The organism is Streptomyces sp. NPDC087428 (assembly GCF_044744085.1).
Taxonomy (GTDB): Bacteria; Actinomycetota; Actinomycetes; order Streptomycetales; family Streptomycetaceae; genus Streptomyces.
This window is the reverse complement of record NZ_JBIUXR010000003.1, coordinates 1-230686: the sequence shown is the minus strand read 5'-3', so window position 1 is coordinate 230686 and position 230686 is coordinate 1. Positions and strand designations below refer to the sequence as shown.

Below are 230686 nucleotides of genomic sequence, written 5' to 3'. Positions count from 1 at the left end.
GAGGATCCAGATCCCGCCGAGCAGCTGGAAGTTGATCGCGACCGTCTTGTCCATGGTGAGGACGAAGGCGAGCGCGCCGACCTTCACCAGCAGCGACACCAGCTTGGAGACCTTGGTTTCCTGGGCGGGTGTCGCGTCGGGCTTCAGGAAGTCCTTGTAGATGTTCCGGGTGAACAGGTTCGCCGCCGCGATCGACATGATCGCCGCGGGGACCAGCGCGCCGATGCCGATGGCCGCGAACGCCACGCCCGCGAACCAGTCGGGGAACATGTTCTCGAAGAGCTGCGGGATCGCCAGCTGGCCGTTGTCCACCTTGACCCCGGCGGCGATGGCCATGAAGCCGAGGAGTGCGAGCAGGCCCAGCATCAGCGAGTACAGCGGCAGGATCGTGGTGTTGCGGCGGATCACGTTGCGGCTGCGGCTGGAGAGCGTCGCCGTGATCGAGTGCGGGTACATGAAGAGCGCCAGCGCCGAGCCCAGCGCCAGCGTGGCGTAGCCCCACTGGCCGTTCACGCCGGGCGCGAGCGCGCCGGTCGGCTTGCCCCCCGGCGGACCCGCGAACTTCTCCTGCGCGGAGGCGAAGATGTCGTGGAAGCCGCCGAGCTTGATCGGGATGTAGATGATCGCCACGAGGATGACCAGGTAGATCAGCCCGTCCTTGACGAAGGCGATCAGCGCGGGCGCGCGCAGGCCCGAGGAGTACGTGTAGGCGGCGAGCACCGCGAACGCGATCAGCAGCGGCAGGTCCTTGATGAACCAGTGCGTGTTCTCGCCGCCGCCGACGCCCATCACGTCGAGCACCGCCTGGATGCCGACGAGCTGGAGCGCGATGTACGGCATGGTGGCGAGGATGCCGGTGACCGCGACGGCGAGGGAGAGCCCCTTGGAGCCGAAGCGGCCGCGGACGAAGTCCGAGGTGGTGACGTAGCCGTGCTTGTGCGAGACCGACCACAGCCGCGGCAGGAAGGTGAAGATCAGCGGGTACACCAGGATGGTGTAGGGCACCGCGAAGAAGCCGGCCGCGCCCGCCGCGTAGATCGCCGCGGGTACGGCGACGAAGGTGTACGCGGTGTAGAGGTCGCCACCGAGCAGGAACCAGGTGACCCAGGTGCCGAACGACCGTCCGCCCAGGCCCCATTCGTCGAGACTGGCCTCGTTCTCCGCCTTGCGCCAGCGGGCCGCCATGAAGCCGACGACCGTCACGGCCAGGAAGAAGAAGATGAAGACGCCGAGCGCGACGCCGTTCACGCCGTCCTTCATGCCGACGCACCCCCCTTGCGGGCGCGCTGGTCACGCTGCCACAGCTTGTACGCGATCATCGTGAGCGCGGTCGAGATCAGCACCCAGAGCATCTGGTACCAGTAGAAGAACGGGATACCGATGAAGGTCGGGTCGATCTTGGCGTACGAACTCACCCAGAGCATCGCCACGAACGGCGCGATGAGGCAGAGGGCGATGACCACCCGCACGGGTGTGACCGTGGGTGGCCTTCCTCCTGGGTCCGCTGGCTTTCCTTCTGGGTCTGCTGGCATGGCGGCGACTCCGTCCCCTCGCTGATCACCTGTTGTAACGCGCAGGGAAATCTAAGTGAGCGCCCGTGCCAGCGTCACCCCCTGTCCGCATTGCGGTCCGGCAACGGTCTTCCGTCCGGGAGGGGTTCGCCCAAATGGCTCTGGGTGCGCGAGAGTTGGTTCAGACCAATGGCGGTACTGAGGGGTCGGCCGGAGAGCGGAAAGCCCCCGTGGAAGCGCGTCCACGGGGGCTTTCCGGATGCTGTGCCGGGGTGGTGCCCGTTCAGTCCAGCGGACGCTTCAGGCGGGCCACGAACTTGTAGCGGTCGCCGCGGTAGACCGAGCGGACCCACTCGACCGGCTCGCCCTGTTCGTCCAGCGAGTGCCGGGACAGCATCAGCATCGGCAGACCCACGTCCGTACCGAGCAGCCCGGCCTCGCTCGGGGTGGCGAGTGAGGTCTCGATGGTCTCCTCGGCCTCGGCCAGCCGCACGTCGTACACCTCGGCCAGGGCCGTGTAGAGAGAGGTGTACTTCACCAGCGAGCGTCGCAGCGCGGGGAAGCGTTTGGCCGAAAGGTGCGTGGTCTCGATCGCCATCGGCTCACCGCTCGCCAGCCGCAGCCGCTCGATGCGCAGTACGCGTCCGCCGGTCGTGATGTCGAGGAGCCCGGCGAGCGTGTCGTCCGCCGTGACATAGCCGATGTCCAGTAGCTGGGACGTCGGTTCCAGCCCCTGGGCGCGCATGTCCTCGGTGTACGAGGTGAGTTGCAGGGCCTGTGAGACCTTCGGCTTGGCGACGAAGGTGCCCTTGCCCTGGATGCGCTCCAGCCGGCCCTCGACGACCAGTTCCTGGAGCGCCTGGCGCACGGTGGTGCGCGAGGTGTCGAACTCTGCGGCCAGGGTCCGCTCCGGGGGCACGGGGGTGCCCGGCGGCATCGTGTCCGTCATGTCGAGGAGATGTCGCTTCAGCCGGTAGTACTTCGGGACGCGCGCGGTGCGCGTACCCGCGCTCGCGCCCGTCTCGTTCTCCGTACTGCCCCCGTCGGCACCCATGGCCCGCCTTCCCGACTGCTGCGTTGCTGCCGTCACCGGCTCCTCCGTCTGTCGCGGCTCACATGGTGGCACGGTCCCGTCACGGCTCGTCGCCCTCCCTCAGATGTCGGTCCTATAACGGACGCGAGTGCACTTCTTATACACCCTTGACACCCCTAAAGGTCTAGGCCAAGCTCCCGGTACTGGTCTAAACCATTAAAGACCAGGTTCCAGCCCCAGCAGTACTCGTCGACGTGTTTTGCGCGGTGGGCAGGGGTTGCAGCATCCCTGAGGAGGGTGGCGTGAAGCGCAAGCTCATCGCGGCGATCGGCGTCGCGGGCATGTTGGTTTCGATCGCAGCGTGTGGTTCGGACGACGACAAGGCATCGTCGAAGGACCCGAAGGACCGCAACGAATCGCTCACCGTCTGGCTGATGTCGGACGCGCAGAGCACGTGGCCTGAACTGGTGAAGGATGTCAATACCCAGTTCAAGACGAAGTACCCCAACGTCAAGGTCAACGTTCAGTACCAGACCTGGGCCGACAAGGCCAAGAAGCTCGACGCCGCCCTGGCCGGCGACAAGTTCCCCGACGTCGTGGAGCTCGGCAACACCGAGACCATGACGTACATCCTCAACGGGGCACTCGGCGAGATCGACCCGAAGAAGTACGAGAACTCGGACACCTGGATCAAGGGTCTGAAGGACACGTGCGCCTTCGAGGGCAAGCAGTACTGCGTTCCTTACTACGCCGGCGCCCGCGTGGCGATCTACAACAAGGACATGTTCAAGGCCGGCACCGGCAAGGACACCCTCCCCGACACCCAGGACGACCTGACCGCCGCGCTGGACAAGATCGGCAAGAAGTACGGCAAGGACAAGGCGTTCTCGCCGCTGTACCTGCCGGGCCGCTACTGGTACGCCGCGATGTCCTACGTCGCTGCCGAGGGCGGCCAGATCGCCAAGTACGACGAGGGCAAGAAGGAGTGGAAGTCCACTCTGTCGACCCCGGAGTCCCAGAAGGGCATCACGGACTTCGTCGACCTGGTCAAGAAGTACAACCACGGTGACAAGACGAAGGACGAGGCGGACCACGCCAACGTCATGGCCAACGAGAAGACCGCTCTTCTCTACGGCAACGGCTGGGAGGCCGGCAGCGTCGTCGACTCCAAGGCGAACGGCAACCCGAAGCTGACCGACAAGATCGGCACCGCGGGCATGCCCGGCCCGAACGGCAAGGCGCTCCCCTCCTTCATCGGCGGCTCCGACCTCGCCACCATCTCCAAGTCGAAGATCCAGGACCTCGGCGAGGAGTGGATCTCGATGTTCACCTCCGAGAAGTCGGAGGAGGTCCTCGCCTCGAAGAACATCCTTCCGAACAACACCAAGCAGCTTGAGCCCCTGAAGGCCAAGCCGGAGACCGCGGCCATCGCCAACGCCGTGCCGGACGCCTGGTTCACTCCGATCGCCCCGGGCTGGACGGCGATCGAGAAGAAGGAAACCCTCGAGATCATGCTGCTCGACATCATCAAGGGCAAGTCGGTCGAGGAGGCCACCAAGGCGGCCGACGCGGAGATCGACTCGATGATCAACAAGGAGTCCTGAGCTCTCAGGCCTCGAACCGGTGACCGCACGAGTCACCGGTTCACCTGATCGTCTGCGGGGGTGACGGGCCCGAAAGGGACTGTCACCCCCGCCCTCCGGTACCCGGTCCGAAACGGAAGGCAAGCACAATGAGTGCCGCCGACATGAAAGCAGCCGACCCGCCGGTGTCCGTCCCGCGGGCCCCTGAGGGTGCGGATCCTCAGCTCGCGAAGAACGTGAACCGTAAACCGCGGAAGGCCGGCGCTCTGCTGCCGTACCTCCTCATAGCACCGGCGTTCATCGCCATCGCCGCAGTCTTCGTCTGGCCCTTCATCAAGACGGTCATCATGTCCTTCCAGGACGTGGGCCGCCGCGAGCTGTGGTCCGGTTCCGCGGCCCCCTGGGTGGGCTTCGACCAGTTCACCAACATCCTCGGGGACAGCGAGTTCTGGGACGTCGTCTGGCGGACCATCATCTTCATGGTGGTCTGCGTCCTCGTCACCATGGTCGCGGGCCTCGGCCTCGCCATGCTCATGCAGCGGATGTCCACCTGGGTCCGGCTGCTGCTGACCGCCGCGCTGGTCGCCGCCTGGTCGATGCCGCTGCTGGTCGCCACCTCGATCTTCCGCTGGTTCGCCGACTCCGACTACGGCGTCATCAACATGGTGCTGACCAAATACCTGGGGATCGACGCACAGGGCCACAACTGGTTCCTCGACCCCAAGCAGGGCTTCGTCATCATCGGCGCGGTCGTCGTCTGGGGCGCCATCCCCTTCGTCTCCGTCACCCTGTACGCCGCACTGACCCAGGTTCCCAAGGAACTCGAAGAGGCTGCCTCGCTCGACGGCGCCGGCACGACAGGCGTCTTCCGCTACGTGACCTGGCCGGTCATCAAGCCCGTCTTCCAGATGGTCGCCACGCTCTCCGTGCTCTGGGACTTCAACGTCTTCGGCCAGATCTTCCTGATGCGCGGCAACAAGCCGGAACCGGAGTACTCGGTTCTCGGTATCTATTCGTTCGAGAAGGCATTCGAGTCCAACTCGTTCAGCCAGGGCGCCGCCATCTCGCTCATCACGGTCCTGCTGCTGTCCGGAGTCGCCGTGTACTACCTGCGCCAGCTGCTCAAGATCGGAGAGGTCGAGTGAGCGCCTCCACCCCCCAGGTCCTTCGCCAGGACCGCAAGAAGCACCGCATCGGCTACAACATCGCGGGCCTCGTCGCCTTCGTGCTGATGGCCTTCCCGGTCTACTGGCTGGTCATCAGCTCCCTGCGGCCGAACGCCGAGATCCGCAGCTACGACCAGACGCTCTGGCCCACGTCGATCACCTTCGACAACTTCTCCCGCGCCATCAAGCAGCCGAACTTCGGTACGGCCATCGAGTCCAGCCTGATCGTCTGCGGCGTCGCCGTGCTCGGCGGCATGCTGCTCGCCACGATCGCCGCGTTCGCGATCGGCCGCTTCCGGTTCCGCGGCCGCAAGTTCTTCATGATCGTGCTGCTCGTCGTCCAGCTGCTGCCCCCGACGGCGATGCTCATCCCCATCTACATCCAGCTCAACGACCTCGGCGGGCTGAACGAGTACTGGGGCGTCATCGTCATCTACCTCGTCTCCACGCTGCCGTTCGCGACGTGGATGATCCGCGGCTTCGTGATCAACATCCCGCCGGAGCTGGAGGAGTCGGCCATGGTCGACGGCTGCAGCCGGATGGGCGCCTTCTGGCGGATCACCTTCCCGCTGCTGGCCCCGGGCCTCGCCGCCGCGTCGATCTTCTCGCTGATCACCGCCTGGAACGAGTACCTCCTCGCCTACGTTGTCCTCCAGGACAACGACAAGTACACCCTCAACGTGTGGCTGATGAACTTCACGACCTCGCGAGGCATCGACTACGGCGCGCTGATGGCCGCCTCGACCCTGATCGCGATCCCGGTCGTGGCCTTCTTCCTGCTGGTGCAGAAGTACATGGCGACCGGCCTCACTTCCGGTGCCGTGAAGGGATAACGCCACCCATGACCACCCTCGTCTCCACCACGGACACCGTCACCCGCGACGCCCTCGCCGTTCTGCAGCCGGGCTTCACGGGCACCACCGCCCCGGACTGGCTGCTGCGCCGGGTCGGCGAAGGCCTCTCCTCCGTCGGCCTGTTCGGCCGCAACATCGAGACGCCCGAGCAGCTTTCCGCGCTCACCGCCCAACTCCGCGCCGAACGCGACGACGTGCTCGTCGCGATCGACGAGGAGGGCGGCGACGTCACCCGGCTCGAGGTGCGGCACGGCTCCTCCTTCCCCGGCAACCTGGCGCTCGGCTCCGTCGACGACGTGGCACTGACCCGCGCCGTCGCCCGGGAGCTGGGCCGCCGGCTCGCCGACTGCGGTGTCAACCTCAACTGGGCGCCGTCCGCGGACGTCAACTCCAATCCCGGCAACCCGGTCATCGGCGTGCGGTCCTTCGGCGCCGAACCCCAGCTGGTCGCCCGGCACACCGCCGCGTACGTCGAGGGCCTCCAGGCCGCCGGCGTCGCCGCCTGCACCAAGCACTTCCCCGGGCACGGCGACACCGCGGTCGACTCGCACCACGCGCTGCCGCGCATCGATGTGGACCTGGAAACCCTGCACGCCCGTGAACTGGTGCCTTTCCGGGCGGCGATCGCGGCGGGTTCCAAGTCGGTGATGAGCGCGCACATCCTGCTTCCCGCGCTCGACCCGCACCGCCCGGCGACACTGAGCCCGCAGATCCTCACCGGTCTGCTGCGCGAGGAGCTGGGTTACGACGGCCTGATCGTCACCGACGCCGTGGAGATGCAGGCCATCGCCTCGACGTACGGGATCGAGCGCGGCTCGGTCCTCGCGATCGCGGCGGGCGCCGACGCGCTCTGTGTCGGCGGCGGCCTCGACGACGACAGCACGGTGATCCGGCTGCGCGACGCGCTCGTCGCGGCGGTCCGGGCCGGTGAACTGCCCGAGGAGCGGCTGGCCGACGCGGCCGCACGGGTACGGGCCCTCGCGTCCTGGACGCGGCGGGCCAGGGGGGCTGTCCCGGAGCCGGGTGCGGCAGCGCAGGAGGGGACCGCGCCCGGCACCGGGGGCAGCACGGGCATCGGCTCCGACATCGGCCTGGTCGCGGCCCGCCGCGCGGTCGTGGTGACCGGCACGGCCGAACCGCTCACCGGACCGGCGTACGTCGCCGCGCTCACCCCGGTCGCGAACATCGCGGTCGGCGACGAGACGCCCTGGGGTGTCGCCGCCGAACTGGCCCGGCTGGCACCGGGCACCGGGACGGACACGTACGACGGCGAGCACGAGGCCCTCGCGGCCGATGTGCTGCGGGCCGCGGGGGAGCGGCGCATCGTCGCGGTCGTCCGTGACGCGCACCGCCACCCGTGGATGACCGAGGCCCTGGACGCGCTGCTGACGGCCCGTCCGGACACGATCGTGGTCGAGATGGGCGTCCCCCAGGCCGAACCCAGGGGAGCCTTCCACATTGCCACCCACGGCGCGGCCAGGGTCTGCGGCCTGGCAGCGGCAGAGGTCATCACCGCCGTCTGAACCTCTCTCCCCCAATCGCCGGGCGGCCGAATCAAGCCCGTCCGGCGATTGAGGACAGGCGTCCACCACGACGCACCCGCACAGACGTGAGAGGGGCCGGACACCACGCGGGTGTCCGGCCCCTCTCACGTACCGCAGAGGACTAAATACCCTGCCACAGCGGCTTCGCCGCGTACGTGGCGCGGAAGTAGTCCGCCAGCTTCAGCTTCGACGCCGCCGCCTCGTCGACCACGATCGTCGCGTGCGGATGCATCTGCAGCGCCGACGCGGGCACGACCGAGGCGACCGGCCCCTCGACCGTCTGCGCCACGGCCTCGGCCTTGCCCTCGCCCGTCGCGAGCAGGATCGGGTGGCGGGACTCCAGGATCGTGCCGATGCCCTGGGTGATCACGTGGTGCGGCACCTGCGTGATGTCGTTGTCGAAGAAGCGCGCGTTGTCGACCCGGGTCTGCTCGGTGAGCGTCTTGATCCGGGTACGGGAGGCGAGCGAGGAGCACGGCTCGTTGAAGCCGATGTGGCCGTCGGTACCGATGCCCAGCAGCTGGAGGTCCACCCCGCCGGCCGCGGCGAGGGCCTTGTCGTAGGCCTCGCAGGCGGCCTGGACGTCCTCGGCGGAGCCGTCGGGGCCCATGAACGAGGCCTCGGAGAGACCGAGCGGCTCGACGACCTCGCGCAGCACCACGGAGCGGTACGACTCCGGGTGGCCGGCCGGCAGCCCGACGTACTCGTCGAGCTGGCAGATGCGGGCGCGCGAGGCGTCCACGGCACCGGAGCGGACCCGGGCCGCCAGCGCCTGGTAGATGGGCAGCGGGGTCGAGCCGGTGGCAACGCCGAGAAGGGCGTCGGGCTTGCGGCTCAGCAGGGCGCCGATGGCCCCCGCGATCAGTTCGCCGCCTGCCTTGGCGTCCGGGACGATGACAACTTCCACGCGGGGCCTGCCGATCTGGAGTGACTGCATGTGGTATAGACCAATCAAACTCCTAATCTAGCAGACCGCGGGCACGGGGACACAGCCCCCGGGTACCCGTCCGGCGAACTGTGGGCGACGCGTGCCGCAATCCCGCCGGGCGCCGTCCGCTGGCGGGTGCGCGGGGCCCCGTGTTCGACTTGGCCGACGCATCGGCACATCCCCGGGAGGCACCAGACATGTCCGCCACGTACCCGGCAGGCGCGGGCGAGCTGCCCGGCCGGATCATGTCCGGCGAGATGGCCGAGCAGCCCGCGATGCTCCGGCGCATCCTCGACGAGGGGGCCCCGGCCATCCGGGCGGTGGCGGCCGAGATCGCGGCACGGAAGCCGCGCTTCGTCCTGCTCACCGCCCGCGGCACCTCGGACAACGCCGCGCTCTACGCGAAGTACCTGATCGAGATCAGGCTCGGACTGCCCTGCGGCCTGGCCTCGATGTCCACCACCACCGCGTACGGCGCGAAGCCGGACCTCAAGGACGTCCTGGTCGTCACCGTCAGCCAGTCCGGCGGCTCGCCCGACCTGGTGGCGTCCACCAGGGCCGCGCGCGAGGCCGGTGCGGTGACGCTGGCCGTGACCAACAGCCCGGACTCGCCGCTCGCGGCGGTCTCCGAGTACCACATCGACATCCTGGCGGGCCCGGAGAAGGCCCTGCCGGCCACCAAGACGTACACCGCCTCGCTGCTGTCCCTGTACCTGTTCGTGGAGGGGCTGCGCGGCGGCGACGGTGCGGCGGCCGCGATCCTGCCGGAGCTCGCCGAGGCGATCCTGGGCCGCAGGGACGAGGTCAGGGCCCTGGCGTCGCGCTACCGCTTTGCCGAGCGCATGGTGATCACCTCGCGCGGCTACGGCTATCCCACGGCCAAGGAGGCCGCCCTGAAGCTGATGGAGACGAGCTACATCCCCGCCCTCTCCTACTCCGGCGCCGACCTGCTGCACGGCCCGCTCGCCATGGTCGACAACATCTCCCCGGTCATCGCCGTGGTCACCGACGGCCGGGGCGGCGAGGCCCTCCAGCCGGTCCTCGACCGGTTGCGCGGGCGGGGCGCCGACCTCTTCGTGGTCGGCCCGAAGGCCCAGGTGGAAACGGCGTCAGCGGGCTTCGTGCTGCCGACGGCAGGGGTCGCGGAGGAGGTCCAGCCGATCCTGGAGATCCTGCCGCTGCAGATGCTGGCGTACGAGGTGACGATCGCCCGCGGCCAGGACCCGGACGCGCCGCGCGCGCTCGCGAAGGTCACGGAGACGCACTGACCGGGGCCGGACGGCCCGGAAGACACCCGCGGGCCGCGGCGCCGGGCCGGGACCCTCAGCCCGACCAGCACCGCAGCCCGGAGTAAGACCGCCCGCGGGCGGTCCGCCCGGCCGGCGGTGTGCGGTGCCCCCGGCCTGGGAGAGGTACCGGCGCAGTCAGGGCAGAGAGCGCGGGTACCTCGATCCGCTCTCCTGTGCGGGGAGAGCGGAGGCTCTGTCTTCTGCATTGTGGACTAGACCATTCGCCCCTGTCCATCCGTGGGGCACGGCAATTTCTGGCCCTTCTTCCCGCACGTGCGGCGGGGCCGTCCGGTTCGGTACCTGTGCGCATCCACAGGTACGCTCGCTCGCGTGCCCTCCATGAACGACCTCGTCCGCCAGCACACAGCCCTGAGTGACACCGACCTCGAGTGGCTCCATCTGCTGGTCTCGGAGTGGCAACTGCTCTCCGACCTCTCCTTCGCCGACCTGGTCCTCTGGGTCCCCACCCGCGACGGCACCCGCTATGTGTCGGTCGCCCAGATGCGGCCCAACACCGGCCCCACCTCCTACCAGGACGACATGGTCGGCCATCTGGTGCCGCGCGGCCGCCGTCCGCTGCTGGACGCGGCGCTGGACGAGGGCCGGATCGTGCGCGAGGGCGACCCGGAGTGGCGCGAGGAGGTCCCCGTACGGGTCGAGTCGATCCCCGTGCGCCGGGAGGGCCGCGTACTGGGCGTCATCGCCCGCAACACCAACCTGCTCACCGTCCGCACCCCGTCCCGGCTCGAACTCACCTACCTCCAGTCCGCCTCCGACCTGGCCCAGATGATCGCCGCCGGATCGTTTCCCTTCCCCGGCCAGCAGGTCGACATGGACGCGTCGCCGCGGGTCGGCGACGGGCTGGTCCGGCTCGACGCCGACGGGGTCGTCCAGTACGCCAGCCCCAACGGCCTCTCCGCGTACCACCGTCTCGGCCTCGCCTCCGACCTGGTCGGACAGCACCTCGGCGGGATCACCGCCGAACTCGCGCCGTCGCGGGGGCCGGTGGACGAGGCGCTGGTCAAACTCGCCAGCGGTTACGCGCCCCGTGAGTTCGAGGTCGAGTGCGCGGGCGGGGTGATCCAGCTCCGCGCCATCCCGCTCAAGCCCAAGGGGGTCCGGATCGGCTCCCTGGTCCTGCTCCGCGACGTCACAGAACTGCGCCGCCGCGAGCGTGAGTTGATCACCAAGGACGCCACCATCCGGGAGATCCACCACCGGGTGAAGAACAACCTCCAGACGGTGGCCGCCCTGTTGCGGCTCCAGGCCCGCCGGATGGACTCCGAGCAGGGCCGCGAGGCGCTCAACGAGGCGGTGCGGCGCGTCGGTTCGATCGCCATCGTCCATGAGACGCTGTCCCAGAATCTGGACGAGCGGGTGGAGTTCGACGAGATCGCCGACCGGGTCATCGCGATGGTCGCCGAGATCTCGCCGGGCAAGGTGACCTGCCGCCGTACGGGACGCTTCGGCATTCTCGACGCCGAAGTGGCCACCCCGCTCGCGATGGTCCTCACCGAAGTGCTGCAGAACGCGCTGGAGCACGCGTTCGGAGTCGCCGAGTCCGGCACCGTCGAGGTCTCGGCGGTGCGGGGCGGTTCGCCCACGGAGGGCCGGCTGCTGATCACCGTTCAGGACGACGGGTGCGGTCTGCCCGAGGGGTTCGACCCGCAGCGCACCGGCAATCTGGGGCTCCAGATCGTGCGGACGCTGGTGGAGGGCGAGCTGAGCGGGACGTTCGGCATGGTGCCGGCACCCGAGCGCGGCACCCAGGTCATCCTCGACATCCCGGTCCGCACCGACAAGTAGTACCGCGCGTTCACACCGAGCGGTGTGAACGTGACCGGTCCGGACATCCGCACAGCAGGAAGCCCGGACCGTTGGTCACGGTCCGGGCTTCCTGGTCAGACATGCGCTTCGGGGGTACTGCGCGCTGCGACTCGGGGGGCGGGGTGGTGCGTACACTCCGTACGCGCCGCCTGGCTGAGGTTCGTAGCGGTGGCGTCGGTCAGGCGCTGGCGTTGCGCGCCCGGTTGCGAGCGGCGCGGCGCTTCATTGCGCGGCGCTCGTCCTCGCTGAGGCCACCCCAGACGCCGGAGTCCTGGCCGGACTCGAGCGCCCACTGCAGGCACTGCTCCATGACGGGGCAGCGACGGCAGACGGCCTTGGCTTCCTCGATCTGCAGCAGCGCAGGACCGGTGTTGCCGATGGGGAAGAACAGCTCCGGGTCTTCCTCACGACAAACGGCGTTGTGACGCCAGTCCATGGCTGCTACCTCTCCTTGGTATTACGTACTGTGGCTTGTGAATGTGAACGCTTTCACGAATCCCCCCGCAGGTGTAGGGCCGACGTCCAGATGAACTGGATGTGGTCCTGTGCAGTGAGGAGGGGTTCTGGCTCTCAGTGGAGGCCGTTGTTGCGGGCCGTCCCGATCGCCATGTAGAGATTCGCAAACCTCGGCGGCGGATACAACCCCTTCTGGAAAGTTTTTTTTGATTCCTCGGTGTCGGCTAGGTCACAGCCGTACTTCTAGAGGGTGGAAGCCAGTCCAAACGTTCGAGTTAAAGGACTTTGGTCCCTTCCACTCACACAATCACACGCAGTGCACGGCGTACGCCTGTGAACGTCACACTTGTACGCACCCCCAGGTGGTCACCGTCCATCTGGAAGGGCAGTGGAGCCTTTGAATGCAAGGTGAAGTCCGTGAGGTCATGCAGTGAAACCGCGTGCTTACCGTGCGGCCCCTTCTCGGGGCTCGAAGTGAGCAGCTGGGTGGCGTACCGGGTGACCGCCGCCGTCGACAGCCGCTGCAGGCCGAGGACGTCCAGGGCGGTGTCGAACGAGGCCTTCGGGGAGGCGTACATCGGGCGGTTCCCCAGGTAGGTCCAGGGGGCCGTATTGCAGATTATGGAGAGCGCGAGATCGGTGACCGGTTTCTGTCCGGGCACTTCGAGCGTGATCATTCCCTGCCGGCGGTGCGGTTCCTCCAGGAATTGGCGGAGCACCTGGCGGACGTACAGCGCATGGGTCGACCGCTTTCCCTGTTCGCGCCGCTGTTCGACCCGGCCGATGACACCGGCGTCGAATCCGAGGCCCGCGCAGAACGTGAACCAGCGCTCCGGGACCGATTCGTCCTCCGTGCCGGGGGTGCCGGCCGCCAGGCCGAGGCCGACGGTGCGCTCCGTGCGGTTGGCCAGCGCGTCCAGAATCGCGCCGGTCGCCTCCACGGCGTCGTTGGGCAGACCGAGTGCCCGTGCGAAGACATTGGTGGAGCCACCGGGAACCACGGCGAGCTTCGGAAGGTTGTCTATGTCGGGGCCGTTGTGCAGCAGCCCGTTCACGACCTCGTTGACCGTGCCGTCGCCGCCGAGCGCCACCACGAGATCGATGTCGTCGCTGTCGGCTGCCTGGCGCCCCAGGTCGCGGGCGTGCCCGCGGTACTCGGTGGTCACGGCCTCCAGCTTCATCTCGCTGGCCAGCGCGTGAATGAGCACGTCACGGGTCCGCGCACTGGTGGTGGTGGCAGCTGGGTTGACCACAAGGAGTGCGCGCATGACTGTCAGACTACCTACCGCGAGGTATGGGTCTGAAGTCCTGCCCGGCGGCCCTCACGCACGGTGACGGTCCGGGCGCGGTGGGGCGACCGGGAGCGCCCCGTTCCGGTGGTGTTCCGACCCCGGCTTCACTTTCGCGGGTCCGGGGTGCCAACCTGCATGGGTGAGTACTCAGGAGAACGCGCCCTCGCCGATGCCTCTGGCCGAGCCGCCGAAGCCGGCCAGGATCACGGTCGTGGCCGGACTCAACGCCCTTGAGGGCGCGGCCCTCGTCATCGGCGGGATCTACATGCTGGTCATGGGGCTGCTCGGCCGCCCCGACAGCCCGCAGCAGGCCGAAATGGGCGGTCTGACGCTGATCGCGCTCGGGGTGATCCCGCTCGCCGCCGCCCGCGGACTGCTGCTGCGGCGCAGCTGGAGCCGCGGCCCCGCCCTCATCACCCAGATCATCGCGCTGCCGGTGGCGTGGACGCTGCTGCGGTCCCACGGTGTGCTGATCCCGGCCGGGATCGTCCTCGCGGCGGTGTCGCTGACCGCGCTGTTCCAGCTGGCCAGGCCGGCGACGATCGAGGCCCTGGGCATCCGCAGGCCCGGCACGGAGCCCGGCACGGACACCGACGCCTGACGCGGGCGCGCGGAACGCGGGCAGGCGCCGCGCGGCCGCCGGTCTCCCGGGGCCGCGCACCGACCGGCTACTCCTCGACGAGCAGCCGCTCGCGCAGCTGGGCCAGAGTCCGGGCCAGCAGCCGCGAGACATGCATCTGCGAGATGCCGACCTCCTGCGCGATCTGCGACTGGGTCATGTTGCCGAAGAACCGGAGCAGCAGAATCCGCTTCTCCCTCGGCGGCAGGTCCTCCAGCAGCGGCTTGAGCGACTCCCGGTACTCGACCCCCTCCAGCGCCTCGTCCTCGGAGCCGAGCGTGTCCGCGACCGCGGGGGACTCGTCGTCCGTGTCCGGCACGTCCAGCGAGAGCGTGCTGTAGGCATTGGCCGATTCCAGGCCCTCCAGGACCTCTTCCTCGGAGATGCCGAGCCGCTCCGCCAGCTCGTGCACCGTGGGGGAGCGGCCGTGCTGCTGGGAGAGCTCCGCGGTCGCCGTGGTCAGCGAGAGCCGCAGTTCCTGGAGGCGGCGCGGCACCCGCACCGCCCAGCCCTTGTCACGGAAATGACGCTTGATCTCGCCGACGACCGTGGGCGTGGCGTACGTCGAGAACTCGACGCCCCGCTCCGGGTCGAACCGGTCCACCGACTTGATCAGGCCGATCGTGGCGACCTGGGTCAGATCGTCCAGCGGTTCGCCCCGGTTGCGGAAACGCCGGGCCAGGTGCTCCACGAGCGGCAGATGCATCCGCACCAGCCGATTGCGCAGTTCGGCCTTCTCGGGCGAGCCCTCGGGGAGCTTGCCCAGCTCGATGAAGAGCGCCCGCGCCCCGCTGCGGTCGTGTGGATCGTGGTGCCCGTGCTCGCTCATCTGGCCTGCCCGCTCCGCCTGCGACTGCTCCACCGCGACCGTACGGCCAGCGGGCCCGTCCGCCCCGTCCACCGCACGGGGCAGGTCCGCCTCGTCCACCGGATGAGTCAGGGCCTGCTGCTCCGGGATGCCTGCTGCGTGCACCACCCCTGGTCGGATCGTCTCGTCCCGCACAGGACCGTCCCCGTTCCCGTTGCTCACGCCGGCCCGGGTCCCGCGCCGCGCTGTTTGTACAGGCTGATGCTGACCGTCCGGTCATCGGCGACCGTGGAGTCGACCTTCCCCGCCAGTGCGGAGAGCACCGTCCAGGCGAAGGTGTCGCGCTCCGGGGCCCGTCCGTCCGTCGTGGGTGCCGAAACCGTCACCTCGAGAGAGTCGTCGATGAGACGGAACACGCAGCTGAGGACGGAGCCGGGCACGGCCTGCTGAAGCAGGATCGCGCAGGCCTCGTCGACCGCGATGCGAAGATCCTCGATCTCGTCGAGAGTGAAGTCCAAGCGCGCTGCGAGGCCGGCCGTGGCCGTACGCAACACCGACAGGTAGGCACCCGCAGCGGGCAGTCGGACCTCTACGAAGTCCTGATTCCCGGGCTCGCCTGCGATCTGGGACACCCTCACCTCCAAGGTGGCACAAACTCATTCGAGGATCCGGGAAGAGTGCCCCGGAGCCATGCGGTACGTCTTCGGTTCTTGGTCCGGCGACGCTATCGCGATCCATGATGCCGTGTCGCCAGGACCCCGTCCCATGGTTGTCACTCATGGTAAGCCCATGGGTACGCACGGTGGCTAGGGGTCTGTGGCGGTCAATTACGAACAACAGGCGCCGGTTTGACGTACCCAGACGTCAGACGATCGAACCGTCCTCGAAGCACCAGCGCCAGCTTTCGCCGGGTTCGAAGCTCCGCATCACCGGATGACCGGTCTCCTTGAAGTGCGTCGTGGCGTGCTGAAGGGGTGACGAATCGCAGCAGCCGACATGGCCGCAGGTCAGGCAGAGCCGCAGCTGCACGGGATGGGTGCCGGCTGCCCGGCATTCGAGACAGGCGTCACTGAGGGGTGCGGGCTCGGGGCGCGGCAGATCTGATACGTGCGGGCACTCACTCATGATTGCCAGGTTACGACGGATGCGAGGACCGTGAGATGGACGCATTGCCACTGGTGGCACTGGTCGCGGCCAGTGCGGCGACGGCGGGGCTGGCCCGCCGCACACCCGTGCCCGCCCCGCTGCTGCTGGTGGCCATGGGGCTGATCGCCTCGTACGTGCCGGGGGTGCCGACGTACACCCTGAACGCGCACATCGTGCTGCCGCTCCTGCTGCCACCGCTGCTCTACACGGCCGCCGTCGACAGTTCGTACCTCGACCTGCGGGCCAATCTCCGCCCCGTCGCGCTGCTCTCCGTCGGCTACGTGCTGTTCGCGACCGTCGCGGTCGGCTGGCTGGCGTACCGGCTGGTGCCCGATCTGCCGCTCACCGCCGCGCTGGTGCTGGGCGCCGTGATCGCCCCGCCGGACGCGGTCACGGCCGCGGCCATCGCCCGCCGGGTCGGACTGCCCGCCCGGGTCACGACGATCCTCCAGGGCGAGTCCCTGGTGAACGACGCCACCGCCATCACCGCGTACAAGGTGGCGCTCGCCGCGGCCGTGGGCGAGGGGATGAGCTGGGGCGCCGGGATCGGCGAGTTCTTTCTCGCGTCGGTCGGCGGTGTCGCGGTCGGCCTGGTGCTCATGGTGCCGCTGCACTGGCTCCGTACACACCTGAAGGAGGCGCTGCTCCAGAACACCCTGTCGCTCCTGATCCCCTTCGTGGCGTACGCGGCGGCCGAACGGGTGCACGCGTCCGGAGTGCTCGCGGTGGTCGTCGTCGCGCTCTACCTGGGCCACCGGTCCTGGCAGGTCGACTTCGCGACCAGGCTCCAGGAGGCGGCCGTCTGGAAGATGGTCGCCTTCGTCCTGGAGTCCGCGGTCTTCGCGCTGATCGGCCTCCAGCTGCCCTTCGTACTGAAGGGACTCGGTACGTACGCCGTCGCGGACGCCCTCTGGTACGCGGTGGCGGTGTTCCTGGCGGTCGTCGTGGTCCGGTTCGTCTGGGTCTATCCGGCGACCTATCTGCCCCGCTGGCTGTCGAAACGCATCAGGGACCGGGAACCCGAGACCGACTGGACCGCCCCGCTGATCGTCGGCTGGGCCGGGATGCGCGGTGTCGTCTCGCTCGCCATCGCGTTCTCCATCCCGATGGTCACGGCCGGCGGCGCGGACTTCCCGGCCCGCAACCTGGTGCTCTTCCTGACGTTCACCACGGTCATCGGCACCCTGGTCATCCAGGGGCTCACCCTGCCGCTCCTGGTGCGCGTCCTGAGGCTTCCGGGGCGCGACCGGCAGGCCGAGACCCTCGCGGAGGCGCAGGCGCAGAGCGAGGCCTCCACGGCCGCGGAGGCGCGGCTGGAGGAGCTGCTCACCGATGAGCGCAACCGGCTGCCCCAGCCGCTCACCGAGCGGCTGCGGACCGTCCTGGAGCGGCGCCGCAACGCCGTGTGGGAACGCCTCGGGGCGTCGAATCCGGTGACGGGGGAGTCGGCGGACGACACCTACCGGCGGCTGGCCGGCGAGATGATCGAGGCCGAGCGCGAGGTCTTCGTGCGGCTGCGGGACGAGCGGGGCATCGACGACGAGATGATGCGGACCCTGCTCAGGCGCCTCGACCTGGAGGAGGCGGCGGCCTACCGGGAGGAGTCGGACTGAGGGGCGCCGGGCGGCTCTGCGGGGTCCGGGCGTCCCGTGACCACGGCGGCGACCGCGGTGCCGGCGGGGAACGCGCCCTCCTCGGCCAGCGCTGTGAGCGCGTACAGGAGTTTGGCCACATAGAGCCGCTCGACGGGCAGCCCGTGCCGGTCCTCGAAGTCGTCGGCGAAGGCGTGCAGGGCGTCAGTGGTGCGGGCGTAGCCGCCGAAGTGGAAGCGTTCGTCCAGGGACCAGGAGCCGGCCGGTCCGCCGAACGCCTCCCGCTGGAGGTCACGTACCGCGTCCGTCAGGAAGCCGCCGCGCAGGACCGGGACGCCGAGCGCGCGCTGCTCCGGTGCGAGGCCGGCGGCGAGGCCCGCGAGGGTGCCGCCGGTGCCGCAGGCCACCGCGGCCACGTCGGCCAGGCCGCGCAGCTCCTGCCCGAGCTCTGAGCAGCCCTGTGCGGCCAGGGCGTTGCTGCCGCCCTCCGGGATGACCTCGCACTCCCCGTGGGCGCTCAGCAGCCCGGCCAGGACCTGTGGATCGGCCTTGGCGCGGTAGGTCCGGCGGTCCACGAAGTGCAGCCGCATCCCGTCGGCGGCGCACTGCGCCAGGGAGGGGTTGAGCGGGCGGTGGGCCAGCTCGTCGCCGCGGACGACGCCGACGGTACGGAAGCCCAGCAGCCGGCCCGCGGCGGCCGTGGCCCGCAGGTGGTTGGAGTACGCCCCGCCGAACGTCAGCACGGGACGTCCGGCGGCGGCCCGCAGGTTGGGGGCGAGCTTGCGCCACTTGTTGCCCGGCAGATCCGGGTGGATCAGGTCGTCGCGCTTGAGCAGCAGCCGTACGCCGTGCCGGCCGAAGCGGTCGTCCTCGGCCGGCTGCAGGGGTGACGGGAGCACCGGCCGCAGCCGGGGGAGGCCGGGCGGACCGGACGGTGTGGCAGGCATGCCCCCATTGTGGACGTGCCCGGGTCCGGCAGTGAGGACGTGCCCCGGGCGGGCCGCCGGGCGGCTACTTCAGGCGGTCCTGGATCCGGTCCCGCATGGAGGCCATCGTGAAGCCGCGCGGGTCCACCTTGCCCGGTTGCCACTCCAGGTGTCCGATCACCGACTTGGCGCTCCAGCCGTGGTGGCGGCAGACCGCGGCCGCGGCCTTCTCGATGGCTTCGAGCTGTTCGTCGGGCCACGGGTCCTTGCCGTCGCCGAGGTTCTCGCACTCGAAGCCGTAGAAGTGCCGGTTCCCGTCGGTGTTGGCCTCGTTGACCGCCGGCAGGCCCTTCTCCGCGATGACGGCGCGCAGGACGTCGTCGTCGCCGAGACCGGCGTGGTTGGCCCGGCCGTAGCCGACCAGGTGGACGCGGCCGTCCTTGGCGATGACGCCGTGGCACAGCGGCCCCGGCAGATCGCTGTGGCCGTCGCGGCAGAGCTGGACGGTGGCGTCGGTGCCCTCGGTGACGGTGTGGTGGATCACCACGCCGTTGACCGGGCCCCAGGAACCCTTGTCATTGCGGTTGTGGGTACGCCAGTCGCCCACCTGGACGACGGTGAGCCCCTCGTTCTTCAGGGCGGCGAGGAAGGTGCTCGCGGACATGGGTGAGGACATGGCCGGCTCCTTTTGCGCGTGGGGAGTATGTCCGTACAGCGCTTGTACCCGGCAAAAGGGCCGCGAGCCGGGCATGGGCCGTTCGCGGGGCCCTGTTCGGGCGGTGTGCGAGCCGATCAGGCCAACTCCGCGAGCACCGGTTCCGGTTCAGCCCTTGGCGAGCCACAGGTCGGGGCCGAACACCTCGTAGTGGATGTCGGCCGCGGGGACGCCCCTGGCGAGCAGCTGGGTGCGTACGGACCGCATGAAGGGCAGCGGGCCGCAGAGGTAGGCGTGGGTGCCGGACGCGATGGCCAGACCCGTCAGATCGACCAGCCCCGTGCGGTTCGCGGGGTGGCCGGGCCCGGGGATCTCGTACCAGAAGTGCGCCGAGGCGTCGGGGAGTTTGCCGGTGAGGAGCGCGTGGTCGGTGCGCATGGCGTGGTCGTCGGGGGAGCGGTCGCCGTGCACGACGGTGACCGGGGCGCGGTGGTCGTCGCTCGCGAGGTGTTCGAGCATCGAGAGCATCGGCGTGCATCCGATGCCCGCGGAGGCGAGCAGGAGCGGGGCGTCGTCGGACTTCAGTACGAGGTCGCCGTACGGGAGCGACACCCGGAGCCGGTCGCCCGCGCGGACCCGGTCGTGGAGGTGCCGTGAGACCTCGCCGTCGGGGGCGCCGCCGCCGTGCACCCGCTTGACGGTGATCGAGCGGAGCGGCGAGCCGGGGGCGCAGGAGAGGCTGTACTGGCGTATCTGGCGTGCGCCGTCCGGCAGTTCGCACCGCACCGAGACGTACTGGCCGGGGTGGAAGCCGGGGGTGGGCGAACCGTCGGCGGGGCGGAGCCGGAAGGTGGCGACGTCCTCGGTCTCCTCGGTGCGGGACACCACCTCCCAGTCGCGCCAGACGTCACCGGCGAGCACACCCTGCTGCGCGTACAGCCGCTCCTCCATGGCTATGAGGGCGTTGGCCATCAGCCAGTAGACCTCGTCCCAGGCGGCGGCGACCTCGGGGGTCACGGCGTCGCCGAGCACCTCGGCGATGGCGGCGAACAGGTGGGTGTGCACGATGTCGTACTGGGCGGCGGTGATGCCGAGCGAGGCGTGCTTGTGCGCGATGCGGCCGAGCATGGCGTCGGGGCGGGTGTCCGGGTGCTCGACGAGCTGGGTCGCGAACGCGGCTATGGAGCCGGCGAGCGCCTGACGCTGGGTGCCGGACGCCTGGTTGCCGCGGTTGAAGAGGTCGCGCAACAGCTCGGGGTGGGCGTCGAACAGCTTGCGGTAGAAGAGGTCCGCGATGTCCCCGATGGCCGCGCCGACGGCGGGGAGGGTGGCGCGGACAGTGGCGGTCGACGGCTCGGAGAGCATCGTGACTCCTCGGGTGTGAAGTGAATTGGTATCTGAGATGCATATTTTTGACCGGCCTGGGCGACCGGTGCGGAGACGGGGGCGGACCCCGTTGGCGCGGGTGCGGTTCAGCCGCCGGGCGGCCGTCCGCTGCTGATGCCGATCAGGAGCGGTCCGGTCGGGGAGGTGACGAGTTCGGTGACGGTGAGCGGGTCGAGCGTGGCGTAGAAGGCCTCTGCCGCCTCGCGCAGGGCGCCGCGCAGCCGGCACGCCGACCGCAGCGGGCACGGGGTGGCGCCCTCGCACTCGACGACGTCGCCGGGTCCCTCCAGCTCGCGGACGAGTCCGCCGATGGAGGCGGACCGGGCGCCCGCGGCGAGGGCGAGCCCGCCGCCGCGGCCCCGCCGCGCCTCGACCAGGCCGAGGTGCTGGAGCCGGGCGACGACCTTGGCGGCGTGGGAGTAGGGCACTTCCATGGCCGCCGCCACCTCGCGCGTGGTCGGCGGATCCGCGTTCTCCGTGACGGCGAGGCGCATCAGTACGCGCAGCGCCACGTCGGTGAATCTCGTCAGCCGCATGACCGTCACCGTAGATAATTGGCATCCGAGATGCAAATTAACTGGTCCGCAAACATCGCGCAGCGTTGTGCCCAACCCAAAGCCCTATTAGTCACACTCTTTTGTGTAATGGCGCGCCGGGTCACGTGCTGAAAGGCTTCTTCAGCAGTTCCGCCGATGATCGAGAGGACGTCAGATGTCCGTTGGTGAAGAGGTTCAGAACGCGCAGGTGCCGCCGCAGCAGAGTCTTGGCACGGCAGCCGCGCGGAACCTCGCGACGACCACCAAGTCCGCCCCGCAGATGCAGGAGATCACCTCACGGTGGCTGCTGAAGATGCTCCCGTGGGTCCAGGTGCAGGGCGGCACATACCGGGTGAACCGCAGGCTGAGCTACGCGGTCGGCGACGGCCGGGTGACCTTCGTGCAGACCGGGGACCGGGTGGCGGTCATCCCCGCCGAGCTCGGCGAACTCCCGGCACTGAGGGACTTCGGGGACGAGGAGGCGCTCGCCGAGCTGGCCCGCAGGTGCGAGCAGCGTGACGTCCCCGCCGGACAGCTCCTGGCCACGGCCGGTGACGCGGCGGACCGGGTCTTCCTGCTGGCGCACGGAAGGGTCGAGAAGATCGGCACCGGCCCCTACGGGGACGAGACGGTGCTCGGAGTGCACGCCGACGGCGCCTACTTCGGCGACCACTCCCTCATCGAGGGCGACGCCCTCTGGGAGTACACGGCCCGCGCCGTCACCGACTGCACCGTCCTCACGCTGCAACGGGCCGATGTGCTCAACCTCGCCGAGCGGTCCGACTCGCTGCGCGAGCACCTCGCCCGGCAGCTGGCCGTCCCGCGGCAGCGCACCAACAAGTACGGCGAGGCGGAGATCGACCTGTCCGCGGGACATGTCGGCGAGGCCGTCGTCCCGCACACGTACGTCGACTACGAGTCCGCGCCGCGCGAGTACGAACTGAGCGTCGCGCAGACCGTGCTGAAGGTCCACAGCCGTGTCGCCGACCTCTACAACCAGCCGATGAACCAGACCGAGCAGCAGTTGCGGCTGACGGTCGAGGCGCTGCGCGAGCGCCAGGAGCACGAGCTGATCAACAACCGCGAGTTCGGCCTGCTCAACAACTGCGACTACGGCCAGCGGATCCAGCCCCACGACGGGGTGCCCGGCCCCGACGACATGGACGAACTGCTCTCGCGCCGCCGCGGATCGAAGCTCTTCCTGGCCCACCCGCGGGCCATCGCCGCCTTCGGCCGGGAGTGCAGCAGGCGCGGCCTGGTCCCGGAGAGCGTGGATGTCGGCGGACACCGTATGGCGTCCTGGCGCGGGGTCCCGATCTTCCCGTCCAACAAGATCCCGGTCACCGACGCCCGCACCTCGTCGATCATCTGCATGAGGACCGGTGAGGCCGAACAGGGCGTCGTCGGACTCCACCAGACGGGCATTCCCGACGAGATCGAGCCCAGCCTCTCGGTCCGCTTCATGGGGATCGACGAGCAGGCGATCATCTCCTACCTCGTGACGGCCTACTACTCGGCGGCCGTGCTGGTACCGGACGCCCTCGGTGTCCTGGAGAACGTCGAGGTCAGCCGCTGGCGTTAGGGCCTGTCCGGGCGAGAACACGTCCCGGGCCCGTGGGCCCGGACCGCAGGGGCCCGTCCCCGGGTCCGGGCCCAGCCGCGGTCCGCAGTACCCACAGCAACCACCCACGTCCCCGGCCCGGGGCGACAGCGACCGGGCCGGGGACGGCAACGACCGGGGTGCCGATTGACCATGACCCATGCAGCTGCCGAGACCGAGGGCAACGAGGCCGCAGCTCTTCTGGAGTACACCCGATCCCTCGTCGACCCCCACCTGAGGGCGGCGGTCGCCTCGCTGCCCGGATCGATCCGGCGCGTCGCCATGTACCACTTCGGCTGGCAGCACGCCGACGGGAGCCCGGCCGCGAGCGGTGCGGGCAAGGCGATCAGACCCGCGCTCGTGCTGGCCGCCACCAGGGCGCTCGGAGGTGATCCCCGGGACGCCGTGCGGGCGGCCGTCGCCGTCGAGCTGGCGCACAACTTCACCCTGCTGCACGACGACGTCATCGATGAGGACCGCACCCGTCGCCACCGCGCCACGGCCTGGACGGTCTTCGGGATCCCGGACGCCGTCATCGCGGGCGACGCCATGCTGGCCCTCGCCCAGCGGCTGCTCGCCGAGGACGCCCGAGCGGTGTCGTCGAGGGCCTCGGCCCGGCTCTCGACCTGCGTCATCGAGCTGTGCGCGGGCCAGCAGGCCGACTGCGCGTTCGAGGAACGCGGCCCGGACGAGGTCTCGTTGGACGAGTGCCTCACCATGGCCACGGCCAAGACGGGCGCACTGCTCGGCTGCGCCTGCGCGCTGGGCGCGCTCTACGCGGGCGCGGACGAGCGCGGCGTCGGGGCGATGGACGGTTTCGGCCGGGAGGCGGGGCTCGCCTTCCAGCTCATCGACGACCTCATCGGCATCTGGGGTGACACGTCCCAGACCGGGAAGCCGGTCGGGGCCGATCTCGCCGCCCACAAGAAGTCGCTGCCCGTGGTCGCCGCGCTCACCTCCGGCACCCCGGCGGCCGCGGAGCTCGCCGCGCTCTACCGCGGCCCCATGAACACGGCCGGCGAGGTGAGCCGTGCGGCCGACGCCGTCGACCGGGCCGGCGGCCGCGACTGGGCGCAGATCTGCGCCGCGGACCGGATGGCCCGCGCCGTGCACCACCTGTCCCGCGCCGTGCCCGATCTGTCCGCGGCGGGCGATCTCCTGGCCCTGGCGGAGTTCGTCACCCGCCGGACGCACTGAACGAAGGAGCAACGCAGAAGCGACGAAGAAGCACGTCGGAGGGGGTTGGCGGGGAGGGACCCGGGGCGAGGCGGGGAGAGGGCGGAGCGAAGAGACGCGGAACGGAAGGGCGGGGAACGAAAGGACGCGAGGCGATGTCGTGAGCCGGGCGGCCGGGTGAGCGGGTCCGGCGGGGCGGGCCGATGATCGGCCGAGGTCACAGGGCCCGCGCGGGGAAGTGGAGGGCGGCAGGGGGAGTGTCGGAGGCACGGGCTACAGTCCCTGCCCATGACAGATGAGTCGTGGGCAGGGTGGTACCGGGACCGGCAGGGATCCGATGCCGTCATCCTCACCACCGACGGACAGCAACTCCGCCTCCGTATCCGGGGAGTCGACTTCGAGGGCGACAGCTTCGACGGTCTGCGCCCCGTGGCGGGCACGCCGGACCAGGGTGAGACGTTCACCCTGGCGGACGGCGTGCTCAACGACTGCGTCCTGGAATGGGACCTGCCGTTCCCGGTCGTCGCGGACGGGGTGGCCCAACAGGCCAGGCTGAGCTGCCTGCTGTCCCTGCGCAGGCCGGACCCGTACCTCTACCTGGAGCTCCAGTTCGGCGGAGCGGGCTTCCGGTCCCATCGGGCCGAGAGCGACTTCGGGTCCGCGCTCGCCACCATCCAGCGGGTCCTCCCGCCCGGGGTCCGGCTCCAGACCTGTATCGCCTGCGCCTTCTCGGACTACTTCCCGGCGCCCGGCCGCGGTCTCTCCGGCGGTCTCGCCTGTTTCCGGGGCGCCAAGGAGGCCTACCGCGGCGCGGACGGCCAGGGCGATGTCCTCGACCTCTGGGACCGGCGCAGCGGCTTCGTCCAGGAGACCTGGAGCTGCCCGGAGTTCGAGCCCAGGCCGGCGGAGGGCGCGGGCACCGGCCACCGCGGCGCGTTCCCGCTCGAACTGGCCTGACCGCCGCACCACTCATACCGCCGCGCCACTCGTACGCCCCACCACTCATACCGCCGCACCACTCATACGCCCCATCGTTCATACCGGCCCGTCCCTCGCAGCGGCGCCGCACCTATCAGCCCGTCACCGAGCCCGCCTGACAGCGCGTCACCGTCAGGCGGGCTCCGCATTGCCTCACCTCCATTGTTCTACTAACATGCAAACAATGGAGGTTTCGATGAACCCTAGGAATGCCGGTCGTGTGGCCCTCGCCGCGCTGCCGTTCGTGCTCGCCACCGCCGCCGACCTCATCCTTTTCGCCACCCGCCGCGACCGGCTGCCCGCGCAGCTGGCCAGCCACTTCGTCGGTAACGGCCGGGCGGACGACCATGCGAGCCAGGGCTCGTACATCGCGCTCGTCGCCATCCTGTTCATCGGGATCGGCGCCCTGTGGACGCTGATGGCGGTCGCGGGGAAGTTCACCGGCCGCGGGTACCAGAGGCTCGTCGCCAGTGGCTATGCCCTCGCCGGAGCCCTCGGCTACCTGATGGCGGTCGTCATGCTCATCAACGTCGATGTCGCGGCGGACGCGCAGGGCCGCGCGCAAGGTGTCTCGTTCCCGATGTGGCACATGGCCGTGGCCCTGGGAGTCGCCGCGCTCGCCTTCGGGCTCGGTCTGCTGCTCGCCGCCCTCCTCCCGGTGGCGGAGGCACCCGCCGGCAGCGGGCCGTCGCGTGGCGGCGAGCGGATCGCGCTGGCGCACGGGGAGGTCGCGGGGTGGGCGCGCAACGCCGGTACCTGGTGGCTGCCCCCGGTCGCGCTCGTCGTGCTCGGAGGCGGGGTCGTCCTGCTGTTCGTCTCGGGCTGGGGCGCGGCGGTTCCGGCCCTCCTCGTGGGTGTGGTGCTGGTGTGCTTCGCCCGTCCGTACGTCACAGTGGACCGGCGCGGCATCACGGTCTCCGGGCTGCTGCCGTGGCCGCGCATACGGGTCCCGCTCGACAGGATCGAGGAGGCGAGCAGCCGTGACATCAAGGCCCTGGCCGAGTACGGGGGCTGGGGCTTCCGGCTGACCCCCGGTCGTACCGGGGTCATGATCCGTTCCGGTGAGGCAATCGTGGCACGGCTCTCCGGCGGACGGGACTTCGCGGTGACCGTCGACGACTCGGCGACCGCCGCCGCTCTCCTCAACACACTGATCGATCAGCGCCGAACGGAAAAATGACCATGCTCTTCCGGGTCGACCCCACTTCCACCGTGCCGCTCGGCGACCAGATCGCGGCCTGCGTGCGCCGTGCCGTCGCGGACGGATCGGTCGAGCCGGGCGAGCGGCTGCCCGCCGCCCGGGTCCTCGCCGAATCGCTGGGCGTCAACGTCCACACGGCGCTGCGCGGTTACCAGCGGCTGCGCGAGGAAGGGGTGATCGAGCTGCGCCGGGGGCGCGGTGCGATGGTCGCGGCGGGCGCCTCCCCGCACCGCGCCAGGCTGCTGGAGCGGGTACGCGAGATGGTCGGCGACGCCCGTGAGCTCGGGATGACGGAGGACGAGCTGCTGGCCCTCGTCCGTACCGAACTGAACAGCTGACAAGGACCGGCCGACGAGACCGGGGCGGACCGAACGCGCCAAGCGCCGGCCGAACGAGCCAAGCGCCGGCCGAACACGCGAAGGGCTGCGAATACGCCAAGCGCCGGCCGGACGCGCGAGGGGCCACCTCGTCCTGCGAGGTGGCCCCGGTCGGCGGCGTCAGGAACCGCTGCGGGCGAGCGCGGCCGCGAAGCCGTTCTGCCAGAGGGAGTTCACCCGGCTGCGCTCATTGGTGTCCGGGTACGGGTTGGTGCAGGACGGGCCGGGGCCGCCGCCCGACATCAGCTCGCTGCACGGTCCCGAGTAGTGGTCCGGCAGGCCGAGCACGTGCCCGGTCTCGTGGGTCGTGACACGGGTCGAGTCGTACTGCTGGTTCTGCGCGTAGTCGAGGAAGATGTAGCCGTTGCCGTGTCCGTCGGTGCTGGCGTACGAGCCGCTCGGGTCGTTGCCCTCGTAGTAGGTGAAGTCGGCGTTGGACCCCTCCTGCAAATGGACGTTGGAGACCGAGCTGTTCCAGATCTGCGCGCTGTTGGATATCTGCGTGCGGAAGCTGGGGGCGTTGGCGGTGCTGTAGACGATGGTGACCGACTGGACGCCCGGGTGGGCGGCCCGCTTCTCGGCCACCGACTTCGCGACCGCCTCGAAGAACGCCTTGTTGGCGGCGGCGCTCTCGTGCGATCCGGAGTGGGCGGTGTAAGCGACGTGGGGGGCCGGGGCGGAAGAGGCAGGTGCCGGGGCGGCAGTGGTGAGCGCGGGGGCGGTTCCCAGCGCGGCGGCGAGGCCGAAGCCGAGGCCGACGACGGCCGACATGACGGTCCTGGGGTGTCTCATGGGGGGTCTCCTACCAGTTACCTGTCCGAGGAACCCGTCCGATGATCGGACTCGGACGGGGGCGGTACGGAGAGAGTGTCGGTGAAGCGGAGCCCCGGCGGATGATGCCAACCGGCGATAGCACCGCCCTATCGCCCCGTTGTCGCCCATGCCCGGGGGCGGGACGGCGCGCAAGGGCACAAGCGGTGGCCGGCATTCCAACGAGCCCTGAATTGAAGGAGTTTGATGGGGTTGGGGCGTCTGGTGCGGCACGGTCCGCCGCCCTAGTCTCAGCGGTATGGAGCTTGAGGTGAGGCACCTCAGGGCGCTGTGCGCCATCGCCGACACCGGCAGCCTGCACCGGGCGGCCCGCAGGCTGGGAGTGAGCCAGCCCTCGCTCACCACGCAGCTGCGCCGGATCGAGAACTCCCTGGGCGCCGAGCTGTTCAGCCGCGGACGCACCGGCTGTCGTCCCACCCTCCTCGGCCACGCCGTCCTGAGCCGGGCCCGTCCGCTCGTGGACGGCATGCGGGCCCTGGTCACCGACGCGAAGGCGGAGGCGGACGCGGCCCGTGCCGGCGGCCCCCGGCTGCGGATCGGCTGCACCGCCAGCCGGGTCATCGGCGGCTGGCTGCGCAGGCTGCGCATCAGGCTGCCCGGCACCGACATCTCGCTACGGGTCGACGTGTCGGCCCACGCGCTGCTGCGCGCGGTCGAGGCGGGCCGGCTCGACGTCGCCTTCGTGCACGAGGTCGAGGGCTGTCCGCTGTACGTACCGGACGGCCTGGTGCAGCGGGTGCTCGTGGACCGTGAACCGCAGTTCGTCTCGATGGCCCGCGACCACCCGGCCGCCGCCCTGCCCGTCGTCGACCTGAGCGACCTGGCCGCCGACCGGTGGATGGTCGACCCCACGGTGGACGGCGAGTGGGACGGTCTGCGCCGGGTGTTCGGTGCGGCCGGTGTCGAGCCGACCGTGCTGCACGGCGACTACCTCACCGCCGCCTCCCTCGTCGTCCTGGGCGAGGCGGTCGCCCCCTGCCAGCCGACCTCTGGCCCGCGCGACGACATGGCGATCCGCCCGCTGCGCGACGACCCGCTCGCCGTACGTCTGCTGCTGGTCTCCCGTCCGGGCGCCGACATGGCGGCGGTGTACGGGGAGTTGGAGGACGCGTACCGGGAGGCGGCCCGGCAGGCCGACGGCTACCACCAGTGGCTGCTGCGCAACCGTAGTCCGCTCGCCCGTTCCTCCTGAGCGCGGACCGGGCCGGACCCGACGCGGCCCGGAGCGGGGCAGGGGCAGGGGCGGCCCGGTACGCGGCCGGTTCAGCTCAGAGCGAGGCCGGTTCCGGTCCCGGGGCGCGGGCAGGCAGAGTCGGCGTCATGAGGCTTCTGATGCTGGGTGGTACCGAATTCGTCGGCCGGGCCGTCACCGAGGACGCCCTGGCGCGCGGCTGGGAGGTCACGGTGTTCCACCGCGGCCACCACGGGCCGCCGCCCGGCGTGGCCGAACTGCTGGGCGACCGCACCGCCGGGGGCGGTCTGGCCGCCCTCGAAGCCGCAGGGGGGCCGGGGGACGGCACGTACGCCTGGGATCTGGTCGTCGACACCTGGAGCGGCGCCCCCTCGGCGGTACGGGACGCGGCGCGGCTGCTGTCGGGCCGCGCCCGGCGGTACGCGTACGTCTCCAGCCGCTCCGTCTACGCGTACCCGGCCCCGGCCGGTCTGGCCGAGGACGGACCGCTGGTGGACGGGGCCTCACCGGACGCCGGTGGCGACGTCTCGTACGCCCTGGCCAAACGCGGGGGCGAACTGGCCGCGCTGGAGGCTTTCGGTGACCGGGCGCTGCTCGTCCGCGCGGGACTGATCATCGGCCCCTGGGAGAACATCGGCCGGCTGCCCTGGTGGCTCACGCGGATCGCCCGCGGCGGACCCGTACTGGCCCCCGGGACACCCGGCCTGCCCCTTCAGTACATCGATGCCCGCGACCTCGCCGGATGGCTGCTCGACGCCGCCGGGAGCGGTCTGCACGGACCGTACAACCTGGTCAGCCGGCCGGGGCACGCCACGATGGGGGAGCTGCTCGACGCCTGTGTGCGCGCCACCGGCTCCGATGCCGAGCTGCGCTGGACGGACGCCGGGGCGATTCTCGCGGCGGGTGTGGAGCCCTGGACCGATCTGCCGGTCTGGCTGCCACCGGGGGAGCTGTACGACAGCCTGCACCAGGGCGATGTGAGCCGGGCGTACGCCACGGGGCTGCGCTGCCGGCCGGTCCGGGAGACGGTCGCCGACACCTGGACGTGGCTGTGCGCACAGGGCGGCAGCGCACCGCAGCGGCCCGACCGGCCCCCGGTCGGCCTCGATCCGCGGACCGAGGCGAAGCTGCTGACGGGCTGACGCGGGCCACGGCGGAAGCCCCCCGGCCCGCTGTCCCGCACCCGCGGTCCGGGACCCGGCCAGGCCGACCGGTCGGCGGAAGCGGGCCGTTCGCCCGGCGTGGCAAAGCTGATGAGTACTCAATAAACCTGCATATTACGCTGCATGGGAACAAAAGCGCGCAGAAGCGGTAAAAATCACCGCGTGGCGGTGACGGTGGCGGCAGCGGCAGCCATGGTGGGGGCCATCGCGCCCACCGCGGCCGCCGACCCGCTGCCCGGCGGTCTCGGACCGTGCCTCGGGGACGGCTGTCCTTCGGACTGGCAGGACCCGAACAACATGCCCGTCACCCATCACGACAGCAACATCAACATCTATGTCGGTGGCGACTACCTGGTCAGGGAGGCCGCCGCGGAGGCGGAGGGGAAGATCGTCACCCTCGGCCGGTTCGACATGAGCAAACGGGCGGGCGCCTCGCAGATCTACAACGTCGGCGTCGCCGGAGTGGGGTCACGGGTACCGCCGCCGGACGGCTCCGACTACCTGACGGTGGGCGGCGACCTGAGCATCGCCACCGGGGAGCGGCTGCTCGCCGAGGAAGGGCTCAACCACGGTGTGGTGCGCTACGCGGGGAACCTCACCGGGACGGTGATCCCGGCCGCGGTCCACGAGGCCGGCGCGACCGCCCCGTACACCGCCCTGCGCGACCAGCTGACGGCGGCCAGCCACTGCTACGCGTACGACGACAACGAGGACCACCGCCGCCCGGCGACGGGCACGGTGCGCAACGACGGATCCGAGACCGTCTTCACCGGCGACGGCGCATCCGCCCTCCAGGTCTTCGCGCTGGACGCCGATCTGACCACCGGCTCGGGCGGGCAGGAGGGCATCGTCTTCCACGGCGTCCCGGACGGCGCCACCGTGCTGGTCAACGTCTACGGAAGCACCCGCGACATCAGTACGTACATGGGCTCGCTGCCCCAGTCGGAGCTCCGCGAGCGGCTGATGTGGAACTTCCCGGACGCCACCACGATCGGACTGAAGGGCACCGGCCAGTTCCAGGGCAGCGTGCTCATCGGGCAGCGTTCCAGCGTGGCGAACCTGACGATGAGCGGTACCAACGGCCGTTTCTACAGCGCCGGTTCGCTGACCCACTCGTCGGAGGGCGAGTCGGGGGGCCACGAGTTGCACGCCTACCCGTTCGACGGCGATCTGCCGGGCTGCGGCGAGGAGCCGTCCCCGACACCGACGCCCACGGACACTCCCACCCCGACCCCCACTCCCACCCCGACGGACACACCCACCCCCACCCCGACACCGTCGGACACGCCGGGACCGTCGCCGTCGGAGACGCCCCCCGGTCCCGAGCCGACCCCCACCCACTCCTGGCCGCACCGGCCCCACCCGGGAGGCGAACTCCCGAACACGGGTTCGCGCGGCGGTGAATGGGTGATCGGCGGGATCGCGGCCGCGCTGCTGGTCGCGGGATCGGCGGCCACGCTGATGGCCCGGAGGACGCGTCGGCGCGGCTAGTTTTGGCTCATGGCCGAACTGCTGCACCTCACCGAAGGCCCGCTGTGGGAGGCGGCCCGCGGGATCGGGACGTACGAGATGTCCACCCGCGGCCGCACCCTGCACGAAGAGGGCTTCATCCACTGCTCACTGCCCCACCAGCTCCCCGGTGTGGCCGAGATGCTGTACGGCGCGGGGAGCCGCGCCGGAACCGGTGACGAGGACCTGGTGGTGCTCGTCATCGACACCGAACGGCTCCCCGCGCCCGTGCGGTACGAGTCGGTCACACCCGGCGGCGAGGAATTCCCGCACATCTACGGACCGGTTCCGGTCGACGCGGTCGTGGAGGTGCGCCCCTGGCAGCACAAGGAAGGCGGCCCCGCATGACCCCCTCGGACGACACGCACGGTCCCGACGACACGAGCGGTCCCCTGACCGCGGTCACCGGCGCGAGCGGCGCGCTCGGCGGGCGGGTCGCGAAGCGGCTGACCCGGGCCGGAGTTCCTGTCCGGCTCCTGGGCCGCGACCCGTCCCGGCTGCCCGAACTGCCCGGCGCCGACACCGCACCGGCCGCGCCCTACGGCGACGGGGAGGCGATGCGCCGCGCCCTGGCCGGGGCGCACACCCTGTTCCTCGTTTCCGCGCACGAGAGCCCGGACCGGGTGCGTGAGCACATGACCGCCGTGGACGCGGCGACGGCGGCGGGCGTCGAACGGATCGTGTACGTCTCCTTCCTCGGCGCGGCGCCCGACGCGACGTTCACCTTCGCCAGGGACCACTGGGAGACCGAGGCGCACATCCGCGTCTCCGGCGTCCGCCACACCTTCCTGCGCGACAGCTGGTACCTCGCCGGCATCCCGGCGATGACCGGCACGGACGGCGTGCTGCGCGGCCCGGCCGGGGACGGCCGGGTGGCCGCGGTGGCCCACGAGGACATCGCCGACGCCGCGACCGCGGTCCTGCTGCCCGCCGGCGGCCCCGAGGGCGACGCCGCGCACGACGGGCAGACGTACGACCTGACCGGCCCCGAGGCGTTCACCCTCGCCGAAGCGGCCGAGGAACTGAGCCGGGCCACCGGACGGACCGTCACCTACGTGCCGGAGACCCGCGAGGAGGCCTATGCCTCACGGTCCCGGTACGGCGCGCAGGACTGGGAGGTGGCCGGCTGGGTGACGTCGTACGAAGCCATCGCGGCGGGGGAGATGGCAGCCGTCTCCGACGCCGTACCGCGGCTCACCGGCCGGCCGGCCAAGGATCTGGCGACTTACCTCATGGAGCACCCGGACAGCTACCGGCACCTCCTCGGACGCTGATGCGCACGGAAACGCCCTGGGGCCCCTGGGACCCGCTGTCACTCGCCGAGACCGTCCGCCTGCTCGCCCCGCTGCGCGACCCGTGGTGGATCGCGGGCGGGTACGCGGTCGAACTGGCCGTCGGCCGCGCCTACCGCGAGCACGGCGACATCGATGTGCTCCTGCTGCGCCGCGACCAGCTCGCCGTCCAGCGGGTGCTGTCGGGCTGGGAGTGGTGGTCCGCCGACCCGCCCGGCACGCTGCGGCCCTGGAACCCCGGCGAGATCCTGCCGGCGCACGTCCACGACATCTGGTGCCGGCCGGGCCCGGACGAGCCGTGGCGCGTCCAGTTCATGCTCGACGACGTGGCGGGCGACGACTGGGTGTTCCGGCGCGACCCCAGGATCAGGCTGCCGCTGGACCGGCTGGGCGCGCTCTCCGCGGACGGCGTCCCCCATCTCGTGCCGCAGGTACAGCTGCTGTACAAGTCCGGGTCCCGGCGCCCCAAGGACGAGCAGGACTTCGAGGCCGCGCTGCCGGTCCTCGGGGACGACCAGCGCGCCTGGCTGACCGAGACGATCACCCTGGCCGAGGGCGCGGACCACCCCTGGGCGGCCCGGCTGCGGGCGGGCTGAGCTCAGCTCACGTACGCACCCGCCCGCGCGGCCGCGGCGGCGGCGTCGGCCGCGCGGTCGGCGGCCGCCGCGTCGAGCGGGTCGCCACTGGCCAGCAGGCGGTAGTAGAGCGGCGCAGAGACGGCACGGATCACCTCGTCCGGATCCGTGCCCGCGGGGAGCTCCCCGCGCTCGACGGCCTCGGTGACGCAGCCGGACCACTCCTTGATCCGGATCGCGTAGAAGCGGTGAAGAGCCCGAGCGGTGCGCGCGTCGCAGGCCGCCGCCGCGATCACGGAACGGAACAGGGCACCCTGGCGCGGGTCGGTGAGGGTCCTGAGCACGAGCCGGGCGTTGGCCCTGAGGTCCTCGGCCAGTGAGCCGGTCGCCGTGCGCGGGGACGACTGCTCGGCCATGTCGTCGAGCAGGTCCGCGATCAGCCCGGTGGGGCCGGACCAGCGCCGGTAGACGGTCGTCTTGCCGACCTCCGCGCGGCGCGCGACATCGGCGAGATCGAGGCGGTCGAAGCCGTGCTCGGCCAGCGCGTCACCCGCCGCGCGCAGGACGGCCTCCCGGACCCGGGCGGTGCGGCCGCCGGGCCGGACCGTACCGGGTTCCACACCCTCAGACGTCATAACGGGACTCCAGTTCCATTACTGCGCTCTCCTCTGCTACGGTCGCTCCATCTTAACGGAACCACGGAACCGTTAAAGCCTCCGTCCGAGGAAGGGCGACCATGTCCGCACCCAGCCAGACCCCGTCACGCGCCACCGTCAGCACCCCGGCCACCGCGGGTCCACCGTCGCACGCACCCCGTATGACCGGCCGGCAGAAGCTCGTCCTCACCCTCCTCCTCGGCGCCCAGTTCATGATCGCCGTGGACTTCTCGATCCTGAACGTCGCCCTGCCGGTCGTCGGTGAGGGGCTCGGCTTCGCCCTCCCGGACCTCCAGTGGATCGCCACCGCGTTCGCCCTGGCGGCCGCCGGGTTCACCCTGCTGTTCGGCCGCGTCGCGGACCTCGTCGGGCGCAAGCGCGTCTTCGTGGGCGGCATGGTCGTCCTCGGGCTCTCCTCGGCGCTGGGCGGACTGGCCACCTCCCCCGAGGTGCTGCTCACCGCCCGTGTCCTCCAGGGCCTCGCCACCGCGGCCGTCACCCCGGCCGGACTCGCCCTGCTGACCACGGCGTTCAAGGAGGGCCCGCTGCGCGAACGCGCCCTGGGCCTCAACGGGGCCCTGATGTCAGCCGGGTTCACGGCGGGCGCGATCCTCGGCGGACTGCTCACCGATCTGCTCTCCTGGCGCTGGGCCTTCTTCGTCAACGTGCCCGTCGCCGCCCTCGTCGTGGCCCTGGCCCCGTCCGTCATCACCGACTCGCGCCCCGCCGTACGGCCCCGGCTCGACGTACCCGGAGCCGCGACCGTCACCGGCGGACTGCTGCTCCTGGTCTACGGACTCACGCAGGCCGGCGCGACCGGCTGGACCACACCCGCCACCCTGGCCGCACTGCTCGCCGGTGCCGCGCTGCTCACCGGCTTCTGGTTCGTCGAGAAGCGGAGCGCCGCGCCGCTCGTCCCCGTACGCATCCTCAAGCGCCGCAGCGTCATCTGGGGCAACACCACCGGCCTGATCGCCTTCGTCACCGAGACCTCGCTGGTCTTCCTGCTGACGCTCTACCTCCAGGAGGTGCTCGGCTACTCGCCCCTCGCCACCGGCCTCGCGTTCGGTGTCCTCGGCATCGGCACGGTCATCGGCGGCACGCTCGGAGGCCGTGCCGTCGGCCGCTTCGGCAACCGGACGGCCATCGTCACCGGTGGCATCGTCCAGGCCACCGCCACCCTCTCCCTGGTCGCGCTCGGCACCTCGGGGGCGTGGATCTGGCTGCTGCTGGCGGCCACGTTCATCGGCGGCGTCGGCAACATGCTGATGATCGTCGGCTTCATGGTCACCGCGACCTCCGGACTCCCCGACGAGGAACAGGGCCTGGCCACCGGCCTCGCCACCATGACCCAGCAGGTCGGCATCACGCTCGGCATCCCGGTGATGAGTGCCGTCGTCACCGCCCGGATGTCCGGCGTCGGCGACAACGGCCCGCAGGCCGTCCTGTCGGGTGTCTCGCTCGCGATCCTGGTCAACTCCGCGCTGGTGCTGGCCGGGGCCCTGCTGGCAGGCGCCTTCCTGGGGCCCCGGCGCAAGAGAAGCGGCGCGTGAGGCGAGTGGTGCGGAGGCCGGGGGACCGGCCCCGCCCCGCGCACGCCGGAGGACCGCTCAGGCGTGCGCGTCGCTCGGGTACGTCACTTCGTACGCCGCCCGGAAGAGGGCGGTGACGTCCTGGCCACTGAGACCTTCGGCCTGGGCCTGGCGCATCCACTCCGACAGCGCGTTGCGCAAGGGGGACTCGGGGCCTGCCAGCGGCTGAGCGAGAGAGCGGGTGATGAACGTGCCGGCTCCCTGGCGGACCTCGGCGAGGCCCGCGCGCTCCAGCTCGCGGTAGGCCTTGAGCGTCGTGTTCGGGTTGACCTTGGTCGTCGCTGCGACCTGCGCGGCCGTGGGCAGCCGGTCACCCTCCTCCAGCGCGCCCATCCGCAGCGCCTGTTCGACCTGGTGGACGATCTGCAGATACGTCGCGACTCCGCTGCGCCGGTCGATGCGGAAAACGACCACGGATTTCATCCCTTCCGCTCGATGCCGACACTTTACGTAGGACGGGGCCCCGGTTCTTACAGGGGGCGCCGGGAGACCCGCCACAGGGTGAACGCCGTCAGCAGGGCCGTACCGGCGAGCAGGATGCCCGCGCCGGTCCACTGCATGGCCGCCATCTGGTCGTAGCCGAGGTACTCCATCACGTTGTTGACGATCCCCTTCTCCTTGAGGCACGCGTCCATGGCCTTCTCGGTGGCCTCGGCGCAGGAACCCCAGCCGTAGAGGTGTCCGTCGGCGCTGCCGATCCAGCGGTCCAGCTCGTGTGCCTCGGAGAGCCGGCCCGGGACGTCCTGGTCGAGGGGGTAGGAGACCATGCGGGACGCGGCCAGGTGCTCACGGAGTATGCCCCAGGCGACCTGTGCGACGACGGAGAAGACGAAGGTCACGACCATGGACGCCAGCAGACGGCGCACCAGCACACCGATGGTGATGCCCGCCGCGGTGAGGAACACGCAGAGCGCCGGCAGCATGGGGCCGGTGTTGTCGAAGATGCTCCCTTCCAGCCAGGTGGCCTGGAACACCGAGCGATAGGGCTTCCACCACAGGGTGAAGCACAGCGAGAGCACCGCCCCGGCCAGCAGGGCGACCGAGAGGCTCCAGGCGCACTTCGCGGCGAGCCAGCGACCGCGCGTCACGGACTGGGTGGTGGCCAGCTGGGCGGTGCCGTTCTCCTGGTCGGCCGCGATCAGCGGGGCGCCGAGGAAGACGGCGAGAACGACCGGGATCGCGTTCAGCAGGGTGGAGAGATAGTTGTACTGCCGTCCCAGGAGCTGTTGGGGGGCCTCCTTCTCGGGCCAGCCCACCTTGTCGAGCGTCTGGGTCATGTCGGCGTGCTGGTACAGGATCCAGGCGCCGGCGACCACCACCAGGGCGAGGACGCCGAGCAGTGTGGCGCGGTGCTGGCGCACGAAGAGCCAGTTCAGCCCGCGCAGCATCCGGGGCCTGGCTGATCGTTCGGTGCGGGGTTCGGACAGGGTGGTGCTCATGCGGCCCTGGTCCCTTCGTCCTCGATACGGGCGCCGGGTGTGTACAGCGCGGGTGCGTCCGGCGAGCGGAGATGGGCGAGCAGCACTTCCTCCAGGCTGGGTTCGGTGATCTGCCAGTCACCGCGCAGCGGGCCGTTCGGCCGCACCATCGCCTGGAACTGGCGGCCCTGGATCCGGCTCTCGATCAGCGTGTGCGGGCCGAGCGCCGCGGGCAGCGTCCCCTCCTCGGTCACCCCCGTGACCAGCGCGTGGGCCGGGACGAGCGCGTCGGCGTCACCGGCCATCCTGATCCGCCCTCCGGCGATGACCAGCAGGTAGTCGCACATGTCCTCCAGCTCGGTCAGCATGTGGGAGGACATCACCACGGTGGTGCCGCGCTCGACGGCCTCCGCCATCAGCAGCGTGCTCATCTCGTGGCGGGCCAGCGGGTCGAGATCCGACATCGGCTCGTCGAGCAGCAGCAGATCGGGCCGCTTGCCGAAGGCCAACGCGAAGGCCACACGGGTGCGCTGACCGCCGGAGAGCGTGCCGACCCGGGCGTGCACGGGTACGTCACCCGCGCGGACGATCCGCTCCGCGGCCGCCATGTCCCAGCCGGGGTTCAGCTCACTGCCCATCCGCAGCGTCTCCGCCACGGTGAACCGCTTGAACAGGGGCTTGTCCTGCCCCAGGAAGGCGAACCGGGGCATCACCGCGGCGTCGTTCGCCGGTATGCCGAAGACGTGGAGTTCACCCTCGGTCGGTTCCACCTGCCGGGTGGCCATGCCGAGCAGGGTGCTCTTGCCCGCGCCGTTGGGTCCGACGAGACCGCAGATCCTTCCGGCCGGCAGCCGGAAGGAGCAGTCCCGCAGGGCCCATCCGCGCCGGTATCGCTTGCTCAGGCCACGGGCTTCCAATGCCCACGCGCCCGAGGTCCTGTGGGGGGTGCTCGTGTGAGCCACGCGCCTCGCCTCAATTCCATTAGTCAGCTAATGGAATCATGGTGTCCCGGTCGAGCGAGTGTCAAGCGGAGCAGCCTGAACGATCTGCGAACGACAGAGAGGCCCGACCGCTCGAAGCGGTCGGGCCTCTCTGTCGTTCCTGCTCTGGCCTGCTGTCCAGCCAGGGGCTGAAGGGCGGGGCGATCAGGCCTTCTTGGTCTCCTGGTGATGGGGTGGGGCGGTGACCTGCGGTGAGGGGCGCCGTGGGTCGCCGGCCTGGTCTTTTGCGGTTGGAGTGGCTGCTGCCGGATTCGGTGAGCATTTCAAGTACCGCGAGCGCTTTTTCTGTCGGGTTTGAACTCAGTAGTTGTACTCGAACCAGGTCAGAATTGTCTTGACGCGGCGGTTGTCTTCGTTCGGGGGCATTCCGAGTTTCACGAACACATTGGCCACGTGCTTACTCACGGACGCTCCGGAGAGAAACAGCGCTGATGCGATTTCCGCATTGGAGCGCCCTTCCGCCATGAGGGTGAGCACCTCGCGTTCGCGGTCGGTGAGCCGGGCGAGCGGGCCCTGGGGCGCGTCCGCGTGTGTGACGTAGCGGACGACTTCCGGGTCGATCACGACGCCACCACCGGAAACCGTATCGAGTACGCGCAGGAAGTCGGTGACTCTGCCGACCTTTTCCTTGAGCAGGTACCCGACCGCCCCGTCCGCGCCCGGACCGTTCAACAGCTCTTGGACGTATGGTCCGGTGACGTAGGCGGAAAGGACGAGGACCGGCAGATCCCGATGACGTGATCGCAGGTCGATGGCGGCGCGGAGTCCGTCGTCGGTGTTTCCGGGGGGCATGCGGACATCGGTGATCACCAGGTCCGGTGCGGTCCCGGAACTCGCAAAATCGTCGACGGCGGCAACCAGTTCGGTAGCGTCCTCACATTCACGGATCACCTCGTGAGAGTGGGAGGTCAGGATTTCCCGGATTCCGGCACGAATCAGCATGCTGTCATCTGCCAGGACAATTCTCATGGCCTCTGCCTCACTTGTTCGCCTTCAGTAACTTCATTTCCATGTGGGCTGGCCGGGAGCGGATGCTACGACTTCGGTTCCGCCACCATCCGCAGGGCTTCGGATCTCGAGCTCCCCACCGATGCTTCGCATCCGCTCGCGCAGTCCCGCAAGGCCTGACCCCGCGTCGATTTCCGCGCCGCCCGCACCGTCGTCGCGCACGCAGACGCGGACGCCACCTGAATTGCACTCCAGGTCGATCCGGGCGCTGCCCACGCCCGCATGCTTCGTAATATTCGTGAGCGCCTCGGAGACCGTGAAATAGGCCGCTGTCGCAGTCGGCGACGACAAGTGGGTATCATCTCCGGTGCTGTTCAGCTCGACCCGCAGCGGTGATCGCGCGGCGAGCTCGCGGACGGCGGCGACGAGGCCGAGGTCGCTCAATTCGCGAGGGTGGATCTCGCGCACTGTTTCCCGGAGCCGCTCCAGTGCGTGCTCGGCCTGGTCCTGTGCCTGACGTGCCAGTTCCACGATGCGTTCCTCGCCGCTTGCCGAGGCTGCGGCCTCCAGCATCCCGAGGCGCATCACGACGGCGACCAGCTCCTGTTGAGCGCCGTCGTGCAGATCACGTTCGATGCGCCGGCGCTCGAATTCGAAGGCCGTCGTCAACGAGGCCCGGCTGGTGCGGAGTTCCTCCAGCTTCGCGAGCAGATCCGGGTTCCGGCTTATCGAGAAAGTGCGCAGGACGAGGTCCCGGAGAAGGGAGATTCCGGTCAGGAGACCTGTGGTGACCGCACCCAGAAGTACCCCTGCGGGCATCGCCAGAAAGGATTCCGTAAGTGATGCCGGAGTGAAAGGGCCGACCTGTGCGGCGATACCGAACGACCAGAAAACGGGAGAGAAAACCAGCGCGGCGGCACCGATGAACCCGAAGAATGCCACCACCAGTGACAGCGCGGAAAGGAGCGTGGCGGCGACGAGGACCGGGAGGTCGGTACGCCACATCGACCGCGATCGCAGCTGGCGTGCCACCCACTGCGCCCAGCTCTGGTCCGCGGGCCGCAGCGGCATCGTGCCGACGCCGCACCACCGCGCTCTCGAGCGGTCCAACTCCGTCAGCACGGCCGCCGAGGCCGGTGCAACAAGAAGGGAGAGCAGCAGAATCGGGAAGGCCATTGCTGCGATGATTTCCGTCAGCACCCTTCGGGCGGCACGAATCTGCGACATGGCCAGAATTATGGCATACGGCGGATCTCGAGAAGGTAGACCTAGGTCTACCTCGAAGTAGTGCTGACACCCGTGCGGAGCGTGTTCAGCGCTGCCTAATATTGTCATATGCCTATCGCAGCCCCCATTTCCGCACCGTGTATCCGTATGCGCGGCCTCCGTGTGGACTTTCCCATTCCCGGCCGTAAAAGGGAAACGACACGTGTGCTGCACGATATCGATCTGGACATTCCTGAGGGCCGGCTGACCGCGATCGTCGGACCCTCCGGATCGGGAAAGTCGACGCTCCTGCTCTGCATGGCCGGCCTGGAGCGAGTGACCGCAGGTTCCATCGAGATTCTCGGAACGGATGTCCTGTCGCTCGGCCCACGCAAGCAGGCCGCGTTCCGCAGCGAGAACATCGGTTTCGTCTTCCAGGAGTACAACCTCGTCAGCTCGCTCACGGTCGAGGACAACATCTGTCTGCCGTCGAGACTGGCGGGCCACCGGTTGCCCAAGTCGCGTGTCCGCGAGGCCATGTCGCGGCTCGGCATCGCCCAGCACGCCAGGCGGCGCCCCGACCGGCTCTCCGGAGGCGAACGCCAGCGCGTGGCCGTGGCCAGGGTCCTCGCGAATCAGCCACGGATCGTCTTCGCCGACGAGCCGACCGGCGCGCTCGATCTCAAGTCCGGTCACGTCGTGCTCGATTGGCTGCAGGCACTGCCCGCACAAGGATCGACGGTGGTCATGGTCACGCATGACCCGCATGCGGCCGCGCGTGCCGACCAGGTCGTGGTGATGGGGTCCGGGCGGGTGCACGCCGTCATCTCCGGCGGCGACCCGCACACGGTGAGCGATGCCGTCCTCGCGGCGCAGTCGAAGGACGACGCGAACGAGGCGGCGGCGTGAGCGGCGGGAGCGGTACGAGCCGCGTCAGCGGTACGAGCGGCATGTTGCGGCTCGTCCTGTCGGACGTTCGCGTGCAGGCGTCGATGTGGGTGTGGACGCTCGCGTGTGCGGTGGTCGGCGCGGCCTGCTCGGCGGGCTCGGTCATCGCCATGTTCACCGCCGTCTCGGCGGCGCGGACGGCGGGCGACGCACGGATGGTCTCCGCGTCGATCGCGCTCGGCGGCAACATCGTCTTCTTCACCGTGCTGGCCGCCGTGGGTGTCGTCGCCTCGACCGTCGGTCTGACCTTGACGACCCAGCGACGCGAACAAGCCCTGTGGGTCATCCTCGGGATCCCGCGCCACCGTGTCAGATCCGTTCTCCGCGCCGAGCTGGTGGTCCTCGGCACGGTGGCCGGCGCGCTGGCCGTACCGTTGGCCCCCTTCGTTGCGAACATCGCCCTCTCGCAGTGGACGGCGACGGGACTCGACCTGCACGGAGCCACCGCCGGACTCCAGCTCTGGCACCTCGGCGCGAGCCTGCTGGCAGGAGTGGTCCCGTGCCTGCTCGGCGGCTGGGGCGTCACACGCCGAGCCGCCAGGACGCCGGAGATGCGCGCCTTCAGGGACCACTCCGATCCGCCGCCGCGGCCCGGTGTCGCGCGGAGCATTCTCGCCCTCTGCCTTCTCGCCGGTGTGCTCGGGATGTGGATTCCCGGACTCGGCCTCGAACTTGAAGGGGGCATCGAGCAGCGGACCGCCTTCGCCTTCGCCGGAAACCTTTTCCTCATCTGCCTGTTGCTGCTGATGGGGCCGTGGGTGCTCACACCTCTGATGAGATTTTGGACCGCCCTCGTCCCGTCGCGTGGCGTCGCCTGGCACCTCGCCGTGCAGTCGTGCCGAACGCGCGCGACCCGAAGCGTCACCACGGTGCTGCCCTTCGCGCTCTCCCTGTCGTTCATCGTGCTGTTCATGACGATGGGCAACGTCATGCCCGGAAGTACCGCGGGGCTGGGCGATGTCATGACTGTTCTGGGCTGGGTCTTCGTCGTGTCCTGGTCCGGTGGCCTGGCGGTGATTGCCCTGGTCGGGCGGGAGCGCACACGCGATTCCGCGGTCGTTGCCGTCGCCGGCGCGCGGCCGGGCGTCACCACGCGGTCCACGGTCTACGAGGGCGTGATCTACGCAGGCACGGCGATCGTCTTCAGCGCGGTCTTTCTCGCGGTGGCGAGTACCACCATCGCCGTGGGAGCCGAGGTCGGCGTGGGCCAGGTGCTCGACGGCCTCCCGTGGGCGACGCTCGGCGCACTTGCTGCCGTGACGCTCGTGACGACCTGCCTCGCACTGGCACTCCAGGCAGCCCGCGTCTCCCGCACCGTCCCGGCCCGGGCTCTGCGCTCCTGAACTGAACCGGGACGACGACCGAACACGCAGCTGAATCACCAGGGAACGGAAACAATGAACGACAGCCGGACACGCATGATCCTTGCCCTCGGCGCAGCCGCCTTCCTCGTGCTCGCAGCAACCGGCTGCGACCCGGATGTCGACCAGGCGAACGCCACTCCTGAATCGAAGTCCTTCGACTTCAGCGGCGACAGCCTGACCGTGAAGTCGAACTCCGCCGACCTCCACCTCATCGCCTCCGACGTCGACGACGTCGAAGTGGAACGCCGGGTCAGCGGCACGAAGATCGGCGGTGAGATAGATGCCGGGTGGCAGTTCGAGGGCGGGATTCTCACACTCTCGGTGGACTGTGATGGTGTTTCCGTCAACTGCCATGCGAAGTACACCGTGAAGGTGCCGCGCAATGTCGCGGTCACGGCCGAGTACGGCAACAGCGACGTGCAGGTGTCGAACCTCGGCGGCGCCGCCCTCCACCTGGAAGGACGCGACGGAACCGTACAGGGCGACGGGATCTCCGCGACGTCTGTGAGCGTCGTCTCGCGAAACGGCGACACCGACCTCGACCTCACCTCCGTACCCGATCGTGTCGATGTGCAGAGCCAGGACGGCAACGTGCAACTCAGCCTGCCTGCATCGGCATACGCGGTCCGTACGGCGGCGAAGAAGGGGGATGTCACCGTGAATGTCGCGGACGACAGCACGAGCAGCCACAGCGTGAACGTGCAGACGCGGAATGGCGACATCGATATCAGCGAGGGGGAGAGGCCCTAAGGGCTGTCGAACACCGGTGCTGGGCCGACGACTTCGCCGACCTGTGGACCGCCGGCGGACAGCGCGTGCTCACCTGACCGACGAGCCGTTCCACCCGCCCACGACCAGGAAAGACCTCGGAGAACCCGCCCCGGACGGCCACCCGACGATCACGGCTTTCCGCACCACGGCGAATCCCCCCGGGCTCGCCCGGAACCGAAGATCAGAAATCACGCGGTGGATCGAGGTTGAACCGGGGGCGGCGGGCTCACTCCTGCCGGTGCGTGAGAGCGGTGTCCAGGTCGCCGTCGTAGACCACGGCATCTCACCATCGGACGGTTGTTCGAAGCGGGCGAAGAAGTCGTCCAGTCTTCTGGGGTCACGGTGAGGGCGTCGGCGTCTTCGCGGCGATTGCGTTTGTCGAGGCGGGTCAGGAGTTCGTCCCGGTCGGTTGGCAGGTCCAGCTCGTCCCCCGCCACCCGTCCGCCGTCATCACCCGGCGGATCTGCGCACACCTGTGGCCGGGAAAAGAAGACCGCACCCGGTCCGTGAGGGACGCCGTTCTCGGCGGCCTGCGGACCGGGTGCGGACCGGTAGGCAGTATGACCAGTGAAACCGCAGGTCAGACGGCCTAACCAGAGATCAGGCCTTCTTGGTCTCCCAGAAGATCTTGTCGATCTCGGCGATCAGGTCGAGCGCCTTCTGGCCCGTCGCCGGGTCCGTGGAGCCCTTCGCGGCCGACAGCGCCTTGAGGGCGTCGTTGACCAGCTGGTGCAGCTCCGGGTACTTCTCGAAGTGCGGGGGCTTGAAGTAGTCGCTCCACAGCACCGAGACGTGGTGCTTGGCGAGCTCGGCGCGCTGCTCCTTGATGACCACAGCGCGGGCCCGGAAGTGCGGGTCCTCGTTGGCCTGGTACTTCTCCTGGACGGCCTTGACGGACTCCGCCTCGATGCGGGCCTGGGCCGGGTCGTATACGCCGCAGGGGAGGTCGCAGTGGGCGCTGACCTTCACCTTGGGGGCAAACAGGCGGGAAAGCATGGGGCTGTCCTTCCTCGTGATCGTCTTCTCAGGTGGGACATTACTCCGTGAGAGGCGCGAAATAGTGGGTGCCCCCATGGGCTTAGGCCAAAAGTCCAGGGTGAGGATGGGACCAGTGGCCGAATGTACGGAACGCTGTTGTGGACGGTGTACTGGACGGACGGGGAGGTGCCGGAGAGATGCGGGAGGTGCCGGAGGTGCCGGAGCTGACCGATGAACAGCCCGGACGCGGGCTGGCGGCGCGGGTGCCGTTCCAGGTGGTGGAGGTGACGGGGCCCTCGATGGTGCCCACGCTCCACCACGGGGACTGGCTGCTCGTGCAGTACGGGGTGCCGGTGCGCCCCGGTGACGTGGTGATCCTGAGACATCCGTTCCAGCAGGACCTGCTGGTGGTCAAGCGGGCCGTGGAGCGGCGGACCGGCGGCTGGTGGGTGCGCGGTGACAACCGGTTCGCGGGCGGCGACAGCACGGACTACGGGACCGTGCCCGAGGAACTCGTGCTGGCCAGGGTCCGGGCGCGCTACCGGCCGCTGACGAAGGATCAGCGGTCGCTGCGCGGCGTCGCGGGCTGGGCGGTCTCCGCGCTGCGGCCGGTCTCGGCGGCGCGCTCCGTCTCCAGGCGCTTGCGGGCCCGGTAGGCGGCGACGTTGGCGCGGGTCGCGCAACGGTCCGAGCAGTAGCGGCGGGAACGGTTGGTCGAGGTGTCGAGGTAGGCGTTGCGGCACGGCGCCGCCTCGCACAGGCCGAGCCGGTCCACGCCGTACGAGGTGAGGTGGAAGGCGAGGCCCATCGCCGCGGTCGCGGCGTAGCCCGCCGTGGCGTTGGACGGGTGGTCGGCCAGGTGCATGTGCCAGTCCGGCTTTCCGTCCGCGTCCCGGATGTCGTGGCCGGAGATCTGCGGGCTGACCGGGAACTCCAGCAGCAGTGAGTTGAGCAGGTCCACGGCCAGCGTCTCGTCCCCGCCGTCGGCCGCCTCGAAGACCGAGCGCAGACGGGCCCGGACGGACCGGAAGCGGGTCACATCGGCGTCGGTCGCCCGGCGGGCGGCCTGCCCGTTGACGCCGAAGAGCTCGCGCACCGCGTCGACCGAGGTGAGGGCGTCCTTGTTGCGGGCCGGCTCCTCGGTGTTGACCAGGCGCACGGCGTAGTCCGAGTAATAGGCCAGTTCCACTTGTAGTCCTTACGGCGTCGGTCTAAAGTCGGTGCGACGGTAATGTAATGGTCTTCCCTGGGTCCAGGGTATTACATAGGAGGCTTTCTGGTGACGGAGACAGCACGGGGCACCGACTGGCAGGCCTGGCAGGAGAGCTGGGACCGGCAGCAGGAGTGGTACATGCCCGACCGCGAGGAACGCTTCCGCGTCATGCTCGACATGGTCGAGGCCCTGGTGGGCCCCGAACCGCGGGTGCTCGACCTCGCGTGCGGTACGGGAAGTATTACGGACCGGCTGCTCCGGCGGTTCCCGAAGGCCACCAGCACCGGGGTCGACCTCGACCCCGCGCTGCTCGCCATCGCCCGCGGCTCCTTCGCGGACGACGCGCGGGTCACCTTCGTGACCGCCGACCTCAAGGACCCGGGGTGGGCCGCGCGGCTGCCCCACGACTCGTACGACGCGGTCCTCACCGCCACGGCCCTGCACTGGCTGCACAGCGAGCCGCTCGCCGTTCTCTACGGGCAGCTCGGCGGCCTCGTCCGGGACGGCGGGGTCTTCATGAACGCCGACCACATGACCGATACGGACACCCCCCGGATCAACGCCGCCGAACGCGCCCGTCGGCACGCCGTCATGGACGGGGCCAGGGCCGGCGGCGCCCTGGACTGGGCGGACTGGTGGGCGCTGGCCGCGAAGGACCCGGTGCTCGCCGGGCCGACCGCCGAGCGGTTCCGGATCTACGGCGAGCACGCCGACGGCGACACGCCGTCCGTCCGGTGGCACGCGGACACCCTGCGCGCGGCCGGATTCGGCGAGGCGCGGGCCGTCTGGTCCTCGCCCTCGGACAGCCTGGTGCTCGCGGTGAAGTAGCGGCGGGGCGGACACGGCGGACGCGACGGGAGGGCGGTACCGGCTCGGTGAGCCGGTACCGCCCTCCCGTACCCGTTCGGTCGCGGCGCCTACAGGACCTTGGAGAGGAACGACTTCGTCCGGTCGTGCTGCGGGTCGGTCAGCACGTCGCGCGGGTGGCCCGACTCGACCACCACGCCGTCGTCCATGAAGACCAGCGCGTCCCCGACCTCACGGGCGAAGCCCATCTCGTGGGTCACGACGATCATCGTCATGCCGTCCTCGGCGAGACCGCGCATGACGTCCAGGACATCGCCCACCAGCTCCGGGTCGAGCGCGGAGGTGGGCTCGTCGAAGAGCATCAGCTTCGGCTCCATGGCCAGTGCGCGGGCGATGGCCACCCGCTGCTGCTGTCCGCCGGAGAGCTGCGAGGGGTAGTTGTTCGCCTTGTCGGACAGGCCGACCCGGTCCAGCAACTGGGTCGCCCGTGCGCGGGCGACGGCCTTGGACTCGCGCTTGACCTGGACCGGAGCCTCCATGACGTTCTCGATCGCCGTCATGTGGGGGAACAGGTTGAAGCGCTGGAAGACCATGCCGATGTCCCGGCGCTTCAGGGCGACTTCGTTGTCCTTGAGCTCGTAGAGCTTGTCGCCCTTCTGGCGGTAGCCCACCAGTTCGCCGTCGACGGACAGCCGGCCGGCGCTGATCTGCTCCAGGTGGTTGATGCACCGCAGGAAGGTCGACTTGCCGGAACCGGACGGGCCGATCAGACAGAAGACCTCGCGCGGGGCGACCTCCAGGTCGATGCCCTTGAGGATGTGTGCGGCGCCGAAGGACTTGTGGACGCCCTCGGCCTTCACCATGGCGGTCATGCCATGCCTCCGTTCGGGCGGCCGAGTGACAGCAGGTTGGTCCGGATCTTCTGCAACGGGGTGGGCGGCAGGCTGCGGCTGGAACCGCGGGCGTAATACCGCTCCAGGTAGTACTGCCCGACGCTCAGCACCGAGGTCATGATCAGGTACCAGGCCGCGGCGAGGAAGTACATCTCCACCGGGGCCCCGGAGGCCTGCCCGATGTCCTGGGCGTACTTGAAGAGTTCGTAGAACTGCACGGCGGCCACCAGTGAGGTGGTCTTGAGCATGTTGATGACCTCGTTGCCCGTCGGCGGCACGATCACCCGCATGGCCTGCGGGATCACGACGCGTCGCAGGGTCTTGCCGTGGCTCATGCCCAGGGCGTGGGACGCCTCCGTCTGGCCCTCGTCGACCGAGAGCAGACCGGCCCGGCAGATCTCCGCCATGTACGCGGCCTCGTTGAGGCCGAGGCCGAGCAGCGCCGTCAGCAGCGGCGTCATGAAGCTCGACCAGTAGTCCTTGTAGATCGGCCCCAGGTTGATGTACTGGAAGACCAGACCCAGGTTGAACCAGACGAACAGCTGGACCAGGACCGGCGTACCGCGGAAGAACCAGATGTAGGACCACGCGATCGACGAGGTCACCGGGTTCTTCGACAGGCGCATGACGGCCAGCAGGATGCCGCCGACCACGCCGATCACCATCGACAGGGAGGTCAGCAGCAGGGTCTGGCCGACCCCCTTGACGATGCGGTCGTCGAAGAAGTAGTCCGGGACCGCACCCCAGTTGATCCGGCCCTGGCTGAACGCGTAGATGATCGCGACGAGTGCGGCGATGGCGACGACCGCGGAGACGTACCGGCCGTAGTGCCGGACCGGGATGGCCTTGATCGCCTCGGGTCCGGCCGCCGGGACGGGCGGTGCGGGTGGCTGGTCGGCCGGGCCCGGCTTGTCGGTGTCAATCACGGCTGATGCCTCTCAGTGCCGGGGTCCGGTCACGATCCGCCGTTCAGCTTGGCCTCGGTGACCGCTCCGGCCTCCACGCCCCACTTGGCGATGATCTTCTCGTACTCGCCGCTCTTGATGATCGCGTCCATGGCCGCCTGGACGGCCTTGGTGAGCTGGTCGTTGCCCTTGGCGACGGCGATGCCGTACGGGGCCGCCTCGACCTGGTCGCCGACGATCTGGAAGTCCTTGCCGCCGCCCGAGGTCTTCACCGCGTACGCGGCCACCGGGAAGTCGGAGGAGCCGGCGTCGGCCCCGCCGGAGCGCAGCCGGGTCTGGGCCTCCAGGTCGTTGTCGTACGGCTCGATGGCGATCTTCTTGCCACCGGTGCACTTCTTGGACTCGGTCTTGGCCAGGTCGTGCGAGACGGTGTTGCGCTGGACGGCGATCTTCTTGCCGCAGAGGTCGGACCAGGTCTTGATCCCCTGGTCGTCCCCCTTCTTGGTGTAGATCGAGACACCGGCGGTGAAGTAGTCGATGAAGTCGACCCCCTCGCCGACCTTCTTCTTGGTCTCGGGGTCGATGCCCTCCTGGCGGTCCTTCGTGTCGGTCATCGCCGACATGGCCAGGTCGTAGCGCTTGGAGCGCAGCCCCGTGACCAGCGTGTCGAACGTGCCGTTCTCGAACTGGAACTCCACGCCCAGCACCTTGCCCAGCGCGGTGGCGAGGTCCGGGTCGATGCCGACCGTCTTGCCGGACTTGTCCTTGAACTCGACCGGCGGGTACGCGATGTCCGAGCCGACCTTGATGACGCCCTTGGACTTGATCTCCGCGGGGAGGAGATCGGCGGGGGAGTTGCCGGCCGTGGTCTTCGTCGTGGCGGAGTCGCTCTTGGTCTGGTCGCCACAGGCGGTCAGCAGCATGGTGCCGGCGACCGCGATGGCGCCGACCGCTGCAATCCGGGACTTCGCGGCCGTACGACGGTTCGTGCGTGCGGTCATGTTCGGGTTCCTCCGGCAGATGAGGGTGGTGTTGCCAGGCGGTTTGGCACACGACGTCGGGTGTCGCCGCCGTGTGCGATTACGGCATCTTGCCATTCGGACCAGCGCATTCAGGGGGCCGGTCATGTCAAAATCGGGTAACGGGCGATCCCCGATCCTTGTATGGCCGGTACACCAGGGCCGGACCATCTATGGGGTTTCTTTCCCACGGCCGCAGAATCTGCGGCGCGTCTCGACCGGTGGACACCCATTCTCCGCGTGGCTGACTTGTCCAGATATTCGGCTATGAGTCACGTCACCGACTGGGTATGGACTCGTCCATGACCCGGTCCGTCCGGTATGAAAGACGTTTACACCCCTCATCCGGGGCTCAGGGCGCGTGTGCGGCGCGCCCGCGCGTACGTACCTCCCCCCTGCCGCGGCGGGCCAACCGCCCAGTGCAGGGGACGTACGCGGTGCCCGCCCACCCCTCCTCAACCAGGAGTGGCCACCCTCAAACGATGAAGACTTAAGGGGTCAACACCATGGCAGCGGAGATCGTGAATCCTCGCAGCGACAGCAGCACAGACAGCACGGGCAGCACGACCGACGAGCCGTTCGATCCGGCCTTCGCGCTCCACCGCGGCGGGAAGATGGCCGTGCAGGCCACCGTCCCGATCCGGGACAAGGACGACCTGTCCCTCGCGTACACGCCCGGTGTGGCGAAGGTGTGCAGCGCGATCGCCGAGAATCCGGAACTCGTCCACGACTACACCTGGAAGTCGCAGGTCGTCGCCGTCGTGACGGACGGCACCGCGGTGCTGGGGCTCGGCGACATCGGGCCCGAGGCCTCCCTCCCCGTGATGGAGGGCAAGGCGATCCTGTTCAAGCAGTTCGGCGGCGTCGACGCGGTGCCGATCGCGCTCGCGACCACCGACGCGGACGAGATCGTCGAGACCGTCGTCAGGCTCGCACCGTCCTTCGGCGGCGTGAACCTGGAGGACATCTCGGCCCCGCGCTGCTTCGAGATCGAGCGCAAGCTCCAGGAGCGGCTCGACATCCCGGTCTTCCACGACGACCAGCACGGCACCGCCGTGGTCACGCTCGCCGCCCTGCGCAACGCCGCGAAGCTGTCCGGGCGCGGCCTCGGCGAGCTGCGCGCCGTCATCTCGGGCGCGGGCGCGGCCGGGGTGGCCATCGCCAAGTTCCTGCTGGCGGCGGGGCTGGGCGATGTCGCGGTCGCCGACCGCAAGGGCATCGTCAGCCGGGACCGCGAGGACCTGACGGACGTCAAGCGGGAGCTGGCCGAGCTCACGAACAAGGCGGGCATCTCCGGGCCGCTGGACACGGCACTGGCCGGCGCGGACGTCTTCATCGGCGTCTCCGGCGGTACGGTCCCGGAGCCGGCCGTCGCCTCGATGGCACCCGGCGCGTTCGTCTTCGCCATGGCGAACCCGAACCCCGAGGTGCACCCCGACGTCGCGCACAAGTACGCGGCCGTCGTGGCGACCGGGCGGTCGGACTACCCGAACCAGATCAACAACGTGCTGGCGTTCCCCGGGATCTTCGCGGGCGCGCTCCAGGTGCGGGCGTCCCGGATCACCGAGGGCATGAAGATCGCCGCGGCGAACGCGCTGGCCGACGTGGTGGGCGACGAGCTGGCCGCGGACTACGTGATCCCGTCGCCGTTCGACGAGCGGGTCGCCCCGGCGGTCACCGCCGCCGTCGCGGCGGCGGCGCGGGCGGAGGGCGTGGCCCGGCGCTGAGTGCGGTGAGGCGGGGGTTCGGGGGCGCGTCCTTGCGGGGGTGCTGTCCCCGGGCCCCCGCTCCCCGACGGGGGGTGTTGTCCCCGGGCCCTCGCTCCCCGACCGGGAGTGCTGTCCCCGGGCCCTCGCCCCCCGCCCGGGAGTGCTGTCCCCGGGCCCTCGCTCCCCGACGGGGGGTGCTGTCCCCGGGCCCTCGCCCCCCGCCCGGGAGTGCTGTCCCCGGGCCCTCGCCCCCCGCCCGGGAGTGCTGTCCCCGGGCCCTCGCCCCCCGGCCGCCGGAGGGGCTCATGTCCGGACGGCCCGTCACGCGCGGTGCGTGTCACACCCGCAGCCGGTTACGCGGGACCGCCGCCCGGCCTATCGTCGGCCCCATGTTCGCCGCCTACGCATCCCGCCTCGACCGCGACCACCCACTCAACGGCCTTGAGCTGGGCGAACGCCCGGCTCCCGGCGCACGTTCCGGATGGACCACCGTCAACGTCCGGGCCGCCTCCCTCAACCACCACGACCTCTGGTCGCTCCGCGGCGTCGGCCTCGCCGAGGACAAGCTGCCGATGATCCTCGGCTGCGACGCCGCCGGGACCGACCAGGACGGCAACGAGGTCGTCCTGCACTCCGTCATCGGCCAGACCGGACACGGGGTCGGCCCGGACGAGCCCCGCTCCATCCTCACCGAGCGCCATCAGGGCACCTTCGCCGAACAGGTCACCGTTCCCAGCTGGAACGTGCTGCCCAAACCGGAGGAACTCACCTTCGAGCAGGCGGCCTGCCTGCCCACCGCCTGGCTGACCGCCTACCGCATGCTCTTCACCAACGCCGGGGTGCGGCCCGGCGACTCCGTGCTCGTCCAGGGCGCCGGCGGCGGGGTCGCCACCGCCGCGATCGTCCTCGGCCGGGCCGCCGGGCTGCGGGTCTACGCCACCAGCCGCGACGAGGCCAGGCGCAAACGGGCCGTCGAACTCGGTGCCGTCGAGGCGTACGAGCCCGGCGCACGGCTGCCCCACCGGGTCGACGCCGTCATCGAGACGGTCGGCGCCGCCACCTGGTCGCACTCCGTCAAGTCCCTGCGCCCCGGCGGCACGCTGGTCATCTCGGGCGCCACGAGCGGCGACCGCCCCTCGCACGCCGAGCTGACCCGGATCTTCTTCCTGGAGCTGAGGATCGTCGGCTCCACCATGGGGTCCAAGGACGAGCTGGAGGATCTGCTGGCGTTCTGCGCGGCCACCGGGGTGCGCCCCGTCATCGACGAGGTGCTGCCGCTGGACCGGGCCCGCGAGGGCTTCGAACGGCTGGCTTCCGGCGACCAGTTCGGGAAGATCGTGCTCACTGTCAACTAGGGTTGACGTTCGCATGGTGTCAATGTAAGTTGACATCATGACCGAAGCAACGGATCTCGCCGCTCGCGCCGGCGACCGCGACCCCCGGGTGGGGCTGCGGTCGGTCGCCGCGCTGCGCAAGCTGCTGGAGCAACTCGAAGCCGTACAGGTCAGGAGCGCCCGGGTGCAGGGCTGGTCGTGGCAGGAGATCGCGGCCGAACTGGGTGTCAGCCGGCAGGCCGTGCACAAGAAGTACGGGAGGCATTGATGTTCGAGCGATTCACCAAGGGCGCCCGCGCCACCGTGACCGGAGCGGCGGACCACGCCGAACGGGCCGGCGCCGGTGCGGTCAGTGAGGAGCACCTGCTGTTCGCACTGCTGGACCAGGAGGACAGCCGGGCGTCGTTCGCCACCGCGGCGCTCGGTCTCACGGACCGCAGGGCGTCGCTCGCGGCCGCGCTGGCCGACGCCCGCAGGCGCGGCGGCATGACCAGGGCCGACGCCGAAGCGCTCGCCGGCATCGGCATCGACCTCACCGCGATCGTCGACCGCGTCGAGGAGACGCACGGCCGGGGTGCGCTGGACGGCGGGCGCCGGGCCCGGCGCCGGTGGTCGGGCCACCGCGTGTTCACTCGGGAGGCCAAGGCGGTCCTGGAGAAATCCCTGCGGATCGCGCTCGGCCGGCGCGACCGGTTCATCGGCGAGGAGCACCTCCTGCTGGCTCTCACCGCCGGCCCCGGCGTCGTCGCCGACGTCCTGGCCGAGCACGGCGCCACGTACGAGACGGTCAGCCGCGCGCTGTACGGGGACGGCGGCGCGCAGCAGGACCGGAAGGCGGGCTGAACGCCGGGCGGCCCGGGGGATCCCCGGGCCGCCCGGCGTCACGTCCGGAAAGCTCGCTACGTCGCGCTGCCGCCGGTGTTCCCGCGCAGCAGCGCCCCGATGCCGGCCGCCGCGGCCGACAGGTGGCGGCGGGCCTCCGACAGCTGGTCCTCCGTGACGCCCCGGTCCCGGGCCGCGTCGCGGATGTCGTCGCGGAAGCGGTCCAGCAGGCGGTCCAGATCGCGGGCCGGGTCACCCGTACCGCCCACGTCCTTGCCCCAGTCGGGGTCGGCGTCGGCGGGTTCCGGCTTGACGTACGGGGGCCGGCCGCCGGTACGGGCGAAGCCGCCCAGCTGTCCGGTGATCTCCGCCAGCCCTTCCCGTACGCCCGCCGGCCAGTCGCCGCGGGCGAAGTGCTCCTGGACCTGGCGGGCGGCGTTCTGCATCTGCTCGCGCGCCCGGTCCTGGGCCTCCTTGGCCTGGCGGCGGGCCTGCTGGGCGTCCTCGCGGGCGCGCCGGGACTCGTCCTTCGCTCGGCGGGCCTGCTCCTTCCACTCCTGCTTGGCCTTGCGCAGCTCCTCCTTCGCGTTGCGCCATGTCTCCTTGTCGCCGAAGTCACCGAGGTCCCCGAAGTCACCGAAGCCGCCGAAGGGCGACTCCTTGCCTCCCTCGGCGCCTTCCCTGGCGCCGGAGCGGGCGGTGCCGTGGCGGGACTCGTCCGCCGCGGCGCGCATCTCGCTGCGCAGTTTGCCCGCGGCCCCGCGGACGTCGTCGCGGATCTCGGCGGCCAGTTCGGAGACCGAGTCCCGGATCTCCAGCTCCAGATCGGCCAGCTCGCCGGTGCGGCCCGCGAGTTCGGCGCGGCCGGCGTCGGTGATGGAGTAGACCTTGCGGCCGCCCTCGGTGGCGTGCGTGACCAGGCCCTCGGCCTCCAGCTTGGCCAGCCGCGGATAGACCGTGCCGGCCGAGGGTGCGTACAGCCCCTGGAATCGCTCCTCCAGCAGCCGGATCACCTCGTAGCCGTGGCGGGGCGCCTCGTCGAGCAGCTTCAGCAGGTAGAGGCGCAGGCGGCCATGGGCGAATACGGGGGGCATGTCAGAGCACCTTTCCGGTCGGCTCGGCGTCGTGGGCGTCGTCCTCGGCCGGTGGGCGGCGGAGCAGGGCGATCGACCCCGAGACCGTGGTCGCCTTCAGTGTCCCGGCCCCGGAGCCGAGCGTGCCGGTGATCCGCTTCGCGCCCCACTGGCCGTTGACCCGCAGGTCCTCGAACCCGTTGGAGACGGAGCCGCTCGCGGTGTTCGCCTCCACCCGCGCGTCCGCCGGGTGCGGCAGCCGGATGGCGACCTCGCCGGAGACGGTGGTGAGCCGGATGTCGGTGGGCTTCCCGGTCGGGTCCAGGTCGAGCACCATGTTGCCGCTGACGGATTCGGCCTTCACGGAGACGCCGGCGCCCTCGATGACCGTCAGATCGCCCGAGACCGAGTGGAAGCGCAGGTCGCCGGTGACGGCCTGGGCCTCCAGGTTGCCGGACACCGTCTCCGCGCCGACCGGCCCGGCGAGTCCGACGAGGGTGGTGTCGCCGGTGACGCCACGTACGTCCGTACGACCACGGATTCCGGAGACGAAGGCCCCGGCGCCGACCACACCGACCTCCACGGACGATCCGGCCGGGACCGCCAGGGAGACGGCCGCGTGCCGGTGCCAGCCCTTGCGGTCGAACCACTTGAGGATGCCCTGCCAGGCCAGGTCCTCGTAGGTGACGGTGAGGACGCCGTCCTGCTGGGTCACGATCAGCGGCGGTCCCTCGATGCCGGTGACCTCCAGCCTGGCGGTCGGTTCGTCGGTGCCGACGACATTGACCGTGCCGTTGACGATGCGCACGCTGAGCGCGGTCACGGGTTCGTCGAAGGCGAGCTTCTGAGGCTCGGCGATGGCCCACGTCGACACAGGCATGGATCTGACCTCCTGGGGAGCGCGGATGACGCAACATATCGTGTCTCTTGTAGAACACGATATATCGCGGATGGGGGAAGTCAAGGCGGGTCGCGACGGAGGGTGGGGGTGAGATTGACAGGTCAAATCGCCATAAACGGCGATGAATAGTGCGAAATTGTCTTACGGTGTGGGGCATGGACGCGACATCACCCGTGGGCGCACTGCTGCTGTGCCGGGCCGAACCCGAGAGCGTGCGGCCGGTCGCCCACCTGCTGCGCGAACGGATGCTGCTCGCACCCGCCGGAGAGGGATGGAGCGTTCTCGTACCCGAGGGAACGCCCTGGCGGGGCGGACGGCCGCAGGGCCTGCGGGCACCGGAGGCGGGGGAGGCGGCCGAGCCCGTCGACCGGGTGCTGGGCGGCTGGGCCACCGCACTCGCGGTCGGCTCGGCCTGGCCGGTCCTCGCGCTCTGGTGGGACGGCGACCGGGCCGGGTACACCCTGGCCGCGGGCTTCCGCCGGCCGGTCGGCTACGTCTGGCTCGCCGACGGGACCCCGGCGGGGGAGGACGAGGCGATGCGTACGTTCGCCGAGCGGCTCGGCCTCGATCCCGTACTGGACGTCCAGGCGCTCGAAGCCCTCACCCGCACCGATCCGGAGGCGGACGCCCGCGCCCGGCTGCGCGGACTGCTCGCCGTCCTCACCCGTATCGGGCTGACACTCCCGGCCGGCCTGGCCCCCGGCGCGTCCTCCGCCTCGCTGACCGCCGGAGCCGGTGCGGGCCCCGCGGCCGAACGGATCGCGTGGACCGGCTGGCGCGACGCGGTCAGGGTGGAACTCGAAGCGGTCGAGAACAGCCGCGTCGGTCCCTGGATGCGCGGTCCCAGGGCCCGCGCCCTGGCAGGCGCCCAACTGGCCGCGGGACTCCCGCTCGCCCTCTGGGGAGCCGGCCGGCGCAGCGGCGGCTGGGTCTTCGCCGGGGCGCTGCTCATGGTGCACGGCGCGCTCGGTCTCGCGTACGACCGGATCCGGGACGACGGCCCGGACTGAGCGGGCGGCGGGCCCGCCTGAGAGTCCGGCGACGGGCGGGCGGTGAGCGACGGGCGGGCGGTGACTACTCGTCCTCGTCCTCGTCGTCGTCCAGCCGGGCCAGCCAGGTGGCGAGGCGCTCGACCGGCACCTCGAAGTCGGGATTCAGATCGACGAACGTACGCAGCTGCTCGGCGAGCCACTCGAAGGTGACCTCCTCCTCGCCTCGCCGCTTCTCCAGCTCCTCGATACCGCGGTCGGTGAAGTACATGCCGGCAAGTTTAATGCCTGGTGACAGCCCGCAGAGGCCGCGGGACCCGGCCCGTGGAGGCCGCGGGATCCGGCCCGCACCGGCCGTGCGCAGGGCCCGCGAACCGATCCGCCACGCCCCCGCGTCCTGGTTCATGTACCTCGCATCGGCCGGCTACGGCCGTTAACCTGCGGGTAGTTGGGGAACGGGGGGCGTCATGGGCGACAGTGCGGCCCGTATCACGCGCATCGAGATGCCGGACGGCACGCCGGTCTGGGCCCGGATCTCGGGAGCCGAGGAGCTGGACCGTCCGGCGCCCGGTGCCGGTCCGACGTACACGGACACCGGGTTCGGCGACATCGCCGACCAGGTGCAGGCCAGGGTCGAGAGCCTGCAGGGCGTGGTGACCAGTGTCGCGCGCTCGCTCGCCGTGCCGCTGCGCGCCGTGCGGCCGGACGAGGTCAGTGTCGAGTTCGGGATCGAGCTCACCGCCAAGTCGGGCAGGATCGTCGGGCTCCTCGCGGACGGTGAGGCCAAGGGGGCCATCAAGGTCACGCTCACCTGGAACGGCGGCGGACCACCCGTCGACCCGCCCCCGCCGGCCCCCGCACCCGTGCCCGCGCAGGCCCCGGCGCCGCCCGCGTTCGTGCCACCGGTCCCGTTCGCGCCCCCCGGAGCCCCGCCCGTCGCACCGGCGCCCGCGCCCCCGGGCCCGCCCGCCGGTGCGTCCCCCGGCGCCCCGGCGCACCCTGACGGGGCGGACGACACCGACGGCGGCGGGGCATGAGCCCGGAGGGCGACGGGGCGCAGAGGGGGGCCCGGGACAGCCGGAGGCTGCCCTCATGGGCCTCGTCCACGACGCCACCGTGCGCATCCATCGTCCGGGGTCCGGGTATGCCCAAGGCGGACCCGGCGGGGACTTCCTGGGGAGCGGCTTCTTCATCGCCCCGAGCTGGATCCTCACGTGTGCGCACGTGGCGATGCGGGGGGAGGGGGGCGTGGTGAACGTGTGGTTCAAGGAGGACCGCTACAGCACCGAGCTGACCGAGGTGCCCGGCAAGGTCGTCGCCGCGATGCCCGGCGCCCGCCCGCAGGGCGCCGCCGGCTGGCCGGCCCCCGACCTCGCGCTCATCAAGCTCCAGCGGCCCGTCGAGCACACCTGTGTGTACGTCACCGAGCGCTCGGAGGCCATGCTCCGCAGCCGGGAGATCCACTGCGTGGGCTGGGCGCCCTCGCAGGGCGGAGGACTGCTGAAGCGCAGCGGCGTCTGTGTGGTGAAGGGGGCCTACGGTGCGTCGGACGACGCCGAGCAGGTCGTCCGGCTCGACGGGGACTGGCTGGAGCCCGGTATGTCCGGCGGCCCCGTGGTGGATCTCGCCCGCGGGGAGGTGGTCGGGGTGATCAAGTCGCGGCTCGACAACCACCAGGGCGGAACGGCCGTGGGGATCGAGCGGCTGCGCACCCTGAAGGTGCCGTCCGCGCCCGTCGAGACCGAGGGCGACGACACCTACCAGTCCGTCTTCCACGCCCATGACCGGTACCACGCGGACCGGCACAACAGCCCGGCCAGCACCGAGCGGACCTGGGCCGACGCGCAGAGCGAGCTGTCGGCCCCGCCCGGCGGCGTCCTCGGCCCCAAGCGGCGGGCGGACCTGCTGGGGCGGCTCGCCGAGTTCCCGCCCCCGGTCAGCACCCGCGGCCTGCTCCTCCTCCTGGACGCCCTGCCCGGCGTCCACTCCCGTGACCACCGCCCGGCCCCGCGTGGCTGGCGGGACGGCCTGGGGGCGCTGTACGACACCCGCGCCCGCGACCACGACGCTCCGCTCGAACTGGTCCTGCGGTACTGCATGGGCGTGCTCGCCGCCGACCGGCCCTTCGACGTGCCGTCCACCGGGACCGCGGCCAAGTCGCTGTGGGAGTGGGTGAAACGGATCGCGGAGGAGGAGCTGTCCCGCGACTTCCGCCGGCAGCTCGCCATGGAGTGGGCGGCCGTCCGGCTGCGCCTGGACGAGGACCGCCGCCGGGCCGTGGCGGCGCCGAGCCAACCCGTCCGCCACGGCGAACGCGCCTGCGTCCTGCTGGAACTCGAACCCCAGGGCTGGGCCCGGGACCGCTACGACTGGCGGATCGCGGTCGCCCGCCCCACCGGCGAGATGCTGCCCGTCGCCGAGGACAGCCAGGGCACCGCGCTCGACACCCTGCCCGACCGGCTCGCCGCCGCACTGACCGAGGCGTTCCGGCAGTGCGACGAGCCGGGCAGCCCCGCCCTGCTCCAGGTCTCCGTCACCCCCGCGCTGTTCGGCCTCGAAGTCGACCGCTGGGAGCTCCCCTCGGACGGGCAGCCGCTCGGCGTCGTACGCCCGGTGGTCCTGCGCAGCTCCTACCGCGGGCCCGACGACGAGCGCCTGGCACGCTGGAACGCCACGCAGGGCGCGATGCGGGCCGAAGTCGTCGACTGCGAGAACGAATTGCGGGTACGGGTACCCGAGGTCGCGCACCTGCGCACCCTGCCCCACGAGAGCGTGCCGGTGCTCTGCCGTTACGGCAACCCGGACCCCGGGATCGCGGCCGGGGCGGTGCGGGTGCTCGACACCGGCTTCGGAGTGGCCCTGCTGCAACGGCGGCCGACGGAGACCGACACGGTCTGCCGGGAGTTCCACCGGCGGGTGGCCGAGGCCGTCTCCGACGCCCGCACCCGCGACGGACTTCCGCTGAAGCTGCACGAGCTGAGAAGAGGAGTGAGCGCGGAACGCACGGAGACGTACTGGTCCGACGGGGTCGCCCTGTTCTACGACGATCCGCACCACCCGCTGCCCGGCTCGGGCGAGTTCCTGGAGGCGCCGTGACGAGAAGCGCCGGCCATCATCCGAAGGACCGTGCCGGCCCGCCCCTTACGGGGGGTACGCCGGATCGCTACGGTAAGGCACGTTCGACAGCTGCTGTCCCTGGCGGACGAGTGACAACGAGGACCACGCTATGAGTGAACCCAGCGAGTGGCTCATCTACCGCGGCATCGGTGAACCGCACGACGGCGTACCGCAGTTGCCGCCCCCGCCGCCCTGGCGCGACTTCTCGGGCGGTCGCGGCACCCCGGCGGACGGGGACGACTCCGCCGACCGCAGGCTCGGCATCCCCGGGCGCATCGCGGAGGAACACCGGCCGGGCGCGGAGGAACTCGAAATGATCAACGCCGCGCTGTATCTGCGGCGTCCACTGCTGGTCACCGGCGACCCGGGGGCCGGAAAAAGCACCCTGGCCCACTCCGTCGCCCGTGAACTCGAGTTCGGCAAGGTGCTGCGCTGGCCCATCGTCAGCCGCTCCTCGCTGCTGGACGGCCTCTACCACTACGACGCGATCGCCCGGCTTCAGGACGTCCAGATCGCCTCGCACGCCTCCGCGGACGGCGGGGACGGCGTCGACCCGTCCCAGAACGTGGGGAGTTACATCAGGCTGGGCCCCCTGGGCACCGCGCTGCTGCCCTCCGACCGGCCTCGGGTGCTGCTCATCGACGAGCTCGACAAGAGCGACATCGACCTGCCAAACGATCTGCTCAACGTGCTGGAGGAGGGCGAGTTCGCCATTCCCGAGCTGGAACGGATCGTGGACCGGCTGCCCGACGGCGAGGCGGACGTGCTGGACCACGACGGCAACAAGGTGCGGATCAAGGGCGGCCGGGTGCAGTGCCGGGCGTTCCCGTTCGTCGTCCTCACCAGTAACGGCGAGCGGGACTTCCCGGCCCCCCTGATGCGCCGCTGCATCCACCTGGAACTCGACCGCCCCGACCACAAGCGGCTGGCCGCCTTCGTCAAGGCGCACCTGGGTGAGGAGGCGGCCCGCTCCAGCGAGGACCTCATCACCCGGTTCCTGGAGCGCTCACGCAGCGAACTGCTGGCCACGGACCAGCTGTTGAACGCCATCTACCTCACCCACGCCGCTGCGCCGGCCGGCCGCGACCGGCTGGCCGAACTGCTCATCCAGCGGCTCGACCGGCCGAGGTGAGGTACTGATGTCCGGGGCGGACGACGCCTCTGTGCCGCCCGGTGGGCCCGATGCCCCGGAACCGTACGGCGGAGAGCCGTTGCAGACGCTCGTTGCACGGCTGCGCGGAGCCGGGCTCGACCCCGACGTCGAGCAGCTCTGCGACGCCCTCTGGCTGGCCAGGTGGACCGGCGTGCCCGGCGACCCCGAGGACGACGGGGCCGGGGCGACGGCTCCGGATGCCCGCCGGCCCGCGGAGCAGGCGGGTCAGGGACCCGTGGACCGGGTGGGCGCGGACAGCGGCCGTGCCACGGACACCGGCCGGCCCGGTGCGGACCGTGAGCCGGGCGACGGGTCGATCGGCGACGGGCTCATCGCCCTGCACCCCGTCCCGAGCCCCGTACGGGCCGGCGGCGAGCGGGACGGGGAAGCCCCCGGGGCCCGCCGGGGATCCGGTACGGGGCCCCGCACCACCGAACTCGCGCTCGGGGTGCCGGCCGCCCCCGTCCTGCCCGCACCCCTCGAACTCACCCGCGCGCTGCGCCCGTTGCAGCGGTACCGCCCGGTCTCCGCTCCGCTGCGCCGCGTCCTGGACGAGACGGCGACCGCGGACCTCAGCGCCCGCGCGGGAGGCATGATCATGCCGGTGTTCCGTGGGGTCGGCCGGGGCGACGCGATCCTCCAGTGCGTCATGGACGCCTCGTCCTCAATGCTGGTGTGGGACCGGATGTTCGGGGAACTCCAGCAGATCTTCGGCCAGCTGGGCGCCTTCCGGGACGTCCAGGTGCGCTATCTGCACCAGGGCCCGGACGGCGGCTGCGCGGTCAGCCGCAGCTCCGACCCCGCCGCCGCCCCGCTCCACTCGGCGGACCGGCTCAGCGATCCGACCGGGCGCCGGGTCACCGTGGTGATCAGTGACTGCGCCGGGCCGCTCTGGCGCAGCGGGCGCGCCCACCGGCTGCTGCACCAGCTCGCCCGGCAGGCCCCGGTCGCGGTGTTGCAGCCGCTGCCGCAGCGCATGTGGAGCCGCACCCGGCTGCCGGTCACCTTCGGTTCGCTGGCACGGGGCGACGGCCTCGCCGGCGCCACCCTGCTGAAGGTCACCGAGGACGCCGGAGCCGGCCCCGCGGTGCACCCCGGCGCCCTGGCGGTCCCGGTCCTACCGCCGGTGCCGGACGCGCTGGCGGCCTGGGCCAGGCTGCTCTCCGGTACCGGTGCGGCACGGATCTCCGGAGCGGTCGGCTGGGTACGGGCCGACCAGCCCCCGGCGGCCGCCCAGCGCTCCGGCGCCGCCCTGTCCTCGCTCCAGCTGGTCAGCCGCTTCCGTTCGGCCGGCTCACCGGCCGCCGGACAGCTGGCCGTCTATCTCGCGGCCGCGCCCCTCTACCTGCCGGTGATGCAGCTGGTCCAGCGCACCATGCTGCCCCAGTCGGGCCCCTCCGAACTCGCCGAGGTGCTGCTGAGCGGCCTGCTCTCGCGGGCGGACGGCGCGGGCGGCGGCCGCGGACAGTGGTACCGCTTCGAGCCCGGCGTCCAGGAGGCGCTGCTCGGTCCGCTGGGCCGGGACGAGGCCCTGCTCGTGCTCAAGCACTGCTCGCAGTACATCGAGACGCGGTTCGGCAAGGGCGGGCCCAACTTCCCCGCGCTGGCCTTCGCCCAGCTCGGCGACGCGGGGGCGGCCGATTCCCCGTACGCCACCGGGCACGCCACCACGGGCGCCGGGCACGAGGAGCCGGAGGAGGGCGAGGACGGCGAGGAGAACGACGACGGCGAGGAGAACGAGAGGCGCGGCGGCGCCCGTGTACCCCATGCCTTCGCCGAGGTCGCCGCCCGCGTACTGGAGCGGTTCATGCCCGTACCCCCGAGATTCGTGATCCCCCCGAAGGCGCCCGCCCCCGGGCCGTCGGCCCCCGGCGCCACCTCCGCCGTGGAACGCGCCCGCGAGCTGGTGCGGCAGTTCGAGGCGGACAAGATGGTGCAGCGCCTCATCGACGCCGTCCAACTGCTGCGGGGAGCCGCGGAGAACGGCCCCCGGCAGGCCGTGGACGCCGGGCTCTGGGCGGAGTACGCGCGCTGCGTCCTGCGGCTCTGGGAGGTGCAGGGCGGCGCCGAGCTGCTCCGCGAGGCCGAGAGCGCCGCCGAGCGGGCGGCCGCGGTCCCCGGTGCGGTACGTGAACGGGCCGTGCTGGCCAAGGTGCTGCACGCGGCGGCCGACGACCGGCGCCGGCGCGGCGACCGGCGCGGCGCCCTGGAGCTGCTGCGGCGCGCCGACCGCGAGTACACCGCCGCCTGCGCGGCCCCCGGCCTCCCGCCGGCGGAGGCGCTGCGGCTCACCCTGGAGCGGGTGCGGGCCCTGGAGGCGCAGTGGCGGCTCGACGGTGACAGCGCCCTGCTGCAGAGCGCCTGCGGGATGCTGGAGGCGTTCGCCGACTCCTGGCCCGACCAGGAGAACCGGCCGGCGGCCCTCCCGCTCCAGCACGGCCGGACCCTGCTGAAGCTGTCCGGCGCCACCGAGGACACCGAACGGTCCAGGGAGTTCGCCCGGCAGGCGGCCCGCTCGCTGCGCACGGCGTTCGCCCAGGGCGGCCGGCACACCGTGGGCACCGAGGCCCGCATCGTGCTGGACCTGGTGGACGCGCTGCTGGCCTCCGGCGAGGAACCGGACGAGGCCGCGGTCCTGACCGCCCAGGCGCTGGAGACCGTACGGGAGCAGCGCCGGCGCGCCCAGCTGCAGACCAGGGCCGGACGGGTCAGGGTCGCCCGCTACGAGCACACCGGGGATCCGGACGAACTCGTCGCGGCCGCCGACTGGTTCGCCCGAGCGGCCCGCGGAATCCCCCGCGACTCCCGGGCCCACACCGATCTGCTCGCCGAATGGGGCGCCACGCTGCTGCGCCGCGCCGGCCTGCCGGACGGCGGAGCGTACATCGGCGCGGCGGTGCGCGTGCTGCGCGACTGCCGGACCGAGACGCCGTCCGGCGGGTCGCAGCAGTCCGAGCGGCTGCTCATGCTCGGCCGGGCCCTGATGCTGCGGCACCGGGCGGCCGCGGACCGGGTCGACCTCCGGGAGGCCGAGCACCTCTTCGGGCTGGCGGCGCAGGAGGCCGCGGCCCCGCTGACCGCGGCGCGCTGCTGGCTGGAGCTGGGCAGGGCCCGGCTGGAGGCCGCCGACGCACTGGTCCGCCCGGCCCGGCGCGACGAGGCGGCGGAGGCCTTCCGCTCGGCGGCGGCCGCCGCCGCGACGGCCCAAGCGGAGCTGGAGAGTCCGCAACAGCTCCAGGAGGCGGCCGAGTTGGGTGCTACAGCCAACCACTGGCGGGGTATGACCTATGAGAGAGCGGGGCGCCCCCGGGCCGCGCGAGAGGCGTACCGGGCGGCCCGCCTGGAGTGGCGCAAGCTGCCGGACAGCGGCGGAGCGGCGGGCGAGTGGACCGCCGAACGGCTGGCCGGGCTGGAGCGCTGAGTGCTCGACGACGAGCACCCGGAGCGGCGGCGCGTCCGGACCGGGTGAGGGCACGACCGGCGCACGACCGGCGCCGGCCGACGGCGCGGGCAGCAGGACGAAGCGAGTCAGGGACGCGGGACCGGCGGTGTGCGCTCAACGGCGAGCGCGGCGCGGCGGGGCCCGGTACTGAGTACGGGGAGGCGTGATGAACGAGTCGACACGTAACGACGGGGCGGGTGTGCCCGGTGGTACGGGCGGTGGCACGTCCGGAGCCGCGGGCGCGCCGCCCGGCCTGCCGGATCTGCTGGGTCTCGACCTGGAGACCCTGCGGACCCTGCACCACCCGGTGCTGGCGGAGGTGGTCGCGGATCTGCGGGGCCGGGCCGAACAGCCGCGCGAGATGCTCTGGGGTTTCAACAACGCCTTCTGAACCGGGCGGTCCCGCGGCACCGCGCCCGCACGGTTTCGGCCCGGGGCGCGGTCGATCAGGACATCATCGTCCGGGACGGGCCGGTTCGTGCCGCGCGCCGGGGATACTCACCCCGGGCCGGTACCGGTGACCGTCCCGGCAGACGTACAGCACGGGGGTGCCGGAGTGGTCCGACGGGCGACACCGCGGGGGGAGCGGCCCGCAGAGCGGTACACGCGACGGGCGCGGAACGGGCGCGGCGGGCCGCCGCGCCCCGACACGTCCACGGACCGGGCCGGCGCGGGCCCGCCCGCACCCGTGCCGTTCGGGCAGTTCATCGTGAAGGTGCACGGCCGCTGCAACCTGGCCTGCCGGTACTGCTACCTGTACGAGGGCCCCGACCGCACCTGGCGGGACCGGCCCGCCGCCGCCGCGCCCGCCGTCCTGGACCGCACCGCGGACCGGATCGCCGAACACGCGGCCGCCCACCGGCTCCGGCACGTCGCCCTGGTGCTGCACGGCGGCGAACCCCTGCTCGCGGGCCCTGACCGGCTCGCCGCCCTCGCCGACCGGGTGCGGGAGCGGGTGCCCGGCGGCTGCACCGTCCACGCGACCGTGCAGACCAACGCCACCCTGCTCACCGACGCGGGCGTCACCACGCTCGCCCGGCACGGCATCAGCGTCGGCATCAGCCTGGACGGCGGACTGGCCGCGCACAACAGCCTGCGCACCGACCACGCGGGCCGCCCCTCCTGGCCCGCCGCCTCGCGCGGCGCCCGGCTCCTCGCCGACCACCACCCCGACGCGTACGCGGGCATCCTCACCGTCGTGGACCCGCGCACCGACCCCGTGGAGCTGTACGAGTCGCTGCTCGCCCTGCGCCCGCCCGCCCTGGACCTGCTCCTGCCGCACGGCAACTGGACCAGCCCGCCGCCCGGTCTGCCGGACCTCACGGACAGCCCGGCGGGTCCGGGGTCGGGCCGCGCCACCCCGTACGGCGACTGGCTGTGCGCCGTCTTCGACCGCTGGTGGCCGGCGGCCCGGCGGGAGACCCGGATCCGGCTCTTCGAGGAGTGCGTCGCCCTGCTCCTCGGCCTGCCCGCCGCCACCGAATCCCTCGGCCTCGACCCCGTCAACGCGGTCGTCGTCGAGACCGACGGATCGATCGAACAGGTCGACTCCCTCAAGTCCGCGTACGACACGGCCGCCGCCACCGGACTCGACGTCTTCCGGCACACCTTCGACGACGCCCTGCGCCACCCCGGCGTCGCCGCCCGCCAGGCGGGAGCCGGCGCGCTTGCCGCCGCCTGCCGCGCCTGCCCGCTGCTGACCGTCTGCGGCGGCGGCCACTACGCCCACCGCTACCGCGCAGAGAACGGCTTCATCAACCCCTCCGTCTACTGCGCAGACCTCGAACGGCTGGTCCGCCACGTGGCGGACCGGCTCGCCGACGCAACCGCAGGAGACCCCCCATGAGCCCCGCCATCCCCGATCGCGTCCTGCGCGAACTCGGCCGCACCGAGGGCGACACCGACTCCCTCGGCCTGCTCGTACGCGATCAGGACACCCGCCGCCTCGTCCTCCTCAGGGCCCTGCTCGACGCGGCGGCCGCCGCCCCCACGACCGTGTGCCCGCCCCGGCTGCTCGACCGGCTGCGCGAGGACTGGGCGCTGCTCGAAGCGGCCGAACGCGCCGACCGGGCCGCGGTGCGCACCGTGCTGTTCCACCCCATGGCCGGCCCCTGGGCACAACGGCTCCTGGGCGGCCTCGCGGGCACCACCGCCCCGGGCCCCGAACTCCGCACCGACCTCGCCCACCTGAGCGCCCTCGCGACGGCGGCCGCGATCCGGGCCGCGCTGCCCTGCACCGCCCGGCTCACCTCCCGCGAAGCCTTGCTCTCGCTGCCCACCCTGGGAGCGGTACGGGCGGAACCCGGCCCGCTCGTACTCACCCACGCGGGCGGTGAGACGACGATCCGCCCGTCCGGCGCGCCGCCGCTGTCCGTACGGTCCCTGCCGGACGGCACCATGACGTCGGCCGACCCCCGCTGGCTGCCGGTGCTCACCCTGCCCGCAGTCCTGCCGGGCACCGGCCCCGTACCCCTGGACGACCTCGACCCGTACCGCACCCGCGGCACCGGGCTCGAACGCCACGGGCTGAGCGCCGCCACCCACATCGACGACAGCGAACGCAAGGCCTGGACCGAGTCCTGGTCCGGCGTCGAACCGCTGCTGCGCGTGGGCGGCGAGCACCGGCTCACCGAAGCGGCCGTCCTGCTGCGCTGCCTCGTCCCGCTCGGGCCGCCGCCCGGCGCCGGGCCGTCCGGCCAGGGCGCGGCCCACTGCAGCGGCACCCGGCGCGAGGCGTTCGGCGCGGTCCTCAGCAGCAAGCCCGCGACCCCCGCCTACTTCGCCTCGACCCTCGTGCACGAACTCCAGCACACCAAGCTCGCCGCCCTCGGCGCACTCGTCCGGCTGCACCACGAGGACGCCACCCCGCGCCACTTCGCCCCGTGGCGCTCCGACCCCAGGCCCTTCGACGGGCTGCTCCAGGGCGCCTACTCGCACCTGGCGCTCGCCGACTACTGGCAGCGGTTCGCGCTCGGCGCGCGGCGGGTCACCCACCGCGATCTGGCCTGGGCGGAACACGCGCGCTGCCGCCAACAGGTGGGTGCCGTACTGCCCGTACTGGCCGGCTCCGCCGCACTGACCCCAGAGGGGCGGGTCCTCGTCAACGAGATGATCGCGGTGTACCACCGTCTGGAGGATTCGCCGCCACCCACGGGGCACCTGGCTCGCGCGGAGGCGTACGTCAGCACCGCCAAGGTGATATGGCAGCAGAGGAACGGTTCGTCCAGGAGCTGAGCAGCCAGCTTTCCGGTGGGGGCGCACAGCCTCCGGTGTATCTTGAAAGAGCTCGCAACGAGGTCAGGGAGACGGTTGAATGCCCGGTACGCGTAAGCAAGTTGGAGCAACCGGGGCGCAGACCGTCACCCTCAGTTTCGCCGGTTTCAACCGGGCCTGGGCGGCGTGGATCGCGGACCGGCTGGAGCGGCGCGGGGTGACGGTCGTCCAGCAGCGCTGGGACCCTCCGGTCGAGGTCCCGCTGGAGGACGCCCTGCGGGACCTGATGCTCTCCCGGGGCCGGATCCTGGTCCTGCTCAGCGACTGGTACTTCCAGGTCGGCCCCCGCGGTCACGGGGAGTGGAACCGCGCCCTGCGCGAGGTCGTCGCCCCCGACCCGGACCGCTTCGCCGCCGTGTCCGTCACCACCTCGGCCCTTCCCGGTGCCACCTCGGTCTTCGGCGCCGCGGACCTGACGAACGTCGGTGCGGACGAGGCCGAGCGCCGGCTGCTCGTGCGCCTGGGACTGCCCACCGATCCGTTGTCCGAGTCCGCCGCGGCGCGGCCGGGCCCGCGGTATCCGGCCGACACCCCTGAGGTGTGGGGCGGGGTGCCGCGCCGCAATACCCGCTTCACCGGCCGTGAGGAACTGCTCAGCAAGGCCTACACGGCCCTTCAGGACGCGGGGGCGGGTGCGGGTGTCGTCACGCTGCACGGCATGTCGGGCGTGGGCAAGACACAGCTGGCCGCCGAGTACGTGTACCGGTTCGGCTCCGAGTACGACGTGGTGTGGTGGGTGCCCGCCGACCGGCGTGCCCTCTACCGGCAGAAGCTCGCCGAACTCGCCCCGGAACTGGGCCTTTCCACCGGCGCCGAGTACGGCGAACGGCTGCGCGCGGTACGTGACTCGCTGCGCCGCGGCGACCCGCACTCCCACTGGCTGCTGGTCCTGGACGGCGCGGACGAGCCGGAACAGATCTGGGACCTCGTGCCGACCGGCCCCGGCCACGTCCTGATCACGTCCCGCAACCCGAAGTGGGGCGAGCACAACAGCAACCTGGTCGAGGTACCGGTCTACGACCGTGACGAATCGATCGCCTTCATCCTCCGCCGCGCCCCCCGCCTCACCCGCACCGAGGCCGACCGGCTCGCCGAGGCACTGGAGGACCTCCCGCTGCTGCTCGACCAGACCGCGGGCTGGCTCAACGACTCCGACATGTCGGTCGAGGAGTACATCGAGCTCCTCGCCGGCGGCATCGACCAGGACGTCGTCAAGGTCTCCGCCGACTTCCCACTCGCCTTCCAGACCGCCTGGTCGATACTGCTGAACAAGCTCAGGGACACCGTCCCCGAGTCCGTCGACCTGCTCCGCCTGTGCAGCTTCTTCGCACCAGGCTCCATCCCCGTACGGCTGCTGAAGGAGATGCCACCGGGCGAGCTGCCCGAGCAGCTCTCCGGCCTCATGAACGACCCGCTGCTGTGGAACAGGGCGATCAGTCAGCTGCGCCAGTACTCCGTGGTCCGCCTGGAGTCCCACGAGTCCGTCATCGACGAGACGTCCTCCGGCGAGTCGATCTACCTGCACCGCATGGTCCACCAGATCGTCCGCAAGGACATGCCGGAGCGCGACCGCGAGGAATTCACCGACGTGGTCCGCCGGGCACTCGCCTCCGCGGACCCGGGCCGCCCCACCGACACCCGGCTGTGGCCCGGATACGCCGAGATCACCCCGCACCTCAAGTGGGCCGACGTGCTGCGCAGCACCGACCCCGCGGTGCACTCCCTGGTGCTCAACTGCCTGCGCTACATGTACCTCTCCGGGGAGTACCGGGCCGGCATCAAGCTGGGCTCCCGCGCCATGAGGGCCTGGGGCGAGCTGCTGGGCGAGAACCACCCCCGGGTCTGGGACCTCAGCTACAACTACGCCAACCTGCTGCGCGCGGTCGGCGACTACGCCGGGACCGAGGCGATCGAGCGGGCCGCCGTCGACCACCTGCGCGCCGAACGGGGCGCCCAGGACCTGGAGCACCTGCGTGCCGCCAGTGGCCTCGCGGCCGACCTGCGCGGCCTCGGGCGGTACGACGAGGCGCACGAGATGTCCGGCTGGATCCTTGCCTCGTACCGCGAACTGCTGGGGGAGCAGGACTCGCGCACGCTCAGCGCGCAGAACAACCTGGGTGCGTCCCTGCGCCTGCTCGGGCGGTACGAGGAGGCACTGGAGCTCAACCGGCGCACCCTGGAGGCGCGTCGGCAGCTGCTCCGCGCACGCCACAGCTGGACCCTTTACTCCGAGATCAACTACGCCACCGACCTGCGCCTCCTCGGCCGGTACACCGAGGCGGAATCGCTCCAGGGCCAGAGCATCCGCGTGCACCGGCTCGTCATGGGCCAGGACAACCCGCAGACTCTGACCGCCGAGCACAACCTCGCGCTCTGCTACTACCGTTCGGGTGAGCGGAGGCAGGCGGCGGCGCTGTTCAGCCGGGTGCTGGAGCGGGGCGAGCGGGTACTCGGCGAGGACGACCCGCTCACCATGATGTTCGCGGCCAGCCAGAGCTTCTTCGCCCGGGAGCACGCCGACATCGACCAGGCCCGCGCCATAAGCGAGAAGGTCGTGCAGGGGTACGTGGACATGCTGGGCGACCAGCACCCCTATGTGGCGGGCACCCGTGGCAACCACGCGCTGATCCTGCGGAGCGTCGGGGAGCGGGACCAGGCGTACCACCTCCTGGAGGAGGTGCTCGTGGACATGGGCCGGGCAGTGGGCGAGAACCACCCCTGGACGCTCGGCTGTGCGGTCAACGCCGCGGCGCTGCGCAATCTCGTGGGCGACACCGAGTCCGCCGCCGCGCTGACGGACTCGGTCGTCACCCGGGCCACCGAGACCCTCGGCAGGACCCACCCGCTGACCCTGACCGCCCGCATCGCGCACGCGGCCGATCTGCGCGGACTCCGCGACCGGCAGCGGGCGGACAAGGTCGAGACGGAGGCGCTCGACGATCTGGCGGCCACCCTGGGCGCCCAGCACGTCCACACCGTCTCCGCAAGGTCCCGCAACCGGCCGTTCTGGGACTTCGAGCCGCAGATGATCTGAGCACCTGCCCCGAACCCATGCGAGACATGAGTGTCCGTCAGTAACCTTGTGACACAAGCAGGTTGGTCATTCAGGGGGGCGCGCATGGCGGTCGTGGTGGGTGCAGTGGCACCAGGGGAGGACGGTCCGATCCCGGTCGTGGTGGACGCCGAGGCGTACACCCGGGCCGGGTCGCCCGCCACCGATGTGGACTCGCTGTACGACAGAGAGGAGACCCGGGACGCCGCCCGACGCGCCCTGGGCGCGGCGGGCGATCTGTACGGGGACGGCCTCGACCTCGCACGCCGGTGCGCCTCCCAGGCCATGCGCAGGCTCGGCGACCTGGGGCAGGGGCTGCGGCCGGACGAGATCGAGCTCCAGGTCGGCATCACCTTCGAGGCCGGGATGGCGGCCGTCGTGAAGGCCGGCGCGGAGGCGCAGATCCAGGTCACCTTCCGCTGGCAGCCGGGACGCGAGGAGCGGGCCACCACCACGGTGACGCCCTCATGAGCGAGCCGGGGCCGAAGGTCCCGATCCTCCCGTACAGCCGCGTCGTCGGACAGGAGGAGCTGAAGCTCGCCCTGGAGCTGAACTTCATCGCCCCGCGCATCGGCGGCGTACTGATCGCGGGACAGCGCGGCACGGCCAAGTCCACCGTCGTCCGCGCCTTCGCGCTGATGACCGGCGGCAGGCTGCCCGTCACCCTGCCGATCAACGCGACCGACGACCGGGTGCTCGGCGGCTGGGAGCTGGACGGGCTGATGCGCGGCGAGGCCAGGCGGCAGGCCGGGCTGCTCGAAGAGGCCCATGCCAAGGGGATGCTGTACGTCGACGAGGTCAACCTCCTCGACGACCACATCGTCAACATCATCCTGGACGTGGTCTCCACCGGGGTGCTGTCCGTGCAGCGCGAGGGCATCGACACCGAGACCCATGTCTCCTTCGGGCTCGTCGGCACGATGAATCCGGAGGAGGGCAGTCTGCGCGCCCAACTGCTCGACCGCTTCGGGCTCATGGTCACGGCGGCCGAGCTGGACATCGAGGAGCGCCACCTGATGATCACCACGGTGCTCACCTTCGAGGAGGAGCTCCAAGTCGCGGACTCCGCCTGGCTGCGGGCCGCCCATGAGGAGAACGGGCGGCTGCGCGAGGGGCTGCTGGCCGCCCGCGAGCGGCTGGCGGAGCTCGTGCTGGAGGAGGACGTCAGCAGGCTCTGCGCCGAGGCGGCCGACCTGTCCGGCGCCGTCGGGCAACGCGGCGACCTCCTGGTGGCCAAGGCCGCCCTCGCGCTGGCCGCCAGGGAGTCGGCGCGGCGGGTGGAGCCCCGGCACGTGCACCGGGTGCTGCCGCTCGCACTGCGGCACCGCAGGCCCGAATCCGCCCACGGCGCGGAGTTCGCCTGGGGGCCGGAGGAGTACGCCGTCCTCGCCGGCCTGTTCGGCTGAGCGCGTGTCCGCCCGGCCGATGCGGACCCAGGACCCGGGGGAGCGGGACGACGTCTCCCACCGGCTGCTGACCGCGCTCGTCTGCTCCGCGCTGGAACCGGCACTCACCGGTGTCCTGCTCTTCGACCTGCCCCCGGAGCATGTCCCCGCCGTGGCCGGGGCGTTCGCCGAGGTGCTCGGCCTGGCCGGTGGCCTGCCGCCGGGAACCGGGGTGCCCCGCACCACGCTCGACTCGGCGACCGCCGACGAAACCCTGTGGCTGCGGCCCCTGGTGCGGCGGGGCGCGGGCGGCATCGAGTTCACCCTCGGGCCCGGACCGCTGGCCGAGACGGCGGCCTGCCCGCCGCTCGTCGTCGTGCCCGACCTGGCCCGGCTGAGCCTTCCGGGGATGCGGGCCGCCGTCCAGCTCCTCGGCGCTGACACCGCCACCCTCGAACACTCCGGCATCCGCCGCAGCTGGACGCCCCGCGCCCGGTGGCTGGCGTTCTGCCGGGCAGAGGACGCCGCGCACCTCTCCCCGCACCTCCTGGACCGCTTCCCCGTCCGGCTCGGCGTTCCCGGTCTGCGGCCCCGGACGGATGCCGACCCCCTCGGCCCGCTCCCCGCCGCCTGGGCGACCGCGCTGAGCCCGCGCACCCCGCGCCCGCCCCGCTCACCGACGGGTTCGCCGCGTCGGTGCTGGAGCACCTGGACGACCAGGAGGGGCCCGGACACCGCAGAGCCCTCGCGCTCGGCCGCATCGCCCGCGCCCTGGCCCGGCTGGACGGCGCCGAGCAGGCACACCCCGGCCCCGGTACCGCCGACGGGGCCCCGCTCCACGTCACCGCCGGGAACACCGCCGCCGCCCATGTCACCGCCGCCCACGTCGGCCGGGCCGCCCGGCTGATCCACCTCCGCACGGTCCACCGCCCGCCGGCGCCGCCAGAGACCGCCCCGGACCACGAGCCCCCGCGGCCTCCCGGACCCGGCTCGGACCGTCCGCCTCCGGACGCCCGCCCCACCTCCGAACGGCCCTCCGGGGCGGGCTCGTTCGTCCAGGAGCCGGAGACCGCCGTCTCCCTCGGCCCGGCCGCGGTCCGGGGCGACCGCCCGGGACCCTTCTCCCCGTACCCGGAGGACACCGCGGGTCCGGGGCCCGGCGGGGCCACGCTGCGGATACCCGCCCGCCGGACCGGGGGCGCCCGCGCCTCCCGGGGCGCCGTCGTCGGGGTACGGCGGGCCCGCGACCTGTGGGACCTCGCCCCGGTCCGCACCGCGATGGAGGCCGCGAAGTACCGGGCGATACGCGGTGGCCGGGGCCGGCTCGTGATCGTCCCGCAGGACCTGCGCGGCTACGTCCGGGCACCCGAGCCCGTCCGGACGCTCACCCTCGTGCTCGACCACACCTGCCGCGGGGACTGGGACTGGCAGCCGGCGCTCGAACCGTTCCTGCGGTGGGCCTATGTCACCCGGGCCTCCGTCCACGTCGTCGAGGTGGGCGCCCGGGGAGCGGCGAACGAGCTGCGGGCCGGTTCGTTCTCCGCCCGGTCCACCAGGGACCCGAGGATCGCCGCCGCACTCACCAGGCCGGCCGGCCGCGCCACCCCGCTCGCCCACGGCCTCGACCAGGCCGGCAGCGCCCTGCGCCGGGCCTTCCGGCACCACCGCGCCGGACTCGTCGAGGCCCTGCTCGTCGTCGTGACCGACGGGCGGGGCAATGTGCCGCTGGCCGCGGGCCGCACCGGACGCCTGGGCCCCGGTCCGGCGGGACGGACCGGCACGGCGGACGCGGTGCGGGCCGCGGAACGGATCGGTGCCCTGAGCCCTGCCCGGCTGCACAGCGTGGTGATCGACCCGGGGAGGCGGCCGTACACCGCGCTGCCCGCCGAACTCGCGGACGCCCTCGGCGGCAGCGTGATCACGGCGGAGGCCGACGACGAGGGGGCGAGCCGTGCGCGATGACGCCCTCGACGTGATCCGGCGCCTCGGGCGACGGGCCGGACAGGTGCTGCCCGCCCCACGGACCGCCGTGCCGGCCGGCACGAGCACCGGCACTCCGCTGGGACTCGGCGCGGTCGCCGTCGACGCCAGACAGGCGCCCGGCACGACGTACGCCCGCATCAGGGTGCGTCGGCGGCGCCCCTCACCGGGCCTGCCGGAGGCCTTCGGCTTCGAGGCCTGGTGCCGCGGCGTCCCGCCGCTCCCGTACACCTCGGGCGGCGGCCAGCGGCGCCCGGCGGCGATCAGCCTCGGCAACGCCCGGCCGGGCGGCGAGCCGCCGTCGGAACTGCTCCGCTCCATCCGCCGCTGGTCCCTGAACCAGGGCCCGCTGACCGGCTGGATCAACCGGTGCCGGCAGGTCCACGGCGACGCCCTTCAGCTGGTGATACTCGACCAGACCGGCTTCGACCTGCCCTGGGAGGCGCTCACCCTGCCACCGGTGCCGGAGGCAGGACTTCCCGGCGGGATGCTCGGGATGCTCGTCGACCTGGCGCGCTGGTTCGACGCGGTCCGCGGCGGCGACGACTTCCCGACCGACGTCGCGGCCCCGGCCGGTGCGGTGCTCGGCTACTTCCACCCGGACATGGGCTCCGACCGGGACGTCTTCCGCCGCTACCGGCACCGGCCGCACTCCGGCATCGTGTCCTTCCTGAGAAGCCTCGACGAAACCGCCGCCGACCCGACCGGCCTGGTCTACATGGGCTGCCACGGAACCTTCGACCAGGAGCTCAGCAACCTCACCCTGGCCGACGTGACCTGGGCGGAGTACCACGACCACGACATGCGCCTGCTCGGCCGGGACGGCTCGCTGGTCTGCCTCAACGCCTGCCACTCCGGCCGCTTCCTCGACGACGACGGGGACGGCCGGCAGTATCTGCGGGGCTTCACGGAGGTCTTCCTCGGCAACGGGGCGGGCGGCTGCATCGTCACCGCGGGGAAGGTCGGCGACGCCGAGGCCCGCGAGCTGATCCGCCGGCTCGTCGAGACGGTGACCGCCGACCCGGACCGGCCGGTGGCCCGCGCACTGCGGGCCTTCCGGGCAGTGGCCCACGAGACCTTTCTCGCCGAGGGCGGGATTCCGCTGATGGTCCTGGAAGACGGCTCGTTCGACGAGCGGGGGCAGCGCAACGCCCTGCGGCTGCTCTACAGCCTGATGTTCCAGTACTACGGGCACCCGCTCAGCACGCTTCACCTCACCGGCCGGTACGCGGACGGCCCGCGCGCACGGGAGGAGGCCGAGCATGAGCGGTGACGAGTGGCCCCTGCTGATCGAACCCGTCGTGGGCTGGCTGCGCGAGGTCGGCCCCGGGGCCGTCCAGTGCGTCGGCGTCGACCTGCGCGGCCCGCTGAACGCCCGTAACGAGGAGGACAGCGAGGCCTGGCCGTACGACGAGGAGGAGCTCGCCTTCAGCGTCTCCCTGGACGGCGCCCCGCACTTCGTCTGCGAGGTGCTCGACGACCCGGGACTCGTACTGCACCGCTTCGGCGGTACGTACGGCCCGGCGAGGTTCCTCGTCACCGCGGGCACCGCGACCGGGCCCGCCGTGCTGCGGCTGACCATCTCCAACCAGTGGGGCGCACCGGTCCGCAGGGACGAACTGCACTGCCGCATCGAGGAGTCCGCGGGCCCGGACGGCAGCCCGGTCCGCCCGCCCGGCCGGTGGCTGCCGGGGCCCGGCGCGGACCCCGGCGGGTCCGGTAACACCGCGCCGCCGGCCGGGACCGACACCGCGGTCACCCTCAGCTTCGCCGACACCGACCGGTCCTGGGCGGCGTGGACCGCGGACCGGCTGGAGCGGCGCGGGGTGACGGTCCGCCCAGAGCGCTGGGACCTCCCGGCGGGCGTCTCGCCGACGGACGGGCTGCGCGAGCTGGCACGCTCCCGCGGCCGGATCCTGCTGCTGCTCAGCCGCCGCTACGTCCAGCTCGGCGGCCACGGCCCCGACGCGTGGGACCGGGCCCAGCACGAGGTCGTCGGCCCCGACCGGGACCGGTTCGCGGCGATCTGGTTCACGCACTCCGCCTCGCTGGACGGCGCGTTCTCCCTGCTGGACCCGCTGGAGCTGCACGGCGTCGGTGCGGACGAGGCCGAGCGCCGGCTGCTCGTGCGCCTGGGGCTGCCCACCGATCCGCTGTCCGAGTCCGCCGCGGCGCGGCCGGGCCCGCGGTATCCGGCCGACACTCCTGAGGTGTGGGGTGGGGTGCCGCGCCGCAACACCCGCTTCACCGGCCGTGAGGAACTGCTCAGCGAGGCCTACACGGCTCTTCAGGACGCGGGGGCGGGTGCGGGTGTCGTCACGCTGCACGGCATGTCGGGCGTGGGCAAGACACAGCTGGCCGCCGAGTACGTCCACCGATACGGCTTCGAGTACGACGTGGTGTGGTGGGTGCCCGCCGACCGGCGTGCCCTCTACCGGCAGAAGCTCGCCGAACTGGCCCCGGAACTGGGCCTTTCCACCGGCGCCGAGTACGGCGAACGGCTGCGCGCGGTAGGCGATTCGCTGCGCCGCGGCGAGCCGTACGCCCGCTGGCTGCTGGTCCTGGACGGCGCGGACGAGCCGGAGCAGATCTGGGACCTGGTGCCGACGGGCCCCGGTCATGTTCTGATCACGTCCCGCAACCCCGAGTGGGGCGAGCACAACAGCGACCTGGTCGAGGTGCCGGTCTACGGCCGTGACGAATCGGTCGCCTTCATCCTCCGCCGGGCCGCCCGCCTCACCCGCACCGAGGCCGGCCGGCTGGCCGAGGCGCTGGAGGACCTGCCGCTGCTGCTCGACCAGACCGCGGGCTGGCTGAACGACTCCGACATGTCGGTCGAGGAGTACATCGAGCTCCTCGGCGGCGGCATCGACCAGGACGTCGTCAAGGTCTCCGCCGACTTCCCGCTCACCTTCCGGACCGCCTGGTCGATACTGCTGAACAAGCTCAGGGACACGGTTCCCGAGTCCGTCGACCTGCTGCGCCTGTGCGGCTTCTTCGCACCAGGCTCCATCCCCGTACGGCTGCTGAAGGACATGCCACGGGGCGGGCTGCCCGAGCGGCTCTCCGGCCTCATGAACGACCCGCTGCTGTGGAACAGGGCGATCAGGCAGCTGCGCCAGTACTCGGTGGTGTGGCTGGAGTTCCAGGCCTCCGACGGCGGCCTGTCCGTGGGGTCGATCCACCTGCACCGCATGGTCCACCAGATCGTCCGCAAGGACATGCCGGACCGCGACCGCCGTGCCTACGCCGACGTCGCCCGCCGCGCCCTCGCCGCCGTGGACCCGGGCGACCCCGCGGACCCGGGCCGCTGGCCGGAGTACGCGGCGCTCACCCCCCACCTCAAATGGGCCGAGGTCCTGGACAGCGAGGACCCGGACGTACAGCAGCTCGTCCTCAACTGCCTCCGCCACATGTACCTTTCGGGCGAGTACGGCAGCGGTGTCCGGTTCGCCGCCCCCGCGATGGAATCCTGGCAGACGCTGCTCGGCGCGGCCCATCCCCGGATCTGGGACCTGCGCCATCACTACGCCAACCTGCTGCGCGCCCTCGGCGACTACCGCGCCAGCGAGGCCGTCGAGCGCACCACCGCCGAGTTCCTGGCGGCCGAGCGCGGCGAACTGGACCCGGACCACCTGCGGGCCGCCGGCGGGCTCGCGGCGGATCTGCGGGGCCTGGGCCGCTACCAGGAGGCCTTGGAACTCTCCGTCTCGATCCGGGACCGCGACCGCCGGCTGCTGGGGCGGGACGACCCCCGGACCCTCAACGCGGAGAACAACCTCGCCGTCTCGCTGCGCCTGCTCGGCCGGTACCGGCAGGCGCTGGAGCAGGACGAACTCACCCTGGAACGGCGGCGGTCCGTCCTGCCGCCGCAGGCACCCGCCACGCTGTACTCGGAGATCAACCTCGCCATGGACCTGCGGCTGCTCGGCCGGCACCGGGAGGCGGAGGTCGCCCTGCGGGAGACGGCCGGACGCCATCTGCGCCGGATGGGCGGCAACAACCCGCAGACGCTGCGCGCCCAGTACCACCTGACGCTCTGCCAGTACGCCCTGGAGGGCGCCGCTTCCGCCCTTCCGGCGCTCACCGCGACGAGGGAAGGCTCGCTGCGGCTCCTGGGCGAGCACGATCCGCTGACCCTGCTGATCACCGCGGCCGCGGCCGGCGCGGAACGGGAGGCGGGCGACCCCCGGCAGGCGCTGCGGCTGCACGAGCAGGTGGTGGACGGCTACCGGCGGATGCTGGGCGACCGGCACCCGTACACGATCGGCGCCGAGGGCAACCTCGCGCTGATGCGCTGGACCCTGGGCGACCCGGAGGCCGCGGGCTACGAGACCGAACGGGCCCGCGTCCTGATGGCCGAGGCCGTCGGCACCGGGCACCCCTGGGCGATCGGGTGCGCGCTGAACGCGACGATCCTCCGGATGAGGAACGGGCGGACCGAGGAGGCCCACGCGCTGGGCGGGGCGAACGGCCCACGGGCCACCGGGGCGCTGGGCCCAGACCACCCGCTCAGCATCGCCTGCCGGGAGGCGGACGATCCGGTGCGGGCCGGGTCCCTGGCCTTCTGGCCGTTCGAGCCGCTCATCATCTGAGGACCCGGGGCAACGCCGGGGGCCCGGCACCGCGCATGTCTCGCGGTGCCGGGCCCCCGGTTCGTGATGTGCCGGTCAGGCCTCGAAGACCTCTTCGAGCAGCTGTGCCTGCTCGGCCTGGTGGCGCTTGGCCGAGCCGACCGCGGGGGACGAGCCGCGCGGCCGCGAGATGCGGCGCAGACGCTCACCGTGCGGGACGTCGGCGCCGACGGCCAGGTCCAGGTGGTCGATGAGGTTCAGGGCGATGAACGGCCAGGCACCCTGGTTGGCCGGCTCCTCCTGGGCCCACAGGTACTTCTCGGCGTTCGGGTACTTGGCGATCTCCGCCTGGAGCTCGGCACCCGGCAGCGGGTACAGGCGCTCGAGGCGGATGATCGCGGTGTCCGTGACGCCGCGCTTCTCCCGCTCGGCCTCCAGGTCGTAGTAGACCTTGCCGGTGCAGAAGACGACCTTGCGGACCGCGTTCGGGTCGACCGACTCGTCGCCGATCACCGGACGGAAGCCACCGGTGGTGAACTCCTCCACCGTCGACGCGGCCGCCTTCAGCCGGAGCATCGACTTCGGGGTGAAGACGATCAGCGGCTTGTGGTGCGGGTTGTGCACCTGCCACCGCAGGAGGTGGAAGTAGTTCGACGGCAGCGTCGGCATGGCGACCGTCATGTTGTCCTGCGCGCACATCTGGAGGAAGCGCTCCGGGCGGGCGGACGAGTGGTCCGGCCCCTGGCCCTCGTAGCCGTGCGGCAGCAGCAGCGTGACGCCGGAGGTCTGGCCCCACTTCTGCTCGGCCGAGGAGATGAACTCGTCGACGACGGTCTGCGCGCCGTTGACGAAGTCACCGAACTGGGCCTCCCAGATGACCAGCGACTCCGGGCGGGCCAGCGAGTAGCCGTACTCGAAGCCCATCGCCGCGTACTCGCTGAGCAGCGAGTCGTAGACGTTGTAGCGGGCCTGCTCCTCGGAGAGGTAGAGCAGCGGGGTGTAGTCCTCGCCGGTCTTCTGGTCGACGAGGACCGCGTGGCGCTGGCCGAACGTGCCGCGGCGGGTGTCCTGGCCGGCGAGCCGGACCGGGGTGCCCTCCATCAGCAGCGATCCGATGGCCAGCGTCTCGCCCATGCCCCAGTCGATGGTGCCGTTGTCCACCGAGGCGGCACGGCGCTGCATCTGCGGCATCAGACGCGGGTGGACGGTGATCCCGTCGGGGATGTTCACCTGCGACTCGGCGATCAGCTTCACGACCTCCGAGGACACCGCGGTGGTCACGGCCACCGGGAACTCGGCCTGGACGTCCGGGACATGCGGCTGGGACGGTGCGGAGGTGGCCTCGCGGACCTCCGCGAACACCTTCTCCAGCTGGCCCTGGAAGTCCTGGAGCGCCTGCTCGGCCTCCTCCAGCGTGATGTCGCCGCGACCGATGAGGGACTCGGTGTACAGCTTGCGCACCGAGCGCTTCTTGTCGATCAGCGTGTACATCTGCGGGTTGGTGAACTCCGGGTTGTCGCCCTCGTTGTGACCGCGGCGGCGGTAGCAGATGAGGTCGATGACGACGTCCTTGTTGAACGTCTGCCGGTACTCGAAGGCGAGCCGCGCGACGCGGACCACGGCCTCCGGGTCGTCACCGTTGACGTGGATGATCGGCGCCTCGATCATGCGCGCGACGTCCGTCGCGTACATCGAGGAGCGCGAGGCCTCCGGGGCGGCGGTGAAGCCGACCTGGTTGTTGATCACCACGTGCACGGTGCCGCCGGTGCGGTAGCCGCGCAGCTGCGACATGTTGAGCGTCTCGGCGACGACGCCCTGGCCCGCGAAGGCCGCGTCGCCGTGGAGTGCGACCGGCAGGACCGTGAAGTCCGTGCCCGCCTTGTTGATGATGTCCTGCTTGGCGCGGGCGATGCCCTCCAGGACCGGGTCGACCGCCTCCAGGTGCGAGGGGTTGGCGGCCAGCGAGACCTTGATCTGCTCGCCGTCCAGACCGGTGAAGGTGCCCTCGGCGCCCAGGTGGTACTTGACGTCGCCGGAGCCGTGCATCGAACGGGGGTCGAGGTTTCCCTCGAACTCCCGGAAGATCTGCGCGTACGACTTGCCGACGATGTTCGCCAGCACGTTCAGCCGGCCGCGGTGGGCCATGCCGATGACGACCTCGTCGAGGCGCGCCTCGGCCGCGGAGTCGATGACCGCGTCGAGCAGCGGGATGACGGACTCGCCGCCCTCCAGCGAGAACCGCTTCTGGCCGACGTACTTGGTCTGCAGGAACGTCTCGAACGCCTCGGCGGCGTTGAGCCGGCGCAGGATCCGCAGCTGCTCCTCGCGCTCCGGCGCGGGGCGCGGACGCTCCACCCGGTCCTGGAGCCACTTGCGCTCCTTCGGGTCCTGGATGTGCATGAACTCGATGCCCGTGGTGCGGCAGTACGACTCACGCAGCACACCGAGGATGTCGCGGAGCTTCATCAGGGTCTGCCCGGCGAAGCCGCCGACGGCGAAGTCCCGCTCCAGGTCCCACAGGGTGAGGCCGTGCTCGGTGATGTCCAGGTCGGGGTGCTTGCGCTGGCGGTACTCCAGCGGGTCGGTGTCGGCCATGACGTGGCCGCGGACCCGGTAGGAGTGGATCAGCTCGAAGACCCGTGCGGCCTTGGTGACGTCGTCGTCGTGCGAGGCGTCGATGTCCTTGAGCCAGCGGACCGGCTCGTAGGGGATGCGCAGCGCCTTGAAGATCTCGTCGTAGAAGTCGTTCTCGCCGAGCAGCAGCTGACTGAGGATCCGCAGGAACTCGCCGGAGGCCGCGCCCTGGATGACCCGGTGGTCGTACGTCGAGGTCAGGGTCATGACCTTCGAGATACCGAGCTTGTTCAGGGTGTCCTGCGACGTGCCCTGGAACTCCGCCGGGTAGTCCATCGCGCCGACGCCCATGATGAGGCCCTGTCCGGGCATCAGGCGGGGCACCGAGTGAACGGTGCCGATGCCGCCGGGGTTGGTCAGCGAGGCGGTGACGCCGGTGAAGTCGTCCATGCCGAGCTTGCCGTTGCGGGCCCGGCGGACGATGTCCTCGTAGGCCTGCCAGAACTCGAAGAAGTTGAGCGTCTCGGCCTTCTTGATGGCCGCGACGACCAGCTGGCGGTCACCGTTCGGCTTCACCAGGTCGATGGCCAGGCCGAGGTTGACGTGCTCCGGCTTGACCAGGGTCGGCTTGCCGTCCTTGACCGCGAAGGAGTAGTTCATCGCCGGCATGGCCTTGAGGGCCTGCACCATCGCGTACCCGATGAGGTGCGTGAAGGAGATCTTCCCGCCCCGGGCCCGCTTGAGGTGGTTGTTGATGACGATGCGGTTGTCGAAGAGCAGCTTCACCGGGACGGCGCGGACGGACGTGGCCGTCGGCAGCTCCAGCGAGGCGTTCATGTTCTTCGCGACCGCGGCCGAGGGGCCGCGCAGCGTCACGTACTCGGGCCCGGCCGGGGCCTCGGTGGCCGGAGCGGCGGCGGCCTTCGCGGCCGGAGCCGGGGCGGCCTTCGCCGGAGCCGCCGGAGCCGCCGGAGCGGCGGGTGCCGGAGCGGCGGGAGCGGGCGCCGGTGCGGCGGGCGCGGCCGGGGCCTGGGCCACGGGCTGCGCCGGCGCGGCCGGAGCGGTGTGGTCGGTGGCGGTCGGTGCGGTCACGGCCGGAGCCGCTGGCACCGCAGCCCCCGCGGCTGCGGCGCCGGGAACGGGCTTGTCCGCCGTGCCGGACGTACCCGGCTTGTAGTCGGCGAAGAAGTCCCACCAGGCGCGATCGACCGTGTTGGGATCCTGGAGGTACTGCTGGTAGATCTCGTCGACGAGCCACTCATTGGGGCCGAAAGCAGCAGCCGGGTTCGAACCCGGGCTGGCTTGGTCGGTCGAGATGCTCGAGTTACTGGGGGACTGAGACGACACGGCGGCAACCGCCCTCTTCCGCTTCACAAGGTGGTGGACAGCGGAAATCAAGGCTACGCCTCCCGGACCGTTCCATGCGGACCGGGCCGGTCTTCGTCGTGCAAGTCACATCGAAAGTCGGGTTTCGGCGCAGGAAATGGCGGGAAACAAGCCTGGTTCCGCATTGCTCCGGGTACGCGAGACCGCTGTTACGGCCCCTTGGACCGTACCCCTTGAACAGAACACGCAGAACGTGTCCTTCCGGTTCGAACCCTATGTCAACCTCGCGGTTGATGGATCCCCGGAAGAGTGACGCGGATGCGGCATCCGCGAGCTGATTCGGCCACACCGATCCGTCCGCCGTGCAGATCCACCGCCCAGCGGGCGATCGCCAGGCCGAGACCCGTACCGCCGTCGCTGCCCGGACCGTGCGGGGACGTCACCTCGCCCCGGTTGAAACGCTCGAAGACCCGGTGCCGCTCGGACTCCGGAATGCCGGGGCCCTCGTCCAGGACCTCCAGGTCCAGTGACTCCGGCAGCGCCCCGCGCCGTGCGAGCACCGTGACCCGGCCGTGCGGAGGGCTGTGCTTCACCGCGTTGTCGATCAGGTTCGCCACCACCTGGTGCAGCCGCTCCGCGTCCGCGTGCGCGGTCAGCTCCGGCGGGGACACGTCCAGATGCAGGTGGACGTCCTTGCGGGTGGAGTTGCCGGAGCCGGAGGACAGCCGGCGGTGGCCGGTGGCGAGGTTCGCCTCCTTCAGCACCCCCGACAGGTACGGCCACACCTCGAAACGGCCGGCCCGCAGCGTCACCACGCCGTTGTCCAGCCGGGACAGGTCCAACAGCGTCTCCACCAGCCTGCCGAGCCGCTCGGTCTGCTTGAGGGCCGTGCGCATCGTCTCGGGGTCGGCGGAGGACACCCCGTCCACGACGTTCTCCAGTACGGCTCTCAGCGCCGCGATGGGGGTGCGCAGCTCGTGTGAGACATTGGCCACCAGCTCCTTGCGGTGCCGGTCCACGGCCTCCAGGTCGTCGGCCATCAGGTTGATCGTCTGCGCCAGGTCGCCCAGCTCGTCACGCCGGTCGGCGCCGCTCACCCGTCTGGTGTAGTCGCCGTGCGAGATCGACCGGGCCACGGCCCGCATCTCGTCCAGCGGCGCGGTCAGGCCGTGCGCCACGAACTGGGTGATCAGCAGGGTCGCTATGACCGAGAACACCGTGATGAACCGGAGCTCGGTACGGGTGCGCAGGGCCACCATCAGCAGTCCGGTCGTGATGAACACCGAGACCACGACGAGCGTGCCCAGCTTGGCCTTGATCGAGAACGGCCGCAGCCCCGGTCCGGGCGCGGTCATGGCGCCGGGGTCTCCAGGGCGTAACCGACGCCGTGCACGGTACGGATCCGTTCCGCGCCGATCTTCCGGCGCAGCGCCTTGATGTGGCTGTCGACGGTCCGGGTGCCGGAGGCGTCCGCCCAGTCCCAGACCTCGGCCAGCAGCTGTTCCCGGGAGAGCACCGCGCGCGGCGTGTTGGCCAGGCAGACCAGCAGGTCGAACTCGGTCGGCGTCAGGTGGACGTCGTCCGCCCGCACCCGCACCCGGCGCTGCGCGTGGTCGATCTCCAGCTCACCGAGGCGCAGTATGCCGCTGCGCGGGGTCACGGCGGCCAGCGCGGCCCGCTCGACCCGGCGCAGCAGGACGTGCACCCGGGCCGCCAGCTCACGCATGGAGAACGGCTTGGTCATGTAGTCGTCGGCGCCGACCCCGAGGCCGACGAGCATGTCGGTCTCGTCGTCCCTGGCGGTCAGCATCAGCACCGGCACCGGGCGCTGGGCCTGCACCCGGCGGCAGACCTCCAGCCCGTCGAAACCGGGCAGCATGATGTCGAGCACCATCAGATCCGGCTGCCAGGCCTCGGCCGCGTCCACGGCCGCGGGGCCGTCGAGCGCGGTCTGCACCAGGAAGCCCTCGGCCCGCAGACGGGCGGAAATGGCATCGACGATTGTCGCGTCGTCCTCGACCACCAGCACCCGGCGCTGCGCGCCCGGGGTGGCCGCGACACCGTTGTGGGTGGTGTGTGTCTGTTCCATCGCCCCGCCCCTGCCCGCTCTCACGGAGGCCATTCCCCCGGACGCACGGTTATCGCTTGTGAATTTCGTGGGAGATCCCGCTATCGGTCAGCAGCGTAAAGGCAGCGGGCGGCTCCCGGCTACGCAGGGTGCAAGGGCGTGGGAGCGCGTCGGCCGCGCGGAGGAGGCGGAGTGTCGCGCTTGTGGCGCTTGGCCCCCGGGCGTCCCGGGGGCCCGCATACCCGGCGGGGGGATCTCAGGCGGCACGAATTGCGAGATGGACCACGTCGGGTACACCTCGGGCAACGCCTACTTCTTCGGTTCGAACACCACGGAATCCGGCATTGCGCAAGGCTTGTTCGAACTTCTCGGACGGCTGTGCGGACCACACGGCGAGCACTCCGCCGGGTGTGAGCCGCTGGTGGCAGTCGGCGAGACCGGCGGGGGAGTAGAGGGTTCCGTTGTCCTCCGTGACCGTCCAGTCGGGCCCGTTGTCGATGTCCAGGCACAGGGCGTCGTAACGTTCCGTAGCCGTACGGAGGTGGGCGACGAGATCCGCCGTCAGGACCGCGGTCCGCGGGTCGGCGAGCGCCGCCCGCGAGATCCCGGCCAGCGGCCCGCCCAGGTGCCAGTCCACGATGGCCCGCTCCCGCTCCACCACCGTGATCCGCCCCCAGCGCGGCTCCGCGGCGGCCCGCGCGAGCGAGAACCCGACCCCGAGCCCGCCGATCAGCACCGCCGGGGCCGGCCGGCCGGCGGGCAGCGCGGCGAGCGCGGCGTCGATCAGCAGCCGCTCGGAGCGCCCGTCCGAGGTGTCCATCAGGAAGCACCCGTTGGCGATGATCTCGAAGTCGTCGCCCCGCCGGCGCAGGACGACCTCTCCGTACGGTCCCTCCCGGCGTTCGAGGGTGACGGGGGCGAGTGCGTCGGGGCCGTGGGCGTGGTGCATGGCGCGGGTCTCCGGTGGTTGGTCGACGGCCGGGTCACCGCCGCTCTGTGTCCCGGCCATCCTGGCCCGCCCGGCCGCGTCCGGGCCAGCGGATTGCCCGATCGGGCACCGGCCGGCCCCGTTCGGGGACGGGCCGGGCGCTTCTCCGCCCCGGCGCGCCGGTGGCCTCAGCGCGCCCGTGGCGGCGCGGCGAACGTCACGTCCGCGGCCGGCCGGGTGACCTCGGCGTCGCCGCTGATCGCCCACGCCGCGACCCGGGACACCACGGCGGCCGGAACGGCGGCGTCGATGCCCGGGGCGGCCGGGATGTCCTGCGTCGCGTGGGCGTCGTACGGGAGGACGACCCGGTGGCCCAGGGCCAGGGCGGTACGGGCCGTGGCCTGGACGCACATCTCCGACATCACCCCGCACACGGCGAGGGACTCGACCCCGGCCCCGGTCAGCAGGTCGCCCAGGGAGGTGCCGGCGAAGCCGTCGTCCCTGGTCTTGCGGACGACCTCCGCGGGACCCGCCTCGACGGGAAGGTGCAGTGCCCAGCCCGGGGTGTGCGGCTCGTCGCCCGAGCCGGGTGCGCCGTCGTTCTGGAGGTGGACGACCAGTGCGCCGCCGCTGCGGGCCCGTGCGAGCAGGTCCGCCGTGCGCTCCAGGAGCCCGGCCGCGCCGGGCACCGCCCGGTCACCGCTCACCCCCGCCCGCTGGACGTCCACGACGATCAGGGCCTGTGCGGGGGGCGCGGCAGGGTTCATGGCGTCATCCTGTCCGGCGCCCCCGCGGCCTTCCACCGGATTTCGCCCGGAGCGCACGGCGGAGGGACTACCCGAACCCCGTACGGCGTTGGACACAGGGCACGCGGAGGCAGGCGCAGCGGCGGCCGCCCACGTGATCGCTCACAGCGAACACACCCCGGGGAACATTGAGCGGCTCAGAAGCATTGAGTCTTCATAGCTCAACTTGACTGCCGAAGGGGAGATCATGGCTACTGAGTCCAATGCGGTCACACCGCTCACCCTGCCTGTGCTGCCGCTCGACGACGAGGTCGTGCTGCCCGGGATGGTGGTACCTCTGGACCTGTCCGACAACGACGTACGCGCCGCGGTGGAGTCCGCCCAGGCCGCGGCCCGCGAGGGCGGCGGCAAGCCCGAGGTGCTGCTCGTTCCGCGCATCGACGGCACCTACACCGGGATCGGTGTCATCGGCACCGTCGAACAGGTCGGACGGCTCTCCGACGGAGACCCCGGCGCGCTCATCCGCGGCCGTGGCCGGGTGCGGATCGGTGCCGGGACCAGTGGGCCCGGCACGGCGCTCTGGGTGGAGGGGACCCGGGTCGACTCCACCGTCCCCGATCCCCTTCCCGGCGCCGCCGCCGAGCTGGCCAAGGAGTACAAGGCGCTCGCCACCAGCTGGCTGAAGCAGCGCGGCGCCTGGCAGGTCGTGGACCGGGTCCAGCAGATCGAGGACCTCTCCACGCTCGCCGACAACTCCGGATACTCGCCCTTCCTCACCGTCGCCCAGAAGGTGCGGCTGCTGGAGACCACCGACGCGGTCGCCAGGCTGAAGCTCGCCATCCAGTGGCTCGGCGAACACCTCGCCGAACAGGACGTCGCCGAGTCCATCGCCAAGGACGTCCAGGAGGGCGTCGACAAGCAGCAGCGCGAGTTCCTGCTGCGGCGCCAGCTCGACGCCGTACGCAAGGAGCTCTCCGAACTCAACGGTGACTCCGGCTCCGGCGACGAGTCCGACGACTACCGGGCCCGCGTCGAGGCCGCCGATCTCCCCGGGAACGTGCGCGAGGCCGCGCTCAAGGAGGTCGACAAGCTGGAGCGCTCCTCCGACCAGAGCCCCGAGGGCTCCTGGATCAGGACCTGGCTCGACACCGTCCTCGAACTGCCGTGGACCGAGCGGACCGAGGACGCCTACGACATCCGCGGCGCCCAGGCGATCCTGGACGCCGAGCACGCGGGCCTCCAGGACGTGAAGGAGCGCATCACCGAGTACCTGGCGGTGCGCAAGCGGCGCGCGGACCGCGGTCTGGGCGTCGTCGGCGGCCGGCGCGGCGGCGCCGTGCTGGCCCTGGTCGGTCCGCCCGGTGTGGGCAAGACCTCGCTCGGGGAGTCCGTCGCGCACGCCATGGGCCGCAAGTTCGTCCGCGTCGCCCTCGGCGGTGTCCGGGACGAGGCCGAGATCCGCGGCCACCGGCGCACCTACGTCGGCGCGCTTCCCGGGCGCATCGTCCGCGCGATCAAGGAGGCCGGTTCGATGAACCCGGTCGTCCTGCTCGACGAGATCGACAAGGTCGGCTCCGACTTCCGGGGCGACCCGGCCGCCGCGCTCCTCGAAGTGCTCGACCCGGCCCAGAACCACACCTTCCGCGACCACTACCTGGAGGTCGAACTCGACCTCAGCGACGTCGTCTTCCTGGCCACCGCCAACGTCCTGGAAGCGATCCCGGAGGCCCTCCTCGACCGGATGGAGCTGGTCAGGCTCGACGGCTACACCGAGGACGAGAAGGTCGTCATCGCCCGCGACCACCTGCTCCCGCGCCAGCTGGAGCGGGCCGGCCTGGAGAAGGACGAGGTCACCCTCGACGAGTCCGCGCTGCGGAAGCTGGCCGGCGAGTACACCCGTGAGGCCGGCGTGCGGAACCTGGAGCGGGCCGTGGCCCGGCTGCTGCGCAAGGTCGCGGCCCAGCACGAACTGGGTGACCGGGAGCTGCCGTTCACGGTGACCGACGAGGACCTGCGCGCACTCATCGGGCGGCCGCACCACGTGCCCGAGGCCGCCCAGGACCCGGCGGAGCGCCGCACCGCGGTGCCGGGAGTGGCCACCGGTCTCGCGGTGACCGGAGCCGGCGGAGACGTGCTCTTCGTGGAGGCGTCGCTCGCCGACCCGGAGACCGGGGCGTCCGGACTGACCCTCACCGGCCAGCTCGGCGACGTCATGAAGGAGTCCGCGCAGATCGCGCTGAGCTTCCTGCGGTCGCACGGCGCGGAGCTGGAACTGCCGGTCGCGGACCTCAAGGACCGGGGCGTGCACATCCACTTCCCGGCGGGCGCGGTCCCCAAGGACGGCCCGAGCGCGGGCATCACCCTGACGACCGCGCTGGCCTCGCTGCTCTCCGGACGGCAGGTCCGTACGGATGTGGCGATGACCGGTGAGGTGTCACTGACCGGGCGGGTGCTGCCGATCGGCGGCCTGAAGCAGAAGCTGCTGGCCGCCCACCGCGCGGGCATCACCACCGTGGTGATCCCCCAGCGCAACGAGGCCGACCTGGACGACGTCCCGGCCGAGGTGCTGGAGAAGCTGGACGTCCACCCGGTCACCGACGTCCGCCAGGTACTGGACATCGCCCTCGCCCCGGCCCTGGCCAGGGCGGAGCGGAGGATCCCGGCCGCCGCGTAGGTCTCACGCAGTGACGGGCGTGGCACCACGGGCACGGCCGGTACGGACGGTCCGCCTCCCCGGCGACGGGGGAGCGGGCCGTTTCGCGTACCCGGACGTGCGGCGGCTCGGGGCGGGGATTCCCCGGGGACCCGCTCAGGGGCGGTAGATCGTGCCCGGGACCGGCTCGGCGGGGGCCATCAGCTGGGGCACCGTCACGAAGGTGTAGCCGCGCTTCTTCAGCTCGTCGATGATGCCGGGCACCGCGGGCACCGAGCCCTTGTAGATGTCGTGCAGCAGGATGATGCCGTCCTTGCTCGCCTGATCGAGTATCCGCTTCTTGATCAGCGCGGAGTCCGTCGTCGAGTAGTCCTTGGCGGTGGCGCTCCAGAGGATCTGGGAGAGTCCCAGATCCTTGCTTATCCCGGAGACGGTGTCGTCGGTGCGGCCCTGCGGCGGGCGCATCAGCCGCGGCTTCTTGCCGGTGATCGCCGCTATCGCGTTCTGCGTCTTCTCCAGCTCGGCGCGTATCTGCGCGGGCTTCTTGTCCGTCAGGATCTCGTGCGACCAGGTGTGGTTGGCCACCTCGTGTCCCTCGGCCTCGATCCGGCGGACGGTGTCGGGGTGCTTCTTCACATGGTTCTTGCCCAGCAGGAAGAAGGTCGCGTGGACCTTCTCCTTCTTGAGGATGTCCAGCAGGTGCGGCGTGGCCTCGGCGGGCCCCGCGTCGAAGGTGAGGGCTATGCACTTGGCCTTGCGGCAGTCCACCGGGCCGAACGACCCCTTGGAGTCCGAGCCGGCGTCGGCTCGGGCGGAGCCGGGGGCGGTGGTCTCCATCGAGCAGCCGCTGAGCGTCAGGGTGAGGGCTGTCACAAGGGCGACGGCCAACCCCGTACCGACGGACTTCGTCCTACTGGGCAAAACAGGTCACTCCCTCGTGGCTGAACGGCGCACACGCCGTGCGCCCGTGAGGACTATACACATGGCGTATACATGTGGTGCATAGAGGGGTGTCTGTCTCTCCTGAACGCCTCATGCCTGGTCAGGGGCGTAAAACGGGAGAACCCGGCGACAGGGTGCGTCACCGGGATCTCCTGCGGGAACGGCGTGCCGGGCGGTCGCCGGCGCGGTGGCTCAGCCGTTGGCCAGCGCCTGTACGCGGTCGAGGGCGCCGTTGAAGTGGCTGTGGTCGCCGACCGTGGGGCCGGTCGAGGTGTACTGCCACATCGTGTAGAAGCCCCAGCCGGCCGGGAGCGCGCCGACCGTGCTGTCGTAGCGGGCCACCCAGAGCGGGTTGGTGGTGCCGAAGCCCGCATTGTTGCCCGTGCAGGTCTGCCACCAGCTCGTCGCGGTGTAGATGACCGCGTCGCGTCCGGTGCGCGCCTTGTAGGTGTTCACGAAGTCGCGGATCCAGGAGACCATCGCGGCCGGGGTCTTGCCGAAGCACTGGTCGCCGTACGGATTCCACTCGATGTCGAGTGCGCCCGGCAGTGTCTTGCCGTCCCTGGACCAGCCGCCGCCGTGGTCGACGAAGTAGTTGGCCTGGACGGCGCCGCTCGTCGTGTCCGGGGTGGCGAAGTGGTACGAGCCGCGGATCATCCCGACGTTGTACGAACCGTTGTACTGCTGGGCGAAGTCCTCGTTGGTGTAGTACGTGCCCTCCGTCGCCTTGACGTAGGCCCACTTGACGCCGCTGCTCCACAGGGCCGCCCAGTTCACGGCGTTCTGATGACCGCTGACGTCCACGCCCTCGGTCTGGACGGCGCGGGTGCCGACCGGCAGTCCGCCCCGGCCGTCGTGGGCGGCGACACCCATGCCCATGGTGGCGGAACCACGGGCGGGCTTGGTGGGATCCCCGGTGGCCGGGTTGCCCGTGGCGCCGGCGGCGCCGGGCAGGGCTATGAGGAGGGAGAGTGCCGCGAGCAGGGTTCCCGCGGCTGCGAGGCGCGAGCGGCGGACTGTCTTGGAGCCGGATCTGTGCACGGGCATTGCGTGCCTCCGAGGCTTCAGTGGGGGGAGCTGCTGATTCAGGGACCGGTGAATCCACCCCTGGGGGACGGCATGGTGTGAACATGCCATGCAGCACGCTACGCACGTAGACCCGCACTGCGGAAGGGGGCCTGGGCGGTGCCGTTGGTCTACTCCTGCGAAATACTGGCGGAGCTGCGGCGATGACCAGCGGTGAAAGAAACTTTCAGCGGCAGGAAAGCTCATGAGGGGTGTTGACGTGCACGGGAGCGAAAGAGGGAGTGAACCCGGCGCAGCCGGGGGAAGTGGTGTGGACCACGAATTCCTGGCCCTTGAGCTGGAGTTGGCGGTCTTCCTGCGCCGTGCTCGGGCGAATTCCGGCGAAATGGCGCGCGAGGTGCACCCGGAGCTGGAGGCGGCCGCCTACGGGCTCTTCGTGCGCCTGGAGTCGGCGGGCCGGCAGCGGGCCACGGACCTCGCGTCGTACTTCGGGGTTGGAAAAGCCACCATGAGCCGTCAACTCCGCGCCCTGGAGGGCCTCGGACTGGTGGCACGCGAGCCCGATCCGGCCGATGGGCGGGCCTTCCTCGTCCAGCTCACCGACGAGGGCCTCGACCGCTTCCGGCACGTCCGCGACGCGCGCAGGGACCGGTACGTGCGCAAGCTCGCGGACTGGGACCGGGCCGAGGTGGCGGAACTGGCCCGGCTGCTGCACCACTTGAACGCCCGCGCGGAGGACTGACGGCGGCCCGCCCCCGGGCGGGCCTCACAGCTCCGCGTAGACCGCCGTCGCGTCGTCGTGCGTCTTGCTCCGCCGCAGCCGCGCACGGTCCGTGTCCGCGTCCTCCAGGGCCCGGACCCGCTCGATCAGCCCCTGCGGGCCCTCCTTGCGCAGGACTCCGAGACAGGCCGTCCAGTCGCCCTCGCCGAACATCTCCGTCCAGCGGCTCGCGCCGTCCGTCATCGCGGCCAGGGCCCGCACCTCGGCGAGGGGCGTGCGCCCGGTCACCGCCCGGTGCGCCACGGCCGGATCGGCGGCGGCGGTGAAGAAGCCGCCCTCCTTGTTCCGGAACCGCCCGTCGGCGATCGCCTCCGAGGCGAGCGAGCCCGGCGGCAGCCGGTCGAGCCGGTCGTCCAGCAGGGCGCGTACGGTCCCGTCGGGCGATTCCAGGAGCAGGACGGAATCGGACAGGACCAGGTGTTCGATCTCGGTCCCGTCCCAACGCACCAGGACGACGGTTGCCTGCGGTGTGCGCACGTGAGAAAGGTCACACAGGGAACGGTGCGTGTCGGCGGTGCGCCGAATGGACTCGGCCAGGATCTCCCGCAGGGTCAGATCCCGTCGCGAACCCGACAGTTCGACCAGGGCGCCGCCCAGCCGTGCGGTGAACCACGGGACGGAGTGCACACAACCGTCGTCCCCTTGTGGCGGAGTGACCCCGTCCAGCAGCACCAGCCCCCCACCCTGGCCGGAAGCGGGCAGGACGGTGGCGGTCCAGTCCTCGTTCGGGCGCCCGGGGATACCGGCGGCGGTGGCGAGCTCCATACGCATGCGGCCAGTCTGCACGACGCCTTCACGAGGCCTGCACGGGGCTGGGGACACCCCGTAGCAGCAGGTCAGGAGGGCGGCTGGAGCGGAAGTAAGTACCCCGTCAGGGGTGCGGGCGGGCATCCTGCCAAAGCCTGCCCGGAAGTTCCAGCCAGGCGTCCAGGTGTGCCGTCGGGGCCCCGCGGGGAGACTTGTTCGCCAACTCAGGAGTGTTGTTCACTCGTTCGAGTGGCGGAGCGGTTGATGTGCGCCCCCCTCTCAAAAGCACTGGAATGGTCAGAAGCCGTACCAGGGGTCGGGGCGCTCCTTCAAGTGGCCGTGCGTCACCTCTGCTTCAAGGCGGACGAGTCAAGATTGTGAGCACCGGTGCAGAAGAAGCGGCCTCGGAGCAAGGGCGGCAAGAACAGCGGTTCCGAGGTGGCGCCTTCGGCGCCGGCTGAAGGCGGGCGCCGCGTGCGCGTCCGCAGTCGGCTGGTCGCGGGAGTCGCGGTCGTCGGGATCACCGTCATAGCCGCGGGGGCCCCGGCAGCCCTCAGCGCCTCCTCCGATCTGACCGACTCGCAGCGGCTGGTCACCCTCGCGGAGCTGAACCAGCAGGCCATCGCGCTGGCGCACTCCCTCGCGGACGAGCGCGACGAGGTCACCGCGTACATCGCGGCCGGCCGGCAGGGGAAGCCCGGCGGGACCGGCGCCACCGGGAGCCGGAGCGCCCGCGTCGACCAGCAGGTGGACGAGATCGAGGACGCGGCCCCGGCCGTCCTGCGCCGCGACCTCTCCACCATCCCCTCGCTGCGCCGCGACGCGGTCAGCGGCAAGGGATCCGCGCTGGAGGCCCATCAGTCGTACTCCGAGGTCATCGCCAAGCTCCACGGCCTCGCCGACGAACTCGCGGAGAAGACCCCGCCGCGCGCCGCCGGCTCCGGCCGCGCCCCGCTCGCGCTCGGGCAGGCCACCGAGCACGCCTCGGCCACCCGGGGGCTGCTGCTCGCCGCGCTCGCCGTGCCCCGCAAGGAGCCGGTGACACAGACCGACCCGTTCACCGGGCTGCCCGTCCAGACCCAGGACGAGGGCGACACCAAGGACGACCGCACCCGCGACGAGCTGAGCGCCGCCGCCCAGCAGGCCAGGGTCGGCGAGCTCTCCTCGCTCGCCGACTTCGACCAGGCGGCCGGGGCCACCGCCCGCGACAAGCTCGCCTCCACCGTCACCGGCCCCGAGGTCAACAGCGCGGAGAAGTACCTCGCCGAGCTCACCGACCGCCCCGAGCTCTCGGACTCCGACCAGAAGGTCGACAGCAAGAAGACCGGATCGGCGCTCTCCGCCAGGATCGACAGGATGCGAAGCGTCGAGTCCGCGCTCGGCACCGCCCAGGTCCACCGGCTGGAGCAACTGCGCGACGACGACGTCACCGCGCTCGAACTGCGGATCGCGCTGCTCGGCGGCTGTCTGCTGATCGCCGTCGGCGTCTCCACCGCCGTGGCCCGCACCCTCACCCAGCCGCTCGCCGTGCTGCGGATCGGCGCCGCCCGGCTCGCCACGGAACCCGACAACGCGGAACCGGTCCGCTACACCGGCCGCAACGACGAGTTCGCCCAGGTCGTACGGTCCATCAACACCCTGCACGGCCGGCTGCACGGACTGCTCCACGAGCTCAACGGACGGTTCGACAGCCTGGAGAGCGAGCGCGCCGAGCTGATCGCCGGCCGCGAGGCACTCACCATCCAGCGCGCCGAACTCCAGGTCCACACGGCCGATCTGACGGCCCAGCTGGAGAAGCTGAAGAACACCGTCCACCACACCTTCGTCAACCTCTCGCTGCGCAACCTCGGCCTCGTCGAGCGCCAGCTCGGCGTCATCGAGTCGCTGGAGGAGCGCGAGCAGGACCCGGACCGGCTCGCCACCCTCTTCAAGCTCGACCACATGGCCACGGTCATGCGCCGCCACAGCGAGAACATGCTCGTCCTCGCGGGCGCCGAGCACGGACACGGACACCCGGGACCGATTCCGCTGGTCGACGTCCTGCGCGCGGCGGTCAGCGAGATCGAGCGGTACGAGCGGGTCACCATCCAGTCCCTGCCGCCGCACGCCCAGATCGCCGGATTCGCCGCCGACGACCTCAGCCACCTCGTCGCCGAACTCCTGGAGAACGCCACCTCCTTCTCGCCGCCCGACTCCCATGTCCAGCTCTCCGGCTGGCTGCTGGAGACCGGCGAGGTGATGCTCTCCGTGCAGGACGAGGGCATCGGCATGTCGTCCGTGCGGATGGGCGAGCTCAACACCCGGCTGGGCGACCCGTCGCTCTTCGAGGCGGGCGAGCAGAACGCGGACGGCGCCGGTCTCGGCCTCCAGGTGACGTCGCTGCTGGCCGCGCGCCACGCCGTACGGGTCCAGCTGCGCGAGCAGAAGGGCAGCGGGGTGACCGTCGTCGTCGTACTGCCCAAGGCCCTGCTGCCGACGGCGCCGCCGGCCGCCACCCCGCCGCCGGTCACCGCACCCGGTGACGCGCCCACCCTGAACCTGCCGGGATCGATCGCCGAGGCCAACTCCAACGCACTGCCGAGCCGCACCCCGGCACTGCCCGTCGACCCGCTGATCGCGGCGGCCGAGCAGACGATCGCCGAGTCCGAGTCCGGGGCCGCCGACGCGCCCTCCGCCGAGAGCTCTCCCCAGGCCGTCCCCGACCACGCGCCCCCCGCCGAGCCCGAGCCGGAGGCGGCGTCCGAGCTGACCCCGCAGGCCGCGAACCCGACGCACTCCGAGCAGCCCCCGGAGTCCGAGGCCGAGATCACGATGCAGGTCAGGCTGCCCCGGGTGCCCGAGTCCGACGACGCACCCGAGGCCGTCCACGCCCCCGCCTCCCAGGACGGCCCCGAGTCCACGCTCGCGTCCGGCCCGTACGCCATCGGCCCCGACCGCCACGAACGCACCGCCGACGGGGGCCCGCAGCCGGGGGACACCCCGGTGCACACCCCGCCCCCCGCACCCGGCACCGCCTCCGTGGCCGACGTGCTGCCCGGCCCGCGCCGCCCGGAGCCCGGGAGGATCACCGACAAGGGGCTGCCCAAGCGCACCCCCAAGGTCGTCGCGCCCACCGCGGCCCCCGCGGCCGACCGCAAGGGCGGTGTGGACAAGGACGCTCTGCGCCGCCGCCTGGGCGGCTTCCACCAGGGCGCGAAGGACGGCCGCAGGGATGTCGAGGCGGAGATCGCCGAATCGTCCGCCACGCCGGAGTCCGCCGTTCCGGCCGACCGCACCGCGCGTACAGGCCACACTGAGGCGGCCGACCGTACCGACGGTCGAACCGATGAGACGGGGGACACAGTCGAGGAGGCACGCAGTTGACTGCGCCCAGCACATTCGGGCTGAGCACCGAGGCCCGGAACCTTCAGTGGTTGCTCGGCAATCTGGTGGAGGAGGTGCCAGGGGTTCACTCGGTCACCGTCGTCTCGTCCGACGGCCTGATGCTGCTCTCCTCCGACCCCGGCCACCAGTCCGCCCCGACGGAGGCCCGGAAGGACGGCCCCCGGGGTTCCAGCGCCGACCTCGCGACCATCGTCTCCGGTATCGGCAGCCTCACCATCGGCGCCGCGAAGCTGATGGAGGGCGGCGGCGTCAAGCAGACCATGGTCGCCATGGAGGAGGGCAGCGTCTTCGTCATGTCGATCAGTGACGGCTCACTCCTCGGTGTGCACGCCACCCCGGACTGCGACATGAGCGTCATCGCCTACCACATGGCGCTCTTCGTCGGCCGTGCCGGCCACGTACTCACCCCCGAACTCCGCAGTGAGCTGCGCAAATCGATGGAGAGCGCCCAGTGACCCCCGCCGCCGAACCGGCCCGCAGGCTCCCCGTCCGGGGGGCGGAGAAACGGCCCGCACGGGTCCGCCCGTACTCGCTCACCGGTGGCCGTACCCGGTTCGGCCACGTCCTGCTCGTCGAGACGTTCGTGGCCGCGATCGAAGCACCCGACGAGCGCCGCGAACTGACCAACGGGAACCTGGCCTCGCGCGTCATGCCGGAGCTCCAGGCCATCGTCGAGATCTGCCGCCGGATGCGTACCGTCGCGGAGATCTCCGCACTGCTGAAGATGCCGCTCGGCGTGGTCCGGGTGCTGCTCAGCGACTTGGCCGACCAGGGAAAGATCCGCGTGTACGGGACCGGGCACGGCACCGGCCAGCCCGACCGCGCACTGCTCGAAAGGGTGCTCAATGGACTCCGCCGTCTCTGAGTCGCCGCTCTTCGCCCCGCGTCAGCCGGGACCCGGGGACCAGGCCGACGAAGCGTTGCAGGCCTGGCAGCTGGACCGCACCAGGGCCCCGATCGCCACGAAGATAGTGGTCGCGGGCGGCTTCGGTGTGGGCAAGACGACCTTCGTGTCCTCGGTCTCCGAGATCACCCCGCTGAAGACCGAAGCGATGATGACCCAGGCCAGCGAGGAGACCGACGACCTCAGCGCGACGCCCGACAAGGTCACCACGACCGTCGCCATGGACTTCGGCCGGCTCACGCTCGCCGACGACCTCGTGCTGTACGTCTTCGGCACACCGGGTCAGGAGCGCTTCTGGTTCATGTGGGACGACCTGGTGCGCGGCGCGATCGGCGCGGTCGTGATGGCCGACACCCGCCGGCTCGCCGACTGCTTCCCGGCCCTCGACTACTTCGAGAGCAGCGGACTGCCGTACATCGTGGCCGTCAACCACTTCGAGGGAACACCGGGGTTCGAGGCCGAGGACGTCAGGGAGGCCCTGACCGTACCTCCGCACGTACCTGTTGTGATCATGGACGCGCGTCACAGGATCACCGTCGTCGAGGCGCTGCTGTCCCTGGTGGGCCACGCCCTCGACGCAACCCCGGCATAGCCCGTACGTCACACACAACGGAGAACCGCGATGCGGAAGATACTCATAGTCGGAGCCGGTCAGTCCGGGCTCCAGCTCGCTCTGGGACTGCAGTCCAGAGGGTACGAAGTCACCCTGATGTCCAACCGCACCGCCGACGAGATCCGTTCGGGCCGGGTCATGTCGACCCAGTGCATGTTCCACACCGCGCTCCAGTACGAGCGGGACTACCAGCTCAACTTCTGGGAGTCCCAGGCCCCGCGCATCGAGGGCCTCGGTGTCTCGGTCGCCGCGCCCGACTCCTCGCGCGCCGTCGACTGGGTCGGCAAGCTGGACGGCTTCGCCCAGTCCGTGGACCAGCGCGTGAAGATGGCCGGCTGGATGGACACCTTCGCCCAGCGCGGCGGACAGCTCGTCATCCACGGCGCGGCCGTCTCCGACCTGGACTACTTCTCCCGCACGTACGACCTGGTGATGGTCTCGGCGGGCAAGGGCGAGCTGGTCTCCATGTTCGGCCGGGACGCCTCGCGTTCGCCGTTCGACGCCCCGCAGCGCGCCCTGGCCGTCGCGTACGTCCACGGCATGGGCCCGCGCCCCGAGCACCCCGAGTTCGACGCGGTCCGCTGCAACCTGGTCCCGGGCGTCGGCGAGCTGTTCGTGATGCCGACCCTGACCATGTCGGGCCGCGCCGACATCCTGTTCTGGGAGGGCGTACCGGGCGGTCCTCTCGACGTCTTCCAGGACATCAAGGACCCCTCGGAGCACCTCGCCAAGACGCTGGAGCTCATGGAGCGGTTCACCCCGTGGGAGTACGCACGTGCCACGAAGGTCGAACTGACCGACGCCAAGGGCACCCTGACGGGCCGTTACGCACCGACCGTCCGCAAGCCGATCGGCCGGCTGCCCGGCGGCGGTCTGGTGCTCGGCGTCGCGGACGTGGTCGTCGCCAACGACCCGATCACCGGGCAGGGTTCCAACTCGGCCTCCAAGTGCGCGAACGCCTACCTGGACTCGATCATCGAGCACGGCGACGGCGAGTTCGACGCGGCGTGGATGCAGTCCACGTTCGACCGCTACTGGGACACCGCCCAGCACGTCACGAAGTGGACGAACGCGATGCTCGGCGTCCCGCCGGAGCACGTGCTGAATCTGATCGGCGCCGGCGGCCAGCTCCAGCCGGTCGCCGACCGCTTCGCGAACGGGTTCAACGACCCGGCGGACTTCGACAACTTCTTCTTCGAGCCCGAGAAGACGAACGCGTACCTCGCCTCGTTCGCGGGTCCGGCCGCCTGAGCGCCCCGTACCGCCTGAACGAACCGGCCGGACCGGGACCCGCCGCCCTCGCCGGTGGTCCCCGGCCCGGCCGGCGCGCGTGCGGCGGCCGTTATCCGGTGGGGGCCGTGGAGACGCTGTAGCCCTCGTCGGAGCCCGTGGAGGCCCCCTGGGGGAGCTTCGGCGGCTTGTACGTACGCAGCGGGGTGCTCTCCGGGTCCGGCCGGACAGCGCCCAGCAGCGGATTCGACGCCAGCGGTGAGACCTTCACCCGGGAGCCCGGCCGGGGCGCCTGCACCACCAGGCCGTTGCCGATGTACAGCGCCACGTGCGTGGCCTTCGGGAAGTAGATCACCAGATCACCCGGGCGCAGCGCGCTCACCGGCACCTTCCGCAACTGCCGCCACTGCTCCTGCGAGGTCCGCGGAATGGTGCGGCCGGCGCTGGCCCAGGCCTGCGAGGTGAGGCCGGAACAGTCGAACGAGCCGGGACCCTCCGCGCCCCACACGTACGGCTTGCCGATCTGCCGGACCGCGTACCGTACCGCCTCGCCGCCCTCCCGCGACGGCGGCCGGGTCGAGGACAGGGAGCCGGAGGCGGCCAGCGCGCCCTGGGCCTCGGCGGTGCCCTTCTGTTCGAGGCCGGACAGCTCGGTGAGCTGGCCTGCGGAGAGCGTGGCGAGCATCGCCTCGACCTCCTTGAGGCGCTTGTTCACCGCGTCGCGTTCCTTCTTCTGCCGTGCGGCCAGCACCTGCTGCCGGTCGAGCACCTTGCGGGACTCCCTCGCCAGCTCGTCGGCACGCTTCTCTGCGCCGGTGAGCCGCTTCACGGCCGCCACCCGCCCGGCGGCCAGCCGCTGGATGACCTGCCCCTGGTCCAGTGCCTGTTGGGGGTCGCGGGACAGCAGCACCCGCAGGTACGAGGAGAAGTCGGAACGGCCCTGGTACTGCTCGCGGGCCAGCCGCCCGGCGGCGTCGCGGCCGCGCGACAGCGAGAGCCGGGCGGCGACGAGGGAGGAGTCCAGCTTCGCCGCCTCCGCCTTCCGCTTCTTCAGCTCGGCTGCCGTCCCGTTGTAGGCCTCGGTGGCCTCCTCCGCCTGCCGGTACAGGTTCTGGAGCCGGCTCAGCAGCGCGGCGGGACTGCCGGCGGCCGCCTCCGGGGCGGCGGCGCCCGCGCTGCCGGTGCCGGGGTCGGCGGGTACGGGGGAGGGGGCGGCCTCGGCGGCGGCCGGCGAGGTCACGACGACGGCTGCCAGCGCCGTCGCACAGATGGAGCGCAAGACACTGCCCGGCACGACATCACCTCCGATAGCGGGGTGAATCGTCGGACTACCCCATAAGTGAGCGCAATTCCTCCATACGCTCACCTGCCGTCAGGTGATTCAAGGACCGGGGCGCGTGGCGGCGGCCCGATCCCCCGGAAGGCGGTGGACCGGGCCGCCCTCCGGGCCCGCGGTCAGTCGACCGGGAACGCGTAGAACACCCGGTCGCGCCGGACGACCGCGCTCTTCCCGGACACCAGCACCTGGTACCTGGTGGTGGCCGTCGCGCCCTTCGGGTCCTGCTCCCCGATGTCCTGGAACTTCCACAGCCGCCGCCCGTCGGCCGCCGCGAACGCGGTGACCTGGCCGGAGCTCGCCGCGAGCAGCGTCCCGCCGGTGCCGCTGACGGTGATCACGGGAGTCACGTCGGTGCGCGGCCCCTCCGTCGACCGCAGCCAGCGCAGCCGCCCCGTCTCCCGGTCGACCGCGCCCACCTCCTGGTTGCTGTTGGTGGTGTGCAGCAGCGCGCCGGCCTCGACCGCGTTCCCGAAGTGGGAGCCGCGGCTGCCGTTGAGCGTCCACCTCGGCTTCCCGTCGGACGTCCCGAAGGCCCGGAGATCGTCACCGGCGGCCGCGTACAGCAGGCCGTCCGCGTCGCCCACGGCCGCACCGCCGGGCGTGACACCGGCGAACGACTCGGTCCACTTCGCCTTTCCGGTCTTCCGGTCGAAGCCGCGGAACCTGCCCTTCCCCTTGGCCGCCTTCACGTCCGCCGGGGTGAGCGACAGCTGGCTCTGCCGTACGACGATGTCGTCCGTCCGCACCGCGATCAGCCGGTACACCGGCGCGGCCGGGCCGCGGCCGTTGGGCACCGGTGTGCGCCACAGCTCCTTGCGCTGCTCGATGTCGTACCCGAACAGGAACGACGTGACGACCTGCTTGTCCTTCCCGCGCTTCTTGCCCTTCTTCGGCTTGGGGGCCTTCACGGTGGTCCTGGTGGAGCCGGTGAACCAGACGGTGGACCCGGACGCGCCGACGAGTTCGGGCACCGTCAGGTGCGGAGCGCCGTCGAACCCGTCGGCGTACGCCACCCGGTGGGCCACCCGGCCGTCCTTCGCCGACAGCCACAGGAACTCGGCCGGACCCGCGACGAAGCAGAACTCCTTGCCGGCCGGCAGGGCGGCCTGGCCCTTCGCGGCGTCCGCGCTCTCCCAGACCCGGCGGCCGGTGCGCAGGTCGAGGGCGGACGCGTGGGTCTCGTCGGTCACCACCAGCAGCCGGTCGTTCCAGACGGCCGCGGTCAGGGGGGCGGGCTCGGACTCCGGGTGCGTGTGGATCCAGCGCGGCTGCGGAGGCAGTCCCGCGATGACGGGCCGGCTGGTGCTCGGGGAGGGCTTGGCGTCGTCCGCGGACTTCGCGTCGTCGCCCGACCCGAGCGCCAGCACCCCGCCGCCCCCGACGAGGAGCCCGGCGGCGCCGGCCGCCGCCGCGATCAGCACGGTCCGGCGGTCGGCAGCGGCGGGCCGGGCGGCGGCCGGGAGCGGGGCGGCGGGAAGGGGCGCCGCGGGGGCGGGTGCGGGCAGGGCCCGGGGAGCCGGCGGCCCGGCGGGGAGGGCGGCCGGGGGGCCGGGCAGCTCACGCGGCATCGAGAGCTGGGCCGTCGCCAGATCGGGCCGAGGGGCGCGGTGGTCGATGATCCCGAACTGGGCGGTCCGGGTGTCCCGGCCGGGATCGGGGGGCCCGGACCCGCTGTCGGCGGGCGGCGTCGCGGGCACCACGGCGTCCTGCACGTCCTGCGTGCCCGCCGGGTCCTCGGCGGCGGGCGGTGCGGCCTCCAACGCCTGGGCGCGTACGCCTTGTTCGGCCACGGCTGCCGACAGCGGGGCCGGCAGCCAGTGGCTGCCCCTCGCGAGCCCGGCCGCGCCCTCCAGGGCCAGTTCCGCGGCCACCGCACCCGCCGTCGGCCGGCCGGCCGGGTCCTTCGCCAGGCAGCGGGCGACCAGATCGCGCAAGGTGTCCGGCACGGCGGCCAGTTCGGGGTCGGTGTGGGCGATCCGCTCGGCGGCCTCCGCCGCCGGACCGTCCGCCAGCGGGGTACTGCCGGTCGCCGCGTACGCGAGCAGCAGGCCCAGCACGAAGAGGTCGGAGGCCGGACCGGCCTCCCGGCCCTCGACCTGCTCCGGGGTCAGGTAGCCGAGCCGCACGGAGAGCTGCCCGCCCGGCCGCGCCTCCGCGTCGGCCGCCGCACCCAGCGGGCCGAACGCGGTGAGCCGCGGCCCGTCCGCGGCCAGCAGCACCGTCCTGGGGGAGAGGCCCTGGAGCACGGATCCGGTGGCGTGCACCCGGGAGAGGGTCTCCGCGACGCCCGCGCCCAGTATCCGCACGGCACGCTCGGGGAGCGGCCCGGCCGTCTCGATCGCCTCGGCGAGGGTCACCGCCGGCACGTACTCCGAGGCCGTCCACGGCAGGTCGTCGTCCCCGGCCCCGTCCGTACGGGTGTCGAGCTGCGTCGCCACCCAGCCGCCGGCCAGCCGGTCCGCGGTCCGCGCCTCCGCCTGGAAGCGCCGCCGGAAGGCGGGCAGCGCGGCCAGCGCGGGCCGCGCCGCGGTGATCACGGCGAGTTCCCGCGGGGCCGTGCCGCGCGCGAGGTACTGCACCGCCGCGGCCGTCTCGCGCAGCCGTGCCAGCGTCGTGTACGGGCCGAAGCGGCGTGGATCGTCCTGACGCAGCGCTTCCATGGCGCACCCCCTGTGTGACCGTCCTCGGACCGGATCATCGATCCTACGGTCTCCCCCGCGACGGGAAGCCTCGCCCCGATTCACCCCATATGCGTCATCCCGGCTTCGACCAGGGCCACTTGGGGCTGTGGCGCTCACGGCCGCCGGGGGCGAACTCGTAGACCCAGCCCCGCTGGATCCCCAGCCGCTTGGAGTGTCCGGCCGGGACCCGCCGGTACGCGTACACGGTGGCCGGACCGCCGTCGGCGTCCGGGACCGGGACCTCGTACCACTTGGGCGGGTGGCCGGTCGCGCCGACGAGGACGGGCAGGACCCGTCCGTCCAGCGGCCCGCCGGTGAAGGGGGTGTTCTCGCTTCTCACCGCCCCAGTCTGACCGATCAGCCCGGGGGCAGCAGATGTGCCGCCTCGCCGACCACCGGGATCAGCCGGTCCGCCAGCCGGCCGGCCGGGCCCGCCGCGGTCTCCAGGGGCAGCAGCTCGGCCACGGCGGCGGCGGTCGCCGGGTCCGTGGCCGCGGTGACCGCGAGGAGTCCGATGAACTGGTCGACGAGCCAGTCGCGCAGCTCGGAGGCGGCGGGCTGCTTCTCCTCGTCCAGCCAGATCAGCGAGGCGGCCTCGACGGCCGCGATCCAGGTGCGCACCATCATCCGCAGCCGCGGCCCGGGATCGCTGCCCGCGCCCCGGCCCAGGTGCAGGAGTATCTGGTCGGCCGCCGCCCGGCGCACCTCGTCGACGATGGTGCCCGTACGGGACGTCTCCGCGACGCTGCCGCCGCGCAGCAGTGCGCTGAAGCCGGCGTCGTGCTCGTCGACGAAGGTGAGGTAGCGGTCCAGGACCCGCGTCACCCGTTCCGTGGGCGGGCCCACGGCCGGTTCGGCGAAGCACAGGATCAGTTCCTCGGCGGCGGACCTGAGGGCCGCCTCGTACAACTGCTGGCGTCCGCCCGGGAAGTAGCGGTAGACCAGCGGCCGGGAGACCCCGGCGACCGTCGCGACCTCGTCGAGCGAGACCTCGTCGGGGGCCCGGTGCGCGAAGAGGGTGAGTGCCGCACCGAGGAGCTGGGTGCGCCGTTCCTCGACGCTGAGCCTTCGGTACGCACGGTTCGGCGGCGCGGCTGCGGCAGGGGTCATACCGGCCAGCGTAAGCGCTGGCGCCGTGTCCGGGACCGTCAGGCGAGCAGGCCCGAGCTCTTCCACAGCCTGCGTCCCACCCCGTTGAGGACTCCGATGTCGTCGAAGAAGTCGGTCAGCCGCTTGGCGCCCGACCGCATGACCTCGGCCCGGTGCCCGCTCGCCCGCACCTGGGCCACGGCCTCCTGGGGGTTCAGCCCGACGTTCGCGTACACCTGCGGATTGACGAAGCAGACGGAGAAGACGCGGGCCGCCTGGCCGCAGCTGACCCGGGTGAGCTCGCGCTCCCAGCGGGGCGCGGTCACCATCTGGCGGCGCAGTTCCTCGCGGGCGTAGCGGACGTGCCGGGCCTCCTCGACCACATGGATGCGGGTCACGCCGCGCACCAGGGTCTGGACGCGCTCGTCGGGGAAGGTCAGCCGCTGCATCCAGTCGAGGATCTCCTCGCCGAGCAGGGTGGCCGCGAACGAACCGGGCGTGGTGGAGACGGTCTTCAGCACCCGGGCGAGGTTGTGGTACCTCTGCGGGACCGGGTAGCAGGGCGCCCCGCCCCAGGTGATCATCCGGCCGAACATCATCGAGTGCCGGCACTCGTCGGCTATCTCGGTGAGCGCGTAGCGGACGTGGTTGCTGGTCACCGGCTTGTCGTAGATGTGCCGCACCAGCAGCTGCATGAGGATGATCTCGAACCAGATGCCGAGCGAGGCCAGCGAGGCCGCCTCGTGCCGGGCCAGGTCCTGCCGCTGCTCCTGCGACATCCTCCGCCACATCGGGGTGTCGTAGAGGGAGATCAGCTCGGGCGGCCAGAACCACTTGCCGTCCTCGGCCGCCGCGTCCCAGTCCAGCTCCTTGTCGGGGTCGAAGGAGTGCTTGGCGGAGGCCTCCAGCAGCCGTTCGGCGATCTGCTCGCGGTCCCGGAGCGGTCCGAGGGCGTCGCGGAGCAGCTGTATATCGTGTTCGGTCACTGACGTCATGGCTGGAGGCACCTCACACATGGGTTACCGGCGGTCACTCGTTATGAGACCGTCTGTCAGCAAGCTCGTCAATCCCTTGCGCACGACTTGTTGACCCGGCGTCTACCAACGTGTGAACCTGCCAACTGAGCCAATCGACAGGTGACTTGTCGAAGCATGCGAGGCGAAGGAGCCGTCCATGTCGACCCACGACCTCTACACCACCGCCCCCGACCAGCCGCTGTGGACGGTGCCCGCCTCGGGCGCCGCCCGCTTCAGCTGGGACTACGACGACGGCCGCGAGCGCCTCCTCGCCCTGTACCAGAAGGGCAAGGACAAGCAGTGGGACGGCAACAAGCGCATCGACTGGAGTCTTGAGGTCGATCCCACCGACCCGCTCGGCACCCCCGACGAGGCCCTCACCCTGTACGGCACCCCGCACTGGGCGAAGATGACCGAGAAGGACCGGGGCGAGCTGCGCAAGCACTACACCTCCTGGCAGTTCAGCCAGTTCCTCCACGGTGAGCAGGGGGCGATGGTCTGCGCGGCCCGGATCGTGGAGTCCGTCCCCGATCTGGACGCGAAGTTCTACTCCGCGACCCAGACCATGGACGAGGCCCGGCACGCGGAGATCTACGGCCGGTTCCTGCACGAGAAGATCGGGATGCTGTACCCGGTCAACGACAACCTCCAGGGCCTCCTGGGCGACACCCTGCGCGACTCCCGCTGGGACATGCCCTACCTCGGCATGCAGGTCCTCATCGAGGGGCTGGCCCTGGCCGCCTTCGGCATGATCCGCGACACCACGACCAAGCCGCTGCCCAAGCAGATCCTCGCGTACGTCATGCAGGACGAGGCCCGCCATGTGGCCTTCGGCCGGATGGCGCTGCGCGACTACTACAAGCAGCTGAGCGACGCGGAACTGCGCGAGCGCGAGGAGTTCGTCATCGAGGGCTGCTACCTGATGCGCGACCGGCTCAGCGGAGTGGAGGTGCTGGAGAACTTCGGCATCGCCAAGCAGGAGGCCAAGGATCTCTCCGAGCACTCCGAGTACCTCCAGCTCTTCCGCAAGCTGCTGTTCAGCCGCATCGTCCCGTGCGTCAAGGACATCGGGCTGTGGGGCGAGCGGCTCCAGAAGGCGTACGTCGACATGGGCGTCCTCGAACTCGGCGACTCCAGCCTGGACCTGCTCATGGCCCAGGACGAGGAAATAGCCGAACAGCTGGACCGGGACCGCTTCGAGGCCGAGGAGCAGGCGCGGGTGGCGGAGGTCGCGGAGGCGATCGCGGACGGCGGGACGGAGCAGCCGGCTTCCTGAGCGGGGCGGCTTCCTGAGCGGGGCGGCGGCGGACCACCCGGCCCGGCGGTGGCCCGCCCGCCGGGCCGGTGACGGGTCGCGGCCTGTGAACGGTCGCGCTCCGTACGGGGCGGTGCCGCCCGCACCGCGCACTCCACGCACACGAGGTCCTCGCGCTCGTCCCACGGCGCGGTGCCGGTGAAGCCGAACCGCTCGGCTGTCACGGCCGCGCACCGGGCAGCGCCCTTTCCGCCGCACCGGCCATTCCGAGCAGCGGGACATCGGCTCCCCGCCGCGCCACCAGGTGGAGCCCGACCGGGCAGCCGTCAGCGGTGAACCCGGCGGGCATGCTCGCCGCCGGATGCCCACTCAGGTTGAACGCCCAGGCCAGGGCGGTGGAGAAGAGCTCGCCCGGTCCCTCGTGGCCGTGCGGGCGGTTGGGGGTGACCGGGGTGAGGAGCAGGGGCGCGTCCGCGAAGAGGGCGTCCAGCCTGCGGTCGTTCTCCCGCCGGAGCTCCTCGTCGGACGCCGCCGCCCGGCCGTCGCGTACCGCCTGCCAGGCCGCCGCCGGGTCGAGCAGTTCGCAGCGGGTGTCCGCGAGCCGGATCACCCCCGCCGCCGCCAGCCGCCGCACCGCGCCCCGCACCACCGCCTCGACCTCCGGGTCGACGTCCGCGTACCCGAGGTCCGGGCTGTAGACGGCACGCAGCGGCAGCTCCGTCACGGCGGGTTCGTACGTGTCCAGGACGCAGCGCAGATACAGCTGCGCGTGCGCGGCGGACCGGGCCAGCACCCCGGCGGAGGCGAGCCCCGAGCGGTCGGGGGAGGGCAGCAGGCCGTTGGTCGTCTTGAGACCGAACACCCCGCACCAGGCCGCCGGGATGCGGACCGACCCGGCCCCGTCGCTCCCGGTCGCCAGCTCCACCAGCCCCGCCGCGACCGCCACCGCCGAGCCCGCGGAGGAACCGCCCGGCGTCCGGTCGGACCGCCACGGGTTGACCGTGCGGCCGTGGGCGCCGAGACCCCAGGTCTGCCAGTGCGTGCCGGGGCCGGGCACGGACGTCGAGCCGACCGGGACACCGCCCGCCGCGATCAGCCGCCGGGCCGCGTACGAGCGGATACCGGCGGGGCCCTTCACCGCGAACGGGAGCCCGGCCAGCGGCAGCAGGGACGCGCCGGGCAGCCGGGCCAGCGCCTCCTCGCGCCAGACGTCGAGGAAGGCGCGGAGCCGCGGGTCCTCCCGCTCGATCGCGGCCAGCACCCCGGGCACCTGCCTGGAAGCCGTCATGCGCTCAGTCTCCCAGCGCCGCCTCCATGACGGAACGGGCGATCGGCGCGGCACTGCCGCCGCCGCTGATGTCGGCCCGGTCGGCGGCGGCGTCCTCGACGACCACGGCGACCGCGACGGCCGGCCGGGCGGAGTCCCGCGCCTGTGCCCAGGAGATGAACCAGGCGTACGGCGTGCCGGTGTTGTCGATGCCGTGCTGCGCCGTGCCGGTCTTGCCGCCGACCGTGGCCCCGTCGACGGCCCCGTTGGTGCCGGTGCCGTCCCGCACCACGTCGATCATCATCTGGCGCAGCTGCGTCGCCGTCCGGGGGTCCATCGCCCGGTGGTAGGAGCGCGATCCCGTGGTGCGGACGGTGGAGCCGCTGTGCGTGGTCGTACGGTCCACCAGGTGCGGGTACATGAGTTCGCCGCCGTTCGCCACGGCCGAGGCCACCATCGCCATCTGTAATGGGGTCGCCGTGGTGTCGAACTGGCCGATCGAGGAGAGGGCCAGCTGGTCGTCGCTCATGTCGGTGTCGAAGTTGCTCTTCGCCACCCCGGACGGGATCTTCAGCCCGGTGTCGTTGAAGCCGAACCTGCCGACCGCGTCGACCATGCCGTCGAGGCCGACCCGCACCCCGAGGTGGGCCATCACGGTGTTGCAGGAGACCCGGATCGCCTCGGCCAGGGACGCCTTGGCGCAGCCGCTCGCCTCGTTGGGGAGCGTGGTCGTGGTGCCCGGCAGGACGTAGGGGGAGGGGGTGTCGGTCTCCGCGTCCGGGTCGGTGACGACCTCGGCGTCCAGCGCGGCCGCCGCCGTCACGATCTTGAACGTGGAGCCGGGCGGATACGTCTGCCGGATGGCCCGGTTGAGCATCGGCTCGCTCCGGTCCGAGTTGAGCTGCCGCCAGGCGTCGGTGACGGAGGAACCGGTACCGGAGAGCCGCCCCGGGTCGTACGAGGGGGTCGAGACCAGCGCCAGGATCTTCCCGGTCGTCGGCTCGACGGCCGCGACGGCGCCCCGCCGGCCGCCGAGCCCCTCGTAGGCGGCGCGCTGCACGGAGTCCTTGATCGTGGTGACGACGTCGCCGCCGGGCTGCCGGCCGCGGGTGATCTCGTTCCAGAAGGGGAGCGGGGCGAGCATCGGGTCGGTGCCGGAGAGGACCGCGTCCTCGGCGTTCTCCAGCAGGGCGGTGCCGTACGTCTGCGAGGCGTATCCGGTCACCGGGGCGTACAGCGGGCCGTAGCGGTAGGTGCGTTCGTACGCGAGCTGCTCGCCGGTGTCCTTCGAGCCGGTGACGGATCGGCCGTCGACCAGGATGTTGCCGCGCGGCTGGTCGTAACGGTCGATCGTGACCCGGCGGTTGGCGGGGTTGTCGTCGAGGGAGGAGGCCTCGAAGACCTGGACGCGGGCGGCGTTCAGCAGCAGCGCCACGAGCAGCAGCAGGCAGAAGGCGGCGGCGCGCCGGATGTAGCGGATCACGGCCGGGCCTCCCGCAGGGTCGACGTGTACGGGATCACAGCTCGTCCTCCAGGATGGGCGCGATGACTCCGGTCTCCACCTGGTCGGGGTGGGGTCTGCGGGCCAGGTCGCTGACCCGGATCAGCAGCGCCACGATGATCCAGTTGGTGACCACGGACGAACCGCCCTGGGCGAGGAACGGCATCGCCATGCCCGTCAGCGGGATCAGCCCCATCACCCCGCCCGCGATCACGAACACCTGGAGCGCCAGGATCGAGGCGAGGCCGATCGAGAGCAGCCGCCCGAACGAGTCGCGCAGGGCGAGCCCGGCCCGGTAGCCGCGCGCCACCAGCAGCGCGTACAGCATGAAGACCGCCGTCAGCCCGGTCAGGCCGAGCTCCTCGCCCGCCGTCGCCAGGATGAAGTCGGACTTGGCGGCGAAGCCGATGAGGATGGAGTGCCCGAGCCCGAGCCCGGTGCCGAGCATCCCGCCGGCCGCGAAGGCGAACAGCGACTGGGCGAGCTGGCCGGGCCCCCGGCCCGCGTCGATGGAGGCGAACGGGTCGATCCAGTCCTGCACCCGGCTGTGCACGTGCGGTTCGAAGGAGCCGACGACGAACGCGCCCACGGCGGCGAGGAGCAGTCCGACGGCGATCCAGCCGGTGCGGCCGGTCGCCACGTACAGCATGATCACGAACAGGCCGAAGAAGAGCAGCGAGGTGCCCAGGTCGCGTTCCAGGACCAGCACTCCGACGCTGAACAGCCAGATCGCCACGATCGGGCCGAGCACCCGGCCGGTGGGGAGCTGGAGCTTCCAGATCTTGCGGCCGGTGTACGCGAGGGCGTTGCGGTTCGCCGCGAGGTAGGCGGCGAAGAAAACGGCGAGCAGGATCTTGGCGAACTCGCCCGGCTGGAAGGAGAATCCGCCGACCCTGATCCAGATCTTGGCGCCGTTCACGGCGGGGAAGAAGATCGGCACGATCATCAGGGCGAGGGCCGCGGTGACCGAGAGGTACGCGTACCGCTGGAGCACCCGGTGGTCGCGCAGGAACACCACCACCCCGATGAAGAACGCGACGCCGAGCGTGGACCAGACCAACTGGGTCGGGGCCGCCTGGTCCTTCGGGGTCTCCAGGTCGAGCCGGTAGATCAGCACCAGACCGAGGCCGTTGAGCAGGACGGCGATGGGCAGCAGCAGCGGATCGGCGTACGGGGCGCGGAAGCGGACGGCGAGATGGGCGAGCAGCGCGAGCAGCCCGAGGCCTCCGCCGTACCCGGCGACATCGGGCGGGACCGCGTTGTTCCTGGCCAGACCGACGGCGGCGTAGCCGTAGACGGAGATGAGGACGGCCCCGACGAGGAGCGAGAGTTCCACACCGCGCCGCTTGGGCAGGCGCAGCTCGGGCGGGGGCGCGTCCGCTGTCGTTGCGGTCATGCCACGCAACGTAGCAAGAGGTGGGGGTTATTTCCCTTATGTGTTGGTGCGGAGGTTCGTGGGGTTCCGGTGGCGGACCGTCAGGGCCGGTGGTCCGGCGGCGGATCCTCCTCATGGCCTTCGTGCTCCGGCAGCGTCAGCCTGGCCACCGCCCCGCCGTCCGCCGCGTTCTCGAAGACCAGCCGGGCGCCCATCACCCGCGCCTGCCCGGTGGTGATGGTCAGCCCGAGACCGTGCCCCCTGCTGCCGCCCTCGGTACGGAAGCGCTGCGGACCTCCCGAGGTCAGGTACTCCGGGAAGCCGCCGCCGTGATCGCGTACGGTCACCACCGGCCCGTCGACCGTCAGGACGACCGGCGGGCGGCCGTGCCGGTGCGCGTTGCTGATCAGATTGCCGAGCACCCGCTCCAGCCGCCGCCTGTCCGTCTCGACGCGGACCGGCGGCCCGTCCCGGACGACCGTGACGTCGGCGCCCGAGGCGGACGCCACCCGCTCGACGAGCGGCGCCAGTTCGTGCACATCCAGATCGGCCTGCTCGGTACGGGTGTCGAGCCGGGAGATCTCCAGCAGGTCCTCGGTGAGGGCACGCATCGTCCGGACCCGCTCCTGCACCAGCTCGGAGGGGCGGCCGGGCGCCAGCAGTTCGGCGGCGGCCGACAGACCGGTCAGCGGGGTGCGCAGCTCGTGCGCCACATCGGCGGTGAAGCGCTGCTCGGTCAGCAGCTTGCGCTGGAGCGCCGAGGCCATCGTGTCCAGCGCACCGGCGACGATCGCCACCTCGTCCTGCCGCCGCGAGGGGCCGGCCGTCCGGGGGTCGTTGACGCGGGCGTCGAGATCACCGGCCCCGATCCGGCGGGCCACCCGGGCGGTCTGGTGCAGCCGCCGGGTGACCCGGGTGACGGCGAACCCGCCGGCCAGCAGCGTCGCGCCGATCGCCAGCAGGGAGGAGCCGATGATCGCCCCGTCCAGGCCGTTGATCGTGCGGGCGCTCTGGCTGTAGTCGATCCGTGTCGCCAGCGCGTGGCCGTCGGCCGGGGCGGCGGCCCACATCGTCGGCCGGCCCAGGTGGTCGGAGACCACGGTGCCCCGCTCCCCGCCGGCCGCCAGGGCGCGCAGCGACTCGGGCAGCCCCGGCGGATCGAGGCCGGAGCGCGGCGGGAGCGCCTCGCCCGCCTCGTAGGCGGCGGTGACGTCCGTCAGCCGGGTCAGCGCCTTCTCGCGGGCGTGACCGACCGTCTGGCGGGTGACCGCGGTGTGCACCAGCACGCCCAGCAGGGCGGCGAGCACACAGCACATCACGGTGATGAAGACCGCGGACTTCCAGGTCAGCGACGCGGTCCAGGCGGGCGTCCGCAGCCCGCGCGGGTCCCACCGGGCCCTCGGCCGCCGGCTGCTCACCGGCGCTCCGCGGACACGGCGGCGGAGGGGGCCGCGGTGGGTGCGGCGGTCGGCCGCGCGGTGGGCGGCGACGCCGTCGGCGCGGCGGAGGGCAGTTCGCTGGGCCGGGCGGAGGGCCGCGCGCTCGGCGACTTCCGCCGGTCGGGTCTCGGCTGCGGGGTCATGCGCAGGATCCCGTCCTGGGTGGGCAGCATGGCGCGCTGCCTGCTGTCCCAGGACCAGGCCGTGCGGTACTCGTACCCGGTGATGGCCGACGGCGCCCGCATGATCAGGTCCCGGCCGGCCAGCTCCACGCTGATCACCGCGTCCGAGGTGGACATGATCCGGGTCAGCCCGCCGGTCTCCGGCATGTAGACCCGTACGGAGAGCTGGCGGTCGGCGAGCTTGATGGCGAGGACCAGTTCGTCCCGGCCGTCGCCCGTCAGGTCACGGTAGTACGGCGCGAGCACCGGGCATGCGTGCGGCGCGGTCCGGCAGGCGTTGATCGCGCGGACGGTGGGGGCCGGGAGTTCGTCCGTCCCGCTGGAGCGGTCCGGGCGGGCCCTCAGCCCCGCCTGCACCACCGCCACCGGGTCCAGCCGGCGCACGTCGCCGCCCGGAACCGTGATGCCGGGGATGTGCGCGGTCTCGCCCTCGCCGTAGTCGTACGGAGCGGCCGAGGCGGGCGGCAGCTCCGGCCAGAGGCGGGCCGGACCGATGGCGGCCGGGGCCGGTCCGGTGCTCTTCAGCCCGCCACCGGTGCCGCATCCGGCCAGCAGGGCGGCGCCGGCCAGCAGGGCCGCCACGCGCGGCACCCCCCGGTGCTGCGGGCGCATGGCTTTCTCCGTTCCCGAGGTCCGTCGAGCCGGCGGGCGCGGGCTCACGCACGGCCCCGGCTCCGTAGACCTTATTCGGAAGGAAGTCTCTTATGCGTATTTAGTGCTGATAGGGGTTCTGGCCCTGGCCCTGCGCACCCGGGGCGAAGCCCGGCTGCTGCTGCGCCTGCCCGAACGGGTTGCCGTCCTGCGACGCCAGGTGCTGGGCCAGCAGCTGCTCGGCCTGCTCCTTGGGTATCTTCTGCTCACCACCGCAGAACGTGCACTGGGTGGCGTACTTCGTCGAGAAGGGGAACAGCGGCACGAAGAACAGCGTGAACTTCGTGACCCGCTTGCGCAGGGTGTGCGCGGACGGATTCCCGCACCAGCCGCAGACCATCGTCATGACGGCCAGTTGGTAGAGATAGCCTCGCGTACCGAAAATGATCATGTTGTGGGTCCCTTCCCCGAATTACCCATGAGCGCCCGGCGGCAGAGCGCCAGCAGCTTCTCGTCCTCGTATGTGTCATGGCTGCCGTAGCCGCCGTCCATCGCGTTGTGGCGGCGGACGGAGGCGAGCTCGGCGCGCAGCACGTGCACCGCGTCCGACCCCGCACCGGCGGCCCCCATCCGCGCCAGGCATCCGGCCACCCGGACCCTGACGTGGCGGTTCTGCTCCCAGGCCGCCAGGAGTACCGGAACGGACTCCCTGGCCCGCCCGGAAACCTCCCACAGAGCGATCGCCGCGTCCACCCGCAGCCACAGCTCCTCGTGCCCCAGCAGCGCCCGCAGCCGCGGCGCGGTCACCTCCGCCCGCGCACCGAGCCGGCCCAGCGCGCTCGCCGCCGACCGCCGCTCGTGCGCGTGCTCCGCCTGAAGCCCCTCGATCAGCACCGGCAGCACGGCGTCGGCGTCCCCGTCGACCGCCCAGAGCGCCTCGGCGGCCTCCGTGGCCGCCGCGGTGCCGGGACGCCGGATCAGCGCCCGCAGCTCCGGCAGGGCACAGTGCGCCGCGGGCCCGAACGAGCCGAGCGCCCGCAGCGCCGCTGTGCGCAGCCACTCGCCGCGGTACTCCGGAGCCCCCCGCAGCACCCGCAGCACCTCCGGTGCCGCCTCGCCCGCCCGCAGCGCGGTCAGCCCGGTCAGCAGCGGGCTCGCCCGGTCGTACGCACCCTCGTCGAGGCCCACCTCGCCGAGCCTGCGCCGCAGCGCACCGGCCAGCGGACGGGCCGCCGAGCCCAGATAGCCGATGGCGAACCCCACGTCGTGCGGCACCTCGGGCCGCTCCAGCGCCGCGGCCAGCGCGGGCACGGCGCGGGCGTCGCCCAGCCGGGACAGCGCCTTCACCGCGCTGCCGAGCCCCGGCGGCCCGCTCGCCCACTCCTTCACCCAGGCCCCGGGCTCCGCCGCGACCCGGGCCGCCAGCGCGTCCGCGGCCGGTGCGGCCAGGCCGAACAGCTCCTCCAGGACGTGCGAGGCGGCCTCGGCCAGCCTCGGCTCCGCCGCGCCGAGCTGCTCGCCGACCAGCCGCACCAGCTCCCCGTAGGAACCGCGCCAGGCCCGGATCAGCCCGCTGCTCATCCGGACCGCGTCGATACGCTGCCAGCGGTCGGGGCTGCACAGCTGATCGGTCAGCAGCGCCGTCCGCTCGGCGACCCGGTCGTCGAGACCGACGTGCAGGGTCCGCAGCAGATCGGCCGTCCAGGGCGCCGCGCGCCCCGCGCTCTCCTCGGCCGACAGTGCCCGCAACTGCCCCACCAGGGTCGCCGGCGCGGCCCGCTCCTCGACCCCGGCCGGCTCCGGCTCGCTGTGCGCCTCGGCCGCCCGCGGCGGCCCCGGCTCCGTGGCCGCGGCCACCGGCGAGGAGCGCAGCTGCCGCAGCAGACCCGCCACCACCCGCACCACGTCGCCGGGCAGCGCCTGCGGTGCGCACCGCGCCAGCTGGGCCAATGCCGCCAGCCGCAGCCCCGGCGGATACGCCTCCGCGGCCAGCCGGCTCAGCCAGTCCGCGATCTGGTCGGTCAGCGGGCGGTGGCGCAGCGCCACCCGCCCCGCCGCCTCGACCAGCGCGAGCCGCACCTCCTCGTCCGGCTCCACCGCCAGCCGGTCCCGCAGCAGCGTCAGGACCCGCGAGGGGTGGCCGTGCAGGGTGGCCAGCGCCAGCGGGGCGGAGACCCGCACCCCCGGGTCGTCGTCGGCCATCAGCGCGAAGAACACCCCGGCGCCCGCCGTGACGGCCGCCGCCGCCATCGCGTAGTTCGCCGCGCCCTCTATCTCGTCCTCGTCTATCTCGTCCTCGTCGTCCTCGTCGAGGTCGATGCCGCCGATGCTGGTGAGCAGCTCGACGATGCCGCCGCGGTCCGGGACCGCCGGATCCACGACGAGCTCGAAGAGGAAGGGGATGCAGGCGAGGGTGCACGCGTAGACGTCCCCCTGGTGGTGCACGGCCCCGTACATCCCGTCCAGCGCTCCCTCGCGCTCCGCCGGATCGGCGGAAGCGAGGCCCTGGAGCAGGCCGGGCACATCATCGGCAGGCCCGTAGGCATGCTCCATCGAGGCCCAGTCGACCTCGTCGATCCCCGCGAACACGTCATCGCCTCCCCACGCGTCACCACGAAGCAGTGTCTGCGCAGAGTGTGCACCACCGCTCCGACAATCCACCCGCCACATGCGGCCTTTTGCCTTTGGGCATGACAACAAAGGCGGCGGTGCGGTATGCCCGGGGCGGGAGCGACCGGGGTTATGCCGTGTCCGGAATCCGACGTCCCCGGCCCGGCTCGTTGAGCGGTCCGAGCAGATCCCCGTACCGCCCCAGCCGCTCCGCCATGTCCCCGGCGAGGAAGACCAGCTCCCCGGGGCTGCGGCACTCCTCGATCTCCGCCCAGGTGAGGGGCGCGGACACGGTGGGTTCGGACCTCGCGCGCAGGGTGTAGGGGGTGGCGGTCGTCTTCGCCGCGGCGTTCTGGCTGAAATCGACCAGTACCTTCCCGGGCCGCAGTGCCCGCTTCATCCGGTGCACGACCAGGTCCGGAAGCTCCCGCTCCGCCTGAACGGCCAGCTCCTTCGCGTACGCCGACACCCGGGCGGACGCCGTGGGCTCCAGGGGGACGAGCAGGTGCAGCCCCTTGGACCCGGAGGTCTTCCCGAACGCCTCCAGGCCGTCCGCAGCCAGCCGCTCCCGCAGCCAGCGGGCGACCTCGCAGCACTCCACGACGCTCGCGGGCTCCCCGGGGTCCAGGTCGAACACCAGCCGGTCGGCCACTCCCGGCGTACCGGCCCGCCACTGCGGGGTGTGGAACTCCACCACCAGGTTGGCCGCCCACATCAGCGAGGCGAGATCCGCCACGACGATCTGCCGGGCCCCCTCGTTCTCGTGGTGCGGCACCGGGGCGGTCCGTACCCAGGACGGCGTACCGGGGGGCGGATTCTTGGCGAAGAAGCGCTGCCCGTCCGGGCCGTCCGGATAGCGCAGGAACGACACGGGCCGCTCCCGCAGGTGCGCCAGCAGCGCATCGGCGGCCGTGGCCGCGTAGTAGTGCAGCACCTCGCCCTTGGTGGTGCCGGTGGCCGGATACAGCACCTTGTCCAGATTGCTGAGCGTCAGCCGCCGCCCCTCCACCTCTGTGATCGGCGTCATACGATAAGAATCACATGCAAAGCGGATCTTTACTGATCTTTACTGATCTATACGGATGTTTCGGATGTAAGGGGTGACCGGTGAGGTCCATATGGAACGGCGCCATCTCCTTCGGCCTGGTCAGCATCCCGGTCAAGCTGGTCAACGCCACCGAGAACCACTCGGTCTCCTTCCGGCAGATCCACCTCACCGACGGCGGCCGGGTCCGCTACCGCAAGGTGTGCGAGCTGGACGGGGAGGAGGTGCCCGCGGCCGAGATCGGCAAGGCCTACGAGGACGCCGACGGCTCGATGATCCCGATCACCGACGAGGACCTCGGCTCACTGCCGCTGCCGACGGCCAGGACGATCGAGATCGTCGCCTTCGTGCCGGCCGATTCGATCGACCCCCTCCAGATGGACGCGGCCTACTACCTCTCCGCCAACGGGGTCCCGGCCGCCAAGCCGTACATCCTGCTGCGCGAGGCGCTGAAGCGGAGCCGGAAGGTCGCCGTCGCGAAGTACGCGCTGCGCGGGCGCGAGCGCCTCGGGATGCTGCGGGTCGTCGATGACGTGATCGCGATGCACGGGCTGCTCTGGCCGGACGAGATCCGCGCTCCCGAACGGGTCGCACCGGATGCCGGTGTGAAGGTGCGTGACGCCGAACTCGACCTGGCCGACGCCCTGATGGCCACCCTCGGCGAGGTCGACATGGACTCGCTGCGCGACGACTACCGGGAGGCGGTCGAGGAGCTCGTCGCCGCCAAGATCTCCGGTGAGGTGCCGCGCCGGGCGGAGCCCGAGGACTCCGGCGCCAAGGTGCTCGACCTGGTCGCGGCCCTGGAGAGCAGCGTCCGGGCCGCGAAGGAGGCCCGCGCCGGCGGGGCGCGGGGGGAGGGGGACAGCGAGGACGCGCCGGTCGCGAAGGTCACCTCGATGGCCGACCACAAGGGCGGCAGGTCCGGCTCCTCGGCCTCCGGCGCGAAGAAGTCCACGGCGGGGCCGGGGAGGACCACGGCCAAGAAGACCGCGGCGAGCAAGTCCGCAGCGAGCGGGGCCACGGCGAAGAAGTCCGCGGCGAAGAAGACCACGGCGAAGAAGGCCGCAGCCAAGAAGACCACAGCCAAGAAGCGGACCGGCACGAAGAGCGCCTCGCGCAGACGCACCTCCGCCTGACCACCGCTTCTGTCCCACCCGGCCACCCGGTCACCCGGTCACCCGGTCACCCGGTCACCCGGTCACCCGGTCACCCGGTCACCCGGTCACCCGGCCAGGCGGAACGGCCGAACGGCCGCCACGGGGCTCGCGCCCCGGGACGGCCGTTCGGTCCGCTCCCGCGTACTGCCGCGTCACCGGTCCGGGGATCAGTGCCTGCGGTAGGAGCTCACATATCCGGGCGCCGGGGTGCCGACACCCGTCACGTCGTCGTAGCCCCGCACCGCCGACAGCGAGGCGTCCTTGCCCAGGCTCCGCACCGAGGTCAGCAGGCCGTCCGCCGCGTCGTACCCGTTGGCGAAGTCCACCCGGGCGACGGCCAGGTCGTGGCCCTTGCCCAGCGGGTGGTCCGTCACGTCGTGGTACACCTTCGACTGGTAGCGGGCGTAGATCGCCGGGTTGGCGAAACCGATGGGCCGGCCGTGCTGCGCCTGCTGCGCCAGGGCCTGGACACCGGCGATGACCGGCGCCGCCAGCGACGTGCCGCCGATGCGGTACTCGTCGTAGCCCAGCGATCCGTCGGGCATCGTCTGGGTCTGGCCGACGAGGAAGCCGGTGTTCGGGTCAGCCACGGCCGCGAGGTCGGGGGCCGTGCGCATCCGGGTCTTCCCGTTCGCCTTCGCCAGCGAGTCCGGCACGATGCCGCGCTGGTAGAACGGCTGCTTCACGGTCGAGCTGGTGCCGCCGCCCGCGCCCGAGGTGTACGCGCCGGGGAAGCCGGTCCAGCTCTTGCCGTCCGCCGCCAGGGGAGCGTTCGTGGTCCCCCAGCCGGTCTCCCACTTGTAGGTGTCGTGCTTGCCGACGGCCAGCGACGTACCGCCGACCGAGGTCACCCAGGCGGAGTTCGACGGGACGTCGATCTGCTTGGTGCCGGTGGACGCGACGTTGTCGCCGTCGTCACCGGAGGAGAAGTAGAAGCCGATGCCCTCGATCGCGCCCATCTTGAACACCTGGTCGTAGGCGAGCGCCAGATCAGGGGTCTGGTTCGCCTCGACGTCGCCCCACGAGTTGGAGACGATGTCCGCGAGCCGGTGGTCGACGACCTTGTTCAGCGAGTCCAGCAGGTCGTCGTCGTAGCAGGACGCGCCGCCCACGTACACGATGTCCGCGGCGGGCGCGACGGCGTGCACGGCCTCGACGTCGAGGGTCTCCTCGCCGTACCAGCCCGAGGCCCCGCACTCCTCGGTCTTCGTGTAGTCGTCCGGCAGCACCTGGCTGAGCTGCCCGCGCCTGTACCGCGCGTCGCCGTTGCGCTTGGCGTACTCGGCGGCGTCCTGGGCGATGGTGGGGGAGGCGTACGCGTCGGTGATGGCGACGGTCACGCCCTTGCCGGTGTAGTCCCCGGCCCCGTACGCGGCGCGCAGCTGCTTGCCGGTGTAGCCCTTGACCGCGTACGGCACCTTGGAGCCGTAGGCGCTCGGCAGGGTGGAGGCGGTCTTCGAGCCGAAGTACGAGGAGGTCGGGCCGGAGTTGCGGAACACCGCGTCCGGCGGCGGCAGCACCTCGTCGTGGCTGGACTTGTGCGGGGCGTTGTCCAGGCCGGAGACGGCGAGCACGTCGCCGCTCAGCGCGGCCGGCACCGATGCGGTGGAGGCCGGGGCGCGGTAGGTGTGGCTGCCCTTGCGGTAGTCGCGCAGCTGGGTACTGAACGCCTTCTCGGTCCTGGCCACTTCACCGGTCGCCGACACGTAGTGCTGGTTGGCGCCGGTGACGGTCAGCCCGGCGGACTTCAGCCACTGGCTGACCCGGTCGATCTGCTGCTGGGTGGCCCCGAACCGCGCCTGCGCCTGCGCGGCGCTCAGGTACTTCCCGTACGACGGCGACCGCGGGTCGGAGACGGCGGCCGCGTAGGCGGCCAGCCCCTTCGCGTCCCGTCCGGTGAGGTGGACCCGGACGGCGACCTTTCCGCTGTCGGACGTGGCCCCCCGGTCGGCCGTGGCGGTGGCCCAGGCGGGCTTGGTGCCCTGGAGCGCGCCCCGGCCGACCGGTGCGGAGTCGGCGCTTGCGTTGGGTATCCCGAGGGCGAGCGCACCGGCGAGCAGTGGCAGTGTCACTGCCATGCTCAGGCCGGCGCGTCGTCCGGCGCGGCTGATTCTCAAAGTAACCCCCTGCGATGTGGGTCTCGCGTGCGGAGCATGTGCCGAATGATGTGCACATGTAATCCGCCACTCTGGCGAGGAACGCCTCATGTAGGGGGCATGCGTTTCCCAAGAATCGGCCAAGTGAACGCGCGTAGAGGTCGGTTCGCGTCGAATCGCCGGGGATCGGACCCCCCGGCCGAAGGCTCCCGGTAGATCCGGGAAGCTCCGGACGGGCGGCCGGGGGCTGGGCGGCTGGGCGGAAGCTCTCCGAGTGGCCGGGCGGCCGCACGGCCGGACCGGCTGACGGCCTGCCGGACTCCCGGGCTGTCAGAGGCCGGCGCGGAAGCCGAAACCCCTGTGCTCCGCTCCCGCTTTCCCTCGCCTCTCCCGAACCATTCCCTTTCCGCGTCCGGTTGCGGGCGGCGAGCGGAATGAAATCGGGCTCCGCGGAGAACCGTGAATCCTTTCCCGGGGATTTCCGGCCGCCACGGAAATCCCTGATTCACGGTCAGAGGGACTCAGCGGGACTCAGAGGGAATCGGACGGAATCGGACGGAATTGCTCGTTCAGGCGGAAGGTGTTTTACGGGCGAGGAATACGGCAGCCAGCAGGGCGGCCGCGAACGATACGCCGGCCACCACCCACAGGCCGGTGTGAATACCGGCGGTGAATCCCGAGGCGATGGCATCGGTCACCCCGGGCGGCGAGGGGCGGCCGCTGCCGCTGCTGCCGCTGCGGGCCACGTCCACCACGGCCGTGGCGATCTGCGGCGGGACATGGTTGTCCGCCAGGGTCTGCGGCAGCGCCCCGACGAAGCGGACGGCCAGCACGGCGCCCAGCACCGCCGTCGCCAGCACCGAACCGACCTGCCGGAACGCGGTGACGGCGTTCGACGCGGAACCCATCTGGGCGGGCTGGACCACCGCGAACGCGGCCGCGGTCGACGGAGCGACCACGAACCCGCTGCCCAGACCCACCAGCGCCAGGCCCACGGCCGTGACCAGGTACGGGCTGTCCGGCTCCTGGCGGATCAGCAGCACCGCCGCGACCGACGCGATCAGCGAACCGGCGGCCAGCAGCCGGCCGGGACCGATCTTCCCGGAGATCTTCTGCGCCACCAGCGTCGACAGCACGAAGAAGACCATGGCCGGCAGCAGCCGGACCCCCGTGCTCAGCGCGGAGACGTTCTGGACGCGCTGGAGGAAGAGCACCTCCAGGAAGACCACGCCGACGAACGTGAACAGCGCGGACGCCGCCACCAGCAGCGTCGCCGACACCCGGATCGAGCCCATCATCCGTACGTCCAGCATCGGCACGGCCACCTGCCGCTCCACCCGTACCAGGGCGAACAGCGAGACGACGGCGACCACCAGCGAGGTCAGCACGACCGGGTCGTCGTAGCCGGCCCGGCCGCCCGTCGCGATCCCGTACACCAGCGTCCCGAGACCCAGCACCGAGAGGAACTGGCCACGCAGGTCGAGCGGCCTGTCCGGCACCTTGGACTCGGAGACCGCGTACAGCGTCACCGCCACCGTGACCACGGCGACCGGGGTGTTGACCAGGTAGACCGCCTGCCAGGCGAAGGCGTCCAGCAACGCCCCGCCGAGCAGCGGGCCGACGGCCAGACCGATGCCGGAGACCGACACCCACACCGTGATGTACCGCAGCATGCGCGGCAGATCGACGAAGAACGTGGTGGTGATGATGGCCAGTGAGGTCGGCAGCACCAGCGCGCCGCCGATCCCGCTGACCGCCCGGCCCACGAGCACCTGGGGGAAGGTGCCCGCCGTCGCCACGATCAGCGAGCCGACCGCGAGTGTGACCACGCCGATGACGAACACCCGGCGCCGTCCGTACCGTTCGCCCAGGGCCCCGCCCGACAGCACGCACGCCGCCACGACCAGGGTGTACGTGCTCGACACCCAGCTCAGGTCCGCCGGGGCGATGTTCATGTCGACCTGAAGGGCGCGCAGCGTCGAGATCGCCGACGTCACCTCGATGAACGACATGAACAGACCGAGGCACGCGGCGGTCAGGATCAGCTTGCCGTGCGGGATGACCGGCTTCGCGGGCGCGGCGGCGGCCGTCGTCTCCGTCTCCGCGCTCATCACTTGCCCCGCTTCTCGGCGATGCGCAGCGCGGCGTCGTCCCACGACAGCGGGAGCTCGCTCCGGGCGGCACCGTAGAAGACGAACGTCGAGCGGTCCATCGTCGGCCGCAGCTTCGCGACCACCTTCGCGTGCGGGTCGCTGCGGGAGAAGGTCTCCAGCGACTCCTGGTCCTGCCACGCGGACAGGGTCCAGAACGTCTTCTTGAACGGTTCGGCGCGCAGCGACGCGCCGATGGTGCCGGGTGCGGAACGGACCTGCTTCCACACCACCAGCGACAGCAGGAAGAACCGCGGCACGCTGAGCAGCGACTTGACCTCGAACTTCGATGCCATGACCACGGCCTCGCCGGAGTCGGGGGACTCGGTGGCAGCGGCCCCGGGCATCCAGGGAATGGTGGGCATGGGGGATATCTCCTCTTCGGCGTGGGGCGCGTGATCACAGCAGGGAATACCCGCTACCCACATGAGACACGCGCGACGGCGATCCGGACATGTGGTGGTGCGCAACCGCTCCGGAGTGGCGGGGTTGGCCTGTTCGTGCCCCTGGTGTCCGGTACCCGTTGATCCGGACACCGCCTTTGCGGGCCATCGATGAATTCGATGGAACGCGCATGTTCGGCGATGCGGTGTTTGACCCTCCGGCACGGCCCGAATTACTTTCCTTGCACGTCGCAGCCCGCGGCTCAATCGGAGCGGTGAACCAACGACCACATGCTTGAAGAGGGTTAGCCCTCCGCGCTCCAGCGGCCGTCGCACCCTAGCGACTCCTTCCCTTTCCGGAGAACTGCCCGAACCCGAGGGGCCACCCTTCATGACAACTCGTGTCGCCGTGATCGGAGCCGGTATATCCGGCCTTTCCGCCGCCTACCATCTGCCGGACGATGTCGATGTCACCGTGTACGAGAAGGAGAACCGGCCCGGTGGGCACGCCCTGACCGTGGAGGTCGAGGAGGACGGCGGCACCATCGGGATCGACACCGCCTTCGTGGTCTTCAACTCCCGTACGTACCCCCAGCTGACCTCCTTCTTCCAGGAGGTGGGGGCCACCGCGCTGGACCACACCGGCGGCTTCGACTTCTTCGACCTCGACCGCGGACTCGACTACGGCACCGCCGAGTTCGAGCTCGCCGAGGAGGAGATCGCCCGGCGCTACCCGGCCGATTTCATGCCGCTGTGGCGGGACGCGGAACGCTTCCACAAGGAGGCGCCCCGCGACTTCCTGCGCAAGCGCACCGACATGGCGCTCGGCGAGTACCTGGACCGGGGCGGCTACTCCGACGCCTTCAAGTACGGATACGTCGTGCTGCTCGCCACCGCCGTCTGGTCGGTGCCCGCCGAACTGATCTGGGAAATGCCGGCCACCACCGTCATCGCCTTCTTCATGTCGCACGACCCCGGCGGCCTCGGCGGCCGCTCCGTCGCCTGGAAGACCGTCTCCGGCGGCAGCATCGAGTACGTCCGCCGCGTCGTCGGAGCTCTCAACGGCACGGTGCGCACCTCCAGCCCCGTCACCCGCATCCGCGAGGAGGACGGTGAGAACGCCGGAGTCGTCGTCACCACGGCCGACGGCGAGGAGCGCTACGACTACGCGGTCGTCGCCTCGCACGCCGACCAGACACTGGCCCTCCTGGACAGCCCCACCCCGCTCCAGGCCGACATCCTGGGCAAGGTCCGCTACAGCTCCACCAAGGCGGTCCTGCACACCGACCCCTCCAGCATGCCGCCGGACCGCTCCCGCTGGCAGAGCTGGAACTACGGGCTCAAGACCGTCGACGGCACCCCGCGCACCTGGGTCGCGTACTACATGAACTCCCTCCAGGGCTTCACCGCCCGGAAGGACTACTTCGTGACCCTCGACTCCCCGATCGTCCCGCGCGAGGAGACGGTCATCCGCGAGCTCCCCTTCACCCACCCGATCATCGACCTCGACGTGCGCTCCATGCAGCGCACCATCTACGCGGTCAACGACACGGGGCGGGTCAAGCTCGCCGGATCGTACTTCCACTCCCCGAAGATCGGCCACGACCTGATCGGCTCGCACGAAGCCGGATACGTCTCGGGGCTCAAGGCCGCCGAGTCCATTGCCCGCGACATCAAGAAGTGAGGGAACTCCCATGCAGCGTGTCACCGCTCTGGAAGCACAGGCCTGGCTGGTCGAGAAGCTCGCCGTCCGGCTCGGTGTGGAGAAGGACCTGGTCGACGTCGAGCGCTACTTCGACGAATTCGACCTCGACTCCACCGAGGCACTGATTCTCGCCGGCGAACTGGAGAAGTGGCTCGGCTTCGAACTGGAGGCGACGGCGCTCTGGTACCACCCGACCATCGCCGCCCTGTCCGAGCACATAGCCGAGGAGAACGCCCGCCATGCCGAAGCGGCCTGACCCCTCCGCCGGCCGCCCGGTACTGACCCCGCTGACCTCCCCGGACACCGGGGCGGCCCGCCGGCTCTACGCCGTCCACCCGGGGGCGCTGGCGCCCGCCGCCTGGCAGCCGTTCGCCGAGCGGCTGCCGGCGGACACTGCACTGTCCCTGCTCGACCTGGGCAACATCCCGGCCTTCTTCACGGCGGCCTTCGACCCCCGGGCCGAACCCGCCACCGTGACCGAACTGGCCGGCCGCTGCCTCGCCGAGATCGACGCGTCGGCACCCGGCGACGCGCCGTTCTCGCTGGTCGGCTGGTCCTTCGGCGGCGTGGTGGCCTTCGAGATCGCCGCCCGGCTCGAAGCCGAGGGCCGCGCCGGGCAGCTGGACGAGCTCGTCCTGCTCGACAGCATCGCACCGGTACCCGCCTTCAAACGCACCGACGAGGTGCTGGAACCCCGGATGCTGCTCGACTGGTTCGCGATGTACCTCGGCGCCAAACGGGACCGCCCGTTCACCGTGAGCGTGCCTTTGGTCGCGGCGGCCGAGGACGGACTGCCCGCCGTACTCGCGGCGGCCACCGCCCAGGGCCTGCTGCCCGCCGACACCGAACTCGCCGGACTGCGGAAGCTGTACACCGCCTACCACGGCGGCCTGACCCGCAACAACCGCTGCACCGCCCCGTACGAACCGGCCGCGCTGGACCGGTCGATCACCCTCGTCAAGCCCGAACGGTCGCTGCTCCCTGACAGCGGCGACCTCGGCTGGAGCCAGCTCAGCAACCGCCCCGTACGACGGCTGGCGGTCGCGGGCGATCACTACACGATGCTCCAGGACCCGCGTACCGCAGCCGTGCTGTCCGGACGGCCGGCCGATTCCGCCGTCGCCTGACCGACCACCGCACCAGCGCTGCCCCGCCACCCGGCGCATCTGACCGAGAGGACCGTCGTGCACTACTCACGTCTGGCCGAAACCCCCATCGCCATCGTCGGGCTGGCCGGCCTGTTCCCCAAGTCCCGTAACGTGCGCGAGTTCTGGCGCAACATCGTGGACGGGAACGACTGCATCGAGGACGTTCCGTCCAGCCACTGGAACACCGACGACTACTACGACCCGGACCCCACCGCCGAGGACAAGACCTACGCCCGGCGCGGTGGCTTCCTCCCGGAGACCCCGTTCAACCCCATGGAGTTCGGCCTGCCGCCGAACACCCTGGAGGTCACCGACATCCTCCAGCTGCTCTCCCTGACCGTCGCCCGCGATGTGCTGCGCGACGCCGGAACCGAGGGCTCGGGCTGGTACGACCCCTCGCGCACCGGTGTCATCCTCGGCGTGACCGGGGCCAACTCCCTCACACAGCCGCTCTCCGCACGCCTCCAGACCCCGGTCATCAAGGAGGTCGTGCGCAGCGTCGGACTGAGCGAGGCCGACGCGGACGAGATCGCGCGCCGCTTCAAGAAGGCGTACATCCCCTGGGAGGAGAACTCCTTCCCCGGGATGCTCGGCAACGTCGTCGCCGGACGCATCGCCAACCGCTTCGACCTCGGCGGCACCAACTGCACCGTCGACGCCGCGTGCGCCAGCTCCCTCGCCGCGACCAAGCTCGCCGTCAGCGAGCTCATCGAGGGCCGCGCCGACCTCATGCTCACCGGCGGCTGCGACGCCGAGAACACCATCCTCATGTACATGTGCTTCAGCAAGACCCCGGCGTTCTCGAAGAGCCAGGTCATCCGGCCCTTCGACGCCTCGGCGGACGGCACACTGATCGGCGAGGGCATCGGCATGCTCGCCCTCAAGCGGCTCGCCGACGCGGAGCGCGACGGCGACCGCATCTACTCCGTACTGCGGGGCATCGGAACCTCCAGCGACGGCCGCTTCAAGAGCATCTACGCCCCGCGCGCCGAAGGACAGCAGCTCGCGCTGCGCCGCGCGTACGAGGACGCGGCCCTGCCCGTCGGCGCCATCGAGCTGTTCGAGGCCCACGGCACCGGCACCGCGGTCGGCGACCACACCGAACTGTCCGCGCTCGGCTCCTTCGTCACCGGTGACCAGGCGGAGGACGCACCCGCTGACCTGGGCTACGCGGCCGTCGGCAGCGTGAAGTCGCAGATCGGCCACACCAAGGCCGCCGCCGGCGCGGCCGGCCTGATCAAGCTGTCCCTCGCCCTGCACCAGAAGGTCCTGCCGCCCACCATCAACGTCGACAAGCCCAGCGAGGCCGTCGACCCGGCGAGCACCCCCTTCTACGTGAGCTCCGAGGCCCGCCCCTGGGTCCTCGACCCGGCCCGCGACCGGCGCCGCGCCGCCGTCTCCTCGTTCGGCTTCGGCGGCACCAACTTCCACATGGTGCTGGAGGAGCACGACGGCGCGGAGGCGCCCAAGGTGCTCGGCCCGACCGCCCGCACCGGCATCTGGCACGCCGCCGACCCCGAGGCCCTCGCCCGCTCCCTGGAGCGCGGCACCGCGGCCGACCCGGTCGGCTGGGTCCCGGCGGGCGACGCGCGCGTCGGCATCGTGGCCCGCGACGACGAGGAGTTCGAGGAGCTGCGCACCGTGGCCGTGGGGCTGCTGCGCGCCAAGCCGGACGCCACGTCCTGGCAGCACCCCAAGGGCATCACCTACCGCCGCGCCGCCCTGCCCCAGGGCGCGAGGACGGCCGCCGTCTTTGCCGGCCAGGGCAGCCAGTACGTCGGCATGGGCCGCCGCGCCGCCCTGACCCTCCCCTCGGTGCTCGCGGCCTACGACAAGGCCAACCAGCTCACCGGCGGCGCCGAGACCCTCGGCAGGACCGTCTTCCCGCCGCCCGCGTTCACCGACGAGGTGCGCAAGGAGCAGGAGGAGCGGCTGCGCCGCACGGAGTTTGCGCAGCCCGCGATCGGCGCGCTGTCGGCGGGCCAGTTCGCGTGGTTCAAGAAGCTCGGCTTCACCCCCGACGGCACGATCGGCCACTCCTTCGGCGAACTCACCGCCCTCTGGGCGGCGGGCGCGCTGGACGACGACCGGTTCGCCGAACTCGCCCGCGCCCGCGGCCTCGCCATGGCCCCGCCCGCCGGCGCGACCGGCTTCGACCCGGGCGCCATGGCCGCGATCCGTGCCGAACAGGCCGCCGTCCAGGAGCTCGTCGCCGGCTACCGCGACGTGAGCGTCTGCAACATCAACGCCCCCGGCCAGATCGTCGTCGGCGGCCCCACCGCCGAGATCGACCGCCTGGTGGCCGACGCCTCGGGCCGCGGCGTCCACGCCAGGCGCCTCCCGGTCTCCGCCGCGTTCCACACACGCTTCGTCGCCCACGCCGCGGACGCCTTCCGCGAGGCCGTCGACCGCGTCGGACTCGGAACCCCGACCGTCCCCGTGTACGCCAACACCGCGGGCGCGACGTACGGCACCGACCCGGCCGCCAACGGCCGCACCCTCGTCGACCAGCTCCTCCAGCCCGTCGACTTCGCCGCCCGCATCGAGCAGATGTATGCCGACGGGTACCGCGTCTTCGTCGAGTTCGGGCCCAAGCGGGTGCTGTCGGACCTCATCGGCCGCATCCTGGAGGGCCGTGACGACGTCGTGTCGCTCGCGGTCGACGGCGGCCCCGCCAAGGACAGCGAGGTGGCCCTCAAGCGGGCGGTCGTCGAGCTCGCCGTGCTCGGCCTGCCGGTCACGGGCATCGACGACCACACGGAGCCGGAGCTGGTCGTACCGGTCCGCAAGGGCCTCACGATCCCGCTGCGCGGCATCAACTACGTGACGGACGCGCGCCGTTCGGCGTACGAGGAAGCCCTGGCCGAGCCCACGGTGACACAGCCGGCCGCGGCTGCGGTCCCGGCAGCGGCTCCGGCCGCCGTCGCCCCCGCCGATGCCGAGCTTAGCGACGTCGTGCGGGAGGGGCTCGGCCTTCAGGCGGAGATCCTCGACGCGCACGTCACGACGATCCAGCAGGCGGTCCAGTCCCTGGAGGACTCGGTCCGCTCCGGCGCCCACCCGGACACGGACGCCGCCCTGCGCCTGATCCAGGAGCACGGCACGTCCATCGCCTCCAGCCACGAGCGGGCCACCCGGCTGCTGATCGACGCCCTGCGAGGCACGGAGGAGACCCCGGCGGAGGCTGCGCCGGCTCCGGCGGCGGTTGCTCCGGTGGCGGTTGCTCCGGTGGTTCCGGCCGCTCCGGCGGTGGTCCCGGTGGCTCCAGTTACTCCGGTGGAGGTTGCTCCGGTTGTGGTCGAGGAGTCTGTCGCTGCTTCTGCTCCTGCCGCTCCTGCCGCTCCTGCCGCTCCCGTCGCTCCTGCTGCTGTGGCTGTTGACGCTGCGGTGTTGGAGGCGCTGTTGGGTGTGGTGGCGGAGAAGACGGGTTATCCGGCGGAGATGCTGGAGCCGGGGATGGATCTTGAGGCGGATCTCGGGATTGACTCGATCAAGCGGGTTCAGATCCTGGGTGCGTTGCAGGAGCGGTTCCCGGTGTCGGGTGATGTGGACCCGGAGCGGTTGGGTGAGCTGCGGACGCTGGACGACGTGGCGGGCTTCCTGAGCTCGGCTTCCGCGCCCGCTGCTGCCGCTCCCGTACCCGCTGTTGTGCCCGCTGTTGTTTCTGCGCCTGTTCTGGTGGAGGTTGCTCCGGTCGCAGTCGAGGAGCCTGCTGCTGTGGCTGTTGACGGCGCTGTGCTGGAAGCTCTCCTCGGAGTGGTGGCGGAGAAGACGGGTTATCCGGCGGAGATGCTGGAGCCGGGGATGGATCTTGAGGCGGACCTCGGGATCGATTCGATCAAGCGGGTGCAGATCCTGGGTGCGTTGCAGGAGCGGTTCCCGGTGTCGGGTGATGTGGACCCGGAGCGGTTGGGTGAGCTGCGGACGCTGGACGACGTGGCGGGCTTCTTGAGCTCGGCTTCCGCACCGGCCGCTTCTGCCCCCGCCCCCGCCCCTGCCCCTGCGCCTGTTCCGGCGGAGGTTGCTCCGGTCGCAGTCGAGGAGCCTGCCCCCGCGGCCGTTGACGGCGCGGTACTGGAAGCACTCCTCGGAGTGGTGGCGGAGAAGACGGGTTATCCGGCGGAGATGCTGGAGCCCGGCATGGATCTTGAGGCGGACCTCGGGATTGACTCGATCAAGCGGGTGCAGATCCTGGGTGCGTTGCAGGAGCGGTTCCCCGTGTCGGGTGACGTCGACCCGGAACGCCTCGGTGAGCTGCGTACCCTCGACGACGTCGCCGGCTTCCTGAGCTCGGCTTCCGCACCGGCCGCTTCTGCCCCCGCCCCTGTTCCGGTGGAGGTTGCTCCGGTCGCAGTCGAGGAGCCTGCTGCTGCGGCTGTTGACGCTGCGGTGCTGGAAGCACTCCTCGGAGTGGTGGCGGAGAAGACGGGTTATCCGGCGGAGATGCTGGAGCCGGGGATGGATCTTGAGGCGGATCTCGGGATCGATTCGATCAAGCGGGTCCAGATCCTGGGTGCGTTGCAGGAGCGGTTCCCCGTGTCGGGTGACGTCGACCCGGAACGCCTCGGTGAGCTGCGTACCCTCGACGACGTCGCCGGCTTCCTGAGCGCTGCCTCCGCACCCGCCTCCGCACCCGCCTCCGCACCAGCCCCCGCCGCTCCCACCGCGAGCGCCCCCGCCCCCGCCGCTTCCCAGGCGCCCCTGGTGGTCGACTACCCGAGTGCTCCCGGTGTCGGGCGGACCTTCGCCTCGGTGCGGGAACTGCCCGCGCCCTACCGGGTCGTGGAGGCCTACGCGGACCACCGGACCGCGCTCGTCGTGGACGACGGGTCGGCGCTGGCCGGGCCGGTGATCGGTGCGCTGCGTGCCGACGGCTGGCGGGTCGAGGTCGTGGGGCTGCCCGGAGAGGTGGCGACCACGGAGGCCGCCGACTCGGTGCAGCAGCTGCGGACATGGGACGCGGCCGAGCTGGCCCGTGCCGTGACCACCACGCGCATCGACCTCGTCGTGCAGCTGGTGGCCGCCACCGGACAGGAGTGGGCCGACGCGGCACAGCGGCTGGCGCACACCGTACTCGTGGCGAAGCAGACACAGCCCGCGCTGAAGGCGGCCGCCGCCGCCGGCAACAGAGCCGGCTTCGTGGCCCTGACCCAGCTCGACGGGGCCAACGGCTACCGGGGGAGCGAGTCCGGGTCGTCGCTGCTGGGCGGGGTCTCCGGACTGGTGAAGACGCTGGGGATCGAGGTCCCGGAACTCTTCACCCGTACCGTCGACTTCGCACCGGGTCTGGACGACCGGACGGTCGCCGACCGCTTCCTGGGCGAGATAGGCGACCTGGCCACCGACCTCGCGGACGTCGCCCACGACGCCCACGGGCGCCGCACGGTCGTCCCCTCGGCCGAGGCCCCCGCCGGGCACCTGGCCGTCGTGCCCGAGATCGATGCCAGTGACCTGCTCGTGGTCACCGGCGGAGCCCGCGGCATCACGGCGGACTGCCTCCAGGCGCTGGTCGACGCACGGCCGGCGGGGCTGCTGCTCCTGGGCCGCAGCGAGGTGACGCCGGAGCCCGGCTGGGCGGCCGGACTGGAAGGCGCCGGGCTGAAGGGCGCGATCGCCAAGCGGATCGCCGCCACCGGCGAGAAGCCCACCCCGCGCGGGGTCGAGGCGGTCTACCGGGAGGTGACCGGCAGCCGGGAGATCACCGAGAACCTCCGGCGGCTGCGGGCGAGCGGCGCCACCGTCGAGTACGTCGTCGTCGACATCACCGACGCCGCCGCCGTACGGGCCGCGCTGGCACCGTACGCGGGCCGGGTCACCGGAGTGGTGCACGGCGCCGGTGTGCTGGCCGACCGGCTGATCGTGGAGAAGACCGCGGAGGAGGTCCACCGCGTCCTGGGGACGAAGATCCTCGGCCTCGGCCATGTGCTGGACGCGCTGCGCGGCACCGCGAACCTGCGGCACCTGGTGTTCTTCTCCTCCGTCGCCGGCTTCTTCGGCAACCGGGGCCAGTCGGACTACGCGGTCGCCAACGAGGCGCTCAACCGGCTCGCCGTCCGGCTGAAGCACGAACTGCCCTCGGCTCGGGTCACCTCGGTCAACTGGGGTGCCTGGGACGGCGGGATGGTCACCGACGACCTGCGCAGGATGTTCGCCTCGCGCGGTGTGGAGCTGGTCCCGGTACGGACCGGGGCCGGCATCTTCGCGGAGCAGTTCACCGCGGCGCGCGGCCACGACACGGTCATCGTCGCCGGTCCGCTGAAGCCGCTGTCCGCCCCGCCCGCCGCCGGACCGGGCACCCCGGTCTCGCTGCTCGCGGACCGCGATCTGGCGGAACTGGCGGCAGACACCCTGCTGAGCGACCACACGATCGACGGCAGGAAGGTGCTGCCCGCCACCGCGGCGCTCGGCGCCCTGATCGGCGCGGCCGAGACGGCGAGCGGGAAGACGGTCACCGAGGTGAGCGGCTTCCGGGTCTTCAAGGGAGTCGTCCTGGACGGAGAGGGCGAAGCCCCCTCGCGGCTGCGGCTGTTCCTGGAGCCGGGCCGCGACTCCCGGCCCGACACGGTGGACGTCCTGGCGTCCGCCGTGGACGGTGCCGGGCAGAGCCGGCCCGCGTACGGCGCCAACCTGGTCACGAGCGACGCCGGCGCCGGCCTCGCGGACCGTACGGACCTGGCCGGTACCGCCCGCGGGGCGAGCGGAACGGACGCGGGACCGCTGTACCGCAACGGAACGCTCTTCCACGGACCGAGCCTGCGCGGCCTCCGCCGCGTCCTGTCCTCGGACGCGCGGGGCCTGCTGCTGAGCGCCCGGCTCACCGACGGGCGCCCCGCACGCGGTGCGTACCACGGAACGCTGCACAGCCCGGTGCTGGCCGATCTGCTGCTCCAGTCCGCGCTGGTCTGGGTCCGGCAGCACCGGAGCCGGGCGTGCCTGCCGATGGAGATCGCCCGGACCCGATTCTTCGCCGAGATCCCCAGCGACCAGGAGTTCCTGATCGCCGTGGAGAACGTCGAGGAGGTCAGTACCGGCATCACCTGCTCGGTCACCGCACTCGACCGGGAGGGCCGTGTGCTCCAGGTCATGGACGGGGTGTCGGTGGTGGAGGACCCGCAGCTGGAGGGCAAGTTCGGGCAGCCCGTGCAGGTCGCCGCCGGCACCGTCTCGGTCTGACACCCCGGCCGGTGCTCCCTCTCCCCCCGCCCCTCACCGGGCGCCCGGCCGGGAGGCCCCTCACCGGGCCCCCGACCGGCCCCATTCGGACAATCGGAGGCTGACCCCTCATGGGCAAGTACGCGATCGTCGGCCTGGCCTGCCTCTTCCCCGGCGCCGGGACCCCCGACGACTACTGGCGGAACCTGATCGGCGGCGTGGACTCACGCACCGACGGAGGCAGCCGGATCTTCGGGCACTCCCCGCAGGACAGGGAGACCGACCCCGAGGACAGGCACCGCATCTACTGCCTCCGGGGCGGATTCCTCGACGAGCACGACGCGAGCTCCCCGTCCGCGGGGACCGCCGGAAGCGGCGGCCCCGAGGCCCTCCGTGAACCGAATGGATACCTTCTCCCGCCCGACTACCTGGCCGGTCTCGACCGCTCGTTCCACTGGGCGCTCGGAGTGGCGAGGGACGCTCTGGCCGACGCGGGCCAATCCCCCGCGTCCGCGGACGGCCGGAGCGGGCCGAGGACCGGGGTGGTGTTCGGGAACTATCCGTTCCCCACCCCGGCCTCCGGCCGGCTCGTGGGAGAACTGTGGGACACGGCGGTCGCCGAGGGGCTCGTGGAAGCGGGCTTCCCGGCCGGCGCCGGCACCACCGCACCGGGCGGCACCACCGCACCGGCCGGCACCACCGCACCGGCCGGCGACAATGCCGCCGGCCGCGGGGACGGCTCACCCGACGGCGTGGCTGCCGCCCACAACCTGTGGGCGGGCGGCATGCCCGCCCAGGTGGTGGCCGCGGCACTCGGTCTGGAAGGGCCGCGCCTCACCCTGGACGCGGCCTGCTCGTCCGCGCTGTACGCGCTCAAGCTGGCCTGCCTCCACCTGGAGACCGGCCGCGCCGACGTGATGCTCGCCGGCGGCGTCTGCGCCCCCGACCCCACCGTCGTCCACCTGTCCTTCTCCGATCTGCGGGCCTACCCGCAGGACGGATTCAGCCAGCCCTTCGACGCCCGCTCCCGGGGCATCGTCACCGGCCAGGGCGCCGCGATGATCGCGGTGAAGCGGCTGGCCGACGCCGAGCGCGACGGCGACCGGGTGTACGCGGTCATCGACGCGGTCGCCCTGACCAACGACGGCCCCGGCAAGCACATGCTGGCGCCGAACGCCGCCGGGCAGCAGGCCGCGTACGAACTGGCCTACCGCGAGGCGGGTGTCGACCCGTCCGCGATCCAGTACCTGGAGTGCCACGCCACCGGCACCCCGCTCGGCGACAGCACCGAACTCGGCAGTGTGGAGGAGTTCTTCGGGCGCGGTCCGCTGCTCGGCTCCGTGAAGGCCAACCTGGGACACCTGCTGACGGTGGCCGGCATGAGCAGCCTCATCAAGGTGGTCCTGTCGCTCGCGCACGGCACCATCCCCCCGACCATCGGCGTCGAGGAACCGCTGCCCGGCACGGTCGCCGACCGTGTCGTACGGGAACTGCGGCCCTGGCCCGAACCGGCAGCCGGAGACCCGCGCCGCGCGGGCGTATCGGCCTTCGGCTTCGGCGGTACGAACGCACACGTGGTGCTCTCGGCACCGGACGGCACGGACGACGGCACCGAACCGCGGGCCCCGGCCGGCACCCCGCCCCCCACCGACCCGCCCGCGCTCTCCGTCATCGGCATGGGGGCCCACTTCGGCTCCTTCACCACCCTGGACGCCTTCGAACGCGCCGGATACGAAGGGCTCGACGCCGTACGCGAGCTGCCCGAGCAGCGGTGGCGCGGCTTCGAGACCGTCGACGGCGGGCCGCTCGACCGGGCCGGGCTCGCCAAGGACGGGGTGCCCCGGGCCGCGTACATCGAGGAGTTCGAGGTCGACGCGACCTCGTACCGCATTCCGCCCAAGGAACTCGACCACTTCAACCAGCAGCACCTGCTGATGATGCGGGTCGCGGAGGAGGCACTGCTCGACGCCGGGTACGCACGGCCCCGCCCCGGCCGCGGAGCCGGCGGGAGCCCGCGCCGGGTCGGCGTGGTCCTCGGCATGGAGATGGAGCCCAGCGCACACGGCCACGGCTCCCGGTACGAACTGGGCCGCAAGCTCACCGAGTGGTGCGCGAGCGCCGGTGTGCGGCCCTCGCCCGAGCAACTGGCCGCGCTCACCCGCGCAGCCCGCAACGGCATCCACGACTCCATCGAACCCAACGAGGTCCTCAGCTACATCGGCAACATCATGGCCAGCCGGGTCTCCTCGCTGTGGAACCTCAATGGCCCCTCCTTCACCCTCTCCTCCGACAGCGCGGTCGGGGTCGACGCCCTCGACGTCGCCCGGCTCCTCCTGATGGACCCCACGGTCGAGGCGGTCCTCGTCGGAGCCGTCGACCTGGCCGCCGGACCGGAGAGCACCCTCGCCCGCGAACTGCTGGAACCCGGCACCGTCACCGGCGGACTCCGCGTCCTCGGGGAGGGCGCCGGAGCGGTCGTCGTGACCCGCCCCGAATCGGTGCCGGCACAACGGACCGTGTACGCCACGGTGTCGTCCCTCGCCGTCCGCCACTCGGCGGGCGTCGCCCCGGGCGTGGACGCGGAGCTGGTCACCGCCGCCGCGGAGGACGCGCTCGCCGCCGCCGGGCTCACCCCCGGCGAGGTCGAACTCGTCGAGACGGGCGCGGCGGACCCCGCCACCCTCGAAGGACTCGCCCGCACCTGGAGCGCCGACCGGTCCGGCGGGGAGCTGCGGACCGCGGTGTCCGGCGTCCACGGCTCCATCGGTGACAGCGGCTGCGCCTCCGCGCTCGCCTCCGTCATCCGGGCCGCCCTCTGCCTGCACCACGGCTACTTCCCGGTGGCACCGGCGGGCGTCGACACCGGACGGCTCGGCGGCTCCGCGTTCTTCCTCCCCGCCGACTCCCGGCCCTGGCTGCGGACCCGCCGCGACGGACGGCGGGCGGCCTCCGTCAGCGTCACCGGTACGTCCGGCAGCCACGCGCACCTCGTCCTCACCGGCGGCCAGGTGCGCGGCGAGGTCACCGAGACCGACTGGACCAGGTCCGGCGGAGGACTCGTCGTCCCCGTCGGCGCGGACGACATCGCCGGGCTGCTGCGCCGGCTCGGTGAGCTGCGCACCGCCCTGGACGGCGACTGGGCGGCCCTCGCGGAGGACCGGCCCGCCCCCCTCAAGGCGGTGCTCGTCGCGGACAGCACCGAGGGTCTCGCCCGGCAGATCGACCAGGCCCTCAAGGACCTCCCCGGCGTGTGGGAGTCCGGCGGCGAGTGGCTCTCCCCGTCCGGCAGCTACTTCACCGCCCGCCCGCTGGGCGCGAAGGGGAAGGTGGCCCTGGTCTTCCCGGGCGCGTTCAACTCGTACCTGGGGCTCGGGCACTCGCTCTTCCGCTCGTTCCCAGGCCTGCTGCCGCGCTTCGAGGCCCAGGCCGAACTCCCCGCCGAACTGCTGCGCAGCGCCTCCCTGTACCCGCGCTCGCTCGCCCCGATGGGGCGCCGCGACCTGATGCGGCGGGAGGCCGAACTCGTCGAGGACATCCCGCTGATGCTGGCGGCCGGCACGAGTTACGCGCTGCTCTCGACGGACCTGGTGCGCGAGGTGCTGGGCATTCCGGTGGACGGCGCGTTCGGCTACAGCCTCGGCGAGAGCAGCATGCTCTTCGCCACCGGCGGCTGGATCAAGAGCGCGCGCGGCGACGAGAAGATCAGCGCCTCGCCGCTCTTCGACGACATGCTGCGCGGCCCCAAGCGGACCGTGCGCGAACTGTGGGGACTCGGCGACGAGGTGCCCGACAACGAGGTCTGGTCCACCCATGTGCTCCTCGCCCCGGCGGCGGACGTACGGGCTGTCGTCCAGCGCTTCGAGCGGGTCTTCATCACGCACGTCAACACCCCGCTGGAGGTGGTCGTCGCCGGTGACCCGGGCCAGTGCAAGGAGGTCATCGCCGAACTGGCCTGCCGCAGCGCCCGCTCCCCGGCCAACCACGTCATGCACTGCTCCGTGGTCGACGGGGTGCTGACCGACCTCGCCGACCTCAACCGGTATCCGACGGGCGACGTCGGGGACCTGGTGCTCTACAGCAGCCGGCACTACGCACCGGTGACCGACTTCGACGCGGACACCGTCGCCGGGAACATCGCCGTGACGCTGCGCGAGACGGTGGACTTCCCGAAGCTGGTGCGACGCGCCTACGAGGACGGCTTCCGCTGCTTCATCGAGGTCGGCCCCAACAGTACGTGTGCGCGCTGGATCCACGAGACGCTCGGGGACGAGCCCCATCTCGCGGTCTCCGTCGACCGGCGGGGCGCCCGCGGCGCGACCGACATCGCCCGGCTGGTGGCCCGGCTCGCCTCCCACGGCGTCCCCGTCGACCTCGCCCCGTTCGCACCGCCCGCCGCGCCCTCGGGCACCCGGGGCACCCTGGGGCTGCGCACCTTCACCGTGGGCGGGGCCCCCGTCCCGCCGCTGGTCGCCGAGGGCGCGGCCGCCACGATCGCCGGACTGCGCACGGAACCGGCCGGCCCGGTCACGGCCGGCCTCGTCACGGCCGCCGTCACCGCGAAGCCCGTCGCCACCGCCGTCACCGCCGTCACCGCGACCGTCAGCGCGACGCCCCTCGCGACCGTGACCGCGACGCCCACCGCCACCGCCACCGCGACGGCCACCGTCACCACCACCGAGGTGCCCGTCGCCGCACTCGGCGCCTCCTTCGCCGCGGGCGCGCCGACCACAGCCGCTCCCGCCGGATCCGGGCTGCCCCTGGCTCCCGCCACTCCCGCCCCCGCAACTGCAGGGGGCGCCGAAACCGCCACGGAATGGGACTCCGCGATGTCGATCCGCCCCGCCGCCCCACCGTCCGCATCAGCAATCGAGCTGGAGCGGGAGCCCATCACGATGATCCCGGCCACCGCCGCGACCGCGCCACCGGCCGCCCCGGCGCAGGAGCCACCGCGGCCGGCCATCTTCGGAACGCCACTGCCCGCCCGCCCCGCCCGGACCGCGGAGGAGACCACCCTCACCCTGGTACGCGGACTCCGCAGCGAGATGCTGGAGGCGCATCAGGAGGTGCTGAACGCCCAGCAGGCCCTGCGCGAACAGCTCACGGCGCTGCTCGCCGCGTCGGCCCCGGCGGCCGCCGTCGCCGTACCCCGGCCGCCCAAGCCCGAAGGAGTCATCTGGGACGAGCACGACCTGCTGGAGTTCGCCACCGGCAAGATCGGCAACGTCTTCGGGGAGCGCTACGCCGAGATCGACGCCTTCAGCCGCCGGGTCCGGCTCCCCGCGCCCCCGTACCACTTCGCGACGCGGGTCACCGCGCTGGAGGCCGAACCCGGGGAGTTCAGGCCCTCGTTCATCCGTACCGAGTACGACGTGCCGGTCGACGCCTGGTACGCCGTGGACGGACAGGTCCCGCCCGCGGTCACCATCGAGGCCGGACAGTGCGACCTGCTCCTGATCAGCTACCTCGGAGCGGACTTCACCAACCGCGGCGACCGCGTGTACCGCCTCCTGGACAGCAGCCTCAGCTTCGTCGGCGACCTTCCCCAGGTCGGCCAGACCCTGCGCTACGACATCTGGATCGACCAGTTCGTGCGGCAGGGCGACACGATGCTGTTCTTCTTCCACTACGACTGCTACGCCGACGGCGAGCTGATCCTCAAGCTGAACAACGCCTGCGCAGGGTTCTTCACCGACGAGGAGCTGGAGAGCTCCCTCGGCATCATCCAGGGCAAGGCCGTACCGCCCGCGAAGAACGCCGCCTTCTCCGGGTCCAGCTCCTTCAAGCCCCTGGCGCCCACCGCCCGCACCTCACTCACCTCCCAGGACCTGGCGCTGCTCGCGGAGGGACGGCTCGACGAGGTCTTCGGGCCCGGCCACCGCAAGCCCGAGGGAACCAACAGCTCGCTCAGGCTGCCCACCGAGCAACTGCGCATGGCCGACGAGGTGACCCTGCTCGACCGCAAGGGCGGTGCGCACGGCCTCGGACGGATCGAGGCGGTCAAGCACCTCGTGCCGGACGGCTGGTACTTCACCTCCCACTTCCCGGACGACCCGGTCCTGGCCGGCTCGCTGGTCGCGGAGGGCGCCGTACAGCTGCTGGAGACGTACGCGTTCTCCCTGGGCCTGCACCTGTCCCTGCCCGACGCCCGGTTCCAGCCCGTCCCCGGGCTGAAGACCGAGGTGAAGGTGCGCGGCCAGATCACTCCGGACACCGAGCGCATCGAGTACCGGATCGACATCACCGACCTGACCCTGCTGCCCCGCCCCGCGATCACCGCGGACGTCATCGTGCTGCGCGACGGCAAGCCGTCGATCAGCGTCACCGGTCTCGGCATCCGGCTGGTCGAGAAGGCGGGCACGCCCTACCGCCCGGAGGCCGGCGGCAAGGTGCCGCACTTCCTGGGCCGGCTGAGCCCCGCCACCGGTGAGCGGGCCCTGCTCAGCGAGTTCCACATGGCGCACGCGGCCAAGGGCGACCTGGCCACCGCGATGGGACCGGAGTTCGAGGTCTACGCCGACAGCCGGGCCCCGTACATCCCCAACGGCGACTTCCTCTTCGTCGACCGGGTCATGGAGCTCGAAGGCACCCGCGGGGTGCTCAAGCGCGGCGCCGTCATGGTCACCGAGTACGACTCCCCGCAGGACGCCTGGTACTACGGCGACAACGGCTCGCCCTCCATGCCCAACTGCGTCTACATGGAGTCCAGCCTCCAGGCGGCGATCCTCCTCGGCTACTACCTGGGCGCCACGCTGCCCTTCCCCGAGGAGCAGTTCAGCATCCGCAACCTCGACGGCCGCGCCACCCTCGTCAAGGACATCGACCTGCGGGGCAAGACCATCCAGCACCGCTCGACACTGCTGTCCAGCGACCAGATGCCCGGGTCGATCCTTCAGAACTACCGCTACGAACTCTCCGCCGACGGCGAGGTGTTCTACACCGGGGAGTCGCTCTTCGGCTACTTCAACGCCAAGGCCCTGGAGAACCAGGTCGGCCTGGACAAGGGCAAGCACGTCCTGCCGTGGCTCGACCAGCAGCCGACCAGGCCCGCCGGAATCCGCCGGGTCGAACTCGCCGCCCACCGGGCCGCGGAGGACGCCCGCGGCGGCCCCCGGCTGGCCGGCGGCCACCTCGACCTCGCCGAGTGGGTCGACATCCTGCCCGGCGGCGGCAAGCACGGCCAGGGCTATCTGCGGGGCCACCGCTCCATCGAGCCCGACGAGTGGTACTTCTCCTGCCACTTCCACCGCGACCCGGTGATGCCCGGCTCCCTCGGCGTCGAGGCCCTGCTCCAGGGACTCCAGGTGTACGCGGTCGAGACGGGGCTCACCGACGGGCTCGTCAACCCCCGCTTCGCGATGCTCTCCGGCACCGAGACGACCTGGTCCTACCGCGGCCAGATCCTGCGCGACGACCCCGACATGGAGTTCGACGTGCACGTCAAGGAGGTGCGCCGCACCCCGGGCCGGATCGTGCTGCTCGGCGACGCGAGCGTCTGGAAGTCCACCCTGCGGATCTACCAGCTGGGCGGCATCGGCATCGAGATCCACCACGACGGGGCCTGAGCCCGCCGGGTGGCCGCGGAACGGGCGGCCACCCGGCAGGCCCTGACCCCCGCCCGAGGAATCGAGATCCACCACGACCGGGCCCGAGGCCTCGTCCGACCCGACAGGAGACCCAGCATGACCAGCGACCACCAACGGCCCAGGTGGACCGGGACCGCGGCGCCCGCGGTCGGTGACACCGGGGTGCACGAAGCCCTGATGCGTCTCGGGGAACCCGTCTACATCGTGCGCGGACCCTACGGGCTGGGCGCGGTGACCGGCGGCGCGGTCGTGGCCGGCGGCGAGCACGAGATCGTCGCGACCGCGCCCCCGCTCGGGCCCGAACGGCTCGGCAGCGCCGCGTTCCTCGCCGCGCACGGCCTGCGCCAGGCCTACATGAGCGGGGCCATGGCCAACGGCATCGCCTCCGCCGACATGGTCATCGCCATGGCGCGGGCCGGGCTGCTCGGCTCGTACGGCGCGGCCGGGCTCCTCCCGGAGGCCATCGAGAAGGCGCTGCTCCGCTTCCGGGACGAGATCCCCGGACTTCCGTACGCCTGCAACCTCATCCACAGCCCCAGCGAGGAACGGCTGGAGCGCACGGCCGTCGACCTCTTCCTGAAGTACCGGGTGCCCTGTGTGGAGGCGTCCGCCTTCCTCACGCTCACCCCGCACATCGTGCGCTACCGGCTCGCCGGTCTCCGCGCCGGCGGCCCGCACGGTGTCATCGCGGAGAACAAGGTCATCGCCAAGGTGTCCCGGCCCGAGCTGGCCGAGCTCTTCATGCGGCCCGCGCCCGAGGCGATGGTGCGTGCCCTGGTCGAGGAGGGCGCCGTCACCGAGGAGCAGGCCCGGCTCTCGAAACTCGTCCCGGTCGCCGGCGACATCACCGTCGAGGCCGACTCCGGCGGGCACACCGACCGCCGTCCGCTGCCCGCGCTGCTGCCCGTCATCATGCGCCAGCGCGACGCGATCATGCAGGAGCACGGTTACCCGGAGCGCGTCCGGGTCGGCGCGGCGGGCGGCATCGGCTCGCCCGAGGCGGCGGCCGGCGCCTTCGCGATGGGCGCGGACTACATCGTCACCGGATCGGTCAACCAGTCCTGCCTGGAGGCGGGTACCTCGCCGCGGGTCAAGGAGATGCTCGCGCAGGCGGGCATCGCCGACTTCGAGATGGCTCCCGCGGCCGACATGTTCGAGATGGGCGTCGAGCTCCAGGTGCTCAAGCGCGGCACGTTCTTCCCGATGCGGGCCAAGCAGCTGTACGAGCTCTACCGCGCCCACGACGGCATCGAGGAGATCCCGGCGGCGGTGCGCGAACGCGTCGAGAAGCAGATCTTCCGCCGCCCCCTGGACAGCGTCTGGGCGGAGACCGTCGAGTACTTCACCCGCCGCGACCCCGACCAGCTCGCCCGCGCCGCCGACCACCCCAAGCGGCGGGCCGCGCTGATCTTCCGCTGGTACCTCGGGATGGCGTCGCGCTGGGCGAAGACCGGCGAGGCGGACCGGGCCGTCGACTACCAGATCTGGTGCGGCCCGGCGATGGGCAGCTTCAACGCCTGGGTCCGCGGCACCTACCTGGCGGCGCCCGAGCACCGCAGGGTCGCGGACGTGGCCCGGCAGATCATGACGGGCGCCGCCTTCCACCAGCGGCTCTCCGTACTGCGCGGTGCGGGTGTCACCTTCCCGACGGGCCTGGGCACCCGCCCGTCCCCCGAGGACGCGGCCGCTGTCGGCCCGGTGGCCGGGGCACGCCCATGACCACCTCACCACCGGCCGCCGGAGAGAAGCCGGCCCCCTCGCCCGACGCCGGCGCTCCCACGCACCGGCTGAGGGCGCTGCCCGGCGGCGGCGAGGGCGCGGGCCCCTACCCGCGGGCCGAACGGCTGGACGCCGCGCTGGGCGACCCGTGGCAGGCGGACAACCCGTACGGGTTCGCCGCCGGCGTCGCACGGGACGCCGCGGAGGCGTACCCGGCCGACGCCGAGGCCCGGCTGCGCACGGCCGGTCTCCACCTCGGCTACCTGCCGAAAGCGCTGGGCGGGACGCTCCATTCGCTGGAGGACACCCAGATCCTGGTCCGGGTCGCCGCCCGCCGCGACGTCAACGTCATGCCGGCCACCATGTTCAGCATCTCCGCCGTCATGACGGTGCTGGCCGCGGGCACGCCCGCACAGCACCGGACCATCGCCGGCTGGGTGCGCGACGGACGCACCGTCGCGTTCGGGCTCTCCGAGGAGCAGGCCGGCAGCGATGTGCTGGCCAACACCTGCCGCCTGGACGACGACCGCAGGCTCACCGGCACCAAGTGGCTGGTGGGCCGCGGCTCCACCGCGGAGGCGGCGGTCGTCGTGGCCCGCACGGCGGAGCGCGGGCCCGCGGCCTTCACCGCCCTGCTGCTCGGCCCCGAGGAGCTGGCACACAGCGGTGTGCGGCGGCTGCCGGCGAGGCGGACGACCGGTATGCGCGGCATGGACTTCGCGGACCTGGAGTTCACCGGCGTCCCGGTGCCCCCGAGCGCCGTCGTCGGCACGGTCGGCAGCGGCCTCGCCGGGGCGATGCGGGCCCAGCAGGTGGTCCGGCTGATGAGCACCGCGGGCTGCCTGGCCACCGCGGACACGGCGCTGCGCACCGCCCTGCGCTTCGCCCGCACCCACCGCACCGGCGGGGTCCCGGTCGCGGACACCCCGTACGGCTCCCGCGAACTCGCCCTGGCCGCAGCGGAGTTGTTCACCGCCGACCTCACCGCCCTCGTCGCCGCGCGCGCCATCCATGTGGCGCCCGGCGCGTTCGCGCTGGCCTCCTCCGTCGTCAAGCACGTCGCCACCCGGCTCACCGCCGCCTCCGCCGTCCGCTGCCGCGCCATGGCGGGGGCGCGGGCCGTCCTGCGGGAGGGTCCGGGAGGGGTGCTGGACAAGGCGGTCCGGGACAACGGGATGGTCGAGGTGATCGACACCAGCCTGCTCGGGAACCTCCGTGCCATCGCGATGCACCTGCCGTCCTACGCGGCCGCGTACGGCGACGGGACGCCCCCGGAGCCGGGCGGCCGCGAGTCCGCGGAACGCCGGCTCCGGCTCGACGCCGTCCTCGCCCTCGGGGACGGCTCCTGCCTGCCCCCGCTCGACCCGGCCGCGCTCGACCTCGGCGTACGGGCCAAGGACGACATCCTGCTGGGCTTCGCGGAGTACGCCGGGGAGATCGCCGCCGAGCTCGGGCGGCGGGGCGACACGGCCGCCGCCGCCTCGGTGACCGGGCTGCGGGCCGACCTGGCGGCCACCCTCGGGACCGCGGTGGAGGCACAGCGGGACCGGGCGCGCTCTCCGAAGGCCGCCCCCGACACCCTCGATCTCGCCGACCGCCTCTGCCTGCTGTACGCGGCCGGCACGGCGGCCCTGACCTGGTGGTTCCACCGCGACCGGCCCGGACTCTACGGCGACCCGGACCGGGGCGGCACCGCCTGGCTCAACCCCGTACTCACCCTGGCCCGTTCGCTGGCCGAGGGGCGCGACCCCCGCCGGGCGGGCCCGGACCTCGCCCCCCTCGGCCGACTGGTCACCGCGCTCGACACCGAGCGGCGGCTCTTCACCGCACTGCCGGTCCGGCTGTGCGACAGCTCCCCGAACGGGGAACCACGGCTTCCGGAGGATGACAGGACATGACTGATCTCCATGCGCTGATGGCCGATCTGGAACGCCACCTCGGCGATCCCCACGACCCCTCCGGGCCGATGCCGTTCTCCCGCGTCCTCGAACTGGACGAACGCCAGGAGTACCCGCACGAGTTCGTCAACACGGTCGCCTGCTGGGGCCTGTACGACTGGATGGTGCCCGCCGCCCACGGCGGGAAGGCGGTCAACGTCGAGGACGGCTTCAACCTCTACCGGCTCGTCGCCCGGCGCGATCCGACCTCGGCCACCGCGATGGTCCTGGCCAGCATCAGCTACATGCCGGTGTGGGTCGGCGGCACCCCGCGCCAGCGGCAGCACTTCGCCGATGTGATCAGGGGCGGCGGGAAGCTCGCCTGGGGCCTCTCCGAGCGGAACCACGGCAGCGACATCCTCGCCAACGAGACCACCGCCCGTCGTACCGAGGGCGGCTGGCTGCTCAACGGCGAGAAGTGGACCATCGGCAACGCCACCGTCGCGGACGCCGTGATGGTCTTCGCCCGTACCTCGGAGAAGGGCGGGCCCGGCGGATACTCCATCTTCGCGGTGGAGAAGGCGGGCCTCCCGGCCGGTCAGCTGGAGCACCTGCCGGACGAGCCGCTGCACGGTCTGCGGGGCCTGGACATGAGCGGCGTCAGGCTGCGCGACTGCTTCGTACCGGACTCCGCCCTCATCGGCGGCCGGGGCAAGGGACTCGAAGTATCGCTGAAGAGCGGCCAGTTGGTGCGGATCGCGATATCCGGCATCGCGATGAGCTGTGTCGACACCGCCCTGCGCACCACCCTGGACTTCGCCGTGGAGCGGAAGATCTTCGGCGGACCGGTCTCCGAGATCCCGTACTCGCAGCGCCAGCTCGTCGAGAGCTACGCGGACCTGCTGATCGCCGACGCGCTGACCCTCGGCGCCGTACGGAGCCTCCAGCTGAGCCCGGACCAGGCCAGCGTCTGGTCGTCCGTGGTGAAGTACTTCATCCCCACCTTCCTCGCCCAGTCGATCGACCGGCTCGCCGTCGTCCTGGGAGCCCGCCACTATCTGCGGTCCCACCCCCGGCACGGGATCTTCCAGAAGGTCATGCGGGACTTCGTGATCTCCGACTTCGCCGACGGCAACACCGTGGTGAACCTGAAGAACATCGCCCTGCAACTGGAGCGGCTCCTCGCCAACGCCGTCGAGCAGGTCCCCGAGGTGGTGGCCGGCGCCACCGCACGGACCGCGCCCCTCTTCGACCCGGCCCACCCCATGGAGCCCTACCGGCCCTCCGAGCAGCAGCTGTTCAGCCGGGGCGTGGACGACCCGGTGGTCGCGCTGCGCCCGGCGGTCGCCGAACTGCGCCTGGCGGCGGCCGCCGCCTCCGGGCCCGACGCGGCCCGGCTGGCCGGAGCGGCCGACACGGCGGGGCTGATCGTCGGTGAACTGGACCGGCTCGCCGAGGAGCACCGCAAGCTCAGCGCCGAACTCGGCAAGGCCGTCGCCCAGTCGGCCGAGCTCTTCGACCTGGCCAAGCAGTACACGACGGTCTCCGCCGCGGCGGCCGTCGTCCACCTCTACCTCAACGGGCGGGACAGCATCGCCCCCGAGCTGCGCTCCCCGGCCGTCCTGCTCGTCTGCCTGGAGCGGCTGCTCAAGCAGTTCCGGCCCACCGAGCGGGCCGCGGGCCCCGCGGAGATCTCCGAGGTCGCGGACGCGATGCTGCACGCGCACCGCGAGGGCCGGCTCTTCTCCTTCCGCGCCTTCCCCGTGAACGGGTGAACCCCCTGTGGAGACAGCACCCATGGCCCCCGGGGGACAGCACCCCGACCCGCTCGCGGACAGCGCGGAGGTGTGGCTGCTCGCGGAGGAGGACGTGGAGCGGTTCGCCGCCGCGACGGGCGGCGCCGAGCTCCTCACCGACGAAGAACGCGCCCGGCACGACCGGCTGCTGTTCCCGGCCGCCCGGCTCCGCTTCCTGGGCGCCAGGCTGCTGTCCCGCCAGGTCCTGTCGCTGTACACGGACGCGCCGCCCGACTCCTGGCGGTTCCGCACCGGCAAGTACGGCCGGCCCCAGGTCGAGGGCGCCAGCTGGGGACTCGACTTCAACATCACCCACACCAACGGGCTGATCGCCGCCATCGTCGTCCGCGGCCGCATCGCCGGAGTGGACGCGGAGGCCACCCCGGCCAGGCCGGAGGCGATGCAGTTCGCCCCCAAGGTCTTCACCCCACTGGAGAACGAGGTGCTGCGCCGCAACCGGGAGGACCAGCGCGGCCACGCCTTCGCCGACTCCTGGGTGGCGAAGGAGGCGTACACCAAGGCCACCGGCATGGGCATGTGCCGGGGCTTCGACGCCTTCTCCGTGCACCGGCTCCGCGACGGCGGGCTCGCCGTCGTCGACGACGAGATCCCCGAACCCGAACGCCCGCTCTGGCAGGTCCATGTGCTCCAGGTGTGGGACCGGTTCGCCCTCGGCGTGGCCATCCGCGGCAGCGCGGACGACGCCGGGCCACTGCCGGTACGGCTGCGCTCGGCCATGGCCGAACTCCTGCCGCCGGGAACACCGGCATGACCCCGCGCGCCCGGACCGGAGCCGGGTACGCGGGCGGTGGTGTCCACCTCCGGCCAGTCCGCTATCTGACACCCGGAGAACTTGCCCCCGGCAGCCGGGGAAGGGTTGCATGGAATGCACATCCGTCGAAAGACAGATCAATTCCACACGGAGGAATCCCCAATGGCCCTTAAAGGCAATGCGGAGATTCTGGCGGGGTGTGAACGCGGCGAACAGGCCGCATGGGACGAGATGATCGACCGGTTCGGCAGGCTCATCTGGTCCGTTATTCGCGGATACCGGATGAATGAAGTGGATGCCGAGGACGTGCGGCAGCTCACCTGGTTCCGGCTCGTCCAGAACGTAAGTCGAATTCGTGATCCGGAACGGGTCGGCGACTGGCTCGCGACGGTCGCGCGACGCGAGTCGATCAAGGTGGTGACGCGGGGAAAGCGACTGGTGATGGTCGGGGACAGCGAGACCCTCGAAGGGCTGTCCGGACACCACGAGAGCCCCGAGCAGATCACCTTGCGGGCGCACCGCAGGGAGGAGGTGCTGCGCGCCATCTCCACGCTGTCCGAACAGTGCCGCGGCGTCCTGCTGCTGGCCCTGGAGGACCCGCCGGCCTCCTACGAGGAGATCTCCTCCTCGCTGTCCATGACCGTCGGCTCGGTCGGCCCGATCCGGACCCGCTGCCTGCGCAGGCTGCGCCGCGCGCTGGCCGCCGCCGAGGACGGCGAGTGGCTGCCGCCGGCCGCCTGTGTCCGCTGCCCGGCCGAGCGCGCGGGTGCGGAGGTGTCCGTTCCGGGACGGCCCGCGGATCTGGTTGGCGAAGGCCACGAAGCCGCAGCCGGACAGGAGTGACGCACATGTCTGCATACGACGTCGAAGGAGTGGTGCGGTCCGTCATCGTGGAGGCGATGGGACTCGCCCCGGAGAAATACACCGAGGATCTCTCGTTCTCCGCCGATCTCGGCCTGGATTCACTTGACCTGCTGGACGTCTTCTTCCGTATCGAATGCTGTGTACCACTCATCATCACGGTCGAGCGGTGCGGCCGTTATCTGCAGGGGGAGGTGCCCGACGCGGAATTCTGCGACGAGAACGGCGTCATCAGCCGGCGCGGACTCGAACGGCTGCACGTCGTCATGCCGCAGCTCGACCCGGAGATCTGGGCGGGCCGGCTCACCCTCGACCGGATGCTCGACCGGCTGACCGTCGGGAACCTGGTCGCGATGGTCGAGCACATGCTCGGCAAGGGGCGGCCGGTCCATGCCTGACGGGGAGCGGACCGTGGTGCGGGTGGGCAGCTACGAGATGCGCGTCGAATCCTTCGAGCGGCTGGTGGCCTGGCACGGCACCGAGGCGCTCCGGCTGCCCGCCGGACGCACCTCGGCCGTCGGCTGGACGCTGCGCCAGGCGGCGCTTCGGGCCCTGGCCGCACCGCCCAGGGTCGGCTGCCACTGGGGCGACATCGACGTACGGGGTCCGGACGACGGGCCCTACACGCTGCTCTTCAGGGGCGAGGTGGCCCGCTTCGCCGGTTCGGTGCTCCACGGCGACGTCCAGGTCTCCGTCACCACCGGCCGGGGCCGGGTCACCGCCCACGCCGTACTGACCCGGGAGGCGGGCCCCGCCGCCCCGGCCGACCGCACCGAACCCGCCGCCGACGGCGCCGACGACGACGAAACAGAGGTACGCAGGTGAGCACAGCCACCGAAACCGCGCTGCTGACCAGCCGCGAGATCACCACGGGCGAGGAGCTGGGCACGGTCCCGCTCTCCGGCGCGGGCGCGGTCGCGGCCGCCGCCCGCCGCACGGCCGCCGCCGCGGCCGGCTGGGCCCTGCTGCCCGCGGCCGACCGGGCGGCGGTCCTCACCCGGGCCGCCGACCTGATGCAGGAACGCGCGCCGGAGATCCAGGAGCTGCTGGTCCGTGAGGGCGGCTCCATTCCCGGCAAGGCCTTCTTCGAAGTGGGCGCCGGCGTCGCCGAGCTCCGGCACGGAGCCGAGCTCGCCACCGCCCCGGAGACCCCGCACGGCCCCGGCTCCGACCCCGGCCGCCAGGACGAGGTACGGCGCGTGCCGCTCGGCGTCGTCGGCGTCATCGTCCCCTGGAACTTCCCGCTGCTGCTCGCCATGCGTTCGGTTGCCCCGGCGCTGGGCCTCGGCAACGCGGTGCTGCTCAAGCCCGATCCGCACACCCCGCTCTCCGGCGGCCGGGTCATCGCGGAGGTGCTGGCCGCCGCCGGCCTCCCGCCGGGCGTACTGGAGGTGGTGTACGGGGACGCGGAGGCCGGCCGGGCCCTCGTCGAGGCGCCCGACGTGGCGATGGTGTCCTTCACCGGCTCCACCGAGGTCGGCCGGGAGATCGGCGCCCTCGCCGGGCGGCTGCTCAAGCGCGTGGTCCTCGAACTCGGCGGCCAGAACGCCTTCGTGGTGCTGCCCGACGCCGACATCGAGCAGGCCGCCTCCGCCGGCTCCTGGGGCTCCTTCCTCCACCAGGGCCAGATCTGCATGGCGGCCCGCCGCCACCTCGTCCACCGGGACCGGGCCGAGGAGTACACCGAGACCCTCGCCCGGCACGCCGCCGCGCTGCGGATCGGCGACCCGTTCCGCGAGGACGCCCAGATCGGGCCGGTCATCAACCGCTCGCAGCTCGTCAGGATCGCCGCCGCGGTGGAGGGCGCCGTCGCCCAGGGCGCCCGGCTGGTCACCGGCGGACGGGCCGACGGCGCGTACTTCCCGCCGACCGTACTGGCGGGCGTCACACCGCGGATGGACATCTTCCGCCGCGAGGTCTTCGGCCCCGTCGCGACCGTCACCGAGTTCGCCGACGACGCCGAGGCCGTCGCACTCGCCAACGCGTCCGACCACGGACTGACCGCCGCCGTCTACACCTCCGACGCCGACCGCGGCCGGCACGTCGCCGGGCAACTGCGCTGCGGGGTCGTCCACGTCGGCGACCAGCCCGTCAACCACGATCCCCGGCTGCCCTTCGGCGGCGTCGGCGCCTCCGGCAACGGTTCCGGATTCGGCGGCCGTGCCGCACTGGACGCCTTCACCCGCTGGCACACGCTCACCGTCAGCAGCCCCGCCCGCAGCTACCCGTTCTGAGAGAGGAGAGCCCCCGTGGCCAACAAGGTCGAGACCGTACCGCAGGTGGCGGATCCGCCGGAGGGAGCGGTCGTGTTCCTCATAGGCATGAGGATCAACAGCTTCTGGAAGGTGCACCGCTGGCTGCCCTCCTTCATCGCGATGTTCCCGATGCTCATGGAGCTCAACAAGAACAAGGAGCACGGGTTCCTGGGCTCCCGCACCTGGATCAACCGCACCGTGATCGTGCTCCAGTACTGGCGCAGCATGGACGAGCTGATGACGTACTCCCGCACCATGGACGCGTCCCACCGCCCCGCCTGGGCCCGCTTCAACCGCAGCATCGGCAACAACGGCGCCGTCGGCATATACCACGAGGCGTACGTCGTCGACCCCGACCGGATGCACACCGTCTACCGCAACATGCCGCCGTTCGGCATGGCCAAGGCCACCGCCGGCCGGCCGCAGCGGACGGTCACTCCCGTGGCGGACCACGAATAAGAGGGGAGAGGGACCCATGGCGCAACAACAAGGACCGGTGCGGGCCGGACAGGACGTCCAGTGGCGCAAGTGCGGGGCGTGCGGAGCCTTCGTCTACGGCAAACGGCTCGACCGCAACCGAAAAGTCTGCCCGGAATGCCAGTTCCACTTCCGGATACCCGCGCAGGTGCGCATCGACCAGCTCGCGGATCCCGGCAGCTTCGAGCCGCTGCCCGACGCGTACCGGCCGCGCGACCTGCTCTCCTTCACCGACAGCAAGCCCTACCCGGACCGGCTCCGCGACGCCCAGGCCAGGACCGGGCGCAACGACGCGCTCCTCTGCGGCCGGATGACGATCGAGGGCTGCCCGCTGGTGGTCGCCGTCCTCGACTTCACCTTCATGGGCGGCTCCATGGGCTCGGTCGTCGGTGAGGGCATCGCCGCCTCGGCCCGCCACGCGCTCGCGGAGCGGCTCCCGCTGCTGCTGATCGCCGCCTCCGGCGGCGCCCGTATGCAGGAGGGAGCCCTGTCCCTGATGCAGATGGCCAAGACCTCGCAGTGGATCGCCGCCCTGCGCGAGGCGGCGCTGCCGGTGATCAACCTCAACACCGACCCCACCTTCGGCGGTGCCAGCGCGTCGTTCGCGATGCTGGGCGACGTCATCCTGGCCGAGCCGGGCAGCCTGATCGGCTTCGCCGGCCCCCAGGTCATCCGCAACACCATCCGGGAGGAGCTGCCGGCCGGCTTCCAGAGCGCCGAGTTCCTGCTGGAGCACGGCATGATCGACGCCGTCGTGCCCCGCGAGAACCAGCGCGAGTACCTGGCCAGGCTGCTGACCCTGCTCGGCCCCTCCGTACCCGAACTGCCCGAGGGCACCGGGTCCGCCCCGCTCACCGAGCCGTTCCCGGCGGTCCGCACCACCCGCGAGACCGTGGCGCTGGCCCGCAACATCCAACGGCCCACCGTCCAGGAGTACATCGGCTTCGTCTTCGACGACTTCGTCAGCCTGCACGGTGACCGGGCCTTCGCCGACGACCGCGCGCTGACCGGCGGCATCGCCAGGATCGGCGGCCAGAGCGTGATGGTCCTCGGCCACCAGAAGGGCCACGACACCGCCGAACTCGTCCGCAGCAACTTCGGTATGCCCAACCCCGAGGGCTACCGCAAGGCACTGCGCCTGATGCGGCTGGCGGACCGGTTCGGCCTGCCGATCGTCGCGTTCATCGACACCCCCGGCGCCTTCCCCGGCATCGGCGCGGAGGAGCGCGGCCAGAGCCTGGCCATCGCCGAGTGCATCCTCGAACTCTCCCGGGTGCGGGTGCCGGTGGTCTCCATCGTCACGGGTGAGGGCGGCAGCGGCGGGGCGCTCGCGCTCGGCGTCGCCAACTCGGTGCTGATGCTCCAGAACGCCTACTACTCGGTGATCAGCCCGGAGGGCTGCTCGACCATCCTCTTCGGTACCGCCGAGCAGGCCGGCCGGGCCGCCGACGCCCTCCGGCTGACCGCGTCCGACCTGCTGCGCCTCGGTGTGGTCGACGCGATCGTGCCGGAGCCCGTGGACGGCGCGCACACCGCCCCGTACCTCACGGCACTCAATGTGAGAACAGCCCTCGTACAGACCATGGCCCCGCTGCTCGAACTGGCGGGCGACCGGCTCGTCGAGATCCGCCGGGACAGGTTCGACCGGTTCGGGGACCCCGAACGGCAGCCGACAGTCGACTGGGAGAAGAGTGATGAGTACTGAGACCAAGCCCGCCACGGAGCCCATGTCCGTGGAGGAACTGCGGGCGCAGACCCGGCTGCTCGCGGACGAACTGCCCGGCACCCTGCGGCGGATCACGCTGCGGGCCGGCGGGATCAGTGTGGACGTCGAGTGGGAGAACGCCCCGGCGTACGCGCCCGTCGCCACCCCTGTCGCGCCCGTCGCGGCCGCGCCCGCGGCCCCGGCCCCCGCCGCGGCGGCCCCCGCCACGCCCGACGCCCCGGCGCAGGACGCGCCGCCCGCCGGCCTGGTGACGGTCACCGCACCCCTGGTCGGCACCTTCTACCAGGCGTCCTCGCCCGGCTCCGAGCCGTTCGTGAAGGTCGGGGACATCGTCGAATCCGGAGCCCAGCTGGCCATCATCGAGGCCATGAAGCTGCTCAACTCCATCACCGCCGAGGTCAGGGGACGGGTCCACGCGGTCCACCCCCAGGACGGTGAGGTCGTCGAGTACGCCCAGCCGCTCTTCGATCTCGTTCCCGTCGACTGAGAGCGTCCGAGACACCGGACCCACACAGGAGGACCGAGACGTGTTCGACAAGGTACTCATCGCCAACCGCGGCGAGATCGCGCTGCGGATCATCCGGACCTGCCGCGACCTGGGAGTGCGTACGGTCGCGGTGTACTCCACCCCCGACGCGGACGCCCAGTTCGTCAAGGCGGCGGACGAGGCCGTGCACATCGGCCCCGGCGCACCCGCCCGGAGCTATCTGCACATCCCCAACATCATCGGCGCCGCCGTCAGGACCGGGGCCCAGGCCATCCACCCGGGCTACGGATTCCTCTCGGAGGACCCGTACTTCGCCGAGATCTGCGCCGACGACGGCATCACCTTCATCGGCCCGCCCCCGGACGTGATGGAGAACGTCGGCGACAAGGCCACCGCCCGCCGGCTGATGACGGAGGCCGGCCTGCCGCTGCTGCCCGGCACCGTCGAACCGGTCGACTCCGTGGAGGCCGCCGAGGCCGTCGCCGCCGAGATCGGCTACCCGGTGATCATCAAGGCCGCGGCGGGCGGGGGAGGCCGCGGCATCACCGTCGTACGCCGGCCGCAGGACCTGCGCGACGCCTACGTCTCCACCCGGGCGAGCGCCCAGGCCGTCTTCCGCAACAGCGCCGTCTACATGGAGCGCTACCTGGAGAAGACCCGGCACATCGAGATCCAGGTGGTCTGCGACGACTTCGGCGGCGCCGTCCACCTGGGCGAGCGCGACTGCTCCGTACAGCGGCGCCACCAGAAGCTCATCGAGGAGTCGCCCTCCGCCGCCGTCTCGCCCGAACTGCGCGCCCGGCTCGGCGAAGCGGCACTGGCCGGAGCGCGTGCGGTCGGCTACCGGGGCGCGGGAACCGTGGAGTTCCTCCTGGAGACCGGCCCGGACGCGGCCGAGGACACGTTCTGGTTCATGGAGATGAACGCCCGCATCCAGGTGGAGCACCCGGTCACCGAACTCGTCACCGGCGTCGACCTGGTGAGCGAGCAGCTACGGGTCGCCTCCGGCAGCCCGCTCTCCGTCAAGCAGGAGGACATCGACATCCGCGGGCACGCCATCGAGTGCCGCATCAACGCCGAGGACCCCGCCCGCGGCTTCGCCCCCACCCCCGGAACGCTGGAGACCTACCGCGTCCCCGGCGGCCCCTGGGTCCGCGTCGACACCGACTACGTGCCCGGCGCCCGGGTCAGCCCCTACTACGACTCGATGATCGGCAAGCTCATCGTCTGGGGGCCGGACCGCGGCACCTGCATCGAGCGCACCCAGCGGGCCCTGTCCGAGTTCGAGGTCTCCGGACCGGGCATGCACACCACGATCCCGATGCACCAGGAGATCCTCGGGCACCCCGAATTCATCAAGGGGGACGTGTCGACCGACTTCCTGGAGCGCTGCTTCGCCCTGTGAGCCGCGCACGACCACGAGGACCCGACGTGTCGGAAGACGAACTCAGACCCGAGGACATCGATGTGTACCGCCGGCTGCTGGAGGCGCCGTCCGCCGCTGACGCGGCGACCGGCGGACCCGGGCCGGGAACAGAGCTGTCCGCCGAGTCCGTCAAACGGCTGCTGGCGCACCGCCTGCTCCAGGAGGACGGCCCCCACCGGTACGAGGCGGTCTCGCCGAGCCTGGCCGCGGCCGATCTCACCGCCTCCCTCCAGGCGCAGGTGCACCGGCTGATGCGGCGCATCGACACCGCCCGGCGCGACCTGCGCCCGCTCGGCCCGCTGTACGAGGAGCACCAGCGGCGGCGGCAGGCCGACACCACCACGGAGCTGCTCGCCGACGGCGAGGCCGTACGCGAACGGCTCGCCGATCTGTCGCTGCGCGTCCAGCACAGCGTGCTCACCGCCCACCCGACCCTGGGCAGCGGGCCGACCCTGCGGGCCGCGCTCGACCTGGACCGCGATCTGCTCGACCGCGGCGTCGTCTACCGGACCGTGCTGCCGCACACCGCGCGCCGCCAGCGGGAGGCACTCGCGCACGTGCGGCACCTGGGCGATCTGGGCGCCCAGGTGCGTACCGCCGTGGTCATTCCGGGACGGATGATTCTGCTCGACAGCGCCTACGCGCTCGTTCCCGCCGGAAAGGGCGGTGGCGGCGCGCTGTTCCGCGACCCGGCCGTGGTGGGCTTCCTGGAATTGATATTCGAGCACATCTGGGACCACGCCAAGCCGGTCGACGGGGCGGGCTACGCCGCCGACGTGTTCGAGGACATCGAACTGACCATCCTGCGCCATCTGGAGCGCGGCCGGTCCGACGAATTCATGTCCAGGCGGCTGGGCATCTCCACCCGTACGCTTCGCCGCTACCTCGCCGGTATCTGCGAGAAGCTCGACGTCGACACCCGTTTCCAACTGGGCATGGCGGCCGCCCGGCTGGACCTGTTCGGGGACGGCGACGATCCGGACAGTACGGGATAGACAATCCCGATTGCCGCGTTCGGCTATCTCCAACCGTTCACCCTGGACCACTCGGTGATGCGCCACGGATGATTTCTCCTGCCCCCACCACATTTCTACCGAGGAAATCCATGAATGGAATCGCCGCCGCCGGGAGGCACGTCATCGTCTCCGGCGTGTCCTCCGACGCGCACACCTGGAACCCGGGCGGCCCGGCGCCCGGCACGGTGATCACCGATTCCCGCCGTGCCGAGCGGCACCCCGACCGTGAGCAGCGGACGCGTTCCCTGCCGGCCGGAGTGTCATGACCGCCGCGGCACACCCCACCCTGACAGCCGTACGGTCCCGGGGGGCCGTACGCGCCGCCGTCTCCCAGGGCATCCGGGGACTCTCCCTGCGCACCGCCGACGGCCGCTGGACCGGACTGGACGCCGACATCGCCCGCGCGGTGGCCGCCGCGGCCCTCCACGATCCGGAGGCGGTCGACTGGTGCCCGGTGCCCGCCACCGAACGCCTCGCCGTACTGGCTTCGGGCGAGGCCGACCTGACGGTGAGCAACCTGACCTGGACCATGGGCCGGGAGGCCGCCCACCCCGTGCTCTTCGCCGGGATCACCTGCTACGACGGCGAGGGCTTCCTCGTCCGCACCGCCGACCGCGTCGAGGACCCGGCGGATCTGGCGGGGCGGCGCCTGGCCGTCCACACCGGCAGCACCACCCCGGTCAACCTGGCGGCCTGGTACGGCCCCCGCGGGCTGAGCGTCGAACCGGCCGGCTTCGCGGACCCGGCCGACGCCGTGGCCGCGTACACCGCCGGCGACTGCGCCGCGTACGTGCTGGACCGCACCGCGCTCGCCGGGATCCGGGCGGGACTGCCGGACCCTCGGGCGCACCGCGTCCTGCCGGCCTCGATCTCCCGCGAGCCCATGGCGGCCGCCGTCCGGGACTCCGATCCGCACTGGTTCCGGCTGGTGCGCTGGGTGCTCCACCTGCTGATCTCCGCGGAACACCTGGAGGCGTCGGGATCGGACCGGCGGACCGCGGCGGAACTGGCGGGGCGGCACGGCCCGTCCACAGGGGTGGACGCGGGCTGGGCGGCCAGGGTACTGGCAGCCGTCGGCACCTACGCGGACGTCTACGCACGGAACCTGGGCGCCGCCTCCGGTCTCGACGTGCCGCGCGGGGCAAACGAACTCTGGACCCGTGGCGGTCTCCACTACGCCGTCCCCCTGAACTGACCGACACCCGACAGAGGAAGGAGCCGCGAGGCACATGAGCACCGATGCCGTATCCACCACCCGCGGCCCCGGCCCCGGGCCACGAGGACGTGCGCCGATGACGCCGCCGCGCCCCGCCCGGCACCCGCCGGTCCGTCGGTGGAGACCACCCCGCGTACCCGGTGACGGACACTCCCGTCGCCTCCTGCCGAGGAACCACCCGGCAGGACCGGTTTACGCACCCGCAACCGTGCCCCTCCGGATCGGAGAACCCTGATGACGCTCGTCACCGACCCCACCGCCCCACGCATCGCAGTCGTCGGTGCGACAGGAGCGGTGGGCAGCACCCTCATCGAACTGATCGAGGAGCGGGCGCTGGCCTACCGCGAGATCCACCTCGTCGCCTCGACCCGCAGCGCGGGCCGGCGGCTCGCGGTCGACGGCCTCTCCTACGCGGTCCAGGCCCTGGAGGAGTTCGACTTCGGCCGGGCCGACATCGCCTTCTTCTCGGCCGGCACCTCGGTCAGCCAGGAGTGGGCGGGAACCGCGGCCGCCCAGGGCGCCCTGGTGATCGACAACACCAACGCCTTCCGGATGGACCCCAAGACACCGCTCGTCGTCCCCCAGGTCAACGGGGAGGTCCTGGAGACCCGCCCGGTCAACGGCCTGATCGCCAACCCCAACTGCTCGACCATTCCGCTGGTGCGGCTGCTCCAGACGGTCGAGCGCCGGTGGGGCATCCGGCAGGTGGTCACCAGCACCTACCAGTCCGCCTCCGGCAAGGGCCACCGCGGCATCGAGGAACTCCTCGAAGGCAGCGAGGTCGCGCTGCGCGACCCGGACGCCGAACTCCCGGCGGAGAGCTTCCGGCCCGCCCTCGCCTTCAACGTCGTCCCCTTCATCGACGAACTCCTGGACAGCGGGTTCACCCTGGAGGAGCAGAAGATGCTCCAGGAGTCCCGCAAGATCCTCGGGATCCCGCATCTGGACCTGACCGCCACCTGCGTGCGCGTCCCGGTCGTCAACTGTCACGCCGAGTCCGTCTGGGTCGAGGCGGGCTCCCCGGTGGCCCGCGAGGAACTGATCACGCTGCTGAGCGCACTGCCCGAGGTCACCGTGCACGACGCGGAGGACCGGGCGGCCTTCCCCACCCCGCTCACCGCGGGCAACCCCGACCATGTGCACGTCGGCCGGGTCCGGGTGGCCCCGCACAATCCACGCGGCTTCTGGATGTGGGTGGTCTCGGACAACCTCCGGGTGGGCGCCGCCCTGAACGCCGTCCAGATCGCCGAGTACGCCCTGCGGCACGGCTTCATGTCAGGAGGCACCCGATGAACATCCGGACGAGAGCGAACGCCCCGGTCTCCGTGCTGAAGTTCGGCGGCTCCACGTTCCGTTCCCCCGCCGCGTACGGGGACCTCGCGGCCGGCCTCGACGCCCGGATCCGGGCCGAGGGCCGCTCGCTGGTCGTCGTGGTCAGCGCGATGCAGGGGGAGACGGAGGGGCTGCGCGAACGCCTGCACACGGTCAACCCGCACCCCGAGGACCCCACCACGGCCGGCCTGCTCACCACCGCGGACCTGCTCAGCGCCCATCTGCTGGCCACCGCCCTGCACCGGACGGGCCGCAGCGCGACGGTGCTGGCGGGCCACCAGATCGGACTGACCACCAACTCCTCCTTCCTCTGGGCCCGGGTGACCGGCACGGACCCCGCCCCGCTGCTCAAGGCGCTGGAGAGCCACGAGATCGTCGTGGTGCCCGGCGGCCAGGCGGCGGACGCCCAGGGGCGGCCGACCTGGCTGGGCAAGAACAGCTCGGACCTGTCCGCGCTCGCGGTCGCCGCCGCGGTCCGCAGCGACACCTGCGAGATCCACTCGGACGTCGACGGCATCTACACCTCCGACCCGCACCTGGTCACCGGGGCGCGGCTGCTGCCGCACGTCTCGTACAACATGGCGGCCCTGATGTCCCTGCACGGTGCGCGGGTGCTGCACCGCCGGGCCGTACAGCTCGCCCTGCGCCACCGCATCGAGATCGTGCTGCGCTACAACAGGGCCCCGTACACCGTGGGCACCAGGATCGGGACCGGCGGCGACCAGATGTCCGCGGTCGTCTTCAACCAGCGCTCCGTGGTGCTGGGTTACGCCGATGACGCCCTGGCCGACGCCGCGCACCACGCCTTTCACCTGGCGGGGATCGCCACGGTGCGCCAGAACGGCGGGCCGCGGGTCGCGGTGGTCGGCGGCTATGTGGACCTGGAGGCCGTCCAGCGCGCGTACGGCGTCGAGCCGGGCCGCTACCTGGGGGTACCGGTCGCCGAGGTGCGGGGCAGCAAGGTCACCGCGCACCTCGCGGAGAGCGGGGAGGACGCGCTGCACCTCGCGCAACGGCTCCATGACTGGATGGACTTCCCGACTGCCGCCCGCGGACCCGAATCCCGTCTCGTAGGAGTGTGACCCAGTGACCACCCAAACCCTGCGGTCCGTGGACCGGGACACGGCGCCGACCTTCGCCAGGCTGGCGCTGCCCGACGCGGTGCGCGACGCGATCGGCGCCGCACTGTCGGTACTGCCGGACCCGGCCGCCGACATCGACCGGTCCATGACCCGGTACCACCGGATCTTCGCGGGACTGCCCCTCGAACAGCTCCAGCGGATACTGGACTTCGGCCGGCACATCGACACTCCGGGGGCCACCCTCGTGAGCAATCTCCCGGTCGAGGAAACCCTGCCGCTCACCCCGGTGGACGGCGGGCCCGCCCGTGACAAGCGGGGCTTCGTCGCCGAGGGCGTCCTGCTGGGTCTGGCCGGGCTGCTCGGTGAGCCCATCGGCGTCCTCACCGAGAAGGACGGCCGGCTCGTCCACGACGTCGTCCCGGTGCCCGGGGGCGAGCGGACCCAGACCAACCAGGGATCAGCGGTCTTCCTCAACTTCCACAGCGACATCACCTATGACCCCACCGGACGCTACGACATCGCCAACCCGGACTTCCTGGTGCTCAACTGCCTGCGGGGCGACCGCTCGGGAGCGGCCGCCACGCACTACGCGGACGCCCGCGACATCTGCGGGCAGCTGACGGACGGCGCGCTGGAGACGCTGCGCAGTCCGCTCTTCCGGCTCAACGCGCCGGGGAGCTATACCCGTAGTGCCGCGGGCGGAGGACAGGTGCTGTCCGATCCCGTGCCGGTCATCAGTGGTGCGGTGGACTACCCGGAGATCGCGATTTCGGCCAACGGCGTACACCCGCTCACACGGGGGGCCGCGACGGCGTTCGGGGAGCTACAGGACGCCTGCCGGGCGACGGCGCACACCGTGTGCCTCGAACCGGGCCAGGCGCTTCTGGTCAACAACCGCAAAGGCGTGCACGCACGCTCGGAGTTCGTGGCCCGGCACGACGGCCGGGACCGCTGGCTGCAACGCGCCTACGTGCGCCGGAGCCTGTGGAACATACGCTACCGGGTGACCCCCGGAGACCGCCGTGTCCACTACTGACACGGAGAGCGGAGACATTGATTCCGCTCTTTTCACGGCCAGTGCAGAGTGTCGGAAACCGCGTTCGGAGCACCGGTCAGGACCGCGGGACGATTTGATGTCATGATGTGCCCTTCTGGGGTATACGCGAATGAGATCAAGAGATTTCTCTGTTGAACGATGAACCGGGATGGGCCGGCACGGTGTCCCATTTGTCATCGGCCACCGTGTTTATCTGCACGGTTTCGTGGCTGGAAGTCACCGCTGCCGAGGCCATGGCGGAGTAGAGAACTCCGAAGGCCAGAGTGGTTGCCGCGATGTTCCGGACAAGTGAATGACGGTTGTTCATCATTGCGTATCCCCCTGCGCTGCTTGGCTGATGTATTTTCTGGCCGCAAGAGAACCGTGCCATTTATGGAGATCCACTTCGAGTGCCACGAACTGTCCTAGGATGGACCGGCAGCTAGTGGACAGGCGGACGGGCCGAATGCGGTGGGGGAGGGTCAGTGGGGGAGCGTTTGCTGCTGGACGGTGTGGCCGTGGACGCCTACGCGTGGGCGCTGCGCGTGGGGGTCTTCGACGACAAGGAGATCGCGGCCGGTCTGGAGGTGGACGCCGAACTGGTCGCGCAGGCCCGGGAAACCCTCCAGGAGCTGCGACTTCTCGGCCCGACGGGGTCCGGGACCACGATGGTGCCGCTCAACCCCGACGTGGCGGAGGCCGAACTCGTCACACCGCTGGAGGTGTCGATCGCCCAGCGAAGACAGCGGATCGCCGGTATCCACCGGCAGTTGAGGGTCCTGGCGGAGGTCTACCGCTCCCACGAACGGGCGGCCACCGACGATCTGCCGCCGATCCGGGTACTGGACGACTTCGAAGAGGTACGCCGCGAGATCGACCTCGCGCGCCGGCGCTGCACCGAGGAGCGGATCAGCCTCCAGCCGGGCGGCGGCCGCAGCGCCGAGATGCTGGAACAGGACCTGATGCAGACGCTGGAGATGCGCCGGCGCGGCATCCGCATCCGCACGCTCTACCAGCACACCGCCCGCTCCAGCCTGGCCACGCGCACCTACGTGCGGCAGATCTGCCAGGAGGGCGCGGAGGTCCGCACCGCGGAGGAACTCGCCGAGCGCCTCATCATCTACGACCGCAAACTGGCGTTCATACCCAAGGAGCGGACGGGAAAAGAACCCCCCGGTGCGGCCATTGTCTCCGACCCCACGCTCGTTGCCTACCTGTGCCGCTCATTCGAGTCCGTATGGCAGGGAAGCCAGCCCTTCGACGTGGGGCGGACCATTGAATACCAACAGGTCGCCGAGGATCTGCGGATGTCAATTCTCCGCCTCATGGCCATGGGGGTGAAGGACGAAGTGATCGCCCGTCGTCTGGGTATGGCCACACGGACCTGCCGCCGTCATATTTCCGCAATCATGGAAGAAATTGGCGCGACCAGTCGTTTCCAGGCCGGCCTTCTGATCGGCCGTCAGGGATTGATCCCCGACGACCAACTGGATCTTCCCGCATTCGCCGGCATCGACGTGTCCGAATCATGACGACCGCTGTCCTGGATCAGACAGCCCCATGTCCTGGCCTCTCCCCGCCCGGCTTGATTTCCTGGGAAAGCAGTATTGAGTACGGCGTCAGCCGAACCCAGGAGGGGCTATGGACATCCGACAGTTGGTCACGTTCCACAAGGTGGCGACGCTGCTCAGCTTCACGAGGGCCGCATCCGAACTGAAGTACGCGCAGTCCAGCGTCACCGCTCAGATCAAGTCCCTGGAGCTGTCGCTCGGAGTCGATCTCTTCGACCGCCTCGGCGGCCGTATACAGCTCACCGAGGCCGGCCAGCGCCTCCTGCCGTACGCCGAACAGATGGTCACCCTCGCCGGGGAGGCGCGCGGCGCGACGCGTGCCTCGGAGGAGCCCTCCGGCGTCCTCACGGTCGGCTCGATGGAGAGCATCACCTCCTACCGGATGCCCCCGCTCCTGGAGTTCTTCCACCACCGCTACCCCTCCCTCCAGATCGTGCTGCGCCCCAGCCTGTGCGCAGAGACCTGCCACGCGCTGCGCCAGGGCATGTTCGACATGGGTTTCCTGATGGAGGCCGAGACCCAGCACCCCGGCGTCCAGACGGAGGTACTCGGCTCGGAACCCCTCACGGTGGTCGCCGCCCCCGACCACCCCCTGACCCGGGCCGAGAAGATCACCACCGACGCCCTGCGCCAGACCCAGGTCATCTCCGCGGAGGCGGGCTGCGCCTACCGGGAACTCTTCGAGGCCGAGCTCAACGACGGCACGGGGGAGCCGCTGCCCTTCCTGGAGTTCGGCACGACCGAGGCCATCAAGCGCGGCGTCGCCGCGGGCCTGGGCGTCAGCCTGCTCCCGACCGCCACCGTGGTGGACGCCCTGGAGGCGGGCACGCTGGTCAGCCTCCCCTGGAGCATCCCGTTCGAGGTGCACACCCAGATCGCGTGGCGGCGCGGCAAGAACCTGTCACGCGAGATGCGGGTCTTCGTCGACCAGACGATCCGCTTCCTCGCGGAGGAGTACGCGGGGGCGGCCGCCTGAGGCAGCTGCCGGCCGTGAAGTCGCACCTGAGCACCGTGTCGTGGATGGGCCGAGCGGAGCCCGGAGGGTCCGGGACGATGCGTAACCCGGGCGCTGACGAACGTGTGCCGGGCGCCGTGGCCGAAGGCGATGACGGGCCGGCTCATGCTGCCGCCCCGGCGGGATTCCCTTGCCCACAGGTTGTCGAAGTCTTCGGCGGTCATGGACGACTTGAAGGCGCGCCACTCACCGGTGAGGGAGTTCAGCTCGAAGCGCTCGCCGTTGTTGGCGGTGAAGCCGCCCTTCTGCGAGGACGGCGTGGAGGCGTCGATCGAGTAGAGGTCTGCTTTCTCCGTGACCTCAGTCTTCCTGGTTTCTGATGCCGGTGATCGGATCACTTGCCCCGGCGCGGGCGGCTCAGTCCAAGTAGCTGATGAACCTGTGCCAGGCGTCGGGGCTGAAGGAAATTACGGGGCCTGCGGGGCGCTTGCTGTCGCGGACGGGGACGAGGTGGGGGACGCTGTCGGCGACTTCGAGGCACTCGTTGTTGCCACCGCTGTACGTGCTGGTGCGCCACCTCGCGCCCGAGAGGTCTGGCGTGCTGCGGTGTGCGCTTCTCATGGTCTGTGCTCCTTGGCCCGGCGGTGGATGACAGCGCGGGACTCTGTCGGAGAGAGGGCGGATGTGCGCGCGGCGTCGAACAGGTCCTGGTAACGGGAGACGTCCGCTTCCCGCTCCAGCCACATGGAACCCGACGGGTTGTCAGCCAGCACCACGTCGAGCGCCCCCTCCTCGGGAAATCCCAGCACTACGTACGGGCCGAACATACTCGCATGCGCTCCACGGGAGAACGGCAGCACCTGCACGGTCACGTTGGGGTTCTCGGAGCTGACCAACAAGCTTGCCAACTGCGCATTCATGACCTCTGGGCCTCCAACCTGCTGGAGGAGGACAGCTTCGGAAAGCACCGCCCATACGCGCAATGGCTGGTCTTCCGCCAGGCGTTTCTGCCGGGCCAGACGCACTTGGACGAACTTGTCGATTTCATCCGCTGTCTCCCACTGCCGTGAGGCCACGGTCACGGCCCGAATGTACTCGGGGGTCTGTAGCAGTCCGGGGATGAGCTGCGCCTGGAAGGTGCGGATCGACCCCGCCATTGCTTCCAGGGCGATGTAGTCCCGGTAGGTGTCGGCGAGGACCGACCCGTATTGGTTCCACCAGCCTTCCCGGCGCCTGCGGTTGGCCTTACGGGCCAGTGCGCTCAGCCGATCGCGGATCTCCTGATCGGATAGCTCGTACGCGTGCAGCATCGCTGTGAGGTCAGGCAGTCGCACCGCGACGCGGCCATTCTCGATGCGGCTGATCTTGCCCTTGGTGCAGTCGAGCGCCTCTGCTGCCTGGGTAGTGGTCAGCCCTGCGGTCTCCCGCAACCTTCGTAGCTCATCGCCAAGTTGGCGACCCAGGACAGTTGACGGAGTGGCGGTAGTGCGCTTCGCAGGCATGAGAACACCTTTAGCAAACTGACGGCTCGGAGGAGGTGAGGTTACTCGAAAGAGGGAAAATCGGCATGATGCGCATCGGCAACGTTGCAGATTCGCATGCTGCTCGTCCATGCTGATGGGCACCGGGATGGCGTTGTGCGAGATGAGCTGCCCATCCCTCCAGAGGATTCCGGCCGATGTCGACCTTCTTGGAGCTGCCATGACTACACCGAACGAAGTGACTTTCAGGCTTACTCGCTGTCGCAGCAGCGTTCCCAGGGCGAGAGCCATGCTCCGTGCCAAGCTCGGGGAGTGGCGGGCCAGTCAAGCGGCGTCGGAGGAAGGCGAGTTGATCCTCTCGGAGCTGGTGACCAACGCCGTACGGGTGCCCGCACCCGGAGACCGCATGGTGGGCGTACGCATCGAGTGCCGGGGGAGGGGCGAACTCCTGCGCCTGGAGGTGAGCGACGCGGGCGCGGGCCACCCGGAGGTGCAACGGCCCGGCGAACTGGACAAGGGCGGACGCGGGCTCCTGCTCGTCGAGGCCCTGGCTCACCGTTGGGGCGTGGACGAGCGCCCGGCCGGGATCGGCAAGACGGTCTGGGCGGAGCTGCTGGCACCCGGCGTCAAAACCGCGCCCGCAGAGACGCAGGTCGCGGCAGTATCCGTCCGGCCCGGTCAGTGTGTACGCATGTGGGGCGCCTGGCACACGGTTCGCGCGGTCCGCAGCGAGCGGTACGCATCGGGAGGGCCGGCAGTCATCGTCGTCTTGGACGACGGAGGTCCGGCCGTGCGCCTGCACGCGGCGGAGCTGTTGACCGTACGAAAAGCACCGGTCGCCGACCAGCGGATTCCAGCCCCGACCGGTTCGGTGGTCTCCACGTGAAGGCGTTGTGGCAGAGGCTGCTCCGACGCCAAGTGCACCACCCGGGGCCGCGATTTCTTGGCACGCTGATGCAACTGGCGGGTGGTCAAGCTGTCGTGATCAGCGAGGCGGGCCGGCCGGTAGCGAGGGTGCTTGCGCCACGGCCGCAGGTATGGCGACGGCCGGGGCGGGGCTCGCTCAGGGGCCGTATCCGTATCCCCGCCGACTTCGACCACGCGCCGGCCTCGGTCGCCGATGTCCTGGGGATGCGCTGATGCGACTTCTGCTCGATACGTCCGTCGTGATGTGGTGGATCGCCGACTCGCCGCAGCTGTCCGCGTCGTTCAAGGAACTCCTGGACACCGAGCCTGCCGTGTACGTCAGCGCGGTGTCGCCGTGGGAGATCACCGTCAAGCAGTTCCTCGGGAGCTTCGAAGGTCCCGGAGATCTGGCCGAGCAGGTGCGGGACCTCCAGTTCAGGAGCCTGCCCATCACGGGCGCGCACGGGGTGCGGGCAGGCCGGCTGCCGATAGTGCACACCGATCCGTTCGACCGGATACTGATCGCGCAGGCACAGGCCGAAGGGATGGCGCTGGTCACCCGGAACCGCTGGATTCCGCAGTACGACGTGCAGGTCGTACGGGCCTGACCCCGACGGCACGCATCCCTCCGGAACATGAAGGCGTGACAGTCCCTGCCGCATGGCCTCAAGCGCGTATGAAAAAGACCCCCCGCTCAACGTTTCCGCTGATCAGAGGGTCTATTCGGCACCTTTTGCAAGGTGCCCCCGGCAGGATTCGAACCTGCGCTCCCGGCTCCGGAGGCCGATGCTCTATCCCCTGAGCTACGGGGGCGTATCGCTGTGTTGCTCTGCGACGGGTGAAACACTACCAGCTTCCTGCCGGTGCCCGTGAACAGGTATTTCCGCGCCCCCGCCGGGTGCCCCGGGCGCCGCCGGGCAGGTCGCACACACATCCGGCCAACCTTCGCCGGCATCCGTCCGGGGACGGAAGTGGGCAAAACCCGGACGCAGCCCCTCCGCCCCGCCTACTCTCGAAGGGTGTCAGTGGCTTGCGGCCGCGTGCTTGTTGTCGACGACAACAAGGTCATCCGGCAGTTGATCAGGGTCAATCTCGAGCTGGAGGGCTTCGAGGTCGTGACCGCGGCCGATGGTGTCGAGTGTCTGGATCTGGTGCATCGGGTCTGCCCCGATGTGATCACGCTCGATGTCGTCATGCCCCGGCTGGACGGTCTGCAGACGGCCACCAGACTGCGTTCCGATCCGCGGACCCGGCAGCTGCCCGTGGCGATCATCAGCGCCTGCACGCCGTACGAGGTGGACGACGGGGTCGCGGCGGGAGTCGACGCCTTCCTCGCCAAGCCCTTCGAGCCGAGCGAGCTGGTGCGGGTCGTACGGCAGTTGATGGAGCGCGGCCGGCCGCCGGTGCTCGACGGCAGGCAGGGTGCGGGGCGGGCGGAGAGCGCCGCCGGCTGACCGGATGGCGAAACCGGTTCGCGGAAGGCCCCCCTCCCTCCCATACGCTTGTCCCGTGACCCCCGCCGATCTCTCCACGACCGTGCTGCGCGCCGTGCGCCGCGCGGTCGACGAGGACGCCTTGCGCGCGCCCGTGCCCGCGCGCGTGCGAGTGGAGAGGACCCGGCCCGGCGGACGCGGTGACTACGCCAGCGCCGTCGCCCTCCAGCTCGCCGGACCCGCCGCGCGGCCCGCGCGGGAGGTGGCCGAGATCCTGCGGGAGCGGCTGGCCGGTGCGCCCGGCATCGGGCGGGTCGAGGTCACCGGACCCGGCTTCCTGAACTTCACGCTCGACGCCTCCGCCGACGCCGCCGCGCACCGCGCGCTCCTGCACCGGGTGCGGGAGCAGGGGCTGCGCTACGGACACGGCGACGCCCTCGCCGCGGCGCCCCTGCGATTCAGCCATGCCCGCGAGGTCCGGGCCGCGGTCACCGCCGACGTGGTGCGCCGGCTCGTGCGCGCACAGGGCGCGCCCGTGCGCATCAGCTGCGACGAGGCCCCCGACCCGGACTGGGCACGGCTGGGCATCACCGTCGACGCCCACGGACGGCCCCCCGTACCCCTCACGGAGATACGGCCGGTCCCGGCCGGCGCCCGCGCCGACGAGCTGCTCGAACGGCTCGGGCCCGACGCCACCCGCTGGGGACTGCTCCGGCCGGCCGGTCACGACCGTGCCCCGCTCGGCGACGAGCTCCTCGTCCAGGGCGAGGGCAACCCCCTCTTCCTGGTCCGCTACGCCCACTCCCGCGCCCTCGCGCTCACCCGCGGCGCGGAGCGGCTCGGATTCACGAGCGACCCCGGCCAGGGCCCCGGCGACACGGCGGGAGCCGAGGCGTCCGCGCTGCTCGCCGTCCTCGCCGACCACCCCGCCGTCCTCGCCGCCGCCGCGCACCACCGCGCACCCGACCGGCTCGCCCGCCACCTCGAAGCGGTCGCGCAGGCGTTCTTCGATTTCCACGACGCCGCGTCACCGCTCCCCGTCGGGGACGAGAAACCCTCGGCCGCCCACCGCGCCCGGCTCGCCCTTGCCGAAGCCGCCGGGACGGTGCTGGCAGGCGGCCTGACCCTGCTCGGCATCAGCGCGCCCCCATACCTCTGAGAGACCCGAGAGAGCAGAGCAACACGATGAGCCGTTCCGCACACCCCGCCGGCCCCCGTCACGCCGACGTCATGACCGAGGGCCACTACTCCGCCCCGGCCGAGGACCTCAACGTCCTCGACGAGAAGGTCTGGTCCCGCACCGTCACCCGCGACGGGAACGGCGCGCTGACCGTGGGCGGGATGGAAGTCGCCCGGCTGGCCGAGGAATTCGGCACCCCGGCCTACTTCCTCGACGAAGCCGACTTCCGGGCCCGCTGCCGCGCCTGGTCCGACGCCTTCGGCCCCGGCGCCGACGTCTTCTACGCCGGCAAGGCCTTCCTCTCCCGCGCGATCGTGCGCTGGCTCCAGGAGGAGGGGCTCAACCTCGACGTCTGCTCCGGCGGCGAGCTGACCACCGCCCTGGACGCCGGGATGCCCGCCGAGCGCATCGCCTTCCACGGCAACAACAAGACGGTCGACGAGATCGAGCGGGCCGTCACGGCGGGTGTCGGACGGATCGTGCTCGACTCCTTCCAGGAGATCGCCCGGGTCGCGCACATCGCACAGCGGCTCGGCCGGCGCCAGCCCGTGCAGATCCGGGTCACCGTGGGCGTCGAGGCACACACCCACGAGTTCATCGCCACCGCGCACGAGGACCAGAAGTTCGGCATCGCGCTGGCCGGGGGACAGGCCGCGGAGGCCGTCCGGCGGGCGCTGACCCTCGACGGGCTCGAACTGATCGGCATCCACTCGCACATCGGCTCGCAGATCTTCGACATGGCCGGCTTCGAGGTCTCCGCGCGGCGCGTGGTGCAGCTCCTGGCCGAGGTGCGCGACGAGCACGGCGTCGAGCTGCCCGAGATCGACCTCGGCGGCGGCCTCGGCATCGCGTACACCTCGCAGGACGACCCGCGCGAGCCGTACGAGATCGCCAAGGCGCTCGGCGACATCGTGACCCGTGAGTGCGAGTCCGCCGGGCTCGCCACCCCGCGGATCTCCGTGGAGCCGGGCCGCGCCATCGTCGGACCGACCGCCTTCACGCTGTACGAGGTCGGCACCATCAAGCCCCTGGAGGGGCTGCGCACCTACGTCAGCGTCGACGGCGGCATGTCGGACAACATCCGCACCGCGCTGTACGACGCCGAGTACAGCGTCGCGCTCGTCTCGCGCACCTCCGACGCCGAGCCGATGCTCGTCCGGGTCGTCGGAAAGCACTGCGAGAGCGGCGACATCGTGGTCAAGGACGCCTTCCTCCCCTCCGACCTGGCCCCCGGCGACCTGATCGCCGTGCCCGCCACCGGCGCGTACTGCCGTTCCATGGCGAGCAACTACAACCACGCGCTGCGCCCGCCCGTCGTCGCCGTGCGCGACGGGCAGGCGCGGGTCATCGTCCGGCGCGAGACGGAGGAAGATCTCCTGCGTCTCGATGTCGGCTGATGCCGTATTTCCCGGGATACCCCCCGGGTTCCCCGTAAACATCTCAGGATCCGGACGGGTGGCGGGGAACGCCCGTCCGGTGAGTGAGACTGGTCCATACATCAGATGTAAAGGAAACGAGGTCGGATGATGCGTACGCGTCCGCTGAAGGTGGCGCTGCTGGGCTGTGGAGTGGTCGGCTCAGAGGTGGCCCGCATCATGACGACGCACGCCGACGACCTCGCCGCGCGCATCGGCGCGCCGGTGGAGCTCGCCGGTGTCGCCGTGCGCCGGCCCTCCAAGGTGCGTGAGGGCATCGACCCCGCACTGATCACCACCGACGCGACCGCCCTGGTCAAACGGGGTGACATCGACGTCGTCATCGAGGTCATCGGTGGCATCGAGCCCGCCCGCACGCTCATCACCACCGCCTTCGAGCACGGTGCGAGTGTCGTCTCCGCCAACAAGGCGCTGCTCGCGGAGGACGGCGCCGCCCTGCACGCCGCCGCCGAGCAGCACGGCCGGGACCTCTACTACGAGGCCGCCGTGGCCGGCGCCATCCCGCTCGTCCGCCCGCTGCGCGAGTCCCTCGCCGGCGACAAGGTCAACCGGGTGCTGGGCATCGTCAACGGCACCACGAACTTCATCCTCGACAAGATGGACACGAGCGGCGCCGGGTACTCGGAGGCGCTCGACGAGGCCACCGCCCTCGGATACGCGGAGGCCGACCCGACCGCCGACGTCGAGGGGTTCGACGCCGCCGCCAAGGCCGCGATCCTCGCCGGAATCGCCTTCCACACCCGGGTGAGGATCGGCGACGTGCACCGCGAGGGCATCACCGAGGTCACCGCCGCCGACATCGCCTCCGCCCGCCGCATGGGCTGCACCGTCAAGCTCCTCGCCATCTGCGAGCGCGCCGCCGACGGGCGCTCGGTCACGGCCCGCGTGCACCCCGCGATGATCCCGCTCAGCCACCCGCTGGCCTCGGTCCGCGAGGCGTACAACGCGGTGTTCGTCGAGGCCGAGGCCGCCGGACAGCTGATGTTCTACGGCCCCGGCGCCGGTGGCGCGCCGACCGCCTCCGCGGTCCTCGGCGACCTCGTCGCGGTCTGCCGCAACAAGCTCAACGAGGCCCCCGGCCCCGGTGAGTCCGCGTACACGCGTCTGCCGGTCAGCCCCATGGGCGACGTCGTCACGCGGTACCACATCAGTCTCGACGTGGCCGACAAGCCTGGCGTACTCGCCCAGGTCGCGACGGTCTTCGCCGAACAGGGCGTATCCATCGATACGGTCCGCCAGAAAGGCCGAAATCCAGGCAGCGGCGACGAAGCCGGTACCGAGCAGGGTGGCGGCGGGCGACGGGTGGGCAAGAGCGGCGAGGCTTCGCTCGTCGTCGTCACCCACCGCGCGCCCGACGCAGCCCTCTCCGGGACCGTCGAGGCGCTGCGCAAGCTCGACACCGTACGTGGTGTCGCCAGCATCATGCGTGTTGAAGGGGAGTAAGGACCCATGACCACCAAGGGCACCCACCAGTGGCGCGGCATCATCGAGGAGTACCGGGACCGTCTCCCGGTCACGAGCACGACGCCGGTCGTCACGCTCCGTGAGGGCGGCACGCCGCTCGTCCCCGCTCAGGTCCTCTCCGAGCGCACGGGCTGCGAGGTGCACCTCAAGGTCGAGGGCGCCAACCCCACCGGGTCCTTCAAGGACCGCGGCATGACGATGGCGATCACCCGGGCCAAGGAGGAGGGCGCGCAGGCCGTCATCTGCGCCTCCACCGGCAACACCTCCGCCTCCGCCGCCGCCTACGCGGTCCGCGCCGGTATGGTCTGCGCCGTCCTGGTGCCGCAGGGCAAGATCGCGCTCGGCAAGATGGGCCAGGCGCTCGTGCACGGCGCCAAGATCCTCCAGGTCGACGGCAACTTCGACGACTGCCTGACACTGGCCCGCTCGCTCTCGGACAACTACCCGGTGGCGCTGGTCAATTCGGTCAACCCGGTCCGCATCGAGGGCCAGAAGACCGCGGCCTTCGAGATCGTCGACGCGCTCGGCGACGCCCCGGACATCCATGTCCTCCCGGTCGGTAACGCGGGCAACATCACCGCGTACTGGAAGGGCTACACGGAGTACGCCGCGGACGGCCCGTCCACGCACAAGCCGCGGATGTGGGGCTTCCAGGCCTCCGGCTCCGCGCCCATCGTGCGCGGCGAGATCGTCAAGGACCCGTCGACCATCGCCACCGCCATCCGGATCGGCAACCCGGCCTCCTGGCAGTTCGCGCTCAACGCGCGGGACGAGTCGGGCGGCTTCATCGACGAGGTGACGGACCGGCAGATCCTGTCCGCGTACCGGCTGTTGGCCTCCCAGGAGGGCGTCTTCGTGGAGCCCGCCTCGGCCGCGTCCGTCGCCGGGCTGCTCAAGGCCGCAGAAGAGGGCAAGGTCGACCGGGGCCAGCGGATCGTCTGCACGGTCACCGGGAACGGCCTGAAGGACCCGGACTGGGCCGTCGCCGGCGCCCCCCAGCCGGTCACGGTCCCGGTCGACGCGGTCGCCGCCGCCGAGAAGCTGGGCCTCGCGTAGTACCCGCCGCCGCGCCGCACGGCGGCGCGGCGGCGGATTCGTCAGGAAGGCGGCTCAACGGCTCTTTTCGGGACGGAGAGCGCACCGGCTGCGTGCGACACGCATCGTGCGCCTCCTGTGCGCCCTATGTCGCCACAGAACCTTCCTTCGATAAGCTGTACCCAACCCACCCCGCCGCATATGACCGGGGTGCGCAGGCCGTTGCGGCCGCCGGTCCCATCCCGGACTCACGCAATACCCGCCGCCGCAATCGCCCCGAAGAATCCCCCGAAAGCCCCCGCAGACCCCGAAAAGCCCGGAAGAAGCCCAGAAGAACCCGAAGAGCCGCACGGAAACCCAATATCTCCCGGCACTTCGAATTTCCCCGCCGCCTCACAAGGAGAGTCGTCAGAGCGATGGCCGGTCCCGCCTTCCGAGCCGCCGCCGTACGGGTGCGCGTCCCCGCAACCAGCGCCAATCTCGGTCCGGGCTTCGACGCCCTCGGCCTGTCGCTGGGGCTGTACGACGACGTCGTCGTCCGCGTCGCCGACGCCGGACTGCACATCGACATCGCCGGTGAGGGCGCGGACACGCTGCCCCGCGACGAGAACCACCTGCTCGTACGGTCCCTGCGCACCGCCTTCGACCTGCTCGGCGGACAGCCCCGCGGCCTGGAGATCGTCTGCGCCAACCGCATCCCGCACGGACGCGGCCTCGGCTCCTCCTCCGCCGCCATCTGCGCCGGCATCGTCGCCGCCCGCGCCGTGACGACCGGCGGTGACGCCCGGCTCGACGACGCGGCGCTGCTGGAGCTCGCCACCGAGATCGAGGGTCACCCGGACAATGTCGCGGCCTGTCTCCTCGGCGGGTTCACGCTCGCCTGGATGGACGGCGGATCGGCCCGCGCCATCAGGATGGACCCCGCGGATTCCATCGTTCCGGTGGTTTTCGTCCCCGGCAACCCGGTGCTCACCGAGACCGCCCGCGGACTGCTGCCGCGTTCGGTCCCGCATGTCGACGCCGCCTTCAACGCGGGCCGTGCCGCCCTCCTCGTCGAGGCCCTGACCAGGCGCCCCGAGCTGCTGCTCACCGCCACCGAGGACCGGCTGCACCAGGAATACCGCTCCCCGGCGATGCCGCAGAGCGTGGAACTCGTGAACCGACTGCGCGCGGACGGCGTCCCCGCGGTCATCTCCGGTGCCGGGCCGACCGTGCTGGCACTGGCCGAGGACGGTGCGGCCGACAAGGTCGCACGGCTGGCGGGCGAGGGATGGGCGGCCAACCGGCTGACTCTCGACGCCCAGGGTGCGAGTGTGCTGCCGCTCGCCCCGTAGCGAGAAGTGATTGCCGGTGCGTGAGAGGGGGAATGTTGTTGGAGCCGGTAGTGTTAACCTCAAGTCTGCAATCGACGTCTATGAGGCGCGTTGCTTCGTGTCCCTTTCCGGGACCACCATTTCTTCCGGGAGCCTCCCCAACTGCCTGAGCAGCCTGCCTGAGCAGTTTCGAGCACGCTCCGGAACCGGCACGACACCCTCTCGCTCGTCCAGGAGTGGGCCGAGCAGGGGGATGCTCGCGCCGGGCCCATGCACACGTTCATCTCTCCGCCGTACCTACCCGGCGGACCACCGCCCCGGCACGGTCCGCACAACCGAAGACCGCTGTCGGACAGCACAACCGGTCGCCGAGCCAGAAGGCCGACGTCCGCTCCAGGGAAGGACCCTTCGTGAGCGACACCACCGATCTGATGGGCGTGACTGCCGACAAGAGCGTCGACAGTGCCGCGCCCGCCGAAGGTGCTGCCACTGGCACCACCGCACGGCGCCGCCGCTCCGGCACCGGCCTTGACGGCATGGTCCTGGCCGAGCTGCAGCAGGTCGCGTCCGGCCTCGGCATCAAGGGCACTGCGCGGATGCGCAAGAGCCAGCTGATCGAGGTCATCAAGGAGGCCCAGGCCGGCGGCTCCTCCGCGCCCAAGGCCAAGGCCGCCGCCGCGGCCCCCGCCGACGAGGCCGAGACCAAGCCGAAGCGCCGGGCCACCTCCAAGGCGCGCACCGGTGCCGGGGACGAGACCCCGGCCGCCGCCGCTCCCGCCGACAAGGCCGCGGCCCAGCAGCAGATCGACATCCCCGGACAGCCGGCCAGCGACGAGCAGCCCGCGGGCGAGCGCCGTCGTCGCCGCGCGACCGCTCAGGCGGGCAGCCCGGAGACCAAGGCGGAGCCCAAGGCCCAGGCCAAGGACCGCACGCAGGACGAGCCGAAGCGCGAGGCGCCCGCCGAGGACCGCTCCGAGCCCAAGGCCGAGGCCGCCGCGGACAACGCGGAGGGCCGCCGGGGCGAGCGCCAGGACCGTGGCCAGCGCGGCGAGCGTGGTGACCGGGGCGACCGCGGTGACCGTCGTGAGCGCCAGCGCGACCGCCGCGGCAAGGGCGGCGACGAGCAGGGCGGTGGCCAGGGCGGCCAGCGCCAGCAGCGCCAGGGCCAGGGGCAGGGGCAGAACCAGGGCCAGAACCAGGGCCAGGGTCAGCAGGGCGGCGGCGGACCGCAGGACGACTTCGACGACGAGGGCGGCCGTCGTGGCCGTCGGGGCCGCTACCGCGACCGCCGTGGCCGCCGTGGCCGCGACGACTTCGCGAGCGACGCACCGCCGGTCACCGACGACGACGTCCTGATCCCCGTCGCGGGCATCCTGGACATCCTCGACAACTACGCGTTCATCCGGACCTCCGGCTACCTGCCGGGCCCGAACGACGTGTACGTGTCGCTCGCCCAGGTCCGCAAGAGCGGCCTGCGCAAGGGTGACCACGTCACCGGTGCGGTGCGCCAGCCCAAGGACGGCGAGCGCCGCGAGAAGTTCAACGCGCTGGTCCGCCTCGACACGGTCAACGGCATGGAGTCCGGCCGCGGCCGGCCCGAGTTCCAGAAGCTGACCCCGCTGTACCCGCAGGACCGGCTCCGTCTGGAGACCGACTCCAACATCCTGACCACCCGGATCATCGACATGGTCGCCCCCATCGGCAAGGGCCAGCGAGGCCTGATCGTGGCCCCGCCGAAGACCGGTAAGACCATGATCCTCCAGGCGATCGCCAACGCGATCACGGTCAACAGCCCCGAGTGCCACCTGATGGTCGTCCTGGTCGACGAGCGTCCGGAAGAGGTCACCGACATGCAGCGGTCGGTGAAGGGCGAGGTCATCTCCTCGACCTTCGACCGTCCCGCCGAGGACCACACCACGGTCGCCGAGCTGGCCATCGAGCGCGCCAAGCGTCTCGTCGAGCTGGGTCACGACGTGGTCGTCCTGCTGGACTCGATCACCCGTCTGGGCCGCGCGTACAACCTCGCGGCCCCCGCCTCCGGCCGCATCCTGTCCGGTGGTGTCGACTCGACCGCGCTGTACCCGCCGAAGCGCTTCTTCGGTGCCGCGCGGAACATCGAGGACGGCGGCTCGCTGACCATCCTGGCCACCGCGCTGGTCGAGACCGGCTCGCGCATGGACGAGGTGATCTTCGAGGAGTTCAAGGGCACCGGCAACATGGAGCTCAAGCTCGACCGCAAGCTCTCCGACAAGCGCATCTTCCCGGCGGTGGACGTCGACGCGTCCAGCACCCGTAAGGAAGAAATCCTGCTCGGCAGCGACGAGTTGGCGATTGTCTGGAAGCTGCGCCGGGTGCTCCACGCGCTGGACCAGCAGCAGGCGATCGAGCTCCTCCTGGACCGGATGAAGAAGACCCAGTCCAACGCGGAGTTCCTGCTCCAGATCCAGAAGACGACGCCGGCCCCGGGCAACAACGACTAGTCGTAGCCTCCCGGCAGCCGTCCCCAGGGCCGCCCCCGCCACTTCGGTGCCGGGGGCGGCCCTGTGCCGTACGCCGGTACGGGAGGCCGCGCCCCGGTCCGTTGCCGATCCGAGACCTTCGCCACACGGTCACCGGGCGTCGCGCCCGTCCCGCGTTGCCTGTACCGGGCAAGAAACCGCAGGTGAGTGCCGGATCACCGGCTGTTCCCGCACCCCCCGGGTCCGCCCCTCGCTCACCGGGGGCCCACAGCGTCCTGTGCAACCCTTCTTGTCGCCGTGGCGTCGTACCTCACGACCGACAAAGCGGCGCACGGACACCCGCACGCCAAGCAGGGGGTAGCCGGGAGCAGCCGAGGGAACGAGGAGACGGATGACCGGGCAGAGCGGGAGCGACAGCCGAATACGGGCCACCGGCAAGCGCCGGAGGAAGCCGTCCCGCCGCCGCAGGGCGACCGTGACAGCCGCGTGGAGCCTGGCCGGCCTGGTCGTCCTGGGCGGAGGGGGACTCGGCTACGCCTACTTCCAGCTCGACGGCAATCTCAAGGCCGTCGACATCAACAACGCCCTCGGCAAGAACCGCCCCCACAACGTCGACAACGGCTCCCAGGACATCCTCGTCCTGGGTTCCGACTCCCGCTCCGGTGCGAACCAGCAGTACGGCGTCGACGAGGGCGGCGCCCGTTCGGACACCGCGATGATCGTCCACGTCAACAAGGGCCACAAGACGGCGAGCGTCGTCTCCATTCCCCGCGACACCCTCGTGACCCGGCCCGAGTGCAAGAGCGACGAGAGCGGCGCGGACGTCGCGGGCCGGCAGCGCGCGATGTTCAACACCGCGTACGAGGTCGGCGGACCGGCCTGCGCGGTCAAGACCGTCGAGTCGATGTCCGGTATCCGGATGGACCACTACCTCGAAGTCGACTTCACCGGCTTCAAGAAGCTGATCGACAAGCTCGGCGGGGTCAAGATCACCACCAAGCAGGCGATCAACGACTCCAAGAGCCATCTGAACCTGGAGCCGGGCACCCACACCCTCGACGGGGAGCAGTCGCTCGGCCTGGTCCGCACCCGCAAGAGCGTCGGCGACGGCAGCGACCTCGGCCGCATCCAGCTCCAGCAGGCCTTCATCAAGGCGCTGATGGTGCAGGCGAAGAGCGTCGGCGTCCTCGACGGAACCAAGCTGTACGGCCTCGCGGACACGGCGACCAAGGCCATCACGACCGACTCCGACCTCGGCTCGGTCAAGAAGCTCGCGGGCTTCGCCAACGGGCTCAAGGGCCTCGGCGCCGACGACGTCCACATGGTGACCCTGCCGGTCGAGTACGACCCGGCCGACCCGAACCGCGTCATACCGCAGGAGAAGGCCGGACAGCAGGTCTGGGCGGCGCTCCGGCACGACAAGCCCATCCCCGCCTCGGCCACCGAGAAGTCGGCGGGCGACAAGGGTGACGCGGGCGACATCGTGCAGTGACCGGGAGTGCCCGGGAATAGTTCCGGGCCGACCCCGGTTTTGGGAGATACGGCCGGTCCTGGCAGACTGGTACGTCGGCCCCGGTTCACGGACACGCAATCCGCGCGTACGACCCGGCGCCCTCCCGAAACTAGGAGACACCCTTGAAGCGCGAGATCCACCCCCAGTACGTCGAGACCCAGGTCAGCTGCACCTGTGGCGCGTCGTTCACCACCCGGTCCACCCTGGACAGCGGCGCCATCCGTGCGGACGTCTGCTCCGAGTGCCACCCGTTCTACACGGGCAAGCAGAAGATCCTCGACACCGGTGGCCGTGTGGCCCGCTTCGAGGCCCGCTTCGGCAAGGCCGCCGGCTCCGCCAGCAAGTAGCGAGCCAACAGCGCCGGTTCTCGGCGCCCTCTTCCCGGGGGCGCCGAGACCGGCGTTTTTTCCGGCCGGGACACGGCATCCCCGCATCCCGCCCGGCAGGCACCCCCGCCGGCCGGCCGTACGTCGAGCGAAGAAACCAGGAGCCCGAAGATGTTCGAGGCGGTCGAGGAACTGATCGGCGAACAGTCCGATCTCGAGAAGAAGCTCGCGGACCCGTCGGTCCACGCCGACCAGGCCAACGCGCGCAAGCTCAACAAGCGCTACGCCGAGCTGACCCCGATCGTCGCCACGTACCGCTCCTGGAAGCAGACCGGCGAGGACATCGAGACGGCCCGCGAGTTCGCCGCCGACGACCCCGACTTCGCCGCCGAGGTCAAGGACCTGGAGAAGGAGCGCGAGGAGCTCACCGAGAAGCTCCGCCTCCTGCTCGTGCCCCGTGACCCCAGTGACGACAAGGACGTGCTCCTGGAGATCAAGGCGGGCGCGGGCGGCGACGAGTCCGCCCTGTTCGCCGGGGACCTGCTGCGCATGTATCTGCGCTACGCCGAGCGGGTCGGCTGGAAGACCGAGATCATCGACTCCACCGAGTCCGAGCTCGGCGGCTACAAGGACGTCCAGGTCGCCGTGAAGACCAAGGGCGGCAACGGGGCCACCGAACCCGGCCAGGGCGTCTGGGCCCGGATGAAGTACGAGGGCGGCGTGCACCGTGTGCAGCGCGTGCCCTCCACCGAGTCCCAGGGCCGCATCCACACCTCCGCCGCCGGTGTGCTGGTCACGCCCGAGGCGGAGGAGGTCGACGTGGAGATCCACGCCAACGACCTGCGGATCGACGTCTACCGCTCGTCCGGCCCCGGCGGCCAGTCCGTCAACACCACGGACTCCGCCGTCCGCATCACGCACCTGCCCACCGGCGTCGTGGCCTCCTGTCAGAACGAGAAGAGCCAGCTCCAGAACAAGGAGCAGGCCATGCGCATCCTGCGCTCGCGGCTCCTCGCCGCCGCCCAGGAGGCCGCCGAGCAGGAAGCCTCCGACGTACGGCGCAGCCAGGTGCGCACGGTCGACCGTTCCGAGAAGATCCGTACCTACAACTTCCCGGAAAACCGCATCTCGGACCACCGCGTCGGCTTCAAGGCGTACAACTTGGACCAGGTGCTCGACGGTGACCTGGGCGCCGTGATCCAGGCCTGTGTCGACGCCGACTCCGCCGCCAAGCTCGCCGCCGCGTAAGCTCCACCACCCGCACCGCTCGTGAACCTGTACGGAGAACCGCGATGAACCTGCTGCTCGCCGAGGTGGCCCAGGCCACCCAGCGGCTGGCCGACGCCGGTGTGCCTTCGCCGAGATTCGACGCGGAGGAACTCGCCGCGTTCGTGCACGGCGTCAAGCGGGGCGAGCTGCACAACGTGCCGGACGCCGACTTCGACGCCCGCTACTGGGAGACCATCGCCCGGCGCGAGGCCCGCGAACCGCTCCAGCACATCACCGGACGCGCCTTCTTCCGCTATCTGGAGCTCCAGGTGGGGCCCGGTGTCTTCGTGCCCCGCCCGGAGACCGAATCGGTCGTCGGCTGGGCGATAGACGCCGTCCGCGCGATGGACGTGGTCGAGCCGCTGATCGTCGACCTGTGCACGGGCTCCGGTGCCATCGCCCTCGCCATGGCCCAGGAGGTGCCGCGCTCGCGCGTGCACGCCGTGGAGCTGTCCGAGGACGCCCTCAAATGGACCAGGAAGAACGCCGAGGACTCCAGGGTCACCGTGCACCGCGGAGACGCCCTGACGGCCCTTCCCGAGCTCGACGGACAGGTCGACCTGGTCATCTCCAACCCGCCGTACATCCCGCTCACCGAATGGGAGTACGTGGCCCCCGAAGCCCGCGACCACGACCCCCAGATGGCTCTCTTCTCCGGTGAGGACGGCCTCGACACCATCCGCGGCATCGAGCGCACCGCGCACCGCCTGCTGCGCCCCGGCGGCCTCGTCGTCATCGAGCACGCCGACACCCAGGGCGGCCAGGTGCCGTGGATCTTCACCGAGGAGCGGGGCTGGGCCGACGCGGCCGACCACCCCGACCTGAACAACCGCCCCCGGTTCGCCACGGCCCGCAAGGCGATGCCGTGACCGGCGGCCACCACCCGCACGACCCGTACCAGCCCTACCCGAACATGCTTGAGGAGGCCGGCTGATGGCACGGCGATACGACTGCAACGACGCGACGGACCGTACGACGGGTCTGCGCGAGGCCGCGTCCGCCGTCCGCCGCGGCGAACTGGTCGTGCTGCCCACCGACACGGTGTACGGGATCGGTGCGGACGCCTTCAGTTCCGAGGGCGTCGCCGACCTGCTGGACGCCAAGGGCCGCGGCCGCAACATGCCGACGCCCGTCCTGATCGGTTCCCCGAACACCCTGCACGGCCTGGTCACCGACTTCTCCGAGCAGGCGTGGGAGCTCGTCGACGCCTTCTGGCCCGGCGCCCTCACACTCGTCGCCAAGCACCAGCCGTCCCTCCAGTGGGACCTCGGCGACACCCGCGGCACCGTCGCCATCCGGATGCCGCTGCACCCGGTCGCCATCGAGCTGCTCACCGAGGTCGGCCCGATGGCCGTCTCCAGCGCCAACCTCACCGGACACCCCTCGCCCGAGGACTGCGACGCCGCCCAGGAGATGCTGGGCGACTCCGTCTCCGTCTACCTCGACGGCGGTCCGACGCCGGGCATCGTCCCGTCCTCGATCGTCGACGTCACCGGCAAGGTGCCGGTCCTGCTGCGCGCCGGCGCGCTCTCCGCGGAGGAGCTGCGCAAGGTGGTACCCGACCTCGAGGTGGCCAATTGACCGCCCCTGAGGGGCGTGGCATAGCGGGGCAGACCGACACTTTCCGCATCCTCCACGTCAGCACCGGCAATGTCTGCCGCTCACCGATCACCGAGCGGCTGACCCGCCATGCCCTCGTGGACCGCCTCGGCGACCCGCTCCAGGGCGGCCTGATCGTGGAGAGTGCCGGCACCTGGGGGCACGAGGGCGCCCCGATGGAGGCCAACGCCGAGGTGGTCCTCGCCGACTTCGGCGCCGACGCCACCGGGTTCGTCGGCCGTGAGCTGCTGGACGAGCACGTGATCCGCGCCGACCTGGTGCTCACCGCCACCCGCGACCACCGGGCCCAGGTGATCTCGATGGGTCACTCGGCCGGTCTGCGGACCTTCACGCTCAAGGAGTTCACCCGGCTGGTCCGGGCGATAGACCACGCGACGCTGCCGGACGCGAAGGACGAGGGCGTCGTCGAGCGCGCCCGCGCGCTGGTGCGCGCCGCCGCCGCGCTGCGTGGCTGGCTGCTGGCCCCGACCGCGGAGGCCGACGAGGTGTACGACCCCTACGGCGCCCCGATCACGTTCTTCCGGTCCATCGGCGACGAGATCAACCAGGCCCTGGAACCGGTCGTCACCGCGCTGACCGGCGTATCGACCCCGCGCTGACCGGCGCGGGGGCCGGACGGGTGCACCGCGGGGCGTGACAGCGGGCAGCGGACCCGTCGCGGGCCTACATTGGAGCTGACCTCAGCGCACTCCTCCCAGGCCCGGAGCCCCCGATGCCGGTCACCGCCCCCGCCGCACCCCCGGCCACCCTGCCGCAGGACTTCGACGCCCTGCTCCGGGAGGACCCGGAGATCGCCGATGTGCTGCTGGCGGAGCTGCGCCGGCAGTCCGGCACCCTGCAGCTGACCGCCGCCGAGAACTTCACCTCGCCCGCGGTCCTGGCCGCGCTCGGCTCGCCGCTCGCCAACAAGTACGCCGAGGGCTACCCCGGCAAGCGGCACCACGGCGGCTGCGAACAGGCGGACGCCGCCGAACGCCTCGCCGTCCGCCGGGCCACCGCGCTCTTCGGCGCCGAGCACGCCAACGTCCAGCCGCACTCCGGCTCCTCTGCCGTCCTCGCGGCGTACGCGGCCCTGCTGCGGCCCGGCGACACGGTCCTCGCGATGGGACTCCCGTACGGCGGACACCTCACCCACGGCTCACCCGCCAACTTCTCCGGGCGCTGGTTCGAGTTCATCGGCTACGGGGTGGACTCAGAGAGCGGACTGATCGACTACGACCAGGTCCGGACCCTGGCCCGGACCCACCGGCCCAAGGCGATCGTCAGCGGCTCCATCTCCTATCCGCGTCACCCGGACCACGAGAGGTTCCGTGAGATCGCCGACGAGGTGGGCGCGTACCTCATCGCCGACGCCGCGCACCCGATGGGGCTGATCGCCGGGGGAGCGGCGCCGAACCCCGTTCCGTACGCGGACGTCGTCTGCGCCACCACGCACAAGGTGCTGCGCGGGCCGCGCGGCGGCATGATCCTGTGCGGCGCGGAGCTGGCGGAGCGGATCGACCGCGCGGTCTTCCCCTTCACCCAGGGCGGTGCCCAGATGCACACGGTGGCCGCGAAGGCCGTCGCGTTCCACGAGGCGGCGACCCCGGCCTTCGCCGCGTACGCCCACCGTGTGGTGTCCCACGCCCGGGTGCTCGCCGCCGGTCTGGAGGCCGAGGGCTTCGAGGTCACCACCGGCGGCACGGACACCCACCTGATCGTCGCGGACCCGGCCCCGCTCGGCGTGGACGGCCACACCGCCCGCGCCCGGCTGGCGGCGGCGGGCCTGGTGCTGGACACCTGCGCGCTTCCGTACGGGGACGCCCGGGGCATCAGGCTGGGCACCGCGGCCGTCACCACCCAGGGCATGGGGGACGCCGCCATGGCACGGCTCGCGGCGCTGTTCGGCGCGGCGGTGCGCGAGGAGGGCGACGTCCTCACGGAGGTGCGGGAACTGGCGGCGAAGTATCCGCCGTACCCGGCGTGACACAGGTCCGGTGTCCTGAATGAGGGCGGCCGGTGCAACCGTCACGGCTGCCTCCGTGTCCTCAACCATGAGGCCGGCGTAGTCGGCCCGAGCGGGGGCGTGTGCCGGTCGGGCTAAGGTGTGGGCTGAGATGGCCGGCGACATTTGTGGGGCAGCCCGTGCGTGATTACTTGCTGACGCTCTGTGTCACGGCGGCGGTGACGTATCTGCTCACCGGCCCGGTGCGGAAGTTCGCCATCGCGGTCGGGGCGATGCCCGCGATCCGTGCGCGTGACGTCCACCGGGAACCGACCCCGAGGCTCGGCGGCATCGCCATGTTCGGCGGACTGTGCGCCGGTCTGATCGTCGCCGATCACCTGGCCAACCTCGACGGCGTCTTCGACCTCTCCAGTGAACCGCGGGCGCTGCTCTCCGGGGCCGCGCTGATCTGGCTGATCGGCGTGCTGGACGACAAGTTCGAGATCGACGCCCTGATCAAGCTGGGCGGACAGATGATCGCCGCGGCGGTCATGGTCCTCCAGGGCCTGACGATCCTGTGGCTGCCGATCCCCGGCGTCGGCACCGTCGCCCTCACCCAGTGGCAGGGCACGCTGCTCACGGTCGCCCTGGTCGTCATCACGATCAACGCGGTGAACTTCGTCGACGGCCTGGACGGCCTGGCGGCCGGCATGGTCCTCATCGCGTCCGCCGCGTTCTTCCTCTACACCTACCGGCTCTGGTACGGACACACGATCGAGGCGGCCGCCCCCGCGACGCTCTTCACGGTGATCCTGATGGGCATGTGCCTCGGCTTCCTGCCGCACAACATGCATCCGGCCCGGATCTTCATGGGCGACTCCGGCTCGATGCTCATCGGCCTCGTCCTGGCCGCCGGCGCGATCTCCGTGACCGGCCAGGTCGACCCGGACACCATGAAGATCTTCGAGGGCAGCGAGCGCCAGGCGACCCACGCGATGCTGCCGGTCTTCATCCCGCTGCTGCTGCCGCTCACCATCATCGCGATCCCGGCGGCCGACCTGGTGCTGGCGATCGTGCGGCGCACCTGGAACGGCCAGTCGCCGTTCGCGGCGGACCGCGGCCACCTGCACCACCGCCTGCTGGAGATCGGCCACTCGCACAGCCGGTCGGTGCTGATCATGTACTTCTGGTCGGCCCTGATCGCCTTCGGCGCCGTCGGCTACTCCGTGCACTCGGCGTCGATGTGGATCGTCCTGGTGATCGTGGGCCTGAGCGCGCTCGGCCTGATCCTGCTCCTGATGCCCCGCTTCACCCCGCGCGCCCCGCTGTGGGCGCAGCGCATCGTGCCGCCCCGCTACCGGCGGCGGCGCCGGGTCGAGGAGCCCGCGGCAGCATCCGCGGAGGGACCGGAAGACCAACAGGAGCCGCTGGACGCGCAGATGGGGCAGGAGGGGTCCGAGACCCCTCCACGGGCCCCGGTCGCCGCAGGGGTCTCGGGCGTCAACGGGGCGACCGCCATTGGCCCCCGTTCGCGATTTTCGGACCGGCGTGAGACCGATTCCACACGTCGATGATTCGGGCATCAATGGGCAATACCAGACAAGTCGTTGGGTTGTCTTGCTCACGCGCGCTTGTTCACACTCAAGTGTGACAGCGAGCACACTTTCTTGGTAAAGACCTCATCAAATAGTTTGTGATACCGTTCACGAACCCGGTGACAGAGCCGAAGGACCTGAGTAGCACGGTCCCTTGGCCCCGAGGCATCGACTCGGACCGGGCCTACGCTCGTCCATGACGACACACTGCCAACCCCCAGCAAGCGGAGCTGCCGCCATGCCGTCCAACGACGTCCGGACTCTCCTCCAGACCGCCGTACCCACCGCTGTCGCCGGCGCTGTTGCCGCCGCGATCAGCGCTGGCGTCGCCGGTGGCAAGGGAGCCCTGGGCGCGATCGTTGCGACGATCGTGGTCATCCTCTTCATGGGGATCGGGCTCGTGGTCCTGCAACGGACCGCCAAGTCCCTGCCCCACCTGTTCCAGGCGATGGGGCTGATGCTGTACACGGCTCAGTTGCTTCTGCTGTTCATCTTTGTCGCCGTATTCAAGAACACCACGATGTTCAACCCGAAGGCCTTCGCGATCACGCTGGTCGCGACGACTCTCGTGTGGATCGGCGCACAGGCGCGTGCGCACATGAAGGCCAAGATCCTTTACGTCGAGCCCGAGTCGGAGTCCGACAAGGGTGAGAAGCCCAAGAACACTGGGTCCAGGTCGTGAAGGGTAGGGGCGGGATAAGGGCGAGTTCAGGACCCTGCTATCGTCCGGTTCCAACTGCGGCACCGCGGGCGCGGGCATGTGAGCTGACGCCTGCTCGATCGCGAGGCTCAATGCCTGACTGCCGCTCACACATCCGAAACACCAGTCCAGTGCCGAACCGCGGCTGCGCGCCGCGCCGACACAACGAGGTTGCCGTACCTATGCGCCACGCTGAAGGAGCCCGCGGTGAGTGCTGACCCGACACAGGTGCTCGCCTTCGAGACCGATTGCCACATCTTCCAGAACAACGGTTGTGGTTTCCCGGCTCCCGGTCTGCACTCGTTCCTGTTCGAGCCCCTCTGGGGCGACGGGGACAGCAACTTGTACTTCAACAAGACGATGCTGCTGGCGCTGGTCGGCTCGGTCATCATCGTCGGCTTCTTCTGGGCCGCGTTCGCCAGGCCGAAGCTCATTCCGGGCAAGCTGCAGATGGTGGCCGAGGCCGGCTACGACTTCGTACGCCGCGGCGTCGTCTACGAGACGATCGGCAAGCGCGAGGGCGACAAGTACGTCCCGCTCGTCGTCTCGCTGTTCTTCTTCGTCTGGATGATGAACCTCTGGTCCATCATTCCGGTCGCCCAGTTCCCGGTGACGGCGATCATCGCGTACCCGGCCGCGCTCGCCGCGATCGTGTACGTCCTATGGGTCAGCCTGACCTTCAAGAAGCACGGTTTTGTCGGAGCCCTCAAGAACTTCACGGGCTACGACAAGAGCCTTGGCGCGGTCCTTCCGCTCTCGATGACCATCGAGCTCTTCTCGAACCTGCTGGTCAGGCCGTTCACGCACGCCGTCCGGCTCTTCGCCAACATGTTCGCGGGCCATACCCTGCTGCTGCTCTTCACGATCGCCAGCTGGTACCTGCTCAACGGCATCGGCATCGCCTACGCGGGTGTCTCGTTCGTCATGGTCATCGTGATGACCGCGTTCGAGCTCTTTATCCAGGCTGTTCAGGCCTATGTGTTCGTCCTGCTGACCTGCAGCTACATCCAGGGCGCTCTCGCCAAGGGCCACTGAGCACCCACCTCCTGAAGCACCCGGTGGCCAACCCCCACTGGACCAAGAAAGAGAAGGAAGAACCGGCATGTCTGCTCTCCAGACCCTCGCCGCCACCAGCGTCGAAATCAAGGGCAACCTCGGCTCCATCGGTTACGGCCTCGCCGCGATCGGCCCCGGCGTCGGCGTCGGCATCATCTTCGGTAACGGCACCCAGGCGCTCGCCCGTCAGCCCGAGGCTGCCGGTCTCATCCGCGCCAACCAGATCCTCGGCTTCGCCTTCTGTGAGGCGCTCGCCCTGATCGGTCTGGTCATGCCGTTCGTCTACCCGACCTCCTGACCGGTCGCGAACAGCCCATTCGACGGAAGGCACTGACGTGAACCCTCTGGTTCAGCTCGCGGCGGAGGAAGCGGAAAACCCGCTCATCCCGCCGATTCCTGAGCTCGTCATTGGCTTCATCGCCTTTGTCATCGTCTTCGGCTTCCTCGCCAAGAAGCTCCTCCCGAACATCAACAAGGTTCTGGAAGAGCGTCGCGAGGCCATCGAAGGCGGTATCGAAAAGGCCGATGCGGCCCAGACCGAGGCCCAGAGCGTGCTTGAGCAGTACAAGGCTCAGCTCGCCGAGGCCCGCCACGAAGCCGCTCGTATGCGCCAGGAGGCGCAGGAGCAGGGCGCCGTGATCCTGCAGGAAATGCGGGCGGAAGGCCAGCGGCAGCGCGAGGAGATCGTCGCTGCGGGCCACGCCCAGATCGAGGCCGACCGCAAGGCCGCGGCGTCCGCGCTGCGCCAGGACGTGGGCAAGCTCGCCACCGACCTGGCCGGCAAGCTCGTCGGCGAGTCCCTTGAGGACCACGCCCGGCAGAGTGGCACCGTCGACCGCTTCCTCGACGAGCTCGAGGCGAAGGCCGAGGCAGTCCGATGAACGGCGCGAGCCGCGAGGCACTGGCTGCCGCACGCGAGCGTCTCGACGCACTGACCGACAACACGTCGGTCGATGCGGCGAAGCTCGCCGAGGACCTGGCCGGAGTCACGGCGCTGCTGCACCGCGAGGTGTCGCTGCGCCGGGTCCTGACCGACCCGGCCCAGGCCGGCGAGGCCAGGGCCGAGCTGGCCGGGCGTCTGCTGCGCGGCCAGGTGGGCGGCGAAGCCGTCGATCTGGTCTCCGGCATGGTCCGCTCGCGCTGGTCGCGTTCGCGTGACCTGGTCGACTCGGTCGAGGAACTGGCGAACACCGCGGACCTCACCGCCGCCCAGCGCAGCGGTGACCTCGACGACGTCGAGGACGAGATGTTCCGGTTCGGCCGGATCGTCGCCTCGGACCCGGAGCTGCGCGCCGCGCTCACCAGCCGGACCGCGACCCCCGCCGCCAAGGGCGAGCTGCTGCGCAGCCTGCTCGGCGGAAAGGCGCGGCCCGTCACCGAGCGCCTCATCGTGCGGCTTGTCACCCAGCCCCGGGGACGTAGCCTGGAAGAGGGACTCGACTCCCTGTCCAAGCTCGCCGCGGAGCGTCGTGACCGCATGGTCGCGATCGTCACCTCGGCAGTGCCGCTGAGCGATCGGCAGAAGCAGCGCCTCGGCGCCGCCCTGGCGAAGATCTACGGCCGCCAGATGCACCTGAACCTCGACGTGGACCCCGAGGTCCTCGGCGGAGTCACGGTGCGGGTCGGTGACGAGGTCGTCAACGGCACCATCGCGGAGCGTCTCGACGAGGCGACCCGGCGGATGGCCGGCTGACCCGGCCCGGCGCAACAACAGAGACAGAGCAAGACCAGCGGCCCGGTTGGGCCGTGCAGAAATTGCAGAAGATTCCTGGGGGTCGGCCCCCAGACCCCCTTAAGAAACTTCGGGCCCAACAAGGAGAGCAGGGAACCCAGATGGCGGAGCTCACGATCCGGCCGGAGGAGATCCGGGATGCGCTGGAGAACTTTGTCCAGTCGTACAAGCCGGACGCGGCCTCGCGCGAGGAGGTCGGTACGGTCAGCGTTGCCGGCGACGGCATCGCGAAGGTGGAGGGCCTGCCCTCCGCCATGGCGAACGAGCTGCTGAAGTTCGAGGACGGCACCCTCGGTCTCGCCCTCAACCTCGAGGAGCGCGAGATCGGTGCGATCGTCCTCGGCGAGTTCAGCGGAATCGAGGAGGGCCAGCCGGTGCAGCGCACCGGTGAGGTGCTCTCCGTCGGCGTCGGCGAGGGCTACCTCGGCCGCGTCGTCGACCCGCTCGGCACCCCGATCGACGGTCTCGGCGAGATCGCGACCGACGGCCGGCGCGCCCTCGAGCTGCAGGCCCCTGGCGTCATGGTCCGCAAGTCGGTGCACGAGCCGATGCAGACCGGCTACAAGGCCGTCGACGCCATGGTGCCGATCGGCCGCGGCCAGCGTCAGCTGATCATCGGTGACCGTCAGACGGGTAAGACCGCGCTGGCCGTCGACACGATCATCAACCAGCGCGACAACTGGCGCTCGGGCGACGTGAACAAGCAGGTGCGCTGCATCTACGTCGCCATCGGTCAGAAGGGCTCCACCATCGCCTCTGTGCGCGGTGCCCTCGAAGAGGCCGGCGCGCTCGAGTACACGACCATCGTCGCCGCCCCGGCGTCCGACCCGGCCGGCTTCAAGTACCTGGCGCCGTACACCGGTTCGGCCATCGGTCAGCACTGGATGTACCAGGGCAAGCACGTCCTGATCATCTTCGACGACCTGTCGAAGCAGGCCGACGCGTACCGCGCCGTGTCGCTTCTGCTGCGCCGTCCGCCGGGCCGCGAGGCCTACCCGGGCGACGTCTTCTACCTCCACTCGCGTCTGCTGGAGCGTTGCGCCAAGCTCTCCGACGAGATGGGTGCCGGTTCGATGACCGGCCTCCCGATCGTCGAGACCAAGGCGAACGACGTGTCGGCGTTCATTCCGACCAACGTCATCTCCATCACCGACGGCCAGTGCTTCCTGGAGTCCGACCTGTTCAACGCCGGCCAGCGTCCGGCTCTGAACGTCGGTATCTCGGTCTCGCGAGTCGGTGGCTCCGCCCAGCACAAGGCCATGCGCCAGGTGTCCGGACGACTCCGCGTGGACCTCGCCCAGTACCGCGAGCTGGAGGCGTTCGCCGCCTTCGGTTCCGACCTGGACGCGGCCTCGAAGGCTTCGCTGGAGCGCGGTAAGCGCATGGTCGAGCTGCTGAAGCAGCCGCAGTACTCCCCGCTCCCGGTCGAGGAGCAGGTCGTCTCGGTCTGGGCCGGCACCACGGGCAAGATGGACGACGTCCCGGTCGAGGACATCCGTCGCTTCGAGAGCGAGCTGCTGGAGTACCTGCGCCGCGAGCGCAAGGACCTCCTGACCAGCATCGCCGAGGGCGCCAAGATGTCCGACGACACGCTGCAGTCGATCGCCGACGCGGTTGCCGCCTTCAAGCAGCAGTTCGAGACCTCGGACGGCAAGCTTCTGGGCGAGGGCTGATCGATGGGCGCTCAGCTTCGCGTTTACAAGCGCCGCATCCGCTCCGTCACCGCCACGAAGAAGATCACCAAGGCGATGGAGATGATCGCCGCCTCGCGCATCGTCAAGGCGCAGCGCAAGGTGGCGGCCTCGATGCCGTATGCCACCGAGCTGAACCGTGCGGTCACCGCGGTGGCCACCGGTTCGACCACCAAGCACCCGCTGACCACCGAGGCCGAGACTCCGGCACGGGCCGCGATCCTGCTCGTCACGAGCGACCGCGGTCTGGCCGGCGGTTACTCCTCCAACGCCATCAAGGCCGCGGAGCAGCTGACCGAGCGGCTGCGCGGTGAGGGCAAGGAGGTCGTCACGTATGTGATCGGCCGCAAGGGTGTCGCCTACTACAACTTCCGCGAGCGCAAGGTCGCGGAGTCGTGGACCGGCTTCACCGACAGCCCGACGTACGCGGATGCGAAGCGGGCGGCCGCCCCGATGATCGAGGCGGTCACCCAGGAGACCGCCGAAGGTGGCGTGGACGAGCTGCACATCGTCTTCACCGAGTTCGTCTCGATGATGACGCAGAACCCGGTGGACAACCGGATGTTGCCGCTCAGCCTCGACATCACGAAGGACGAGGACGGCAAGGGAGAGATCCTGCCGCTGTTCGACTTCGAGCCGTCGGCGGAGGACGTCCTGGACGCCCTGCTTCCGCGGTACGTCGAGAGCCGGATCTACAACGCGCTGCTTCAGGCCGCTGCTTCCGAGCACGCTGCCCGTCGCCGCGCGATGAAGTCGGCCACCGACAACGCCGGGGAGCTCGTCAAGAGCCTCTCCCGGCTTGCCAACGCGGCCCGCCAGGCCGAAATCACCCAGGAAATCAGCGAGATCGTCGGTGGTGCCAGTGCGCTGGCCGACGCGACCGCGGGGAGTGACAAGTAATGACGACCACAGTTGAGACGGCCGTTGCCACGGGCCGCGTCGCCCGGGTCATCGGCCCGGTCGTCGACGTGGAGTTCCCCGTCGACGCGATGCCGGAGATCTACAACGCGCTGACCGTCGAGGTGGCCGACCCGGCCGAGGACGGCAAGATCAAGAAGCTGACGCTCGAGGTTGCCCAGCACCTCGGCGACGGCGTGATCCGCGCCATCTCGATGCAGCCCACCGACGGTCTGGTCCGCCAGGCCCCGGTGACCAACACGGGCCAGGGCATCACGGTGCCGGTCGGCGAGATGACCAAGGGCAAGGTGTTCAACACCCTTGGTGAGATCCTGAACAAGCCCGAGGCCGAGTCCGAGGTCACCGAGCGCTGGCCGATCCACCGCAAGGCGCCCGCCTTCGACCAGCTCGAGTCGAAGACCGAGATGTTCGAGACCGGCGTCAAGGTCATCGACCTTCTCACCCCGTACGTCAAGGGTGGAAAGATCGGTCTGTTCGGTGGTGCCGGTGTCGGCAAGACCGTTCTGATCCAGGAAATGATCTACCGCGTCGCCAACAACCACGACGGTGTGTCGGTGTTCGCGGGTGTCGGTGAGCGTACCCGTGAGGGCAACGACCTCATCGAGGAGATGGCCGAGTCCGGCGTCATCGACAAGACGGCGCTTGTCTTCGGTCAGATGGACGAGCCCCCGGGCACCCGTCTGCGGGTCGCGCTGGCCGGTCTGACGATGGCGGAGTACTTCCGCGATGTGATGAAGCAGGACGTGCTCTTCTTCATCGACAACATCTTCCGGTACACCCAGGCCGGCTCCGAGGTGTCCACCCTGCTCGGCCGTATGCCGTCCGCGGTGGGTTACCAGCCGAACCTGGCCGACGAGATGGGTCTCCTCCAGGAGCGCATCACGTCGACCCGTGGTCACTCGATCACCTCGATGCAGGCGATCTACGTCCCCGCGGACGACCTGACCGACCCGGCTCCGGCCACCACCTTCGCCCACCTCGACGCGACGACGGTTCTTTCCCGTCCGATCTCCGAGAAGGGCATCTACCCGGCCGTGGACCCGCTGGACTCCACGTCCCGGATCCTGGACCCGCGTTACATCGCGAAGGACCACTACGACACCGCCATGCGGGTCAAGGGAATCCTTCAGAAGTACAAGGACCTCCAGGACATCATCGCCATTCTCGGAATGGACGAGCTCGGCGAGGAGGACAAGCTCACCGTCTTCCGCGCCCGTCGCATCGAGCGCTTCCTGTCGCAGAACACCCACGTCGCCAAGCAGTTCACCGGCGTGGACGGTTCGGACGTTCCGCTCGACGAGTCGATCGCCGCGTTCAACTCGATCGCCGACGGTGAGTACGACCACTTCCCCGAGCAGGCGTTCTTCATGTGCGGTGGCATTGAGGACCTCAAGGCCAACGCCAAGGAGCTCGGCGTCTCCTGAGCCTCCGGCTCACCGAGGGGGGCGGGTGCGTCCCGTCCCCCTCACCACGCCCCGTAGAATTGACCCAACACCCGGCATGACCGCCGGGTGGTGACCCGAGGAGCCACCCTTGGCTGCTGAGCTGCACGTCGAGCTGGTCGCGGCGGACCGTAGTGTCTGGTCCGGCGAGGCCACCCTGGTCGTCGCGCGCACCACGTCCGGCGACATCGGCGTCATGCCCGGTCACCAGCCGCTTCTGGGTGTGCTGGAATCGGGCCCGGTGACGATCCGTACGAGCGATGGCTCCACTGTCATCGCCGCGGTGCACGGCGGTTTCATCTCGTTCGCCGACAACAAGCTCTCGCTGCTGGCGGAGATTGCCGAGCTGGCGGACGAGATCGATGTCCAGCGCGCCGAGCGTGCGCTGGAACGTGCGAAGTCGGACACGGACGGCGCCGCCGAGCGCCGTGCCGATGTGCGACTGCGTGCGGTGGCGGTGCACTAGCCACCCCGCGAAACGTCTTTACCCTCAGCCGCGGCCCGAGCTGGAGACCTCTCCAGACCGTGTCGCGGCTGAGGCGATGCAGGTGCAGGTGAAGTTCGGGCGGTATCCGTTTACTCGATGACGCGAGGAGGTCGGTGGAGATGTTCCTCGCGCTGTGGGTGGGCGGGCTGGTCGTCGCACTGGTCGCGGTTGGTCTCTTCGTCTTCGGTCTGCGCCGGCGGCTGATTCAGCGCTCAGGCGGGACCTTCGACTGCAGCCTGCGCTGGAATGTGCCGGTGGAGCCCGATCTCTCGGGCAAGGGCTGGGTGTACGGGGTCGCCCGTTACCACGGGGACAAGGTCGACTGGTTCCGGGTCTTCAGCTACTCCCCGCGCCCGCGCCGGGTGCTGGAGCGGGCCTCGATCGAGGTGGTCGCCCGTCGGCTGCCCGAGGGGGAGGAGGAGCTCGCGCTGCTCTCCGACGCCGTCGTGCTCGGCTGTCTCCACCGGGAGACCCGCCTGGAGCTGGCGATGAGCGAGGACGCCCTGACCGGGTTCCTCGCCTGGCTGGAGGCGGCACCGCCCGGCCAGCGAGTCAATGTGGCTTAAACCGGGGCCTCGCTGGAAGGGGGCACCTCCCGGACGAAGTCTGGGGGAGGGTGCGTGGCCTGAGGCCTCGCGCCACACAGACGGAAACCGGGGAGACAGGGGGCGGACCTGTCTCCCCGGTGCTTTTTCGGGGGTTACGCGGGATGCGGTGCGGCGGTGACTACTTGAGGCCGCTGTTCATCGCGCTCACGAGTTCACCGTTGCTGGTGTCCCCGCTGAACTCCCAGAAGAACGCGCCTCCCAGGCCCTGGGTCTTGGCCCAGGCCATCTTGGACGAGATGGTGGCCGGGGTGTCGTAGCTCCACCAGTTGGTGCCGCAGTGCGCGTAGGCGGTGCCGGCGATGGTGCCGGTGGTGGGGCAGGTGTTCTTGAGGACCTTGTAGTCCTCGATGCCGGCCTCGTACGTACCCGGGGCGGCGCCGGTGGCGGTACCGCCGGGCGCGTCCTGGGTGACGCCGGTCCAGCCGCGGCCGTAGAAGCCGATGCCGAGCAGCAGCTTCGAGGCGGGGACGCCCTGGGCCTTCAGCTTGGCGATGGCCTCGGACGAGGAGAAGCCGGCCTTCGGGATGCCGGTGTACGGGGTGAGCGGGGAGTGCGGAGCCGTCGGGCCCTTCGCGTCCCAGGCGCCGAAGAAGTCGTACGTCATCACGTTGTACCAGTTCAGCGACTGCGCGGCGCCCGCGTAGTCGGCGACGTCGATCTTGCCGCCCGCGGAGCCGTCGGCCGTGATGGCGGCGGTCACCAGGTTGTTGCTGCCGAACTTGGTGCGCAGCGCGGAGGTGAGGGACTTCAGCGCGGCCGGGCCGCTGGTGTCACAGGTCAGACCGCAGGCGTTGGGGTACTCCCAGTCGATGTCGATGCCGTCGAAGACATCGGCCCAGCGGGGGTCCTCCACCAGGTCGTAGCAGGACTGGGCGAACGCGGCCGGGTTCTGTGCCGCCTGGCCGAAGCCGCCGGACCAGGTCCAGCCGCCGAACGACCAGAGGATCTTGATGTGCGGGTACTTCGCCTTGAGCTTGCGCAGCTGGTTGAAGCTGCCGCGCAGCGGCTGGTCCCAGGTGTCGGCGACGCCGTCGACCGACTGGTCGGCGGTGTACGCCTTGTCGTAGTCGGCGTAGGAGTCACCGATCGTGCACTTGCCGCCGGTCACGTTGCCGAAGGCGTAGTTGATGTGGGTGATCTTCGCGGCGGAGCCGGAGGTGTCCATGTTCTTGACGTGGTAGTTCCGGCCGTAGACGCCCCACTCGGCGAAGTAGCCGAGGTTGACCTTGTCACCGGTACCGGGGCCGCCGGGGTCGGTGCCCCCGCCGCCGGTGGTGTGCACCTTGACCGCGCCGCTGGCCGGACCGGTCTGGTCGGCGGTGTCGCGGGCCTGCACGGTGTACGAGTAGTCCGTGCCGGCGGTGAGGCCGGTGTTGGTGTACGTGGTGCCGGTGACCGTGGCGACGACCGCGCCGTCCCGCAGGACGTCGTAGTTCTTGATGCCGTGGTCGTCGGTGGCCGCGCTCCAGCTCAGCTTCGCAGAGGTGTCGGTGACGGCGCTCGCGGTGGGGGTGCCGGGGGCGGAGGGCGCGTTGTCACCGGGGACACTGCCGCCGTCGCAGGAGGCGCCGTTCAGCTTGCAGCCCGTGGGGGAGCCGGAGCCGGTGCCGTTGAAGCCGAAGGAGACGCTGGCGCCCGGTGCGACCGAGCCGTTCCAGCCGAGGTTCTTGGCGGTCCAGTGGGTGCCGGAGCTGGTGACGGTGGCGTCCCAGGCGGAGCCGGCGGCGGTGCCGGAGGGGAAGTCCCACTCGATGGTCCAGGAGCTGAGGGCGGTGGTGCCGGTGTTCTTCACCGTCCACTGGCCCTCGAAGCCGCTGCCCCAGTCGGACTTCTTGAGGTAGGTGGCGGTCGCCGAGGTCGCTGCTTCGGCCGGGGAGGCCATGCCGACCATCGCGGCGAGGGGAAGGAGCAGTGCGGTGAGGCCCGCGACGGCTCGTGATCTGGTGGCTTTCCCGGCCCCGAATCTGAATCGGGTCCGGCGGGGGGTCTCAGTGCTCAACGGTGCTCCTCGGGTGAGGTCCGGACAAACGGGGGTGGTCCGTCGACTGCAACCCTGCGCCGCCCTGAGTGCGCCTTGTCATGGCGTACTCACCGCAGTGTGTTCGGTGAGATTAGGAAGGTCTGGACCAATCGTCAAGAGGTCCAGACCAAAGAACGGAGCCGGGCGCTGCTAAACCTCAGACGCCCAACTCCTGGGCCAGTACCGCCGCCTGGACCCGGCTGCGCAGCTCCAGCTTCCCCAGCAGCCTGCTGACGTGCGTCTTCACCGTCGCCTCCGCCATGGACAGCCGTACCGCGACCTCGGCGTTCGACAGGCCCTCGCCCAGGCAGCTCAGCACTTCGCGCTCGCGCCGGGTGAGGGCGTCCAGCACCGCCCGGTCAGGGGTCAGGGGCGGTGCGTTGGTGGCACCGGCGAACTCCGCGATCAGCCGGCGCGTCACCGCCGGGGCGATCAGGCCCTCGCCGCGCGCCACCGTGCGTACCGCTTCGAGCAGGCCGTGCGCCTCGGTGTCCTTCAGCAGGAAGCCCGACGCCCCGGCCCGCAGCGCGCCGAAGACGTACTCGTCCAGGTCGAACGTCGTCAGCACCAGCACATCCGCCAGCCGCTCCGCGACCACCTGCTTCGTCGCCGACACCCCGTCGAGCCTGGGCATCTGCACATCCATCAGCACCAGGTCGGGGCGGAGCTCACGGGCCAGGCGCACCGCGGCCTCCCCGTCGCCGGCCTCCCCGACGACCTCGATGTCCGGTGCGCTGCCCAGGATGAGCACCAGCCCCGCACGCACCGCGGACTGGTCCTCGGCCACCAGAACCCGGATCGTCATGCCCTCACGCTCCCTTCCCCGACGGGCAGTTCAGCCCGTACACGCCAGATCTTCGTCCCGCTCCCGGTGGACACCGGCCCCGCCTCGATCTCCCCGCCGAGCAGCGCCACCCGCTCCTGCATCCCGATCAGTCCGGCCCCGGAACCGGGCGCACGCGGCCCCGGCCGGTTCCCGAGGACGCTGGTGACCTCCACCGTCAGCCGCCGCCCCGTCTGCCCCAGCCGGACCGTGACCGGGCCGGGCCCGGCGTGCTTGAGCGCGTTCGTGAGGGACTCCTGCACGATGCGGTACGCGGCCAGCTCGACCGGCGCCGGCAGCGGGCCGGTCTCGCTGCGGGAGTCCTCGAGCACGCAGGTCAGCCCGCTGGACGCGGCGTTCGTACGGTGCTGCTCGACCAGGGCGTCCAGCGAGCCCAGGGTCGGGGAGCTGCTGGGGCCGGGATCCGGTCCATTCGTACGCAACAGTCCGATCAGACGGCGCATTTCGGCCAGACCCTCGACGCTGTTCTCCCGGATGACTCCGAGGGCGTTCCGGGACGTCTCCGGGTTGTCGATGGAGAGCGCCGCGGTGGAGTGGATGGCGATCGCGGAGAGATGGTTGGCCACCATGTCGTGCAGCTCGCGCGCCATCCGGGCCCGTTCCGCGGTCACCGCCTGCGCCCGGTCCATCTCCGCCAGCAGAGCCGTCTGATCGGCGCGCAGCCGCTCGGTCTCCGCGGCGTCGCGGTGGTTGCGCACACTGACCCCGGTGAGGGCGGGCACGAACGAGACCAGTCCGGTGACGATGCCGATGAGCAGCGCCTCGGCACTGCGGAACCAGGCCAGGAAGCCGATCGTGACGGTGACCGTGATCAGGAAGGTGGTCACCGGGATCCGCCGGGCGGCCGCCGGAGTGCCGTACAGAACGGCCGCGTACATGACGTCGGTGTACAGCAGCACGGTCGCCAGGTTCCCGGCCGTGAACTGGTCCATGACCAGCGCGAGGGTGCCGATGACCAGGGCGGACTGCGGCGCGCTTCTGCGCAGCAGCGCCAGCGCCGACATCACGGCGAGCGGGACCAGCTCGATCCCGGGGGCGTCGAGGGGCCGGCCGTTCTGCATGTGCAGACCGAGCAGCCACAGCACCACTCCGCCGAGCAGACCGCTGACCGCGATGAGGACGTCGTCCCGGTGGGGGCGGGGAGGAGAGAACACCCTCCCATCCAACACGGCGGGCCGTCACCGGACGTCCGTACCGGGGGTGAGCCGCGACTACATCGAAGGATGCAGCGCCGGTTCGTCACTCCGGCCGACGATCGGGCGCGTCCCGGTGGGGACGCTGGAGGGGAGGGAAAGGAGCGGGACCGTGATCGTCACACTGATCGTTCTCTGCGAGATCGCCTTCTGGGTGCTGCTGGCCGGGGGACTCGCGCTGCGGTACGTGGCGAAGAAGCCGCGGCTCGGTGGCGCGCTGCTGCTGTGCGAACCGCTGCTGGAGGTGATCCTGCTGGTGGTGACCGCCGTCGACCTGAAGAACGGCGCCGCTCCGGACTGGAAGCACGGCCTCGCCGCCGTGTACATCGGCTTCACGGTGGGCCTCGGGCACTCCACGATCCGCTGGGTCGACGAGCGCGTCGCCCACCGCTTCGCCGGCGGCCCGCCACCGGTGAGGCCGCCGAAGTACGGGACGGCGCGGGCGGTGCACGAGTGGCGGGTGGCCGGGCGGTGGACGCTGGCCGCGGTGACGGCGCTGGCGCTGCTCCAGGGGGCGGTCTGGTACGTGGGGGGCGACGGGGACGTGGCGTCGCTGCGGTCCTGGCAGCAGACGATGCTGTTCGTGGTCGGGATCAACCTGGTGATCGCGGCGAGCTACACGTTGTTCCCGAAGCGGGATCCGAAGCGGGACGCGGAGTAGGTGCCGGGCCCGCCCGGCCTCAGCGCTCGCCGCCCGGCACCCACAGCACGTCGCCGACCTCCTTGTTCGCCACCCGGGCGAGGATGAACAGCAGGTCGGAGAGCCGGTTGAGATACGTCGCCGTAAGCGGGTTCATCACCTCGCCGTGCACCTCGAACGCCGCCCAGGTGGACCGCTCGGCGCGCCGCACGACGGTGCACGCCTGGTGCAGCAGCGCCGCGCCCGGTGTGCCGCCCGGCAGGATGAAGCTGCGGAGCTTCTCCGTCTGCTCCAGGAAGTGGTCGCAGTCCGCCTCCAGCTTGTCGACGTAGGACTGCTCGACCCGCAGCGGCGGGTACTTCGGTTCCTCGACGACCGGTGTCGACAGGTCCGCGCCCACGTCGAAGAGGTCGTTCTGCACGCGGACGAGGACCTTCACGACGTCATCGGTGAGCTGCCCGAGCGCGATGGCCGCCCCGATGGCCGCGTTGGCCTCGTTGGCGTCGGCGTACGCGGAGATCCGCGGATCGGTCTTGGCGGTCCGGCTCATGTCGCCGAGGGCGGTGGTGCCCTGGTCGCCGGTACGGGTGTAGATACGTGTCAGATTGACCATGCGGTCAGCCTAGTTACGCGCCCGCCCTGCGGAACACGCGTGTGCCCACTGTCACGGCCAGTGTCGCGAAGCCGAGGGCGACCAGCACGCCGTACAGCATCGAGGCGGTGGCGTAGTGGCCGGTGTACCCGTCCCGCATCGCGTCCACCGGATACCGCAGCGGCATGAAGCGGGAGAGGACGTCCAGCCAGCCCGGTGCGAGGGTCATCGGCAGCATCAGGCCGGACAGCAGCATCGACGGCATGGAGATCGAGTTGACGATCGGTCCGAACTCCTGCGGCCGGTCGACCCTCAGCGCCATCGCGTAGGACAGCGATCCGAGGGAGACGGTGAGCAGGGCGACGAACGCGAATCCGATGAGCACCCCGGCGAGCGGTGCCCGCAGGCCCATGACCAGCGCGGCGAGTACGAGCAGCACGGCCTGGAAGACGAACAGTGAGGCGTCCCGCAGCACCCGTCCCAGCAGCAGGGCGAGCCGGCTGACCGGAGTGACGCGCATGCGCTCCACGACTCCGTAGTTCTTCTCGACGATGATCGAGAACCCCGAGAACAGCGATCCGAACAGGCTGAGTTGAAGCAGCAGTCCGGGTACGAGCACCTGCCAGGAACTGCCGCGCGATTCCAGGGGCAGGCGGGTCAGGAGTGGTCCGAACAGCACGAGGTAGAGCAGCGGCATCAGTACGCCGAAGAGGATCTGGAACCTGGAGCGCAGGGTCTGGCGGGCGTAGCGCCCGAAGATCAGCGCGGTGTCCTGAAGAAGCATGGTCTCGGTGTCCTATACGGCTACGGGGGCGGATTCGGCGGGCGCGGGGCCGCGGCCCGTGATGGCGAGGAAGGTGTCCTGGAGGGTGGCCCCGCTGGAGCCGCCGTGCGTCAGCTTCAGCGCCTCCGGCGTGCCCTCGGCCGCCACGACGCCGTGGTCGACGACGACCAGCCGGTCGGAGAGCGCGTCGGCCTCGTCGAGGTAGTGCGTGGTCAGGAAGACCGTGGTGCCGTGCTCGTCGCGCAGGCGGCGGACCAGGTCCCAGAGGCCGGCGCGGCTCGCCGGGTCCAGGCCGGTGGTCGGTTCGTCCAGGAACAGGACCCGGGGGCGGTGGGTGAGTCCCATCGCGATGTCGAGGCGGCGCCGCTGACCGCCGGAGAGCGTCGCCGTCCTGCGGTCCAGCAGCTCCAGCAGGTCCAGGTCGTGCGCCAGCTCCTCGGCCCGCTCCGCGGCCCGGGGCTTGGGCAGGCGGTACAGCCGCCCCTGGGTGACCAGCTCCTCCCGCACGGTCACGTGCGGGTCGACCCCGCCGGACTGGGCGACGTAGCCGACGGCCCCGCGCACTCCGGCGGGGTCGGTGGCCAGATCGCAGCCGGCCACGTCGGCGGTTCCGCCGGTGGGCGGCAGCAGGGTCGTGAGCATGCGCAGGGTCGTCGTCTTCCCGGCCCCGTTCGGGCCGAGGAAGCCGAGGATCTCGCCCTCCTCGACGGTGAGGTCGATGCCGCGCACCGCCTCGACGGGGCCCCGTTTCGTCCGGAAGGTACGGGCCAGGCCCGACGTGCTGATGAGGGTCATGGCCCCAGAAAAACAGAGTTACTGAAAGATTGCAATGACTCCAAAATTGCAGTGACATCAAAAAATGGCGTGCCGCCTACGATGTGCCCATGGCAGAGGGGCTCAGGGAGCGGAAGAAGCGGCAGGCCAGGCAGCACATCTCGGATGTGGCCACGGGGCTGTTCCTGGAGCGCGGTTTCGACGAGGTGACGATCGCCGAGGTCGCCGAGGCGGCCGAAGTCTCCGTCAACACGGTCTACAACTACTTCCAGGCCAAGGAGGACCTCTTCCTCGACCGGGCCAAGGGCAGCGTCGCGCGCCTGTCGCGCTTCGTGCGCGCCCGCGACCGGGGCGAGTCCGCCGCCGAGGCGGTGCTGCGCGAGCTGCGGGCCGAGGTGGAGGCGGTCTCGGCCCAGGTGGGCCTCATGGCCGGCTACGACCGCTTCATGAAGGTCGTGGAGAGCGCGGCCGGGCTCCGGGCCCGTCTGTGGCACATGCAGCAGCAGAGCCTGGTGCTCCTGGAGGAGACCCTGCGCGAGGAGACCGGAGCGCGTCCGCGGGACCCGGTGCCGTCGCTCATGGCCGGGCAGATCAACTGGGTGCACACCACGCTTCTGGCGCTCGTCGGACGCGAGATGATGGCCGGCCGATCGCCGGCCGAGGTCTCCCGCGAAGCCCTGTGCCTGCTCGACGACATGGAGGACCTGCTGAGCGAAAAGGTCCTCAACTACGCCCGGCGCACCACCGAATGACGCCCGCCGGTGTGATGTCCGTCATTTGAGACGTGACGCGCATCTCTTAGCGACCCCAGCGCCCCTCACGGGGACTAACCTCCGCCGGAGAGCATGGACGAGAACCACAGGGAAAGCAGGGGTGCCAACGTGGCCAGGAAGCTCGCCGTCATCGGAGCCGGACTCATGGGGTCCGGCATCGCGCAGGTGTCCGCCCAGGCGGGCTGGGACGTGGTGCTGCGCGATGTCACCGACGAGGCCCTGACCCGTGGCCGTGACGGCATCAAGGCCTCCTACGACAGGTTCGTCGCCAAGGGCAGGCTCGCGGCGTCCGACGCCGAGTCCGCGCTCGCCCGCATCACCACGACCACCGATCTCGACGCGGTCGCCGACGCGGATGTCGTCGTCGAGGCGGTCTTCGAGAAGCTGGAGGTGAAGCACGAGATCTTCCGGGCCCTCGACGGGATCGTCCGGGACGACGCCGTGCTCGCGTCCAACACCTCCGCCATCCCGATCACCAAGATCGCGGCCGTGACGGAGCGCCCGGAGCGTGTCGTCGGTGTGCACTTCTTCTCGCCGGTGCCGATGATGCAGCTCTGCGAGCTCGTACGCGGCTACAAGACGAGCGACGAAACCCTGGCCACCGCACGGGAGTTCGCCGAGTCGGTCGGCAAGACCTGCATCGTCGTCAACCGGGACGTGGCCGGCTTCGTCACCACCCGGCTGATCTCGGCGCTGGTCGTCGAGGCCGCCAAGCTGTACGAGTCGGGCGTCGCCTCGGCCGAGGACATCGACACCGCGTGCAAGCTGGGATTCGGCCACGCCATGGGGCCGCTCGCGACCGCGGACCTGACCGGCGTCGACATCCTGCTGCACGCCACCGGCAACATCTACACGGAATCCCAGGACGAGAAGTTCGCCGCTCCGGAGCTGATGCGCCGGATGGTCGATGCAGGTGACATCGGCCGCAAGAGCGGGCAGGGCTTTTACACCTACTGATCGTTTTTGGTCCTCCGTTGCCTGATTCGCCGTCAATCGGGCTCGGAGGCCCCGGGGGTCGCCTCCCGGGACCATCGGATCCGCACCGGGTCCAGGGCGGGCCTCAGTCACTCCACGGAGTGAATTCGGTATCGGTTCGCTTACAGACGGCAACTTCCCTGTCGCTGCCGCAGTCAGTTGGGGCAGAGGCAGTTTCAGACAGACGGACCTTGCCACGGAGCATTCCAGGGGAGCGCATATGCACATCAGGGGCGACCACGCCGAGCTGGTCGTCGGGGGCCGCCTCGACGTCCGAAGCGCGGCGGACGCCCGTACGGTCCTGCACTCGGCCCTCGACGACGGAGTCGGCGATCTGGTGCTGGACCTGACCGAGCTGGATTCATGGGATGCCACCGGACTCGGTGTCATCATGGGCGCGCACAGACGGGCCGGACGAGCCGGACGGCGGCTGGTGCTCCGCGGTGTGCCGCCGCAGATGCAACGCCTTCTGGTGGCCACCAGACTGCACCGCATCCTGGCCATCGAGGGCGGAATCGCGGCGGAGTCCCTGCCGCGTGTCTGAGGTCCCGGGCGGCGGCGGACCCCCGTCCGCACCCCGCGGCCGAAGCCGCACAATCCTCACGAGACCGTGATCTGTCGGGCGGCACGGCACCCCGGATGTTCGTAGATACTGTGCGAAGGTTTAGGGTTCGGCCGTCTGCCGATTGACGGACCCACCTGGCTGACACCGGACCGGAAGCGACAGCTGGACGTGCGAGGCCGGGAGGGGCAACCGTGCTCGACGCGTCTTGGGGGCTTTGGCGATGGACCCGACACACCGGGGGCCGGATGAGTTCGGCCACGACAGGAACGGCTCCGCGCAGGACGCCGGCCGACGGCGTCCCACCCGCGATCCGCTGACCCCGGATTTCGGTCAGCAAACACCGCAACAGGCGCGTATCGTCCCGCTCATATCGGGCGGCCTCCTGCTCACGGTCAACCCGGTCGACGGCAGCGAGGTCGAACCGTGCCGGCCGGGCGAGCAGCCCGCCGAACCGGTCCGGCGCACCCCCGCCGAGCGCGCCGACCGCGAACGGGCCGCCGCGCCCCCCGTGCCACCCGGCCCGCCGGTCCTCCAACTGCCCCTCCTTCAGCGCGAGGACGAACGCGAGCGGCTGGTACGGCTGCTGGCCCGCGGACGTTCGGTACGGCTCACCGGACCGGCGGGATCCGGCCGAACCGCGCTCCTCGAAGCCGTTGCCGCGGACTGCGCTCAGCTCGCACCGGACGGAGTCGTACGGCTCAGCGGCCACAAGCGGACCGTCACCGATCTGCTGTACGGACTCTTCGACGCCGTCCACGACGCACCGCTGCACCGCCCGGACCGGGCACTGCTGCTGGCGAAGCTGCGCACCACCGGCGCCGTCGTCGTCCTGGACGACCTGGAGTTCGGTGGCGCCGCGCTGGACGAACTGCTCGACGCGACGCCCGAATGCGCCTTCCTGCTCGCCGCGACGCCCGACGTCCCCGCACCGGGCGCCGACTCCCACCTCGAAGAGGTCTTCCTCGCCGGGCTGGACGGGGAGGCCTCGGTCGTCCTGATGGAGCGGGTGGTCGAACGGCCGCTCACCGAGGAGGAGACCAACTGGGCGGGCGACCTCTGGTTCGAGTCCGAGGGCCTTCCGCTGCGCTTCGTCCAGGCGGGCGCCCTGCTGCGCCGGCGCGACCTGCTGCGGGCCGACCCCACCGCGTACGACGAGTACGGCTACCTCGACAGCCGGCCCGCGCAGGCGCCGCTGCCGGCCGAGGCCCCCGAACCGCCGCTGCCCAGCCTCGGCGAGGGCGCCGCGCCCGCCGCACTGCTCGCCTCAGGGCTGAGCGGGGCCGCACGCGACACCCTGCGCTTCGCGGTCGCGCTGGGCGGCGAGGTGCCGCACCAGGCGCATCTGCCGGCGCTCGTGGGGGACACCCACGCCGACGCCGCCCTCGGTGAACTGGCGGGCTGCGGGCTGCTCTCCCCGGCCGGGCCCCGCTACCGGCTGGCCGCCGGTGTGGTCGCCCAGCTGGAGGCCGCCGGATACGGGGACGACGCCACGGACCGGGCCCGTACGGCGGCCCAGCACTACGCCTGGTGGGCCGGCCACCCCTCCGTCACCCCCGCACGGGCGGTCGCCGAGTCCGACGCGATCCTCGCGGCGATGACGCAGCTGGTACCGGGGGACGGTGCCGGACAGACCAGCGTCGCCGTGCTGCTGGCCCGCAGCGCCTCGCCCGCCTTCGCGGCCGGACTGCACTGGAGCGCCTGGGAGAAGTCCCTGCGGATCGGCCAGGAGGCGGCCCGGATCGCCGGCGAGGTCGCCGAAGAGGCGTACTTCCACCACGAGTTGGGCGTACTCGCGCTCTGCACCGGCAATCCGGACCGGGCCAGGGCCGAGCTGGAGACCTCCATCAGCATGCGCGGGGCCCTGGCCGACAAGCCGGGCGCCGTGGCCGGACGCCGGGCGCTCGCCCTGGTCGAGGACCTCTCCGGCGGGCCGGCGGCGGGCGGTGTGCCCCTCAACGAGGAGATACCGGCCGGCCGCTTCGAGGCGTCCTCGCCCGGCGGCCCGACGGTCGGCCTGCCGGTGACGATGCCGCGGTCGTACGCGGACGAGACCGCCGTGCTGCCCCGGCAGACCGCTCCGAAGGGCGCCGGGAGCGGGGCGGACGGCCGCTTCGCGGTACTGGGCGGGGCGCGGCGCAACCTGGTCGCCGCCGGCGCGGGTGTGCTGCTGGCAGGCGTGCTCGGCACGGTGGTGACGCTCGGGCTGACATCGAACAGCGATCCGCAGGACGACCCCGCTGTCTCGACCGAGCAGTCGGTGAGCGAGGACGACGGCAGCGAGGACGAGCTCCCGGCCGACGAGTCGACGGACGACGCGGTTGCGCCCGCTCCGGCGCCGAGCGCCACGTCGTCGACGCCGGGGCCGACGGGGAACGAGGCCGCGCCGACCGGGAGCGGGAGTCCGTCCCCGGGGAGCAGCGCCCCGCAGGACACCCCGTCCTCCTCGGGGAACCCGTCGAGCGACGGGCCGACTCCCTCGGACAAGCCGACCGGGCCGACCAAGCCGCCCACGCCGACGAAGTCGACTCCGCCGCCGACGAGTGAGTCGCCGAGTTCCCCGTCGCCGAGTGACACCCCGTCGCCCACGGACAGCGCGACGGACGGGCCGAGTCTGCCCGACTCGTCGGACTCCGCGAGTGGGCCGTCAGGGGTGACGAGCGCGAGCGCGGACGAGTCCGCGTCGCCGTCGGGGAGCGCGTCGCCGGCCTGAGCCGGGGAGCCCCCGCGCCTCGTCCTCAAGCGCCGGACGGGCTGTGGACGGCCGGGGGTTCGCCCGTCACATGACGCGCGAACCCCCGGCCGTCCGAGGCGTCAGAACAGCCTGAGCTTGTCGTCCTCGATGCCGCGCATCGCGTTGTAGTCGAGGACCACGCAGCCGATCCCGCGGTCCGTCGCCAGCACGCGGGCCTGGGGCTTGATCTCCTGGGCGGCGAAGATGCCCTTCACCGGGGCGAGGTGCGGATCGCGGTTGAGCAGCTCCAGATAGCGGGTCAGCTGCTCCACGCCGTCGATGTCGCCGCGCCGCTTGAGCTCGACGGCCACGGTCTGGCCGTCGGCGTCGCGGCACAGGATGTCGACCGGGCCGATGGCGGTGAAGTACTCGCGGCGGATCAAGGTGTAGCCCTCGCCGAGGGTCTCGATCCGGTCAGCGAGCAGTTCCTGGAGGTGGGCCTCCACTCCGTCCTTGATCAGGCCGGGATCGACGCCCAGCTCGTGGGACGAGTCGTGGAGGATTTCCTCCATCGTGATGATCAGTTTTTCGCCCGCCTTGTTCACCACGGTCCAGACGCCCGCGGTGTCGTCGGCGCCCTCCTTCAGGGTGCAGGGCGGCGACATCCAGTTGAGCGGTTTGTACGCCCGGTCGTCGGCGTGAATCGACACGCTCCCGTCCGCCTTCACGAGGATCAGACGGGGAGCGGAGGGCAGGCGGGCCGTGAGCCGGCCCGCGTAGTCCACGGAGCAGCGGGCGATGACGAGACGCATGGTGGGCCACGCTACTCGACGACGGGCCATCGACGCGATTCACCCACCCGTCACTCCGTCCCCGCCCCGACCCGACCGAATCTGGCTTGTCCGTCTTTGAGCCCCTTCGTTATTGGCCGGTTGTGTTCCCAATCTCCTGGTGCGGCCCGGACTGCACCCTTACCGTGGATGCAGGAGGTCGCCGTCTGTGCACGCTGCGTCGCCGTCCTCCTTCCCTGCCCGTAAGGCCCCGGCCCTCCGTCGGGGTCGCGAGAGGAGAACCCATGTCGCTCGACGTCTCACCGGCGCTGTTGGAACAGGCCGAGCGAGGCGAGGTCGACGAAGCCGACTTCGTCGACTGCGTCCGGACCTCCCTGCCCTTCGCGTGGGAGATGATCAGTTCGCTGGTGGCTCAGCTGAAGGTCGACGGCGGCGAGTTCGCCGACAACCAGACGCCGCCGCCGGACGAGCAGGCACGCGGCCAGCTGCTGCGTGCGCTCGCGAGTGATGCCATCCGTGGCGCGCTGCAGCGGCACTTCGGGGTGCGCCTGGCGTTCCAGAACTGCCACCGCGTCGCGGTGTTCCCGCTGGACGCCTCGGTCGACGACCGGCTGGCCAAGTTCACCTCGGTGAGGGGCCAGTTGCTCAACCAGTCGCCCGAACTACGGGACTGCTGAACACCTTTGCTGCCGTTCCGGGCCGCGGGAGGTGCCACTGGTCCGGGGCGGCAGCTCCCGTTCGTACGCCGGAACAGCGCTTCCGGCGGCTCATTTCAGGAGCGGGAGCACCTCGGTGCCCAGACGCGCCACGTTCTCCTCCGTGGCCACGAGATCGCCCGAACCCTCCACCAGGAGCGCGAAGCGGGTGATACCCGTGCGCTCCGCCGTGGCCGCCAGCCGGTCCGCCGCGAGCCGGGGCGGACCCACCGGGTGAAGGCCGCACAGCATCTCCGTATAGCCGACCGGGTCGCGCATCACCCGGTGCCGGCCGTCGACCGTCACATGGGCGTCCAGCCCCTGCCGCAGCCAGCCGGGCATCGCCTTCACGAGCGTCTCGGTGGCGTCCTCGGTGCGGTCCGCGATCTGGGCCACGCCCGCCGACACGTGCCCGGCCTCCCGCACACTCTCCGGCGAACGGCCCGCGGTCAGCGCCGCGGTCCGCCAGAGGCCGACCATCTCGGCCTTCTCCTCGTCCCCGCAGTGCATGCCGAGCAGCATCGGCAGACCGTTCTCGGCCGCGAGCCGCACGCTCTTCGGGGAGGTGCACGCGACGACCACCTCGGGACCGCAGGGGTTCTCGCCGCTCTCCCCGTCGAGCAGCTCGTCGGCCCGGGGCACCACCGCCACCTCGGGGAAGCGGTAACGCTCCCCGCGGCCCGCCACGCGCGGTTTGCGCAGCCAGTCGAGCAACAGCCCCAGGGACTCCGGGAAGCCCTTCTCGTACGCCTCCAGGCCGCCGCCGAACACGTCCAGGTCGATCCAGGGGCCGCCCCGGCCGACGCCGAGGCTGAACCGGCCGCCGCTGGTGAGGTGGAGCAGCGCGGCCTGCTCGCCGAGCGCGACCGGATGCTGGGTCGGCAGCACGCTCACCGCGGTGCCCACCCGGATTCTGCGGGTGCGGCCGAGCAGCAGCGCGGCCAGTGTCACGGCGGACGGGCAGACCCCGTACGGCACGAAGTGGTGTTCGGCCAGCCAGACCGAGTCGAGTCCGGACTCCTCCGCGACCTCGGCGGACCGGATCGCGCGGTGCAGCGCCTCCCCGGTCCCCTGCCCCGGAAACTGGCCTGCCAGTACAAACGTTCCCACACGCATCGCCTATTGCCTCCTTGCGGCCGACGCGGCTTTCCCCTAGTGGCAACAACGTCTGACACGTGCCAAAGGCACGGTCGGGCATGAAGCTGTTGCGATTTTCCGGTAACCCGTCCCGTCCCGGGGCCGGTGGTGCGCGGTGCGGGACATCCGCCCCGGCCGAATGGCCCTACGCTGGACGGGAACTGCCCAGCCTGCCCCGTGAGGTGTCACGTGTCCCCGCGCCGCAACCGCCCCCGAGGCGGCGAGAGTCCCACCGAGAGCGCCGGCGCGGTGGGAGACCGTTACGGGGGTGGCGGGCGCGCGGAGGAGTGGCAGGGCGAGGACTGGTCCGTCCGCCCGGTGAGCGGCGCGAGCGCGGTGGGCAAGCACTACCGGTGCCCCGGCTGCGACCAGGAGATCCCGTCCGGCGTCCCGCACCTGGTGGCCTGGCCCGAGTACGGCGGGATCGACGACCGCAGGCACTGGCACAAGGCGTGCTGGAACGCGAAGGACCGCCGCACCACACGGGTGCAGCGGTCCAGGAACGCGCCTCGCTACTGAACGTCCCCCGGCGGCGCCGGGGCGGCGGCCGGTCAGACGTCCCGGCGGCTCATCGCGAGATAGGCGCCGCCCATGGCCACGGCGGTCACCACGAGCATGATCCACAGCGGTTCCCAGCCGGACGGCCCCGACGCGGTGACCGAGGTGTCGTAGAAGTTGCTGAGCTGGTTGGGGATCGAGTACTCCAGGAGCCACTCCTGGACCGTCGCGAGCGACTTGGCGAACATGAAGATCGCCAGCACGAGCGGCAGCAGCACCACACCGATCATCACGGTGATCGCACCGGCCGAGTGCCGGATCAGCGCGCCGATCGCCAGCGAGAGCAGCCCCAGCGTCGCGATGTAGAGGCCGACGCCGACCGTGCTGCGCAGCCAGTCCGCACCGCTGGGCGTGTCGGCGTCCAGGATGGCCGTCTGGAGCACCGCGACGACCGAGGTCATCACCGTCGTCAGGACGAAGGTGAGCAGGAAGAAGACGATGGCCTTCGCGCCGAGCACCCGGCCGGGGCTGGGGCAGGCCGTCATCGTCGTACGGATCATCCCGGTGCCGTACTCCGAGGCGATCGTCATCACGCCGAGCGTGATCACACAGATCGAGCCGAGCAGTACGCCGAAGAACCCGAGGCTGAGCACCGGGGTGGAGCCCAGATCGGTGTCGGACATGTCGACGGCGACCGCGGAGAGCAGGCCGATGACGAGCAGCAGCACGATCAGGACACCGAGCGTCCACATCGTGGAGCGCACCGAACGGATCTTGGTCCACTCGGAGGCGATCGCGTCGCCGAGCGTGGCCCGGCGCACCGGGATCGGCGAGGTGTAGGAGCCGGCCCGCTCGCTCCACTGCGGTGCGGGCGGCTGCTGGTACGCCTGCTGCTGGTACGGCGTCGGCGGCGTTGTCATCGGGGGTCCTCGCTGGTGTCGCGCGCGGTCGGGTCCGCGGGAGCCCCGGCGGGCGCTGCCGGGGCCGGGGCGGGAGCGGTGGGGGCGGGAGCCTGGGGAGCGGCGGGAGGCGCCACCGGGGCCGCGGCCGGCTGCCCGCCCGGTCCGGGGGCTGTCGCGTACGGGTTGTCCCCGGGCGGCGGCGGGGCGTACCAGCCCTGCTGCGGCACCTCGGGGGCGGCGGGCTGCGGCGGCGCGTACCCGGGGTGCTGCTGCCCGTATCCGCCGTCCGGGAAGGGCTGCTGCAGACCGGCCCTCTGGTCCGCCGTCGAGCGGTAGTCCACGGCGCCCTGCGTCATCCGCATGTACGCCTCCTCCAGCGAGGCCTGGTGCGGCGAGAGCTCCCACAGCCGTACGTCGGCGTCATGGGCCAGATCGCTGATCCGGGGCAGCTTCAGCCCGGTGATCCGCAGGGCGCCGTCCGGCTCCGACATGACCTGGCCGCCCGCCTCGATGAGGGTGGCGGTGAGCTTCTCCCGCTGCTCGGACCCGTTGTCCTGGACCCGGACCCGGGCGAAGTCGGCCGAGTTGGCCGAGATGAAGTCCGTGATGCTCATATCGGCCATCAGCTGGCCGCGGCCGATCACGATCAGATGGTCGGCGGTGAGTGCCATCTCACTCATCAGATGGCTGGAGACGAAGACGGTGCGGCCCTCGGACGCCAGCATCTTCATCAGGTTGCGGACCCAGAGGATGCCCTCCGGGTCGAGCCCGTTGACCGGTTCGTCGAAGAGCAGCACCTGAGGGTCGCCCAGCAGTGCGGCGGCGATGCCCAGCCGCTGTCCCATGCCGAGCGAGAAGCCCTTGGACCGCTTCCGGGCGACGTCCTGGAGGCCGACGACACCGAGCACCTCATCGACCCGGGCGGCGGGGATGCCGGCGAGCTGGGCCAGCGACAGCAGGTGGTTGCGGGCGCTGCGGCCGCCGTGCACCGCCTTGGCGTCCAGCAGCGCGCCCACCTGGCGCGGGGCGTTCGGCAGACTGCGGTAGGCGTGGCCGCCGATCGTCACATGGCCGGCGGTCGGCCGGTCCAGGCCGAGCATCATGCGCATGGTCGTCGACTTGCCCGACCCGTTGGGACCGAGGAATCCGGTGACGGTGCCCGGCCGCACCTGGAAGGAAAGGTTGTGCACGGCCGTCTTCGCGCCATAGCGCTTGGTCAGGCCGACTGCCTCGATCATGCTCCAGCCCCATCGACTTATCTGTCGTCGGGGCCCGAGCCGTCAGGCCGCACGCCCCCGTAAGAGTTAGGAGGATAACCAGGCCTTTGCGGTTCCGGCCAAAGCGTTGCGGCGGCGCGCCCCCGGACGGGCCCGTTCAGGCGTCCCGCTTCTTGAGTACGAGGAAGCCGCCGATCACCGCGGCCGCCACCCAGGCGACCATGATGAGCAGCCCGGCCCACGGCCCGTAGGGGGCCGGACTGCTGTTCATCGCGTCGGGCACCACCTGCATGATCTTGGACCCGGCCTGGTCGGGGAAGTACCGGGCGACGCTCTTGGCACCCGGTACGGCCGACAGGATCTGGGAGACCAGGAAGAAGAACGGCATCAGGATGCCGAGCGACAGCATGGAGCTGCGCAGCATCGTCGCCACCGCCATGGAGAAGACCGCGATCAGCCCCATGTAGATGCCGCCGCCGAAGACCGCCCGCAGCACGTTGTCCGCGCCGATGCCGGTGCCGTGGTCGCCGAGCAGGGCCTGACCGAGGAAGAAGGTGACGAAGCTGGTGGCGAGGCCGACCACCAGGGCCAGCACACCGGCCACCAGCATCTTGCTGAAGAGGAACGTGGCACGCTGCGGCACGGCCGCCAGCGAGGTACGGATCATGCCGGAGCTGTACTCCGTACCGACCACCAGGACCCCGAAGACCACCATCGCCAGCTGACCGAGGATCATCCCGGAGAAACTGACGTAGGTGGGGTCGAAAGTGGCCCGCTCCGCGTCGGAGAGGCTGCTGAACTGGGAGTTCATCACCGCGCAGAGGGCCGCGCCCATCGCGACGGTGACGACGAACGCGGAGATCAGCGTCCAGGTGGTCGAGGAGACCGTACGGATCTTGGTCCATTCGGAGGTCAGGACCGCGGGTACCGATGCCATCGCGTCACGCCCCCTTGCCGGTGCCGGACCCGCCGGGGGCCCCGGGAGTGCCGTCGGGCGGACCGGGATCGGCGCCGGGCGGCTGATTCCACCGGTCGCCCCAGTGCGGTCCCACCGGCGGCGGCTCGGGGCCCCGCTCGGAGTGCGCGTGGTACTCCACGGAGTCGGCCGTCATCTGCATGAAGGCGTCCTCCAGCGAAGCCCGCTGGGAGCTCAGCTCGTGCAGCACGATGCTGTGCCGGGCGGCGAGCTCGCCCAGGTCCTCGGTGGCGGCGCCGTCGATCTCCAGCGTGCCGTTGCCCGACTCGACCGCGATGACGCCCTCCTCGTGCAGTACGTCCCGCAGCCGCTCCTGCTGCGGCGAGCGCAGCCGCACGTAACTGCGGGAGTTCTGGTGGATGAAGTCGGCCATCGAGGTGTCGGCCAGCAGCTTCCCCTGGCCGATCACGATCAGGTGATCCGCGGTCAGTGCCATCTCGCTCATCAGGTGCGAGGAGACGAAGATCGTCCGGCCCTCCGAGGCGAGCGTCTTCATCAGGTTCCGGATCCAGTGGATCCCCTCGGGGTCCAGACCGTTGACGGGTTCGTCGAACATCAGGATCTCGGGGTCGCCGAGCAGCGCGGAGGCGATGCCCAGCCGCTGCCCCATGCCGAGGGAGAAGCCCTTGGACTTCTTGTTCGCCACCGCGGTCAGACCGACGGTGTCCAGGACCTCCGTCACCCGGCTCCGCGGGATCCGGTTGGACTGCGCGAGACAGAGCAGGTTGTTGTACGCGCTGCGGCCGCCGTGCATCGACTTGGCGTCGAGCAGCGCACCGATGTACTTCAGGGGTTCTTCCAGCTCGCGGTAGTGCTTCCCGTCGATGCGTACCGATCCGCCGGTGGGGTTGTCGAGATCGAGCATCATCCGCATCGTGGTGGACTTGCCCGCCCCGTTGGGGCCCAGAAAACCCGTCACCATCCCGGGCCTGATCCGGCACGACAACCGGTCGACGGCGACCTTGCTGCCGAAACGCTTGGTGAGACCATCGAGCTCGATCATGCGTTCACGCTAGAACGGCCGCGCGCCCGGCGCCACCACAAGGGTGGAACCGGGCGCGTCGGTGTCGGACCGACCGGTGCGTCGGGGGACCACCGGTCGTTATCGCGTTGTTCCCTGGCGTCAGCGGGTCTGCTGGGCCGGGACGCCGCGGGAGGCGGGCTCCTCGTCGGCGGGGGTGCCGGCGGCGGCCACGGCGGCGCCGGTCAGCGTCGCCAGCATCTCGCGGACGTTGGTCAGCTGCGCGTTGATCGAGTCGCGGCGGTTGGTGAGTGCCGCGAGCTCGCGCTCCGACTCGCTGCGGATCCGGTCGGCCTTCGCGTTGGCGTCCGCCACGATGTCCTCGGACTGGCGCTGCGCGGTCTCCACCGTCTGACGGGCCCGGCGCTCGGCGTCCGTACGGAGCTTCTCGGCCTCCAGGCGGAGCTGCTCGGCGCGGTGCTCGATCTCGGCCAGACGCTTCTCGGCCTTGGCCTGGCGGGACGCGAGGTCGCGCTCCGACTGGTCGCGGCGCTTGGCGAGGTTGGTCTCGAAGTCCGCGGCGGCCTGGGCGGCCTTGGCACGGGTCTCCTCGAAGAGGGCGTCGGCCTCCTCGCGCTTCTGCGCGGCGTCCTTCTGCGCGTCCGAGCGGAGCGTGGTGGCCTCGCCCTTGGCCTTCTCGACGATGCGGACGCCGTCGTCCTCGGCCTTGGACTTGCGCTCGGCGGCGAAGGCCTCGGCGTCGTTGCGCACCTGCTGGGCTGCGGACTCGGCGAGCTCGCGGTGCTGCTCGGCGGCGCGACGGGCCTCTTCTCGCAGGTCCTTCGCCTCCTCCTCGGCAAGGCGGAGAATCTTCTCCACGCGCGCGCCGAGACCGGCGTACGACGGCTCCGCGTCGCTCACCTGGGCCTGGGCGTTCTGCGTTTCGAGGTGCAGTTCCTCGATGCGCTTTTCCAGAGACGTGATGCGGGCGAGAGCACTATCACGGTCGGCGACGAGCTTGGTAATGCGGTCATCCACCTGACCGCGGTCGTAACCACGCCGCACGAGCTCGAAGCCGAAGGGGGAGGAAGGGTCACTCATGGGGTTCCTGTCGAAGTAAGACCGGTGAGGTGATAGAGGGAATCCTAGGGGCCCGGACGGCGTGTCATCGAGCAGATGCCTGTTTGATCTGGAGAATGACACCTCTTTTGAGTGGCTGACCCCCGCAACCCTTGCTACTCGGGGGGCTGAATGTCCTTGCCGGGCCGTGGGAGCCCACCGGACGGGACCTACCCATCGGACGGCTTGCCACTCGAACGAGTACCCGCCGTGGCCCCGGCCTTGACGCTGTCGGCGCCCTTACCGCCCGCCGCGGGGGTCTCGAAAGACTCCAACGCCTCCAGTACGTCCTGGACACGGGAGATCTCCGTGTTGATGTCCGCGCGCCGGCGCACCAGGACGTCGAGTTCCCGCCGTCCCTCGTCCACCGTCCGCTTGGCCTCCGACTCGGCGTCGGAGCGCAGCTTCTCGGCCTCGCGCACCAGGCTGGCCTTCTTCTGCTCGGCCTCCTTCAGCAGCGACTCGGCCCGCTTCACGGCGGCGATCCGGACCTTGCTCGCCTCCGAATTGGCGTCGGACAGCAGCTCCTTGGCCTTCGCCGCGGCTTCGTCGCGCTGCTCGGTCGCCGCCCTCATCAGGTTGTCGACGCGCTCGCCGGCCGTCTTCATCTGCTCCGAGGTCTCCCGCCGGGCACGGTCGTGCAGCTCCTCGATCTCGGCCTCCAGCCGGGTCCTGAGCTCCTCCGCCCGCTCCCGGATGGCGGTGGCGTCCCGGCGCGCGCCGACCAGCAGCTCGTCCGCGTCCGTCCGGGCCCGCTCCACCAGGGAGTTGCCCTCGACCGTCGCGTCGGAGGTGATCCGGACGGCCTCGTTCCGGGCCGCCCCGACCATCGTGTCGGCCTGCTCCTCGGCCTCGGTGGCGGCGCGCAGCGCCTCCTCCTGGGCCTTGTTGATCAGCTGGTCGGCCTGCTCCGCGGCGTCGGCCCGGCGCTTCGAGGCCGATTCGCGCGCCTCGTCGAGCAGCCGGTCCGCCTCCTGGCGGGCCTCTGCACGCATCTGCTCGGCCGCTGCCTCCGCGTCGGCGCGCAGCCGCTCCGACTCCTCGCGGGTCCGGGCCGCGTGCTCCTGCGCGGAACCGACGGTCGCCGCCGCCTCCGCCCGCAGCCGCTCCGACTCGCCCGCCGCCTCGTCACCGATCCGCGCCGCCTGCTGCGCGGCCTCCGCCACGAGCCGTTCGCTCTCGGTGGTCGCCTCCGACATCAGACGGTCGGCCTGGACCGCCGCCTCCGACCGCATCCGGTTGGCGTCCTCGCGGGCCTCGGCACGGCTGCGCGAGGCATCCTGCTCGGCGGAGGCCAGCGCGTCGGACGCGTCGGTACGCATCCGCTGGCTGTACTCCGCGGTGTCGGCCCGCAGCTTCTCCGACTCCGCGATCGCGTCGGAGACCGTCCGCTCGGCCATCGCCTTCGCGGCCTCGGTCTCCTCCTTCGCGACGGAGCGGATCCGGGCCGCGTCCTCGCCGGCGCGCTCCCGCTCCGCGTAGGCGTCGGCGCGGACCCGGTCCGCCTCCTCCTGCGCCTCGGACCTCGTCCTCTCCGCGACATGCTCGGCGGTGGAGCGCAGCCCGGCGATCTCCGCCTCGGCCTGCTCCTGGAGCCCGCTGACCGCGTCCCGTACCTGCTGGGCCTTCTGCTCGGCCGCGGAGACCATCTCGGTCGCCCGGCCGTCCGCCTCCTCGACCAGACGCTGGGCCTCGGCCTGCGCCTCCTCGACCCGCTTGCGGGCGGAGGCGAGGAGCTCCTCGCTCTGCTCGCGGGCCCGCTCGCGCTCCTGGTCCGCCTCTGCACGTGCCCCGTCGAGGGTCTCCTGCGCCTCGCGGCGGCGCCGGTTCGCCTCCTCCTGGGCGGCGGCCAGCGCCTCCGCGGCCTCCGTGCCCACCCGCTCGGCGGCGGACGCGGCCTCCGACCGCACCCGGTCGGCGCTCTCCTGCGCCTCGGTCTTCAGCCGCTCCGCCTCGGCGGCCGCCTCACCGCGCAGCCGTACGGCGACGCTCTCGCCCTCCGCACGGGACTGCGCGGCATCCGCGGCGGCCTCGTCGCGCAGCCGCTGGGTCTCGGCCTCGGCCTGCTCCTGGAGGGTGCGCAGCCGCTCGGCGGCCTCGGCGCGCAGCCGCTCGGACTCCTCGTTCGTCTCGCGCCGGACGCGCTCCGCGTCGGTGCGCGCCTCGCCGAGCGCCTGCTCGGCCGTGGCGACCTTGTTCTCGGCCTCGGTGTGCAGCCGGGCCAGCTCGTCCGCCGCCTCGGCCTGCTTCGCCGCTACCGCGCGCTCGGTCTCCTCGCGCAGCTCCGCCGCCGCACGCTCGGCCGCGGACGTCGTCGACTCCGCCTGCTCCTCGGACTCGGTGCGCAGCGTCTCGGCCTCGGCGCGGGCCCGCTCCAGGGCCTCCTCGGCCTGCTTGCGCAGTGTGCCGGCCCGCTCGGTGGCCTCGGTGCGGACCCGTTCGCTCTCGGTGCCCGCGGCGCCGCGCAGCTCCTCCGCGTCGGCCTTCGCCTTGGACAGCAGCTCCTCGGCGGTCCGCGCGCCCTCCTCGATCTGCTGGACGGCCTCCCGGCGGGCCTCGCCGCGGATCCGCTCGCCCTCTGCGACCGCCTCGGAGCGCAGCTGCTCGGCCTCGCCGCGCAGCCTGCGGGCCTCCTCCTGGAGCTCGACCGTCTTGGCCCGGTACTCCTTGGTGTCGTCCTTGGCCGCGCCCTTGAGCTGGTCGGCCTGCTCGGCGGCCTCGCCGCGCAGCCGGTCCGCCTCGGCCTCGGCCTCGCGGCGGATCCGGTCCGCCTCCTCGCCCGCCGCCCGGGTGGTCGACTTCGCGTCGTCGGACGCCTTGGTCAGCACCTCCTCGGCGGCACGGGCCGCCTTGGCGAGCTGGGCCGCGGCATCCTCGGCGGCGGCGGTGCGCGCGGCGTCGGCCGCCTCGGAACGGAGCCGGTCCGCCTCCGCGCGGGCGTCGGCGAGCGACTGCTCGGCCTCCGCCTTCAGCGATTCGGCGTCCTTGGTGGCCTCGCCGACCAGCCGGGCGATCTCCGACTTGGCGGTACGGGTGCGCTGCTCGTTCTGCGACTCGGCGGCGGCCAGCCGCTTGACCGCGGCCTCCTTCGCCTCGGACAGGACCTTCTCGGCCTCCACCCGGGCCTCGCGCAGCTGCGTCCCGGCCTCCTGCATGCGCTGCTCGGCGGTCCGGTTCAGCTCGGCGGTCTGCTGCCTGGTCTGCTCGGTCTCCGCCGTCGTCGAGGTACGCAGCTGCTCGGCGTGAGCGGTGGCCTCCTGCGCCTGGCCGGAGGCGGCGTTCAGCATCCGCTCGGCGTCCTTGCGGGCCCGCAGCAGGATCGACTCGGCCTCGGACCGTGCGGACTCCGCCTCGGAACCGAGCCGCTGCCGCGTCTCGTCCGCCAGCCGGCCGGCCTCGGCGCGGGCGGCGGTCAGCGCCTGCTCGGCCTCGGCCCGCGACTCCTCCAGCAGCCGGCGGGCCTGGGACTCGGTCCTGGCCCGCAGCTGCTCGGCCCACGCGACGTTCTCGTTGACGTGGGACTCGACGGTCTGGCGGCGCTCCGCCAGCTCCTGGTCGAGCCGCTGGCGCCGCTGCACGGCCTCGTTGTGCAGCTCGGCCTGGAGCCGGGCCTGGTGCTCCGCGTGCTCCTGGAGGATGCGCTGCGTCTGCGCGCGGGCGTCGCGCAGCTCGCGCTCGGCGTCGTTGCGCAGCTGTTCGGCCTGGACCTGGGCGTTACGGAGCATCTGCTCCGCCTGGTAGCCGATGTCCGCACTGTCGTACGCGGGACGGGTCGCCAGACTGCGGCGGGCCTCGTGCAGCTTGGCGCGCAAGACCTCGACCTGGTAACCGAGGTCCTCGGCGTGCTGGACGGCCTTCTCCCGGTCGGTCTTCAGCCGGTCCATCTCGGCCTCGAACCGAGAGAGATGGTCGTCTTCAGCTCGGTGGCTCTCCTGGCGTTCGTAGCCCCGCACTGCGCGGTCCCATCCTTCCCCGAACCCTCAACTTGTTCCCCAGGCCCTGAACTTCGTTCGAGCAGGGGATGCCGCACTGAGCAGGGGAGACCCCAACCCTGATCGCAATTCCAAACGAGTACCGTCCGCCGGCGAACGGTCCCCCCGGGAATGGTGACAGATCAACGGCTGAGGGCGCGGCGCGCCCCGACCCGGCCCCGGCCCGGAACAGCCCACTCTACCGGGCCGGGTATCCCTGAGAAGCTGTTGTCCCGCTCCGGCTGGATCCGTGCAGCGGCTTCCCGGTCAGTGCTCCGTCCGGGACGTGACCAGTTCGGTGAGGACACCGTGGCAGTCCTTGGGGTGCAGGAAGGTGATCCGGGATCCCATCGACCCCGTCCTGGGCTCCTCGTACAGCACCCTGACCCCCTTCTCCCGGATGTCCGCGGCGTCCGCGTCCACGTCGGCCGTACCGAAGGCGATGTGGTGCACGCCCTCGCCATTCTTGGCCAGCCACTTGCCGACGGCGGAGTCCTCGCGGGTCGGTTCCAGCAGCTGGAGGTAGGAGGCGCCGCCGTCCGACGTCTCGTTGATCTTGAGCATGGCCTCGCGTACGCCCTGCTCCTCGTTGATCTCGGAGTGGAAGACCTCGAACCCGTAGGTCGAGCGGTAGAACTCGACGGTGGCGTCGAGGTCGAAACAGGCGATCCCGATGTGGTCGATTCGCGTCAGCATGGGAACAGTGCAGCGCTCCGCGGTTGGTTACGCAACGTGCGCGCGATCACACCCGCCGCCGGATGACGGGCCGGGTACCGCTCAGTACATTCAAGTAAACCCTCGTTCACTTCTAATCCAAGGGGCTGTGCCTCATGTCAGGAACGACCGGTACGACTTCTGTGATCGTCGCGGGCGCCCGTACGCCCATGGGCCGTCTCCTCGGCTCGCTGAAGAGCTTCTCCGGGGCCGACCTCGGAGGCTTCGCCATCAAGGCGGCGCTGGAGCGGGCCGGCATCGGCGGCGACCAGGTCGAGTACGTGATCATGGGCCAGGTGCTGCAGGCCGGGGCGGGGCAGATCCCGGCACGGCAGGCCGCGGTCAAGGCGGGCATCCCCTTGAGCGTCCCGGCGCTCACCGTCAACAAGGTGTGCCTCTCCGGGCTCGACGCCATCGCGCTGGCCGACCAGCTGATCCGTGCCGGTGAGTTCGAGATCGTCGTGGCCGGCGGCCAGGAGTCCATGACGAACGCCCCGCACCTGCTCCCGAAGTCCCGCGAGGGCCACAAGTACGGCGCGATCGAGATGCTCGACTCCATGGCGTACGACGGCCTGACCGACGCCTACGAGAACATCCCGATGGGTGAGTCCACCGAGAAGCACAACACCCGCCTGGGCCTGGACCGCGCCGCCCAGGACGAGATCGGCGCCCAGTCCCACCAGCGGGCCGCCGCCGCCCAGAAGAACGGGCTCTTCGAGGCCGAGATCACCCCGGTCGAGATCCCGCAGCGCAAGGGCGACCCGGTCCTCTTCTCCAAGGACGAGGGCATCCGCCCCGAGACGACCGCCGAGTCGCTCGGCAGGCTGCGCCCCGCCTTCGCCAAGGACGGCACGATCACCGCGGGCACCTCCTCGCAGATCTCCGACGGCGCCGCCGCGGTCGTCGTCATGAGCAAGGCCAGGGCCGAGGCGCTGGGCCTGGACTGGATCGCCGAGATCGGCGCCCACGGCAATGTGGCGGGCCCGGACAACTCGCTCCAGTCCCAGCCGTCCCACGCGATCCGGCACGCCCTCAAGAAGGAGGGCATCGGCGTCGAGGACCTCGACCTCATCGAGATCAACGAGGCGTTCGCGGCCGTCGCCGTCCAGTCCATGAAGGACCTCGGCGTGACCTCCGAGAAGGTCAACGTCAACGGCGGTGCCATCGCGCTGGGCCACCCGATCGGGATGTCCGGCGCCCGGGTGGTGCTCCACCTGGCCCTGGAGCTGAAGCGGCGCGGCGGCGGCACCGGAGCGGCGGCGCTGTGCGGCGGCGGCGGTCAGGGCGACGCGCTGATCCTCCGTGTTCCGGGCAAGTAGCACGTAGCACGTAGTACGCAGAACACGCAGCGAGCGAGGAGACGGAACGGTGATGGTGGACGTCCCCACCCTGGTGGAGCAGGCCCGCGAGGGCAGGCCGCGGGCGGTGGCCCGGCTCATCTCCCTGGTGGAGGGGGCGTCGCCGCACCTGCGCGAGGTGATGGCGGCCCTGGCGCCGCTGGCCGGCAACGCCTGTGTCGTCGGTCTGACCGGGTCACCCGGTGTCGGCAAGTCGACATCGACGTCGGCGCTCGTCTCCGCGTACCGGCGGCAGGGCAAGCGGGTCGCCGTGCTCGCCGTCGACCCGTCGTCGCCCTTCTCCGGCGGCGCGCTCCTCGGTGACCGGGTGCGGATGTCGGACCACGCGTCCGACCCGGGCGTCTACATCCGCTCCATGGCCACCCGCGGACATCTCGGCGGCCTCGCCTGGGCGGCCCCGCAGGCGATCCGGGTGCTGGACGCGGCGGGCTGCGACGTGATCCTGGTGGAGACCGTGGGCGTCGGCCAGTCGGAGGTGGAGATCGCCTCCCAGGCCGACACCTCCGTCGTCCTCCTCGCCCCCGGCATGGGCGACGGCATCCAGGCGGCCAAGGCCGGAATCCTGGAGATCGGTGACGTGTACGTGGTCAACAAGGCCGACCGGGACGGCGCGGACGCCACCGCCCGCGAGCTCAACCACATGCTGGGCCTCGGGGCGTCCCGCGGCCCCGGCGACTGGCGGCCGCCGATCGTGAAGACGGTCGCGGCCAGGGGCGAGGGCATCGACGAGGTCGTCGAGGCGCTGGAGAAGCACCGGGCGTGGATGGAGGAGCACGGGGTGCTCGCCGAGCGCCGCGCGTCCCGCGCCGCCCACGAGGTCGAGACGATCGCGGTCACCCGGCTCCGCGAACGCATCGGCGACCTGCACGGCGACCGCCGCCTCGGCGCTCTCGCGGAGCGCATCGTGGCGGGCCGGCTCGACCCGTACACGGCGGCCGACGAACTGGTGGCGGGGCTGACCGGGCAGGACTGAGCCGCCGGGCGGCTCCTTCCCGTTCCCGGCGCGGCGTGCGGGCCGCGCCGGGCACCCGGCGCGGCGCACTCCGGCCCGATGGCTGATAACACGTCAGCCGTGCGGCCGGAGTGCGCCGTTCACGTCTTCCCGCCCTGCCGCACCCGCCCCGGCCGTGACACGATTGCCGCCGGTCACGTGTCACGCGTGCCAAGGGGGGAGCGGCACATGCTGAGTCCGTTGCGTGAGGACTCGCCCAGACGGATCGGCCCGTACGCGATACGGGCCCGGCTCGGCGCGGGCGGCATGGGGGAGGTGTTCCTCGGCGACCGGGGCGACGGCTCGGGCCCGGCCGCCGTCAAGACCGTCCGCCGCGACGTGGCGCGGGACCCCGGCTTCCGCGACCGCTTCCGCCGCGAGATCGCCGTCGCCCGGTCCGTCGGCGGGCCCCGCCTCGCGCCACTGCTCGACGGGGACGCCGACGCCGAAGTGCCCTGGCTCGCCACCGAGTACGTCGCCGGACCCACACTGTCCGCCGCCGTCCGGGGCGCGGGAGCGATGGGCGAGGCCGAGGTGCGGATGCTGGGCGCCGGACTCGCGGGCGCCCTGGCGGCCGTCCACGCGGCGGGCATCGTCCACCGCGACGTGAAGCCGGGCAACGTGATGCTCGCCGCCGACGGCCCGCGCCTCATCGACTTCGGGATCGCCCGGGACACCTGCGCCACCCCGCTCACCACCACCAGCCGGATGGTCGGCAGCCCCGCCTTCATGTCGCCGGAACACGTGGCGGGCAGCGGACGCGTCGTCCCGGCCTCCGACATCTTCTGCCTCGCCTCTGTGCTCTGCTTCGCCGCCGTCGGCCGCGACCCGTTCGGGGACGGGCCCGTCGCCGCGGTCCTCTACCGGGTCAAGTACGTCGAGGCCGACCTGGACGAGGTCCCCGAGGGGCTGCGCGCGGTCCTGGAGGACTGCCTGACCGCCGACCCCGCCGCCCGCCCCACGGCCGCCGAACTGGCCGAACGGCTCACGCCCGGCGCCGCCTCGCAGTGGCCCGCCCCGGTGGGCGGGCAGATCGCGGAGTACGGACGGGAGCTGGCCCGGGTCGGCGCGCTGGACGGGCCGCTGCTACCGGGATACACCCCCACGGAGGCGGCCACGGGCAGCCGGGCTGCGCCCCACCAACTGCCCACGCGGGGAACGGATTTCGCGCCGGGCCTGCACATCGTGCCGACCCAGGGACCGGGGACGGACGGGCCTACGCGCTCCCGGCGGCGCCGGAACCTCGCGGCGGCCCTCGTCGCGCTCGTCCTGCTCGGAGCAGCGACCGGCGGCCTGCTGGCGCTGCGCGGCGGCGACGAGGGCGGCGACGGCGATCCGGGGAACCCGGCGACGGTGCTCGCCGGTATCGACGCCCAGGGCGGCCGGGAGGGCTCCGGCACCGTCCCGTACGGCCGTGACGTCCGGCCGGCCGGGTGGCGCACCTGGCAGGCCCGGACGACCGGGCATCCGTTCGGCTGCGCGGCGGGCCGGGACGTACTCGTCTGCCGCACCACGGCCGGCTCGTACGAGGCGCTCTCGCCGGCCGGCGGGAAGAAGCTGTGGACGTACTCGGCCCGGCTGGACGCCGATGAGACCGGCGCCCGGATCAGCCCCACGGGGCAGGTCTTCATGCCGTCCGGATCGACCCGGCCCGCGGTCTACGGCGATCAGGTCCTGCTCGCCACCGGAGGCCGGCTCGTCTCGCTGGACTCCCGTACCGGAAAGCCCCGTTGGGAGTCCCGCGCGGGATCCTCTCACGGCTTCGAGAGCGCCCCGCTGGTCGCCGACGGAAGGGTCTTCGCGGCGGTCGGCCCCGGCCCGGAAGGCGCCAGGATCGCCGCGTTCGACCTCGCCACCGGCAAGGAGAAGTGGCGCAGACCGCTGGTGGGCGAGAACCTCGCGAAGGCCGAGGTGTACGACTTCTGGCCGCTGGCCACCAGGGACGGGGTCCTCTACCTGCTCGGACAGGGCGGACTGCGCGCCCTGCGCACCGAGGACGGCACCGAACTCGGCCGCGCGAAGGGCGGGCAGACCTCCCGGTGCCACGACGCGCTGGTCCGCGCCCCGCACGTCTACTGCGCCGCGTACACGTACTCCAACGACGGCGAGCACATGGCCGTCCAGCGGCTCGGCATCCCCTCGCTCGAATCCGCCGGCGAGATCCCGCTGCCCGACGAACTCACCGACGAGGCCACCCTCGTCGCCGTCGACGACCATGTGGCGGTCCTGGTCCGGGGCGCCCTCCCCTGGGAGGAGGACGACATCGACCCGGAGATCGTCCTCGTCCGGCGGGACGACGGCAAGCGCCTTGCCCGCTATCCGCTGGACCGGAGGTCGTTCAGCGGCAGCGTCAACGCCGCCTCGTCCCCGATGATCGTCGCGGACACCCTGGTGTGGGCGGACAGCACCAGCCTGTACAGCGTCGCCCTGCACGACGGGTCCGCACCCGGCCCGCTGCGCAGAACCGCGCTCAAGGGCGCTCCGGGACCCGAACCGCGCAAGGACTACGACACCCTCCAGTGGGGCCTCGTCATGTCCGAGGAGGTGCTGCCGCCGGAGGTACTGCCGGTCGGCGGAGCCGTGTACGTCATTCAGCACGGCGGCAGGGTGTTCTCCGTTCCGCTGCCCCGCCCGTCCGCGTCATGATCGAACGCCTGGCCCCCGGCACCCGGACGCGGATCGGCCCCTACCGGATTCTCGGCCTCCTCGGCACGGGCGGCATGGGGGAGGTGTACCTCGCCCGGCCGGCCGGGGACCCCGCCGGGGGTCTCGTCGCGCTGAAGACCGTACGGCCCGAACTCGACCTGGACGACGGGTTCCGGGTCCGGTTCCGGCGGGAGACCGAGGCGGCGGCCGCCGTGCGCAGCCCCCGCACGGCCGCGTTCGTCGGGGGCGACACGACGGCCCGGACGCCCTGGCTCGCCACCGAGTTCGTCCCGGGCCCCTCACTGGCCGAGGCGGTGTCCCGGGACGGGCCGCTGCCCGAGCGGGTGGTGCGGGCCACGGGCGCCGGCCTGGCCCTGGCGCTCGCCGACATGCACGCCGTACGTGTGCTGCACCGCGACCTCAAGCCGGGCAACGTGCTCCTGGGCCCCGACGGGCCCAAGGTGATCGACTTCGGCATCGCCCAGACCTTCGACGCCACACAGCTGACCCGTACCGGGGTCGTGGTCGGCAGCCCCGGATACATCTCGCCCGAGCACGTCGACGGCTCGGCGGCGCTGGTGCCCGCCTCCGACGTGTTCTGCCTGGGCGCGGTGCTGACGTTCGCGGCGGCGGGACACGGTCCGTTCGACGACTCCGACATGGCAGCGGTGATCTTCCGGATCTCCCGCGGGGAGGCCGAACTCTCCGGTGTGCCCGCGTCGTTGCGCGAGGTGATCGCCCGCTGCCTCGACACGCGCCCCGAGCGGCGCCCCGCCCCCCGGGAGCTGGCCGCCCTGCTGCTCCCTGAGCAGGTGCCGGTGCCGTTCCCCTGGACACCGGGGGTACGGGCCCAGCAGACGGACTACGAGCGGGCGGCCGGGGAGTGCGCCGACGCGGCTCCGGCCGAGCAGGCCCCCGCGTTCGTCGTGCCACCGCTTCCGCCCCGCCCGCCGGCCGCCCTGCCCGGGGCCGGGCAGGCCGCGCCGGCGGGCCGCCGCCGGGCGCCTCGGGTGGTGTCGGCGGCCGTGGCGGTCACGGCCTGCCTGCTGCTGGGCTACGTGCTCTGGCCGGACCCCGGCCCCCGCGGCGGTCCGGAGGACGGCGCCCGGTCCACGGCTCCCGGCGCCGGTGCCTCCCGTGCCGCCGAGGCCGCCGATGTGCGCGCGCTTCCCCGGGCCGACAGCGGCCGGACCGGGGACTTCGGCGAGGCCGCGACCGATCAGTCCGCCCGGCCCGCGGGCTGGAAGGCGTGGAAGGCCACGGTCGAGGGCGGCTCGGGCGGTTGCAGCTTCGCCGAATCGTCCCTGCTGTGCGGCGGACCGAAGGGGGTCACCGCGCTCGACGCGGCCGACGGCACACGGCGCTGGCGGACCCCGAAGGGGGCGCGGGATGCCGGGCCGGCCCTGGTCGCCGGCTTCACCGAGGGGACCGTGTACGCATTCGTCGGCCAGGCACTGGTCGGCTACCGGATCACGGACGGCCAGGAGCGGTGGCGCGCGAAGCTGCCCGCCGGGCACACCGGCTCGGCCGCCGTCCAGGACGGCGACACCCTCTACTACGTCACCGGCGGCGGCACCGCGGCCACCGGCAGACTGGCCGCCCGCCGGCTCACGGGTGACCGGCGCGAACTGTGGAACAAGCCCTACGACGGGACCCGGCCCGCCCTGGTCGCCGATGACGGGCGGCTGGTCGTGGTCGCCGGGGACACCCGGATCGTCGACGGGACGACGGGCACCGTGAAGGAACGCCTCTCCGCGAACGACTTCCCGTGCCGGGACCCGGCGCTCAGGGACCGCCTGCTGGTCTGCCGGGCAGCGGGCACGGGAGTCGCCGTCATGAAGGACGTGACCCGGCCCGGGGAGCACCGGATCATCGCCCAGGAGATGGCGGTCCGTGACCCGGTGGCGCTGACCGACGACGGAACCGTGGTGGTCGCCGGCGACGACCGCCTCTACACCTTCGACGCCGCCGACGGCCGGCCCAAGTGGCCGCAGGACCGGTTCGCCGACGGGGGCGGCGAACCGTCGGTGGCGGGCGACCAGATCCTCGCGGCCAAGGGCACGGGGGTGGGCGCGTACCGGCGGGAGGACGGGGAGCCAGCGAACATCACCGGTTACACCGGCGTCCCCTACCCGCCCGGCGACCCGCCGCAGCTGCTGGCCGTCGGCGACGTCGTGTTCCTCACCTTCGACGACGGCACGGTCGTCTCCGGTTACATCCCCTGAGGGCTGCCGGGGGCCTCCGGGGAAGGACGGCGGCGGCCGCCTCAGTCGTCGTCGCCGTCGTCGCCGTCGTCGTGCCCGCGGCCGTCGTCCGACCGGTCCACGGTGACCTTCGCCGTCTTCGCGTCCACGTCTCGCTCGTGCTTCCCGCCGTCCTCGCCCCGGACGTCGACCTCCCAGTGCACCGCCCGGCCGCTGCGGCCGTCGTGGTCCTCCAGCTCGACGGAGGTCACCGTGCCGGGCACGGAGCGCAGCGCGGCGCCGGCCGCCTCGTCGAGCGTGACGGAGGTCTCGCGGGGCGCGCGCCGGTCGCTGTCGTCGTCGTGGTCGACGTGCTGTCCGAGCACCTTGCCGTTGCCCGGGTCCACCGTCACGTCGTGCCAGGACTTGTCGGAGCCGTACACCTCCAGCTCCCAGACGAGCCGGCCGTCCTCGTCGTCGAGTTCGGCCTCGGTCACCGTGCCCGGGACGGCCCCGACGGCGGCCCTGGCCGCGTCGCCGACGGTGACACGGGCGGAGCCGTCGCTCGCGGTGCTGCTGCGGTCTGCCGGGCCGTGGCTCTCGCCGCCCGCGAGGGCGACGGCCGTGGCGGTCCCGCCGCCGACGAGTACGGCCGCGGTGACGGCTGCGATGACGATCTTTCGCTTCATGAGGGGTCCTCCCCGATCGGATGGTCCGTTGCGACGAGGACCACAGTGCCGGGGGGATGCTGAACGCAGCCTGAAGCCACCTGAAGCCGTCTTCAGCTTCGGTTTGCGAGGCTGTGCACATGCGCCTGTTGATCGTGGAGGACGAGAAGCGGCTGGCGATCTCCCTGGCCCGGGGGCTCACCGCCGAGGGATTCGCCGTGGACGTCGTGCACGACGGGCTCGAAGGGCTGCACCGGGCCTCCGAGGGCGCGTACGACCTGGTCGTCCTCGACATCATGCTGCCGGGGATGAACGGCTACCGGGTCTGCGCCGCGCTGCGCGCCGCCGGCCACGAGGTGCCCATCCTGATGCTGACGGCGAAGGACGGGGAGTACGACGAGGCGGAGGGCCTCGACACCGGCGCCGACGACTATCTGACCAAGCCGTTCAGCTACGTGGTGCTGGTGGCCCGGGTCCGCGCGCTGCTGCGCCGGCGCGGCGGTTCCGCCTCCCCGGTGGTCACCGTCGGCTCCCTGCGGATGGACACCGCCGCCCGCCGGGTCCACCTCGGTGAGGACGAGGTCGCCCTCACCGCCAAGGAGTTCGCCGTGCTCGAACAGCTCGCGCTGCGCGCCGGCCAGGTGGTCAGCAAGGCGGAGATCCTGGAGCACGTCTGGGACTTCGCCTACGACGGCGACCCGAACATCGTCGAGGTGTACGTGAGCACGCTGCGCCGCAAGCTCGGCGCGGCCGCCATCCGTACGGTGCGCGGCGCCGGCTACCGGCTGGAGGCGCTGTGAGATCGGTACGGGCCAGGGCGGCGCTCGGTGCCACGGTGGTGGTCGCCCTCGCGGTCGTCGCCGCCGGGCTGGGCGTCCTGCTCGTCCTGCGCGCCAACCTCACCGACCAGGCGGGCCTCCAGGCCGAGGTGGCGGCCCGCGAGACCGCCGGGCAGCTGGCCCTCGACGTGCCGTACGACAAGCTGGAGACGGGCGACGGGGAGGACCATCCGGTCCAGGTGACCGACGAGGACGGGCGGGTGGTCGCCGTCTCCGAGGACCTGGAGGCGATCTCCGGCACCGGCACGGACCGGGTCACCCCGCAGCCCTCGCCCGCCGCCCCGGAGAAGGGCGACGACGGCCGGGACCGCGACGACGACGATGGCGATGACGACGCCGCGAGCGCCGACCCCGGACGCGGTGAGGTCTCCACCGACGAACCGCGCTTCGGCAACGGCACCGCCACCGTCGACGGCGACCGCGCCGCGTACCGGTTCGCCTCCGTCGAGGCGACGAACTCCGCCGGGCTGACCCTGACCGTCCACGCCGGTGCCCCGCTCGCCGCGGAGCAGCGGGCCGTCGCGAGCGTGCGCGGTGCGATGCTGGCCGGGCTGCCCGTCGTGCTGCTCGTCGTCGCCGGGGTGACCTGGCTGGTGACCCGGCGGGCGCTCCGCCCGGTCGAGGGCATCCGGCGCGAGATGGCGGCGATCACCGCGTCGGAGGATCTGAGCAGGCGGGTGCCGGAGCCCGCCTCGCGCGACGAGATCGCCCGGCTGGCCCGTACCACCAACGAGACGCTCACCGCCCTGGAGGCCTCCGTCGACCGGCAGCGGCGGTTCGTCGCGGACGCCTCGCACGAACTGCGCTCCCCGATCGCCTCGCTCCGCACCCAGCTGGAGGTCGGCGCCGCGCACCCGGAGCTGCTGGACGTGGCGGGCGCGGTCGCGGACACCGTACGGCTCCAGGTGCTGGCCGCCGATCTGCTGCTGCTGGCCCGGCTGGACGCGGGGGAGCGGCCGGGGAACGCGCGGCTGGACCTCGGCGCACTGGTGCGGGAGGAGGTGTCGCAGCGCATCGGCGACCGGATCGCGGTGACGGTGTCCGTGCCGGAGCCCGGCGGGCTGGAAGTGACCGGTTCACGCGGGCAGCTGGTCCGGGTGATCGGCAATCTGCTGGACAACGCCGAGCGGCACGCGGAGAGTTCGGTGGCGGTCGAGGTGCGCGCGGAACGCGGTGGGGTGGCCGTGGTGGTCACGGACGACGGGGCCGGGGTGCCGGAGGCGGAGCGCGAGCGGATCTTCGAGCGCTTCGTGCGCCTGGACGACGCCCGCGCCCGCGACGACGGCGGGGCCGGTCTGGGCCTCGCCATCGCCCGTGACGTGGCCGGCCGGCACGGGGGCCGACTGACCGCGGCCGGTGCGGGGGAGCGCGGTGCCCGGTTCGAGCTGTGGCTGCCGGGCCCCCGCTGAGCGCCGCCCCCGGTGTTCCGGATCTCCGTCAGACGCGGCGTGCGCGCAGGTGGTCGGCGACCGGGGCGAGGGCCGCGTGCAGTTGCTCCAGCGCCTCCGGGGTCAACAGGTCCATGAAGTGCTTGCGCACCGATGCCACATGGTGCGGTGCCACCTTCCGCATCGTCTCCGCGCCTGCCTCGGTGAGGACCGCGTACAGTCCGCGCCGGTCGGACTCGCAGTTCTCCCGGCGGACCAGGCCCGCGCTCTCCATGCGGGTGATCTGGTGCGAGAGCCTGCTCTTGGACTGCAGAGTGGCGGTGGCGAGGTCACTCATCCGCAGGCGCTGGTCCTCGGACTCCGAGAGGTTGACGAGAATCTCGTAGTCGTTGTTGGTCAGGCCGAACGGCTGGAGGTCCTTCTCCAGCTGGTGCATCAGCAGCCTGCTGACATCCAGATGGGTGCGCCAGGCGCACTGCTCCGCGTTGCTCAGCCAGCGAGTGGCCGTCTCGGTCTCCATATATGGATTCTACCTAAGAAGTTGAAATCCGGACGAAGTCAGTTGATGTGACGCCCGGCACGCGCTTACGAGCCGGGTGCTGACGTTCGGCGTCACACTGCGCAGAGTACCGTTCACAACCCGAAGCGACGCTGGAGGTCCCCAGGGCGGCCGGGGGTGCGGGGGGTGGACCCAGGTTGACCACCGCCGCCCGGAACCCCCGCCTGCTGCGGTGTCGCCCCCGTCGGCTGCTCGGCCATCAGCACCTCGGTGGACTGGAGCAGCACCGTACCCGCGCCCACGAACTCGAACTGGTGCTCCTCGCCCGAGGCGCCGCCGATCCCGGTGAACGCGCGCAGTCCGCCCAGTACGCCCGCCATGTAGCCGTGGTCGTAGTGGTGGCACGGCGAGGGGCAGTCCGCCCAGCCCACCAGCGCCTGCGGGTCGACCCGCAGCGGCGGCTCCATGAAGACCACCGGACCGTTGGACGCCGCGACGAACTTCCCGGTGCCGATCAGCGTCAGGAACCCCGGCACGATCGACTGCTTCAGCGCCAGCGTCGGCTGGTAGGCCAGCAGATTGCCGGAGCGGATCGTCAGGTTCCCGTCCTCCAGGTCGTACGAGTTCACGTCGAAGGCCCGGTCCGCGAGCAGCATCTTCCCGCTGCCCTCGGCCACCACCCAGTCGCTCGCGTGCAGCGGCGAGTGGAAGCTCGTGCGCACCAGCCGCTCGAAGCGGCCGTGCCCGATGCCGTTGAACTCGATCCGCCCGTAGTAGGCGATCATCTTGCCCTTCTGCAGGAACCACTGGCTCCCCTTGAGCTCCACACAGAAGGTGTACGAGTTGACGTTGTCGTCCGACGGCAGCGTCATCGGATCGAAGACCACGGGCGTGCTCACAGCTTCTCCTCCGACGCCTGGACGTACACCGCGCCACTGCCGCTGAGCTCCAGCTGGAACCCCTCGCCGGAGCCGCGTCCCACCATCTCGCGCCAGCCGAGCGCGGTGGAGAGCTTGTTGCGCACGTCGCCGTGGTGGGCGACGTAGGCCTGCGGGTCCACATGCACCTCGCGGCCCGGGGTGATCGGCAGCTCGATCACCCCGCCGTGCGCCATCACCGCCACCGCGCCGTGGCCCTTGAGCGTCGTGGTGAACAGGCCCTGCCCGCTGACCTGGCCGCGCACCATGCCCATCACCCCGCCCTGCGAACCCATGAACATCGTGCCCTGCTGGAGTGAGCCGTCGAAGGCGAGCAGCCGGTCGGCCTCCACGTAGAGGGTGTCCCCGGCGAGGTTGATCACCTGGATATGGTGGCCGCCGTGACCGAACATCACCGTGCCGCTTCCCTCGACCGTCATCAGCGGCGTCGCCTCGTTCGCCATCCGGCGGCCGATCATCGACATCACCCCGCCCTGGCCGCCCTGGATGTTCGGGGTGAACGACACCTCGCCGCGGTAGGCCAGCATCGCGCCGCGCTGGCTGAACATCTTCTGGCCGGGGAGCACCGTCGCCTCGACCATCTTCGAGTTGATCTCACGGAACGGCATCAGACATCGCCCCCGATCGTGTTCCGCTCGCTGGGCTGGACGTAGACGAGCCCCTCGCCCTCGAAGCGGATCTGGAAGGACTCGCCCGATCCCTCGCCCATCAGCGTCCGGAAGTTCACCCCGGACTGGAAGTGCTGCTGGAGGTTGCCCTGGTGGGCGATGTAGGCGCCCGGGTCGACGAAGAGCGGGTACTGGGCGGAGACCCGCAGCACCACGGCCGAGCCGTCCGACATGATCGCCGCCTGGCCGGTGCCCTCGACGGTGGTGGTGAACAGGCCGTTGCCCGTCGCGCCGCCGCGCAGCCCGGTGAAGGTCGTGCCGGTGCGCAGCCCGGCGTCGGTGCAGAGCAGATTGCTCGCCTCGACGTACAGCTTCTCGCCGCGCAGCGAGACGAGGCTGATCTCGCTCGCGCGGTCGGCGAAGAAGCAGGTGCCCTCCCCCTTCACCTCCATCACGGCCATCTGCTCGCCGGTCAGCCGGCGGGTCACCATGCCGCGCAGTCCCTCGCCGCCCCCGGTCATCTTCTTGAACGCCATCCGGCCGTCGTACGCGACCATCGAACCGTTCTTCGCCTTGACGGCGTCGCCGGTCAGGTCGACGGCGAGCGTCTTGCTGCCTTGGAGTCGGAACATTGCCACGGTGCGACGGTAGCCGCCGGAAAAGGAGCCCGTCCGGTGATTGGAGGACAAGAAGGGCCCGAAAGGCGCGAAACGGCCCCCGCCACGCTGCCGGGCAGCGGCCGGTGCCACAATGGTGGCGCTTGTGCCTGCGTTCACAAGCTGTCACCGTCCTCCCACCCGAAGGTGCCCCCGTGGACATCAAGACCGCTACCGCCCTGCACCGGCTGCGCCTCATCTCGATTCCCGAGGCGCTCTCGTTCCCGGCGCTGATCCTCTTCGGCTCGGTTCTGAGCCGGATCTCGGACATCGACTTCCTGATGATGCCGCTCGGCATGCTGCACGGCGTGCTCTTCGTGATCTACGTCGTGGCGCTGCTGGACGTCTGGTCCAAGACCAAGTGGCCGTTCAAGCGCGTCGCGTTCTTCTTCCTGCTCTGCGTCCTGCCGTTCGGCGGGCTGTACGGCGACAAGGTGCTGAAGCGCTACGAGGCCGACGGTGTCATCGCGGCCCGCGCCCGCCGGGAAGGCACGGTCAGCGCATGATCGTCGCCTTCTCCGTCAGTCCGCTGGGTGTCGGCGAGGACGTCGGCGAGTACGTCGCCGACGCCGTACGCGTCGTCCGCGAGTCCGGGCTGCCCAACCGCACGGACGCCATGTTCACCTCCATCGAGGGTGAGCGCGCGTAGCTTTGAGGACATGACCTCAACCGCAGTCTACTTGCGCCTCTCCAGGGAGGCAGATGACAGCGCCTCCCTGGACACTCAGCGTGCCGCGTGCCGTCGCTGGCTCACGGCCAACGACTACGACCCTGACGAGGCCGCGGAGTACATCGACAACAACGTCAGTGGCGCCAAGCCCGTTGAGGAGCGTCCGGGACTCCGCACGCTCATGGCCTCCCGCCCTGACGTTGTCGTCACATGGAAGCTGGATCGCTTTGCCCGGTCCGTCGCTGAGTTCCTCCGCCTCGTGGCATGGGCGGAGTCAGCGGGCATACGGCTCGCCACGACGGACAACACGGTGAACACCACCACGCCCACGGGCCGCATGGTGGCAACCGTGCTCGCCTCCCTCGCGGAGTGGGAACGGGGGATGATCTCTGCCCGCATCACCGAGGGACACCAGACACGCCGTTCACAAGGGCGATGGGGCGCCGGGCGGGCCCCATACGGGTACCGCACAGTCCGTCGCGACGGGGCCGCCTACCTGGAGATCGACGAGGAGCAGGCCGCACAGGTTCGCCTTGCCGTGCAGGAGCTGCTCAACGAGGGCACCGTGGCCGGCACGGCGCGCACGACGGGGCTAAGCGAGCCTCAATGGCGCCGCATGCTGAAGGCACCCACGTTCCGCGGCCACCGCACGCACAAGGGCACTCTGGTCGTCGCAACTGACGGAGTGACCCCGGTCCAGTTCGCGGAACCCATCCTGTCCGCGGCCGAACTCCTCGCCGTCCGTCAGCGCATGCTGGACCTCGCAACGGGGGCGGACCGTGCACCACGTCAGGCAGCACCCCTGTGCGCGGGCATGTCCTCCTGCTGGCGATGCGATGGCCGGCTGAACGGGGGGACCAGTGACAAGGGCGTACGCCTGTACAAGTGCAAGCTTGGGCACGTCACCATCTACGCCGCCACCCTTGACGCCCGTGTCGAAGAAGAGTTCCTCAAGGTTTGGGGAGGGTTCGCAGAAGTTGCAGTCCACCTTGAGGGCGGCAACGACCTGTCGGCAGAAATGATCGAGGCCCGGGAGCAGGCCGCGCGCATCGGTGCCCAGATGGCGACGGCAGGGCCGCTCATGGTGAGCACGTACGAGGAGATGAGCGCCAACCTGGAGGCCGCATACGCCGCGCTCCTGGCCGCGCATGACCCGGAGGTGCGTGAGGTGGCGGAACCCACCGGGAGGTCCATGGGCGACGCGTGGGAGGCATCGGACGAGGCGGGGAAGCGTCAGCTGCTGAGCAGTATGGGTCTGCGCGTCGTACTGCACCCGAAAGCGCGCGCAGACCGGTTGGAGATCGACTGGCGGCGTCCAGATCTTGAGCGGGACGCGTTGGACGACGTGGAGTCACAGGAAACCGAGTAACACCCTGCCCGTACACGCGCGGCAGACATGGCACAGCCCGGAATCGACTTGGCGGAAGGCTCCGGGCTGTGTCCTCAACAGAGGAGATCTCAATGTACTCGAACACGATCCTTGTCGTCGGCTCCGTCGCCACCTCTGACGAGCGCGACGACCTGACGGCCGTTGCCTTCGACGTCTGCGACGAGTTGGGGCTCCCCACCGTGATCGCGACGTCCAGTGACGTCGACGTCCGGAAGTTCGCCGCCGTCGTCGTCATCGGCCCGCCCCTCGCTGACCCCTCGTCGACGATCGGCACGGCGATGATCATGGAGGCGGAGGCGGCGCTCTACGACGTTCCCGTCATTGTCCAGCAGCCCTACGCCGACGCCGCCCCGTGCGACAGCTGCCAGCAACTCCAGACGGTAGCGACGGTGCGGAACGAGCACGGGGAGGTGTTCTGCCAGGACTGCCTGGGGAACTGCTCCGGCTGCGTGCAGTGCTACGCCGACGAGACGACAGAGCCCGTGTTCGTCGACGGCGGTTGGGTGCCGCTCTGTGCCGGCTGCGCGCCCATCATGAAGGTGCTCAAGCCGTCTGACCGCAACATCGTCGACGGGGAGACGGAACCGCTCCTACTGCTCGGCGTCTGACATCACCCTGCGTGACGAGCTGCCCCGTTCTGCTCAAAGGAACGGGGCTTCGTCGCGTCCGGGTGCGGCTCCTCATCGACGCCCCTCCGCACCCTCCAGGGAGCTACTGGACAAAAGTCTGTCCAGAATGCAGATGATCTTGCAGCGCGACCCCCTCCGGGATTTAGGGTCCCAATTTGACCTGTGCCCGCCTTGTCACGGTTTGCGCCCTGCTTTCGTGGTTAGTCTGGCCAGAATGGACAAACTAACCCCTATTTTCAACTCTCTCTAACACGCGTTAAGGAGAAAGGAAAAATAGGGGTTAGTTTGGCATTCTGTCCTCAAAGTGTCCGCGCCCTCTTTTCGGCCCCTCGTCGACGTCGAACAGCACCCCGGGGCGGAGGTGGAGGTCGCATCGATGTCCTGGAGACCTCCGGAGGGCCCGTGAGGCGCCTAAGGCGCCCTCCTGTGAGGATTTCCTCATCCGCGCCCCCCGGAGGCCCGCAGGAGGGCGCACAGAGTCTCTTGCCCGTTCAGCGGGCAGTACGTGGGCGACGGAGGGTGAACATCACACAGGGTGTGCATACCCACAGTCACGCGTCGTGGCCGGCGTCAGAGTCTCGGTAGCGAGTGTGATCCGCACCACAAGACGCGCTTTGTTACACGGCGCCGCGTCACATATGGCCGTTCCCACCCCATAACTAGGGTAGAGGCTTACGCGCGCGTGCGCGCGAACCAAAGACCGCGGGATCCGGCGGCGGAAGGCTCTTGGCCTCGCCCCGGACCCCGTGCGCAGCCGCATCCCCCTGGCGCCTCTCCCGGGGTGGGGTGCACCGGTCCCGGCGGTAGAGCCGTCGACGAGCGAGCGAACTCTCCTCCGCTCGCTCGTCGACGTGCTCCCGCCGGGGCCTTACGACCTCGTGCATGGTTGGGGCGAGGGCGTGTTGAGGTTGCGGTCGGCGTTTTGATCATGCGGGTGTGGCGGGCAGTGCGAGTGCCTTCGTGTG

194 protein-coding genes, 1 tRNA gene and 3 pseudogenes (1 of these 198 cut by a window edge) are annotated in these 230686 nt (G+C 71.3%); 122 read left to right on the top strand and 76 right to left on the bottom strand.

Annotated features, from left to right (window positions below; genetic code table 11):
- The 3 genes from mctP to ACIO3R_RS08335 form a co-directional block, all read right to left on the bottom strand.
- Positions 1-1260: the 5' portion of a monocarboxylate uptake permease MctP gene (mctP, locus tag ACIO3R_RS08345; protein WP_402104499.1), read on the bottom strand. 369 nt of this gene lie to the left of the window's left edge; 1260 of the gene's 1629 nt are visible here — the first part of the coding sequence; its start codon is at positions 1258-1260; the stop codon falls past the left edge of the window.
- Complete coding sequence (locus ACIO3R_RS08340; RefSeq protein WP_037787228.1) at positions 1257-1463, bottom strand: DUF3311 domain-containing protein; 207 nt, start codon at positions 1461-1463, stop codon at positions 1257-1259. The genes mctP and ACIO3R_RS08340 overlap by 4 nt, the downstream gene beginning before the upstream one ends.
- 331 nt (positions 1464-1794) lie before the next feature.
- Complete coding sequence (locus ACIO3R_RS08335; protein ID WP_123461562.1) at positions 1795-2565, bottom strand: GntR family transcriptional regulator; 771 nt, start codon at positions 2563-2565, stop codon at positions 1795-1797.
- Positions 2566-2846: 281 nt separating this feature from the next.
- On the opposite strand from ACIO3R_RS08335, the gene ACIO3R_RS08330 reads away from it, so the two are divergent.
- The 4 genes from ACIO3R_RS08330 to ACIO3R_RS08315 all read left to right on the top strand — a co-directional run bounded on the left by ACIO3R_RS08330 (position 2847) and on the right by ACIO3R_RS08315 (position 7670).
- On the top strand, positions 2847-4148 hold the full coding sequence (locus ACIO3R_RS08330; protein WP_385025215.1) for a sugar ABC transporter substrate-binding protein: 1302 nt from the start codon (positions 2847-2849) through the stop codon (positions 4146-4148).
- Positions 4149-4276: 128 nt separating this feature from the next.
- The gene (locus tag ACIO3R_RS08325; RefSeq protein ID WP_385025212.1) at positions 4277-5272 is read left to right on the top strand and encodes a carbohydrate ABC transporter permease; all 996 of its coding nucleotides are present in this window, start codon (positions 4277-4279) and stop codon (positions 5270-5272) included.
- Positions 5269-6126 (top strand): carbohydrate ABC transporter permease, encoded by an 858-nt coding sequence (locus ACIO3R_RS08320; RefSeq protein WP_363025809.1) that lies wholly within the window; start codon positions 5269-5271, stop codon positions 6124-6126. The genes ACIO3R_RS08325 and ACIO3R_RS08320 overlap by 4 nt, the downstream gene beginning before the upstream one ends.
- An 8-nt stretch (positions 6127-6134) precedes the next feature.
- Complete coding sequence (locus tag ACIO3R_RS08315) at positions 6135-7670, top strand: glycoside hydrolase family 3 protein (RefSeq protein ID WP_385025208.1); 1536 nt, start codon at positions 6135-6137, stop codon at positions 7668-7670.
- A 142-nt stretch (positions 7671-7812) separates the two neighbouring features.
- Here the strand turns inward: ACIO3R_RS08315 and nagB are convergent, their stop codons facing one another.
- Positions 7813-8598 carry a glucosamine-6-phosphate deaminase gene (nagB, locus tag ACIO3R_RS08310; RefSeq protein WP_402104872.1) on the bottom strand — a complete coding sequence of 262 codons (786 nt, stop codon included), beginning with the start codon at positions 8596-8598 and terminating at the stop codon, positions 7813-7815.
- Positions 8599-8816: 218 nt separating this feature from the next.
- On the opposite strand from nagB, the gene ACIO3R_RS08305 reads away from it, so the two are divergent.
- Positions 8817-9887, top strand: coding sequence for an SIS domain-containing protein (locus tag ACIO3R_RS08305; protein WP_385025205.1), 1071 nt, complete (start codon positions 8817-8819; stop codon positions 9885-9887).
- 360 nt (positions 9888-10247) lie between these two features.
- Complete coding sequence (locus tag ACIO3R_RS08300; protein ID WP_385025413.1) at positions 10248-11714, top strand: sensor histidine kinase; 1467 nt, start codon at positions 10248-10250, stop codon at positions 11712-11714.
- A 199-nt stretch (positions 11715-11913) separates the two neighbouring features.
- Here the strand turns inward: ACIO3R_RS08300 and ACIO3R_RS08295 are convergent, their stop codons facing one another.
- Positions 11914-12171: a WhiB family transcriptional regulator gene (locus tag ACIO3R_RS08295; RefSeq protein WP_003953983.1), complete on the bottom strand. Its 258-nt coding sequence runs from the start codon at positions 12169-12171 to the stop codon at positions 11914-11916.
- A gap of 319 nt (positions 12172-12490) precedes the next feature.
- Positions 12491-13459 carry a diacylglycerol/lipid kinase family protein gene (locus tag ACIO3R_RS08290; RefSeq protein ID WP_385025202.1) on the bottom strand — a complete coding sequence of 323 codons (969 nt, stop codon included), beginning with the start codon at positions 13457-13459 and terminating at the stop codon, positions 12491-12493.
- 235 nt (positions 13460-13694) lie between these two features.
- Between ACIO3R_RS08290 and ACIO3R_RS08285 the strand changes: the two genes are divergently transcribed.
- Positions 13695-14084 (top strand): hypothetical protein, encoded by a 390-nt coding sequence (locus ACIO3R_RS08285; RefSeq protein ID WP_385025410.1) that lies wholly within the window; start codon positions 13695-13697, stop codon positions 14082-14084.
- A gap of 67 nt (positions 14085-14151) precedes the next feature.
- Here ACIO3R_RS08285 and ACIO3R_RS08280 read toward each other — a convergent pair.
- The 3 genes and pseudogenes from ACIO3R_RS08280 to ACIO3R_RS08270 form a co-directional block, all read right to left on the bottom strand.
- A pseudogene (locus ACIO3R_RS08280) lies at positions 14152-15168 on the bottom strand (RNA polymerase sigma factor SigF); the annotation flags it as partial.
- Positions 15129-15542 carry an anti-sigma regulatory factor gene (locus ACIO3R_RS08275; RefSeq protein WP_014048265.1) on the bottom strand — a complete coding sequence of 138 codons (414 nt, stop codon included), beginning with the start codon at positions 15540-15542 and terminating at the stop codon, positions 15129-15131. The gene ACIO3R_RS08275 and the pseudogene ACIO3R_RS08280, both read right to left, overlap by 40 nt.
- Before the next feature lie 232 nt (positions 15543-15774).
- Positions 15775-16035 carry a UBP-type zinc finger domain-containing protein gene (locus tag ACIO3R_RS08270; RefSeq protein ID WP_385025199.1) on the bottom strand — a complete coding sequence of 87 codons (261 nt, stop codon included), beginning with the start codon at positions 16033-16035 and terminating at the stop codon, positions 15775-15777.
- A 35-nt stretch (positions 16036-16070) separates the two neighbouring features.
- Here ACIO3R_RS08270 and ACIO3R_RS08265 point away from each other — a divergent pair, with 35 nt between their 5' ends.
- Entirely contained in the window at positions 16071-17669 is a 1599-nt protein-coding gene (locus ACIO3R_RS08265) for a Na+/H+ antiporter (protein WP_402104492.1), read from the top strand.
- On the opposite strand, the gene ACIO3R_RS08260 is transcribed toward ACIO3R_RS08265, so the two are convergent.
- The 4 genes from ACIO3R_RS08260 to ACIO3R_RS08245 all read right to left on the bottom strand — a co-directional run bounded on the left by ACIO3R_RS08260 (position 17648) and on the right by ACIO3R_RS08245 (position 21151).
- Positions 17648-18595 (bottom strand): 1-aminocyclopropane-1-carboxylate deaminase/D-cysteine desulfhydrase, encoded by a 948-nt coding sequence (locus ACIO3R_RS08260; RefSeq protein ID WP_402104489.1) that lies wholly within the window; start codon positions 18593-18595, stop codon positions 17648-17650. The genes ACIO3R_RS08265 and ACIO3R_RS08260 overlap by 22 nt on opposite strands.
- Before the next feature lie 64 nt (positions 18596-18659).
- A complete protein-coding gene (locus tag ACIO3R_RS08255; RefSeq protein ID WP_385025190.1) occupies positions 18660-19250 on the bottom strand; it encodes an N-acetylmuramoyl-L-alanine amidase in 591 nt (196 codons plus the stop codon).
- 147 nt (positions 19251-19397) lie between these two features.
- On the bottom strand, positions 19398-20594 hold the full coding sequence (locus tag ACIO3R_RS08250; protein ID WP_402104486.1) for a globin domain-containing protein: 1197 nt from the start codon (positions 20592-20594) through the stop codon (positions 19398-19400).
- A 107-nt stretch (positions 20595-20701) separates the two neighbouring features.
- The gene (locus ACIO3R_RS08245) at positions 20702-21151 is read right to left on the bottom strand and encodes an RrF2 family transcriptional regulator (protein WP_385025184.1); all 450 of its coding nucleotides are present in this window, start codon (positions 21149-21151) and stop codon (positions 20702-20704) included.
- Between the two features lie 175 nt (positions 21152-21326).
- Between ACIO3R_RS08245 and ACIO3R_RS08240 the strand changes: the two genes are divergently transcribed.
- From ACIO3R_RS08240 to ACIO3R_RS08220, 5 genes are all read left to right on the top strand, one after another.
- Positions 21327-22733 (top strand): family 2B encapsulin nanocompartment shell protein, encoded by a 1407-nt coding sequence (locus ACIO3R_RS08240; protein WP_385025181.1) that lies wholly within the window; start codon positions 21327-21329, stop codon positions 22731-22733.
- A 171-nt stretch (positions 22734-22904) separates the two neighbouring features.
- Complete coding sequence (locus tag ACIO3R_RS08235; RefSeq protein WP_385025178.1) at positions 22905-23948, top strand: family 2 encapsulin nanocompartment cargo protein polyprenyl transferase; 1044 nt, start codon at positions 22905-22907, stop codon at positions 23946-23948.
- Positions 23949-24215: 267 nt separating this feature from the next.
- Positions 24216-24884, top strand: coding sequence for a DUF6304 family protein (locus ACIO3R_RS08230; RefSeq protein ID WP_402104481.1), 669 nt, complete (start codon positions 24216-24218; stop codon positions 24882-24884).
- A 217-nt stretch (positions 24885-25101) separates the two neighbouring features.
- Positions 25102-26085, top strand: coding sequence for a DUF1648 domain-containing protein (locus ACIO3R_RS08225; protein WP_402104478.1), 984 nt, complete (start codon positions 25102-25104; stop codon positions 26083-26085).
- Between the two features lie 2 nt (positions 26086-26087).
- Positions 26088-26444 (top strand): GntR family transcriptional regulator, encoded by a 357-nt coding sequence (locus tag ACIO3R_RS08220; protein ID WP_385025407.1) that lies wholly within the window; start codon positions 26088-26090, stop codon positions 26442-26444.
- 159 nt (positions 26445-26603) lie between these two features.
- Here ACIO3R_RS08220 and snpA read toward each other — a convergent pair whose 3' ends face one another.
- Positions 26604-27275 (bottom strand): snapalysin, encoded by a 672-nt coding sequence (gene snpA, locus ACIO3R_RS08215; RefSeq protein ID WP_385025169.1) that lies wholly within the window; start codon positions 27273-27275, stop codon positions 26604-26606.
- Between the two features lie 277 nt (positions 27276-27552).
- On the opposite strand from snpA, the gene ACIO3R_RS08210 reads away from it, so the two are divergent.
- The 6 genes from ACIO3R_RS08210 to ACIO3R_RS08185 all read left to right on the top strand — a co-directional run bounded on the left by ACIO3R_RS08210 (position 27553) and on the right by ACIO3R_RS08185 (position 33066).
- Positions 27553-28506, top strand: a complete 954-nt coding sequence (locus ACIO3R_RS08210; protein ID WP_385025166.1) for a LysR family transcriptional regulator — start codon at positions 27553-27555, stop codon at positions 28504-28506.
- A gap of 140 nt (positions 28507-28646) precedes the next feature.
- On the top strand, positions 28647-29648 hold the full coding sequence (locus tag ACIO3R_RS08205) for an NAD-dependent epimerase/dehydratase family protein (protein WP_402104870.1): 1002 nt from the start codon (positions 28647-28649) through the stop codon (positions 29646-29648).
- 183 nt (positions 29649-29831) lie between these two features.
- Positions 29832-31160 (top strand): choice-of-anchor A family protein, encoded by a 1329-nt coding sequence (locus ACIO3R_RS08200; protein WP_402104474.1) that lies wholly within the window; start codon positions 29832-29834, stop codon positions 31158-31160.
- Between the two features lie 9 nt (positions 31161-31169).
- A complete protein-coding gene (locus ACIO3R_RS08195; protein WP_385025159.1) occupies positions 31170-31526 on the top strand; it encodes a DUF952 domain-containing protein in 357 nt (118 codons plus the stop codon).
- Positions 31523-32452, top strand: a complete 930-nt coding sequence (locus tag ACIO3R_RS08190; protein WP_385025155.1) for an SDR family oxidoreductase — start codon at positions 31523-31525, stop codon at positions 32450-32452. Before ACIO3R_RS08195 ends, ACIO3R_RS08190 begins: the two co-directional genes overlap by 4 nt.
- On the top strand, positions 32452-33066 hold the full coding sequence (locus ACIO3R_RS08185; RefSeq protein WP_402104470.1) for a nucleotidyltransferase domain-containing protein: 615 nt from the start codon (positions 32452-32454) through the stop codon (positions 33064-33066). Before ACIO3R_RS08190 ends, ACIO3R_RS08185 begins: the two co-directional genes overlap by 1 nt.
- A gap of 2 nt (positions 33067-33068) precedes the next feature.
- Here ACIO3R_RS08185 and ACIO3R_RS08180 read toward each other — a convergent pair whose 3' ends face one another.
- On the bottom strand, positions 33069-33680 hold the full coding sequence (locus ACIO3R_RS08180) for a TetR/AcrR family transcriptional regulator (RefSeq protein ID WP_402104467.1): 612 nt from the start codon (positions 33678-33680) through the stop codon (positions 33069-33071).
- Between the two features lie 101 nt (positions 33681-33781).
- Between ACIO3R_RS08180 and ACIO3R_RS08175 the strand changes: the two genes are divergently transcribed.
- Positions 33782-35254, top strand: a complete 1473-nt coding sequence (locus ACIO3R_RS08175; RefSeq protein WP_402104464.1) for an MFS transporter — start codon at positions 33782-33784, stop codon at positions 35252-35254.
- Positions 35255-35311: 57 nt separating this feature from the next.
- On the opposite strand, the gene ACIO3R_RS08170 is transcribed toward ACIO3R_RS08175, so the two are convergent.
- From ACIO3R_RS08170 to ACIO3R_RS08150, 5 genes are all read right to left on the bottom strand, one after another.
- Entirely contained in the window at positions 35312-35716 is a 405-nt protein-coding gene (locus ACIO3R_RS08170) for a GntR family transcriptional regulator (protein ID WP_385041742.1), read from the bottom strand.
- A 47-nt stretch (positions 35717-35763) separates the two neighbouring features.
- Entirely contained in the window at positions 35764-36732 is a 969-nt protein-coding gene (locus tag ACIO3R_RS08165; RefSeq protein ID WP_402104461.1) for an ABC transporter permease, read from the bottom strand.
- The gene (locus ACIO3R_RS08160) at positions 36729-37673 is read right to left on the bottom strand and encodes an ABC transporter ATP-binding protein (protein WP_385041746.1); all 945 of its coding nucleotides are present in this window, start codon (positions 37671-37673) and stop codon (positions 36729-36731) included. Before ACIO3R_RS08160 ends, ACIO3R_RS08165 begins: the two co-directional genes overlap by 4 nt.
- A 339-nt stretch (positions 37674-38012) precedes the next feature.
- A complete protein-coding gene (locus tag ACIO3R_RS08155; protein WP_402104457.1) occupies positions 38013-38681 on the bottom strand; it encodes a response regulator in 669 nt (222 codons plus the stop codon).
- Between the two features lie 33 nt (positions 38682-38714).
- Complete coding sequence (locus ACIO3R_RS08150) at positions 38715-39887, bottom strand: histidine kinase (protein ID WP_402104454.1); 1173 nt, start codon at positions 39885-39887, stop codon at positions 38715-38717.
- Between the two features lie 204 nt (positions 39888-40091).
- Between ACIO3R_RS08150 and ACIO3R_RS08145 the strand changes: the two genes are divergently transcribed.
- From ACIO3R_RS08145 to ACIO3R_RS08130, 4 genes and pseudogenes are all read left to right on the top strand, one after another.
- Positions 40092-40775, top strand: coding sequence for an ABC transporter ATP-binding protein (locus ACIO3R_RS08145; protein WP_385037764.1), 684 nt, complete (start codon positions 40092-40094; stop codon positions 40773-40775).
- Positions 40772-42157, top strand: coding sequence for an FtsX-like permease family protein (locus ACIO3R_RS08140; RefSeq protein ID WP_402104451.1), 1386 nt, complete (start codon positions 40772-40774; stop codon positions 42155-42157). Before ACIO3R_RS08145 ends, ACIO3R_RS08140 begins: the two co-directional genes overlap by 4 nt.
- A gap of 54 nt (positions 42158-42211) precedes the next feature.
- Positions 42212-42928, top strand: a complete 717-nt coding sequence (locus ACIO3R_RS08135) for a DUF4097 family beta strand repeat-containing protein (RefSeq protein WP_402104448.1) — start codon at positions 42212-42214, stop codon at positions 42926-42928.
- A 434-nt stretch (positions 42929-43362) separates the two neighbouring features.
- Positions 43363-43542 (top strand): annotated as a pseudogene (locus tag ACIO3R_RS08130) (site-specific integrase); the annotation flags it as partial.
- 7 nt (positions 43543-43549) lie between these two features.
- On the opposite strand, the gene sodN reads toward ACIO3R_RS08130, so the two are convergent.
- A complete protein-coding gene (gene sodN / locus ACIO3R_RS08125) occupies positions 43550-43945 on the bottom strand; it encodes a superoxide dismutase, Ni (protein WP_219567071.1) in 396 nt (131 codons plus the stop codon).
- 179 nt (positions 43946-44124) lie between these two features.
- Here sodN and sodX point away from each other — a divergent pair, with 179 nt between their 5' ends.
- Entirely contained in the window at positions 44125-44583 is a 459-nt protein-coding gene (gene sodX, locus ACIO3R_RS08120; RefSeq protein WP_385037781.1) for a nickel-type superoxide dismutase maturation protease, read from the top strand.
- On the opposite strand, the gene ACIO3R_RS08115 is transcribed toward sodX, so the two are convergent.
- Positions 44487-45116, bottom strand: coding sequence for a CGNR zinc finger domain-containing protein (locus ACIO3R_RS08115; protein ID WP_385348750.1), 630 nt, complete (start codon positions 45114-45116; stop codon positions 44487-44489). The genes sodX and ACIO3R_RS08115 overlap by 97 nt on opposite strands.
- A gap of 90 nt (positions 45117-45206) precedes the next feature.
- On the opposite strand from ACIO3R_RS08115, the gene ACIO3R_RS08110 reads away from it, so the two are divergent.
- Positions 45207-45968: a class I SAM-dependent methyltransferase gene (locus ACIO3R_RS08110; RefSeq protein ID WP_385037787.1), complete on the top strand. Its 762-nt coding sequence runs from the start codon at positions 45207-45209 to the stop codon at positions 45966-45968.
- An 89-nt stretch (positions 45969-46057) separates the two neighbouring features.
- Here the strand turns inward: ACIO3R_RS08110 and ACIO3R_RS08105 are convergent, their stop codons facing one another.
- The 3 genes from ACIO3R_RS08105 to ACIO3R_RS08095 are packed head-to-tail and all read right to left on the bottom strand — an operon-like array spanning position 46058 to position 48746.
- Positions 46058-46819, bottom strand: a complete 762-nt coding sequence (locus ACIO3R_RS08105; protein ID WP_402104443.1) for an amino acid ABC transporter ATP-binding protein — start codon at positions 46817-46819, stop codon at positions 46058-46060.
- The gene (locus tag ACIO3R_RS08100) at positions 46816-47766 is read right to left on the bottom strand and encodes an amino acid ABC transporter permease (RefSeq protein ID WP_363025884.1); all 951 of its coding nucleotides are present in this window, start codon (positions 47764-47766) and stop codon (positions 46816-46818) included. The genes ACIO3R_RS08105 and ACIO3R_RS08100 overlap by 4 nt, the downstream gene beginning before the upstream one ends.
- Before the next feature lie 29 nt (positions 47767-47795).
- Complete coding sequence (locus tag ACIO3R_RS08095; RefSeq protein WP_402104439.1) at positions 47796-48746, bottom strand: ABC transporter substrate-binding protein; 951 nt, start codon at positions 48744-48746, stop codon at positions 47796-47798.
- Positions 48747-49270: 524 nt separating this feature from the next.
- Here ACIO3R_RS08095 and ACIO3R_RS08090 point away from each other — a divergent pair.
- The 4 genes from ACIO3R_RS08090 (at position 49271) to ACIO3R_RS08075 (ending at position 52650) form a co-directional block, all read left to right on the top strand.
- Positions 49271-50491, top strand: a complete 1221-nt coding sequence (locus ACIO3R_RS08090; protein WP_385037795.1) for an NADP-dependent malic enzyme — start codon at positions 49271-49273, stop codon at positions 50489-50491.
- Positions 50492-50862: 371 nt separating this feature from the next.
- Entirely contained in the window at positions 50863-51828 is a 966-nt protein-coding gene (locus ACIO3R_RS08085; protein ID WP_402104436.1) for a zinc-binding dehydrogenase, read from the top strand.
- Positions 51829-51865: 37 nt separating this feature from the next.
- Entirely contained in the window at positions 51866-52075 is a 210-nt protein-coding gene (locus ACIO3R_RS08080) for a sigma factor-like helix-turn-helix DNA-binding protein (RefSeq protein WP_363025892.1), read from the top strand.
- The gene (locus ACIO3R_RS08075; RefSeq protein WP_402104432.1) at positions 52075-52650 is read left to right on the top strand and encodes a Clp protease N-terminal domain-containing protein; all 576 of its coding nucleotides are present in this window, start codon (positions 52075-52077) and stop codon (positions 52648-52650) included. Before ACIO3R_RS08080 ends, ACIO3R_RS08075 begins: the two co-directional genes overlap by 1 nt.
- Positions 52651-52706: 56 nt before the next feature.
- Here the strand turns inward: ACIO3R_RS08075 and ACIO3R_RS08070 are convergent, their stop codons facing one another.
- Both ACIO3R_RS08070 and ACIO3R_RS08065 read right to left on the bottom strand, forming a co-directional pair.
- Entirely contained in the window at positions 52707-53723 is a 1017-nt protein-coding gene (locus ACIO3R_RS08070) for a helix-turn-helix transcriptional regulator (protein ID WP_402104429.1), read from the bottom strand.
- Position 53724: 1 nt separating this feature from the next.
- On the bottom strand, positions 53725-54582 hold the full coding sequence (locus ACIO3R_RS08065) for a DUF4097 family beta strand repeat-containing protein (RefSeq protein ID WP_402104426.1): 858 nt from the start codon (positions 54580-54582) through the stop codon (positions 53725-53727).
- A gap of 176 nt (positions 54583-54758) precedes the next feature.
- Between ACIO3R_RS08065 and ACIO3R_RS08060 the strand changes: the two genes are divergently transcribed.
- Complete coding sequence (locus ACIO3R_RS08060) at positions 54759-55613, top strand: hypothetical protein (RefSeq protein WP_385036513.1); 855 nt, start codon at positions 54759-54761, stop codon at positions 55611-55613.
- 64 nt (positions 55614-55677) lie between these two features.
- Here the strand turns inward: ACIO3R_RS08060 and ACIO3R_RS08055 are convergent, their stop codons facing one another.
- Positions 55678-55863: a DUF6104 family protein gene (locus tag ACIO3R_RS08055; RefSeq protein ID WP_018102711.1), complete on the bottom strand. Its 186-nt coding sequence runs from the start codon at positions 55861-55863 to the stop codon at positions 55678-55680.
- Between the two features lie 196 nt (positions 55864-56059).
- Between ACIO3R_RS08055 and ACIO3R_RS08050 the strand changes: the two genes are divergently transcribed.
- The 13 genes from ACIO3R_RS08050 (at position 56060) to fxsT (ACIO3R_RS07990) (ending at position 77589) form a co-directional block, all read left to right on the top strand.
- A complete protein-coding gene (locus ACIO3R_RS08050; RefSeq protein WP_402104423.1) occupies positions 56060-56629 on the top strand; it encodes a CU044_2847 family protein in 570 nt (189 codons plus the stop codon).
- 55 nt (positions 56630-56684) lie between these two features.
- On the top strand, positions 56685-58688 hold the full coding sequence (locus tag ACIO3R_RS08045) for a trypsin-like peptidase domain-containing protein (RefSeq protein WP_402104421.1): 2004 nt from the start codon (positions 56685-56687) through the stop codon (positions 58686-58688).
- Between the two features lie 130 nt (positions 58689-58818).
- Positions 58819-59841 (top strand): AAA family ATPase, encoded by a 1023-nt coding sequence (locus ACIO3R_RS08040; protein WP_385036510.1) that lies wholly within the window; start codon positions 58819-58821, stop codon positions 59839-59841.
- 7 nt (positions 59842-59848) lie between these two features.
- Positions 59849-63283, top strand: coding sequence for an SAV_2336 N-terminal domain-related protein (locus tag ACIO3R_RS08035; RefSeq protein ID WP_385036509.1), 3435 nt, complete (start codon positions 59849-59851; stop codon positions 63281-63283).
- Between the two features lie 187 nt (positions 63284-63470).
- Complete coding sequence (fxsA, locus tag ACIO3R_RS08030; RefSeq protein ID WP_385036508.1) at positions 63471-63695, top strand: FxSxx-COOH cyclophane-containing RiPP peptide; 225 nt, start codon at positions 63471-63473, stop codon at positions 63693-63695.
- Between the two features lie 297 nt (positions 63696-63992).
- On the top strand, positions 63993-65150 hold the full coding sequence (locus tag ACIO3R_RS08025) for an FxsB family cyclophane-forming radical SAM/SPASM peptide maturase (RefSeq protein WP_385036507.1): 1158 nt from the start codon (positions 63993-63995) through the stop codon (positions 65148-65150).
- A complete protein-coding gene (locus ACIO3R_RS08020) occupies positions 65147-66538 on the top strand; it encodes an aKG-HExxH-type peptide beta-hydroxylase (RefSeq protein ID WP_385036506.1) in 1392 nt (463 codons plus the stop codon). The genes ACIO3R_RS08025 and ACIO3R_RS08020 overlap by 4 nt, the downstream gene beginning before the upstream one ends.
- A gap of 79 nt (positions 66539-66617) precedes the next feature.
- A complete protein-coding gene (fxsT, locus tag ACIO3R_RS08015) occupies positions 66618-69611 on the top strand; it encodes an FxSxx-COOH system tetratricopeptide repeat protein (protein WP_402104413.1) in 2994 nt (997 codons plus the stop codon).
- A 105-nt stretch (positions 69612-69716) separates the two neighbouring features.
- Positions 69717-70100 carry a CU044_2847 family protein gene (locus ACIO3R_RS08010; RefSeq protein ID WP_402104411.1) on the top strand — a complete coding sequence of 128 codons (384 nt, stop codon included), beginning with the start codon at positions 69717-69719 and terminating at the stop codon, positions 70098-70100.
- The gene (locus tag ACIO3R_RS08005) at positions 70097-71035 is read left to right on the top strand and encodes an AAA family ATPase (protein WP_385036503.1); all 939 of its coding nucleotides are present in this window, start codon (positions 70097-70099) and stop codon (positions 71033-71035) included. The genes ACIO3R_RS08010 and ACIO3R_RS08005 overlap by 4 nt, the downstream gene beginning before the upstream one ends.
- Before the next feature lie 675 nt (positions 71036-71710).
- A complete protein-coding gene (locus ACIO3R_RS08000) occupies positions 71711-72976 on the top strand; it encodes a hypothetical protein (protein ID WP_402104409.1) in 1266 nt (421 codons plus the stop codon).
- Positions 72966-74267, top strand: a complete 1302-nt coding sequence (locus ACIO3R_RS07995) for a CHAT domain-containing protein (protein ID WP_402104407.1) — start codon at positions 72966-72968, stop codon at positions 74265-74267. Before ACIO3R_RS08000 ends, ACIO3R_RS07995 begins: the two co-directional genes overlap by 11 nt.
- Complete coding sequence (gene fxsT, locus ACIO3R_RS07990) at positions 74257-77589, top strand: FxSxx-COOH system tetratricopeptide repeat protein (RefSeq protein WP_402104405.1); 3333 nt, start codon at positions 74257-74259, stop codon at positions 77587-77589. Before ACIO3R_RS07995 ends, fxsT (ACIO3R_RS07990) begins: the two co-directional genes overlap by 11 nt.
- Positions 77590-77664: 75 nt before the next feature.
- Here the strand turns inward: fxsT (ACIO3R_RS07990) and ACIO3R_RS07985 are convergent, their stop codons facing one another.
- The 5 genes from ACIO3R_RS07985 to ACIO3R_RS07965 all read right to left on the bottom strand — a co-directional run bounded on the left by ACIO3R_RS07985 (position 77665) and on the right by ACIO3R_RS07965 (position 85231).
- A complete protein-coding gene (locus ACIO3R_RS07985; RefSeq protein WP_402104402.1) occupies positions 77665-81489 on the bottom strand; it encodes a multifunctional oxoglutarate decarboxylase/oxoglutarate dehydrogenase thiamine pyrophosphate-binding subunit/dihydrolipoyllysine-residue succinyltransferase subunit in 3825 nt (1274 codons plus the stop codon).
- Between the two features lie 257 nt (positions 81490-81746).
- Positions 81747-82823: an ATP-binding protein gene (locus ACIO3R_RS07980; protein ID WP_385038684.1), complete on the bottom strand. Its 1077-nt coding sequence runs from the start codon at positions 82821-82823 to the stop codon at positions 81747-81749.
- Positions 82820-83557 (bottom strand): response regulator transcription factor, encoded by a 738-nt coding sequence (locus tag ACIO3R_RS07975; protein WP_014154105.1) that lies wholly within the window; start codon positions 83555-83557, stop codon positions 82820-82822. Before ACIO3R_RS07975 ends, ACIO3R_RS07980 begins: the two co-directional genes overlap by 4 nt.
- A gap of 235 nt (positions 83558-83792) precedes the next feature.
- Positions 83793-84485 carry a spermidine synthase gene (locus tag ACIO3R_RS07970; RefSeq protein ID WP_385038714.1) on the bottom strand — a complete coding sequence of 231 codons (693 nt, stop codon included), beginning with the start codon at positions 84483-84485 and terminating at the stop codon, positions 83793-83795.
- Between the two features lie 167 nt (positions 84486-84652).
- Complete coding sequence (locus ACIO3R_RS07965; RefSeq protein ID WP_402104399.1) at positions 84653-85231, bottom strand: isochorismatase family protein; 579 nt, start codon at positions 85229-85231, stop codon at positions 84653-84655.
- Between the two features lie 226 nt (positions 85232-85457).
- Here ACIO3R_RS07965 and lon point away from each other — a divergent pair, with 226 nt between their 5' ends.
- Complete coding sequence (gene lon, locus ACIO3R_RS07960) at positions 85458-87884, top strand: endopeptidase La (RefSeq protein WP_385038690.1); 2427 nt, start codon at positions 85458-85460, stop codon at positions 87882-87884.
- A gap of 135 nt (positions 87885-88019) precedes the next feature.
- On the opposite strand, the gene ACIO3R_RS07955 is transcribed toward lon, so the two are convergent.
- Positions 88020-88700: a polysaccharide deacetylase family protein gene (locus ACIO3R_RS07955; protein ID WP_363025958.1), complete on the bottom strand. Its 681-nt coding sequence runs from the start codon at positions 88698-88700 to the stop codon at positions 88020-88022.
- Between the two features lie 297 nt (positions 88701-88997).
- Positions 88998-89852: a lysozyme gene (locus ACIO3R_RS07950; protein ID WP_385038692.1), complete on the bottom strand. Its 855-nt coding sequence runs from the start codon at positions 89850-89852 to the stop codon at positions 88998-89000.
- Between the two features lie 223 nt (positions 89853-90075).
- Here ACIO3R_RS07950 and ACIO3R_RS07945 point away from each other — a divergent pair, with 223 nt between their 5' ends.
- Complete coding sequence (locus ACIO3R_RS07945) at positions 90076-90573, top strand: MarR family winged helix-turn-helix transcriptional regulator (RefSeq protein WP_385038695.1); 498 nt, start codon at positions 90076-90078, stop codon at positions 90571-90573.
- Positions 90574-90597: 24 nt separating this feature from the next.
- Here the strand turns inward: ACIO3R_RS07945 and ACIO3R_RS07940 are convergent, their stop codons facing one another.
- Positions 90598-91383 carry a protein phosphatase 2C domain-containing protein gene (locus tag ACIO3R_RS07940; RefSeq protein WP_402104396.1) on the bottom strand — a complete coding sequence of 262 codons (786 nt, stop codon included), beginning with the start codon at positions 91381-91383 and terminating at the stop codon, positions 90598-90600.
- Between the two features lie 363 nt (positions 91384-91746).
- On the opposite strand from ACIO3R_RS07940, the gene ACIO3R_RS07935 reads away from it, so the two are divergent.
- From ACIO3R_RS07935 to ACIO3R_RS07915, 5 genes are read left to right on the top strand one after another with little or no spacing between them, the layout of a single operon-like run.
- Positions 91747-94722 carry a nitrate- and nitrite sensing domain-containing protein gene (locus ACIO3R_RS07935; protein WP_402104394.1) on the top strand — a complete coding sequence of 992 codons (2976 nt, stop codon included), beginning with the start codon at positions 91747-91749 and terminating at the stop codon, positions 94720-94722.
- On the top strand, positions 94719-95198 hold the full coding sequence (locus ACIO3R_RS07930) for a roadblock/LC7 domain-containing protein (protein ID WP_385038705.1): 480 nt from the start codon (positions 94719-94721) through the stop codon (positions 95196-95198). Before ACIO3R_RS07935 ends, ACIO3R_RS07930 begins: the two co-directional genes overlap by 4 nt.
- Complete coding sequence (locus tag ACIO3R_RS07925; RefSeq protein ID WP_402104389.1) at positions 95195-95608, top strand: DUF742 domain-containing protein; 414 nt, start codon at positions 95195-95197, stop codon at positions 95606-95608. The genes ACIO3R_RS07930 and ACIO3R_RS07925 overlap by 4 nt, the downstream gene beginning before the upstream one ends.
- Complete coding sequence (locus ACIO3R_RS07920) at positions 95589-96239, top strand: ATP/GTP-binding protein (protein WP_385038709.1); 651 nt, start codon at positions 95589-95591, stop codon at positions 96237-96239. The genes ACIO3R_RS07925 and ACIO3R_RS07920 overlap by 20 nt, the downstream gene beginning before the upstream one ends.
- Before the next feature lie 30 nt (positions 96240-96269).
- Positions 96270-97511 (top strand): styrene monooxygenase/indole monooxygenase family protein, encoded by a 1242-nt coding sequence (locus ACIO3R_RS07915; RefSeq protein WP_402104387.1) that lies wholly within the window; start codon positions 96270-96272, stop codon positions 97509-97511.
- Positions 97512-97602: 91 nt separating this feature from the next.
- On the opposite strand, the gene ACIO3R_RS07910 is transcribed toward ACIO3R_RS07915, so the two are convergent.
- The 5 genes from ACIO3R_RS07910 to ACIO3R_RS07890 all read right to left on the bottom strand — a co-directional run bounded on the left by ACIO3R_RS07910 (position 97603) and on the right by ACIO3R_RS07890 (position 103594).
- On the bottom strand, positions 97603-98784 hold the full coding sequence (locus ACIO3R_RS07910) for an NlpC/P60 family protein (protein WP_402104384.1): 1182 nt from the start codon (positions 98782-98784) through the stop codon (positions 97603-97605).
- A gap of 161 nt (positions 98785-98945) precedes the next feature.
- Positions 98946-101489 (bottom strand): PQQ-binding-like beta-propeller repeat protein, encoded by a 2544-nt coding sequence (locus ACIO3R_RS07905; protein WP_402104382.1) that lies wholly within the window; start codon positions 101487-101489, stop codon positions 98946-98948.
- A 94-nt stretch (positions 101490-101583) separates the two neighbouring features.
- Positions 101584-101850 carry a hypothetical protein gene (locus tag ACIO3R_RS07900; RefSeq protein ID WP_385036124.1) on the bottom strand — a complete coding sequence of 89 codons (267 nt, stop codon included), beginning with the start codon at positions 101848-101850 and terminating at the stop codon, positions 101584-101586.
- 17 nt (positions 101851-101867) lie between these two features.
- Positions 101868-102620: a TetR/AcrR family transcriptional regulator gene (locus ACIO3R_RS07895; protein ID WP_402104379.1), complete on the bottom strand. Its 753-nt coding sequence runs from the start codon at positions 102618-102620 to the stop codon at positions 101868-101870.
- A gap of 38 nt (positions 102621-102658) precedes the next feature.
- Positions 102659-103594 carry a diiron oxygenase gene (locus ACIO3R_RS07890; protein ID WP_402104376.1) on the bottom strand — a complete coding sequence of 312 codons (936 nt, stop codon included), beginning with the start codon at positions 103592-103594 and terminating at the stop codon, positions 102659-102661.
- 178 nt (positions 103595-103772) lie between these two features.
- Between ACIO3R_RS07890 and ACIO3R_RS07885 the strand changes: the two genes are divergently transcribed.
- Positions 103773-104891 (top strand): ferritin-like domain-containing protein, encoded by a 1119-nt coding sequence (locus tag ACIO3R_RS07885; RefSeq protein ID WP_385036121.1) that lies wholly within the window; start codon positions 103773-103775, stop codon positions 104889-104891.
- A 199-nt stretch (positions 104892-105090) separates the two neighbouring features.
- Here ACIO3R_RS07885 and ACIO3R_RS07880 read toward each other — a convergent pair whose 3' ends face one another.
- From ACIO3R_RS07880 to ligD, 8 genes are all read right to left on the bottom strand, one after another.
- A complete protein-coding gene (locus tag ACIO3R_RS07880; RefSeq protein WP_402104373.1) occupies positions 105091-106158 on the bottom strand; it encodes an amidase family protein in 1068 nt (355 codons plus the stop codon).
- Between the two features lie 4 nt (positions 106159-106162).
- Entirely contained in the window at positions 106163-107620 is a 1458-nt protein-coding gene (locus ACIO3R_RS07875; RefSeq protein ID WP_385036118.1) for a peptidoglycan D,D-transpeptidase FtsI family protein, read from the bottom strand.
- A 34-nt stretch (positions 107621-107654) separates the two neighbouring features.
- Positions 107655-109034, bottom strand: a complete 1380-nt coding sequence (locus ACIO3R_RS07870; RefSeq protein WP_385036117.1) for an FtsW/RodA/SpoVE family cell cycle protein — start codon at positions 109032-109034, stop codon at positions 107655-107657.
- 80 nt (positions 109035-109114) lie between these two features.
- A complete protein-coding gene (locus tag ACIO3R_RS07865) occupies positions 109115-110431 on the bottom strand; it encodes an ATP-binding protein (RefSeq protein ID WP_402104370.1) in 1317 nt (438 codons plus the stop codon).
- The gene (locus ACIO3R_RS07860) at positions 110428-111246 is read right to left on the bottom strand and encodes a hypothetical protein (protein WP_402104367.1); all 819 of its coding nucleotides are present in this window, start codon (positions 111244-111246) and stop codon (positions 110428-110430) included. Before ACIO3R_RS07860 ends, ACIO3R_RS07865 begins: the two co-directional genes overlap by 4 nt.
- Before the next feature lie 100 nt (positions 111247-111346).
- Positions 111347-111676 carry a zinc-ribbon domain-containing protein gene (locus ACIO3R_RS07855; RefSeq protein WP_385036114.1) on the bottom strand — a complete coding sequence of 110 codons (330 nt, stop codon included), beginning with the start codon at positions 111674-111676 and terminating at the stop codon, positions 111347-111349.
- Entirely contained in the window at positions 111673-113814 is a 2142-nt protein-coding gene (locus ACIO3R_RS07850) for a HEAT repeat domain-containing protein (RefSeq protein WP_402104363.1), read from the bottom strand. The genes ACIO3R_RS07855 and ACIO3R_RS07850 overlap by 4 nt, the downstream gene beginning before the upstream one ends.
- A gap of 151 nt (positions 113815-113965) precedes the next feature.
- Positions 113966-114862 carry a non-homologous end-joining DNA ligase gene (gene ligD / locus ACIO3R_RS07845; RefSeq protein ID WP_402104361.1) on the bottom strand — a complete coding sequence of 299 codons (897 nt, stop codon included), beginning with the start codon at positions 114860-114862 and terminating at the stop codon, positions 113966-113968.
- Positions 114863-114942: 80 nt separating this feature from the next.
- Here ligD and ACIO3R_RS07840 point away from each other — a divergent pair, with 80 nt between their 5' ends.
- The gene (locus ACIO3R_RS07840; protein ID WP_402104358.1) at positions 114943-116016 is read left to right on the top strand and encodes a Ku protein; all 1074 of its coding nucleotides are present in this window, start codon (positions 114943-114945) and stop codon (positions 116014-116016) included.
- 188 nt (positions 116017-116204) lie between these two features.
- On the opposite strand, the gene ACIO3R_RS07835 is transcribed toward ACIO3R_RS07840, so the two are convergent.
- The 3 genes from ACIO3R_RS07835 to ACIO3R_RS07825 all read right to left on the bottom strand — a co-directional run bounded on the left by ACIO3R_RS07835 (position 116205) and on the right by ACIO3R_RS07825 (position 120648).
- Positions 116205-118115 carry a protease pro-enzyme activation domain-containing protein gene (locus ACIO3R_RS07835; RefSeq protein ID WP_385036110.1) on the bottom strand — a complete coding sequence of 637 codons (1911 nt, stop codon included), beginning with the start codon at positions 118113-118115 and terminating at the stop codon, positions 116205-116207.
- Between the two features lie 587 nt (positions 118116-118702).
- On the bottom strand, positions 118703-120244 hold the full coding sequence (locus tag ACIO3R_RS07830; protein WP_402104355.1) for an MFS transporter: 1542 nt from the start codon (positions 120242-120244) through the stop codon (positions 118703-118705).
- The gene (locus ACIO3R_RS07825; protein ID WP_363028670.1) at positions 120244-120648 is read right to left on the bottom strand and encodes a DUF3291 domain-containing protein; all 405 of its coding nucleotides are present in this window, start codon (positions 120646-120648) and stop codon (positions 120244-120246) included. Before ACIO3R_RS07825 ends, ACIO3R_RS07830 begins: the two co-directional genes overlap by 1 nt.
- Positions 120649-121057: 409 nt before the next feature.
- On the opposite strand from ACIO3R_RS07825, the gene ACIO3R_RS07820 reads away from it, so the two are divergent.
- The 23 genes from ACIO3R_RS07820 (at position 121058) to ACIO3R_RS07710 (ending at position 157332) form a co-directional block, all read left to right on the top strand.
- Positions 121058-122350: an NAD(P)/FAD-dependent oxidoreductase gene (locus ACIO3R_RS07820; protein ID WP_385036108.1), complete on the top strand. Its 1293-nt coding sequence runs from the start codon at positions 121058-121060 to the stop codon at positions 122348-122350.
- Positions 122351-122360: 10 nt separating this feature from the next.
- Entirely contained in the window at positions 122361-122627 is a 267-nt protein-coding gene (locus ACIO3R_RS07815; protein ID WP_363028674.1) for an acyl carrier protein, read from the top strand.
- Entirely contained in the window at positions 122611-123498 is an 888-nt protein-coding gene (locus ACIO3R_RS07810) for an alpha/beta fold hydrolase (protein WP_402104352.1), read from the top strand. Before ACIO3R_RS07815 ends, ACIO3R_RS07810 begins: the two co-directional genes overlap by 17 nt.
- A gap of 57 nt (positions 123499-123555) precedes the next feature.
- Positions 123556-130692 (top strand): SDR family NAD(P)-dependent oxidoreductase, encoded by a 7137-nt coding sequence (locus tag ACIO3R_RS07805; protein ID WP_402104350.1) that lies wholly within the window; start codon positions 123556-123558, stop codon positions 130690-130692.
- Positions 130693-130802: 110 nt separating this feature from the next.
- Positions 130803-138233, top strand: coding sequence for a beta-ketoacyl synthase N-terminal-like domain-containing protein (locus tag ACIO3R_RS07800; RefSeq protein ID WP_402104348.1), 7431 nt, complete (start codon positions 130803-130805; stop codon positions 138231-138233).
- 117 nt (positions 138234-138350) lie between these two features.
- Positions 138351-139973, top strand: coding sequence for a PfaD family polyunsaturated fatty acid/polyketide biosynthesis protein (locus tag ACIO3R_RS07795; protein WP_402104345.1), 1623 nt, complete (start codon positions 138351-138353; stop codon positions 139971-139973).
- A complete protein-coding gene (locus ACIO3R_RS07790; RefSeq protein WP_385033098.1) occupies positions 139970-141871 on the top strand; it encodes an acyl-CoA dehydrogenase family protein in 1902 nt (633 codons plus the stop codon). Before ACIO3R_RS07795 ends, ACIO3R_RS07790 begins: the two co-directional genes overlap by 4 nt.
- Positions 141868-143625 (top strand): acyl-CoA dehydrogenase, encoded by a 1758-nt coding sequence (locus ACIO3R_RS07785; RefSeq protein ID WP_385033095.1) that lies wholly within the window; start codon positions 141868-141870, stop codon positions 143623-143625. Before ACIO3R_RS07790 ends, ACIO3R_RS07785 begins: the two co-directional genes overlap by 4 nt.
- 22 nt (positions 143626-143647) lie before the next feature.
- Positions 143648-144418, top strand: a complete 771-nt coding sequence (locus ACIO3R_RS07780; protein WP_385033093.1) for a 4'-phosphopantetheinyl transferase family protein — start codon at positions 143648-143650, stop codon at positions 144416-144418.
- Positions 144419-144580: 162 nt separating this feature from the next.
- Complete coding sequence (locus ACIO3R_RS07775; protein ID WP_402104342.1) at positions 144581-145261, top strand: RNA polymerase sigma factor; 681 nt, start codon at positions 144581-144583, stop codon at positions 145259-145261.
- A gap of 5 nt (positions 145262-145266) precedes the next feature.
- Positions 145267-145677, top strand: a complete 411-nt coding sequence (locus tag ACIO3R_RS07770; RefSeq protein WP_385033087.1) for a phosphopantetheine-binding protein — start codon at positions 145267-145269, stop codon at positions 145675-145677.
- Positions 145670-146104, top strand: coding sequence for a hypothetical protein (locus tag ACIO3R_RS07765; protein ID WP_385033084.1), 435 nt, complete (start codon positions 145670-145672; stop codon positions 146102-146104). The genes ACIO3R_RS07770 and ACIO3R_RS07765 overlap by 8 nt, the downstream gene beginning before the upstream one ends.
- Complete coding sequence (locus ACIO3R_RS07760) at positions 146101-147513, top strand: aldehyde dehydrogenase family protein (RefSeq protein WP_402104338.1); 1413 nt, start codon at positions 146101-146103, stop codon at positions 147511-147513. The genes ACIO3R_RS07765 and ACIO3R_RS07760 overlap by 4 nt, the downstream gene beginning before the upstream one ends.
- A gap of 15 nt (positions 147514-147528) precedes the next feature.
- Entirely contained in the window at positions 147529-147993 is a 465-nt protein-coding gene (locus ACIO3R_RS07755; RefSeq protein ID WP_385033078.1) for a DUF4188 domain-containing protein, read from the top strand.
- A 16-nt stretch (positions 147994-148009) separates the two neighbouring features.
- Entirely contained in the window at positions 148010-149716 is a 1707-nt protein-coding gene (locus ACIO3R_RS07750) for an acetyl-CoA carboxylase carboxyltransferase subunit alpha (RefSeq protein ID WP_402104335.1), read from the top strand.
- Positions 149706-150224 (top strand): acetyl-CoA carboxylase biotin carboxyl carrier protein, encoded by a 519-nt coding sequence (locus tag ACIO3R_RS07745; RefSeq protein ID WP_402104333.1) that lies wholly within the window; start codon positions 149706-149708, stop codon positions 150222-150224. Before ACIO3R_RS07750 ends, ACIO3R_RS07745 begins: the two co-directional genes overlap by 11 nt.
- A gap of 40 nt (positions 150225-150264) precedes the next feature.
- Positions 150265-151629, top strand: coding sequence for an acetyl-CoA carboxylase biotin carboxylase subunit (gene accC / locus ACIO3R_RS07740; protein ID WP_385033069.1), 1365 nt, complete (start codon positions 150265-150267; stop codon positions 151627-151629).
- A gap of 26 nt (positions 151630-151655) precedes the next feature.
- A complete protein-coding gene (locus ACIO3R_RS07735; RefSeq protein WP_385033066.1) occupies positions 151656-152645 on the top strand; it encodes a hypothetical protein in 990 nt (329 codons plus the stop codon).
- 110 nt (positions 152646-152755) lie between these two features.
- Positions 152756-152932 carry a hypothetical protein gene (locus ACIO3R_RS07730; protein WP_385033063.1) on the top strand — a complete coding sequence of 59 codons (177 nt, stop codon included), beginning with the start codon at positions 152756-152758 and terminating at the stop codon, positions 152930-152932.
- A complete protein-coding gene (locus tag ACIO3R_RS07725) occupies positions 152929-153861 on the top strand; it encodes a transporter substrate-binding domain-containing protein (RefSeq protein ID WP_402104329.1) in 933 nt (310 codons plus the stop codon). The genes ACIO3R_RS07730 and ACIO3R_RS07725 overlap by 4 nt, the downstream gene beginning before the upstream one ends.
- 255 nt (positions 153862-154116) lie before the next feature.
- A complete protein-coding gene (locus ACIO3R_RS07720) occupies positions 154117-155175 on the top strand; it encodes an aspartate-semialdehyde dehydrogenase (RefSeq protein WP_385033057.1) in 1059 nt (352 codons plus the stop codon).
- Positions 155172-156296, top strand: a complete 1125-nt coding sequence (locus tag ACIO3R_RS07715; protein ID WP_385033054.1) for an aspartate kinase — start codon at positions 155172-155174, stop codon at positions 156294-156296. Before ACIO3R_RS07720 ends, ACIO3R_RS07715 begins: the two co-directional genes overlap by 4 nt.
- A 4-nt stretch (positions 156297-156300) precedes the next feature.
- Positions 156301-157332 (top strand): oxygenase, encoded by a 1032-nt coding sequence (locus ACIO3R_RS07710; protein ID WP_402104325.1) that lies wholly within the window; start codon positions 156301-156303, stop codon positions 157330-157332.
- A gap of 136 nt (positions 157333-157468) precedes the next feature.
- Here the strand turns inward: ACIO3R_RS07710 and ACIO3R_RS07705 are convergent, their stop codons facing one another.
- Complete coding sequence (locus ACIO3R_RS07705; protein WP_385033048.1) at positions 157469-157663, bottom strand: hypothetical protein; 195 nt, start codon at positions 157661-157663, stop codon at positions 157469-157471.
- Positions 157664-157850: 187 nt separating this feature from the next.
- Between ACIO3R_RS07705 and ACIO3R_RS07700 the strand changes: the two genes are divergently transcribed.
- A complete protein-coding gene (locus ACIO3R_RS07700; RefSeq protein ID WP_385033045.1) occupies positions 157851-158864 on the top strand; it encodes a LuxR C-terminal-related transcriptional regulator in 1014 nt (337 codons plus the stop codon).
- Positions 158865-158973: 109 nt separating this feature from the next.
- Entirely contained in the window at positions 158974-159879 is a 906-nt protein-coding gene (locus tag ACIO3R_RS07695; protein WP_385033042.1) for a LysR family transcriptional regulator, read from the top strand.
- A gap of 396 nt (positions 159880-160275) precedes the next feature.
- Here the strand turns inward: ACIO3R_RS07695 and ACIO3R_RS07690 are convergent, their stop codons facing one another.
- Together ACIO3R_RS07690 and ACIO3R_RS07685 are read right to left on the bottom strand one after the other, a co-directional pair.
- A complete protein-coding gene (locus ACIO3R_RS07690; protein WP_385033039.1) occupies positions 160276-160479 on the bottom strand; it encodes a DUF397 domain-containing protein in 204 nt (67 codons plus the stop codon).
- The gene (locus ACIO3R_RS07685) at positions 160476-161360 is read right to left on the bottom strand and encodes a helix-turn-helix domain-containing protein (protein ID WP_385033036.1); all 885 of its coding nucleotides are present in this window, start codon (positions 161358-161360) and stop codon (positions 160476-160478) included. Before ACIO3R_RS07685 ends, ACIO3R_RS07690 begins: the two co-directional genes overlap by 4 nt.
- A gap of 142 nt (positions 161361-161502) precedes the next feature.
- Between ACIO3R_RS07685 and ACIO3R_RS07680 the strand changes: the two genes are divergently transcribed.
- Together ACIO3R_RS07680 and ACIO3R_RS07675 are read left to right on the top strand one after the other, a co-directional pair.
- Entirely contained in the window at positions 161503-162225 is a 723-nt protein-coding gene (locus ACIO3R_RS07680; protein WP_402104867.1) for an ATP-binding protein, read from the top strand.
- 253 nt (positions 162226-162478) lie between these two features.
- Positions 162479-162853 carry a type II toxin-antitoxin system VapC family toxin gene (locus tag ACIO3R_RS07675; protein WP_363028731.1) on the top strand — a complete coding sequence of 125 codons (375 nt, stop codon included), beginning with the start codon at positions 162479-162481 and terminating at the stop codon, positions 162851-162853.
- Between the two features lie 133 nt (positions 162854-162986).
- Here ACIO3R_RS07675 and ACIO3R_RS07670 read toward each other — a convergent pair.
- Positions 162987-163058: transfer RNA gene (locus ACIO3R_RS07670), tRNA-Arg, on the bottom strand.
- Positions 163059-163264: 206 nt separating this feature from the next.
- On the opposite strand from ACIO3R_RS07670, the gene ACIO3R_RS07665 reads away from it, so the two are divergent.
- The 25 genes from ACIO3R_RS07665 (at position 163265) to ACIO3R_RS07545 (ending at position 189404) form a co-directional block, all read left to right on the top strand.
- Positions 163265-163699, top strand: a complete 435-nt coding sequence (locus ACIO3R_RS07665) for a response regulator (RefSeq protein WP_402104319.1) — start codon at positions 163265-163267, stop codon at positions 163697-163699.
- Between the two features lie 55 nt (positions 163700-163754).
- Positions 163755-164837, top strand: a complete 1083-nt coding sequence (nrtL, locus tag ACIO3R_RS07660) for an ArgS-related anticodon-binding protein NrtL (protein ID WP_402104316.1) — start codon at positions 163755-163757, stop codon at positions 164835-164837.
- Between the two features lie 26 nt (positions 164838-164863).
- Positions 164864-166255: a diaminopimelate decarboxylase gene (lysA, locus tag ACIO3R_RS07655; protein ID WP_385033027.1), complete on the top strand. Its 1392-nt coding sequence runs from the start codon at positions 164864-164866 to the stop codon at positions 166253-166255.
- A gap of 126 nt (positions 166256-166381) precedes the next feature.
- Positions 166382-167737, top strand: a complete 1356-nt coding sequence (locus ACIO3R_RS07650) for a homoserine dehydrogenase (protein WP_385033024.1) — start codon at positions 166382-166384, stop codon at positions 167735-167737.
- Between the two features lie 6 nt (positions 167738-167743).
- A complete protein-coding gene (gene thrC / locus ACIO3R_RS07645; RefSeq protein WP_385348914.1) occupies positions 167744-168814 on the top strand; it encodes a threonine synthase in 1071 nt (356 codons plus the stop codon).
- Between the two features lie 395 nt (positions 168815-169209).
- Complete coding sequence (gene thrB / locus ACIO3R_RS07640) at positions 169210-170127, top strand: homoserine kinase (protein ID WP_363028741.1); 918 nt, start codon at positions 169210-169212, stop codon at positions 170125-170127.
- Between the two features lie 389 nt (positions 170128-170516).
- Positions 170517-172586, top strand: coding sequence for a transcription termination factor Rho (rho, locus tag ACIO3R_RS07635; RefSeq protein ID WP_385035205.1), 2070 nt, complete (start codon positions 170517-170519; stop codon positions 172584-172586).
- Between the two features lie 370 nt (positions 172587-172956).
- Positions 172957-174057, top strand: a complete 1101-nt coding sequence (locus ACIO3R_RS07630; RefSeq protein ID WP_402104311.1) for an LCP family protein — start codon at positions 172957-172959, stop codon at positions 174055-174057.
- Positions 174058-174200: 143 nt separating this feature from the next.
- Positions 174201-174425 carry a 50S ribosomal protein L31 gene (gene rpmE, locus ACIO3R_RS07625; protein WP_123461667.1) on the top strand — a complete coding sequence of 75 codons (225 nt, stop codon included), beginning with the start codon at positions 174201-174203 and terminating at the stop codon, positions 174423-174425.
- Positions 174426-174575: 150 nt separating this feature from the next.
- Positions 174576-175652, top strand: coding sequence for a peptide chain release factor 1 (prfA, locus tag ACIO3R_RS07620; protein WP_363028747.1), 1077 nt, complete (start codon positions 174576-174578; stop codon positions 175650-175652).
- A 44-nt stretch (positions 175653-175696) separates the two neighbouring features.
- On the top strand, positions 175697-176542 hold the full coding sequence (gene prmC, locus ACIO3R_RS07615; protein WP_123461669.1) for a peptide chain release factor N(5)-glutamine methyltransferase: 846 nt from the start codon (positions 175697-175699) through the stop codon (positions 176540-176542).
- A 64-nt stretch (positions 176543-176606) separates the two neighbouring features.
- Entirely contained in the window at positions 176607-177254 is a 648-nt protein-coding gene (locus tag ACIO3R_RS07610; RefSeq protein WP_123461670.1) for an L-threonylcarbamoyladenylate synthase, read from the top strand.
- Positions 177251-177892 carry a protein-tyrosine-phosphatase gene (locus ACIO3R_RS07605; protein WP_073736886.1) on the top strand — a complete coding sequence of 214 codons (642 nt, stop codon included), beginning with the start codon at positions 177251-177253 and terminating at the stop codon, positions 177890-177892. The genes ACIO3R_RS07610 and ACIO3R_RS07605 overlap by 4 nt, the downstream gene beginning before the upstream one ends.
- Before the next feature lie 113 nt (positions 177893-178005).
- A complete protein-coding gene (gene glyA, locus ACIO3R_RS07600) occupies positions 178006-179259 on the top strand; it encodes a serine hydroxymethyltransferase (RefSeq protein ID WP_385035211.1) in 1254 nt (417 codons plus the stop codon).
- A gap of 146 nt (positions 179260-179405) precedes the next feature.
- Complete coding sequence (locus ACIO3R_RS07595) at positions 179406-180791, top strand: MraY family glycosyltransferase (protein ID WP_385035213.1); 1386 nt, start codon at positions 179406-179408, stop codon at positions 180789-180791.
- A gap of 259 nt (positions 180792-181050) precedes the next feature.
- Entirely contained in the window at positions 181051-181494 is a 444-nt protein-coding gene (locus tag ACIO3R_RS07590) for a hypothetical protein (protein WP_363028755.1), read from the top strand.
- A 225-nt stretch (positions 181495-181719) separates the two neighbouring features.
- Positions 181720-182547 (top strand): F0F1 ATP synthase subunit A, encoded by an 828-nt coding sequence (gene atpB, locus ACIO3R_RS07585; protein ID WP_385035217.1) that lies wholly within the window; start codon positions 181720-181722, stop codon positions 182545-182547.
- Between the two features lie 67 nt (positions 182548-182614).
- The gene (locus ACIO3R_RS07580) at positions 182615-182866 is read left to right on the top strand and encodes an ATP synthase subunit C (RefSeq protein ID WP_037689279.1); all 252 of its coding nucleotides are present in this window, start codon (positions 182615-182617) and stop codon (positions 182864-182866) included.
- A 37-nt stretch (positions 182867-182903) separates the two neighbouring features.
- The gene (locus ACIO3R_RS07575) at positions 182904-183449 is read left to right on the top strand and encodes a F0F1 ATP synthase subunit B (RefSeq protein WP_123523513.1); all 546 of its coding nucleotides are present in this window, start codon (positions 182904-182906) and stop codon (positions 183447-183449) included.
- Positions 183446-184261: a F0F1 ATP synthase subunit delta gene (locus ACIO3R_RS07570; RefSeq protein WP_385035219.1), complete on the top strand. Its 816-nt coding sequence runs from the start codon at positions 183446-183448 to the stop codon at positions 184259-184261. The genes ACIO3R_RS07575 and ACIO3R_RS07570 overlap by 4 nt, the downstream gene beginning before the upstream one ends.
- 140 nt (positions 184262-184401) lie before the next feature.
- Complete coding sequence (atpA, locus tag ACIO3R_RS07565) at positions 184402-185973, top strand: F0F1 ATP synthase subunit alpha (protein WP_385035221.1); 1572 nt, start codon at positions 184402-184404, stop codon at positions 185971-185973.
- A gap of 3 nt (positions 185974-185976) precedes the next feature.
- Positions 185977-186891 (top strand): F0F1 ATP synthase subunit gamma, encoded by a 915-nt coding sequence (locus tag ACIO3R_RS07560; RefSeq protein WP_385035223.1) that lies wholly within the window; start codon positions 185977-185979, stop codon positions 186889-186891.
- Complete coding sequence (gene atpD, locus ACIO3R_RS07555; protein WP_385035225.1) at positions 186891-188333, top strand: F0F1 ATP synthase subunit beta; 1443 nt, start codon at positions 186891-186893, stop codon at positions 188331-188333. Before ACIO3R_RS07560 ends, atpD begins: the two co-directional genes overlap by 1 nt.
- Positions 188334-188442: 109 nt before the next feature.
- Entirely contained in the window at positions 188443-188817 is a 375-nt protein-coding gene (locus ACIO3R_RS07550) for a F0F1 ATP synthase subunit epsilon (RefSeq protein WP_024490839.1), read from the top strand.
- Between the two features lie 140 nt (positions 188818-188957).
- Positions 188958-189404 (top strand): DUF2550 domain-containing protein, encoded by a 447-nt coding sequence (locus tag ACIO3R_RS07545; RefSeq protein WP_385035246.1) that lies wholly within the window; start codon positions 188958-188960, stop codon positions 189402-189404.
- A 160-nt stretch (positions 189405-189564) separates the two neighbouring features.
- Here the strand turns inward: ACIO3R_RS07545 and ACIO3R_RS07540 are convergent, their stop codons facing one another.
- The 3 genes from ACIO3R_RS07540 to ACIO3R_RS07530 all read right to left on the bottom strand — a co-directional run bounded on the left by ACIO3R_RS07540 (position 189565) and on the right by ACIO3R_RS07530 (position 193464).
- Positions 189565-191445: a glycosyl hydrolase family 18 protein gene (locus ACIO3R_RS07540; RefSeq protein ID WP_385035227.1), complete on the bottom strand. Its 1881-nt coding sequence runs from the start codon at positions 191443-191445 to the stop codon at positions 189565-189567.
- A 178-nt stretch (positions 191446-191623) separates the two neighbouring features.
- Positions 191624-192271 carry a response regulator gene (locus ACIO3R_RS07535; protein WP_402104299.1) on the bottom strand — a complete coding sequence of 216 codons (648 nt, stop codon included), beginning with the start codon at positions 192269-192271 and terminating at the stop codon, positions 191624-191626.
- Positions 192268-193464 carry a sensor histidine kinase gene (locus ACIO3R_RS07530; protein WP_385035231.1) on the bottom strand — a complete coding sequence of 399 codons (1197 nt, stop codon included), beginning with the start codon at positions 193462-193464 and terminating at the stop codon, positions 192268-192270. The genes ACIO3R_RS07535 and ACIO3R_RS07530 overlap by 4 nt, the downstream gene beginning before the upstream one ends.
- A 151-nt stretch (positions 193465-193615) precedes the next feature.
- On the opposite strand from ACIO3R_RS07530, the gene ACIO3R_RS07525 reads away from it, so the two are divergent.
- On the top strand, positions 193616-194164 hold the full coding sequence (locus tag ACIO3R_RS07525; RefSeq protein ID WP_402104296.1) for a hypothetical protein: 549 nt from the start codon (positions 193616-193618) through the stop codon (positions 194162-194164).
- 19 nt (positions 194165-194183) lie between these two features.
- Here ACIO3R_RS07525 and ACIO3R_RS07520 read toward each other — a convergent pair whose 3' ends face one another.
- From ACIO3R_RS07520 to ACIO3R_RS07510, 3 genes are read right to left on the bottom strand one after another with little or no spacing between them, the layout of a single operon-like run.
- A complete protein-coding gene (locus tag ACIO3R_RS07520) occupies positions 194184-194756 on the bottom strand; it encodes a cob(I)yrinic acid a,c-diamide adenosyltransferase (protein ID WP_385035236.1) in 573 nt (190 codons plus the stop codon).
- A 13-nt stretch (positions 194757-194769) separates the two neighbouring features.
- On the bottom strand, positions 194770-195519 hold the full coding sequence (locus ACIO3R_RS07515) for an ABC transporter permease (protein ID WP_402104293.1): 750 nt from the start codon (positions 195517-195519) through the stop codon (positions 194770-194772).
- 12 nt (positions 195520-195531) lie between these two features.
- Entirely contained in the window at positions 195532-196314 is a 783-nt protein-coding gene (locus tag ACIO3R_RS07510; RefSeq protein WP_402104289.1) for an ABC transporter ATP-binding protein, read from the bottom strand.
- Between the two features lie 89 nt (positions 196315-196403).
- On the opposite strand from ACIO3R_RS07510, the gene ACIO3R_RS07505 reads away from it, so the two are divergent.
- From ACIO3R_RS07505 to ACIO3R_RS07490, 4 genes are all read left to right on the top strand, one after another.
- The gene (locus tag ACIO3R_RS07505; RefSeq protein WP_385035242.1) at positions 196404-197045 is read left to right on the top strand and encodes a TetR/AcrR family transcriptional regulator; all 642 of its coding nucleotides are present in this window, start codon (positions 196404-196406) and stop codon (positions 197043-197045) included.
- Positions 197046-197174: 129 nt separating this feature from the next.
- A complete protein-coding gene (locus ACIO3R_RS07500; RefSeq protein ID WP_385035248.1) occupies positions 197175-198023 on the top strand; it encodes a 3-hydroxyacyl-CoA dehydrogenase family protein in 849 nt (282 codons plus the stop codon).
- Between the two features lie 238 nt (positions 198024-198261).
- A complete protein-coding gene (locus ACIO3R_RS07495; protein WP_018102617.1) occupies positions 198262-198585 on the top strand; it encodes an STAS domain-containing protein in 324 nt (107 codons plus the stop codon).
- Positions 198586-198826: 241 nt separating this feature from the next.
- Complete coding sequence (locus ACIO3R_RS07490; protein ID WP_402104285.1) at positions 198827-201316, top strand: ATP-binding protein; 2490 nt, start codon at positions 198827-198829, stop codon at positions 201314-201316.
- 101 nt (positions 201317-201417) lie between these two features.
- Here the strand turns inward: ACIO3R_RS07490 and nucS are convergent, their stop codons facing one another.
- Positions 201418-202089 (bottom strand): endonuclease NucS, encoded by a 672-nt coding sequence (gene nucS, locus ACIO3R_RS07485; protein ID WP_402104283.1) that lies wholly within the window; start codon positions 202087-202089, stop codon positions 201418-201420.
- 263 nt (positions 202090-202352) lie between these two features.
- On the opposite strand from nucS, the gene ACIO3R_RS07480 reads away from it, so the two are divergent.
- Positions 202353-202745, top strand: a complete 393-nt coding sequence (locus ACIO3R_RS07480) for an SCO5389 family protein (RefSeq protein ID WP_006127608.1) — start codon at positions 202353-202355, stop codon at positions 202743-202745.
- Positions 202746-202835: 90 nt separating this feature from the next.
- On the opposite strand, the gene ACIO3R_RS07475 is transcribed toward ACIO3R_RS07480, so the two are convergent.
- On the bottom strand, positions 202836-203879 hold the full coding sequence (locus ACIO3R_RS07475) for an LLM class flavin-dependent oxidoreductase (RefSeq protein ID WP_402104280.1): 1044 nt from the start codon (positions 203877-203879) through the stop codon (positions 202836-202838).
- A gap of 210 nt (positions 203880-204089) precedes the next feature.
- Between ACIO3R_RS07475 and ACIO3R_RS07470 the strand changes: the two genes are divergently transcribed.
- Complete coding sequence (locus ACIO3R_RS07470; RefSeq protein WP_363026968.1) at positions 204090-204419, top strand: ATP/GTP-binding protein; 330 nt, start codon at positions 204090-204092, stop codon at positions 204417-204419.
- Between the two features lie 32 nt (positions 204420-204451).
- Here ACIO3R_RS07470 and ACIO3R_RS07465 read toward each other — a convergent pair whose 3' ends face one another.
- The 7 genes from ACIO3R_RS07465 to mce all read right to left on the bottom strand — a co-directional run bounded on the left by ACIO3R_RS07465 (position 204452) and on the right by mce (position 214240).
- On the bottom strand, positions 204452-205318 hold the full coding sequence (locus ACIO3R_RS07465) for an ABC transporter permease (protein WP_385040717.1): 867 nt from the start codon (positions 205316-205318) through the stop codon (positions 204452-204454).
- Positions 205315-206538, bottom strand: coding sequence for an ATP-binding cassette domain-containing protein (locus tag ACIO3R_RS07460; RefSeq protein WP_402104276.1), 1224 nt, complete (start codon positions 206536-206538; stop codon positions 205315-205317). Before ACIO3R_RS07460 ends, ACIO3R_RS07465 begins: the two co-directional genes overlap by 4 nt.
- Positions 206539-206674: 136 nt before the next feature.
- Positions 206675-207454: an ABC transporter permease subunit gene (locus ACIO3R_RS07455; RefSeq protein WP_385040712.1), complete on the bottom strand. Its 780-nt coding sequence runs from the start codon at positions 207452-207454 to the stop codon at positions 206675-206677.
- Between the two features lie 4 nt (positions 207455-207458).
- Positions 207459-208496, bottom strand: coding sequence for an ABC transporter ATP-binding protein (locus ACIO3R_RS07450; RefSeq protein WP_385040710.1), 1038 nt, complete (start codon positions 208494-208496; stop codon positions 207459-207461).
- Between the two features lie 120 nt (positions 208497-208616).
- Entirely contained in the window at positions 208617-209555 is a 939-nt protein-coding gene (locus ACIO3R_RS07445; RefSeq protein WP_123461699.1) for a cellulose-binding protein, read from the bottom strand.
- A 188-nt stretch (positions 209556-209743) separates the two neighbouring features.
- The gene (gene scy / locus ACIO3R_RS07440) at positions 209744-213526 is read right to left on the bottom strand and encodes a polarized growth protein Scy (RefSeq protein WP_402104271.1); all 3783 of its coding nucleotides are present in this window, start codon (positions 213524-213526) and stop codon (positions 209744-209746) included.
- A gap of 285 nt (positions 213527-213811) precedes the next feature.
- Positions 213812-214240 (bottom strand): methylmalonyl-CoA epimerase, encoded by a 429-nt coding sequence (gene mce / locus ACIO3R_RS07435; protein ID WP_362963190.1) that lies wholly within the window; start codon positions 214238-214240, stop codon positions 213812-213814.
- A 134-nt stretch (positions 214241-214374) separates the two neighbouring features.
- Here mce and ACIO3R_RS07430 point away from each other — a divergent pair, with 134 nt between their 5' ends.
- The 4 genes from ACIO3R_RS07430 to ACIO3R_RS07415 all read left to right on the top strand — a co-directional run bounded on the left by ACIO3R_RS07430 (position 214375) and on the right by ACIO3R_RS07415 (position 221478).
- Positions 214375-215577 carry an acetyl-CoA C-acetyltransferase gene (locus ACIO3R_RS07430; protein WP_385041581.1) on the top strand — a complete coding sequence of 401 codons (1203 nt, stop codon included), beginning with the start codon at positions 214375-214377 and terminating at the stop codon, positions 215575-215577.
- A gap of 52 nt (positions 215578-215629) precedes the next feature.
- Positions 215630-216589, top strand: coding sequence for a methylmalonyl Co-A mutase-associated GTPase MeaB (gene meaB / locus ACIO3R_RS07425; RefSeq protein ID WP_385348953.1), 960 nt, complete (start codon positions 215630-215632; stop codon positions 216587-216589).
- A gap of 207 nt (positions 216590-216796) precedes the next feature.
- Positions 216797-219253 (top strand): PQQ-binding-like beta-propeller repeat protein, encoded by a 2457-nt coding sequence (locus tag ACIO3R_RS07420; RefSeq protein WP_402104266.1) that lies wholly within the window; start codon positions 216797-216799, stop codon positions 219251-219253.
- Positions 219250-221478 (top strand): protein kinase, encoded by a 2229-nt coding sequence (locus ACIO3R_RS07415; RefSeq protein ID WP_402104262.1) that lies wholly within the window; start codon positions 219250-219252, stop codon positions 221476-221478. Before ACIO3R_RS07420 ends, ACIO3R_RS07415 begins: the two co-directional genes overlap by 4 nt.
- Positions 221479-221519: 41 nt before the next feature.
- Here ACIO3R_RS07415 and ACIO3R_RS07410 read toward each other — a convergent pair whose 3' ends face one another.
- Positions 221520-222125: a PepSY domain-containing protein gene (locus tag ACIO3R_RS07410; protein ID WP_402104259.1), complete on the bottom strand. Its 606-nt coding sequence runs from the start codon at positions 222123-222125 to the stop codon at positions 221520-221522.
- Between the two features lie 119 nt (positions 222126-222244).
- On the opposite strand from ACIO3R_RS07410, the gene ACIO3R_RS07405 reads away from it, so the two are divergent.
- Together ACIO3R_RS07405 and ACIO3R_RS07400 are read left to right on the top strand one after the other, a co-directional pair.
- On the top strand, positions 222245-222904 hold the full coding sequence (locus ACIO3R_RS07405) for a response regulator transcription factor (protein WP_385039713.1): 660 nt from the start codon (positions 222245-222247) through the stop codon (positions 222902-222904).
- Entirely contained in the window at positions 222901-224352 is a 1452-nt protein-coding gene (locus tag ACIO3R_RS07400; protein ID WP_402104256.1) for a sensor histidine kinase, read from the top strand. The genes ACIO3R_RS07405 and ACIO3R_RS07400 overlap by 4 nt, the downstream gene beginning before the upstream one ends.
- 28 nt (positions 224353-224380) lie before the next feature.
- Here the strand turns inward: ACIO3R_RS07400 and ACIO3R_RS07395 are convergent, their stop codons facing one another.
- The 4 genes from ACIO3R_RS07395 to ACIO3R_RS07380 all read right to left on the bottom strand — a co-directional run bounded on the left by ACIO3R_RS07395 (position 224381) and on the right by ACIO3R_RS07380 (position 227008).
- Complete coding sequence (locus ACIO3R_RS07395) at positions 224381-224851, bottom strand: MarR family transcriptional regulator (protein WP_363026944.1); 471 nt, start codon at positions 224849-224851, stop codon at positions 224381-224383.
- Positions 224852-224964: 113 nt separating this feature from the next.
- Positions 224965-225729, bottom strand: coding sequence for an AIM24 family protein (locus ACIO3R_RS07390; protein WP_385354885.1), 765 nt, complete (start codon positions 225727-225729; stop codon positions 224965-224967).
- On the bottom strand, positions 225726-226376 hold the full coding sequence (locus ACIO3R_RS07385; RefSeq protein WP_363026942.1) for an AIM24 family protein: 651 nt from the start codon (positions 226374-226376) through the stop codon (positions 225726-225728). The genes ACIO3R_RS07390 and ACIO3R_RS07385 overlap by 4 nt, the downstream gene beginning before the upstream one ends.
- Positions 226376-227008 (bottom strand): AIM24 family protein, encoded by a 633-nt coding sequence (locus ACIO3R_RS07380; protein ID WP_363026987.1) that lies wholly within the window; start codon positions 227006-227008, stop codon positions 226376-226378. The genes ACIO3R_RS07385 and ACIO3R_RS07380 overlap by 1 nt, the downstream gene beginning before the upstream one ends.
- Positions 227009-227187: 179 nt before the next feature.
- Here ACIO3R_RS07380 and ACIO3R_RS07375 point away from each other — a divergent pair, with 179 nt between their 5' ends.
- The 4 genes and pseudogenes from ACIO3R_RS07375 to ACIO3R_RS07360 all read left to right on the top strand — a co-directional run bounded on the left by ACIO3R_RS07375 (position 227188) and on the right by ACIO3R_RS07360 (position 229700).
- Positions 227188-227538, top strand: a complete 351-nt coding sequence (locus tag ACIO3R_RS07375; RefSeq protein ID WP_385039704.1) for a DUF3817 domain-containing protein — start codon at positions 227188-227190, stop codon at positions 227536-227538.
- A pseudogene (locus ACIO3R_RS07370) lies at positions 227535-227672 on the top strand (MTH1187 family thiamine-binding protein); the annotation flags it as partial. The gene ACIO3R_RS07375 and the pseudogene ACIO3R_RS07370, both read left to right, overlap by 4 nt.
- 19 nt (positions 227673-227691) lie before the next feature.
- A complete protein-coding gene (locus tag ACIO3R_RS07365) occupies positions 227692-229071 on the top strand; it encodes a recombinase family protein (protein WP_402104251.1) in 1380 nt (459 codons plus the stop codon).
- A gap of 68 nt (positions 229072-229139) precedes the next feature.
- Positions 229140-229700 (top strand): hypothetical protein, encoded by a 561-nt coding sequence (locus ACIO3R_RS07360; RefSeq protein WP_402104248.1) that lies wholly within the window; start codon positions 229140-229142, stop codon positions 229698-229700.
- The last annotated feature ends 986 nt before the right edge of the window (positions 229701-230686 follow it).

Coding starts and splice junctions, on each gene's coding strand:
- ACIO3R_RS07560 (WP_385035223.1), top strand. CDS start 185,977: ATGGGCGCTCAGCTTCGCGTTTACAAGCGCCGCATCCGCTCCGTCACC.
- sodX (WP_385037781.1), top strand. CDS start 44,125: ATGCGGGAGGTGCCGGAGGTGCCGGAGCTGACCGATGAACAGCCCGGA.
- ACIO3R_RS07515 (WP_402104293.1), bottom strand. CDS start 195,519: ATGCTTCTTCAGGACACCGCGCTGATCTTCGGGCGCTACGCCCGCCAG.
- ACIO3R_RS07410 (WP_402104259.1), bottom strand. CDS start 222,125: ATGAAGCGAAAGATCGTCATCGCAGCCGTCACCGCGGCCGTACTCGTC.
- ACIO3R_RS07775 (WP_402104342.1), top strand. CDS start 144,581: ATGGCCCTTAAAGGCAATGCGGAGATTCTGGCGGGGTGTGAACGCGGC.
- ACIO3R_RS07590 (WP_363028755.1), top strand. CDS start 181,051: ATGCCGTCCAACGACGTCCGGACTCTCCTCCAGACCGCCGTACCCACC.
- glyA (WP_385035211.1), top strand. CDS start 178,006: ATGCCGGTCACCGCCCCCGCCGCACCCCCGGCCACCCTGCCGCAGGAC.
- lysA (WP_385033027.1), top strand. CDS start 164,864: ATGAGCCGTTCCGCACACCCCGCCGGCCCCCGTCACGCCGACGTCATG.
- atpA (WP_385035221.1), top strand. CDS start 184,402: ATGGCGGAGCTCACGATCCGGCCGGAGGAGATCCGGGATGCGCTGGAG.
- lon (WP_385038690.1), top strand. CDS start 85,458: ATGGCTACTGAGTCCAATGCGGTCACACCGCTCACCCTGCCTGTGCTG.
- ACIO3R_RS07905 (WP_402104382.1), bottom strand. CDS start 101,489: ATGGAAGCGCTGCGTCAGGACGATCCACGCCGCTTCGGCCCGTACACG.
- nucS (WP_402104283.1), bottom strand. CDS start 202,089: ATGCGTCTCGTCATCGCCCGCTGCTCCGTGGACTACGCGGGCCGGCTC.
- thrB (WP_363028741.1), top strand. CDS start 169,210: ATGGCCGGTCCCGCCTTCCGAGCCGCCGCCGTACGGGTGCGCGTCCCC.
- ACIO3R_RS08095 (WP_402104439.1), bottom strand. CDS start 48,746: ATGACCGCACGCACGAACCGTCGTACGGCCGCGAAGTCCCGGATTGCA.
- ACIO3R_RS07800 (WP_402104348.1), top strand. CDS start 130,803: ATGGGCAAGTACGCGATCGTCGGCCTGGCCTGCCTCTTCCCCGGCGCC.
- ACIO3R_RS08170 (WP_385041742.1), bottom strand. CDS start 35,716: ATGAAATCCGTGGTCGTTTTCCGCATCGACCGGCGCAGCGGAGTCGCG.
- sodN (WP_219567071.1), bottom strand. CDS start 43,945: ATGCTTTCCCGCCTGTTTGCCCCCAAGGTGAAGGTCAGCGCCCACTGC.
- ACIO3R_RS07365 (WP_402104251.1), top strand. CDS start 227,692: ATGACCTCAACCGCAGTCTACTTGCGCCTCTCCAGGGAGGCAGATGAC.
- ACIO3R_RS08225 (WP_402104478.1), top strand. CDS start 25,102: ATGAACCCTAGGAATGCCGGTCGTGTGGCCCTCGCCGCGCTGCCGTTC.
- ACIO3R_RS08085 (WP_402104436.1), top strand. CDS start 50,863: ATGTTCGCCGCCTACGCATCCCGCCTCGACCGCGACCACCCACTCAAC.
- ACIO3R_RS07920 (WP_385038709.1), top strand. CDS start 95,589: ATGGACTCCGCCGTCTCTGAGTCGCCGCTCTTCGCCCCGCGTCAGCCG.
- ACIO3R_RS07820 (WP_385036108.1), top strand. CDS start 121,058: ATGACAACTCGTGTCGCCGTGATCGGAGCCGGTATATCCGGCCTTTCC.
- ACIO3R_RS07915 (WP_402104387.1), top strand. CDS start 96,270: ATGCGGAAGATACTCATAGTCGGAGCCGGTCAGTCCGGGCTCCAGCTC.
- ACIO3R_RS07510 (WP_402104289.1), bottom strand. CDS start 196,314: ATGACCCTCATCAGCACGTCGGGCCTGGCCCGTACCTTCCGGACGAAA.
- ACIO3R_RS07940 (WP_402104396.1), bottom strand. CDS start 91,383: ATGCGTATGGAGCTCGCCACCGCCGCCGGTATCCCCGGGCGCCCGAAC.
- ACIO3R_RS08335 (WP_123461562.1), bottom strand. CDS start 2,565: ATGGGTGCCGACGGGGGCAGTACGGAGAACGAGACGGGCGCGAGCGCG.
- ACIO3R_RS07950 (WP_385038692.1), bottom strand. CDS start 89,852: ATGCCCGTGCACAGATCCGGCTCCAAGACAGTCCGCCGCTCGCGCCTC.
- ACIO3R_RS07885 (WP_385036121.1), top strand. CDS start 103,773: ATGTCGACCCACGACCTCTACACCACCGCCCCCGACCAGCCGCTGTGG.
- ACIO3R_RS08075 (WP_402104432.1), top strand. CDS start 52,075: ATGTTCGAGCGATTCACCAAGGGCGCCCGCGCCACCGTGACCGGAGCG.
- ACIO3R_RS08235 (WP_385025178.1), top strand. CDS start 22,905: ATGACCCATGCAGCTGCCGAGACCGAGGGCAACGAGGCCGCAGCTCTT.
- fxsT (WP_402104405.1), top strand. CDS start 74,257: ATGAGCGGTGACGAGTGGCCCCTGCTGATCGAACCCGTCGTGGGCTGG.
- ACIO3R_RS08185 (WP_402104470.1), top strand. CDS start 32,452: ATGCGCACGGAAACGCCCTGGGGCCCCTGGGACCCGCTGTCACTCGCC.
- ACIO3R_RS07650 (WP_385033024.1), top strand. CDS start 166,382: ATGATGCGTACGCGTCCGCTGAAGGTGGCGCTGCTGGGCTGTGGAGTG.
- ACIO3R_RS07685 (WP_385033036.1), bottom strand. CDS start 161,360: ATGCCTGCGAAGCGCACTACCGCCACTCCGTCAACTGTCCTGGGTCGC.
- ACIO3R_RS07715 (WP_385033054.1), top strand. CDS start 155,172: ATGAACATCCGGACGAGAGCGAACGCCCCGGTCTCCGTGCTGAAGTTC.
- ACIO3R_RS07745 (WP_402104333.1), top strand. CDS start 149,706: ATGAGTACTGAGACCAAGCCCGCCACGGAGCCCATGTCCGTGGAGGAA.
- ACIO3R_RS08270 (WP_385025199.1), bottom strand. CDS start 16,035: ATGAGTGAGTGCCCGCACGTATCAGATCTGCCGCGCCCCGAGCCCGCA.
- ACIO3R_RS08090 (WP_385037795.1), top strand. CDS start 49,271: ATGGCAGCGGAGATCGTGAATCCTCGCAGCGACAGCAGCACAGACAGC.
- ACIO3R_RS07880 (WP_402104373.1), bottom strand. CDS start 106,158: ATGACGGCTTCCAGGCAGGTGCCCGGGGTGCTGGCCGCGATCGAGCGG.
- ACIO3R_RS07460 (WP_402104276.1), bottom strand. CDS start 206,538: ATGATCGAGGCAGTCGGCCTGACCAAGCGCTATGGCGCGAAGACGGCC.
- fxsA (WP_385036508.1), top strand. CDS start 63,471: ATGAACGAGTCGACACGTAACGACGGGGCGGGTGTGCCCGGTGGTACG.
- ACIO3R_RS07780 (WP_385033093.1), top strand. CDS start 143,648: ATGGCCCCCGGGGGACAGCACCCCGACCCGCTCGCGGACAGCGCGGAG.
- ACIO3R_RS07975 (WP_014154105.1), bottom strand. CDS start 83,557: ATGGAACAGACACACACCACCCACAACGGTGTCGCGGCCACCCCGGGC.
- ACIO3R_RS08050 (WP_402104423.1), top strand. CDS start 56,060: ATGGGCGACAGTGCGGCCCGTATCACGCGCATCGAGATGCCGGACGGC.
- ACIO3R_RS07480 (WP_006127608.1), top strand. CDS start 202,353: ATGTCGCTCGACGTCTCACCGGCGCTGTTGGAACAGGCCGAGCGAGGC.
- ACIO3R_RS07475 (WP_402104280.1), bottom strand. CDS start 203,879: ATGCGTGTGGGAACGTTTGTACTGGCAGGCCAGTTTCCGGGGCAGGGG.
- ACIO3R_RS08245 (WP_385025184.1), bottom strand. CDS start 21,151: ATGCGGCTGACGAGATTCACCGACGTGGCGCTGCGCGTACTGATGCGC.
- ACIO3R_RS08065 (WP_402104426.1), bottom strand. CDS start 54,582: ATGCCTGTGTCGACGTGGGCCATCGCCGAGCCTCAGAAGCTCGCCTTC.
- ACIO3R_RS07815 (WP_363028674.1), top strand. CDS start 122,361: ATGCAGCGTGTCACCGCTCTGGAAGCACAGGCCTGGCTGGTCGAGAAG.
- prmC (WP_123461669.1), top strand. CDS start 175,697: ATGAACCTGCTGCTCGCCGAGGTGGCCCAGGCCACCCAGCGGCTGGCC.
- ACIO3R_RS07945 (WP_385038695.1), top strand. CDS start 90,076: ATGAGGGGTGTTGACGTGCACGGGAGCGAAAGAGGGAGTGAACCCGGC.
- atpD (WP_385035225.1), top strand. CDS start 186,891: ATGACGACCACAGTTGAGACGGCCGTTGCCACGGGCCGCGTCGCCCGG.
- ACIO3R_RS07495 (WP_018102617.1), top strand. CDS start 198,262: ATGCACATCAGGGGCGACCACGCCGAGCTGGTCGTCGGGGGCCGCCTC.
- ACIO3R_RS07870 (WP_385036117.1), bottom strand. CDS start 109,034: ATGACCGCAACGACAGCGGACGCGCCCCCGCCCGAGCTGCGCCTGCCC.
- ACIO3R_RS07790 (WP_385033098.1), top strand. CDS start 139,970: ATGACCACCTCACCACCGGCCGCCGGAGAGAAGCCGGCCCCCTCGCCC.
- ACIO3R_RS07580 (WP_037689279.1), top strand. CDS start 182,615: ATGTCTGCTCTCCAGACCCTCGCCGCCACCAGCGTCGAAATCAAGGGC.
- ACIO3R_RS07490 (WP_402104285.1), top strand. CDS start 198,827: ATGGACCCGACACACCGGGGGCCGGATGAGTTCGGCCACGACAGGAAC.
- ACIO3R_RS08250 (WP_402104486.1), bottom strand. CDS start 20,594: ATGCTCTCCGAGCCGTCGACCGCCACTGTCCGCGCCACCCTCCCCGCC.
- ACIO3R_RS07765 (WP_385033084.1), top strand. CDS start 145,670: ATGCCTGACGGGGAGCGGACCGTGGTGCGGGTGGGCAGCTACGAGATG.
- ACIO3R_RS07570 (WP_385035219.1), top strand. CDS start 183,446: ATGAACGGCGCGAGCCGCGAGGCACTGGCTGCCGCACGCGAGCGTCTC.
- ACIO3R_RS07970 (WP_385038714.1), bottom strand. CDS start 84,485: ATGCACCACGCCCACGGCCCCGACGCACTCGCCCCCGTCACCCTCGAA.
- ACIO3R_RS07825 (WP_363028670.1), bottom strand. CDS start 120,648: ATGCCCACCATTCCCTGGATGCCCGGGGCCGCTGCCACCGAGTCCCCC.
- ACIO3R_RS07705 (WP_385033048.1), bottom strand. CDS start 157,663: ATGATGAACAACCGTCATTCACTTGTCCGGAACATCGCGGCAACCACT.
- ACIO3R_RS07535 (WP_402104299.1), bottom strand. CDS start 192,271: ATGACGATCCGGGTTCTGGTGGCCGAGGACCAGTCCGCGGTGCGTGCG.
- ACIO3R_RS08265 (WP_402104492.1), top strand. CDS start 16,071: ATGGACGCATTGCCACTGGTGGCACTGGTCGCGGCCAGTGCGGCGACG.
- ACIO3R_RS07395 (WP_363026944.1), bottom strand. CDS start 224,851: ATGGAGACCGAGACGGCCACTCGCTGGCTGAGCAACGCGGAGCAGTGC.
- ACIO3R_RS08055 (WP_018102711.1), bottom strand. CDS start 55,863: ATGTACTTCACCGACCGCGGTATCGAGGAGCTGGAGAAGCGGCGAGGC.
- ligD (WP_402104361.1), bottom strand. CDS start 114,862: ATGACGCCGATCACAGAGGTGGAGGGGCGGCGGCTGACGCTCAGCAAT.
- ACIO3R_RS08195 (WP_385025159.1), top strand. CDS start 31,170: ATGGCCGAACTGCTGCACCTCACCGAAGGCCCGCTGTGGGAGGCGGCC.
- snpA (WP_385025169.1), bottom strand. CDS start 27,275: ATGAGACACCCCAGGACCGTCATGTCGGCCGTCGTCGGCCTCGGCTTC.
- ACIO3R_RS08260 (WP_402104489.1), bottom strand. CDS start 18,595: ATGCCTGCCACACCGTCCGGTCCGCCCGGCCTCCCCCGGCTGCGGCCG.
- ACIO3R_RS08105 (WP_402104443.1), bottom strand. CDS start 46,819: ATGACCGCCATGGTGAAGGCCGAGGGCGTCCACAAGTCCTTCGGCGCC.
- ACIO3R_RS07830 (WP_402104355.1), bottom strand. CDS start 120,244: ATGAGCGCGGAGACGGAGACGACGGCCGCCGCCGCGCCCGCGAAGCCG.
- ACIO3R_RS08305 (WP_385025205.1), top strand. CDS start 8,817: ATGTCCGCCACGTACCCGGCAGGCGCGGGCGAGCTGCCCGGCCGGATC.
- ACIO3R_RS08255 (WP_385025190.1), bottom strand. CDS start 19,250: ATGTCCTCACCCATGTCCGCGAGCACCTTCCTCGCCGCCCTGAAGAAC.
- ACIO3R_RS07890 (WP_402104376.1), bottom strand. CDS start 103,594: ATGACGTCAGTGACCGAACACGATATACAGCTGCTCCGCGACGCCCTC.
- ACIO3R_RS07405 (WP_385039713.1), top strand. CDS start 222,245: ATGCGCCTGTTGATCGTGGAGGACGAGAAGCGGCTGGCGATCTCCCTG.
- ACIO3R_RS08005 (WP_385036503.1), top strand. CDS start 70,097: ATGAGCGAGCCGGGGCCGAAGGTCCCGATCCTCCCGTACAGCCGCGTC.
- ACIO3R_RS08035 (WP_385036509.1), top strand. CDS start 59,849: ATGTCCGGGGCGGACGACGCCTCTGTGCCGCCCGGTGGGCCCGATGCC.
- ACIO3R_RS07415 (WP_402104262.1), top strand. CDS start 219,250: ATGATCGAACGCCTGGCCCCCGGCACCCGGACGCGGATCGGCCCCTAC.
- ACIO3R_RS07455 (WP_385040712.1), bottom strand. CDS start 207,454: ATGGCATCGGTACCCGCGGTCCTGACCTCCGAATGGACCAAGATCCGT.
- meaB (WP_385348953.1), top strand. CDS start 215,630: ATGGTGGACGTCCCCACCCTGGTGGAGCAGGCCCGCGAGGGCAGGCCG.
- ACIO3R_RS08045 (WP_402104421.1), top strand. CDS start 56,685: ATGGGCCTCGTCCACGACGCCACCGTGCGCATCCATCGTCCGGGGTCC.
- ACIO3R_RS07795 (WP_402104345.1), top strand. CDS start 138,351: ATGACCAGCGACCACCAACGGCCCAGGTGGACCGGGACCGCGGCGCCC.
- ACIO3R_RS08230 (WP_402104481.1), top strand. CDS start 24,216: ATGACAGATGAGTCGTGGGCAGGGTGGTACCGGGACCGGCAGGGATCC.
- ACIO3R_RS08325 (WP_385025212.1), top strand. CDS start 4,277: ATGAGTGCCGCCGACATGAAAGCAGCCGACCCGCCGGTGTCCGTCCCG.
- ACIO3R_RS07980 (WP_385038684.1), bottom strand. CDS start 82,823: ATGACCGCGCCCGGACCGGGGCTGCGGCCGTTCTCGATCAAGGCCAAG.
- ACIO3R_RS08175 (WP_402104464.1), top strand. CDS start 33,782: ATGTCCGCACCCAGCCAGACCCCGTCACGCGCCACCGTCAGCACCCCG.
- ACIO3R_RS07680 (WP_402104867.1), top strand. CDS start 161,503: ATGAGCTGCCCATCCCTCCAGAGGATTCCGGCCGATGTCGACCTTCTT.
- ACIO3R_RS08180 (WP_402104467.1), bottom strand. CDS start 33,680: ATGACGTCTGAGGGTGTGGAACCCGGTACGGTCCGGCCCGGCGGCCGC.
- ACIO3R_RS08210 (WP_385025166.1), top strand. CDS start 27,553: ATGGAGCTTGAGGTGAGGCACCTCAGGGCGCTGTGCGCCATCGCCGAC.
- ACIO3R_RS07505 (WP_385035242.1), top strand. CDS start 196,404: ATGGCAGAGGGGCTCAGGGAGCGGAAGAAGCGGCAGGCCAGGCAGCAC.
- ACIO3R_RS08220 (WP_385025407.1), top strand. CDS start 26,088: ATGCTCTTCCGGGTCGACCCCACTTCCACCGTGCCGCTCGGCGACCAG.
- ACIO3R_RS08315 (WP_385025208.1), top strand. CDS start 6,135: ATGACCACCCTCGTCTCCACCACGGACACCGTCACCCGCGACGCCCTC.
- ACIO3R_RS08300 (WP_385025413.1), top strand. CDS start 10,248: ATGAACGACCTCGTCCGCCAGCACACAGCCCTGAGTGACACCGACCTC.
- ACIO3R_RS08295 (WP_003953983.1), bottom strand. CDS start 12,171: ATGGACTGGCGTCACAACGCCGTTTGTCGTGAGGAAGACCCGGAGCTG.
- mce (WP_362963190.1), bottom strand. CDS start 214,240: ATGCTGACGCGAATCGACCACATCGGGATCGCCTGTTTCGACCTCGAC.
- ACIO3R_RS07430 (WP_385041581.1), top strand. CDS start 214,375: ATGTCAGGAACGACCGGTACGACTTCTGTGATCGTCGCGGGCGCCCGT.
- ACIO3R_RS07450 (WP_385040710.1), bottom strand. CDS start 208,496: ATGATCGAGCTCGATGGTCTCACCAAGCGTTTCGGCAGCAAGGTCGCC.
- ACIO3R_RS07385 (WP_363026942.1), bottom strand. CDS start 226,376: ATGCCGTTCCGTGAGATCAACTCGAAGATGGTCGAGGCGACGGTGCTC.
- prfA (WP_363028747.1), top strand. CDS start 174,576: ATGTTCGAGGCGGTCGAGGAACTGATCGGCGAACAGTCCGATCTCGAG.
- ACIO3R_RS07695 (WP_385033042.1), top strand. CDS start 158,974: ATGGACATCCGACAGTTGGTCACGTTCCACAAGGTGGCGACGCTGCTC.
- ACIO3R_RS07520 (WP_385035236.1), bottom strand. CDS start 194,756: ATGGTCAATCTGACACGTATCTACACCCGTACCGGCGACCAGGGCACC.
- ACIO3R_RS07720 (WP_385033057.1), top strand. CDS start 154,117: ATGACGCTCGTCACCGACCCCACCGCCCCACGCATCGCAGTCGTCGGT.
- ACIO3R_RS07785 (WP_385033095.1), top strand. CDS start 141,868: ATGACTGATCTCCATGCGCTGATGGCCGATCTGGAACGCCACCTCGGC.
- ACIO3R_RS07955 (WP_363025958.1), bottom strand. CDS start 88,700: ATGGAGACCACCGCCCCCGGCTCCGCCCGAGCCGACGCCGGCTCGGAC.
- ACIO3R_RS07770 (WP_385033087.1), top strand. CDS start 145,267: ATGTCTGCATACGACGTCGAAGGAGTGGTGCGGTCCGTCATCGTGGAG.
- ACIO3R_RS07675 (WP_363028731.1), top strand. CDS start 162,479: ATGCGACTTCTGCTCGATACGTCCGTCGTGATGTGGTGGATCGCCGAC.
- ACIO3R_RS07725 (WP_402104329.1), top strand. CDS start 152,929: ATGACCGCCGCGGCACACCCCACCCTGACAGCCGTACGGTCCCGGGGG.
- ACIO3R_RS08290 (WP_385025202.1), bottom strand. CDS start 13,459: ATGCGCGCACTCCTTGTGGTCAACCCAGCTGCCACCACCACCAGTGCG.
- ACIO3R_RS07380 (WP_363026987.1), bottom strand. CDS start 227,008: ATGTTCCGACTCCAAGGCAGCAAGACGCTCGCCGTCGACCTGACCGGC.
- ACIO3R_RS08205 (WP_402104870.1), top strand. CDS start 28,647: ATGCTGGGTGGTACCGAATTCGTCGGCCGGGCCGTCACCGAGGACGCC.
- fxsT (WP_402104413.1), top strand. CDS start 66,618: ATGCCCGGTACGCGTAAGCAAGTTGGAGCAACCGGGGCGCAGACCGTC.
- ACIO3R_RS07750 (WP_402104335.1), top strand. CDS start 148,010: ATGGCGCAACAACAAGGACCGGTGCGGGCCGGACAGGACGTCCAGTGG.
- ACIO3R_RS08150 (WP_402104454.1), bottom strand. CDS start 39,887: ATGTCGCAGATTCGTGCCGCCCGAAGGGTGCTGACGGAAATCATCGCA.
- ACIO3R_RS07420 (WP_402104266.1), top strand. CDS start 216,797: ATGCTGAGTCCGTTGCGTGAGGACTCGCCCAGACGGATCGGCCCGTAC.
- ACIO3R_RS07965 (WP_402104399.1), bottom strand. CDS start 85,231: ATGAACCCTGCCGCGCCCCCCGCACAGGCCCTGATCGTCGTGGACGTC.
- ACIO3R_RS07630 (WP_402104311.1), top strand. CDS start 172,957: ATGACCGGGCAGAGCGGGAGCGACAGCCGAATACGGGCCACCGGCAAG.
- thrC (WP_385348914.1), top strand. CDS start 167,744: ATGACCACCAAGGGCACCCACCAGTGGCGCGGCATCATCGAGGAGTAC.
- ACIO3R_RS07730 (WP_385033063.1), top strand. CDS start 152,756: ATGAATGGAATCGCCGCCGCCGGGAGGCACGTCATCGTCTCCGGCGTG.
- ACIO3R_RS08155 (WP_402104457.1), bottom strand. CDS start 38,681: ATGAGAATTGTCCTGGCAGATGACAGCATGCTGATTCGTGCCGGAATC.
- ACIO3R_RS08240 (WP_385025181.1), top strand. CDS start 21,327: ATGTCCGTTGGTGAAGAGGTTCAGAACGCGCAGGTGCCGCCGCAGCAG.
- ACIO3R_RS08190 (WP_385025155.1), top strand. CDS start 31,523: ATGACCCCCTCGGACGACACGCACGGTCCCGACGACACGAGCGGTCCC.
- ACIO3R_RS08020 (WP_385036506.1), top strand. CDS start 65,147: ATGAGCCCCGCCATCCCCGATCGCGTCCTGCGCGAACTCGGCCGCACC.
- ACIO3R_RS07855 (WP_385036114.1), bottom strand. CDS start 111,676: ATGATCATTTTCGGTACGCGAGGCTATCTCTACCAACTGGCCGTCATG.
- ACIO3R_RS07445 (WP_123461699.1), bottom strand. CDS start 209,555: ATGAGTGACCCTTCCTCCCCCTTCGGCTTCGAGCTCGTGCGGCGTGGT.
- ACIO3R_RS08040 (WP_385036510.1), top strand. CDS start 58,819: ATGAGTGAACCCAGCGAGTGGCTCATCTACCGCGGCATCGGTGAACCG.
- ACIO3R_RS08070 (WP_402104429.1), bottom strand. CDS start 53,723: ATGCCCCCCGTATTCGCCCATGGCCGCCTGCGCCTCTACCTGCTGAAG.
- ACIO3R_RS07610 (WP_123461670.1), top strand. CDS start 176,607: ATGGCACGGCGATACGACTGCAACGACGCGACGGACCGTACGACGGGT.
- ACIO3R_RS08165 (WP_402104461.1), bottom strand. CDS start 36,732: ATGAGCACCACCCTGTCCGAACCCCGCACCGAACGATCAGCCAGGCCC.
- ACIO3R_RS08080 (WP_363025892.1), top strand. CDS start 51,866: ATGACCGAAGCAACGGATCTCGCCGCTCGCGCCGGCGACCGCGACCCC.
- ACIO3R_RS07895 (WP_402104379.1), bottom strand. CDS start 102,620: ATGACCCCTGCCGCAGCCGCGCCGCCGAACCGTGCGTACCGAAGGCTC.
- ACIO3R_RS07860 (WP_402104367.1), bottom strand. CDS start 111,246: ATGCGCCCGCAGCACCGGGGGGTGCCGCGCGTGGCGGCCCTGCTGGCC.
- ACIO3R_RS08060 (WP_385036513.1), top strand. CDS start 54,759: ATGGACGCGACATCACCCGTGGGCGCACTGCTGCTGTGCCGGGCCGAA.
- ACIO3R_RS08135 (WP_402104448.1), top strand. CDS start 42,212: ATGAACGACAGCCGGACACGCATGATCCTTGCCCTCGGCGCAGCCGCC.
- ACIO3R_RS07810 (WP_402104352.1), top strand. CDS start 122,611: ATGCCGAAGCGGCCTGACCCCTCCGCCGGCCGCCCGGTACTGACCCCG.
- ACIO3R_RS07465 (WP_385040717.1), bottom strand. CDS start 205,318: ATGACAACGCCGCCGACGCCGTACCAGCAGCAGGCGTACCAGCAGCCG.
- ACIO3R_RS07835 (WP_385036110.1), bottom strand. CDS start 118,115: ATGGCAGTGACACTGCCACTGCTCGCCGGTGCGCTCGCCCTCGGGATA.
- ACIO3R_RS07545 (WP_385035246.1), top strand. CDS start 188,958: ATGTTCCTCGCGCTGTGGGTGGGCGGGCTGGTCGTCGCACTGGTCGCG.
- ACIO3R_RS07690 (WP_385033039.1), bottom strand. CDS start 160,479: ATGAGAAGCGCACACCGCAGCACGCCAGACCTCTCGGGCGCGAGGTGG.